The following is a 226,794-nucleotide window of genomic DNA, read 5'->3' as shown; positions in this document are numbered from 1 at the left end:
GATGCCCGCGACCTTGATGTCCATTTGCAGCGAGGTGATGCCTTCGGCCGTGCCCGCAACCTTGAAGTCCATGTCGCCGAGGTGGTCCTCGTCGCCCAGGATGTCGGTCAGGACGGCGAACTGGCCGTCATCTTCCAGGATCAGGCCCATGGCGACGCCGGCCACCGGAGCTTTCAGCGGAACGCCCGCATCCATCATCGACAGCGAGCCGCCGCAGACGGAGGCCATCGAGGACGAGCCGTTCGACTCGGTGATCTCCGACACGACGCGGATCGTGTAGGGGAAGTCGGTCGCGGCCGGCAGGACGGCCTGCAGCGCGCGCCATGCCAGCTTGCCATGGCCGATCTCGCGGCGCCCCGGGGAGCCGACGCGGCCCACTTCGCCGACCGAGTAGGGCGGGAAGTTGTAGTGCAGCAGGAAGTTCGAGCGCGAATTGCCGTGCAGCGCGTCGATGATCTGCTCGTCCTCGCCGGTGCCCAGCGTGGTCACGACCAGGCCCTGGGTCTCGCCGCGGGTGAACAGCGCGGAACCGTGGGTGCGCGGCAGGAAGCCGACTTCCGACACGATCGGACGGACGGTCGAGCGGTCGCGGCCGTCGATCCGGGCGCCGCCGGCGATGATGTCGCCGCGCAGGATCGCGGATTCCAGCTTCTTGAAGGCGGAGCCGAGATTGGCGTCGGCCAGCTGCTCTTCGGTCAGCTGTGCCTTGATCGCGTCGCGGGCAGCGGAGATCGCGGTGGTGCGCTCCTGCTTGTCCTTGATCGCGAAGGCGGCGCGCATCTGGGTCTCGCCCGCGGCCTTCACGGCAGCGTAGAGCTCCGAGTAGTCCGGCGACTGGAAGTCGAAGGGCTCTTTCGCGGCGTCTTCGGCCAGCGAGATGATCGCGTCGATCACCGGCTGCATGGCGTCATGGCCGAATTTCACGGCGCCCAGCATCTCGGCTTCCGACAGCTCGTAGGCTTCGGATTCGACCATCATCACGGCTTTCTTGGTGCCCGCGACGACCAGATCCAGACGCTGGTCCGGCTTGGTGCGCAGCGCATCCATGTCGTCCACCGCCGGGTTCAGCACGTATTCGCCGTCGACGAAGCCGACGCGCGCCGCGCCCACCGGGCCCATGAACGGAACGCCCGAGATGGTCAGCGCCGCGGAGGCCGCGATCATCGCCACGATGTCGGGATCGTTGACCAGGTCATGGCTCAGCACGGTGCACATCACGAGCACTTCGTGCTTGAAGCCCGGGACGAAGAGCGGGCGCATCGGACGGTCGATCAGGCGCGCGGTCAGCGTTTCCTTCTCGGACGGGCGCGCTTCGCGCTTGAAGAACCCGCCGGGGATCTTGCCCGCTGCGTAGTATTTTTCCTGGTAGTGGACGGTCAGAGGGAAGAAGTCCTGCCCCTCTTTGGCGGCCTTGGCGAAGGTCACGTTCGCCATGACGCTGGTTTCGCCCAGCGTGGCGATCACGGTGCCGTCCGCCTGGCGCGCGACCTTGCCCGTTTCCAGCGTGAGCGTCTCATCGCCCCACTGGATGGATTTCTTGACTTCGTTGAACATCGGCTATCCTGTCTGAGATCAATGGGCCCTCCCATCGATCCCGTTTCAAATGGCGGCCCCATTGCCGCCGGCCCCTGTCATCGTTCCACAACGCCGGGGCCCTGCGTCACGTCTCAGATTGCGCCGCAATACAGGAGATTGCCCCGCGCGGAAAGGGCAAAGGTGTTAACGCGCGCGCCACCCTGCCCTAGCGGCAGGCTTCCGCCGAAAAAGCAGCCGGCGCCCGCCGGAAGGACCGGGGGCGCCGGATGGCGGCGGGATCGGAAGCCTCCGGTCCCGCGCTGTCAGTGCCGCAGATCAGATGCAGGCGCTGTTGCGGAAAACGTGCTCGACCAGCTTCTCGCGGCGCAGGCCACGGGCGGCCAGATCGTCGTCGGACATGCGCTGAAGGCGCTCGAGTTCCTTGAAGCGCGGATTGGCTTCCGCCATCCACACCAAGCCGCGGCCGATGGCGGCGAAGAAGTTTGCGATGCCCGCGAAAACGCTGGGGCGGTGAGAAATCGTTGCTGCGTGTGCCATTTGGAACTCCGTGAGTTTGCAACTATCGGGGTTCCTCCCTTGCCGTCCAATCTAGGGGATGGCGCGTTCTGCAACCACCTCCATGTCGGTATTGCTGCGTTGCGGCATTTGCATGGGCGAAAGATTCTACCGCGCCAGCACCCGGTTCACGACTTTTGAATACCGGGCCGCCACCGCCTCCCGCGCAGGATGCCGTCCGCCCTGCACCAGATGCCGCCCCTGCGCCCAGAGTTCGCCCACCTTCAGGTCGCGCCCGAAGATCCAGCGGTCCAGCATCTCCGGGCCGCTGACCGCCAGCCCCAGCGGGTCCTCCAGCGCCGCCAGATCGGCGGCCGCGCCCGGGGCGATCTGCGGCGCCGCGATGCCCATCGCGAATCCCGCCCCGCGGTTCCCGCCGTGCAGCCCCGCCGCAGCGCCGGACGCTCCCATTTGCGCCCTCGCAACGGGCATTCCGCCACGGAAGCAGGCAATCCGCCCGCAGAGCGCTGCGGCCCGGCGCCCGGACCCCGCACTTGCTGCGACGCAGCAAGTCGCGCGCCTCGCAGCCCGTCTTAACCAATTGGATTCCGGCGGCTTGGCGGGACGGCCCGGAACCTGCCCCTGCGGCAATGATGCGGCTGCGATGCAAGGTTCCCCGGGATCAAGCGACTCGGCGGGATCGGCGAGAAATTGCCGATTTTGGCCGCTAGATATCAACCTGCCCGCCTGCGACGCATCTAGATATTGCTGCAAAGCAGTTCACCCGTTATGCGTCCCGTTCGAAGATCAACAACATGTCAAGTCGAGAAAGTCCGACCAGCGAGGGAGTGTGTTGATGAAGACGCGTGGGTTCGAGAGTGCCTCCGGGAAGCGGTCTGGACTGTTTTCTGAAAAACGGATTTTCCTGAAATCCGATGACGGCACGCGCTTCGTACGATTGCGCAGCCGCGACCAGATCCTCGCTTGGGCAGGCGGCGTGATGCTTGTCGGATGGACCGTCACCGCGACTGCGCTCGTCACCGTGCAATTCGTCCAGGGCGGCGACAGCCGCGCCCAGGCGGCCGCCGACCGCGAAGTCTACGAAAGCCGGATCAACGCCCTGGCCTCCGAGCGCGACCGCCGCCACATGGAAGCCCTCGCCGCGCAGGACCAGTTCGCCACGCTCCTCGGCCAGCTCTCGACCCTCCAGACCCGCATCTTCGACGCCGAGCTTGCCGCCAAGGAAAAATCCGACGAGACCGACATGCTGCGCCAGCAGCTGCGCACCGCGCAGGCCGGGCTCGACAACGCGACCGAGCGCCTTGCCGCGCTGGAAACCGGCGAAGCCGCCGATGCCGCGGACGATGCCGCCCTTGCGCTGATGACCGGCGCGCTGGGAGACATGGCGGAAGAGCGCCAGGCTCTGGCCGACCAACTCGAGCAAAGCGAAGCCGAGCTGGCCGACCTGAACCTGACCCTGCGGCTCGAAGGCGAGAAGAACGACCGCATCTTCGCCAAGCTCGAGGACGCCGTGACCGTCTCGATGGAGCCGCTCGACGGGCTCTTCGCCAAGGTCGGCATCAATCCCGACAGCCTGCTGGAGACGATGCGCAACCGCTATGACGGCAAGGGCGGCCCGCTGGAGCCGATCTCGATGTCGACGAGCGGCGAGGCCAGCCCGGAAACGGCGCGGGCCAACAACATCCTGACCCACATGCAGACGCTCAACCTCTACAACATGGCGATCGACGCGCTTCCGATGGCCTCGCCGATCGAGGGCAAGTACCGCATGACCTCGTCCTTCGGCTACCGCCGCGACCCGATCCGCGGCACCCGCCGGATGCACGAGGGCCAGGATTTCGCCGCCGCCTACGGCACGCCGATCCACGCCACCGCCGACGGCGTCGTGATCAAGGCGGGCTGGGCCTCGGGCTACGGGCGGCTGGTCACCATCCAGCACGAATTCGGGATCGAGACGCGCTACGCCCACATGTCGAAGATCAAGGTCAAGGTCGGACAGAAAGTCTCGAAAGGCGAGGTCGTCGGTGCTATGGGTAATTCGGGCCGCTCCACCGGCACGCACCTGCACTACGAGGTCCGTGTCGGCGGCAAGCCGACCAACCCAATGACCTATATCACGGCAGCACGCGATGTTTTCTAAGAACAAACTGACCGATCCGGCGCCGAAGCCGGCGGTAGAGCCCGAGAAGGCACAGGCCGAACCGAAGCCGCAGCAGTCCATGGCCAGCGCGGCACCGGCGGCTCCGGCCCCCAAGCCGCCGGTCTCGGTGCTGTCCTCCGATCTCACCGTGGTGGGCAATGTCCGCACCGCCGGCGACATCACCGTGCAGGGCAAGGTCGAGGGCGACATCCGCGCCCAGCTTCTGACAGTCGGCGAAGGCGCCGTGGTTTCGGGCGAGATCGTTGCCGATGACGTGGTCGTCAATGGCCGGGTGATCGGCCGGGTCCGCGGGCTGAAGGTCCGGCTGACCTCCACCGCGAAGGTCGAGGGCGATATCATCCACAAGACCATCGCCATCGAGGCAGGCGCGCATTTCGAAGGCTCGGTGCAGCGCCACGAGAACCCGCTGGCCGATGCCAGGGAAGCGCTGCCGCCGCCCGCCACCAAGGCACCGGCCACGCCTGCCGCCGAAGACAGCCAGGACTGATCCGGACAGCATCCGGCCTTGCAGGGCGTGCGGCCACCGCGCGCCCTTTCGCGTTGTCACTCTCCCCATGCGGGAATCCGGAAGAAACAAGTCTCCCCATAATTGTCCGGAATTGATCTGGATCAAGGAGGACGCAACGTTCCGGCCGCTATCACGGGGCATCGGAAGGGTCCGGGGGAGGACACGGGCAGCGGGCGACCTGCTGCCGTGGCCGGGAGGCCTTCCGGTCCGCAGGACAGCGCGGCGCAACGCTTGCAGCCGCCATCCGGAATCGGACAGGCAGGTCGGCCCATTGGAGCCGGCCTGCCGCTTTTGCCGGCATCGCAGCCGCCTTCGGCACAGGCCTGTCCCGCCGATGCGGAGAGAGAGGCAGCCGGACGTGACGACCACCGCGCCGCAAGAATGGGTTCCGGCCCTGCCACGCCAGGCACGCTCCATCGGTTGCGGCCACCTTCCCTGAGAGCCCCGGCACCGGACCGCCGCACCGCCTGCCCTCCTGCCGCCGTCTCGACCATTGGCCTCATCGAGCCGATCCTGAACAACGAGTTCAGGCGGCGGCACCGGCCTGCTGCGGGGCTCGGCATCCGGCCATGAACACCCTGATGGCGGCGATGAAACCGGCCCAAATGGCTCGTAGGCGGGCGAGGATCTTGCGGCCCGCGCTGACGCTGTCGATCGGCGTGCTGCACCACACCCATGACTGCCGCGCCGCCTTCGGCCATGTCGCGGGCTTCGTGCCGCCGGGCGGGCTGTTCTTCCTCGGGCTCTACCACCGTCCGGGCCGCCTGCCCTTCCTGCGCCACTGGCGCGGCCTGCTGGAGAGCGAGGGCGAGGACGCCGCCCTGGCAGCCTTCGCCCGCGCCATGCCGCAGAGCCCCGATCCCGAGCATCTGGCCTCGGTGTTCCGCGACCAGGTGCTGCATCCGCAGGAAAGCCAGCACCTTCTGGAGGAGGTCTGGGGCTGGGCCGATGCGGCCGGGCTCAGGCTGCTCTCGACCAGCATCAACCGCTATGGCCCGGTCGCCGACCGGACCGAGGTCGTGGCGGAGGAAGCGGCCTATGCCGCGCTGTCGCAGGAGCGGATCGCCGGGGGGCGCTATTTCCCCGGCTTCTTCACGATGCTGATGGAGCGGCCCTGAGGCCGCGCCTCATTCGCCGCGGGCTTCGGAGCGGCTCTTGCCGGCCACGTCAAGCGCCAGCGTCGCCGCCATGAACTTGTCGAGATCGCCGTCGAGCACGCCTTGCGTGTCCGAGGTCTCCACATTCGNTCCGCAGGTCCTTCACCATCTGGTAGGGCTGCAGCACGTAGGACCGGATCTGGTTGCCCCAGCCCGCGGAGCCCTTGTTTTCGTGCGCCTCGTTGATCGCCGCGTTCCGGCGGTCGAGCTCCATCTGGTAGAGCCGCGATTTCAGCGCCTTCATGGCGATGTCGCGGTTCTGGTGCTGCGACTTCTCCGACGAGGTCACGACGATGCCGGTCGGGTGGTGGGTGATCCGAACTGCCGAGTCGGTGGTGTTGACGTGCTGGCCGCCCGCGCCCGAGGAGCGGTAGGTGTCGATGCGGATATCCGACGGATTGACCTCGATCTCGATATTGTCGTCGACCACCGGGTAGACCCAGACCGACGCAAAAGACGTCTCGCGCGTGCCCTTGCCGAAGGGCGAGATCCGCACCAGCCGGTGGACGCCCGATTCCGATTTCAGCCAGCCATAAGCGTTCAGGCCGGAGATCTTGTAGGCAACCGACTTGATCCCGGCTTCGGACCCGGCTTCCTCGGATTGCAGCTCCACGTCATAGCCGTGGGACTCGGCCCAGCGGACATACATCCGCTGCAGCATCTGCGCCCAGTCGCAGGCTTCGGTGCCGCCCGCGCCCGCGTTGATCTCGAGGAAGGTGTCGTTGCCGTCGGCCTCGCCGTTCAGCAGCGCCTCCAGCTCCTTCTGCGCGGCCTTCTCGCGGATCTTGCGGATCGCGTCCTCGGCCTCGGTGACGACTTCCTCGTCGTCTTCCATCTCGCCCAGCTCGATCAGCTCGACATTGTCGGCAAGGTCCTGCTTCAGCCCCTCGTAATTGCCCATCTGGTCGACGAGGATCTGCCGGTCGCGCATCAGCTTCTGCGCCTTTTCCGGATCGTTCCACAGATCCGGATTCTCGGTCATCGCGTTGAACTCTTCCAGCCGGTGCGGCGCGGTGTCGATGTCCATCCGCTGGGCAAGAAGCTTCAGCGACTTTTCGATTTCGGCAACGAGGTTCTGTATTTCAGCGCGCATGACATGTCCGGCAAGGTTCAGCAATGCCCGGATATAGACCCGGCCCAGCCCGGACGCAACCGATGCCGGAGGACGAAGCGGCGCATCCGGCAAATTGGCGGCATCCGGGCGGGCTTGTTGCCCATATCCGTGAGAGGGCTTCAGTTCGGGCCTCCTGAGGGGTGGATCGTCGGCAGGCCCGGGCCTGCCGCCGCCCGCCATCGCACGGCGGCCTGGTCGGGCCATGACGCTTCGCTGAAACGGCGGGGGTGGCCGGCACTCCGGTTCGGTCCGGAAACGAACCGGCACGCGGAGCGAAGCGGCAAGCGTGGCCATCCCGGGACCTTCTCCGGACGGGGAGGGCCGCGACATGGTCCGGGGGCTCATTTCCCCGGCAAATGCCATCCAGACCTGCCTGGCGGCGCCATGGCCGTTCGGCCTGCCGCTTCGCCGGACCGGGCCATGGAAACGCCGCCGGTCCGAGCGGCCATGGCGAGGCGGTCCGGTCGCGGGCCGGATCGAGATGGCTGTGCCTCAGCATGCAAAAGTCCCCCGGTATCCGGGCGATAGGCGCCGAAAGGGGACCCGTCCGGATCTGAGGCTCCATCATGCTCCCAAGGTTTTTGGGAGCAGACGGCGTTGTTGGACAAATCAGCTGATGACTGCAGTGCGCTGCGGCTTTCCCTGAAGCAGCCGCTCAGCCGTAGCCGCAGCATTCTCCGCCTGCTGGCTGACGGAGAAGCGCACATGGACGAAGCCGCTCCGCGGCAGGGGCGCCTGTGGCTGGCCGTTGGCCTGGTTTCCAAGTGATCCTGTGTGTCCGGCGGGTCCTGTCTGACGATGCGGATCTTTTCCATCGTCAGACAGGAGGCTTCCATGAATGAGGAAAGCCCCCCGCTTCGCCAGCGGATGATCGAGGACATGTGCATTCGCGGGCTCGGCTTGAAATCCCGGAGCGCGCACATCAGGAACGTCAAGCATTTCGCGGCCATCCTCGGGCGCTCGCCCGACACGGCCACGCCGGATGACCTGCGGTCGTACCAGCTGCAGATGACGAAGGACGGGGTCTCGGCCTCGGTCTTCAACACCCGGATCATCGCGCTCAGGTTCTTCTTCGGCACCACCTGCGGGCGAGAAGACATGAAGCGCTACATGCAGTTCCATCGCCAGCCGCGGAAGCTGCCTGCCGTGCTGAGCGTGCAGGAGGTCGCCCGGATCCTCGCATCGGCGCCGGGTCCGGGGCTGAAATACCGCGCCGCGCTCGGCATCAGCTACGGCGCCGGGCTCCGGTCGGCCGAGGTCTGCAAGCTCAAGGTGAGCGACATCGTGCAGGAGGCGCGTCTGCGACACGATGTGCCGGAGGCGCGTCTGCGACACGACGACAGCGACCGCATGCTGATCCATGTCCACGAGGGCAAGGGCGGGAAGGACCGGATGGCCATGCTCTCGCCGCGGCTTCTGGACCTGCTGCGGGACTACTGGCGCGAGATGAGGCCGCGGGCATGGCTGTTCCCCGGTCTTCCCAAGGTCAACCCGATCTTGCCGCGGCAGCTGAACCGGGCCTTCCATTCGGCGCTCGACATGTCCGGGGTCGCCCGGCCCGCGACGCTGCATACGTCGCGCCGGAGGCGCGCTTCCAGCGCGACGCCACAGCTTTGCCACGCATCTGCTCGAGGCGAACACCGATGTCCGCGTCATCCAGGTGCTGCCCGGCCATTCCAAGCTCAGCACCACGGCGCGCTACACCCATGTCGCGACGAAGATGATCCAGGGCACGGCCAGTCCCTGCGAGCAGATCGACCAGCTGAACGACCTGCAGGAGCGTGCGCTGCCCCGGCCGGCCCCGGAGTGACGCGTGCCCCGGCCGGGGCTGGAGCTCGCTGACATCTTCCGGCGGCACGGTCCTGCTTGGCGGCGGGCCAATGCCGGGCATGTCAGCCTGGCCCAGCTGAGGGTGAGGTCGGCCATCGAGGCCTGCCGGAGTCCGGCGTGAAGCGATCGATCCAGTGGATTGATCGTAGCGAGGACGCGCTCGGCGGGCATGTGGCGGCCTGCGACGGCTGCGGCCATAGCCATGTCGCGTACAATTCCTGCAAGATGCCATTGACCGGCAGGCGATTTGGCGTCGTGCCGAAGGCACGCCTGCGGCGTGACGCCAAATCTGCCGGGAGGGGGGCATTGCCCGAAATGCCAGGGACCGGCAGCGCGGGACTGGGTCGCGGCGCGCGCCGAAGACCTTCTGCCCGTCGAGTACTTCCACGTGGTCTTCACGCTGCCCGCGGAGGTCGCCCGCATCGCCTGCTGGAACAAGAAGGCGCTCTGCGGCCTGCTGTTGCGCGCCTCGGCGGAGACCCTGGCCCCCATCGCGGCGGATGCCCGGCCTCTCGGGGCGCGGGTCGGCATGACGAGCGTGCTGCACACCTGGGGAACCGCGCTGACGCATCCCCCCCACATCCCCATGATCGTCCCCCCTCTCGGGCATTGCATGCAAGGCCCGAGAGGGCAGCGGGCGGCGGCCTGTCGCCGGACGGCACCCGGTGGATTCCGTGCCGTACGGGGGTCGCCGGCTTGCGTGGCCCCACCGGGGCCACGGTCCGCTCACTCCTGCCGGCAAGGTCCTGTCGCGGGGTCTTCGCTACGGATGATCCCCCGGACCATCCGCTTCACGCTCGACCTCCGGCGGCTTTTCCCGGAGGGGCTGGCCGCACTGCATCACGCCGGGAAACGCGCCTGCTTCGGCGATCTCGCAGGGCTTGCGGATGCCGGTGCCTTCGCCGCCTGGCTCGCGCCGTTCCGGAAAATGGACTGGGTGGTCATCGTGCCGGAGGCGCGTCTTCGCCACGACGCCAGGCCGCCCTTCGGCGGACCCGAGGCCATGCTCGCCAATCTCGGCCGCTACACCGATCCGTTGCCCGGCAGCGGTTTGCCTGCAAACCGCGAGAGGGGCGTCGCGATCTCGAACAGCCGCCTGGTCAGTGCCGACAGCACGGCGGTGGCGTTCCGCTGGAAGGACTAGCGCATCAAGCGCGGCGACCGGATGAAGGTCATGCACCTCGAAACCGGCGAGTTCATCCGCCGCTTTCTCCTGCACGTGCTGCCCGACGGGTTCCACCGCATCCGCCACTATGGCTTCCTCGCCCGCGGGGTCCGGAAGGCCTGCGTCGCGAAGATCAGGGCCTTGATCGCGGCGGTTCCGGCACTGCCCGCCGACCCGCCGCCAGAGGAAGCGCCGCCCCCCTTCGCGCTACGCGAGCCGTGCCCGTGCTGCGGCGGCCTGATGCGGATCATCGAGATCTTCCGGCGCGGACAGGTGCCGCGATCGCGCGCGCCGCCACGGGAGCAGGCCGCATGACGAAACGCCCGTCCCCTGTCGGCATTTTCCGCCGGTTCCCTCCCGGGCACCGGAAGGTCGGCCCGCGGTCTTCTGTGCCTGAGAGCTACGGCAGGGCGGAACGCCAGGCTGCAGAACGATGCCGCCGCCCGCCGAGCGCCGCTCGCATCCCCGGGCCGGACGCTTCGGCCTTCTCTCCAAGGGCGCCGACGGCCGCCGCGACTGCCAGCCGAAACGCTCTTTCCCCATAGACATCGCCCGGCCGATCGCGGCTTCCTCCATGTGAACTTTTCCAACGCGGATCAACGGACCGCCGGGAACCCCGGCCGGTCACCGACGCATCGAAAAACCTTCAACAAGGAAAACCGCCCGAGGCGCGCCCAGGCCCGGAGCCCGGCAGCGGGATTTGCCGAGGTCGTGGTCGAGGATGACCGGGCGCCCGCGCCGGGCGCAGCGCGCGAGGCCGAGAAAGCCTGCGCACCGGCTTGCACCATCGCCATTTCGATCGGCGACCTCCGCATGGAGGTGCCGACGGATCTGGACGAGGGAACGCTGTCCAAATTCATCCGCGCCCTGAGGGCGGCATGATGCTGCCGCTGAACGGGCTGAAAATCTACCTGGCGACCGAACCGGTGGATTTCCGGAAGGGGATGGACGGGCTGGCGGGCCATGTGATGTCCGGGCTCGAGCTGGACTGGCCGACCTGGTCGCCGCTGGCGGTATGGGCGGCGAGCCAGTCGAGCGAGGCGGCGCGGGTCCGGACCGGTTGCCGCGCGTCGCGGGCCGTGCGCAGGTGGAAGGCATAGCTGGAGCGGGTTGCGCGGGGATCATGGTCCCAGATCGTGCTGATCGCGGCGTCCCTGATCGGCTGCGGATGGTCGCTGCGCAGGATCATGCGCGCGCGGCGCAGGGCAAAGGTCCGCTCCTCTTGCGATAGGGCGGTCGTTGCTTGGGAGAGCATGGTCAGGACTTTCGAGCGCAGATGATGCGCGCACGCCTTGGTGTTAGAGATTTGCCCAAAATAGTTGCGTTCTTGGCATTAATTGCAATAGGAACGTTGCAAGAACATATTTCGGTGGATTGCATGTTTGTCCTCCTGTACTGCGTCATAATTTGCGAAAAACGCAAATACTAGTCAAGGACAAAATAGCGATTATCGCAACTTTGGAGGGTGGGACGTGCAAGATATCGAGGAATCGTTGCGCAAGCTGTCAGCGAGAGAACTGAAATCTCTCAAGGTTGCTATTGGTGTTAGCGCCGATACTCTGGGGCGCCGAGGATCAACCGCAGGTGCTCGCGCAAGACTTGCCTGCCTTCTTCATTCAGCTCACGTGCTTCGCGCAGTATCTCTTGAAGATCCTGGTCAGGCGCGGCCTTATCGTTCTCAAGGCGTACGTTGAACCATTTAAGAAGGAGCGGGAACTCGTTCTCTTGAATGCGTCTCTCGCCCTTGAGCGTTTTGCTAAGTTTGTCCAGCGATATGCCAAGATGGTTGGCAAGCCTTGTCCGCTCGCCCCTTTCGCCAGTTAGGCGATCTTGTATCCACTGTCCGTCAATGCGATCCATGGCGCAGTTTCTTGCGAAAAACGCAGGAAGATCATAGGCGCGAAAATCGCAATTATGCTCGTTGACAATCATTGCGATTATCGCAATTTTGGCGACATGGAACCTGCATCGACCATTATTGACCTCTGCGGTGGCTTGGCTGCAGTTGCCCGAGTTACCGGTCGGTCTGAAAATCGTGTCCGGCGGTGGACATATCCCAGAGTGCGCGGGGGCACCGACGGTCTTGTCCCGTCTGATTGTGCGGCAAGATTGATGGCACATGCCAGAGAACAGTGTTTGCCACTTACTGCTGAGCATTTCTTTCCCAAAAATGGTGAAATTTGATGCCGGGCCTCAGTGACATGCTTGCGAACTCTCACGGCTGGTCCTCGATCTGGACATTGGGAATGTCCGACAACAGCTCAAGCGCCGAACCCGAGAAGGCTATGCCCGCCTCTGAACCGGGCCGAGTCGGGAAATCCGGAAGCTTTCCGAAGCTGCGTTGCGAGCTGGATAAAGGGCCATGGCACAATCCGGCGTATCGGGAAGGGAACTGCCGCCCGTTAGGGGCAGGTTGCCGATGCCAGCTTGATGCACGCAGATGCCTCAGTAGCGGCCGAAACATTCCAAAATCCAGTTGCAGAACGCGACATGTCCGCTACGCTCCGGTTGAGCAGCGCGGTCTCCGCGAGGGGCCGCAGCTCCGCCCCGTGCGGTTGGTTGGGCCGCGCGGGGCGTTTAAGTTTCTCAAGGGATATGGCAGCGGCGAATGCATGCGTGCCGTTTTATGCCGCTCCGTCTTCCAGGTGTTCGGTTGCAGACTCGCCGGGAAATTGCGCTGCGGCCACGTGGTGAGACCGCAGCGCAGCCCGGCATGGGCAGTTTGGGGAGAGCTCTGCCGGGTACCCGGTGTTTTTGGATGCTTCTTTCAGACCACGTTTCATATTCCGGAGTCCATTAGAAATATCCAAAATGCATCTTTTGCTCGACAGCAGAAGCAGGGCCGCCGGCAAGGGGGCACGCAACTCCGCTCCGCGCGGTTGTTTGGGCCGCGCGGAGTGTTTGCATCAGAGCTCGTACTGCGCCCGCTCCGTCTTCGGGGGCATGAGGCATGCAACCTTCATCGTGTAGCGCTTGCCCTCGCGGCTCATGCGCACGAGCTGGGCCGCGATCGGCATCTCGTTGTCGAATTTCCCGCTCACCCAGGCAACGGCATTCGGATCGAGATAGCCGAGCTTGAAGGTCCGGGCATCGCCCTGGGTCCGGACGGCCGCTTTTACGCCGATGGCTCTTTCCCCCCCGTACCTTTCGCGGTGGAGGCAGATTTCTATGAAGTCGCGGCCTGGTCTGAATGTCTCGGACAGAAGCCGGGCAAGATTCCCGATTTCCTTGGCGAATTCCCCGGTTCTCGTGATGCGCACCAGATCGCTTTCCAGATTCCAGCTGCACCAGTTGCCTTCCGGGCAGTTGAGCGGGACAGGAATTTCAATCTGTTCGGCCTGCGGGCCATTTTGTGTCGGCGCGGTCCCGTCGAGAGGCAGCAGCAGTTTTTGACGGTACCCGGTCTCCTGCGTCTCCGCTGCCTTGCGTTGCTGTTCCGCGTGCCGGTTCTTGACGAACTCGGCCAGAGCGGCGGTGGCGGGACGGTCCGGTGGTCGTCGTCCCCTTCCGTATTCCCAAGCATATCCAATCGCGTTCGCTATCAGCACTGCGCCAGCAAACGCCGAGGCGCCGAGCGCAAAAGCCAGGCCGGTATCCATTGCGAAATACCCCGTTTTAATTCCCCACGCGTCCATTTGGACACCTTACGCAACGAAAAGTCGAGGCATTCGCGAAATGCAATTTCATATGTGATCCGTTGGCAACGCAATTTTGCTTGGTTGCATGGCCTTTTTCACGCGCTGCCGCTTTTCGGCTTGGGGCGCGCGAAGTCGACTTCGACGGGAGGCGCCCATGCAGCGGCATGACGACGACACCCTCGGCCATATGGGGCAGACCTCGAGCGGCGGCAGCCCGCTGCTGGGCTTGCTGGTGGCCGCAGCCTTCACCGGCTTCCTGGCGATTCTGGCCTGGCTCGGCATGATCGCCAGCGATCTCGACTGGACCGCCTGGCTCGGCATGGTGCTGCTTTGATGGCGCTTGGAGATGTGAAAGCCTCGGTGATGTCGGTCGGATCCGATGTCCGGCTGGCCTCGACGGCGCTCGGTCTGGTCGAGGTCGCGGTGGCCTCGCTCGAGCATCTCGGCCTTGTGGTGGAGCTCGCCTGCGACGGCCCCAGGATCGGGATTTCCGTCACGCTGCCAGAAGCCGCCCTGCTGGCCGAGGACCGCGCGACGGCGGATCTGCCGGCCGCTGGGCTCTGGACCGGGGAGGAGCGGCGGCTGGCGGCCGAGATGCAAGGCGGCGGCGCGCGCCTCGATGAGATCGCTGCAGCGCTCGGCCGCGCGCCGCAGTCGGTGGCAGAGGCTTTGCAGACAGGGGGGGACAGGCCATGAGCGCACGGACGCTGAGCGCGGTGCCGACGGCAGTCGACGACCTGCCGCTTTACCAGATCGGCCACAGGGAGCGGCTCGACAGCCATTTCTTCGTCATGTGGAACCTCAAGCGGTGGCGCGGCAGCGACTTCCGCAAGAAGGCCTACAAGGACCCCGAGGTCGGGTTCTACGGCCGCGAGCTCTTCGACCTGTGCCAGGATGAAACGCCGGTGGGAACGCTGCCCTGCGACGATGACGGGCTGGCTTTCCTCTTGCGGATTTCGGGCGCGAAATGGCGCGAGCTGAACGGGCGCGAGGTCTCGCCGATCTACAACTGGCACCGGGTGCGCTGCGACAATGGCGAGATACGGCTGGCGCATCCGGTCGTGACGGAGCTGCTCCTCGAGGCGCTGGACTCGAAACGGCGCAACGCGGCGAAAAATGCCGATGACCGGATGCGCAAGCGGCTCGGGACAATTGCCGCGCACTTAGCGCAAAAAGTGCCGGGCGGCGCGCGTGTCGCTGCGAGCGAGGAGCGGATCAACGAGATCAGCGACTGGATCGACGGGGCCTATCCGGGCGGCAGCGCCACGCTGAAGCGCGTCCAGGAGGCGCTCGCTGAGCTGTCGCAGCGGTGGTGAAATCCTCCGCAAATCTTCCGCCGGAAGAAATGGAAAATTCTTTGGAAGGTTTCCGGCAGTTTTCGTTTTTTCCGAAATCCTCGCGGCTGAGAGGAGAAGAGAAGAAACGAGAAGAGAAAGACATTGGCAGGCGCGGCGGAAACCGGACGGGCGCGCCTGTGGATAACCGGGCAGGCTGAGAGAAGGACGGGACAGGCATGGAACGGCAGGAACAGGAAGCGGGCGAGAAGCGGGTCAGGGCGGTGCTGATCGATCCGCTGGTGCGGCGCGGGCTGGAACGGCCCTCGGGGGCCACGGTGGCGGGTTTCGAAGAGGGGCTGAAGGAGCTCTGCCGCAAGCTCGCCTACATGGACGAGCTGAAGATGGCGGCGCTGGCCGAGGAAATCTCCGCCAATCCCGGCGGCCGCAACCAGGACCAGTTCTGGAAGGTCAACAAGATCCTGAACCGGGCCGCCGAGTACGATCCGCCGCGCGACAGCGCCTCGCCGCTGATGCGGGCGGTCTTTGCAAGCGAGCTGGGCCGCGGCGCGGTGCGCGATGGCTGGGCGCCGGAGCTGCGCAAGGTGGTGCGCGACGGTCACCGAGGGGGCGGGGCGGGCCTCGCCGGGCGCCGCGGCTGCGCCTATGATCCCGGCGGCCAGAACGATCAGAGGGAAGGGCAGGCCGAAGGCGTAGATGCCGAGGAAGGACAGCGCTGCCAGCGCCCGCCGCCCGGGGGTGGTCAGCGCTTTCTTCGCCAGCCGCCAGAAAGCCTGCACGACGATCGCGACCACCGCCGCCTGGATGCCCGCGAACATCGCATCGACCAGCGGCAGCTGTCCCCAGGCCAGATAGGCCAGCGCCAATGCGGCCATGACGGCGGCGCCGGGCAGCACGAAGAGCCCGCCGCCGATCAGTCCGCCGCGCCAGCCCTTCAGCCGCCAGCCCGCATAGGTCGCGAGCTGCATCGCCTCCGGGCCGGGCAGCAGCATGCAGAAGCTCAGGGAAGACAGGAACTGCGCCTCGCTCAGCCAGCCGCGCTCCTCGACCAGCTCGCGATGCATCACCGCGATCTGCGCGGCCGGGCCGCCGAAGGAGTGCAGCCCGATCCGCCAGAAGGCGGCGAAAAGGTCCCGGTACTGTGCCATCTGCCTGCCCCCTGCCAGCCGCTGCCCCGCCTTAGTCTGCAGGGGCCGGTCCGGCACAGGGGGCAGAGCGACGCGGGCTCAGCGTTTGTCGAGCGCCCGTGCCAGCGCGCAGAAGCCTTCCAGCGACACGGTCTCGGCGCGCGCGGTCGGGTCGATCCCGGCCTCTTCGAGCTTCGCCTCGATCTCGGGAGCGAAGCTGATGAAATGGCCGCCCGGCGGCACGCGGAACGGACCGCCGCCGTATTTCTTGACGGCTTCCTTCATGAACTCGTTGAAGACCGGGCCGCACATNGCCGCCGCCGGAGCCGTGCGGGATCGAGCGCGGGTTGTCGTAGCCCATGAAGCAGCCCGCCACGATGTTCGAGGAGAAGCCGACGAACCAGACATCCTTGGCATCGTTGGTCGTGCCGGTCTTGCCCGCGATCGGCACGGGCAGGTCGACNATAGCGCGACGCCGTGCCCCGCTCCACCACGCCGCGCATCATCGAGGTCAGCTGGTAGGCGGTGATCGGGTCCATGATCTGCTCGCGGTGGCTGACGATGCGCGGCGCGGTGCCGGGCGGCACATAGGCCAGGCCGCAATCGATGCAGTCGCGGTCGTCATGGCGGTAGGTCGTGCGGCCGAAGCGGTCCTGCACGCGGTCGACGAGGCTCGGCTGGACCCGCTCGCCGCCATTGGCAAACATCGCATAGGCCGAGACCATGCGGAACAGCGTGGTCTCCTCGGAGCCGAGCGCGTTCGCCAGATGGGTCGCCATGTTGTCGTAGACGCCGAAGCGTTCGGCATATTGCGCGATCACCGGCATGCCGACCTCGTTGGCGAGACGCACGGTCATCACGTTGCGCGACCGCTCGATGCCGGTCCTGAGCGGCGTCGGGCCGTAATACTTGTTCGAGGCGTTCTGCGGCCGCCACATGCTGCCGTCGCCATTGGGGAATTCGATCGGCGCGTCGACCACGATGGTCGCCGGCGTGTAGCCCGAATCGAGCGCAGCGGCATAGACGAAGGGCTTGAAGGACGAGCCCGGCTGCCGCGTCGCCTGGGTGGCACGGTTGAAGACCGAATCCTGGTAGGAGAAGCCGCCCTGCATCGCCAGGACGCGGCCGGTGTTGACGTCCATCGCCATGAAGGCGCCCTGCAGCAGCGGCACCTGGCGCAGCGACCAGCCGTCGCCTTCCTTCTGCACCAGCACGACATCGCCGGGAGAGAGCACGTCGCCCGGCACCTTGGCCTTGCGGATCCAGGACACGTCGGCGGCGGTGATCANCCTGGGTTTCCGGATCGCGGGTTTCGCCCTCGATGCCGATCTGCGCCTCGCTGCCCGAGACCGACAGCACGACGGCGGGCTTCCACCCGCNCGATGTCGCGCGGCGCGTCCTCGTTGCGGACCTCGAACAGCGCCTGGCGCCAGGCGGCCTCGTCGCCGAGCTTGTCGGCATCGATGGTCGCCTCGGTGCCGCGCCAGATGCCGAAGCCCCGGTCGTATTTCTCCAGCCCGTGGCGCAGCGCCTCCTCTGCCGCGCCCTGCATCTGCGGATCGAGCGTCGAGCGCACCGACAGGCCGCCGGTGAAGAACTGGCTTTCGCCGAAATCGCGGCTGAGCTGGCGGCGCACCTCGTCGGTGAAATAGCCGCGCGGCGGCAACGACTGGCGGAACCCGGGGATGTCCCCGTTCTGCACGGTCAGGAGCGGCGAGGCCACCGCCGTCTCGTATTCCGCGTCGGTGATGTAGCGGTTCTCCCGCATCTCGCGCAGCACGTAGTTGCGCCGCCCCACCGCGTCGTCATGGTCGCGCACCGGGTGCAGCGTCGAAGGCCGCTGAGGCAGCGCCGCGAGATAGCCGACCTCGGCCGGGGTCAGATCCGAGAGCTTCTTGTTGAAATAGGTCTGCGCCGCGGCGGCGACGCCGTAGCTGTTCTGGCCCAGGTAGATCTCGTTGAGATAGAGTTCGAGGATCTTGTCCTTCGACATCGTCTCCTCGAGCCGGGCGGCAAGGATCAGTTCCTTGATCTTGCGCTCGGCCGAGCGGTCGGAGCTGAGCAGGAAGTTCTTCATCACCTGCTGGGTGATCGTCGAGGCGCCGCGCANGCCGCGCGCCGCGCGCCGCATCCACCGCTGCCTTGACCATGCCCAGCGGATCATAGCCCTTGTGGTGGTAGAAATTCTTGTCCTCGGCCGAGATGAAGGCCTATATCGACCGGGTCACCGGCGCGCGGCTCTCGGCCGATGCCTCCGGTCCGGGCGTGGTGGCGGAATACTTCCGCGACGGCATCGAGCCGATCTTCGGCATGGCCTCGGCGATCGACGGCGGCTTCGCCATGGGCTCGGGCCTGCCGATGTATTCGCGCGACGAGGCGCTGTCGAGGAGCAGCGACGAGGTCCTGACCTCCACCGGCGAGCGCAAGACGATCCCCAAGCCGTCGAGCTTCGGCACGATCTCGGCGGGCGGCATCTACTGATCCGCGCTGGCGGTCCAGCCGCCTGAGCCAGGTCATCGGCTCCGGATCACGCCCGGCGGCCAAGCGGTGCGCCGGGCATCGCGCCCTTGCGGTGAAGGTCAGGCACATTTTCCTGGCCTGCCTCCGGGGTTGCGATGGCCAATCTCAGCGGCTCGTTTTCGGCTTGCGACTCCATTTGCGATGCCTGCGGCAATCCCGGAATGCCGGGTTGCGCGTCCTGTCTTGCAGAGCGTCATCAACGGTTGCCCCTATCTTTATGTCTCGGGGGCAGAGACCGCGGGGCGCAAGTCTCCCGGGTTCGGCAGCCAAATCGCGTTTCCGGCCTGTCCAGCGTCCCGTCGCATCATGAGAACAATGGGTTGGCGACCACGAAAAGCGGCTTCGGCCGAGTTCTTGCTGCAATACGCCATGTGAATCCTGTGCCCTGCTGCAATGGCCGTCACCGGCATGGTGCTCGTCCATGTGCAGGGGCATCCCGGAATCCGGCAGCGGCCGCTGGCTGCAATCCGTCGAGGGACGCCGCGACGTGGCCGGGAAGCTCCGCATCAAGGTCGCCGCCAATCCCGTCAGGCGGGAGAGGATCAGGCCCGGCAAGCCCGACCGGCTGACCAACGGGCTCAACCGCGCCGTCGGCCGCACCGGGGACGCCGCCTCCGAGGTCATCCGGGACGCCGGCCGCAGGTTCGGCGATGTCTTCGCGCTCGGCGGGAGATCGGCGGATCGCGGCCTCGGCTGCGCCCTGAGGAGCGATGGCGGAGGCCGCCGCGCTCCATGCCGGCCCTCCGGCAGGGGACATCCCGCCGCATTGGAGGGCAGGTGATGGCGGCGCCCCGCCGTCGGCTCACACCATGCCGAAGCGCGCGGGAACGCGGCTGTAGAACAGCGCGAGACCCTGGCCGGAGAGCGCCGCGAGCAGCCGGTCGATATCGGCGCGCGCCGCCACGACCGAAATCTGCAGCGGCTGGCCTGCCACGTCCATCAGCGTCACCGCATGGGTTTCGCCGTCATGGCCGCGCCCGATCAGCCCTCCCGACAGCGTCGCGCCGCCGATCCCCTGCCGCGCGATCTCGCCGAAGAGCCACTGTCCGAGCGGTTCGTGCCCATGCATCCGGTCCTGCTGGGTCCAGAAGGTCAGCAGCTCGCCTTCGGTTTCCCTTGCTTCGATGCCGTCCATCATCCTGCTCCTCAGCGCCGCGTGTCGATTTCGGGCACGGCGGACATGCCGACCCGCATCCGGTCCATTCCCGGCTGGCCGGGATCGATCGCAATGCGCACCGGCAGGCGCTGCACGACCTTGGTGAAGTTGCCGGTCGCATTGGCCGGGGCGATGGCGCTGTAGCTGACATTGCTGGCCGCGCCGAGGCTGTCGACATGGCCGGTGAAGATCCGGCGCGGGATCGCGTCGACGGTCAGCGTCACCGGCTGCCCGGGCGCGACCCGTGCCAGCTGGGTCTCGCGGAAATTCGCGGTCACGTAGATCTGCCCGAGCGGCACGATCGCCATCGCCGTCGAACCCACCGTCACGTAATCGCCGACGCGCAGGCTCTGGCGGCCGACCGTGCCGGATACCGGCGCCATGATCGAGGCATGCTCCAGCGCCAGTTCGGCCGTTCCGAGCGCCGCCTCCGCCTGCTGCACGGCGGCCCCGGCCGCGTGCCGCTGTGCGGAATAGATGTCGAGCTGGCCCTGCGCGGCCTCGAGGTAGCCCGGATCGCGGCCGCCGGCCTCGGCCACGCCCGCCCAGAATTCCGGCGCCATGCGCAGGCTCTCGAACTGGAAGGCCTTCTTCGGGTTCCAGCGCTCCGGCACATGCGGGGCCAGTGCGCCGACGATGCCCCCCGAGCTGCCCGCGCCGATCCCGCCGGGGTCGATCACGCGCACCCTTGCGCCACGGCGCGCGCAGGCATAGGCGATGGACAAGCCGAAGATCCCGGCCCCGCGGACCGTGACGTCGATTCCGGACATGGATGGCACCTCCCGCGATTTCTGCCGGGCCGACCCTTAGGACATAAGATGAGCGATCACCAGCAGGCGGAGATCACCTGGCGCGACGGCGCCGTCCCGGTCTCGCGACGTTTCGACGACCCGTATTACTCCCTCGACAGCGGCTGGGACGAGACCGCCCATGTCTTCCTTGCCGGCAACGGCCTGCCCGCGCGGCTCCGCCCCGGATTCCAGGTCGCCGAGCTCGGCTTCGGCACCGGGCTGAACCTGCTGGCCTTCGTGGCGATGGCCGCCGAAGCCAAGCCCGCGGGTCCCGTCCGCTTCACCAGCTTCGAGCTCTTCCCGATGTCCGCAGACGACATGGTGCAGGCGCTGGCGCATTTTCCCGAGGCCGCCGCGCTGGCCGCGCCGATGATCGCCGCGCGCGAGCAGGACATGCGCGTCTGGACCATGGGCGAGGTCGAGGTGGAACTGATCCTCGGCGATGCGCGCCAGACCCTGCCCGCCTGGCAGGGACAGGCCGATGCCTGGTTCCTCGACGGCTTCGCCCCCGCGAAGAACCCCGAGCTCTGGGAACCGGCGCTGCTCTCGGAGGTCGCCCGCCACACCGCCCCGGGCGGCAGCTTCGCCACCTACACGGCGGCAGGCGCGGTCCGCGCCGCGCTCGGCGAGGCCGGTTTCGCGGTCGAGCGCATCCCCGGCTTCGGCCGCAAGCGGCACATGACGGTCGGAACCCTCGCATGAACCAGAACACCGCGCTCGGCATCATGATCATGATCGCCGCCTGCTTCGTCTTCTCGACGCAGGACGGGTTCTCGCGGCTCTTGGCGAGCCAGTACAGCGTGCTGATGATCGTGATGATCCGCTACTGGGCGCATGCCGCCTTCGTGCTGGCCCGTGCCGCGCGGCAGCCGGGCGGCATCCGCGCCGTCGCCCGCACGAAACAGCCGGGGCTGCAGATCCTGCGCAGCGTGGTGCTCAGCTCGGAAATCTGCCTCGCCATCGCCAGCTTTACCCTCGTCGGCCTCGTCACGCATACCGCGCTCTTCTCCGCCGGACCGCTCCTGGTCACCGCGCTGTCGGGACCGATCCTCGGCGAGAAGATCGGCTGGCGGCGCTGGACCGCGGTCGCGGTCGGCATGTGCGGCATCCTCGTCATCATCGGCCCGGGCAGCGAGATGTTCGGCCCGCTGGCGCTGATGCCGCTCGGCTCGGCCTTCCTCTTCGCGCTCTACGGGGTGATGAACCGCTACGTGGCGCGCCAGGACAACACCGATACCAGCTTCTTCTGGACCGGCATCACCGGCGCCGTCGTGATGACGCCGGTCGGGCTCTGGTTCTGGGAGCCGATGGATGCGCAGGGCTGGGCGGTGATGGCGGTGCTCTGCGTCACCGCGATCCTCGGCCACTGGCTCTATATCCGCTGCTACGAGGTGGCCGAAGCCAGCGCGATCCAGCCCTTCGCCTATTTCCACCTGCTCTTCGCCTCGATCGTCGGCATCGTGTTCTTCGCCGACCCGCTGGTGGCGCGGCAGGTGCTGGGGGCGGGCATCGTGGTCGCCGCGGGCATCTTCACCTGGTGGCGCGAACGCCAGCGCGCCGCCCTGCCCCGCCGCCTCTGAGCCCGGCTTCCGGGCAGCGCGCGCGCTCGGCCAGTTCCTGCGCGACCTGCGCCGCGACCGCACGGCCACGCGGGTCCGGTGCTTCGGCCAGGCGCTGGTGCTGGCGGCGGAGGTGCCGGAGAGCGCCGAGTGGATCTATTCCCATTTCGCCCATACCCCGACCTCGGTGGCGCGCTACGCCGCGATGATCCGCGGCCTGCCGCTGTCGATCTCGGCCCATGCCAAGGACATCTGGACCTCGCCGGACTGGGACCTGCGCGAGAAGCTCGGCGATGCCCGCTGGACGGTGACCTGCACGCGCTCGGGGCGGGACCATCTGGCCGCGCTTGCCCCCGGCGCGGCCGTCCATCTGCTCTATCACGGGCTCGACCTCGAGCGCTTCCCGCCCGCCGCCCCGGCCGTGCGCGACGGCGGCGGTCCGGTGCGGATCCTCGCCATCGGCCGCGCCGTGCCGAAGAAGGGCTTCGACACGATCCTGTCGGCGCTGGCACAGCTCCCGCCGGAACTGGACTGGACCTTCGAGCATGCCGGCGGCGGCGCCGGTCTCGACCGGCTGAAGAAGCATGCCGCGCGGCTTGGCCTCGGTGACCGCGTTCGCTGGCTCGGCCCGCTTGACCAGACCGCCATCCTGGCGCTCTACCGCCGCTCCGACATTTTCGTGATGGGCAGCCGCGCGCATTCGGACGGCGACCGCGACGGTCTGCCGAACGTGCTCGTCGAAGCGGCAAGCCAGGGCATGGCCTGCGTCGCGACCCGCTTCACGGCGATCCCCGAATTCATCGACGACGGCGGCAACGGACTGCTGGTGCCGCCGGAGGACTCCGAGGCCATGTCGGCGGCCATCGCGCGGCTGATCCGCGACCCCGGCCTGCGCCGCGAACTCGGCACCCGCGCGGCAGAAACCGTCCGCAGCCAGTATGACTTCCGCCCCGGCATCTCCCGCCTGGCCGGGCTCCTCGGCATCCCGGCCCCCGGCCAAGGCGCTGCGCGACGAGCGCCGCTGGGCCGAGGCGCGTGCCATGCCGGCCCATGAGGCGGTGTCGCAGCGCTACGACGGGCTGACCGGGATCGAGACCATGCTGACCCCCGACCAGATCGCCGATCTGGACGCGCGGATCGGCGGACCGAAGGGAGTGGCCTGATGGGCGGCGAATTCGTCATGCTGAGCCTGGCGCCGATCGTGATCGGCAGCCTCGCCGCGATCGCCTGCGCGCTGCCCGGAAATTTCCTGCTGCTCAGGCGCCAGGCGCTGATCGGCGATGCGATCAGCCATGTCGTGCTGCCGGGCATCGTGCTGGCCTTTCTCGTCACCGGGCAGGTCGCGACCCTGCCGATGATGCTGGGCGCCGGGGTGGCGGCGCTGGCGGCGGTGGCGACGATCGAGGCGATCCGCCGTCTCGGCCGGATCGAGCCCGGCGCGGCGATGGGCGTCACCTTCACCACTATGTTCGCGCTCGGCGTGCTGGTGCTGGAACGGACCGACACCTCGCAGGTCCATCTCGACGTGGAGCATGCGCTGATGGGCAATCTCGAGTCGCTGATCTGGCTCGACGGCATGGGCTGGCACTCGCTGCTCGATCCGGCGGCGCTGGCCGGGCTGCCGCCCGAGCTGGGGCGGCTGGCCGTGGTCACCCTGCTGATCGCGGCGGCGATCCGCATCTTCTGGCGGCCGCTGAAGATCGCGACCTTCGACGAGGGTTTTGCCGCCGAAGTCGGCGTGCCGGTGCGCGCGGTCGGGCTGGGGCTGGTGGTGCTCTCGGCGCTGGCTGCGGTCGCCGCCTTCGACGCGGTCGGCTCGATCATCGTGATCGCCATGTTCATCTGTCCGCCCGGCGCGGCGCGGCTGATGACCGACCGGCTCGAGCTGCAGGTTGCCTGGTCGGTGGTCTTCGCGGTCCTGTCTGCCGTGCTGGGCTATGTGCTGGCGGGCTACGGGCCGCTCTGGCTGGGCGGGACCGATGCGGTCAGCGCGGCGGGCATGATCGCCACGGTCTCAGGCATGCTGCTGGCCGCTGCCGCGCTCTTCGCCCCCGCCCGCAAGCGGACCAGCGAGCGGGCATCGAGCGCGCGGCCGCGGATCGCCGCGCCCGCGGCGTCGTCGAGCTTCGAGACGAGATGCCGGGCATAGTCCTTCGCCTCAGCCTCGGTGTCGCGGACGATGACATGGACGCGCAGCCCGTAATCCAGCGTCCGGCCGTGGCGCGCGGCCTCCTCGTGGACCGCCCGCATCCGCGCGGCGAGCTCCGCCTCGCGCTCGGGCCACATCAGGTAGACATCGCAATGTTCGCCGCAGAGCTCCAGCGCCTCGCGGGAATAGCCGCCGAAATAGAGCAGCGGCCCGCCGGTCTGGTAGGGCTTGGCCGGATCGGCGGAGAGGCCGCGGAACTGGTAGATCTCGCCCTCGTGGTCGATCTCGCCGCGGGTCCAGGCCTGCTTGAGGATCTGCACCACCTCGCGCGAGCGCTGGTAGCGATGGCGGCTGTCGGCGGTCTCGCCCGGGAAATCCGAGGAGATGACGTTGAGCGTCAGCCGCCCCTCCAGCATGTGGTCGAGCGTGGCGACGGTGCGCGCCAGCATGACAGGCTGCATCTCGCCGCAGCGGATCGCCGCCAGAAGGGCGATCTTCGAGGTGATCGGCGCGCAGCCGGCCACGAAGGAGAGCGTGTCCTGGCCGACCTGGTACGAGGACGGGCAGAGGATGTTGCCGAAGCCCTGCGCCTCGGCGGTCTTCACGATCTGCGAGCAATGCGCCCAGGAGGAGCGCAGATCGCCGTCCGGCACGCCGAGGAAGCGGTGGTCGTCCGAGCAGAGCGCTGCGAACCAGGACAGCTCGGCCGCGTCGGGATCGGCGGATGTGACGGGCACGACGGTCATCGTTTCCTCCCCGGTGGCGTCGGGTGCTTGCGTAGCAGCGGCGATGATGTAGATCAATGGTGCATCAATTCGGCAGCGGCGGAGGTCCGGGAGTGGCGGAGGCGCAGGGCGGAACCGGGGCGGCGCTGCCGCTCTACCTGCAGATCGCGGAGACGCTGGCCCGCGAGATCGCCGCGGGACGCCTGCCCGCGGGCGGCCGCCTGCGTCTCGGGTTCGGCGACCCGCATCCGGTCGCCGTCGAGCGTGCCCAGCGTGCTCCAGGCGCGCAGCGCCAGCACGATGGCGAAGGCGAAGAGGCCGAAGCCGATCACGATGGCGGTCAGCACCAGCGCCTGCGGCAGCGCATTGGCCACGCCCTCGGGCGGCGCATAGGCGTCCGGGGCGATCAGCGGCGGTGCGCCCAGCGTCAGCCGCCCCGAGACGAAGATCGCCAGATTGGCCGCGTTCGACAGGATCAGCAGGCCGAGGATGAAGCGCATCAGCTGGCCGCTCATCATCAGATAGGCGGACATCGCCGCGAGAAGCCCGGTGCAGACCGCGAAAAGGGTTTCCATCAGAGGGCCTCCTCGAGTTCGAAGACCATGGTCAGGATGGCGCCGAAGACCACGAGATAGACGCCGATGTCGAAGACCAGCACGCTGGAGAGCGGCAGCCCGTCCTCGGCGCCGCCGACGAAGAGCCAGAGCCCGGTCAGGAAGGCCTCGCCCGCCAGCCCGGCGCCGAGCCCGGCAAGGAGCGCGAGGCCGAGCCCGGCAATGGCGATGGTCTGGGGCTTCAGCCTGAGCGCGGCGCGCGCATCCGCCGTGCCGAAGGCAATGCCGTAGAGAATGAAGCCGGTCGCGCCGCAGAGCCCGCCGATGAAGCCGCCTCCGGGCTCGTTGTGGCCGCGCAGCAGCATGTAGACGGAAAACACCAGAAGCAGCCCCACGAGATAGCGCGACCCGGCCTTGAGGATGATCGAATTCACCTGTCCTCTCCTTTCCCGGTCCGGCCCGCGCGCAGCAGGGCGAAGGCCGACAGCGCCGCGATGGTCACCACGGCGATTTCGCCGAAAGTGTCGATGGCACGGAAATCCACCAGGATGACATTGACGATGTTGCGGCCATGCGCCTCCGGATAGCTCGCGGCGTTGAAATACGCGGTCAGCCGCGGATCGAAGGGCTGCGACAGCACGCCGAGCAGGATCAGCGTCACTGCGCCCCCCAGCGCCAGGGCGATCACGGCGCGCCCGGCATGGAAGCCCAGATGCCCCAGCTCCGGCAGGCGCAGCATGGCAAGCGCCACCATGACCACGACGAGCGTCTCGACCAGAAGCTGGGTGATCGCCACGTCAGGCGCGCTGAACACCAGGAAGATCAGCGACATGGCGATGCCGGTCACGCCGAGCCCGGCAATCGCGGTCATGCGCGAGCCGGTGAAGACGGCGACGGCGGCCCCGGCGACCAGCAGCGCGGCGATGGTCGGCAGCTCCCAGCCCAGCCCCTCGAGATTGGGCGCGGGCAGCGGCAGGCCGCGGGCGCCGAAGGACGGCGGCAGCTGCGAGGAGCACGGATGTCCCGGCTGGCAGGCTCTGCGGCCCGGACAGGAGCTGCCGGGCAGGCTCGGATCCGGAGGCCGGGGCCGGGTGGCCGCCATTCCCGCGCCGAAACCGGGAGCGCGCTGGCGACCTGGACCGGACGCTTTGCCGATCTTCGGCCTGGGACTGGCGAAAATCGGCATGTTCTGCAGGGAAGCCGGCCGCGGGACGGACGGCAGCGCCGTCGGCCATGCACCGCATGCCCGGCCGAACTTGGCCTGCGGCAGACGTGGGCATCATGTCCGGGCAGCCCCGGTCTCGGACGGCTCCCGCCTCTGCCGGCAGGATCCGGCCGGAGGCGTCCATATGGCTGGCCTTTCCGCTGGTTTGGTCTCCTTGGGCCGACATGGGGGCAGGATCAGGAGACCGGGCCGGTCCGAAGCTCATCGTGAGTGCGGATGCCCCCAATGCCGATTTCTCCGATCGCCATCATGCCCGCTTCTGCTTCTCCCGCATTTCCGGAGCACTGCTCCGGCCGTGTTGCCCCGCCCGCGGGGATCGGTCCCGCTCCCTGCGTCCGTCGCCAGCCGGGCCTCCCGATCCTGTCCGGATTGTCCCGGCGCAAGGGCCCTCCGAAGAGGCTGCCCGCCTCATCGCCGGTCCGGCATGGAGGTCACTGCCCCTTCCCGAGGGGGTTGAAATGCGCCTGTCGCTCGGATGCCCCGCCGGGAAGCTCCGCCATCGCGGGGAGATCGGGCCGGTCCGGTGAGCGGGCATGAAAACGGTCAAACCGCTCTTCGTGGCAGCCTTGTTTCGGACCGACCGGTCCCGCGCGCGGATCGGAGCCGAGGGGCTGCCGGACCTGGAGCGGGCGGCTCTGGAGGGGCGGGCAGCATTGAGCGGACTCCCGGCGCCATGCGACCGGGTCCGACACATCGTCCATGGCTCGGTCGGCAGTCATCCGGACTGTCCCCGCACCAGCAGACCATTGGGGCGGTGCCGAAGCGGCGGGGCGCCCGGTTGATCCAGCGATTGAACCGGGCGCCCGTTCAGCGCTTCCGTTCAGCGATCTCGGGCAGGAAGCTGGCGTGCGTCAGCTGTTTCAGGGGATGCCTGCCCGCGCATGGGACAAGGCGCAGGCGCGGCCTCCGCGGCAGCGGCACTGCGCAGGCAAAGAGCGCCGTCCCGCGCCGGGAAGCGGCTGATCCGCGGCACAGGGGCGTGACGGCGGAGGCCTTCGTCGCGGGCTGGCAGGCGCTCGACCGGCTGCGCGCCGCCTATCTGGAGGCGACCGCAGGCTTCGACGCGGTGCTGCTGCCGACGGCGCCGATCCTGCCGCCGGATGCCGCGCGGCTGGAAAGCGATGCCGATTATTTCCGTACCGAGAACCTGCTGGCGCTGCGCAACACCCGGATCGGCAACCTGATGGGGCTCTGCGCGCTGACGCTGCCGACCGGCACCGATTGCTGCGGGCTGATGCTGATGGCAGCTCCCGGACGCGAGGAGCGGCTGCTCAGGCTTGGCCAGGCGGCGGAGGCGGCGCTCGGCTGACGCGGTTTTCCGCAACTGGCTTGACCTTTCGTCAGTCTGGGTTAACCATTCGCCTTCATGCCGAAATCTTGCGCGAAGCCCGGTCCGCGGTCGGTCGCGGGCTGGACGCAAGGGGGGGCTTCCGGTATCGTCCCTGCCAGATACCGGGACGCCAGATCCCGGAAAGCTGAGGCAAAGATGCAGTATCCAGACCGGTTCTCCGATCTGCCCGCTTACGCTTTTCCGCGTCTGCGGGCTCTTCTCGACCATCACCAGCCCGGCGGGGCGCCCTTGTCGATGTCGATCGGCGAGCCGAAACATGCATTCCCGGACTGGGTGAGCGCGATCATCGCGGAAAATGCCGCGGGCTTCGGCAACTATCCGGCCAATGACGGCTCGCCCGCGCTCCTGTCGGCGATCGCGGACTGGGTGGAGCGGCGCTACGGCGTGGCCGTTGACGGCGCGACCCAGATCATGGCGCTGAACGGAAGCCGCGAGGGTCTCTACAACATCGCCATGGCGATCGCGCCGGAGGCGAAGAACGGGCAGAAGCCGGTCTTCCTGATGCCGAACCCGTTCTACCAGGCCTATGCCGTGGCGGCGATTTCGGTCGGGGCCGAGCCGATGATGATCCCGGCGACCCGCGAGACCGGCCATCTGCCCGATTATGCGGCGCTGCCTGCGGACGTGCTCGACCGGGTGACGCTGTGCTACATCTGTTCGCCCTCGAACCCGCAGGGCGCGGTGGCGGGCGAGGATTACTGGCGCGGGCTCCTGGCGCTGGCCGAGAAGCACGATTTCAAGATCGTCGCCGATGAATGCTATTCCGAGATCTACCGCGGCGCGCCGCCGCCCGGCATCCTTGCCGCGGCCGCCGCGACGGGCGCCGATCCGGAACGTGTCCTGGCGGTCCATTCGCTGTCCAAGCGCTCGAACCTGCCGGGGCTGCGCTCGGGCTGCGTGACCTCCGGGCCGGAAAACATCCGCCGCATCCGCCAGCTGCGCGCCTATGGCGGGGCGCCGCTGGCGAAGGTCACGGAAAACACGCTGCCGCGGCCCGGTTCCGAACTGAGCGCCACGGTATGGCCCAGAAGCGCGCAGGCGCGCTCGACGATGGCGAGGCCGAGCCCGACGCCTTCGGACAGCTCCGCGGCCTCGCTGCCGCGGTGGAATTCGCCGAAGACCGATTGCTGGTCCTCGGGCGCGATGCCGACGCCGGTATCCCAGACCTCGACCCGGACCGCGTCGCCCGCGCGGCGGGCGCCGACCAGGATGCGGCCCTTCGGCGTGTAGCGCACCGCGTTGGCGATCAGGTTCTGCAGGATGCGGCGCAGGTAGATCTGGTCCGAGGTCACCGTCGCCGTGCAGGGCACGATGGTCAGATCCAGCCCCTTGGCGCGGGCCATCGGCTCGAACTCGTCGGCCAGCGTGCCGAGCACCAGCCCGAGCGGCACCGGCGCCGGATCGACCGCCGCAAGCCCGGCGTCGAGCCGCGAGATGTCGAGCAGCGAGGCCAGGATGGTCTCGACGCTGACCAGCGCGTTGCGGGTCCGCTGCAGGGTCTCGCGCTGCTGGGCCGGCGTGGCGCCGCCTTCCTCCAGCGAGCTGAGGAACAGCTTGGCCGCCGACAAGGGCTGCAGCAGGTCATGGCTCGCCGCGGCGACGAAGCGGGATTTCGAGGAATTGGCGCGCTCGGCATCGGCGAGCGCGTGTTCCAGGTCGAGCGTCCGCTCGGCCACGCGCTGCTCCAGCGTCTCGTTGGCCTGCACCATGGCGCGGATCGCCTCGCGTTCCGAGGTCACGTCGGTGAAGCTGATCACGAAGCCGCGGTCGGGGGTCTCCTCGGCGAAGACGTCGAGGATGATCCGCTGGCCGCGCTGGATCTCGAAGGAGAGGGCGGGGCGCTCGGTGTCGCGGGCCACCCAGTCGCGCAGCGTGTCGGCATTGGCCGCGCCGGCGAACTGCACCCGCTCGCCGATCATGTCGAGCAGCCGCCCGAAGCGCGCGCCGACCGACAGCCGTCCGGCCGGGATCGCCAGGAGCGAACTCAGCCGCTGGTTCCAGCCGATCAGGTGGTGGTCGGCGTCGAAGATGCAGACGCCCTGGTTGACATGGTCCAGCGTCGCCCGGATCAGCCGCGCCTGATCGTCGAGCATCCGTTCGCGCTCGCGGCGCTCCAGCCGGATGATGTCGGTGATGTCGGTATGGATCATCACCGTGAAGCCGTCGGGCGTGCGCTGCTCGCTGACCTGCAGCCAGCGGTCCCAGATCAGGCGGACGTTGAAGACGACGTAATCCTCGCGGTGCTTGTCCTTGCGCTGGTCGCGCCATTCGCGCACCGTGACGTCCGGCGGCAGCACCAGGTGGCGGCTTTCGCTGACCATGTCGACATAGGCGTTGAACTGCAGCCCCGGCTCCATCCGGCCCTGGATGTCGGGCAGGTGCTGGCAGAAGCGCGAATTCCACATCACCAGCCGTTCCTCGGCATCGAAGAGCGCGAACCCCTCCTGGATCGCCTCGATGGCGTTCGACAGGTTGGCGCGGTCCTTCTGGGCGCGGATCGTGGCGTCGGTCAGCTGGGCATTGGCCTGGTTCAGCAGGTCGAGCGTGCGTTCCAGGTCGCGGGTGCGGTTGCGGACCTGCTCCTCGAGCATCACCGCGCGCTGGAAATGCGCATAGCCCGCATTCTGGTCGGAAAATCCCTGCTCGACGCGGCGCATCAGGACTTCGGCGATCTTCAGGAGCTTGTCGCGCTGGCGCTCGGTGCTGTCAGCGGGGTCGATCAGCCATTGGCTCATTGGTCTTCCGTCTCGGGCGGGTAGATGGCCGCCCCGGTCAGCGTCTGGTTGACATGGGTGGCGTGGAACTGTTCGCCATAGGTGTTGAAGCCGACCACGCCGTGGCGGGCCAGCACGCGGGAAAGCGCGCCGACTTCCTGGGTCTGCTCGGCCTCGATCCGGCGCAGCATGCAGTCGAAGCCGAGGATCGAGGCGGGCGCGCCGCCTTCGGCGAGCCGCCCCAGTTCGCGTTCCAGATGCGCGACGATCGGCTCGGGCCGGGCGAGGGTCAGAACCACGCCCTCGGCGATGGCGGAATGGAACACCAGGTGGCCGTCCTCGTTCACCCGCTGGATCGAGCGGACATGGTGGGTGTCGCCGATCCGGACCAGCAGCGGATGCGCGGCGAAGGTCATGGAATCGAGCTGCGCCGGATCCTTCTGCAGGATGCGGGCATATTCGCGGCCCGCGGGTTCCGCATTTATCTCGGTGACGAGGCGGCGGGCGGGATCGGCACCGGTGACGACCATCTGCGCCTCGGTCGGGCTGAGATGGTCGAGGGTGAAGACCTTGACCCGGCAGCGGGTCCTGACCAGCGTCACCACCGCCGCATCGGTCAGCAGCTCGCCCTCGTGCAGCACGAAGGCGCGGGTGAAGGCGACATCGTCCCCGGCCGAGCCGCCGAAGATCGGCACCGGCCCCATGGTCATCGCCAGCGCGCCCATCAGCATGTCCTCGGCGAGGGACAGCCCGTCGATCAGGGTGAAGGCGAATTCGGTCTGCCAGCCGGGCTCGCGGCGCTCCAGCTCGGCGCGGGCGCGCAGCACGCGGTAGCTCAGGTCGTGGTTGTCGACCTCGCGCAGGTTGCGCACCAAGATCGTGTCGCAGACGAACAGGCTGCGCGGGAAGCCGATCGCGACGATCTCGCGCGAGGCATAGCCCGCCCCGGTGATCTCGCCCGCCGTGGTGCAGCCGATCACGGTGATGCCGGGAAAGACCTCGGCTGCCTCGCGGGCCAGCCGCGGCACGTCGGCCAGCGGCGAGGCGAAGAGCACCAGGAAATCGCCCGCGGACAGGCCCAGCCGGCCGCGCAGGGTGCGCAGCGCGTCCGGGTCGTCGCAGGGGGTGTTGGCCGAGGCAAGGACCGGCGCCGCGCGGGCAAGCTTTCCTGCCAGGGTTGCGGTGTCTGCGGCTATTGCGGCTCTCCCTGGTGCAGCACATGGGCGAAGCGCGCCGATTGCGCAATCAGCACCGCCTGGGTGCGGCTCTGGACGCCGAGCTTGCGCATGATCGCGGTGACATGGGCCTTCACCGTGGTCTCTGCGATCGACAGGTCATAGGCGATCTGCTTGTTCAGCTTGCCCTCGCAGATCAGCTCGAGGATGCGCGCCTGCTGCTTGGTCAGGAGCGACAGCCGCTCCAGCGGAGCTTCGCCCGCATCGCTCTGGTCCGGCTCGATCGGCACGTAGCCCGGCGGCGTGAAGCGCTCGCCGTTCGCCAGCGCCTCGAAGGCGCGCTGGAACACGTCGCGCTGGCTGTGCTTCGGCACGAAGCCCGCGGCGCCGGCGCGCAGCGACGAGGCGATCATCCGGTTGTCGGCCATCGAGGACACGATCAGCACCGGGATGTCCTTCGCCGCCTTGCAGATCCGCACAAGTCCGTCGAGGCCGCGCACGTCCGGCAGGTTCAGGTCCAGCACCACCACATCGGGCAGATCGCCGGTTTCGAGCATCTCCAGCGCCGCCGACAGCCGTTCGGCGGTGCGGATATCGGTGATCGAGGTGCAGAGCCGCAGCGTCATGGTCAGCGCATCGCAGAACAGCGGATGGTCGTCCACGATCAGGGCGGTGCGCAGCTTCGGCGCGGAGGAGGAAGGCTGAGGACTGGTCATGCCCGTTTCTAGCACCGCCGGCTGCCGGGCACCAAGAAGATGCTTTCATGGGCGCTCTAGACATTGGTCGGATGCTGCTGCGCGACTGTGCGGCGCGCCGGAATTTTGCGCCGGAACGGCAACGTCCGCGTGTTTTTTCTTTTCATTGAATCTCTTGAATGCGTTAATCGGCACGAAGTTGCGAGATTTGTTGATGAATGCGTGATTGCTTCGCTGCGCCCTGAGGGGGCCGGGTCCTCTCCGGCCCTTGGCGGCGCCTGCGGAGCGGAGTTTGGCGGGGATGGCGATCCGGACGCGGCAGTCCGGACGGCTGCTGCGGCAGCGGGCGTGGAACGGAGTGGCGGATGAAGGATTTTTCGGCAGCAGAGCAGGTAGCGGCGCTCTCCGGAGCGTCGGAGGTCCATCCGGGGACCTATGGCGAAACCGACCGCTGGTGGGCGAATGCCCGGGCTGCGCTGCCCGTGAAATGCAAGTTCCTCGGCAACGAGGCCCGCTGGGCCGGCAGTTCGGTGCTCCAGCTGCAATGCGAATCCGGGATCATGGCGGACGGCCTGCTGCGCCGCGGCTGCTCCGTGACGGCGGTCGACACGCGCGCGGCGATGATCGATGCCGCGCGGGAGCGTTCGGCGGCGCATGGCTACCGCATCGCCTACCGCAAGGTGGCGAGGCTGTCTTCGCTGCCCTTCGGGGACGGGCATTTCGACATCGTGCTTTGCGACCATGTCTTCGACCGCGATCTCGACCTGCCGCCGCTGCTGGCGGAAATCCGGCGCGTGCTGCGCCCGCATGGCGTGCTGATGTTCTCCTGCACGCGGCCGGGTCCGGTCGCCGCGCTGCGTCTCGCGCTGATGCCCGGCCGTGCCGCGCCGGGCCTGCCGAAGCAGAGGCCATCGCCTCCTCGAGCGCCGCGGCCGCCGCCGGCAGCGGCAGAGCGGCGGCGGCAAGTCCGCCGAGGCCGAGCGCCAGCGTGTTGCGTCTGGTCAGTTCCATTCCATTCCTCCTCCGGCGCACGGGCGCCGTCACTCCTTGAGGGTCACCAGGTAGGCCACGACATCCTCGATCTGCGCCGCGGTCAGGATCGGCGGCAGCGCGCCTTCGGCAGCCTTGCCGGTATAGGCGTCGCCGGGACGCTCATAGGGGCCGGTCTTGTAGAAGGAGGGCATCATCGAGCCCTCGAAGGTGTGCTTGGCATCCGCCACGATGCCGCGCAGCTCTGCCTCGGCCCAGCGGCTGCCCGCGCCGTCGAGCGGCGGGCCGATATTGCCCTGGAAATCGGCGCTGAGCGAGGACACCTGGTGGCAGGCGACGCAATTGCCGAGCCCGCGGTCTGACATCACGGCTGCGCCGTCCTCGGGGTTGCCGGGGGCGCCGGTCAGCGAGGCCGCGACGGCGCCGTATTCGTCATAGCCGACGTCGCCCGGGGGCGTGTCCGCAAGTGCCCAGCTGCCCGCCAGCGCAACCGCCGCGGCCAGGGGAAAGACGGTCTGTCTCATGGATCTCCTCCCTATCCACGGACCGACGCTATACCGAACTGCGACATGTTGGCAATAGAATATTCATATCCGTGCATGTTTCTGCGGCTGCGAAGGCGTCACCGGGTCTGGCGGATCAGGTATTCCTGGAAAAGCTCGCCGCTGTCATAGCCATGCTCGAGCACCCATTGCATCAATGCCCTTGTCGTGCCCTTTGCGAAGGCGCCAGGCATGGCCACCGCTGCGGCTCCGGCCGCCGTCTCGCCCTCGGGCACCTCCTCTGGCAGGAAGATCAGGGTGGGCGTGAAGACGAGCCCCCAGCGCTTGACCATCTCCTTCTCGCCCATTGCGGTGCCGTCGAAATCGGTGACCTCGGTCTGGCCGAACATGTTGATCTGCACGACGAAGAAATGCTCGCGGATCAGCGCGTCGATCTCCGGGTCGGGGAAGACCTCCTCGTGCATCCGGGCGCAGTAGAGGCAGCCGCGCTGTTCGACGATCAGCATCAGCCGCTTGCCTTCGGCATTGGCCTCGCCGAGGTCTTCGCGCAGGTCCTTGAACGTGTCCTGCAGCCAGTCGGGCTTGTGCAGCCCGTCATCGCCGACAGGCACCTCGGCCATGGCGGGGATGGCCAGGACGGCGGCCAGGGTCGCGGCAATCAGGGTCTTCATGTCTGTCTCCCGTGCAATCAGGCGAGCGTGGCGCTCCAGTCGAAATTCTCGAGCAGCCACTGGCCGATCAGGTTGACCTGGCCGGTGGCGATCAGGATGGCAAAGACGATCAGCATCGCGCCCATCGCCTTCTCGACATGGCCGAAGGCGCGGCGGTGGCGCGCGACGAAGCCGAGGAAGGGCCGCGCGAAAAACGCGGCGAGCACGAAGGGCAGGGTCATGGCGAGCCCGTAGACCAGCAGCAGCGTGGCGCCGCGCGTCAGGTCGCCGGTGCCCGAGGCGACGAACAGGATGGCCGCCAGCGCAGGCCCGACGCAGGGCGTCCAGCCGAAGCCGAAGGCCAGCCCCATCACATAGGCGCCGAACATGCTCGAGGGATCGGTTCCGGCCTCGATCCGGGCTTCGCGGTAGAGGAAGGGCAGGCGGAGGATTCCGAGGAAATGCAGCCCGAAGACCGCCAGAACGCCCGCCGCCGCCCAGGACAGCGCGTCCTTCCACCGGATGAAGAGCGAGCCGAGCGCGGTGGCGCCGAGGCCGAGCAGCACGAAGATCGTCGTCACGCCGAGCGCGAAGGCGATGGCCGAGAAGACCAGCCGCCGCTGTGCGCCGGCGGCGATCGTCCCGGTGCCGCGCAGTTCCTGCATCGACAGCCCGGCCATGTAGCTCAGATAGAACGGCACCATCGGCAGGATGCAGGGCGACAGGAAAGACAGCAGGCCCGCCAGCGCGGCGCCGCCCAGGGTGATGTCGAACATGCCGGGGCCCTCCCCGGCCCGGCCCGGACCCCGGCGCTTGCCGCCGGAAGGTCGAGACATTATGATATTCATATATCCATCAGGAGTCGTCAATGGCCGCCCGCATCCCGTCCTTCGCGCTCGCCGCCTGCCTCGCCCTTGCCGCGTCGGCACCGGCACCGGCACCGGCGGCGGAGCTGGCCCTGCTCATGATCCGGCAGGACGGCTGCGGCTATTGCCTGCAATGGGACCGCGAGATCGGAGCGGTCTATCCGAAAACCGGCGAAGGCCGCACAGCGCCCTTGCGGGAAACCGATTTCCGTGGTCCCCTTCCGGAGGGCGTGTCGCTCGAGCGCCCCGCGGCCTTCACGCCGACCTTCATCCTGCTTGCGGACGGGGCGGAAATCGGCAGAATGGAAGGTTATCCCGGCGAAGCTTTCTTCTGGGGGCTTCTCGGCAAGATGATTGCGGAGACCGGTCATGAGTGATGCCATCGCAGCAAGGTTCGGCCGCTTCGCGCAACCGCGCGCGGAGGACGCCGCCATGACCCCGGACACGCCTGCCGCGCCGCCCGAACTGGCCGCGATCGTGGCCAGCGTCGAAGAGGCGGTGACCTTCCTCAAGGCGCTCGGCCATGAGGGGCGCCTGCTGATCCTGTGCCATCTGGCGGGCGGCGAGAAGAGCGTCACCCAGCTGGAAACGCTGCTGTCCAGCCGCCAGGCCGCTGTCAGCCAGCAGCTCGCGCGGCTGAGGATGGAGGGGCTGGTGCAGGCCCGCCGCGACGGCCAGCAGATCTACTATTCGATCCTCGACGAGAAGGTGCTTGCGGTGGCGGGGCTGCTCGATAGTCTGTTCGGCGGGACCGACGGCGCGGCAGGGGACGGCGCCGGGGCGGTCTGACCGCCGCTGGGAGGACGGCATGACGGACGCGATGCTGGCGGCCCTCGCAGGGCTCGCCGCCGGAGGCGTGCTGGGACTGGCCGCCAGATTCGGGAATTTCTGCACGCTCGGCGCGATCGAACACGCGCTCTACGGCTCGGACCGGCGGCGGCTCCGGCAATGGGGCATCGTGCTCGGCACCGCCATCCTCGCCACCCAGGCGGCGGGCTTCGCGGGCTGGGCGGATCTCGACGCCTCGATCTACCGCGCCATGGCCTGGAACCCGCTCGCCAGCATCTGCGGCGGGCTGCTCTTCGGCTATGGCATGGCGATGGCGGGGAATTGCGGCTTCGGCGCGCTGGCCCGCTTCGGCAGCGGCGACATGCGCTCGCTGGTGATCGTCGTGGTGACGGCGATCTCGGGCTTCGCGGCGCTTTCCGGACCGCTGGCGCCGCTGCGGCTGGCGCTCTTCCCGCAGGCGCAGGCCGAGACCCCCTCGGGCATCGCCATCAACCTGTCTTCGGCGACCGGCCTGCCGGAACCGCTGGCGGCGGCGCTGATCGGGCTGGCGCTCTTCGGCCGTAGCCGAGCGCCTCGGCCAGCGCCTCGACCGCGGCACGGGTGGCATTGCCGTTGAGCGCCACCGACAGCGGCCGGCCCGCCTGCCCGTCCTCGCTCGCCGAGACCCTGCCGATCTCGGTCCCGCCGAACAGCACTGCATCGCCCGAGAGCGCGATCTGGCCGCCCGGCACGATGCCCAGCAGGTCCTGGGCCATGTCATCGGGCGCCGCATAATCCGCGACATGGGCATTGCCGGTCAGCCGTTCGAGCCGCAGCTCGCCGCCGCCGAAGGTGCGGTATCGGGATCGCTCAGCGACAGGGCGGGCGCCAGCAGCACGAGCCCGGCATTCACCCCGGATTCCGCGAAGGCCGCATCCGACACGCCGGCCAGCACCGGCGGCGCCGAGAGAGGCGCCGCGCCGCCGGTCCCGAAGTCGCGGGCATAGACGCCGTAGCCGCTGCCGTCCTGGCCGTTCGAGGACCAGACCACGCGGAATCCGCCGCCGGGCAGCGCCGCGATCTCGGGTCCGTTCTGGGTGAGGCCCGAGGCCTCGTTCACCAGGAAGGGCCCGTCGATCCGGCTGCCGTCGCTGCCATAGAGCTGGCCCTGGATGGACTGGCCGTTGCCGCCCGGTTCGGACGCGGAGGCATCGTACCAGACCACCACGAAGCGGCCGTCCTCCAGCACCGCGACCTTCGGATCGGATTGCTGGCCCGCAGTCACGCCGTTGACCCGGAACTCGTCCCCGGCCGGGCTGCCGTCGCGGTTCATGATCCGCGCGAAGACGCCGTAGCCGCTGCCGTCATTGCCCGACTGGTCTTCCCAGACCGTGACGAAGCGGCCATCGGCGAAGGTCGCCACATCCGGGCGGTACTGCGATCCCGAGGTGGTGGCGTTGACCGCGATCTGCACGGTTTCCGGCGCGCCAGCCCCAGCTCCGCCGAGGGGCGCATGGACGCGGGCCCAGATGCTCCAGCCCGAACCGTCGCCCTGCCCGGCGGCGGCTGCGTTCGAGGTCCAGACCGTCACCGTGCCGCCATCGGCAAAACCCGCGATGCGCGGCAGGTACTGGTCGTTCTGGGTGTCCTGGCTGACCTGCTGCTCCGGCGAGATCCGGGTGCCGTCATTGGCAAAGCGCGCCATGTAGGTGCCGTAGCCGCTGCCGTCCTGGCCCGCGCTGGCCCAGGCCACGGCAAATCCGCCCGGGATCTGCACGAGGGCCGGATGCAGCTGGCTGCTGGCGGTCTCGGTATTGACCGTGAAGGCCTCGCCGGCAGGCTGGCCCGCCGCATCGAAGATCTGCGCCTGCACCGAGACGCCGCTGCCGTCCGATGCGGCATTGTCGTCGCGCCAGGCGATGACGAAGCCGCCGGTCTCGAGCCCGGCCGCCATCGGATTGTACTGGCTGCCCTCCGCAAGGGTGTTGACCTGGAACGCGCCGCCTGCCTTGGCGCCCGAGGCGTCGTAGCGCTGCGCGAAGACGCCGAAGCCGCCGTCGGGCGTGTCCTGCGAGACCGACCGCCAGGTCACCACCGTGCCGCCATCGGCCAGCCGGGCGACATGCGCCTCGTGCTGCTCCCCGGCGGTGAAGGCGTTGACCCGCTGTTCCGGCCCGGCGGCCGCGACGCTGCTGTCGGTGCCGGGCGCCCGGCTCGGCGGGCTGCGCATCGCCTGCGGCACGGGCGCAGTCGAGATCACCCTGGCGCAGCGTCCGGGCAAGCGGCCGATGGACGCCGCCGAATTGCTGCGCGGCTGGCAGCTGCCCGACCGCATGATCTGAACGCATGGCAGCCATGTACACAGGTAAGACGGGTTTTCACATTTGAGCGGGAGGTCTAGGCATGGGAGGGTCTGCAGAGAGTTCCCCATGTCCCCGATCACCGGCATCTTGCTGAAAATCGCCTCCGTCTTCCTGATGACGGCGATGTCCGCCCTCGTCAAATACGCCTCCGACACCGTGCCTCCCGGCGAGGCCGTGTTCTTCCGCTCGCTCTTCGCCTTCCCGCCGCTGCTGATCTGGCTGGCGATGCGCCGCGAACTGGCCGTCGGGCTGAAGACCGAGCGCCCGGTCGGCCATCTCTGGCGCGGCCTCGTGGGCGGCACGGCGATGGGGCTGATGTTCCTCGGCCTCAGCTTCCTGCCGCTGCCCGAGGTGACGGCGATCTTCTATGCCACGCCGATCTTCGTGACGATCTTCGCGGCGATGTTCCTCGGCGAGCCGGTGCGGGTGTTCCGCGTGATCACCGTGCTGACCGGGCTTGCCGGCGTGCTGGTCGTGATGCAGCCGCGGCTGACCGCGCTCAACGGCGGCGGCGATCTGGGCATGGCCTTCGGCGCGCTTGCGGTCTTCACCGCCACGGTCTTCGCCGCGCTGGCGCAGATCACCGTGCGCCACCTGACCAAGACCGAGCACATCGCGGCAATCGTGTTCTATTTCACCGCCACCACCACGGCGCTGTCGCTGCTGACCCTGCCCTTCGGCTGGGTGATGCCCGAAGGTCCGGTGCTCTGGGCGCTGATCGGCGCGGGACTTCTCGGCGGCGCCGGGCAGATCCTGCTGACCGCCAGCTACCGCCATGCCGATGCCGCGGTGATCGCGAGCTTCGAATTCATCTCCATCGTGCTGGCGATCATCGTCGGCTATGTCGCTTTCTCGGACATCCCGACGACGCAGATGATCATCGGCGCGGTCCTGGTGGTGATCTCGGGCCTGGCGCTGGCTTGGCGCGAACACCGGCTGAAGATCGCCCAGGCCAAGGTGAAGCTGGTCCGCTAGCCCGGCCGTCCTGCGGCTCCGGGGCGCTCCCGCCCGTCATCGGACGGCCCGCTGCGCGGGCCGCCTCTTCCCGTTGGGCCGGGCCGCGCCCGCTTCGGCCTGTGCCGCCCAGAGCGCCGCATAGCGCCCGCCCGCTGCCAGCAGCTCGCCGTGGCGGCCCTGCTCCACCACGCGCCCTGCCTCCAGCACCAGGATGCGGTCGGCATCGACCACCGTCGAGAGCCGGTGCGCGATGGTCAGCACCGTGCGCCCGCGTCCCATCGCCTTCAGCGCCCCCTGGATGTCGCGTTCCGTCTGCGTGTCGAGCGCGCTGGTCGCCTCGTCGAGAAGCACGATCGGCGGGTTCTTCAGGATGGTCCGGGCGATCCCCACGCGCTGCTTCTCGCCCCCCGACAGCCGGAGCCCACGTTCGCCCACCTGCGTGGCATAGCCCTCGGGCAGACCGGCAACGAAAGCGCCGAGCTGGGCTGCCTCGGCCGCCGCCTCGATCTCGGCCCGCGTCGCATCGGGACGCCCATAGGCGATGTTGTAGAGCAGCGTGTCGTTGAACAGCACAGTGTCCTGCGGCACCACGCCGATCTGCGCATGCAGGCTGTCCTGCGTCACGTCGCGGACATCCTGCCCGTCGATCGCCACCCGCCCGCCGGTCACGTCGTAGAACCGGAACAGCAGCCGCCCGATGGTGCTTTTCCCCGCGCCCGAGGGCCCGACCAGCGCCACGGTCTCGCCCGGCGCGGCGGCGAAGCTCAGCCCGTGCAGGATCGGCCGCGCCGGGTCATAGCCGAAGTCCACCCCCTCGAAGCGGACCTCCCCCGCGGGCACGCGCAGCGCAGGCGCCCCCGGCTTGTCGGCCACTTCCGGCGGCTGGTCGAGCATGTGGAACATCGCCCCCATGTCGACGAAGCTCTGGCGGATGTCGCGATAGACGCTGCCGAGGAAGTTCAGCGGCTGGATCACCTGGATCATGTAGGCATTGACCATGACGAAATCGCCGACGGTCAGCGCCCCGCGCTCCACGCCCAGCGCCGCCATGACCATCACCGCGACGAGCCCGGCAGTGATCAGGAAGGACTGGCCGAAATTCAGCGCCGAAAGCGAATAGGAGGATTTCACCGCGGCGCCGATATAGGCCTCCATCGCGCGGTCATAGCGGTCCGCCTCGCGGGCCTCGGCGCCGAAATACTTCACTGTCTCGAAATTCAGCAGGCTGTCGATCGCCTTCTGGTTCGCATCCTGGTCCTGCGCGTTCATCTCGCGCCGGAGCCCCAGCCGCCATTGCGTGACGCGGAAGGTGAAGGCCATGTAGGCCGCCAGCGTGGCCGCCACCGCCACCAGATACCAGACATCGAACATCGTCACGAGCACGGCGCAGATCAGCGACAGCTCCAGCACCAAGGGCCCGATCGAGAACAGCATGAAGCGCAGCAGGAACTCGATGCCCTTGACGCCGCGCTCCATGACGCGGCTCAGCCCGCCGGTCTTGCGGGTGATGTGGTAGCGCAGGCTCATCCGGTGGATATGCGAAAACGTCTCCACCGCCACCTCGCGCAGCGCCTGCTGGCCGACCCGCACGAAGATCACGTCGCGAAGCTGCTGGAACCCCACCGTCATCAGCCGCGCCATGCCATAGGCGACGGTCAGCCCGACGGCGCCCAGCGCCAGGGTGGAGACGCCCTCGCCCGAAAGCCGGTCGACCGCCGCCTTGTAGAGCAGCGGCGTCCCCACGCCCACGAGCTTTGCGGCGACGAGGCAAAGCACTGCCAGCACCACCCGCAGGCGGAAGCCGGGGCGGTCCCTGGGCCAGAGATAGGGGCCGACCCGAGCGAAGATCGCGCGCGGGGAAGCTTCGGCGGCGGGTTCGGCAGCATCGGCAGGAAGGGCGGCGGCGCCACGGGCGGCGGGGAAGGACGAGGATCTCAAGGCTGGCTCCGGCGGACTGGCCCGGCGACGCTAGACCGCCCGGCCGGTCTTGGGCCCGCGCGATGACGGCCCGCTGGCCGACCGCGTCAGCCCGCGCACCGGGCGGCTGGCCCGCGCGCTGCAGAACCATTTCGAAGGGCTGATCCTGTTCGCCGTCGCCGTCACTGCCGTGACGCTCTCGGATAGCGGCACCGCACTGACCGCCGCCTGCGGCTGGATCTACCTCGCGGCGCGGATTCTCTATGTCCCGGCCTACTATTTCGGCCTTGTACCGTGGCGTTCCTGCATCTGGTCGGCGGGATGGGCGGCCACGGTTGTCATGCTGCTGGCCGTGCTCTTTTGACATCTGTAAACCCGGTGGCGTCTGCTGCTTGTAGACATTAGTATACCGAAACGCCACGCCCCAATGTTTCGCCAGGAGGAAAGAATGGCAGACTATGATGTGATCGTGATCGGCGCCGGCCCCGGCGGCTATGTGTGTGCGATCCGCTGCGCCCAGCTGGGCCTGAAGACCGCCTGCGTCGAAGGCCGCGAGACCCTCGGCGGCACCTGCCTCAACATCGGCTGCATCCCCTCCAAGGCCCTGCTCCATGCGTCGCACGAAGTGCACGAGATGCACGAGAACTTCGCCAAGATGGGCATCAAGACCGGCGAGGCCGAAATCGACTGGCCGCAGATGAAGGCCTACAAGGACGACGTGATCAAGTCGAACACCGGCGGCATCGAGTTCCTGTTCAAGAAGAACAAGATCGACTGGCTGAAAGGCTGGGGCTCGATCCCGAAGGCGGGCGAAGTGCAGGTCGGCGACAAGACCTACACCGCCAAGAACATCATCATCGCCTCCGGCTCCGTGCCCGCCTCGCTGCCGGGCGTCGAGGTCGACGAGAAGACCGTGGTGACCTCGACCGGCGCGCTGGAACTGGCCGAACTGCCGAAGAAGATGGTCGTCATCGGCGCCGGCGTGATCGGTCTCGAGATGGGTTCGGTCTATGCCCGTCTCGGCGCGGAAGTGACCGTGATCGAATATCTCGACGCGATCACCCCCGGCGCGGATGCCGAAGTCGCCCGCCAGTTCCAGAAGCTGCTGTCGAAGCAGGGCTTCAACTTCGTGCTGGGCGCCGCCGTGCAGTCGGCCACCCCGAAGGAGGGCGGCGCGACCGTCACCTACAAGCTGAAGAAGGATGACAGCGAGCACACGGTCGAGGCCGATGTCGTGCTGGTCGCCACCGGCCGCAAGCCCTTCACCGACGGGCTGGGCCTGGCCGAGATCGGCGTCGAGATGACCAAGCGCGGCCAGGTCGCCACCGACGCGCATTGGCAGACCTCGGTGCCGGGCATCTATGCCATCGGCGACGCGATCGAGGGCCCGATGCTGGCGCACAAGGCCGAGGACGAGGGCATGGCCGTCGCCGAGGTGATCGCGGGCAAGCATGGCCACGTGAATTACGACGTCATCCCGGGCGTGATCTACACTTGGCCGGAGGTCGCTTCGGTCGGAAAGACCGAGGAAGCGCTGAAGGAAGAGGGCAAGGCCTACAAGGTCGGCAAGTTCTCCTTCATGGGCAATGGCCGCTCCAAGGCCGTCTTCGCCTCCGACGGCTTCGTCAAGATGCTGGTCGACAAGGAAACCGACCGGATCCTGGGCTGCCACATCATCGGCCCGTCGGCAGGCGAGCTGATCCACGAGATCTGCGTCGGCATGGAATTCGGCGCCGCGGCCCAGGACATCGCCCTGACCTGCCATGCGCACCCGACCTTCTCCGAAGCCGTGCGCGAAGCCGCGCTGGCCTGCGGCGACGGCCCGATCCACTCCTGATCGGGGCCGCATCCCGGAAACGCGAACGCCCGCCGGAAGGCGGGCGTTTTCGTTTCTGCCGGAGGCCCCCTCACCCCGGCCCTCTCCCCGGCGGGGAGACGCCGAGCTCGGCGGCGATGTCACGGCGCAGCGCGGCCTCGTCCTGCGGGCCGGTCCCGCGCTCGACATAGGCAGTCAGCACGTGGCCGCGCAGCGGGTCCGGCCGGGTTGCCACCGCCGACAGGCGCGGAGACAGATGCCCGGCGAGGAACCGTTCCAGTGCTTCGGGATGGACGTTGCGGTCGGCAATGGTCACCATCCGGTCGCGTCGCCCGGCCAGGTGGAGATGGCTCTGTGCATCGAGCCGGCCGAGTTCGCCCACCGTCAGGAAGGCGCCGTCGCGGCGGGTCGCCGGACTGTCGCCCTCGGCGTATCCCTCGAAGAGATAAGGGCTTTTGACCCAGACCTCGCCGACGCCATCCGCGGGGTTCCGGATCTCGAGCGTCACCCCGGGATAGGGGCGGCCGACCGAGCCGGGCGGCGTCCCGGCATCGGCAAGCGTGATGAAGCTGGTTTCGGAGGCGCCGTAGAATTCATGCAGCGCCGCCTCCGGGAACAGGGCTGCCGCCGAGGCCCTGGCCGCGGCATCGAGGCTGCCGCCGCCGCAGAGCACCAGGCGGACCGAGCGGACCGGCGGCCCCGACAGGAGGCGCAGCTGCGTCGGGGTCGCATAGATCACGCTGGCCCTGCCCTCCTGCAGCCGGGCTGTCTGGGCGGCGGGACGGAGGCCGTGCAGGAGATGGACGTCCAGCCCGCAATGCAGCCCTTCCATCAGCCCGTAGAGCGCCAGAGAGTGGCTCAGCGCGCCGAGCACGGCGATGCCGTCGCCGGGGGCGAAGCCGAAGAGCGCCCGGTTGACCTCGAAGCTCGCCTGCCAGGAGGCCAGGCTGCGGCGGATGACCTTCGGGCTGCCGCTGCTGCCCGAGGTGGCGCATTCGATCGCCCCGGTTCCCGCGGCCGGGCTGACCCAGGGCGCCGCGGCCTGCATCCGGAAGGCCGCGGCGCTCGAGGAGGCGATGGCCGCCTTCACCGGGGGCGCCGACGTCGCCGAGGGCGGCGGAATCACGCTGACCGCGCCGGAAATCGCCGAGAACGGCAACACCGTGCCGATCGCGGTCTCCGCGCCCGGCGCCGCCTCGATCTCGCTCTTCGCGGCCGGGAACCCCTCGCCCGAAGTCTGCACCTTCAGCTTCGGCCCTGCCGCCGGATCGCAATCGGCCTCGACCCGCATCCGCCTGGCCAAGACCCAGGACGTGGTGGCGGTGGCGAAGATGGCCGATGGCAGCTTCGTGAAGACCAGCGCGACCGTGAAGGTCACCATCGGCGGCTGCGGCGGCTGAACGGAGGAGAACAGGACCATGGAAGGCGTCAAACCCCGCGTGAAAGTCCCGAAGACGGCCTCGGCCGGCGAAGTGGTGACGATCAAGACCCTGATCTCGCACCCGATGGAATCCGGCCAGCGCAAGGACAAGGACGGAAACCTCATCCCGCGCCAGATCATCAACCGCTTCACCTGCGAATTCGCCGGCGAGCTGGTGATCGACGTGGCCATCGACCCCTCGGTGGCGACCAATCCCTATTTCGAGTTCGACGCCAAGGTCGGGCAGACGGGGGAATTCAAGTTCACCTGGACCGACGATGACGGCTCTGTCTACGAGGACACCCAGAGCATTACCGTCGCGTGACAGGCAGGGCCGTCCGCGGGGAGGCGGACGGCTCCACCCAAGGGAGGAGCACAACATGAAGATGCATCGCCTGAGCCTCGCCGTCCTGGCGATCGGCCTTGCGGGCGCGGCCCTTGCCGATCCGGATCTGGAGGCCGTGCTGGTCATCAACGGAGAGGAAACCCTGGCGACCCGCGCCCCGGCCCCGGACCACCTGGACGGCGCGCTGCCGGAGCTGCTGTCCGGCTGGCTCTACCGCGACCCGGCGACCCGCGCGATGGAGATGGACGATTTCGACAATCCCGGCATGATCGCCGCCGATGCCGGGCTGGAGCTCTGGGACCAGGTCGACGGCAGCGAGGGCAAGGCCTGCGCCTCCTGCCACGAGGACATCTCCTCGATGAAGGGCGTGCGCGCCTCGATGCCCAAGGTGAATGCCGGCGGCACGCTGTGGAGCATGGAGGACTACGTCAATTCCTGCCGCACCGAACGGATGGGCGCCGAGGCCTGGGGCTGGACCTCCGAGCCGATGAAGGCGATGACCGTCGCGCTGTCGGTGCAGTCGCGAGGCATGCCGGTCAATGTCGCGATCGACGGGCCCGCCGCCCCGTATTGGGAGCAGGGCAAGGAGATGTACTACACCCGCTACGGCCAGCTGGAGCTCTCCTGCGCGAATTGCCACGAGGACAACAACGGCAACTACATCCGCGCCGACCATCTCAGCCAGGGCCAGATCAGCGGGTTCCCGACCTACCGGCTGAAACAGGCGGGGATCATCCCGATCCACAACCGCTTCAAGGGCTGCATCCGCGACACCCGCGCCGAGACCTTCAAGGAAGGCTCGGACGAGTTCCGCGCGCTGGAACTTTACGTCGCCTCGCGCGGCCAGGGCCTCGCCGTCGAAGGCGTCGCCGTCCGGCCCTAGGCCCTGTCCGGCACCGGCCTCCGAGCCGGTGCCTCCCCCTCCCCTGCAAACACGGAGTATTGCCATGATCTCGCGCCGCGAGTTCATCCAGGCGGGCTTTGCCGCCTCCGCCCTGCTCGGCGCGTCCGGCCATGGACGCTGGGGCCGCCTCGCCGCCCAGCAGGCGCTGAGCCAGGACCAGCTGCTGCAATTCGACGATTTCGGCAATGTCACGCTGATCCATGTCACTGACATCCATGCCCAGACGAAGCCCGTCTGGTTCCGCGAACCTTCGGTCAATCTCGGCGTCGGCGACGCCAGGGGCCGCCCGCCGCATCTGACCGGCAAGGCGTTCCTCGACCATTTCGGCATCGCGCCGGGCAGCGCCGACGCCTATGCAATGAGCTCGGACGATTTCGCCGCGCTCGCCCGCGGCTACGGCAAGATGGGCGGGCTCGACCGGGTGGCGACCGTCGTCAAGGCGATCCGCGCCGCCCGCCCCGGGGCCATCCTGCTCGATGGCGGCGATACCTGGCACGGCAGCTGGACCTCGCTCAGGACCCGCGGCCAGGACATGGTCGACGCGATGAACCTCCTGGGCGTCGAGGCGATGACCAGCCACTGGGAATGGACCTACGGCTCCGAGCGCGTCAACGAGATCGTCGCCGCCCTGCCCTTCCCCTTCCTCGGCGCCAACATCTTCGACGCGGAATGGGACGAGCCCGCCTTCGACGCCTTCGCGATGTTCGAGCGCGGCGGCGCGCAGGTCGCGGTGATCGGCCAGGCCTTCCCCTACATGCCGATCGCCAATCCGGGCTGGATGTTCCCGGAATACTCCTTCGGCATCCGCCAGGAACGCATGCAGGAGATCGTCGACGAGGCCCGCGCTGCCGGGGCGGACCTGGTCGTCTGCCTCAGCCATAACGGCTTCGATACCGACCACAAGATGGCCGCGCAGGTCTCGGGCATCGACGTGATCCTGTCGGGCCATACCCATGACGCCATCCCCGAGCCGGTGCTGGTCGGCCAGACCATCATCATCGCCAGCGGCTCGAACGGCAAGTTCGTCTCGCGCGTCGATCTCGACATCCGCGACGGGCAGATGATGGGCTACCGCCACAAGCTGATCCCGGTCTTCTCGGACGTGATCACGCCCGACGCGGAGATGGCTGCTCTGATCGACAGCCACCGCGCGCCCTACCAGGCCGAGATGTCCGAAGTGCTGGGCACCGCCGAAAGCCTGCTCTACCGCCGCGGCAATTTCAACGGCACCTGGGACGACGTGATCTGCGACGCGGTCCGCGCCGAGCGCGACGTGCAGATCGCGCTCAGCCCCGGCGTGCGCTGGGGACCGACTCTGCTCCCGGGCGATCCGATCACCTTCGAGGATCTGCTGAACGCCACCGCCATGACCTATGGCGAATGCTACCGCACCGAGATGACCGGCGCGCAGCTCCGGCTCATCATGGAGGACGTGGCCGACAACATCTTCAACACCGACCCCTATTACCAGCAGGGCGGCGACATGGTGAGGGTCGGCGGGCTCTCCTACGCGATCGACGTCTCGGCGCCGATCGGCAGCCGGATCAGCCGGCTGGCGCTGGCCGATACCGGCGAGGCACTGGACGCGGCCAAGACCTACACGGTCGGCGGCTGGGCCAGCGTCAACCAGGATACCGAAGGCCCGCAGATCTGGGACGTGGTCGCGGATCACATCCGCAAGCTCGGCACCGTCAGGCGCGAGCTTTCCGACACCGTCACCGTCACCGGCACCTGAAAGGAGGCAAGCGATGAGCAAGACCGACAAGACCCACGATCCCGCCCGCCGCGCTTTCCTCGGCGCCGCCGCCGCCTCGGGCGCGGCACTGGCCGGCCATCGCCGCCGCCGACGGCACCGGCATCGAGGTGGCGCGCCAGCGCCGTGCGGATTTCGGCGATGCCGCCGCAGGCTCCGCCCTGAGCCAAGCCGAGGCCGCGCTGCTGCGGCCGAAGCTGGTCTGGGCCAATGCGGCGATCTTCCTCTTGGTCCTGGCCACGCTGATCAGCGGCATCCTGCCCGCCGCCTATGTCTTCATGATCGGGCTGTCGGTGCTGATGGTGGTGAACTATCCGCAGGTCGACATCCAGATGGACCGGATCCGCGCCCATGCCAGCTCGGCACTGACCATGGGGGCGATCATCCTCGCGGCAGGCAGCTTCCTCGGCATCATGGACGGCAGCGGCATGCTGCGGTCGATGGCGGGCGCGCTGGTCTCGGCCCTTCCCGAAAGCGCGGTGCCGGTGCTGCATCTGCTGCTGGGGCTCGTCGCGCTGCCGATCGAGCTGGTGCTGTCCACCGACGCCTATTATTTCGGCCTGCTGCCGGTTGTGCTGGAAATCACGACCCCGGCGGGCGTGCCGGCGGCCGCAACGGTGCATGCGCTGGTGATCGGCAATATCGTCGGCACCTTCATCAGCCCGTTTTCGCCTGCCATGTGGCTGGCCATCGGCCTGGCACGTGCCGAGATCGGGCGCCATATCCGCGGATCGATCCTGGTCATGTGGGCCTATTCGCTGGTCCTGCTGGCAGCCGGCGCCCTGTTCGGACTGTTCTGAAAAGGCAGCGCCCCCCGGCGGCGCGCCTTGGTCCGGCATGGCCGGCACCTTGGGCGCGCTGCCTCTCCCCCAAGGGGAGCAATGGCGGCCCTCGCCGCTCCGGGTTTCCGGCAGCCGATCTGAGAAAGGCGCCAGCGCCGGTTCGCAGGGAAGCGGGTGCCGCCGGACAGCGCCGCCTTGGCCTCCCGGCGGATGCACGATCCGGGGCGGCGAAACGCCCCGGTCTTCGCCGGGCAGGCCCCTCCAATTGGTTCGTCCCGCAGTCCGGAGTTTCGGGACTGTCTGCCGGAGCGGCAGGGGCGCCGGAGCCGGCCGGCGCGGAGTCGGCAGGCGCTGCCGCCGGCGGAGTGTCCAGCTGGGCCATCTGCAGGCCGTCGAGGCTGTCGGTCGGGCGGGACGGGGACTGGTCCATGTTTGGCTCCGGGCTTTCCGCAAGGCAACAGGCCCGGCGGGACCGGGGCGCTGCGAAGCGGCTGGAAATAAGGGGAGCGCGGCGGACTGGCGTCGACGGATCGGTGGGCTGGCGGAGGCGCTTTGGCGCGAAGCTATGAAACTTGACCAAATGTGTCAAGTAATCGGGCTGCGATGCAGCATCCTGCCGGATCAGAGATAGCCGGCGCTGCGGAAGCTCAGCTCGGTCGATTTTCCGATGATCAGATGGTCATGCAGCACGATGCCGAGCGCATCGGCGGCATGCATGATCTTCATGGTCATCGAGATGTCCGATTCCGAGGGCGTCGGGTCGCCAGAGGGATGATTATGCACCAGAATCAGGGCGGAGGCGTTCAGTTCCAGCCCGCGCTTGACCACTTCGCGGGGATAGACCGGGACATAGTCCACGGTGCCGCGCGCCTGCTCCTCGTCGGCGATCAGCACGTTCTTGCGGTCGAGATAGAGCACGCGGAATTGCTCTGTCTCCAGATGCGACATGGTCGTGTGGCAATAGTCGAGCAGCGCGTCCCAGGAACTGACGACATGGCGCTTCATCACTTTCGCGCGCGCCAGCCGGTGGCTCACCGCCTCGACGATCTTCAGCTCGACCACCACAGCCTCGCCGACGCCACGCACCTGCATCAGCCGTTCCTTCGGCGCGGTCAGCACCCGGGCGAAATCGCCGAACGTGTCGAGCAGCCGCCGCGCGACCGGTTTCACGTCGCAGCGCGGAATGGCGCGGAACAGGATCAGCTCCAGCATCTCGTAATCCGGCATCGCCTGCGCCCCGCCTTCCATGAAACGCTGCCGCAGCCGCTGGCGGTGGTCCTTGATGTAGGAAGGGAGCGCCTTCGCGCGGGAGCCGGTGACGAACAGCTCCTGCCCCTCGAAGAGGGGAAGCATCGGTTCGCGGAATTCGGGCGGCTCTTTCATGCCTCCGGAATGGCGCGGACTCGCTGAATTTTAAGTTAATCGGACGTAACCGGGGGGCGGGAAGCCGGGAATACCCGGCCTCCCTTGGGCGTCTCAGCCCTTCATGCTGTCCCAGAAGCTCTTGACCGAGTCGAAGAAGCTGTTGGCCTGCGGGTTGTTGTCCTCGCTGAGCCGTTCGAACTCCTTCAGCAGGTCCTTCTGCTTGGAGGTCAGGTTGACCGGGGTCTCGACCACCATCTCGATGAACATGTCGCCGGCATTGCCGCCGCGCAGGGCGGGCATGCCCTTGCCGCGCAGGCGCATCTGGCGGCCCGACTGGCTGCCGGCCGGGACCTTCACCCGCGAGCGGCCGCCGTCGATGGTCGGCACCTCGATGTCGCCGCCGAGCGCGGCCGCGGTCATCGACACCGGCACGCGGCAGAACAGGTTCGTGCCTTCGCGCTGGAACAGCGGATGGTCGGTGACCTCGATGAAGATGTAGAGGTCGCCGGTCGGACCGCCGCGCAGCCCGGCCTCGCCTTCGCCGGCAAGCCGGATGCGGGTCCCGGTTTCCACCCCGGCAGGGATGTTGACCGACAGCGCCTTCTCTTTCTCCACCCGGCCCTGGCCGTGGCAGGTGCCGCAGGGGTTCTTGATGATCTGGCCGACGCCGCCGCAGCTCGGGCAGGAGCGTTCGACGGTGAAGAAACCCTGCTGGGCGCGGACCTTGCCCATGCCGTTGCAGGTCGGGCAGTTGACCGGTTCGGCGCCGCCTTCGGCCCCGGTGCCGTTGCAGACGCCGCAAGGGACGGCCGTCGGAACGCTGATGGTCTTCTGCATGCCCTTGAAGGCATCTTCCAGCGTGACCCGCAGGTTGTAGCGCAGGTCGGCGCCGCGCACCGCGCGCTGGCGGCGTCCGCCGCCCTGGCCGCGCTGGCCGCCCATGAAGTCGCCGAACAGGTCGTCGAAGACGTCGGAGAAGGCCGAGGCGAAATCGCCGTTGCCCGGGCCGGCTCCGCCGCCGGGACGTCCGCCGCCGCCCATGCCGCCTTCGAAGGCCGCGTGGCCGAAGCGGTCATAGGCTGCCTTCTTGTCGGCATCCTTCAGGACCTCGTAGGCCTCGTTCGCTTCCTTGAACTTGGCTTCGGAGTCGGGGTTGTCGGCATTGCGGTCGGGGTGATGTTCCTTGGCCTTCTTGCGGTAGGCCTTCTTGATCTCGTCTGCCGAGGCCCCCCGGGATACCCCCAGCACGTCGTAATAGTCTCGTTTCGCCATGGGCTGCTATCCCTCTCGAAAACGCACGGAACCGGCCCGGCGGGCCGGACCGGTTCCAGGAAAGAAGGACGCGGCTTAGGAGCGCTTGTCCTCGCCGAGATCCTCGAAATCGGCATCGACGATGTCGTCATCCGCACCGTCGCGCTTCGCTTCGGAGGCATCCGGATCGAAGTCCGCGTCGCCGTCCTTGCCGCCATCGGCCTGCTGCGACTTGTAGATCGCTTCGCCGAGCTTCATCGAGGCTTCGGTGACGTTCTGGATGCCCGAGCGGATCTTGGACGCGTCGCCCGAGCCCATCACGTCTTCCAGAGCGGAGATCGCCAGCTCGATCGCTTCGACGGTGGTCGGGTCGACCTTGTCGGAATGCTCTTCGAGCGAGCGCTTGGTGGAGTGGATCAGGCTTTCGGCCTGGTTCGTGGCTTCCACCAGATCCTTGCGCTCCTTGTCGGCCTCGGCATTCGCCTCGGCGTCGCGGACCATCTGTTCGATCTCGTCATCCGAGAGGCCGCCCGAGGCCTGGATGGTGATCTTCTGCTCCTTGCCGGTGCCCTTGTCCTTGGCGGTCACGTGCACGATGCCGTTGGCGTCGATGTCGAAGATGACCTCGATCTGCGGCATGCCGCGCGGCGCCGGCGGGATGTTCTCCAGGTTGAACTGGCCCAGCAGCTTGTTGTCGGCCGCCATTTCCCGCTCGCCCTGGAAGACCCGGATCGTCACCGCGTTCTGGTTGTCTTCGGCGGTGGAGAAGATCTGGGACTTCTTGGTCGGGATCGTGGTGTTGCGGTCGATCAGGCGGGTGAAGACGCCGCCCAGGGTCTCGATGCCCAGCGACAGCGGAGTCACGTCGAGCAGAACCACGTCCTTCACGTCGCCCTGCAGCACGCCTGCCTGGATCGCGGCGCCCATGGCGACGACTTCATCCGGGTTGACGCCCTTGTGCGGCTCCTTGCCGAAGAACTTGGTCACTTCCTCGATGACCTTCGGCATGCGGGTCATGCCGCCGACGAGAACGACCTCGTCGATGTCCGAGGTGGAGAGCCCGGCATCCTTGAGGGCGGCTGCGCAGGGCTTCATCGACGCCTTGATCAGGTCGCTCACCAGCGACTCCAGCTTGGCACGGGTCAGCTTCATGACCATGTGCAGCGGCTGGCCGCCATTCGGCGACATCGAGATGAACGGCTGGTTGATCTCGGTCTGCTGGCTGGAGGAGAGCTCGATCTTGGCCTTTTCGGCGGCTTCCTTCAGGCGCTGCAGCGCCATCTTGTCCTTGGTCAGGTCGACCGAGTGCTCTTTCTTGAACTCGTCGGCCAGGTACTGGACGATCCGCATGTCGAAGTCTTCGCCGCCGAGGAAGGTGTCCCCGTTGGTCGATTTCACTTCGAACAGGCCGTCGTCGATCTCCAGGATGGTGACGTCGAAGGTGCCGCCGCCGAGGTCATAGACCGCGATGGTGCGCGACTCTTTCTTGTCGAGGCCATAGGCCAGCGCGGCCGCGGTCGGCTCGTTGATGATCCGCAGGACCTCGAGGCCGGCGATCTTGCCCGCGTCCTTGGTGGCCTGGCGCTGTGCGTCGTTGAAATAGGCCGGAACGGTGATGACCGCCTGGGTCACCTGCTCGCCGAGATACGACTCGGCGGTTTCCTTCATCTTCTGCAGGATGAAGGCGGAAATCTGGGAGGGCGAATACTTTTCGCCGCGTGCCTCGACCCATGCGTCGCCATTGCCGCTGTCGACGATGGAGTAGGGGACGATGTTCTTGTCCTTGGTCACTTCCGCGTCGGTGACGCGGCGGCCGATCAGGCGCTTGACCGCGAAGATGGTCGCTTCGGGGTTCGTGACCGCCTGGCGCTTGGCCGGCTGGCCGACGAGACGTTCGTTGTCGGTGAATGCGACGATCGAGGGGGTGGTGCGCGCGCCTTCCGCGTTTTCGATCACGCGGGCAGCGGAGCCGTCCATGATGGCCACGCAGGAGTTGGTGGTCCCCAGGTCGATGCCGATGACTTTAGCCATGCTGTCTTACCTCTTCTCTGGCGATGTGCGGGGCTGGCCCGTCAAGGCGCCGATCCCCGATCCCTGATAGCTTTGCCCTTCAGTCACGGAACCGTGCATCGGGGCTGACTGACCGGTATATAGGGAGGTGTCCCTGACGCTGCAAGCGATCTGCCATGCAGGATTCTTCATTGCCGGCCGCGCCGCAGGGACGGGTTCGCGGTCCGGCCGGCCAGAGCGGGAGGAGGGCCATGTCCGACCTGTTTTCCGGTGCGCCGCTCGATCTGGGGGGCGTGGCGGTGTTTCCCGGGGCGGTGCCGCCCGAAGGGCAGGCCGCGATCCTCAAGGAGGTCCGGGCGGTCGTCGCGGCGGCGCCGCTGGTGCGGCCGGTGACGCGTCAGGTCGCTCCGGCGCCGGCCGGGGCGGGCGAGCGGCGCGCGCCCATCTTCTCGAGGGTCTCGGCATCGACCAGCCGGGTGATCAGCGGATGCAGGCGCAGCTCGCCCTCCTTGGCCACCTTGCGGAAATTGCCGATCACCGTGGCCGTCGTCGCCGGATCGGGCGCCACCACGTCCAGAAGCCAGTTGATCTTGCCGCTGGTCCAGTCGGCGGGCTTCAGCCGCACCGGAAAGACGCCGTTGGCGATCTGCTCGCGGATCGCGGCATCGACCTCCCCGGAGACGCTGGCCCAGATCGCGAAGCCCGCCATGTCCTGGCCCGGCGCAGGCTCCGCCCCGGCATAGGCGACGGCGATCCGGTCCTGCAGCATCGGGTCGAGCACCAGGTGCTGCAGGTCGCCGAGCATCTGCGAGCGGTAGCGCGGCAGCATCATCATCGCCATCGTCACCTTGCCGAAATTCTCGCGCAGCGCGGTGCGCAGCCCCGAAATCCGGCGCAGGGTCTCGGGGTCGATGCCGTCCGGCGCTCCGCTGCCGCCCTGGTCCGTCGCGTCGCTCATTCTCCGGCCTCCCGTCCTGCCTGCGGTGCCTGCCGCACCGCGCCTTTCCGGCCGCGGCCGGTTCCGGTCCTCAGGGAACGGGGACAGGCCCGGCCTGTCAAGCGCCGCGCGCCTCCGTCACGCCGCGCGGCATGGAATACCGGGATTGGCAGCGCCGGGGGCCGCTTCCGCGGAAATGGAAAGTTGCCGCAGCGTGAATGTGTAGTTAACAATGACGTGAACACGTTCGGAGAACGCCAGTTCCGGCCTGCGGGGAGGCAGGGCGCGCCATCGCGGCGGGGCCGTCCCGCCGTGCTCGGGACCGTGCCGGATTGCCTGCCCGGGCGGCCGGGAGCATGGCCCGCAGGGAAGGACATTCCGCCATGGCGCTGACGAGGGATCTGTATCTCGCGATCCTGTCGCTGGATGTCTACAACCGCGACTATGACGACGTGGTCCGGCTGGCGGAGAGCGACCGGATCGGCGAGGCGGGCATCCTCGGCCTCGGCGGGATCGACCCGGATGGCAGCCTCTATGCCGCCTGGCAGGACGAGGGCTTCTACGCGATTGCCTATGACACCAGCGGCATCGCGGCGGTCGGCGGGGACCTGATCCTGTCCTTCCGCGGCACCAACCCGAATTTCTGGAACCCCGAGACCGGCGGCGTGCCGATCCTGCGCGATGCCTGGAACGGCTGGACCGCGGCGCTGGGGCTGTCGGGCACGGACAGCGGCCAGATGGTGCTGGCGCTGGATTTCTACGGCGAGATCCTCGCGGCCGAGGGCACCGACCCGGCGCGGGCCGGCACGGCGGGCCATTCGCTGGGCGGCGGGCTCGGCGGCTTCGTGGCCGCCGTCTACGGCATGGATGCGGTGATCTTCGACCACATGCCCTATGAATCCGCCGCCGCGGATCTCTACCAGCTGGCGCTGCAGGACCAGGCGGTGCGCGACCGGTTCTTCCTCGGCACGATGCCGCCCGCGGTCGATGCCTCCGGGGTGGAGGCGCTGGCCACCACGGGCGAGTTCCTGTCGGCGGTGCGCCTGCTCCTCGGCAGCCCCTATGACACGATCGACAGCAATGGCGGGTTCCGCGATCCGCTGGTGCTGCATTCCATGGCGCTGCTGACCGCGCTGATCTGGGCGCGCGACAACGGCCGGACCGACTGGGTGCCGGTCGGCACCGCGCTCTGGGACGCGTTCTTCGATGCCGAGATCGCGGCGACCATTCCCGGGATCGGCGCCACGGTCGGCACGCTCGGCTCCGAGGCGCAGTCGATGCAGTCGGCCATCGCCTATTCGGCGCTCGATGCCGGGGAGCGGCCCTTCGGCGACACGGCGATCTGGGCGATGTTCGGCGATGCGGGCGAGCTGGGAACGGTGATGGCCGGGGAGCCGGCCGATGTCTATTCCGACCTGCTGAGCTTCGAGCTGACGCTCGGGCTGCTCGGGCCGGGCCTGACCTGGAAGACCGTGACCGAAACGCTGGCGGATTTCGCGGTGCAATATGCCGGGGCGCTGGCGATCGGCGATGTCGAAGAGAACGATGTCGCGCGGCAGGGCGTTCTGGCGCTGAACCCCGAGGAGACGATCCTGACCTTCGACGGCTCCGAGATGCTGTGGAAGGACCAGCTCGGCCTCGGCACGCGGCTCGAGCCGGTCAATATCGACAACTTCCGCGATGCCGTCTTCGCCCAGGCCGACGAGACTTGGCTCGATACGCTTTTGCGCTGGACCGGGATCTCCAGCCTCGAGGATCTGGCGCGGATCGGCTGGCAGGCGGGCTCGGCCGATGTCTTCGACCGGTTCCATCTGCGCAGCCGCAACGACGCCACCTATTTCCTGCTGCCCGAACGGCCCTTCGGTCCGGCCGAGGGCGGGGTCGACGTGTTCATCGGCAACGCGGAGAGCGAGACGGTGATCGGCACCACCGGCGACGACCTGCTCATGGGCGGCGGCGGCGAGGACGACCTGGAGGGCGGCGCGGGCGACGATGTCGTGATCGGCGGCATGGGCGACGACACGATCGCGGCCGGGGCGGGGCGCAACGTGGTGATCGGCGGCGACGGCGCGGACGAGGCGCGCTATGACGGGCCCCAGGGCGCGAAGATCGAGCTGACCATTTCCCCCGACATTTCGGCCGAGGGCTTCGGCATCCTCGACCAGCTCACCGTGCAGCTGCGCATGGCCGGCACCGACGGCATGGGCAACGCGGTCGAGGACATCGTCTTCGGCACCGAGACGGTCAGCTTCGGCGACGGGGCGGACGAACTCTCCGTCGGCAAGGAAAGCTGGCTCGACCTCTTCCGCGAGCCGGTGGCCATCGATCTCGGCGCGGCGCCGGAGGAAGGCGACACGATCCGCTTCGACCCGCGCGAGCTGTCGCTCTTCGGCAGCCAGGGCGTGTTCTACCATAACGGCAGCGTGCAGATCGCAGCGCCGGGACTGGAATACGCCTATCTGGCGACGAATTTCCTCGGCATCGGCCAGCCGCTGGCGGTGGCGGCGCTGCTCCTGGCCGAGGATCTGGCGGTGCCCGACGACAAGGTGACCTTCACCGGGGTCGAGAATGTCGAGCTGACCGATTTCTCCGACCGCTTCGTTCTGAACAGCTTCGACGAGGGCACCCATTCCGGCAGCGGAGACATCCGCGCCAAGGGCGGCAGCGACGTCATCTGGATCAGTTCGGTCGCACCGGGCGACCTGCGCGTCGATGCCGGCGAGGGCAACGACATCGTCATCGTCACCGGCGGCGAGGCGGTGAAGACCGCCGGCGGGCCGGGCCGCGACCTGATCATAAACACCAGCTATGGCGGCGAACTCTACGGCGACACCTTCACCGGCTACACCGAGGCCGGCGGCGGCATCACCAGCTTCCCCGACAATGATGGCGGCGCGAATGCCGACCATTTCTGGTTCGCGCCGAACACCACGATCTACGACCCGCAGAAGAACGACATCCTCAGCTTCTATGGCGTGCCGCTGACCGGGGGCGATGCTTCGGGCACTTCGGTGTCCTTCCTGCTCGGCGCCGCGACCGGCAGCAAGGACGTGATGGATGCCGTCGCCAACGGCTTCACCTATTTCGCGCTGGTCACCACCGCCTCGGTCGGCGGGCTGGCGCGGACCTTCTTCGACACCTGGCTGCCGAACATCGTCTATATCGCGGCGAAGGACCCCGAGAGCGGCGCGACCGTGCTGACGCTGGCCAACATGACCGATCTCCTGTTCCGCATCGCCACCGGGCAGTCGGTGGCCAGCTCGGTGGATCTCGGCGACGGCAATGTCGATTTCATCGGCTTCCAGACGGTGCGCGACTACAGCTTCGTCAGCACCGACACCTTCGACGGCCCCTGGTGGGAGGACCTGGGCGGGATCAAGAGCTATGCGGCCAGCCTTGTGGACGATGTCGGCGATTTCGGGATGCTGTTCAATTTCCCGAACGTCTTTTCGACGATCATGGGCGGGATCGGCGCGGTGGCCGAGCAGGTGATCAAGGCCTCGCCGGTCGCGAATTTCCTGTTCACCGCCTATGACGCGCTGATGCTGGCGGATGCCGCGCATTGGCTGGCCGGCGCCGCGGTGCGCTATGCCAAGGCCAGCCTCTGGGCGGCGGGGGCCGATCCGCTGGTGATCGATCTCGACGGCGACGGCATCGAGACCGTCGCGGCCGAGGCCGGCTCGGTGTATTTCGACCTCGACCGCGATCTCTTCGCCGAGTTGACCGGCTGGCTCGACGGCGATGACGGCTTCCTCGTGCAGGATCTGAACGACAACGGCCGGATCGACGACATTTCCGAGATGTTCGGCTCGCAATTCGAGGGCGGCTACGGCGAGCTCGGCGCGCATGATCTGGCCGAAAACGGCGGCAACGGCGACGGAAAGATCACCGCGGCGGATCTGGTCTGGGGCAGCCTGCAGGTCTGGCGCGACCTCGATGCCGATGGCCGGACGGATGCGGGCGAGCTCTTCTCGCTGGACGAACTCGGCATCGTCTCGATCGACCTCGGTGCCGCGCCCCTGGACATCACGACGCCGCAGGGCGCCGACCTTCTGGCGACCGGCATGGTGGCGCTGGAAAGCGGCGAGGAGCGCCGCATGTTCGAGGCGATCTTCGAGAGCTTCGAGACCTATACCCGCTATGCCGGGGAGTCGGGCCTTGCGGCCTGGCAGCAGGACGGGCTGGTCGAAAGCCGCGGCTACGGCTCGATGACCGATCTCCCGGTCGCCGCCGCCAACGATATCGAGCTGGGGCTGATCCTCGCCGAGACGGCCGCGTCGATGACCGAGCCCGACTACCTGAAGCTGCGCGAACAGGTCGGCCCGGTGCTGAGCTACTGGGGCCAGACGATGGAGACCACGCGGGAGCTGATCCCGGTGCTCCTGGCGACGGATGCCGACGGCAAGGTAACGCTGGCCGATCGCGGCATCTATGCCGAGGATGCCGCGGGCGGCTATTGGACGCTCGCGAGCGGCGATCCGATCCGCGATGCCACCGGCACGGTCATCGCCCGCCCGGCGCTGGAAGACCTGCTGGCGCAGGCCACCGCCGAGGGGCAGCACTGGCAGCTGGAACAGGCCTGGTCGCCGGCCTCGCGCGGGCAGGAGGTGCAGTTCCGCGAGAACGCGCCCTATCTTATGCGGCTCGTCGAGGGCCGCGCGGTGATCGACGATTACGGCGTGCAGAACGCGGACGGCAGCTGGCGGCTGGCCTCGGGCCGCGCCGTCACCGATGCCGCCGGCAACCTGATCGCCGCGCCCGCCGTCGCGGACATCCTCGCGCTGGCGAAGGATGCGGGCCAGGAATGGCGCGTCGAGAACATCTCCTGGAACCCCCATGCCGCCATCGAGGTGGAGACCATCGGCGTCCGCGTCACCGACGGCATCCCGGTCGACTACACCGTCGAGGTCACTGACCGCGACGGGTCCTTCTTCGTCTGGGCGCGCAATCTCGACCGCGCGCTGGAGCTGCAGTTCAAGACCGGCGATAGCCGCGAGTTCAACCTGCGCAACTATGCCGTCGATTTCGCGACGCTCGACGAGGTGGGTTCCTCCGACGACAGCACCTACCGCGTCGAGCTGCTGACCCCGGGCCAGTTCCATTTCGCCACCAGCCTCGCCGGGATCGAGTTCCACGAGGAGATGCTCTCCGCGACGCTCGACAGCGATACCGGGCTGATCGACTACCGCACGGTCGAGGGCGGCAGCTACACCGCGTCGGAGGCGCAGTACGTCTCGGTCATCGAGCCGATGATCGAGCTGGTCGGCCTGTCGATGCAGCAATACGTGCTGATCAGCCGCCGCATCGCGGTGCGGCTCGCGCTTCAGGACGGGCTCGCGGATTTCGCGCAGGGCATCGAATACGATGCCGAAACCGACCTCTACCGCCCGACCACCGACCGCGAGCTGGCGCCGATGTTCGAGGCGATCTTCGCGGGCGCTCCGGGCAGCAACGAGAACGACGCGGTCTATGACTACCTGCAGCAGTGGCAGGCGGTGATGGCGGCGATCTATCCGGACTACCGCCCGGCGGACAAGGACTACTTCTTCGACGCGACCGTCGGGCTCGACCAGCCCTTCGTGCTGCAGATGCTGGTCGCCGCCTACGAGAATGTCGGGATCGACCTCGACCTGCCGGCCATCGCCAATGCCTTCGCCATCGACGAGACCCGGCTTGTCCGGCATGCGCCCGGAGACACCGAAGTGCGCGGCCATGACGGGGTGAACTTCTTCTACCTCACCGGCGGCGACCAGTCGGTGATCGGCAGCTTCGAGGCCGGTGCCGAGGTCTTCGAACAGGGCACGCAGGTCGATGTCTATGTCGTCGGGCGCGATGCCGGGGACGACGACATCCTCGACCGCGACCTCGGCGACCATGACCAGCTCCGCTTCGCCCATCTGCGTTCGGACGAGGTCCGCGCGGTGCGCGACGGCGAGGACCTGATCCTCTGGTACAATGACGGCGCCAATTTCCTGCGGCTGACCGACCAGTTCCTCGGCGAGTTGAACCCGATCCTCAATGACGGCACGCGGCTTCAGACCGGGGTGGAGGAGATCGTCTTCGCCGACGGCGTTGTCTGGGACCGCTACCGCATGTCCTTCGCGGTAGTGGATTTCGACCGCGCCGCCGAGGACGAGGCGGACGCCTACTACGGCTCGGGCTCGGGCGACATCCTGTTCGGCGGCAAGGGCAACGATTATCTCTCGGGCGGGGTCGGCGGCGACACCTACATCATCGAGGAAGGCGACGGCAGCGACGTCATCGACGATCTGGGCGGCTTCTCCTTCGGCCCGGTCAAGGCCGGAATGGACTTCCTGATGTTCCGCGGCGACATCACCCAGGACCGGATCCGGCTGACCCGCGACGGGGCGAGCACGAACCTGGTGATCTCGATCCTCGATGCCGACGGCGCGCCCACCGGCCAGAAGGTCGAGCTGGTCGGCCAGTTCGGCGGGCTGCGGCTCAATCTCGGCGCCTTCTCCGAGGCGATCGGCGCCGATGACGGGCTCGATTTCGTCGCCCCGAACCTGATCGAGAAGATCATCTTCGAGAAGGGCACGGTGCTCGATTTCGAAACCATCGTCGACGAGGTGATCGCCAATGCCAGGACCGAGGGCGACGACGCGATCTACGGCGTGCTGAACGACAACACGCTCGACGGCGGCGCGGGGGACGACTACCTGACCGGCGGCTCGGGCTTCGACACCTATCTCTACGGCCGCGGCTACGGCAGCGACGTGGTGCTCGACCTCGATTACGCCTCCTCGCTCTTCGGCCCGAAGGACGACCTTCTGCGCTTCGGCGACGACCTGCGCTGGACCGATATCGAATTCCTGCGCGACGGCGACAGCGACACGCTCAGGCTGCGCGTGGCGGGGACCGAGGACGAGGTCATCCTCGACGATTTCCTCTACGAGATCCTGCTGGTCGGCTACGTCAACCTGATCGAGGAGATCGAATTCGGCGACGGCACGGTCTGGGACTACCTGAAGCTGCTGCAGCACTATGTCGACATCGCCAGGACCGATGGCGACGACGAGATCTACGGCTTCGAGACCATCGCCGACCGGATCGACGGCGGTGCGGGCAATGACCGGCTGGAGGGCCAGAGCGCGGGCGACACCTATGTCTTCGGCCCGGGCTACGGGTCCGACACGGTAATGGACACCGCCGGCAACGACCGGATCGAGTTCATGGGCGTCACCCTGGACCAGATCGGCGTGTCGCGCACGGCGCTCGACCTGATCTTCTCGATCGAGGGCACCGGCGACCGCATCGTACTGGAGAACCAGTATGTCCGTGCGGGCCAGCAGCGCTTTGCCGTCGAGACCTTCCAGTTCGACGACCGCAGCCTGAGCTTCACCGATTTCAACCCCGAGGACGTGGATCTCGTCGGCGACGACAGCGCCGAAACCATCCTGGGTTCGGATTTCGGCGAGACCATCGACGGGCGCGGCGGCGACGACACGCTGATCGGCGCCGATGGCGGCGACACCTACCTGTTCGACGTGGGCTATGGCGAGGACGTGATCATCGACACCCGCGTGCAGGCCGCCTGGGGCGACCGCAAGGGCGTCGTGGTCCCCGTGGATGACGTGGTGAAGTTCGGCACCGGCATCACCCGCGACAATGTCGTCTTCACCAAGGACGGCGACGATCTGGTGATCTCTGTCGCCGAGCGGCCGGACACGCTGCGCATCCGCAACCAGTTCCGCGACCTCGACAACGGGGTGGAGCGGTTCGAGTTCTCCGACGCCTCCTTCCTGCTGATCTCGGATGTCGAGGAACTCCTGCAGATCGAAGGCGGCAACCGCGGCGACAACGTGATCGAGGGCAACCCCGCGGGGCCGAACACGCTTGACGGGCGGCAGGGCGACGACACGCTGAAGGGCGGCACGGCGGCGGATACCTATGCGTTCGGCGCGGATTACGATTTCGACCGGATCGCGGAGGCCGCGGACGCCGACGGCGTGATCGACCGGGTGCAGTTCGGCGCTTCGGTCACCCGCGACATGCTCCGGGTGACCCGGACCGGCACCGATCTGGTGATCGATCTCGGCAACGGCTCGGACGTGCTGACCATCGCCGACGGGCTGGGGACGCACCGGGTGGAGGAATTCCGCTTCGCCGACGGCACCGTTCTGACGCTCGACGGGATCATCGACCGGATGCTCGAAGGCGGCGCCGACGACGAACAGCTCGACGGGCTCGATGCGCGTGCCGACACGATCGCGGGCGGCGGCGGCTCGGATGCGCTCAGGGGCTTCGGCGGCGACGACACCTACCGCTTCGGCTATGGCGGCGGCAGCGACAGCATCGAGGACAGCGCAGGCTTCGACCGGCTGGTCTTCGGCACCGGCGTGACGGCGGACACCGTCAGCTTCGAGGAGATCGGCGGCGACCTGCTGATCCGTCTCGCCGCCACCGGCGAGCGCATCGCGGTGATCGGCGGCTACCGCGCCGACGTGGTCGACCTCTTCGTCTTCGAGGACGGCACCGAACTCGGCATCGCCGAACTGCGGGCGCAGATCCGCGGCACCCGTTCGACCGAGGGGCAGGACATCCTCGACAGCGCGGGCTATGTCGCGGGCATGCCGATGCTGCCGGGCGCGGGCCATGACCTGATCCGCCTGGGCGAGGGCGGCCGCGCCGAGATCCGCGCCGGAAACGGCATCGACCGGGTGGAAACCGCGCGCGGCGCCTCTGCGGTCCTGAGCCTCGCAGACATGTCGAGCCGCGACACCGTGGTGCGCCGCGCGGGCGCCCTCAGCGACGACCTGATCCTCGCCTTCCCCGATGGCGGGCAGGTGGTTCTGGCGGGCGTCCTGGGCAATGCGGGCGTTCCCGCGATCCTCTTCGGCGACGGCATCGCCTGGGATAAATCCGACCTGATCCAGGCGGCCATCGAGGCGCAGCAGAGCGCGCTCGGCGACGTGGTGCGCGGCAGCGACAGCGACGACACGATCGAAGGCGGCGCGGGCGACGACCTGCTGGCCGGGGCACGCGGCAACGACCTCTACCTCTTCGCGCGCGGCGACGGGCAGGACGTGATCGAGGACGAGCAGGGCCGCGACCGGCTGGAGATCACCGGCTACCGCCCGGACGAATTGCGCATCGAGCGTCTCGCGGAGGGGCGCAACGACCTGCTGCTGACCTTCGAGGGCAGCGAGGACGCCCTGATCCTGCGCAATGCCGCCATCGAGGAGCTGGCCTTCAGCGACGGCACCACGTTCAGCCGCGACGCGCTTCTCGATCTGGTCAATGGCTCGGGCTCCGAGGGCGACGACCTGCTGACCGGCACGCCGCTTTCCGAGATCTACCGGCCCGGGCTCGGCAATGACGTGATCCTCGATGCGCGCGGCGGCGACATCTACGAATTCTCGCGCGGCGACGGCCAGGACCGGATCGAGGCCGGCGGCGCCTCGGACGGGCTCGGCACGGTGCTCTTCGGTGCCGGGATCGCGCTCGAGGACGTGGCGGCGAAGCGCGATGCCGGGGGCAACATCATCCTGACGATCGCGGGGGGCGACGACCGGCTGACCCTGATCGACCCGCCGTCGGATGCGGACGGCGTCGTCGGCACGCTGCTCTTCGCCGACGGGCGCAGCCTGGATGCCGTTGGATGGGGCATCCACCGCATCAGGTCAGGCCGCCGGTCCGTCTTCACGCGGTCTCCAGCTTTCACGGGGCGTGAGCGATCGAACGCCATGGTTCGGGAGAGATCGCGAACGCGGGCGCCATCACGATGCCGTCGTGCCCCATCCCGGCCAGCTGCCGGTGGAGCCCGTGGCCGCAGGGCCCGGCGCCATGGCGGAACCGAAGATGCCGGCCTTCGCCGCCCAGCCTCCCGGCCAGTTGGCGGACCGCCTCCGCCCGGTTCGGGACCGTGCCCCGGTGGCGGACCTCGCCGCCCGTCCTCCCGCCGCAGCGGCCACCGCGATCGCCGCCTTGCGGACATCCAGCCCGATGAAGAGGCCGGCCTGCACTTGGTCTCTCCCCCGTTCCCGAGGCTCGGCGCCAGCCCCTCTGGCGCATCCCTCGAAGGAGAATGCCGCGGGAGAGGCCGCCGGCCCAGCCGCCCGCCCCGCGATCATGGGGCCAAACATGCGGTCAGCGACGACATGCGCCTGTCAGAGGGACGGCAAGCCGCGGCCTCGGGAAAGCGTCTGGTTCGATCCGTCGATGCAGCGGGACGCGGTGCCGTCCGGGCGTCGCGGCCGCCAGCAGGCGGACAGCGACGCGGCGATCCAGGTCTGCCTGATCCTCAAGGTCCTCAGGTCCTCCACGAGATGCCGCTCCGCCAAGGCGAGCAAGAGAGGCGCCATCGGTTCGAGCCCGCTGGCGAACGGCTTCGTGGTAAGCCTACCTGTCCGGGCCCGGCTGCTCCGTTCCTGGTGAGCTTGACCTGGGAGTTGCCTTGCTCTCGGGGAAAAGGAACCACGTCCAGCAGGCAGCCCTGCGGCCAGTTCACCGCCGAGGTCAGGGAGAAGGCCGTCGTGTGCCTGCCCGAACCTGGTGCCACGCAGACGAGCGTCGCGCGCGAGTTCGGCGTGACGCCGCAGCAGTTGCAAGATCGGCGGCCCGAACTCCCCCGCCGCGGACTCAGGCGAGGCGATCCGGCGCCGGCAGGCCGGGGCCGCCGGCCCGGCAGATCGCCCGAGACCCAGGCCCTGCCCGGCAACATCAACCGCACGCTCAGCGAGGCCGGCACGCTGCTCGGCTCCGACGGGATGCAGGCGCTGCCGGGCGAGCTGGCGGCCGCCGTGGGCAGCCTGCGCGAGGTGATCGACCAGGTGAACAATTCCGAAGGCGTGGCCTCGCTGGTTTCGGCGCTGGAGCGGCTCGACGCGATCACCGCCTCGATCGAGGGCACCGCCGAGGGCCTGCCCGCGCTGCGCGACCAGATCTCCGATCTGGTGGCCAAGGCCGACACCCTGCCGGTCGAGGAGCTGGTGGCGAATGCCGATGCGCTCATCGCGACGACCGACAGCTTCCTGTCGCAGCCCGAGACCATGGCCCTGCCCGGCTCGCTCAACGGCACGCTGGACGAGCTGACCCGCAGCCTCACCGAACTGCGCGAGGGCGGCACGGTCGAGAACGTCAACGCCACGCTGCAATCGGCGGCGGAGGCGGCCGATGCGCTATCTGCGGCCGCCGCGACGCTGCCCGACCTGACGGCGCGGCTGAACGGGCTGGTGACCACCGGCGAGAGCCTGCTGGCCACCTATGGCGACCGGTCGCGCTTCAACGCGCAGACGCTGGCGGCCATCAACGACATGCGCGAGGCGGCCCGCGCCGTGACCTCGCTCGCGCGCACCATCGAACGCAATCCTTCCGCGCTGATCCGGGGACGCTGACCCATGAACCGACTGTCTTTCCTGCCGCTCCTGCTGGCCCTCGGCGCCGCCGCCTGCACGACGCCGCCGACGCAGTTCCTGCTCGACGCGCCAACCTCGGAGCTGCGGCTCGCGCCGATGGTCAGCTCGGTGGAGATCCGCGACATCTCGCTGCCGCAATACGCCTCGGCCGCCGACGGCATCGCGCTGCTGCAGGCCGACGGCTCGGTGAAGGCCGATCCCAAGGAGATCTGGGCCGACACGCCCGAGCGCGGCGCGACGCTGGCGCTGGCGCGCAACCTCGGCAGCCGCGACGGCTTGCGCGGCGGCACCCGCTCGGTGACCAGCCCGTAGACCGCGCGCAGCTCGCCCGAGACCTCGCGCGCCGTGCCGGTCATGCCGCAGAGGTGGACGTAGCGGCGGTAGAGCCGCTGGTAGGTCATCCGCGCCACGGCGAGGTTCTGGCCGGTGATCTCGACCGCCTCGGCGGCCTGGACCAGCTGGTGCAGCCCGTCGGACCAGGAGCGGTCGGGCTGCAGGTGGCCGGTATATTCGTCGACGATCTGCACCTTGCCGTCGCGCACCAGGTACTGGTCGCCGCGCTTGAAGATGTGCAGCACGCTCAGCGCCTGGGTGACCACTTCCTCGCGGCGGATCGCGCTCTGCCAGAGCCCGTCCTCCTCCGCGACGAGCTCGCCAATGCGCGCGCGGCCCTCCTCCGTCAGCATCACCCGGCGCTCCTCGGCGACGAGCCGGTAGTCGATGTCCCGCTCCAGCGCCTGCGCGAGACCGAGCGCCCGCATCGCCCAGGCAGCCTCTTCCTCGGCATCGCTCATCCGCGAGATGATCAGCGGCGTGCGCGCCTCGTCGACCAGGACGCTGTCAGCCTCGTCGACGATGGCGAAATGCAGCCCGCGCATCACCGGGCCGTCCGCCGCGGCGCCCGGATCGGCGATCCGGCGCAGGCGGCTTTCGACCGCGTTCGGCCCGGAGGCACCGAAGCCGATCCGGTCGCGCAGGTAATCGAAGGCCATTTCGGAATTCGACCCGTAGGTCACCGAGGCGCGGTAGGCTTCGCGCCGGGCGGGGCGGTCCATGCCGTCGAGGATGACCCCGACGCGCAGCCCGAGCCGCCGGTAGACCGGCGCGAGCGTCTCGGCATCGCGTTCGGCCAGGTAGTTGTTGACCGTGATCACATGCACCGGAATGCCCGCGAGCGCCGCGGTGGCGGCGGCGAGCCCGGCGGTGATCGTCTTGCCCTCGCCGGTATCCATCTCGATCAGGCGGCCGTCGAGCATGGCGAGCGCGCCGCGGATCTGGCAGCGGTACTGCCGCAGCCCGATTTCCCGCGCGCTGGCCTCGCGCGCCAGCGCAATGCCCGCCGCGATGCTGTGCCTCGCAGCCCTCCGCCAGCCGCAGCTCGAGCCGCCGCCCCGGCGCGGCGGCGGCGCGCAGGCTCCAGCTCCAGGTTTCGCCGCTGATCGCAACCTCTTGAACTGCAAAGCCGGTCATCGAGGAAAGGGTCATTCATTAACCAATCATTAGGATAGCAAGGGCAATTGTCTCAAATTCATGCCACATTCGGTTCAACCTGATGCGTCGCGCCACGGTCGCGCAAATCTTCTTAGGCGTCGCATCGCTTATGTGTTAAATTGGAATGGACGAGCGGGACATGGCGAACGACGGGACGCAGGATAAAGACATCGTATCTCTGAAATCCTACAAATCTACGATGCAGCACAGCGCAATTTCACAACTGGAAGCCTACTGGCACGGCCTGCGCAATGGCCGGGTGGTTCCGAACCGCTCGGACGTGGATCCGCGCGGCATCGACAAGGCGCTGGAATTCGCGTTCATCCTGGAGCGCATCGCGCCCGGAATGGCCCGCTTCCGCCTCGCCGGGATGCATCTGAACGACCTGATGGGCATGGAAGTCCGCGGCATGCCGCTGACCTCGTTCTTCGTACCTGACGCGCGCCGGCAGGTATCCGACGCGCTGGAACACGTATTCGAGGAGCCGTCCATTGCACGGTTCGACCTTCTTGCCGAACGTGGCATCGGCAAGCCGCAGAACGAAGCCCAGCTTCTCATCCTGCCCCTGAAATCCGATCTCGGCGATGTCAGCCGCGCTCTTGGCTGCCTCGTCTATGACGGCGAGATCGGCCGCACCCCCCGCCGCTTCTCCGTCACCGAAATGAGCGTCGAGCCCCTGATCGCCGGCATCGAGCCCGCCAGCGCTCCGCTCCTGAAAACCGGCCTCACCCTGCAGAACCGCCGCAGCGAAGACGCGCCGGCCCCCGCGCTGCCGCTGCCCGGCTTCGCCGAGGACAAGGCCCCCTTCGCCAGCCCGGCCTCCGGCGGCGACGGCAAGCCCGCCCGGGGGCGGCCGGGGAAGACCGTGCTCCCGGACGGGCCCGGGCACCGCAAGGCGGCGCCGCGGGCGGCGGGCTCACATGCCCGGCAGCTTCATGTCGGCAGGCAGGCCCATGCTCTCGGCGAGCTTGCCCATCTCGGACTGGGCGCGCTTCGAGGCGCGGGCCTGGGTGTCCTTGATCGCGGCGAGGATCAGGTCTTCGGCCATTTCCTTGTCCTCGGGCGAGAAGACCTTGGGGTCGATTTCCAGGCTCTTCAGCTCGCCCTTGGCGGTGGCGGTGGCGCGCACCAGGCCCGCGCCGGATTCGCCCTCGACGATGATGGTGTCGAGCTCGTCCTGGAGTGCGGCCATCTTCGACTGCATCTCCTGCGCGGCCTTCATCATCTTGCCCATGTCGCCCAGGGCGCCCAGACCTTTCAGCATCGCGGTTCTCCCGTATGGTTCGCGTGTTCCCGGCGGATCTAGGGACTCACGGGTCCGTGCACAAGCCGCAGGCGCCGCTCATTCCGACTCGAAGGGATCCCAGTCGTCGTCGATTTCCTCGATTTCCGGCAGCGCCTCGGCGGCGGCGGCTTCCTCGGGTGTGGGCACCGGCAGCACCTCGACCAGCCGCGCCCCAGGCAGCGCGGCGAGCACCGCGGCGATGCCGGGATGGCTGCGGGCATGGTCGAGCGCATCCGCCTTCTCGGCATCGCGGGCCTCGGCCACGGTCGGCGCGCCGCCCGCATTCGAGACCGACACGGCCCAGCGGGCGCCGGTCCATTGCTGCAGCTTCATGCCGAGCTTGGAGGCGAGGTCGCGCGCCGCCCCGGGGGCGGGGGTGAACTCGATCCGGCCGGGGCTGTAGGAGACCAGGCGGATGCCGGTCTCGGCCTCGACCAGAAGGTGCATGTCGCGCTTGTCGCGGATCAGCTCCAGAACCGCCTCGAAGCTGGGGAAGGCCGAAAGCGCGGGGGCTGCCTGTGCCACCGGCTGGGCGGCGGTACCGCCTGCCATCCGCACCGGTGCCGCGGCGCGGGCGACGGGGGCGGGGCTGCGCGCCGCCCGCAGGCGGTAGCGCCCGCCCGCGCCCGCGGTCGCCTCCGTGCTCAGAGCGCGTCTTCGCTCGGCAGGGACGGCGCCAGCGAGGTATTGCTGAACAGGCCGCGCAGGAAGCCCATGTCGGGCACGGCGCTTTCGGTGACGCGGCGCGACAGGGTCACCACCTCGCCGTCCTCCAGCCCGAACCGCTCGATGTTCGAGACCGAGCCGCCGTCGGCGAAGCGGATCGCCACCACCTGGCGGTCGACGGTTTCCGGCGCGCGCCAGGCATAGGTCTCGGTCTTGCTGGCGATGTAGTACCAGACATTGTCGCGGCGGAAATCCTCGAGCGGCGGCATGCCCACCTTGTCGGCGACGCTTTCGCGGGTGTCGCCGCCCACCTGGATCTCCTGCAGCTGCATGTCCGTCGGCACGTAGCCGTAATTGTCGACCATCGTGGTGCAGGCCGAGAGCCCCGCCAGGGCCGTTGCCAGGCCCGTGCCCAGAATCGCGCTCTTGATACGACCCACCGTCATCACCTGCACTTCCGTCCGTTCCGGTTGCGCGGTCCGCCGGTCCTGCCGGCTTGCCCGCATGCTGTTCCCCGAGTTATCCAAGCCGGCGCCCCACTTCAAGGAAGGATGCAGCCATGACCACAAGAGCCACAGACAAAGGCCAGGGGCCCGACCGAATCGAGGGCACCGAGATCGTCTTCTCCAAGCTGCCCCGCGAAGGCGCCGCCTTCCGGCTGGAACCCGATGCCGCCGCGCTCGAGGCGCTGCGCGGCGACCTGGAACTGCTCGGCCTGCGCAAGCTGCGCTTCGAAGGCCGCCTCCTGCCCGAAAGCAGCCGCGACTGGCGGCTCGAAGCGCATCTGGGCGCCACCGTGGTGCAGCCCTGCACAGTCACCCTCGCCCCGGTGACGACGCGGCTCGAGGAAGACACCGAGCGGCGCTATCTCGCGGTCTGGGAAGAGCCCGACGAAGCCGGCGAGGCGGAAATGCCCGAAGACGACAGCGCCGAGCCGCTGCCCAGGGTGCTCGACCTGACGGAGGTGATGCACGAGCGCGGTGTCGACATAGGCCCCGGCATATTGCTCGGCGATGCCGAGGAGCACCCCGCCCAGCACCGCGCCGCCCAGCGACCCGAAGCCGCCCAGCGTCATCGCGGCAAAGCCCTTGATCAGGAAGGCCGCGCCAAGGTCCGGATGCAGCAGCGAGACCGGCGCCACCAGGATGCCGCCGAGCGCGCCGAGCGCCGCGCCCACGCCCCAGGCGAAATCGTCGAACCGCTCGACATTCAGGCCGATCAGCCGCGCGCCGCGCGGGCTCTGGTAGACCGCCTGCACCATCTTGCCGAGATCGGTCAGCGCCAGCAGCCCGAAGAAGACGAGGAGCAGCACCAGCACCGTGCCGATGATGAAGACGGCGTCGCCGGTGATGACCAGATCGCCGAGGAAGATCGGGTCCATGTCGAACACGGGGGGCATCGGCAGCACCTCGCGGCCCCAGACCATCCGCGCGATGCCGCGCAAGAGGTAGCCCGCCGCGATGCACATCAGCGCCAGGCCGATATGCGGCCCGCCCTTCACGGGACGGATCAGGCCGCGGTTGAAGAGAAGCCCGAGGACGAACATGGCGATCATCGCCAGCGCAGCGGCGGGCAGGAAGGCGATCCCGGCTAGCACGACGAGGACGTAGGACAGGAAGGCCCCTGCCATCACGAAATCGCCATGGCCGAAATTCACCACCGTCGTCGAGCGGTAGACCACCGTCAGCGACAGCGCGACGAGCGCATAGATCATGCCCTGGGAAAGCCCTCCCAGGGTGAGCTGCAACAGCATCTTGTCTGCTCCTTGGATGGGATGGGCCGGGCGCGCCGCGCCCGGCGGTCAGGGGATCAGTAGGGCTGGCCCCAGGCCTTGAGCACGGTCGGCTCGCCATCGACGAAGCCCGCCACGGCAGAGCCCTTGACGCCTTGGTGATCCTCCGGCGTCCAGGTGATCGGATCCGAGAGGATTCCAGTGTCGAAATCGCGGACCTCTTCCAGTGCCGCCATCAGCTTCGACCGGGTCAGGTCGGGTCCGGCGGCCTCGAGCGCGGCGACCAGCGCCTCGGCCGAGCCGATCGAGACGAAGGAGAAGGTCGAAAGCTCCTCGTCGGGATAGTATTTGTGGATCATCTCGCCCCAGGGCTCCATCTTCGGCCCGTCGAGATTGTCCACGTAGGAATGGATCACGTAGTAGTTCTTCACCGTGTCGAAATCGCCGGTGCGCTTGAGCGTGTTTTCAAGGTCGGTGCCCGCGGTGCCCATGACCGGAATGTCGCCCAGCCCGTATTTCTTCAGGTCGCGCAGGAAGATGGCGGTCTCGGCCTCGTAGAGCGCGGCGATGATGAAATCGGGCTTCTGCTGGCGCAGCTTCAGCACCTGGGCGGTGGCATCGGTCTGGCCGCGTTCCATGGTCAGGTCGAGCGAGGGCGTGACGCCGTGCTCTTCCAGATAGGCGCGGGCCGGATTGGAATAGCTGTGCGCCCAGTCGTTCGAGTGCTCGATGACCGCGACGTTCTTTGTATCGGGCTTCGAGAGCACGAAGGCGGCCATCGCCCGGCCATTGGCGCCGCCGGTCGGCACGCCGTGGAAGATGTTCCTTGCCAGCGGATCGGAGATCGAGTCGCTGACCGCATGGGCGACGATCCACGGCAGGCCCGCTTCCTCGATCGTCGGCCGCAGCGCCAGCGCCACGCCCGAGCAGGAATTGCCCTGCAGCATGAAGACCTTGTCCTGCGAAATCAGCTTCTTGGCGGCGGCCAGCCCCTTGGCGCTGTCGCAGGCGGTGTCTTCCTGCACCGCGACCAGCTTGCGGCCGTGAACGCCGCCTTCCTCGTTGATCTTGTCGTAATAGGCCATCATCCCGATCAGCGCCTTGCTGTAGGAGGAGGCATTTCCGGAAAACGGGCCCATCACGCCGATGGTGATGGCATCGCCGGTGAGACCCTCGGTCTCCCAGGACGCATCCTGGGCGATTGCCGGCGCTGCCGCTACGGCAACAACGGCAAGGACGGAGGCAAGTGTTCGCATCTTCTGGCTCCTGTTGGTCTGTCTGGAAAGATCACGGTCTGGCGCCGCGTTGATGTCGGTGGTCAACAAGCCATTAACTTGCCGACCGACCGGTTTGTTTTTTGGTCACGCGTCCGGTGTTACCGGCCGGACATGCACGGCGAGGACAGCTTTCACCGCCTCGAGCATTTCCCGGAAATAGCGTTCGTCCCGGCGCAGGACCGCCTGCACGGCCATGCCGCGGAAGACGTTCATGACAAGGTTCATGGCCACCCGTGCCGAGACGACCTCGGGGGCGGTGGCCACGAAGCTGCGCGACCAGGTGGTCTCGAACTTCGCATGCAGGTCGAGGATCAGCGGTGCAAGATGGCCGCGCAGCTCCTCGTCGCCGCGCGCCGCGACGATGATTTCGAGCGACGAATAGAACCAGTCGCCATGAAGGACATTGTCCCAAGCTGCTTCGAAGAAGCCGTCTAGGTCGATCCGTCCCGCGCGCAGATCAGCGGCGAGCCGTTCCATGCCATCGGCGAAATTCGCGAACATCTCGGCCGTTGCGGCCACGATCAGGTCCATCTTGCCCGGATAGTGATGGGTCTGCGCCCCGCGCGACACCCCTGCCCTCCGGGCGATCCCGGCGGTGCTGGTATTGGCGTAGCCCACTTCCATCAGCGAACGGACAGTCGCATCCAGCAGAAGCCTGCGGGTCTCGGCGCTGCGTTCGTCCTGGGTCCTGCGTCTGGTCATCGTCATGACCACATCATTAACAAACCGCTCGGTCGGTTTTTAAGATTCGTTTCGTTCCGGACCGCGAAATCGTCTCTTCTGCCTCGGAAACAGGCCCGGCGCCCCCGCAGTCGCCCGCTTTCTAGGCGGTTTCGCCGCCTGCTTCCCGCAACTGCGCCGTCTCGGACCGCGCAAGCGACAGGAAGGCCTCTCCCGCCGGGCCGGGTTCCGCACCGAGGGCCCGCGCGATTCGATCGAGATCACCGCCTATCTGGTGATCGTCCTCGTCCTCTTCGTCCGCCCGCAGGGACTGTTCGGCCGCAAGGCCGTGGTGAAGGTGTAACGCGATGACCAACATGCCGACCTCCCGCCAGCAGAGCCTGCGCACCGTCCTGTTCTGGGCCGTGCCCGTGCTCCTGCTGTTCCTGCCGCTGGCGACGAATGCCTATACCCAGTTCATCGTCAACGGCATGCTGATCTCGGTGCTGGTGACGCTGGGCTTCAGCCTCGTCATCGGCAATCTCGGCCAGCTTGCCTTCGCCAACACCGCCTTCTTCGGCATCGGCGCCTATGTCTCGGCGATCCTCTCGGCCAAGCTCGGGATCCCGTGGATCCTGACCGTGCCAGTCGCCGGGGCCTTCGGCGCGCTCGGCGGCTTCCTCGCCTCGGTCGCGGCGCTGCGCGGCATCCGCAGCTACTACCTCGCCATCATCACCCTGGCCTTCGGCGAGCTGATGCGGTGGGCCTATCTGCATGCCAAGCCGCTGACCGGCGGCACCGACGGCATGGCGATGCCGCGCGAGACGATGTTCGGCATCTCGCTTTCGGACGACACGCTGAAATTCTACATCTTCCTCGCCGTTACGGTGCTTCTGGTGAAGGGCACGCTGAACCTGTTGCGCTCGCGCTTCGGCCGCGCCGTCATGGCGGTGCGGGAGAACGAGATCGCCACCGCCTCGCTCGCCATTCCGACGGCGCGGGTAATTCTCGCCACCTTCGCCTGGTCGGGGCTTGTCGTCGGCTGCGCCGGCGCGCTCTTTGCCCGCCATGTCGGCCATGTCTTCCCCGAAAGCTTCGGCATGCTGCAGCTGATCGCCTCCTTTGCGATGGTGCTGGTGGGCGGGCTCGGCTCGGTCCTCGGCGCGGTGCTGGGCGCCGTCCTGCTGACCGCGCTGCCCGAATACCTGCGCGCCTTTCCGGGGATGGAGGAACTGTTCTTCGGCCTGATCGTCGCGGCCGTGCTGGTGGCGATGCCCAAGGGGCTGGCCAGCCTGCTGCGCCGCGCCTCGCCGATCTTCATCGAACGCCATTACCGGGAGGGCGCATGACCCTGCTTCTGGAAACCACCGGGCTCTCGGTCCGTTTCTCGGGGCTGACCGCGCTCGACGGCGTGTCCTTCCGCCTCGAGGAAGGCCAGATCCGTGCCGTGATCGGACCGAACGGCGCCGGGAAATCGACGCTCTTCAACGCGATCTCGGGCTATGTCGCGCCGACTTCGGGCAGCGTCCTCTTGAAGGGCGAGGAACTGACGAAGCTCACCCCGCACGAGATCGCCGAGAAGGGCATCCGCCGCACCTTCCAGAACGGCGGGCTCTTCCCCGAACTTACCGTGCTGGAAAACGTGCTGACCGGGCTGCATGCCCAGACCGAGGGTAGCTTTCTCGACATCCTGCTGGGCCGCGCGAAGACCCTAGAGTCCGAGGCGGCGATGATCGCCAAGGCGCGGGACCTGCTGAAGCTGATGTCGATGGACCACATGGCCGACACGCGGGCCGGGGACCTCTCGGGCGGGCAGCAGCGCATCGTCGAGATCGTGCGCACCGTCGCCTCCGATCCGCCGGTGCTGCTGCTCGACGAGCCGGCGGTCGGCCTCTCGCCGGTGGCGCGCGCGCAGATGATGGACATCATCAAGCGTCTGGCCGGCGAAAAGGGGGTCGGAATCCTGCTGATCGAGCATGCGGTGGAGCTGGTCATGGCCGCCGCCGACCGGATCCTGGTGATGGCGGCAGGCGCCCGCATCGCCGAGGGAACGCCCGCCGAAATCCGCGAGGACCGCGCCGTGCTGGAGGCCTATCTCGGACATGCCTGACAAACCGCTTCTCGAAATCCGCGACCTGCATGTCGGCTACGGCAAGAAGCCGATCCTGCGCGGCGCCTCCTATGATGTCCTGCCCGGCGAATGCCTGACGTTGCTCGGCGCCAACGGCTCGGGCAAATCGACCTCGCTCAACGCGGTCTGCGGCTTCGTGCGGCCGAGTTCCGGCTCGGTGCTCTTCGACGGCACCGAGACCGCCGGGCTACCGCCGCACCGCATCTTCGCCCATGGCATCGCCCAGGTCAGCCAGGCGCGCGACCTCTTCCCCGACCTTTCGGTTGAGGACAACCTCAGGCTCGGCGCGATGCGTCGCGGCGGGCGCGAACTGGCCGGAACCCTCGCGGGCATCTACGACCGCTTCCCCCGCCTGAAGGAGCGCCGCCGCCAGCCGACCCGGACGCTCTCGGGCGGCGAGCAGCAGATGGTCGCCATCGGCCGCGCGCTGATGTCGAAGCCGCGGCTCTTGCTGCTCGACGAGCCCCGGGTGGGCTCTCGCCGCAATTCTGCGAAGAGATCGCCCAGATCATCGACGCACTGAAGACCGAGGGCGTCACCATGCTGATGGTCGAGCAGAACCTGAACCTGGCCTTCCGCGCCGCCGACCGCTTCATCGTCCTGCGCGACGGGCAGGTGGTCGATGGCGGCGATGTCCGCGCCATGGCGGGCGATCACGACGCGATCGTGCGCAACATCTATCTCTGACACCAAGGACCAAGACATGACCACGCTGCACGATGATCTGATTGTCTTCGACGGGCTCATCATTTCCGACTGGGGCCGCCCGGTCTTCGAGGCGATGCAGGCGGGCGGGCTGACCGCCGCCAACTGCACCTGCTCGGTCTGGGAGAACTTCCGCGACACGATGCTGGAAATCGGCCGCTGGAACGGCATGTTCCGCAACCATGGCGACCTGATCACCAAGGCGAAAACCGTCGCCGACATCCGCAAGGCCAAGGCGGAGGGCAAGACCGCGGTGGTGCTGGGCTTCCAGAACACCTCGGCCTTCGAGGACCGGCTGGAATTCATCGAGCTCTTCAAGGAACAGGGCGTCGGCATCGTGCAGATGACCTACAACACCCGCAACCTCGTGGGCTCGGGCTGCTACGAGTCCGTCGACAGCGGGTTGTCGGATTTCGGCCACGAGGTCGTCGCCGAGATGAACCGCGTCGGCATGCTCTGCGATCTCAGCCATGTCGGCCCGAAGACCTCCGAGGACGTGATCCGCGCCTCGAAGAAGCCCGTCGCCTACAGCCACTGCCTGCCCGCCGGATTGAAGGCGCATCCGCGGAACAAGTCGGACGAGCAGCTTCGCTTCATCGCGGACCAGGACGGCTTCGTCGGGGTGACCATGTTCCCGCCCTTCCTCGCCGCCGGAAACGGCGCGACCATCGACGACTACGTCGCCGCGATCGACTACATCGTCAATCTCGTGGGGGAGGAGCGCACCGGCTTCGGCACCGACTTCACCATGGGCTACGGTGCGAAGTTCTTCGAGTATCTCAACCGCGACAAGGGCTATGCCCGCCAGCTCACCGAAATCTGGGAGGTCGAGTTCCCTGACGGGCTGGGCTCCATCGCCGATTTCCCGAACCTGACCGCCGCGATGGAGCGCGCCGGCTGGTCCGAGACCAAGATCCGCCGGATCATGGGCGAGAACTGGCTCTCCCTGCTCGACCGCGTCTGGTAGCGCCGGTCCCCTGCCGCGCCGCCCGGTTCCGGGCGGCCCGGATGCAGAATGAGCCCAATTTTCCCGCCGCGGGCGGTTTTCCCCGATGAATATTTCACCGCCGCTCGTGTCTGGCGAAATCACTCAGCATGCGGAGCTTTCCTGGAGCGGCCGCCGCCGTGGCGTGGCTGCAGAGGGCGGGACCCGCAGGTCCGCCGAAGTCCATTGCCGGGAGATTTCAACGTGTTCGGAACGGGTCATTTCATCAGGGCGTCGCTTGCGGCGGGGGCGGTTCTCGCGGCCGGTGCGGTGGCTGCACAGGATTTTTCCGGCCAGACGCTGGTCGTCGGCACCTGGGGCGGCGATATCGAGCGGCTGCTCAAGGAACATGCCGCGGCGCCGCTGGAAGCCGCGACCGGAGCCAAGGTCGAATTCCTGCTCGGCGGCTCGGGCGACCGCATGTCCAAGATCTATGCCGAGCGGCAGAACCCCACGATGGATGCCACCTTCCAGAACATCTACGAGGCGCCGCAGCTGCTGGCCGACGGGCTGGTGGTGCCGCCCGATCCCGGGAGCGACATGTACAAATCGGTCTGGGAGGGCATGAACGAGGGCTGCTATGCCATGTCGCTGGTCGGGCTCGGAATTGCCTATTCGAAGGATCTCGTCTCCGAGCCGCCGGAATGGGCCGACATGTGGAACCCGGACTACAAGGGCATGATCGGCATGGCGCCCTATCCCAGCTCCGAGGGCGGCGGGCTCCTTGGAGTCGCGGCACGGCTCGAGGGCACGGACGAGCATGACGCGGATGCGGCCTTTGCCAAGGTGGCCGAGCTCGGCGCGCCCGCGCTGGTCTATACCAGCCTCGAGGAGGTGTTCGCGCTGATGGAGGCGGGCGAGGTCGCCATGGCGCCGATGATCTCGGGCTACGTCCTCGCGGGGCTCAAGGAATTTCCCGGCATCGGCTTCAGCTTCCCGACCGATCCGGGCCCGGTGCTGATCCGCGACATGGTCTGCCAGGTGGCGGACAGCCCGAACCCGGAGCTGGCGGAGATGTTCATAGGATACGCGCTCTCGGCGGAGACCCAGAAGGCCTATGCCGAGGAGATCTATTTCGGCCCGACCAATTCCACGGTGGAGCTGAGCGATGCCGCGGCGGCCGACACGATCAACTCGCCCGACGAAGTGGCGAGCCTGCTGCAGCTCGACTGGTCTTGGCTGATCGAGCAGCGCTCGGACTGGACCGAGCGTTGGAACAAGGAAATCCTCGCGCAGTAGGGACGCCGCAATGCTCGCCGCGAAAAGCGCCAGGGGCCTCGTTGCCCCGGCCGTCCTCCTGACGGCCGGCGTGTTCCTTGCGCCGTTCCTGCTGCTGCTGGCGATGAGCCTGTGGTCGCAGCCGCCGGGGTCGCTGATGCTCGACGTCACGCCGACGGGCGAACACTACCGCCGCATAACGACCGACAGCTACTACATGACCGGGCTCGCGCGGACGATCTGGCTGAGCCTCGCCACCACGGCCATCTGCGCTGCGCTGGCGCTGCCGCTCGCCTGGTGGATCGTGCGGCGCGCCGGACGGTTCCGCGGGCTGGTCCTGGCCGTCGTGCTGATCCCGATGGTCTGCGGCGCGCTGCTGCCGACGCTGGGGATCGTCAACCTGATTGGTCCCCTGGGCGTGCTCAATGGCACGCTGAAGAGCCTCGGCCTGATCGACCGGTCCTGGAAGCTGCTCGGCACCCAGGCGGGCATCCTGATCGGGCTGGTCCATGCCTTCCTGCCGCTGATGGTGCTGCCGCTGGTCGCGGCGATGGACCGGCTGCCCCGCGATGCCGAAGGCGCCGCCATGTCGCTCGGCGCGCGGCGCCGGGCAGTCTGGACGCGGATCATCCTGCCGCTCTGCGCGCCCGGCCTGCTGGCGGGATCGGCGCTGGTCTTCTGCGCTACGCTGACCGCCTTCGTCACGCCGCTGATCCTCGGCCAGGGCAAGATCCCGACCTTCGCCACCATGGCCTACCAGCAGGCCTCGCTGGTGCTCGACTGGCCCTTCGCCTCCGCGCTCGCGGTCGTCATGCTGGCCATCCTGGCCGCGATCGGCGCGCTCGGCTGGGCGATCCGGCAGGCCCTGCCCGGAGCCGCGCGATGAAGCTCTCCGGTGTCCTCTGGGCGCTGCTGACCGGCGCCGTCCTGCTCTTCCTTCTCGCCCCGGTGGCCGTGCTGATCTTCTCGGCCTTCGATGACGGCAAGTTCTTCCGCTTCCCGCCGCGCGAGCTGTCGCTGCGCTGGTTCGGGGCGGCGCTCGACAGCCCGGAATACCGCGGCGCGCTGATCAACAGCACGATCATCGCCTGCGTCTCGACCGCGATCTCGGTCACCGCCGGGCTGATGGCGGCGACGGGCCTCTCGCGCGGCGGTCTGAAAAGCCGGGCGCTGGTCGAGCTGCTGCTGCTCGCGCCGCTGACCCTGCCGCTGGTGGTCTGGGCGATTGCGCTCCTGCAAATCTACGCAAGGCTCGGGATCAGCGGCACGTTCGGCGGGCTGGTGCTGGCCCATGCCGTCATCACCCTGCCGCTTTCGGTGCGCATCCTGCTGGCGACGCTGGCAGGCATCGACCCGCAGATGGAGGAGGCCGCCCGCAGCCTCGGCGCGCGTCCCCTGCGCGCCTTCCTGCGCACGACCTTCCCGCTGGCGCTGCCCGGCGTGCTGACGGCGGCGGTGTTCTCCTTCCTCGTCTCGTTCAACGATGTCGTGGTGACGACCTTCATCGCGGGAGCGCGCTGGATGACCTTCCCGGTGCGGATGTATTCGCAGCTGCGCGGCCAGGGGGTCGACCCGATCACCCTCGCCATCGGCGCGATGATCGTCGCCCTGATCCTCGCCGCGGTGATCGCGGGCGAGCTGAAATTCAAGTGGTCCCGCAGGCTATGACGTCTCCCCATGTCCAGATCGACGGCGTCGCCAAGTCCTATGGCGGTGCTCCGGCGCTCCGCGATGCCGCCATTGAGATCGGCGAAGGGGAATTCGCCGCCCTGCTCGGCCCCTCGGGCTGCGGGAAATCCACGCTGCTGCGCATCCTCTCGGGGCTGCTGGAGCCGGACCGCGGCCGCATCCTGCTGGGCGGCGAGGACATCACCCGGCTCCCGGCATGGGACCGCGACATCGGCCTCGTCTTCCAGAACTACGCGCTCTTCCCGCACATGACGGTGGCACAGAACGTCGGCTTCGGGCTGGAGATGCGGCGGCTGTCGCGCGGCGAGACCCGCACCCGCGTCGCCGACGCGCTGGCTGCGGTGGGCTTGACCGGGTTCGAGCGGCGGCGACCGGCAGAGCTTTCGGGCGGGCAGCAGCAGCGTGTCGCCATCGCGCGGGCCATCGCCATCCGGCCGCGGCTCCTCCTGCTCGACGAACCGCTCTCCAATCTCGATGCGGTGCTGCGCAGTTCGGTCCGCTCCGAGCTGCGCGAACTGCATGACCGCACCGGGATCACCACGGTGATGGTCACCCATGACCAGTCCGAGGCGCTGTCCATCGCCGACCGGGTGATCCTGATGAAGGAGGGCGGCGTCGTGCAGGCCGGGACGCCACAGGAAATCTACCGCCATCCGGCCAACGCCTTTGCGGCCAGCTTCGTCGGCAGCCCGCCTGCCGCGCTCTTCGCGCTGCCCCCGCCTGCCGCAGCCGAAGCGGCGGGCTGGCAGCCGGGCGCCTCCAGCCGCGCCAGCACCGCGGCGCGTGCCGCGATGATCGCCGCCCCGGCCTCGGCCATCTGCGCCTCGAGCGCGCCATGCCAGTGCGGGTCGCGGATCTCGTCCTTCAGGAGCCGGTTGCGGTCGCGCATCGCCTTTTCATAGGCCAGCACCGCCTCGGCATGGCCGGGCTCGAAGCTCAGCACCATCCGGTCGAGGAAGCGCCGCCGCCCCTCCGCCGCCTCGATCCAGAGCCGGTCCATCGCCGGGATCAGCCACACCAGCCGGACGATCCGTCCCAGCGCCGTCTGCGTCGCCGCCTTGCCGTCGATGCGCACCTGGCGGCTCTGGCCGGATTCGGCCCAGGTCTCGATCTCGTGCAGGCCCGACGGTGCCTCGACCTCGGCACGGATCTTCCAGCCGAGCGCCTCGGGGCGGCGGACCAGCTCGTCTGCGGTGGCGCGGCGCAGCCCGCGGCCCGGAGAGAGCAGCGAGACCGCCTCGGCAAGGTTGGTCTTGCCCGCGCCGTTCGGGCCGTGAAGCGCGACCGGGCGGCCGTCGAGCGCCAGGCGGGCGCGGCGGTGGGAGCGGAAATGCGAGAGGGTCAGCGAGGTGACGCGGAGAGGCATGGCGGGGGCGTAGCGCGTTTCTCCGCCCAAGGGAAACCCTGTCGCGGGCGGATATGGAAAAGGCGGAGCCATGTGCCTATCTTGAAGGAAACATTGGAGACTGACGCATGCCCCTGGCCCTGCCGCTTTCCCCGATCTTCTGGACGGTCTTCCGCTATGCGCTGATCGCCGGACTTGCCGCCGCCGCGGCGCGCCGGGCCGATCCGGTTCCGCGCGACCAGCGGGTCGAGGACATTCTCGACAATCTCGACGAGGGCGTCACCATGCGCCGCGACGAGGAGACCACGCGCATGGCGGCCAAGGTCGGCCGCAGCCTGCGGCTGGGCCCGGGCGGGCCGGGCATCCGCATGGAATTTGCCGGTCTCGGACGGCTGAAGCTGCACCGCCTGTGACCGGCGAGGTCCCGGCGCAGGGCCGGGACGGGACCGGGCCCGGGATCAGCGGGTGCCGAACATCCGGTCGCCGGCATCGCCGAGGCCGGGGCGGATATAGCCGTGATCGTCGAGCCGCTCGTCGATCGAGGCGGTGAAGATCGGCACGTCCGGATGGTCGCGGGTCAGGGTCTCGATCCCTTCGGGCGCGGCCAGGAGGCAGAGGAACTTGATGTTCTTGGCGCCGACTTCCTTCAGCCGGGTCAAGGCCGCCGAGGCCGAGTTTGCGGTGGCCAGCATCGGGTCGACGACGATCACCGGGCGGTCCTCGATGTCGGAGGGCACCTTCAGGTAGTATTCGACGGCGACCAGCGTCTCGGGGTCGCGATAGAGGCCGATATGGCCGACACGGGCCTGCGGCACCAGGTCGAGCACGCCTTCGAGCAGACCGTTGCCGGCGCGCAGGATCGAGACCAGCACCAGCTTCTTGCCTTCGATCTGCGGCGCGCTCATCTCTTCTAGCGGGGTCTCGATTTTGATCGAGCCGAGCGGCAGGTCGCGCATCACCTCATAGGCCAGCAGATGGGCGATTTCGCGCAGCAGGCGGCGGAAGGACGCGGTCGAGGTGTCCTTCTTGCGCATCTCGGTCAGCTTGTGCTGCACCAGCGGATGGTCGACGACGGTGACATGATCGGTCATGCGGATGGCCTTTCGGGGATCTTCGGAGGTCTCAGAATACGGTGCCGGTGGAGAGGATGTTGATCGGCGGCGTGCCGCCCGGGCGCTTGCGGCGGGCGAGCCGCCGGCCGGTCGCCCAGGTGCCGCCCTCGAGCACCGCCGCCAGCGGCAGCTCCTCGGGCGTCAGCTTCAGCCGCTTGCGGACCAGCCCGGCCACCTTGTCGAGCAGCACGACGGTCAGCGCGCGCCATTCCACGATCAGCGGGCTGTCGGGGGATTGCGGCACAGCGGCCTCCTTCGGGTGTCGCAGCGCGATCACCCCGGCATCGAGGAACAGCCCGCCGTTGCGGTATTCGGCGAGGCCGGTCAGCCGGTCGAGTCCGGTGACCTCGATGCCGGCCCGCTGCATCGGTTCGATCAGCGAATAGCTCAGCCACTGGCTGAGCTTGTGGAAGGGCACGAAGCCGGGGGCGGGGGCCTGCGGATGCGCCCAGCAATCGCCCAGCGAGCGGCCGCCGAGCGTCGGGCGGTCCTCGCCCCAGATCGGCGACAGGGTGTCGAGGATGACGCCGAGGATCGCCTCGGCCTCCAGCCCGTCCTCGCCCGCCAGCCCGGCCAGGTGGTCGGCGATCTGGCCGCGAGCGGCGGCACGGTGCGGCTTTGCGGCGAGGCGGTGAACGGCGATCCCGAGCGCGCCCGCGAGCTGGGCATCGCCATCGTCCGCCAGGAACCGGCGCTGCTGCCGGACTTGACCGTGGCCGAGAACCTCTATCTCGGCATGCCGCGCCATCTGGTGCCGCCGGTCTCGCGGCTGGCCTCCTGGTCGCGCGAGCTGCTGGCGCGCTGGAGCGACAGCACCGGGATCTCGCCCTCGGACCGGGTGGAGACGCTGGGCGCCGAACAGCGCTTCATCGTCGAGATCGTCAAGGCGCTGGCCTCCGAGCCGCAGGTGCTGGTGCTCGACGAGCCGACCGAGCATCTGGCCGCCGAGGATGTCGAGCGGCTGTTCCGCCGGGTGCGCGAGGTGACCGCCCGCGGCGCGGCCGTGGTCTACATCTCGCACCGCATCCGCGAGGTGCAGACCATCGCCGACCGGCTGACCGTGCTGCGCGACGGGCAGGGGCAGGGCACCTATCCGGCCCGCGGCCTCAGCGAGGACGAAATCATCCACCTGATCGTCGGCATGGACCTGGAGGAGGAATTCCCGCCGAAATGCACGGAGTTCGGGCCGGAGGTCCTGCGGCTAGAGGGGCTGGGCGGTTCCGGCTTCTCGGATGTCAGCCTCGGCCTGCGCCGCGGCGAGATCCTCGGCGTCGGCGGCATCAGCGACAACGGCCAGCAGGATTTCGTCCGCGCGCTGGCCGGGCTGGGGCGGGTCAGCTCGGGCCGCGCGCTGATCGGGGGCAAGCCCGCCGATCTCGGCTCGCCGATCACGGCGATGCGCGCGGGGCTGAGCTACCTCCCCGGCGACCGCCACCGCGAAGGCATCTTCGCCGAGCTGTCGCTGCGCGAGAATTTCGCGTCGCGCAGCCCGCTGAAGGACCGGATCGCCGGGTTTGCCAGCCGGTCCTCGGAAACCCGCCGCACGGCGGAGGCGATCCGCGCCTATGCCGTCAAGACGCCGGGCACCGAGACGCCGATCGGGTCGCTCTCGGGCGGCAACCAGCAGAAGCTGGTGCTGGCCAGCGTGGTCGCGACCGGCCCGAAGGTGCTGGTGATCGACGAGCCGACCCAGGGCGTCGATGTCGGCGCGCGGGCCGAGATCTACCGCATCCTGCGCGACCTCGCATCGCGTGGCACGGCGATCATCGTGCTGTCGTCGGACGCCGCCGAGATCGCCGGGCTCTGCGACCGGGTCGTGGTCTTCTCGCGCGGCCAGCTGGTGTCGGAACTGGCCGGGGAGGAGGTGACCGAGAACGGCATCACCGGCGCCGCCCTGCGCTCCACCGCCGTGCGGGACGGGGCGGAGAAAGGGACGGCCGGGTTCTGGAAATGGGCGGCCGGCGATCTCGCGCCGATCGTCATGGTCGGGCTCGCGATTTTCGCGCTCGGCGCCTATGTCTCGGCGGCGAACGGCTACTACCTCACCGGGCGCAACATCGGCGGCATGCTGGTGCTGATCTCGACGCTGGCGCTGGTCGCCTACGGGCAGCAGGCGCTGATGCTGGTCGGCGGCATCGACCTGTCGGTCGGGCCGCTGATGGGGCTGGTGCAGGTGGTCGCCTCCTTCTTCATTCTCGACGGCGCCACCGGCGGGCTGATGGCCTTGGGCGGCGCGGCGATGCTGGCGGCGGCGCTCGGCGTCGGCTTCCTCAACTGGTGCCTCGTCGTGCCGCTCCGGCTGCATCCGATGGTGGCGACGCTGGCCACGTATATGGGCGTGCAGGCGGTGTCGCTGATCCTGCGGCCCGCGCCGGGCGGCATGATCAACGGCGATCTGCTCAGCCTCGCCGGCACGCGGATCGGATTCGTGCCGGTGATGTTCCTCGTCGCTGCGGCGATTGCCGTGGCGCTGGAATGGATGCTCTACCGCCACGGGCTGGGGCTGGCGTTCCGCGCGCTCGGCTCGAAGCCCGAGGTCGCCCGCATGGCCGGGCTGCCGCCCGCAAGGCTCCGGCTCTTCGCCTATCTCGGCTGCTCGGTGCTGACCCTGATCGCGGGCGTCGCGATGATGGAGCAGGTCGGCATCGGCGATCCGCGGGCCGGGCTGAACTACACGCTCGCCAGCATCGCCGCGGTGGTGATCGGCGGCGGCAGCCTGTTCGGCGGGCGCGGCTCCTTCGTCGGGGCGCTCTTCGGCGCGGCCTTCATCGTCCAGATCAACACCGCGACCAACTTCCTCGGCCTCAATGCCGCCTGGCAGTCCTACCTGCTCGGCGGGATGATCATCCTGGCCGTCGCGGTCTATTCCAAGAGCCGCCAGAAAGTGGTGGCCGCCTGATGTCCCGGCAAGCGGAGTTTCCCATGAAAGCCCAGACCTTCGCGGCCGCCGCGCCGCAGTCCCCCGTGTTCCGGCTGCGCCTGCCCGGCGAATTCGGCTGGATCTGGATCGCCACCGCCGCGCTCTTCGCGATCTCGGCGATCGTCGCCCCCGGCACGGTGCGGCCCGCCTCGCTGAGCGCGATGCTGCCCTTCGCCGCCATGCTGGCCATCGTCGCGGCCGGCCAGACCATCGTCATCCAGCAGCGCGGGCTCGATCTGAGCTGTGCTGCGATGATGAGCCTCGGCGGCGTGGTCGTGGCCAAGCTCGGCTTCGCCGCCGATTCCATGCTGCTGGCCGTGGCGGGCACCGTGGCGGTGGCCGCGCTCTGCGGCTCGCTCAACGGGCTCCTGGTCGCGCGGCTCAACATCATGCCGATCGTGGCGACGCTGGCGATGAACGCGGTGCTTCTGGGCGCGGTCAACATGCTGTCGCGCGGCACGCCGCTGGCGGTGCCCGACGCGCTGGAGAGCTTCTCGCACCGCGACGTGCTGGGCGTGCCCTGGACGCTGGTCCTGTCGCTCGGCTTCCTGCTGTCGATCGCCGTCATCTCGGCGCGGACGCTGATCGGGCGGCGCTTCGTGGCGGTGGGGGCCAATCCCCGTGCCGCGCGGGCGGCGGGCATGCCGGTGCTGGCCTACCAGGTAGGCACCTATGGCGCGGCGGCGGTCTGCTTCGCTGTGGCGGGCATGCTCTATGCCGGTTTCATCGGCTCGGCCTCGCAGAATGCCGGCACCGATTTCCTGCTGCCCGGCATCGCCGCGGTGGTGGTCGGCGGCACGCCCTTCTCGGGCGGGCGCGGCAGCGTGATCGCCTCGGGCGTGGCGGCGGTCTTCATGACCCAGCTCGGCATCCTGGTGATGGCGCTCGGCGCGGGCTCGGCGGTGCAGTTGCTGATCCAGGCGCTGGTCATCATCGCGGCGACCGCGGTGCGCGAACTGCCCGGGATCCTGCGCCGCAAGGCCTGATCCCTCCAACTTGCTCCCCGGCCGCGGCCCTTCCGGCGTGGCGGTCCCTGGCGGGCGCCGGAGTTTCCCTCCGGCGCCCGCCGCTATTTTCCGGCCAGGCCCGGGCCAATCAAAAGATTAGTTATTGACGACTCAATTTGCAAAAGGCTAACAATAACCCATCGCCCGGCCAAAGGAGACTCGCCTCCCGCGGCGCGGATGCGCCGCCGGAAACGGGGGGCCGGGACAGGGAGGAGGCGGCGCATGCGCGCCGGGCCGGCACGGGCGGATCAGGCAGATCCGCGCGGCGGGAGCCCACTGCCTCGCTCTGGACAGCTTTGCGGAAGGCCGCCCCGGGCGGCTCCGGACCGAAGGAAGGAAGGTCGAGATGAAGCAACATGATTGCGACGTGCTGGTGGTGGGCTCGGGGGCCGGTGGCCTCTCCGCTGCCGTCGTCGCCGCACATCATCACCAGCGCGTGCTGGTGGTGGAGAAGGAACCCGTCTTCGGCGGCACCACCGCGCGCTCGGGCGGCTGGATGTGGATCCCGGGCAATGCGCCGGGCAAGCGCGCCGGGGTCGAGGACGCGGCCGAGAAGGCCAAGATCTACCTCAGGGGCGAGACCGGGGCCTTCTTCGACGAGGCCCGCGTCGACGCCTTCCTGGAGAACGGCCCGAAGGCGGTCGATTTCTTCGAGAAGAACACCACGCTGCAATTCGACCTCGGCCCGACTTTCTCGGACTATCACCCGGACGAGCCGGGCGGCATGCCGGGCGGCCGGTCGATCGTGGCCAAGCCCTTCGACGGGCGCGAGCTCGGCGGCGAGATCAAGCGGCTGCGCCCGCCGCTCGAGGAGATCACCGTGCTCGGCATGATGATCGGCTCGGGCAAGGAGCTCTTGCATTTCTTCAACGTGACGCGCTCGCCGGTCTCGGCGATCTTCGTCAGCGGGCTCTTCGCCAAGTTCCTGCGCGACAAGGCGTTCCACGGCCGCGCCATGCGGCTGATGAACGGCAACGCGCTGGTGGCGCGGCTGGCCAAATCCTGCTTCGACCGGAATGTGCCGATCTGGACCCGCTCGCCGGTGCGCGAGCTGACCCGCGACGCGTCTGGCCGGGTGACCGGCGCGATCGTCGACACCGCGACCGGACCGGTCGAGGTCCGGGCGGCGAAAGGCGTCGTCATGGCGGCGGGCGGCTTCCCGCAGGACCCGGTGCGCCGCAAGAAGCTGTTCCCGCATGCGCCCTCGGGCTATGAACATGCCTCGCCGGCCCCGCCCGGCAATACCGGCGACGGGCTGCGCATGGCCGAGAAGATCGGTGCCTCGGTGCAGGAGGATCTGCCCCATGCCGCGGCCTGGGTGCCGATCTCGCGCCCGGTGCGGCCCGACGGAACCCAGGGCACCTTCCCGCATTTCGTCGACCGCTCGAAGCCCGGCATCATCGCGGTGACCCGCTCGGGGCGGCGCTTCGTCAACGAGTCGAATTCCTATCACGATTTCTGCCAGGCGATGCACCAGCGCTGCACCGAGGAAGGCGGCGAGATCTGCGCCTATTTCATCGCCGACCACCGGACCTTCCGGAAATACGGGCTGGGCTATGCCAAACCGACGCCGGTGCCCTACAAGCAGCACCTGAAGACCGGCTATCTGCTGCGCGGCAAGACGATTGCCGAACTGGCGGAACAGATCGGCGCCGATCCGGTGCAGCTGGAGAAGACCGTGGCCGAGTTCAACCGCCACGCCGTCGACGGCAAGGACCCGGAATTCCACAAGGGCAGCACCGCCTACAACCGCTCGCTCGGCGACCCCGAGCACAAGCCGAACCCCTGCGTCGCGCCGGTCCGCAAGGGCCCGTTCTACGCGGTCAAGCTGGTGATCGGCGATCTGGGCACCTTCGCGGGGCTGCGGGCCGACGAGAATGCCCGCGTGCTCGACACCGAGGGACGGGCGATCACCGGGCTCTATGCGGCCGGGAACGACGCCGCCTCGATCATGGGCGGTAACTATCCCGGCGGCGGCATCACGCTGGGGCCGGCCATTACCTTCGGCTACATCGCCGCGCGCCACATGGCGGGCGCCAACCAGTAACGGCACGGTCCCCCGCCCGCATCCGGGCGGGGGACGGCCCGGCGGCAGGCCCTGCCGCCGCGACGATTTCAGGAGGAGGACCCACAATGACGACCAGAACCACCATGCGCGCCCTTGCCGGCGCTTCGGCACTTGCCCTTGCCGCGGCAGCCGCCGCGCAGGCGCAGGACGTGACCAAGCTCCGGATGCACGCGGCTTTCCCGACCCAGACCCCGGTGATCGGCGAAATCTCGCCCTGGATCGGGGAGCGGATCGAGGCGCTCTCGGGCGGCTCGCTCGAGGTCGACGTGTTCGAGCCGGGCGCGCTGGTCCCGGCGACGGATTACTTCGACGCGGTGTCGCAGGGCGCGGTGGACATGGCCTTCGGCACGCCGGGCTACGGCGCCGGGCTGGAGCCCGCGCTGCAGATCTTCACCGCCGTGCCCTTCGGCCCGGATGTCACCGAATACATGGCCTGGATGCGCGAGGGCGGCGGCCAGGAGCTGCATGACGAGCTGCTCGCCGGGCTGAAGCTGAAGGGCTTCGTCTGCACGCTGACCGCGCCCGAAACGGCCGGCTGGTTCACCCGCAAGATCGACACGGTCGACGACCTCAAGGGCCTGAAGCTGCGCTATTTCGGCCTCGGCGGCCGGGTGCTGGCCAAGCTCGGCGCCTCGATCCAGCTGGTGCCGGGCTCCGAGGTCTATGCCGCGCTGGAACGCGGCGTGATCGACGGCGGCGAGTATTCCAACCCCTCGATCGACGTTGCGGCGGGCTTCGACCAGGTGACGGATTACGCCTATTTCCCCGGCTGGCACCAGCAGGTCGCGATCGACACGCTGATCATCAATCTCGACACCTGGAACGCGATGTCCGAAACCCAGCAGGCGGCGATCGAGACCACCTGCGGCGAGGCCTCGCTGCGCACGCTGACCCAGGGCGCCGCCGCCCAGCCCGGCGCGATCCGGGCGATGCTCGACGACGGCAATGTCGAGATCGCCCGCTGGCCGGACGAGGTGCTGGGCGCGCTGCGTTCGGCCTGGGCCGAGGTGGCCGAGGAGGAAAGCGCGAAGAACGCCAATTTCGCCCGTGTGATGGAGTCCTACGATGCCTTCCGCGCCAGCTATGCGGATTGGCAGGATCTGGGCTACCTGAAGCCCGCGGCCGACTGATCCGGGGGATGCCATGACACTCTCGCCGCAACTGGCGTCCCGGCCGGAAGGGCCGGGCGCAACCCGCACGCACGCGCCGCGCCGGACCGGCGCCGCCGGGTCCCTGCTGGCCGTCAGCGACGGCATCGACAGCGTCCTGAACGCGATCGGCCGCGGGGCCAGCTATGCGCTTCTCGGCCTGATCGCGGTCGTCATGTGGGATGTCACGTCCCGCAGGCTCTTCGGCATGGGCTCGACCCGCCTGCAGGAGGCCGAATGGCACCTGCACACGGTGCTGATCATGTGCTTCCTCGGCGTGGCCTTCATCCACAACCGGCATGTGCGGATCGACCTCGTGTTCTCGCGGCTCGGGCCGCGCGGCAAGGCGGCGGTGGAGCTTCTGGGCATCCTGCTTCTGCTGCTGCCGTTCTGCGCGGTCACCGGCTATTACGCCTGGAATTTCGCGCATACCTCCTTCGTGCGCAACGAGGTGTCGCAATCGATCGACGGGCTGCCCTTCCGCTGGGCGATCAAGTCCTTCCTGCCCCTCGGCCTCGCGCTGCTGGCGCTGGCCGGGATCAGCCGCGGGCTGCGCGCGGCGGCGGCCCTGGCAGATCCGGCGGCGGCCGATCTCGAACGCATGGAAAGGGGCGGATTGTGAGCCATTTCGTCGAATACCTGCCGATCTTCATGTTCGGCACGATGGCGATCCTCTTGTTCTCGGGCTTTCCGGTGGCCTTCGTGCTGGGCGGCGTCGGCGTCGCCTTCGGCATGATCGGCATCGCCCTGGGGGAGCTGATCCCGATCCAGCTCTATACCATCACCCAGCGGATGTGGAGCGGGGCGGCCGAGAACCTGACCCTGACCACCGTGCCGCTCTTCGTCTTCATGGGGCTGGTGCTGGAGCAGAGCGGGGTCGCCCGCGACATGCTGGGCAGCCTCAACCGCGCGCTGCAGCGGGTGCCGGGCGGGCTCGCGCTGTCGGTCACGCTCCTCGGCATCATCCTCGCCGCGGCGACCGGCATCGTCGGCGCCTCGGTGGTGATGCTGAGCGTTCTGGCGCTGCCGGTGATGCTGGGCAAGAGCTATTCGGTGCCGCTGGCCACGGGGACGATCGCCGCCTCCGGAACCTTGGGCATCCTGATCCCGCCCTCGATCATGCTGGTGATCATCGCCGACCTCTTGTCGCGCTCGGTCGGGACGATGTTCATGGCGGCCTTCGGGCCGGGCATCCTGCTGGGCGGGCTCTACCTCGTCTACATCGTCGCGGTGAGCCTCCTGTCGCCGAAATCCGCGCCCCCGGCGGCGCGCGGCGGCGAGGGCACCGGCTGGGGGCAGCTTGCGGTCACGCTGGCAGTCGGGCTGGTGCCGGCCTTCCTGCTGATCTTCATCGTGCTCGGCTCGATCATCTTCGGCTGGGCGACGCCGACGGAATCCGCCGGGATCGGCGCGGCCGGAGCGCTGGCGCTGGCCTTCCTCGTCCGCCCGGCGATATACACAGGCCTCAGCTATACCCGCTTTGCCATCGAGGGCGCGGCTGCCAACACGTCGGGCGGCGGGCCCTTGCGGCGGTTCTCGGCCGAGAACCGCGGCTGGCGCCGGACGACGATGCAGGCGACGCGGGACTCGGCGCTGACCACCGGCATGATCTTCATGATCATCCTGGCGGCCACGGCCTTCGCGCTGACCTTCCGGCTGCTGGGCGGCGAGCATCTGGTCACCGATGCGGTCACCGCGATGGAGCTGACGCCCTGGCACCTGCTGGTCATGGTTCTGGCGCTGGTCTTCCTGCTGGGCTTCTTCTTCGACTGGATCGAGATCACGCTGATCGTCCTGCCGGTCTTCGCGCCGATCATCCTGTCGCTCGATTTCGGCGACCATGTGGCGAAGGCGGATCTGGCCTATTGGTTCGCGATCCTGCTGGCGATCAACCTGCAGACCTCGTTCATGACGCCGCCGATGGGGCCGTCGCTGTTCTATCTCAAGGCGGTGGCGCCGCCCGAGGTGAAGCTCGGCCAGGTCTACAAGGGCATCCTGCCCTTCGTCGGGCTGCAATTGCTGGCGCTGGCGCTGGTGATGGCCTTCCCGCAGATCGCGCTCTGGATCCCGCACACGGTCCAGAACTGACCGGAGGGGCGGCGCGCCATCGCGGGCCGCCCCGCTTTCAGCCGGGACGCAGCGCCTCCAAAGCAACGCCGCCCCGGTCCTTCAGCTCCTTCAGCACGATCTCCGAGCGCACCTGCGCGACCTGCGGATGCGGCAGCAGACGGCCATGGACGAATTCGGCGAAGGCCTCGAGATCGGCAGCATCGATCACCAGCACGTAATCGGCATCGCCCGAAACCGAGAAGGCCGCGCGGATCTCGGGCTGCACTGCGAGGAAGCGGGCGAAGCTCTCTTCCTTGTCCTGGCCGTGATCGCGCAGGTTCACCCGGATGATCGCCCGCAGGCCCAAGCCCAGCTTCTTCGCGTCGAGCCGCGCTGCATAGCCCGCGATGATCCCCGCCGCCTCCAGCGCCGCGCGCCGCCGCGAGCATTGCGAGGCCGATAGGTTCACCACCTCCGACAGCGCCGCATTGGTCATCGCCCCGTCGCGCTGCAATGCGTCGAGAATGGCGCGGTCATAGTCATCGATGCGCATCCCGTGCACCCTTTCGCGGTTTCATGCATCTCAGAGGTCATTTTTCCACCCGCAATGGTTGCAAATGCAACCCCCTTGCAGCGGTTTTCCGGCACTCTGGAGGAGTTCAGAGGAGGAACGCGCATGGGACCTTTCCCGCATGATGCCCCGAAGGCGGAGATTTCCGCCGAGAACCCGGCCGGCACGGACGGGTTCGAATTCGTCGAATTCGCCCATCCCGAGCCCCAAAAGCTCGACCGGACCTTCCGGCAGATGGGCTTCGTCCCGGTGGCGAAGCACCGCAGCAAGAACATCACGCTCTACCGGCAGGGCGACATCAACTACCTGCTGAATGCCGATCCCGACAGCCATGCCGCACGCTTCGCCGCCGAGCACGGTCCCTGCGCTCCGGCGATGGCCTGGCGCGTGGTCGATGCCGGGGTCGCGATGGAGCGCGCGCTGGCGACCGGCGGCACCGCCTATACCCGCCCCGGAAAGTCGATGGACCTGCCCGCGGTCTACGGCATCGGCGGCTCGCTTCTCTATTTCGTCGACACCTATGGCGAGGACGGCTCCTGCTATGCGGCGGAATTCGACTGGATCGGCGAGGAAGACCCGCGCCCCGAGGGCTTCGGCTTCTACTATCTCGACCACCTGACCCATAACGTGATCCGCGGGAACATGGACACCTGGTACCGCTTCTACCACGACACGTTCGGCTTCCGCGAAATCCGCTTCTTCGACATCAAGGGCCAGCAGACCGGGCTGGTCAGCCGGGCGCTGACCTCGCCCGACGGCAAGATCCGCATCCCGATCAACGAGTCGACTGACGACCGCAGCCAGATCGAGGAATACCTGCGGCGCTACAAGGGCGAGGGCATCCAGCATATCGCCATCGGCTCCGAGGACATCTATGCCGGGACCGACGCGATCGCCGCGGCGGGGATGAAATTCATGCCGGGCCCGCCCGACACCTATTACGAGATGTCCCGCGACCGCGTTTCCGGCCATGAGGAACCGGTCGGGCGGATGAAGCAGCACGGCATCCTGATCGACGGCGAGGGCGTGGTCGGCGGCGGCGAGACCCGCATCCTGCTGCAGATCTTCTCGCGCACGGTGATCGGCCCGATCTTCTTCGAGTTCATCCAGCGCAAGGGCGATGACGGGTTCGGCGAGGGCAATTTCCGCGCGCTCTTCGAGTCGATCGAGGCGGACCAGATCCGCCGCGGCGTGCTGGCGGCGGAACCGGCCGAGTGATCCCGGCTCAGCTGCCGGCCGGTTCCGCCAGCGGCGGTCCGGTCTCGCCGGGGGGCACCGGCAGGCACTCCATCGCCGCCATAAGCGCGTCGAGCCCCTGCATCAGCGCGGCCCGGTCCTCGGGTGCCAGGCGATCAAGGAGGCCCGCAGCGGTGTCCTCGACCTCGGGGAAGGCCGCGTCGAACAGCGCGCGTCCCGCCTCGGTCAGCCGGAACTCGCGCAGCCGCCGGTCGGCGGGCAGCACCCGGCGGGTGATCAGCCCGCGATCCTCCAGCCGCTGCCCGGCCCGCGACACCTGCACCTTGTCGAGCGTGGTGCGCCGCCCCAGCTCGGCCGAATTCACCGCCCCGCCGCGCAGCAGGAACAGCATCCGCCATTCCTCGCGGCTCAGCCCGAACTCCCGCCCGTAGACGGTGGCCAGCCGTCGCGAGAAACTCTCCGCCGCAATGGCGAGGCGGTAGGGGAAGAAGCTTTCGATCTGCATGGGCGTGCCTTCCGTGTCCGCCACGTTTGCAGCGGACCGGGCAGGGGCTTGTCAAGCCTCTGCGCTCTGCGGCACCCGGTCGGGATGGGCAGCGGCGAAGGCCGGGATCGCGTCGAGATGCGCGCCGATCCGCGACAGCCGGGGCAGGGCGGCCAGGTCCACGCCCCAGCGCCGCGCGTTGTAGAGCTGCGGCACCAGGCAGAGATCGGCCAGCGTGATCCGTCCGGCGGCGCAGAAATCGCCGTCATCGACCATCGTCTCGAGCGCCGCCAGCCCCGGCGCGATGACGTCGCGCATCCAGCTTTCCATGGTGATGCCGCCGCCCGATTGCGCGACCGCATGGCGGGCGACGCGCAGGTTGCAGACCGGGTGGATCTCCATTGCCACGGCTTGGGCCAGCGCCCGCACCCGGGCGCGCATCGCGGCATCGCCCGGGACCAGTCCCAGCCCGCGGGTCTCGTCGAGATATTCGACGATGGCCAGCGACTGGGTCAGCGCGAGCCCGTCGATCTCCAGCACCGGCACCAAACCTTGCGGGTTCCGCGCCAGATGGTCCGGCGCGCGCTGCGCCCCGGCCACCAGATCGACCGGCAGGCTCTGCCATGCGAGCCCCGCCAGTCCCAGCGCGATGCGCACCCGGTAGCTTGCCGAGCTGCGCCAGTAGTCATGCAGACGGATCATCCTTGTCCTCCGTGCCGTCGAGAAGCTTCTGCAACCCCTGCTCCAGCCCGTCGAAGGCGGCGCCCAGACGCGCCTCCAGCTCGGCCTGGAATCCCAGCGCCACCGGCAGGATCTCGGCCATCAGCGCGCGGCCTTCCTCGGTCAGCGAGAGCTGCACCAGCCGCCGGTCCGCCGGGTCCACCGCCTTGGCGATGTAGCCTGCCGCCTCCAGCCGCGTGGCCGCCCGGCTGACCTTGGATTTCTCCAGTGCCACCCGCGCCTCGATGTCCCGCACCGAGACATTCCCGGAATGCTCCAGATGCGCCAGCACCCGCCATTCCGCCACCGAAATGCCGAATCTGCTGCGGTAGAGCCGGGCAAGCCCCTCCGAGGCGCGCTCGGCCGCGACCGACAGCCGGTAGGGCGTGAACCGGTCCAGATCGAATGGCGGCTGCGCAGGATCGTGCTGATCTTCCATGGAAAACTCCTGTCCGTCTGCGGCAGTTTCGCCCGCGTCCCGGGGGGCTGCAAGGGTCAATTCATTGCATATGCAACGTCTAGCTTGACATCATTGCATTTGCAATGAATAACGGAGGCAGAGACCGGGACGGGAGACCCGGACGACACGGAGGATTTCACATGACGCGCCACAGCCTTCCCGAGGGAATGATCCGCGCCGCCGGGGCGACCGGCACGCATGAGGGCTACATGCCGGGCTTCGGCAACGACTTCGAAACCGAAGCGCTGCCCGAGGCGCTGCCGCAGGGCCGCAACAGCCCGCAGAAATGCGCCTATGGCCTCTATGCCGAGCAGCTTTCCGGCACCGCCTTCACCGCGCCGCGCGGCCAGAACGAGCGGACCTGGTGCTACCGCATCCGGCCCAGCGTCAAACATGCCGGACGGTTCCAGAAGATCGCCGTGCCCTATTGGAAGACCGCGCCCTACGTGACCACCGCGAAGGACAGCGCGGCGGCGAACGACATCGTCTCGCTCGGCCAGTACCGCTGGGATCCGGTGCCGCACAGCGATGCGCCGCTGACCTGGATCACCGGCATGCGCACCATGACCACCGCAGGCGACGTCAACACCCAGGTCGGCATGGCGACCCATGTCTATCTGGTCAACGAGTCGATGGTCGACGAGTATTTCTACTCCGCCGACAGCGAGCTGCTGGTGGTGCCGCAGGAGGGCAGGCTGCGCTTCTGCACGGAACTCGGGGTGATCGACCTGGAACCGAAGGAAATCGCCATCCTGCCGCGCGGCCTCGTCTACCGGGTCGAGGTGCTGGAGGGGCCCTGCCGCGGCTTCGTCTGCGAGAATTACGGCCAGAAGTTCGACCTGCCGAACCGCGGGCCGATCGGCGCCAACTGCATGGCCAATCCGCGCGATTTCAAGTCGCCGGTCGCCGCCTTCGAGGACCGCGAGGCGAAGTCCCGCGTCGTCATCAAATGGTGCGGCGAGTTCCACGAGACCTGGATCGGCCATTCGCCCTTGGACGTGGTCGCCTGGCACGGCAATTACTGCGCCTACAAATACGACCTGCGGACCTATTCCCCGGTCGGCGCGGTGCTGTTCGACCATCCCGACCCGTCGATCTTCACCGTGCTGACCGCGCCTTCGGGGCAGGAGGGCACCGCCAACATCGACTTCGTGCTGTTCCGCGAGCGCTGGATGGTGGCCGAGAACACCTTCCGCCCGCCGTGGTACCACAAGAACATCATGTCGGAGCTGATGGGCAACATCTGCGGCATCTATGACGCCAAGCCGCAGGGCTTCGTGCCGGGGGGCATCAGCCTCCACAACATGATGCTGCCGCACGGGCCGGACCGCAACGCCTTCGAAGGCGCCTCGACCGAGCCGATGGAGCCGGTCTTCCAGGACAACACCATGTCCTTCATGTTCGAGACGCGCTTCCCGCAGCACCTGACCGACTTCGCCGCCCACGAGGCGCCGATGCAGGACGATTACATCGACTGCTGGACCAGCCTCGAGAAGAAGTTCGACGGCACGCCCGGCGAAAAGTGACGCCGCCCCTCCGGGGCGGGACGTGACGCCCGCCGCCCCGGCGGCAGAGAGGTCCTTGCCGCCGGTGGTCCCGTCCGGCGGCAGGCAGCAGCGGCGGGGTGCCTTTCCACGTTGGCGACGCTGGACGGCCGGCGCGTGGCGATGGCCGACATGCTGGCCGATGTCGACACCGCCGCCGACCTCAGGGCGGCGCGCCACCTTGGCAGCGGCGGCCCCGCCCGCTAGAACCGGCCCGAGCATCTCCGCGAGGACCCCCATGACCTTCCGCCACAAGCACCTCCTCGGCATCGAGCCGCTTCATCCCGAAGAAATCCGCACGGTCCTCGACCTGGCCGACAGCTATGCCGAGATGAACCGCCGCGAGCACAAGCATGGCGACGCGCTGGCGGGCATGACCCAGGTCAACATGTTCTTCGAGAACTCCACCCGCACCCAGTCGAGCTTCGAGCTGGCGGGCAAGCGGCTGGGCGCCGACGTGATGTCGATGTCGATGCAGACCTCCTCGGTGAAGAAAGGCGAGACGCTGATCGACACCGCCGTGACGCTGAACGCGATGCATCCCGACCTGCTGGTGGTGCGCCATCCGCATTCCGGCGCGGTCGACCTCCTGTCCGAGAAGGTCAACTGCGCGGTGCTGAACGCCGGCGACGGGCGGCACGAGCATCCGACCCAGGCGCTTCTGGACGCGCTGACCATCCGCCGCTCCAAGGGGCGGCTGCACCGGCTGAACATCGCGATCTGCGGCGACATCGCCCATAGCCGCGTGGCGCGCTCGAACATCCTGCTCTTGCACAAGATGGAGAACCGCGTCCGCCTCGTCGGTCCGCCCACCCTGCTGCCCGCAGGCGTCAAGGACTGGGGCGTCGAGGTCTATCACGACATGCGCGAGGGGCTCGCGGATTGCGACGTGGTGATGATGCTGCGCCTCCAGCGCGAGCGCATGGATGGCGGCTTCATCCCGTCCGAGCGCGAGTATTTCCACCGCTTCGGCCTCGATGCCGAGAAGCTGAGCTATGCCAAGGACGACGCCATCGTCATGCATCCCGGCCCGATGAACCGCGGCGTCGAGATCGACGGGCTGATCGCCGACGACCTGACCCGCTCGGTGATCCGCGAGCAGGTGGAGATGGGCGTCGCCGTCCGCATGGCCGCGATGGACCTTCTGGCGCGCAACCTGCGGGCCGAACGCGCCGCCGCGCCGGTCATGGCATGAACGATCCCAAGGACCCGCGGATGAGCGGGATGATCGCGCTGGCCGCGCTTGTCGTGATGGCGGCGCTGACCGTCCTGGTGGTGGTGATTGCCTGAAGTCACGCCGCATCCGCTGCCGGGACAGCGGCCGCTCGCCGGCATGGGCTGGATGGTCCTCTCGGGCCTCGCCTTCGTCTGCTTCATCGCCGCGATGAAATCGGTGGGCGATGCCGTCCCGGTGGCCGAGGGCGCCTTCCTGCGCTTCGCCTTCGGGCTGGTCTTCCTGCTGCCGCTGGCCGGGCGCATCCGCGCGCACTGGCCGAAGGGCCGCGACCTGCGGCTGTTTGCCGGGCGCGGGCTGGTGCATGCGGTGGCGATCTGCTCCTGGTTCTTCGCCATCGCGCAGATCCCGATCGCCGAGGTCACCGCGATCAACTATCTCTCGCCGGTTTGCGTCACCGTCGGCGCCGCGCTGTTTCTCGGCGAAAAGCTCGCCCTGCGCCGGATCGCCGCCGTGGCGGTCGCGCTGATCGGCGCGCTGATCCTGCTGCGCCCGGGCTTCCGCACGCTGGAACCGGGGCATTTCGCGATGATCCTCGCCGCGGTCAGCCTCGGCAGCTCCTACGTGATCGGCAAGACCCTGGCGGGCCGCTTCCCGCCGACCGTGATCGTCGCCTGGCTGAGCCTGTCGGTGACGCCGATCCTGGCGCCGCTGGCGATCGCGCATTGGGTCACGCCGCCCTGGCCGGTGCTGGCCATACTGGCCCTCGCCGCGGTCTTCGCCAATCTCGGCCATTACCTGATGACCCTGGCCTTCCGCGCCGCGCCGGTCGCCGTCACCCAGCCGGTGACCTTCCTGCAGCTCGTCTGGTCGGTGCTGCTCGGATACCTGGTCTTCGGCGAAGCGGCCGATCCCTTCGTCATCCTCGGCGGCGGCGTGATCGTTTCGGCCGTGTCCTTCATCGCCTGGCGCGAACATGCCGCCAAACGGCCCGCCTGAGCGGGCGGATTTGATCGGCATCAAGGCGCGCCCGGCCTGTCTCTGCGTAAGCTGCGGGGGTCACCTGTAGATGAGGACACCGACGATGACCCACGTTGCCCACGCCCTGGCCGAGGAGTTCCCCGCGCAAGTCGAGACCCTCCGCCATCTGCGCCAGACCGACGCCCGCGTCGCCCGGCTGGCCGATGAGTACACCGAGATCAACGATATCCTGCACCGGGTGGAGACCAATCTCCAGCCGATGTGCGATATCGAAGCCCTGCGGCTGCGCCGCACCCGCGTCGCCCTGAAGGACCAGCTTGCAAAGCTGCTGTCCCGGGCGGAGCCCGCGGCCGTCTGACGGCCCGGGCCGGAGCGCACCGCACGCGGCGGGGAGACACGCGGGCGGTGCGCCAGGGCTGATTGCCGGACAAGGCCGGGAGGGGGCAGATCCCCCCTCCCGCGCCCTCCCCCGCCGCGGGCGGCGGAGCACCGGAGCGGGGGCAAGAGACAAGGGAGGAAAATCCGATGAAGCGCATCATCCTGGGCCTGACCACGGCGCTCCTGCCGGTTTCGGCGATGGCCGTGGACTGCGGAGGGCTGACCGCTGACGCACCGGGGCCCGAGGGCGTGCGCCTGACCGCCGCCGAGCCGATCGCTCCCGGCGAGGAAAGCCCGGTCGCCATCTGCCGGGTCCGCGGCACCATGGCGGAGCGTACCGGCACCGACGGCCATGCCTATGCCCTGAATTTCGAGCTGTCGCTGCCCGAGGACTGGAACGGCAACTATGTCCACCAGTTCAACGGCGGCAATGACGGGGCGGTGAAGCCTGCCACCGGCGCGCTGAAATCCGGCACCGGCGAGACCAGCCCGCTGGCCCGTGGCTACGCGGTGGTCTCCTCGGATGCCGGCCATAATGGCGATGCCTTCCCCGAGGCCGGCCTGGCCGGAGGCGCAGCCTTCGGCGCCGATTTCGGGGCGCGGCGGATGTACGGCTACGGGGCCGTCGCGCTGCTCGATCCGGTGGCGCGGCAGGCGGTCGAGGCCTTCTACGGGCGCGCGATCGACCAGGCCTACGGCATCGGCTGCTCGAATGGCGGGCGGCATGCGATGGTGGCAGCGGCGCGGATGCGAGGCACTCGGCGGCTGAGCGGGGCCGGACTCTGCCGCCGCTCCGCCAAACATCCGGCGCGGCGCTGTCCGGCCCGCGCGGACCGGCAGAGCCTGGGCAGGGCGGCAGGCGCTTTCCCGCCGAGAATCCCTTGCCCTGCTGGTCCGGCTGACACCGATGTCATTTCCCTTTGCCCGGATATGAATTAGAGTCGCCGGCAAATTCCGAGCGGCAGAAGCCGCCTTGTGGACACAGGCAGATCAATGGATCACGACTTTTCGCTACTGGCGCTCTTCTGGCGCGCCTCTCCGACCGTGCAGCTGGTCATGCTGCTCCTGCTGGCGGCTTCGGTCTGGGCCTGGACGGTGTTCTTCCAGAAGATCGCCGCCTTCCGGCTGGCCCGCCGCCGCCTGTCGGCCTTCGAGGACCGGTTCTGGTCGGGCGACCCGCTGGACGAGCTCTATGACCGGATCTCCGACAATCCCGGCTCGGCGCCCGAGCGGATCTTCGTCGCGGGCTTCGCCGAATGGCAGCGCTCGATCCGCAAGGACGGCCGCATCGCGCCGGGGGTTTCCTCGCGCATCGACCGGTCTATGGATGTCGCGATCGGCCGCGAGGCCGACGGTCTGTCGCGCGGGCTGGCCTTCCTCGCCACGGTCGGCTCGACCGCGCCCTTCGTCGGGCTCTTCGGCACGGTCTGGGGCATCAAGGAAAGCTTCCAGAACATCGCCGCCGAGGGCAATACGAGCCTCGCCATCGTCGCGCCCGGCATCGCCGAGGCGCTGCTGGCCACCGGCATGGGGCTGCTGGCGGCCATCCCGGCGGTGATCTTCTACAACAAGCTCTCCACCGACAGCGCGCGGATCATCGCGGGCTGGGAAGCCTTCTCCGACGAGTTCTCGACGCTGCTGAGCCGGGAGGTCGCGGGCGGATGACCCCGATGCGCAATTCCGGCGGCGGCGCGCGGGGCAACCGGCGCCGCCGGTCGCATTCGCGTGACCTGCCGATGTCGGAGATCAACGTCACGCCCTTCGTCGACGTGATGCTGGTCCTGCTGGTCGTCTTCATGGTGGCCGCGCCGCTTCTGACGGTCGGCGTGCCGGTCGAGCTGCCCGAGACGGCGGCGGAATCGCTGCCGATGCCCGAGGAGGAGCCGCTGACCATCACTATCCGGACCGATGGCGGCCTGTCGATCCAGAACACCGAGATCGCGCGCGACCAGCTGATCCCGCGGCTCTCGGCGATTGCCGAGGAGCGCAGCGACCGGCAGCTGTTCCTGCGGGCCGACCAGGGGATTTCCTACGGCCAGGTCATGCAGGTGATGGGCGCGCTCAATGCGGCCGGGTTCAACCGGATCGGCCTCGTCACCGAAGATGGCGGCCCGACCCTCGGGGGAGAGTAGCGCCGGTGCGCCTGATCCCCCGCCTGTCCTTCCTGAAGAAGCCGGTCGGCAAGTCGCTGGCGCTGCATGCCGTGCTGATCCTGCTGGCGATTTTCGGCCTGCCGCATTTCGGCCGCCCGCCGCAGACGCCTGCCGCGGTGCAGGTGACGCTGCTGAGCCCCTCGGAGCTGCCCGAGACGCCCGCGGCGGCGCCGCCGCCCGCAAGGTCCCCCACCTGCGTGAAGCTGACGGCCTTCTCCTCAAGGTCCCCGGCAGATGCAAATGCCTTGTTCATCTCTTGTCCTCTCTCCATGACGCGAAGCCGACGGGCAGTCCTGCCTTTTGTTCGCTAATTCCTAATTTATACGTCAGTATCTAATCTTTGCAACCCGCCGGCAGAGAATTGGCGCAGAACCTTCCGAAACGTTGCGGATTGCGCGCCGGATGACCGGACAGGCGCTTCCAACTTGCGCGCGGCCGCTCTAGTCTCGGACGCAATTGCAGGAAAACAGGCCGCCCATGACCACTTTGCGAGATCTCGCCCGCCACCTGGAGCTGTCGGTGACCCAGGTCAGCCGGGCGCTGAACGGCCATGACGATGTCAGCGAAGCCACGCGGCTGCGAGTCGAGGAGGCCGCCCGCCAGCTGAACTACTTCCCGAACCGCGCCGCCCGGCGCCTGGTCTCGGGCCGCTCGGGCGTGGTCGGCTTCGTCGAGCAGAGCTTCGCCGGGATCGAGCGCGAAGAGATCCTCTTCGCCACGGTCACCGGCCTGTCGGAAGAGTTCTCCAGCCGCGGCATGCAATTCGTCCTGCATCTTGCCCCGAAAGCCAGCGGCCCGGAACGCCCAGATATCGTGAAGACTTACGACCAGCTTGTCCGCGGAGGGTCGCTGGACGGCTTCGTCGTCACCGGGCCGCGCCCCGGAGATGTGCGGATCCGCCACCTGATGGAGAACGCCATCCCCTTCGTGGTCCATGGCCGCACCGAAGAGGCCGCGCCGCATCCGTTCTTCGATATCGACAATCACGGGCTGGTCCTGCACCTGACCCGCCACCTGGGAGCGCTCGGCCATCGCAGGATCGGGATGGTCTCGGGGCCGCAGGATTTCTCCTATGTCGGCGCGCGGCAGCGCGGCTTCGAGGAGGGACTGGCAGAATTCGGCGCCGCGGCGGCCCCCGAGCAGCTGCGCAACGGGCCAATGACCGAAGATTTCGGCATGATCGCAGCGGTCCAGATGTTCTCCGGCCCGCAGCCGCGGCCAACCGCCGTGATCTGCGGCAATCTCCGCATCGCCAAGGGGGTCTACAGGGCGCTGTCCGCGCTGTCGCTGCGCATCCCCGAAGACGTTTCGGTGGCGGCCCATGACGATGTCGTGGCCCATGAGCGGCCGGAACTTTTTTTCCCCGCCCTCACCGTGACCCGTGCATCTCTGTCGGAAAGCTGGGGACCGCTCGCCGATATCCTGAAGGAGGCGATCGAAGGCAAGGACCTGAAAGACCTTCAGAAAATCTCGCCCTTCAGCTTCCTCGAAGGACGCTCCACCGGACCTGCCAGAGCCTGAAGCGGAGGCAACTTCCGGTTGTGCCGGGCGAATTGACAGCCCGCCCGTGATTCGCGTATCAAGTTTTCCGAAACGTTTCGGATGCCGGGAGGAGGGTCCGGACGTGGCCGTGCCGCCCGCTGCGGCGCGGCCCCAAACCACACGGGAGGAAACCGATGGGACGGATTTCGGCAGGACGGCTGGACGGCAGGGCCTTCGGCGCGGCGATGGCGCTGGCGGTCACGGCCTGGCCCGCGGCCGCGGTGGAGATCAGCTATGCCTCGGGCGTGGTCGGCACGGCGATGGAGAGCTTCCGCGAGAAGGTGCGCGTCTGGGAGGAGGCGACCGGCAACGCGGTGAACTTCGTGCCGATGCCCGCCTCCACCTCGGACCAGTTCGGCCAGTACCGGCTGTGGCTGGCGGCAGGCAACGCCGATATCGACCTCTACCAGACCGACATCATCTGGGCGGCGCAGCTCGCCGACCAGTTCGTCGACCTCTCGGAACCGGCCGCAGAGATCGCCGCCGCGAGCTTCCCGGCGATCATCGAGTCGCAGACCGTGGACGGCCGGCTGGTTGCGCTGCCGCTCTATACCGACGCGCCCGCGCTCTACTACCGCGCCGACCTGCTGGAAAAGTACGGCGCCGGCGTGCCGCAGACCTGGGAGGAGCTGACCGGGACCGCCGCGCGCATCCAGGAGGCAGAGCGCGCCGCCGGGAACGGCGATTTCTGGGGCTTCGTCTGGCAGGGCAACGCCTATGAAGGGCTGAGCTGCAACGCGCTGGAATGGATCGCCTCCTCCGGCGGCGGCCATGTGGTGGAGCCGGACGGCACCGTCTCGGTCAACAATCCCGCCGCCGTCGAGGCGCTGGAGCGGGCGGCAGCCTGGGTCGGCACCATTTCGCCGCCGGGCGTGCTGGCCTACCAGGAAGAGGAGGCGCGCGGCGTCTGGCAGACCGGCAACGCGCTATTCATGCGCAACTGGCCCTATGCCTATGCGCTCGGCAACGGCCCGGACAGCCCGATCAAGGACCTTTTCGGCGTCGCGCCGCTGCCCGCGGGCGGCAGCGATGACGGCGGCCCGGCGGCGACCCTCGGCGGCTGGAACGTCGCGGTGTCGAAATATTCCCGCCACCAGGAAGCGGCGATCTCGCTGGCGCTCTATCTGGCGGGCCCCGAGGCGCAGAAGGCCGGGGCGCTCGGCGAGGCGCATCTGCCGACGCTGGCCGCACTCTACGACGATCCCGAAATCGCCGCCGCCCAGCCGATCGTCCCGCGCTGGAAGGAGATCTTCCAGCAGGCCGTGCCGCGCCCTTCCGCCCCGACCAAGGGCGCCTATAACGAGGTCTCCGCCAAGTTCTGGAGCGCCGTGCACGAAACCCTCTCGGGCCAGGGCAGCGCCGCGGAGAACTTGGAGCTGCTGGAGCTCGACCTCGGCGACCTGAAGGGCCGCGGCTGGTAGCCCGGACGCCCCGGACGCCCCCGTTCCCGATCCGAAGTCCTGCGGGCCGTCCGGCCCGTGCCCCCGCATCGCGGCAGGCGCCCCCGCCTTGCCCGCTGCCCGAAGCCGGAAGTCGCGCGCCGCGGAGCCCATGCCGAAGGCTGGGCCGGATCGCGGGCTCGCCGCCTTCGAGCGGGACCGATCCCGGAACGCGAAGGGCCCCGGCCGGACAGCCGGGGCCCTGAGGCAATGCGGCGGAAAGGCCGCGCGGGCCCGTCCGCAGGACAGATCAGGCGGCGTAGCGCTTGGCCATCGCGTCGAGCGGAACGACCTTGATCTTGTCGGCATGGCCCGCGGTGCCGAAGGCTTCGTAGCGGGCGACGCAGATCTTGACCATCTCGGCACGTGCCGGGCCGAGATACTTGCGCGGGTCGAATTCGCCGGGGTTCTCGGCGAAGGCCCGGCGGATCGCCGCGGTGGCCGCCATGCGGTTGTCGGTGTCGATGTTGATCTTGCGCACGCCCGATTTGATGCCGCGCTGGATTTCCTCGACCGGCACGCCCCAGGTCGGCTTGATCTCGCCGCCATAGGCGTTGATGATCTCCTGCAGGTCTTCCGGCACCGAGGAGGAGCCGTGCATCACCAGGTGGGTGTTCGGCAGGCGGCGGTGGATTTCCTCGATCACGTTCATCGCCAGGATGTCGCCGTCGGGCTTGCGGGTGAACTTGTAGGCGCCGTGCGAGGTACCCATGGCGATCGCCAGCGCGTCGACATTGGTCGCCTCGACGAATTTCACCGCCTCGTCGGGATCGGTCAGCAGCTGGTCATGGCTCAGCTTCTCGGTCGCGCCATGGCCGTCTTCCTGGTCGCCCATGCCGGTTTCCAGGCTGCCGAGCACGCCGAGCTCGCCCTCGACCGAGACGCCGCAGGCATGCGCCATCTTCACGACCGACGCGGTGACGCCGACATTGTAGTCGAAATCTGCCGGGGTCTTGCCGTCTTCCTTCAGCGAGCCGTCCATCATGACGGAGGTGAAGCCGTTCTGGACGGCGGTCGCGCAGGTCGCCAGGCCGTTGCCGTGGTCGAGATGCATGCAGACCGGGATATGCGGATACATCGCCACCAGGCCGTCGATCAGATAGCGCAGCACGGTGTCGCCGGCATAGGAGCGCGCGCCGCGGCTGGCCTGGATGATGACCGGCGAGTTGGTCTTGTCCGCGGCCTCCATGACGGCCAGGCCCTGCTCCATGTTGGAGATGTTGAAGGCCGGGATGCCGTAATCATTTTCGGCGGCATGGTCGAGAAGCTGTCTCAGGGTGATACGGGACATCGGAACGATCCTTTCGCTAGTCGGCGAGATACTTGGCAATCGTGGACACCTCGCCGGCGGAGCCGAAGACGAGGGCGGTATGCTGGTGTGGCGCGGACGGCACGAGATCGAGAATGTCCCGCGTCCCGTCCGTGGCCCTGCCGCCCGCCTGCTCTAGCAGGAAGGCGACCGGAATGGCTTCGTAGCAGAGTCGCAGGCGGCCGTTTTCATAGCCCTTGCGGCGGTCTGCCGGATAAAGGAAGGCGCCGCCCTGCAGCAGGATGCGGTGCAGTTCGCCCACCGCCGCCGCCAGCCAGCGCATGTTGAAATCCTTGCCCCGCGGGCCGTCCGTGCCGGCGCGCAGGTCGGCGGCATAGCGCTGGATCTCTTCGGGCCAGTGGCGTTCGTTCGAGGCGTTGTAGGCGATGGTCTTGGTCTCGGCGGGCACCTTGGCGTCGTGGCGCGTCATCAGGAACGCGTGCAGCACCGGGTCCCAGGTCGCGATATGGACGCCCGCGCCGAGCGAGAAGCCGTAATCGAGCGAATGGCCGAAGGAGGCATAGCCTGCCGCCACGGCTTCGCGGCCCTTGCGCAGGAACCCCGCCGCGCCGGCCGGGAAGACCGCGAACAGCAGCCCGAGCGGCGCGCCGATGCCGATCGAACCCGAGCCGTCGATCGGGTCGATCGCGACGTCCCAGATCCCGCCGGGGTTCAGCGTCGAGACCTCCTCGGCCTCCTCGGACAGAACCATCCGCACGCCGGCGGCCTTGAGCGCCAGCATCAGGTGGTCATGGGCGCCGACATCGAGCGCCTTCTGCCGGTCGCCGCTGTCATTGGTGCCGACCAGCGCCGCCGGGTCGCCCGGCAGGTGGCCCGCGGCCAGGCGCAGCGCCAGGGGCGGAAGGGCGGCGGCAATCGCGGCAACGATCTCGGAGGGACCGGGCTGGCCGGCAAGGAATTCCTCGAGCGTCTCGGACGACGAGGGACCATCATGGGACAGGACGAGCATCGTACCTCTGGGTTCGGCGGGCCTCGGGGCCCGGGTCTTCGGTCCCCGTGATTACCGATAAGCCATCCGCTTGAAAAGATCACAAGGCGATACGTCACGCCCCCCATCCGCAATTAACCGCTTGTTTCCTCCGATGCGCGACCTTTCCGCGCAAAGGGAGCCGGGCAGCCGGATCCGGTCCGCCGCGGTCCTTGCGCTGGTTGCGCCCGTGCCGCGGTCCGGCCCGGCCGCGCTTCCCGGCCCGCCAACGGAAAGCGGACCGCCTCGAGATGCTGCACGCGGTGCAAGGCCAGATGGCACACCGGTTGGGAGCCGCCGTCCCGCAGCGGCCACCGCGCGTCCGCGTCCTGCGGCGCCGCGCAGCGGTCCCTGGGGCTGAGGCGGCAGCACGCTCAGGCGGAGCGGTCTTCCCCGGCGATGTCCGAGCGTTCGTAGGGCAACGAGTCCAGATGGTGCAGCCGTGCCGCGATCATGGCGGCCTGCATCAGGGTGCGGGTGCCGTAATAGGCGCTGATCCGGGCCTCGGCCTCGTCCGGGTCCATCCCGCCGTAGCGGGTGCAGGCCTCCGCCATCGTGGCCCCCTGGAACAGCGCCTGCAGCAGCCGCAGCAGTTCCAGCGGCGGCCTGCGGTCGGACCGGATTTCCTCGGAGGCGATTTCGGCATAGCTGCGCAGGATCTGGTCGGCGAGGAACTCGAAATCCGAGATCTGCGGCTGGAGCGCCTCGCGGAACTCGGCATCGGGCTGGTCCGAAGACAGCGTCAGCGCCACCCGCAGGTCTTTCCAGATGCGCTTGGGCAGGGTGTAGCCTGCTGCACCCACGCCCAGCTCGGCAGCAGCCGAGAAGAATCCCGCAACCCGCGGCAGCGACCGGTCGAGGCTGTCCCAGAAGAAGCCCGCGTCGCTGATCCGCGCCCGGGCGATCACCGGGTCGATCGCCGAATAGCCGCGTTCGACATAGCGGCTGATCCAGCTGTCGGGATAGGTGGTCACCACCCGCGGGTCGATCAGCATCGACGGCGTGTCGGTCACCACATGCACCGTGGCATGGCTGGCGCCGAACCGCTCGGCCAGCGCATGCAGCACGTCAAGCAGGCCGGTCGTGTCGCGGATCCGCCCGATTTTCGCCGAGAGCCGTTCCGCCTCCTCGTGGCGGAAGACGCGGATGGTTTCCAGCTGTCCGGACTGCACCAGGCGCAGGATGTCGGCGGCCAAAGTGTCTTCGCCCGCTTCCCGGAGCGAGCCGACGGAGTTCACGAGGGAGGTGTAGACCCAGTTCGCCATCGAAGGCAGCCTAACAGGAATTTCCGTAGGGGAAAATCATTTGGAGCACGGAAACCGATTGTCAATTTCTCTGCGGCTTCCTGTGGGTGTTTCCAATTTGTTCTAAATGGTCCGGACCCAGGAGGTTTCATGGTCACCGCATTCCAATACGCTGATTTCACGGCCCGGGCAGATCTGGCCGCATCGGTCCACCGCGACCGCGCCGCGCAATTCGTGGCCCGCCACGGCTGGCCGCTGGTGCTGACCGGCGAAGGACGGGAGGTCGACAGTTTCGACGCGCCGGGCACGGAATATCTGGTCGCGGCGCGGGCAGGACGGCATCTCGCCTCGCTCCGGCTGCGCCGCGCCTCGGCGGGCAGCATGGCGCAGGCGGCCTTTCCCGATGTCTGGCGCCGCCACGGGGGCGGGCTGTCGCAGATGAGCGAAGTCACGCGGCTCTGCAGCGCGCCCGGTCTCGGCGCCCTGGATTGCCGCGCGGCGATTGCCGAATTGCTGATCGCGCTCTGCCGCCACGGACGGCAGAGCGGGCAGGAGCGGCTCTTCGGGGTCGTCTATCCGGGGGTGGCGCGGGGCATCGCGCGCAGCGGCTGGCACTCGGAGCGGCTCGACAGCTTCGAAACCGACGGGCGCGAGACCTGGCTCTGCCGCTGGGACTGCACCGCCGCAGCGGACTGGGCGCTTCAGGAAAGTGCCGCCCGCCTGGCAGAGCGGGCGGCCATGGCGCGGCCGGATCGCCGCGCGGCATGACGGGTCAGAAGCTCTCGACGCCGTTCTGCGGCGGGCAAATGAAGAGGTTCTGCGCCAGCCGTTCCACGGTGCGGACGTCGCGCTCGGGCACGACCATCCAGCCGACGCGCCAGCCGGTCATCGAGAAATACTTGGAGAAGGAGTTGATCACCCAGGCGTCGGGGTCGATCTCCAGCGCCGAGACCGCGCGCTGCCCGTAATGCAGCCCGTGATAGATCTCGTCTGAAATGAAAGCGGTGCCGCGGGCCTGCGCCTGCTCCAGGAGCGCCGCAAGCTGGCCCTGGTCCAGCATCGTGCCGGTGGGATTGGCCGGCGAGGCCACCATGATGCCGTCGAGCCCCNCCGGGCACGTCGACCGGTTCCAGCACATGGCGGGCGGAATCGCGGGTCGGCATGCCGACCGGCACGCAGTTCAGCGCCTTGAGGATCTGGCGGTAGCTGGGATAGCCGGGCTCGGTCACGCCGACGCGGGCGCCCGCGTCGAAAAGCGCGGTGAAGGCCAGCACGAAGGCCCCGGACGAGCCGTTCGTCACCACCACCCGCGCCGGGTCGAGATCGACGCCGTACCAGCGCTTGCACAGATCGGCGATGCCGCGGCGCAGCGCGGGCAGCCCCAGCGCCACGGTATAGCCCATCGCATCCTCTTCCAGCGCCTGCGCGANCGGCGCGGNCGCGCCTCCGCGGGCGCNGGGGCTCGAGGGCTGGCCGATCTCCATGTGGATGATGTGCCGTCCGGCCGCTTCGGCCTTGCGGGCGGCTTCCATCACGTCCATCACGATGAAGGCATCGATTTCGGCACGGCTTNGCGGTGGGCATGCNAATCCTCCTTNAGGCTCGGGCACAAGTTGCAAGAGGACGCGGCAGGGTCAATGGCGAAACTCGGGACGGCCCCCATGATGCGGCGGATCGCTGCCGCGGCGGTTGCGCTGTGCCTCGCGGCGGGCGCGCAGGCCCAGTCCCTGATCCGCGACGCAGGCCTGGAATACGCGCTCGACACCATCGCGCTGCCGGTGATGACCACCGCCGATCTCTGGGGCGGACGGATCAAGGTTCTGATCGTCAACGACATGTCGCTCAATGCCTTCGTCACCGACGGGCGGGCGGTCTTCCTCCATGCCGGGCTGATCCTGCGGCTGTCCAGCCCCGCGCANGCTGCAGGCGGTGATCGCCCACGAGCTGGCTTATATCGGCATCGATGTCGGCACCGGCTCGGCGCGGGCCGGGCTGTTCGGCCGGACCGGCTGCCTGCTGGGCAGCGCGAAGGCCGCGATCGACAGCCACCGCGACGACCGCGGGCGGACGACGGCGCGCGGCCGCTGCGCCTCGGCGACGTGGCGCGGATCGAGGCCGGGCCGTCGAACACCGACAGCATGTTCCGTTCCGACGGGGTCACCGGGCTCGGGCTCGGCATCCAGCCGCAGGCCCAGGCCAACACCGTCGCCATCGCCGATGCGGTGCGCGCCGAACTCGAGCTGCTGCGGCCGACCCTGCCCGAGGGGATGCAGATCGCCATCACCACCGACGAGTCGCTCTTCATCGAGACGGCGCTGGACGAGGTCGTGCAGGTCTTCGCCGAGGCGGTGCTGCTGGTCACGGCGGTGATTTTCCTCTTCCTGGGCTCGGCGCGGCTGTCGCTGGTGCCGGCGGTGACGATCCCGGTCTCGATCCTCGGCGCGGCGGCGGTGATGGCGATGCTGGGCTTCTCGGTCAACATCCTGACGCTCTTCGCGATGATCCTCGCCATCGGGCTGGTGGTCGACGACGCCATCGTCGTGCTGGAGAACATCCAGCGCCACCGCGCTATGGGCGCAAGCCCCGCCGAGGCGGCGCGGCGCGGCGCCAACCAGGTGAATTTCGCGGTGATCGCCACAACCGCCGTGCTGATCGCGGTGTTCCTGCCGGTCAGCTTCATGGAGGGCGAGATCGGCCAGATCTTCGCCGAATTCGGCATCGTCCTCGCCGTCGCGGTCACGGTGTCCGGCTTCGTCGCGCTGACGCTGTCGCCGGTTCTGGCGGCGCGGCTGATGCCGCGGCAGGACCGGCCCGGGCTGCTGACCAGGGCAGTCGACCGGCTGATGGCGGCGCTCGAACGCGGCTACCGGGCGGGGCTCCTGCGGATGCTGCGGCTGCCCGAGCTGCTGCTGGCCTTCACCGGCTTCGCCGTCGCGGCCTGTTTCGCGCTCTACCAGTCGCTGCCGCAGGAGGTCACGCCGGAGGAGGACCGCGGCCAGTTCCGCATCTATGTCACCGCGCCCCAGGGGTCGAACCTTGCCACCACCGATGCCGCGATCCGCCAGGTCGAGGCGCTGATCGCGCCCCTGCGCGACGAGGGCACGGTGTCGAACATCACCTCGATCACCGGCATGTGGGGCGAGCTGCGCCGCGGCATGATCTTCGTCAACCTCGTGCCCTGGGACGAGCGGAACCAGAGCGTGCGCGAGGTGATGGACAGCCTGCGCGGCCCGCTGGCGCAGATCACCGCGGTGCAGACCTGGATGCGGCCGTCCTCCGGCCTCGGGATCGGCGGCGGCCGCGGCGGTCTCCAGTTCATGCTGGGCGGCCCCGACATCGACCGCGCCGCCGCCTGGGCCGAGGAACTGGTGCCGCTGCTCGAGGCCGACCCGATGCTCTCGGGCGTCGAGATCGGCCATTCCGCCAACCAGCCCGGCGCGACCATCTCGGTGGACCGGCTGCGGGCGCAGGATCTGGGCTTCGACGCCGAGGCGGTGTCTTCGGCGCTGCAGATGCTGGTCGCGTCGCGCACGGTCGGCGAATACACCGCCGACGGCCGGCAATACCCGGTGATCCTGCAGGCCGCGCCCGAAGACCGCGACAATCCCGCCGACCTGATGTCGATCCTGCTGCGCAACAACCGCGGCGACCTGATCCCGCTTTCCGCCTTCGCCACCATCGAGGAGGCGGCCAACGTGCCGGCGATCAACCGCTATGACCGGGTGCATTCGGTGCCGATGGAGGCCGACCTCGCCCCCGAGGCCGACCTCGCGGCGGTGATGGACCGGGTCGAGGCGGCGGTCTCCGGGCTGCCGGCCGGGGCGACCATCGCCTGGGACGGGCAGGCGGCGGATTTCCTGAAATCCTCGGGCGGCATGGCCAAGGTCTTCGGCCTGGCGCTGGCCATCGTCTTCCTGGTGCTGGCCGCGCAGTTCGAAAGCTTCCGCACGCCGCTGGTAATCCTGCTGACCGTGCCGCTGGGCCTGGCGGGGGCGGTGCTGTCGCTCTGGCTCGCCGGGCAGTCGCTCAACATCTTCAGCCAGGTCGGGCTCGTGCTGCTCGTCGGCCTCATGGCCAAGAACGGCATCCTGATGGTCGAATTCGCCAACCAGCTGCGCGAGGAGGGCCGGGCGCTGCGCGAGGCCGCGGTCGAGGGCGCCGTCACCCGGCTGCGTCCGGTGGCGATGACCACGATCGCCACCGTTCTGGGCGCGCTGCCCTTGATGACCGCCGCCGGGGCCGGGGCGGTCAGCGCCACGGCGGGGCGCCCCAGCGCCTCCATCGCGGCCAGCCGTTCGGCCGAGAGGGTTTCCGCCGCCAGCGCCAGCCAGGCCCGGCCCTCATGCGCCAGGACGATCCCGACTCCCATGCGCAGATCGGCGCGGGCGCGGGCGATCTCTTCGTCGAGGGTCAGGATCAGGGACATGGGCGGGCTCCGGAAATCGTGTCACGCACATAGCGGCTCGCACGCGGAATTGAAACATGGAGCTGCCTGGAGACACGCCTCCGTGAGAAGATTGCAGCAAATCTTGTATCATCCGTGAAGGCGCGCATCTGCCGAAACAGCAAGACGGAGAAACATGATGGCCGCACTCAAGAAGATTCTGCTGGTGGATGACGAGGACGACCTGCGCGAGGCGCTGTCCGAGCAGCTGGTGATGACCGAGGAATTCGACGTGTTCGAGGCGGCGACCGGGCAGGAAGCCCTGTCGAAGGTCCGCGAGGGGCTCTACGACCTGGTGATCCTCGATGTCGGCCTGCCCGATACCGACGGGCGCGAGCTCTGCCGCGTGATGCGCAAGCAGGGGATCAAGTGCCCGATCATCATGCTCACCGGCCACGATACCGACAGCGACACGATCCTTGGCCTCGATGCGGGCGCCAATGACTACGTCACCAAGCCGTTCAAGCTGCCGGTCCTGCTGGCGCGGATCCGCGCGCAGCTGCGCCAGCACGAACAGTCCGAAGACGCGGTGTTCCAGCTCGGCCCGTACACGTTCAAGCCGGCGATGAAGGTCCTGGTCGACGAGGCGGAGCGCAAGATCCGGCTGACCGAGAAGGAAACCAACATCCTGAAGTTCCTCTACCGCGCCGCCGACGGCGTCGTGGCACGCGATGTGCTACTGCATGAGGTATGGGGCTACAATGCGGGCGTCACCACCCACACGCTGGAGACGCATATCTACCGCCTGCGCCAGAAGATCGAGCCGGATCCCTCCAACGCCCGGCTGCTCGTGACCGAAAGCGGCGGATACCGGCTGGTTGCCTGACGCCGCGCCGGCAAAAGTTTGGACGCAAGCGGGGAACCATGCCAAGCTTGGCTGGTTCTCCGAGGCAAGTTCCCGCGCACCGGGGTTATGGTGCACCTCCCTGTTGGACTGCCCGGGCATTTGCCCGGGCTTTTTTTCGGTCAGCGGGGTCTGGCCGGATGCCGTGCTGCAGGGGCGGCGGCAGGATCCTGCGTTCCGGGACGGCCCGCCGGATGCCGGACGATCCGGGCCGAGCAAAGCCTTCCGGGAAAAGCGGCATTTGCGCCGGCCCGCCTCGCTGCACGGCCCCTTCTGGCTGGTTGCCAGGCAGGCTTGGCCGGCTGCGGAGCGTGGTGAGCCGCTTGCCCGTTGGACGCGCCGAGTCCCGCCCGTGGCGAACTGCGGGCCCGGGAGCGCGGAGGCAGAGCTTGCCGCCTGCCGGGAGTCCCGGCCCTGCCGTCCCCGGCCGCTCGTGGATGGCGCGGTTTCAGGGAGGAGCCCGCTGGGCGGTGTTCCGGGCGCAGACGCCCCGGCCGCTGTCCGGAGTTGGCGCAAAACTGCCAATGTCGCGACCGGATGGCGGAACTCCGACAGCCGCGGCGGGGGCTGCGGCCTGATTGCGTTAGACCTGCTGCCGGCTTTGCGCTAAGAGCGGGGCATGACCTGTCGATCTGCCTTCCGTTCCGTTTCCATGCCGCTCCTTGCCGCGCTGACGGCGCTGGGGGCCTGTTCCTCGCCGGACGAGGCGCCGGACCTCATGCGGTTCCGCAACGCCAGCTCGCAGCCGGACGAATTCGTCGTCGTGCCGTCGAAGCCGCTGCAGACGCCCGACAGCACAGCCGCGCTGCCGGTACCGACGCCGGGATCGGCCAACCGCGCCGACCAGACGCCGGTCGCCGATGTGGTCGCGGCCCTCGGCGGTTCGCCTGCCGCGCTGGACCGCAGCGGCATCCCGTCTTCGGATGCTGCGCTGGTGGCCTATGCCGGACGCACCGGCACCGATCCGTCGATCCGCGGCACGCTGGAACGCGAGGATGTCGAATGGCGCCAGCGCAACGACCGGACGCCGATCGAGAAGCTGTTCAACCGTAACGGCTATTACAACGCCTATGACGACATGCAGCTCGACCCGCAGGCCGAGCAGGCCCGCATGCGCGCCCGCGGCGCCACCGTGCCCTCGGCGCCGCCGCCCCTTCCGGAAGACGACTGAGGCCGCTCTCCTCCCGTCACTTTTTCGCGGGAGGACGTGCTGCCGCTTGATCCCGCCCGCTTCCACCGTAGGTTGGGCGCATGACACAGCTGTCCCCCTTCCGGGCCTTCTGGCCCATGACCTTCGTCCTCGCGGCTGCATTGCCGGCCGCGGCGCAGGACGTCACGAGCTTCACTCTCGGCAATGGCCTGGACGTGGTGGTGATCGAGGATCACCGCGCCCCGGCCGTCACCCACATGATGTGGTACAAGGTCGGATCGGCGGACGAGCCGGCCGGCAAGAACGGCATCGCCCATTACCTCGAACACCTGATGTTCAAGGGCACCGACATCCTGGAGCCGGGCGAGTTCTCCAGCGTGGTCGCGGCGAACGGGGGCAATGACAACGCCTTCACCTCCTATGACCAGACCGCCTATTTCCAGCATGTCGCCGCCAGCCGGCTCGGCCTGATGATGGAGATGGAAGCCAGCCGGATGACCGGGCTGAAGCTGACCGAGGACGTGGTGAAGCCCGAGCTGGGCGTCATCATCGAGGAGCGCAACCAGCGCACCGACAGCAATCCGGGCGCGCTGTTCGGCGAACAGCGCCGTGCCGCCCAGTTCCTGCGCCATCCCTACGGCAATCCGATCATCGGCTGGCCGGAAGAGCAGAAGAGCCTGACGCTGGACGATGCGGTGTCGTTCTACCATGACCATTACGCCCCCAATAACGCGATCCTGATCGTCGCCGGCGACGTGACCCCGGACGAGGTCCGCACGCTGGCCGAGGAAAACTACGGCGCGATTCCGGCCAACCCCGGGATCGGCGAGCGGTCCCGCGTGCAGGAGCCGCCGCAGCTCGCGGCGCGCCACCTGACCTTCGAGGATCCGCGCGTCGCCCAGCCCTATGTCGTGCGCACCTATCTGGCGCCCGAGCGCGATCCGGGTGCCCAGGAAGAGGCCGCGGCGCTGGTGCTCCTGGCCGATCTGCTGGGCGAGGACCCGAACAGCTCGGTGCTGGGCCGCAGCCTGCAATTCGACCGCAAGGTGGCGATCTACACCTCGGCCTATTACGACGCGACCTCGCTCGACGCGTCCACCTTCGGGCTGACCGTGGTGCCGACCCCGGATGTCACGCTGGAAGAGGCCGAGGCGGCGCTCGAAGACGTGCTGGCCGGATTCCTCGCCGCGCCGATCGACGAGGAGCGGCTGGCGACGCTGAAGCGGCAGTACCGCGCCTCGGAAATCTACAAGCGCGACTCGGCGGATGCCGTCGCGCGCGAATACGGCCAGGCGCTGACCTCGGGCCTGACCATCGAGGATGTCGCCGCCTGGCCGCAGATCGTTCAGGACGTCACCGCCGAGGACATCAAGGCCGCGGCCGGGAAGGTGTTCGACCCGAAAGCCTCGGTGACCGGCTATCTCCGTCCGCCGGCCCAGGCCGAAGAAGCAAGCGAGGTGTCCCAATGATCCGCGCCGCCGTCACCGCCGCCGCCATCGCGCTGGCCTTCCCCGCCTTCGCCGAGGTCGACATCCAGCAGGTCGAAAGCCCCGGCGGCATCAAGGCCTGGCTGGTGGAGGAGCACTCCATCCCCTTCGTCGCGCTGGAAATCGGCTTCAAGGGCGGCACGTCGCTCGATCCGGCCGGGAAGCAGGGCGCGACCAACCTGATGACCGGCCTGCTCGAGGAAGGCTCGGGCGACTGGGACTCGCAGGGGTTCGCGCGGGCGCGCGACGATCTGGCCATGTCGGTCGATTTCGACAGCTGGGATGACGGCGTCAGCATCTCGGCGCGCTTCCTGACCGAGACGCTGGAGCCGGCCGGCGAGCTGCTGCGCACGGTGGTCACAGATCCGGCCTTCGACGCGGAGTCGATCGACCGGGTCCGCGCCCAGGTGCTGGCCTCGATCCGCTCCGACAGGGAGGATCCGCAGGCGCTGGCCGGGGACTACATGGCGCAGGAAGTCTATGGCGACCATCCCTATGCCCGTCCCGGCGACGGCACCGAGGAAACCGTCACCGCGCTGACCCGCGACGACATCGTGGCGGCCTGGCAGGGCGCGATGGCGAAGGACCGGGTCTATGTCTCGGCGGTCGGCGACATCACCCCGGAGCAGCTGGAGACGCTCCTCGACAAGGTGCTGGGCGATCTGCCCGCGGCGGGCGCGCCGCTGCCCGGGCCGGCGGACCCGCAATTCAGCGGCGGCGTCCATGTCATCGACTACCCGACGCCGCAGGCGGTGATCCGCTTCGTGCAGCCGGGGCTCGACCGTGACGATCCGGATTTCTTCGCCGCCTATGTGATGAACCAGGTGCTGGGCGCGGGCAGCTTCGAGTCCCGGCTGATGAGCGAGATCCGCGAGAAGCGCGGCCTGACCTACGGCGTGGCCGCCTACCTGTCGGCCAAGGACCAGTCGGACCTGCTGGCGGGTGGCATGGCGACGGCGAATGCGACCGTGGCCGAAAGCATCGACCTGATCCGCCGGGAGTGGCAGAAGATGAAGGACGAGGGCGTCACCCAGGACGAGCTCGACCGCGCCAAGACCTATCTGACCGGCGCCTATCCGCTGCGCTTCGACGGCAACGGCCGGATCGCCAACATCCTGGTGGGGATGCAGATGGACGGCATGGGGCCGGACTACATCGCCACCCGCAACGACAAGGTCGAGGCAGTGACGCTGGAGGATGTCCGCCGCGTCGCCTCCGAGCTGCTCGATCCCGCGAAGCTGAGCTTCGTCGTGGTCGGCCAGCCGCCGGAGACGCTGAACTGATCTCGCGGCGGGGCCGGTCCGCGTCGGGGTGACGCAGGCCGGCTCCGCCGGAGGCATTGCGAAATCATGGTTTCCGTATGGACACCGGATCCGGATGGCCTGTAGGTCGGGGACGTTGGGGAAATGACGTCATGCCGACCGCGCAGCAAAGGATCTGGGGCTGGTACGCCTTCGACTGGGCCAGCCAGCCGTACCACACCCTGATCCTCACTTTCATCTTCGGGCCCTACTTCGTGAACGTGGTGGGCGACCCGGTCGAGGCCCAGACACTTTGGGCCCATGTGCTGACCGTCACGGGCATCGCAACGGCGGTGCTTGCGCCGGTGATCGGCGCGCTCGGCGACCAGTCGGGCCATCTGGTGCGCTGGGTCGGCTGGCTGTCGGCGGTCTATGTCGCCGCCTCGGCCGCGCTGTGGTTCGCGGTGCCGGGAACCGAGCATGTGCTGCTCCTGCTCTTTGCCTTCGGGGCAGGTCTGGTCGCGACCGAGCTGGCCATCGTGGTCACCAATGCCTTCCTGCCGTCTCTGGCGAGCCGCGAGGAGACCGGCAAGCTGTCGGGCACCGGCTATGCGATCGGCTATGCCGGCGGGCTGATCGCGCTGATCCTGATGCTTCTGTTCTTCGCCGAGGGCGAAGGCGGGCGGACGCTCTTGGGCCAGCCGCCGCTCTTCGGGCTCGATCCGGCGGCCTATGAGGGCACGCGCTTCGTCGGGCCGTTCTGCGCGGCCTGGTTCGTGATCTCGATGATCCCGTTCTTCGCCTGGGTGAAGGACCCGGTGCGCGACGCGCCCGACCTGAGCTTTGCCGAGGCCGCGCGCCGCGCCGCGCGCGACATCCGCCAGATGTGGCGCCGGGCGCTGAAGCGCCGGAGCCTCGTCGCCTTCCTGCTGTCGTCGATGTTCTACCGCGACGCGCTGATCGGGCTCTACGGCTTCGGCGGGCTCTATGCCAAGGGCGTGCTCGGCTGGTCGGTCAAGGAGATCGGCATTTTCGGCATCCTCGGCGTGGCCATGGCGATGCTGGCCTGCTGGATCTGCGGCCTCTGCGAGAACCGGCGCGGCGGGCCGAAGGCGGTGATCTCGACCGCCATCGCGATTCTGGTCCTGGTCAGCACCACGCTGGTCGGGCTGACCCGCGACAGCCTGTTCGGCTTTGCCCTGGCGCCGGGATCGGCGCTGCCGGATGTCCTGTTCTACATCTGCGGGGCGCTGATCGGCGCGGCGGGCGGCGTGCTGCAATCGGCTTCGCGCTCGATGATGGTGCGCCATGCCGATCCGGACCACCCGACCGAGGCCTTTGGGCTCTACGCGCTGACCGGCAAGGCCACGGCGTTTCTCGCGCCCTTCCTGATCGGCCAGGCGACGATGGCGAGCGGCGACCAGAGATTGGGTGTCTCCCCCCTGATATTCCTTTTTCTTCTCGGCCTGTTTCTGCTAATTTGGGTCAAAAGGGACGGCGATATCTGAGCAGGAGGCCCGCCATGAAGAGCCCGAAGACCCGGTTTTGGCCGGTAGCGATTCTCATGTCATTGGCGCTCGGGGCCTGTGGCGGCAGCCCTTCGGGAGGCGGCGGCGGTGCCTCGGAAGACGAGGGCGTCTCGGTCACGATGCTGAGCGCGGCGGAGCTGTCCGGTCCGAAGGCCTGGGCGCTGTTCGGCGCCAAGCCCGAGCCGAGTTCCGGGCCGGCCCAGTCCTGGGGCAGCTATGCCAAGGGCTGCGCGGGCGGCCTCGTCGAGCTGCCCGAGACCGGGCCGACCTGGCAGGCGATGCGCCTGTCGCGCAACCGCAACTGGGGCCATCCCGAGGCGATCTCCTTCATCCGGGACCTCTCGGCCCAGGCGGCACGGCAGCCGGGCTGGTCGGGGCTCTATGTCGGCGACATCGGCCAGCCGCGCGGCGGCCCGATGAAGTCCGGCCATGCCAGCCACCAGATGGGGCTGGACATCGACATCTGGATGCTGCCGCCGCAGCGGCTGAACCTGAGCCGCTCGGAGCGGGAATCGATCAGTTCGATCTCGGTCAAGACCTCGGACCAGCGCCGGGTGAACGGCAACTGGTCGCCGCAGCATGCCGCCATCCTCGAGGCCGCGGCGCGCGATCCCCGGGTCGACCGCATCTTCGTCACCGCCCCGGCCAAGATCGCGATGTGCCAGAACGCCCGTCCCTCGGACACTGCCTGGCTGCAGAAGATCCGGCCCTATTGGAGCCATGACTACCATTTCCACGTGCGGCTGAAATGCCCGGCCGGCTCGCCCGGCTGCATCACCCAGACGCCGACGGTGTCGCAGATTTCCAGCGGCGGCAACGGCTGCGACGACACGCTGACGTGGTGGGTGACGGATGCGCTGGCGCCGCCGAAGCCCTCGCCCGAGCCGGCCAAGCCCGCCCCCCGCAAGCGCGGCAAAGCGCGCAGCAGGGCACAGCCGCCGCCATGGCGCCTCGAACGCCGCCGTCGCGTGCCCGCCCAGACCGATGGCGCGGCCCGCCCCATGGGCAAGTTCCGCCTCGGACGTGACGGGGCAACGCCGGAATTCCGCGCGATCGAGGTGACCTCCGGCGCTGCCGGCGAGGGCTTCCTGCCCAGTTCCCCGCGGAAGAGGAGATCGCCGCGGTTCGCTGGTAAAAAGGTTTCCGGAGCTTGGCGCTGTTGCTCAAATCCGGGGAGGCCCGCAGGTTACCTTTGATGATGTCCCATATGATGGTGTAGCTCGCGACGGGCCTCGCGCTCACCGTTGGGCCGAGCTTGTCGGTCGCTCTGCGCTGCAGGCAGGCTGACATTGAGATCATCGCAGACGGGGGCGAGGGTTTCCAGATGTCGTCATGGGGCAGCCGGGACCGGATAGGCTGGCGTTTCCACATCCCGGAGGAGGACGGCATGAAGACCTTCATCGGCATCGACGTTTCGCTTGCGAGTTCTGCAATCTGCGTGCTCGGCGAACATGGGCAGGTCGTGAAGCGGGCGCAGATCGACAGCGAGCCCGAGGTGTTTGTCGCCTTCCTGCGGGACCTGCCCTGGCCCATCGAGACGATCGGGCTCGAGGCCGGTCCGCAGTCGCAGTGGCTCCGCCGCGGCCTGGACGACGCGGGCTTCGAGCCGGTCCTGATGGAGACGCGGCAGGTCAAGGCGGTCCTGAAGGCCATGCCGGTCAAGACAGGCCGCCGCTTTGCCGAGGGCATAGCCCGGTGGCTCGCGCATGGGCTGTTTCAGGCCGGTCCACGAGCCGCGCCGGTGCCGGTGCCGGTGCCGGAGATGCGTGCCCTTCTGAGCGCGCGCAAGGCTGCCCAGAAGGCGGCCCTCGACATCGAGCAGTCCTTGCGCGGGGTCCTGCGCAATTTCGGGATGAAGCTCGGTCCTGCAGGCCGAGGGCAAGGGGCGCTATGAGGCACGGGTGCGCGAGCTGGCCGCGGGGACGGCCGCCCCGGCCATCCTCGATGCCCGGGCGATGCTGCGCGACAGGCTGTCGGCGCTGGACCGCAGGGTGCTGGCGGGCGGGCATCGGCATGCTGCAGGATGCCTCCGGGGCCCATGGCGGCCATGTCGCGGACGTGAACCTGCGCCGCTGGATGCCGGTCGGGCGCTACGGCGCGCTGGGGCTCGGCCTGGCGGCCAGCTGGGCCTCCGCCGATTACATGGACACCTATTTCTCGGTCGGGGCCGCGCCGGACAGGCCCGGATACGATGCGGGCGCAGGCTGGCGCGACGCGCGGATCACCGCGGTCTATGTCCAGCCGCTCAGCGGAAGATGGGCGGTCGGCGCGGGCGTCATGTACATGCATTTTCTGGAGGAGGCAGCGGACAGCCCGGCGGTGCGCTCCGACGGCCAGGTCTATGCCGGGATCGGCGTCGCCCGCGGCTGGTAGCCCCGGCTTGCTCCCTTATACCCCTTTCGGTCCATACCGGCCCCCTGCGGCTTTCCCTAGTCTGATCCCATGACGCGCCGGACAGCCCGGCGCAGCCTCAACCGACAGGGAAAAGGACGGACGCATGAAGACCTCCGCAACCGGCGCCATCTGCGGCGCCGCCACCATCGCCTTTGCCTTCAGCGCGGCCCATGCCGAGGACACCGTCGCCGTCGGCGTCCTGCAGTCGCTCTCGGGCACCATGGCGATCAGCGAAGTCACCGTGAAGAACGCCGAAGTCATGGCGATCGACGAGATCAACGCCGCGGGCGGCGTGCTTGGCCGCCAGATCGAGGCGGTGATCGAGGACGGCGCCTCGGACCCGGCGATCTTCGCGCAGAAGGCCTCGAAGCTGATCCAGAACGACGATGTCGCCACCGTCTTCGGCGGCTGGACCTCGGCCTCGCGCAAGGCGATGCTGCCGGTCTTCGAGCGCGCGGGCAGCCTGCTGTGGTATCCGGTGCAGTTCGAGGGCAACGAATGCTCGCCCAACATCATGTATTCCGGCGCCCAGCCGAACCAGCAGATCCTGCCGGCCTATGACTGGGCCAAGGCCGAAGGCAAGGAAAGCTTCTTCCTCGTGGGCTCCGACTACGTCTTCCCGCGCACCGCCAACCTGATCGTCAAGAAGCACCTCGCCGAGGACGGCCTGGCCCTCGCAGGCGAGCAGTACGTGCCCCTCGGCGGCACCGATTTCTCGGCGGTGATCGCCAAGATCCGCGCCGCGAAGCCGGACGTGATCTTCAACACGCTCAACGGCGACTCGAACGTCTCCTTCTTCAAGCAGATGGCCGCGGCCGGCATGGGCCCGGACAAGGTCGAGGTGATGAGCTTCTCGATCGCCGAGCAGGAAGCCCAGGCGATGGGCGCCTCGCTGGTCGAAGGCTCCTACGCCACCTGGAACTATTTCGAGACCCTGCCCTCGGAGGCCAATGCCGAGTTCGTCCAGGCCTACCGCACGCTGCACGGCGCGGATGCCGCGGTCACCGATCCGATGCTGCACGGCTATCTGAACGTCTATGCCTGGAAGGCCGCCGTCGAGGCCGCCGGATCGTTCGAGACCGATGCGGTGCGCGCCGCCGCGGTGGGGCTCGAGGTCGACACCCCGATGGGCCCCGTCTCCTTCGCGCCGAACCAATCACTGCGCCAGAGCGCCCATGTCGGCAAGCTCGATGCCGAAGGCCGGTTCGAGATCCTGTGGTCCTCCGCCGCGATGATCGAGCCCGAGCCCTATGACGCGCTGACTTTCCCGGGCAAGACCTGCGGCTTCGTCGGCAACTGATCCTGGCGGCCGTCCCTGCGCGGGGGCGGCCTTTCCCCCTCCCGAAAGGAAATCGACATGCTCGATGCGACCCTCTTCGCGGGCCAGGTGTTCAACGGCTTCTCCGTGGCCTCGCTCTTCGTGCTCGCCGCCCTCGGCCTGGCGCTCAGCTTCGGGCTGATGCGCGTCATCAACATGGCCCATGGCGAGATGCTGATGCTGGGCGGCTACCTCGCCTACCTGACCTACCTGATCGTTCCCGGCCCGATGGCCATCCTGGTGGCCATGCCGGTCGCCTTCCTCGGCGCGGCGCTGGTCGGCGGGCTGATGGAGGTGACGGTGATCCGGCGGCTGTCCTCGCGGCCCCTGGACACGCTGCTGGCCACCTGGGGGGTCAGCCTGATCCTGCAGCAGGCGGCGCGCTCGGCCTTCGGCCCGATCGGCGTCGGCGTGACCGCGCCCGACTGGCTGAACACCGGCTTCGCCATCGGCAGCCTCTATTTCCCCTCGACCCGGATCTTCATCCTCGCCGTCGCGGTCGCCGTGCTGGCCGGGCTCGGCCTGCTGATCGCCCGCACGCGCCTCGGCCTCTTGGTGCGCGCCGTCAACCAGGACCGGATGATGGCCGCGGCCTCGGGCATCAACACCCGCCGCGTCGACCTCGCCGTCTTCTGCCTCGGCACCGGCATCGCGGGCCTCGCGGGCGTGGTGCTGTCGCTGCTTGGCCCGGTCACCCCGACCGTCGGGCAGAGCTACATCGTCCCGGCCTTCCTCGTCGTCGTCATGGGCGGGCTCGGCTCGATGATCGGCACCACCGCCGCCGCCATCATCCTCGGCCTCGTCTCGGCGCTGTCGCAGATCTTCCTCGATGTCTCGATGAGCCAGGTGCTGATGCTCGTCTTCGTCATCGTCTTCCTGCAGTTCCGGCCGCAGGGCGTCGTCGCCACCCGTTCCCGCGCCCTGGAGGGCTGATCCATGACCGACCATCCCCTGCTGCGCCACGCCTGGATCGCGGTCCTCGCGCTGGCGGTCCTCGCCCCCTCGCTGGTGTCGTCCTACGACCTGAACCTGCTCGGCCGCTTCCTCGCCATGGCCATCCTCGCCATCGGCATCGTGCTGATCTGGGGAGAGGGCGGCATCCTCACCCTCGGACAGGGCGTGTTCTTCGGCCTCGGCGGCTACTCGATCGCCATGTACCTGAAGCTCGCCTCGCTCGAGCCCGGCTACCTGCCCGACTTCATGGAATGGTCCGGCGTCATGTCGCTGCCCTGGTGGTGGGTGCCGTTCCAGTATCCGCTCTTCGCCGTGCTCGCCGTGGTGCTGGTCCCGGCGCTTTTCGCAGGCCTCTTCGCCTGGCTCGTGTTCCGCCGCCGCATCGCGGGCGTTTATTTCGCGCTGATCACCCAGGCCGTCGCCCTGACCTTCGCGACGCTGCTCACCAGCCAGCAGAGCACCACCGGCGGCTATAACGGGCTGACGGGCTTCACCACGCTCTTCGGCATGGAGCTCGGCACCGACGCGGCCAACCGCACGCTCTACTGGGTGACGCTCGGGCTGCTCGTCGCGGTCTTCGCCGGGAGCAAATGGCTGATCGGCTCGCGCTTCGGCACGCTCCTGCGCGCCACCCGCGACGGCGAGAACCGCGTCCGCTTCCTCGGCTACGATACCACCCCCTACAAGGTCGTGGCCTTCGCCCTCTCGGCGGTCTTCGCCTCGATCGGCGGCGCGTTCTTCACGCTGCATGCAGGCGTCGTCTCGCCGGCCTTCGTCGGCGTCGTCCCCTCGATCGAGATGATCGTCTGGGTCGCGGTCGGCGGCAGGAAAAGCCTCTGGGGCGCCGTGGCCGGCGCGCTGATCGTCAATTTCGCCAAGGACATCGTCTCCTCGGCCATGCCCGAAGCCTGGCTCTACGTGCTCGGCCTGGTCTTCATCCTGGTCGTCACCTTCCTGCCGAACGGCATCGCCGGCCTGGCCGAGGACCTGATGAAGCGCCGCCGCGAGCGTGCCGCCGCCACCGGAACCGCCCTGCTGGAGGAAGCGCAATGACCTTTCATTCCGAGATCAAGCCCGGCACGCCGCTGCTGCAAGTCACTGACATCACGGTCGATTTCGACGGGTTCAAGGCGATCGACGGCTTCTCGCTGACGCTCCGGCCCGGCGAGCTGCGCATCCTGATCGGCCCGAACGGCGCAGGCAAATCCACCTTCTGCGACACGGTGATCGGCCGGGTGCAGCCGGCTTCGGGCTCGGTGCGCTTCATGGGCCAGGAGATCACCGGCCGCCCCGAGCACGAGATCGTCCGCCGCGGCATCTGCCGCAAGTTCCAGACGCCGGGCGTGCTGCCGAGCCTGTCGGTGCGCGACAACCTCGCCGTCGCCGCCGCCAGGGACCGGCGCTGGTGGACCACCTTCAGCCATCGCCGCGCCGCGGAGGAGACCCGCCGGGTCGGGGAAATCCTCGAGACCGTCGGCCTCTCCGACCGGGCGGAGACCCTCGCCGCCGATCTGGCCCATGGCGAGAAGCAGTGGCTCGAAATCGGCATGGTGGTCGCCACCGACGCGCCGCTGATCCTCCTCGACGAGCCGACCGCCGGCATGGGGCCGAACGAGACCTCGAAGACCGCCAGGCTGATCAAGTCGCTGCTCGGCCGCCACGCGGTGCTGGTGATCGACCATGACATGGCCTTCGTCGAGGAGCTCGGCGGCACGGTCACGGTCCTGCACCAGGGCCGCTTCCTCAAACAGGGCACGGTCGACGAGATCCGCGCCGATCCCGAAGTCGCCGCCGTCTATCTCGGCCGGGCAAAGGAGTAACCCGATGGAATCCCTCCTGAACATGCAGGGCGTCACCGCCCATTACGGCCAGAGCCAAGTGCTTTGGGACATCGATCTCGACGTGGAAAAGGGCGGCGCGCTGGCGCTGATCGGCCGCAACGGGGTCGGCAAGACGACGCTGCTGAAGACCATCATGGGCGTGCAGAAGGCCAGCGCCGGGGCGATCCGGCTCGACGGGCAGGACGTCACGAAACAGGCCTCGCATGACCGTTCGCGCGCCGGGATCGGCTATGTCCCGCAGGGCCGCCATGTCTTCGCGCACCTGACCGCCGAGGAGAACCTGACGACCGGGCTCTCGGCGCTTTCGGGGCGCGGCAAGGGGCTGATCGCCAAGGGCATCCCGGACCACATCTTCGACCTCTTCCCGAAGCTCGCGCAGATCCGCCACCGCAAGGCCGGGGTGCTGTCGGGCGGCGAGCAGCAGCAGCTGGCCATCGGCCGGGCGCTTGCGGGGCAGCCGAAGCTCCTCTTGCTCGACGAGCCGACCGAGGGCATCCAGCCGAATGTCGTGCAGCAGATCGAGGACGCGCTGCGCCGGGTGCGGACCGAACTTGGCGTCACCATCGTGATCGTCGAGCAGTATCTCGACTTCGCCTGGTCCTTCGCCGACGAATACTGCGTGCTGATGCGCGGCCGCACCGTGCGCCGCGGCCGCACCGCCGAGGAAAGCACCGCCGAGGTCGCGCATCTGGTCAATGTCTGACCCCGGCAGGCCGGGCCCGGCCGATGCCGTTGTCGAACTCGCAGCCTGGCGGAGGACGGGCGGCGCATCGATGGCCGCCAAGGCAAATTTCCGGGGAGCGCCGGTCCGTCGGCATCCGCCTCGGGGGCAGGACGGGATCGGTGCCGCGACCGGGCGGCGCGTTGCCAGCTTGCCGAGGTTCCGGACAATCGCTGCGGGGATGGCTTCGTCTGCCGCGCCGGGCGGCCTCCGAGCCGGAACCGCCCGAAGCCGAGGCTCCGCACGAGGTGGACAAGCGAGGCCATGGCGGCCATCGGTCCGCGGGAATATCCGCACCATCTCGACCTTCTTCCGCCGCCCTTGGGCCGGGCCAGTGGCCCCGGAGGCCGTGCAGGGGCCGGCAAAATCCCGGACAATGTCGCATTTCCCGCGGGTGATGCTGCGCATGCCGGTGTCGGGGCAGCATTTCGCCCTGAACGCGCAGTCCCGGCAATCGCCGATGGCGGACCGGCAGTTCCGCGCTCCCATGCCCTTCTCCATCCTGGCCGGGCCGGAGACCTTGCGCCGGTCATGGCCAAGATCCTTTCCCGCCGGACAGAGGTCGCGGTGGCGCGCATCGTGCCAGGTGAAGACGGACCGCCCCCGGATGCCAACGGTCCGCGCGGACCAGTCCCTTCCGGCGAGTGCGGGAAATCGCCTGCCGGGCAGCGGCAGACCGGGAAGAAGGGACGGTTCTGCCGCTTCGGCACCAGCCTGGCGAGGTTGTCCCCGGCGCCATGGGCCGTGCCGGCCGCCAGCCCGCCGGGCCGCATGCCGAAGCGCGCCTCGTTGCGGCCGGTCATCCTGCGCGCCGGTACGCCTCGGCCTGCCGCACAGGCCGCGCCGCCTCCGCGTCCATGATGATCCCGTGGCCGATGCCTGTCAGGCAGCTGCCGGAACATGCAAGGAATGGATTCGCCGTCGCCGGTCGGACCCGGAGCGATGGCGCCGCAATGGGCGGCTCTCCCGGACCATTGGCTCATCCTTGCGGGCCGCCGCCCACTGGCTGGCAGGGCCGGCATGGACGGTGAATTCCGGCACCACCGGCGTCTCGGCGCCAAAGGCGCCCGTGCATTCCCTCGAACCGGCGGCGGTCATGCACGCGCCGTCGGGGGCTCGAGATGTTCCCGGACGGCGCGTGCCGCTTCCGCAGGGCCGGCCGCTGCCGCATCAGCTTTTCCGCTCTGCCGGAATTCAGCTTCAGGACGTCCGCATTGCCTCTCGGGACATCGCTCCGCAACGCCCTGCCCGCCGACGGATCAGTTCGGCATGGACCGCGAAACCGTTGCCGCAGGCCAGCCCCGCGGCCACTGCGCCGACGGAGCGGCGCGGCGCGCCGCTTTCCCGGAACGCCCCGTGGCGCAGCCTCGAGAACGAGGAGCGGTCCGGCACCTTGTCCACGGGAGCGAGGCGGCGGAACCGGGGACAGGCGTGGGTGAGACGGACCTCCCGGCAAAGGCGGCGGCCGGAGCGCAGGCCCATGGCGCCGCCGATGATCCGCATCCGCAGAATGAGATCCGGGACCGCCCGGCATGGCTGCAGACGCCGCGGAGGTCCCCGCGCAGGCCGCCCAGACCGGCGAACCGGACGATGGCGCGCAGCAGGCGGCTCCCGTGGATATGGGCCTCGAGATCGAACTCGAGGAACGGCCGCGCGCGAGCCTTCCGCGTCCCGGGCATCCCGAGCCCTGCAATGTGATGGAACCGGAAGGCCTTGCGGCAAGCAAGCATTGCGTTTTCCGGGAGCATCAGCCCAGCTCGGCCAGGATCTGCACCGCCATCGCCGCCGCGGTGGCGCGGTTCTCCGCCCCGAGCTTGGAATAGATCTGCAGCAGGTGCTTCTTCACCGTGGCGGCGGAATTCCCGAGGATGTCGGCAATGTCCTGGTTCGACTTGCCCGCCGCCAGCCACAGCAGCACCTCGGCCTCGCGCGCGGTCAGCCCGAACCGGTCCTTCAGAACTGCCTCGCGCGCGCCCGGACGGCTTTCCGTCACGCGGTAGAGCGATTCCCCCGCACGGACCGGCGCGAGGTACTGGAAGTCGAGCTGCCGGTCGCCGAGGCTCAGCCGCGACCGACTGTCCGCCGTGCCGCGCATCGACAGCAGGCGCCCGGCCAGCGCGTCGCTGAGGATCAGCCGCCCGTCCTCGAAGAGATCGGCCAGGATCTCCTCGGCACGCGGGGTCGACCAGAGAAGCCGCCCGCCATCGTCGAGCGCCAGCAGGCTCCGCCCGGCGGCGTCGAGCGCGGCACGGGCGCCCTGGGTCGCACGCGCATTGGCCAGGTGGACGCGGATCCGGGCGATCATCTCGTCAAGCACGACCGGCTTCGTCACGTAATCGACCCCGCCCGCGGCGAGTCCCTTCACCACATGCTGGGTCTCGGCCAGCCCGGTCATGAAGATCACCGGGATATGCTCGCGCCCGGGCATCTGCTTGATCGCGCGGGTCGTCTCGAACCCGTCGAGCCCGGGCATCTGCGCATCCATCAGGATGACATGCGGCTCCACCTTCGCCAGCAGGTCGAGCGCCCCCTGCCCGCTGATCGCCACCAGCGCCGTCATGCCCTCGCGCTCCAGAGTGTCGGTCAGCAGCTCCAGCGTCCCGGGCTGGTCGTCCACGATCAGGACCGTGTCGCCGAGATCGGTCATGGCGCCTCCTCCAGCTCGGCGGCGATGCCCGCAAGGTCGAACCGCGCCGCCATCTCCCGCCAGCGCGCCAGATCCGCCGGATCGGCGCCCTCGCCCTCGAGCCGCTCGAGCGCGTCCTGCACGCCGCGCCGGTGGCCGAGGAGACGACCCGGCTGCGTCCTGCCGGAGCCGGACCCGCTTGCGCCAACCGGCACCTGAAGTGCCGGGGCGGAAGGGATTGCCCGGTCCGGCCGGCTCGGGCCTAGGCCAGCGCCGCCAGGCGGGAGAGCGCGTCGCGCAGCTTGCCCGCCTCTTCGGCGATCTGGGCGGCGCGTTCGCGGGTTTCCTCGACCACGTCCTCGGGGGCGGAGGCGACGAAATTCGGGTTCTTCAGGCGGCCCGAAACTCCCTTCTCCTCCTTCTCGAGCTTGGCCAGCGACTTGGCCAGGCGCTCCTGCTCCTCGGCGATGTCGATGTAACCGGCCAGCGGCAGGCCGAAGAGCCCGCCCTCGACCGGCAGCGTCACCGCGCCCTTCGGCAGTTCCGCCACCTCGGAGAGGCTCTCGACCCGGCCGAGGCGCTGGATCAGCACCTCGTTGCGGGCCCAGGCCGCCTTGCCTGCGGCGTCGAGCTCGATCTGCAGCAGCGGCATCTTCAGCCCCACCGGCACGTGCATCTGCGCGCGCACCGAGCGGATCTCCTCGATCAGGCCGATCACCCAGCCCATCTCGCGGTCTGCTTCGGGCGAAGCCAGCCCGGCCGCCGTGTAGGCCGGCCAGTCGGCATGGACCAGCATGCCGTCCCGCTTGGCGGTCTTCTCCCAGAGCTCTTCGGTGATGAAGGGCATGAAGGGATGCAGCAGGATCATGCACTGGTCGAGCACCCAGCCCATGGTCTGGCGGGTCTCGGCGATGACGGCGGCATCCTCGCTGGAGAACAGCGGCTTGGCGAATTCGACGTACCAGTCGCAGACCTTGCCCCAGACGAAGGCATAGAGCGCGTTGGCGGCGTCGTTGAAGCGGAAGCCCTTCAGCGCGGCATCGACCTCTTCGCGGACCCGGGCGGTTTCGCCCAGGATCCAGGCATTGGCCGTCGCCTGCGGCGCGCCATGGCCCTTGGCCGGGTCGTAATGCGCGTAGACTTCGTTCATCTCGGCGAAGCGGGTGGCGTTCCAGAGCTTGGTGCCGAAGTTCCGGTAGCCCGCGATCCGCTGCGTGGACAGCTTCAGGTCGCGGCCCATCGCGGCCATGGCCGAGAGGGTGAAGCGCACCGCGTCGGCGCCGTATTCGTCGATCAGGTCGAGCGGGTCGAGCACGTTGCCGAGGGATTTCGACATCTTCTTGCCCTTCTCGTCGCGGACGAGGGCATGGACATAGACGGTGTCGAAGGGCTGCTGGCCGACCACGGCATATTGCATCATCATCATCCGGGCGACCCAGAAGAAGATGATGTCAAAGCCGGTGACCAGCACGTTCGTCGGGAAGTACTTGGCCAGTTCCGGGGTCTCATCCGGCCAGCCCAGCGTGCCGATCGGCCAGAGGCCGGAGGAGAACCAGGTGTCCAGCACGTCGGGATCGCGCACCAGCGGGATGGTGCCGTTCTCGTCGAACTGGCCGCGCTCCATCGCGGTGACGGCCGAGCGCAGCGGGTCGAGATTGCCGTCGGCGGCGCGCCCGGGGTCGCGGCTGAAGCTCTTCAGCACCTGCACCTTGTCGAGCGCCTCGCCGTAGAACTCGGCTGCCTTGGCGCGGGCTTCGTCATCATCCTTGGCGACAAAGCGGACCAGCCCGCCCGGCTCGAAATTCAGCGTTTCGACGCCGTCGATCGTCTCGATCCGCGGACCGTACCAGACCGGGATCTGGTGGCCCCACCAGAGCTGGCGCGAGATGCACCAGGGTTCGATGTTTTCCAGCCAGTGGAAATAGACCTTCTCGTCGCGCTCGGGCAGGATCCTGGTGGTGCCGTTGCGCACCGCCTCCAGTGCCGGGCCGACGATCTTGGCGGCGTCGACGAACCACTGGTCGGTCAGCATCGGCTCGATCACCACCTTCGAGCGGTCGCCGAAGGGCTGCGTGATCAGCTTCGACTCCACCAGCGGCACCAGCTCCTGCTCTTCGGAGCGGTCCTCGCCGCCTTCTTCCGGCGCGAGCGGCTTCTTCTTCGCTGCCTTGCCGAGGCGCGGGTCGGTCTTGACGGTCATCACCGCCAGGCCTTCGGCGGTGATCTGCTCGACCACGGCCTTGCGGGCGTCCATCCGGTCGAGGCCGCGCAGCGCGTCGGGCACCAGGTTCAGCGCGTCGACCTCGGATTCCGAAGCTTCCTTGCCGGCGGTGATCGCCTGGGCGGCCTTCGCGGCATCCGCATAGGGGGCGCCGTCGGCGCGCATCCGGCCCTTGGTGTCCATCAGGCGGTAGAGCGGGATGCCGCCGCGCTTGGCGACCTGGTAGTCGTTGAAGTCATGCGCGCCGGTGATCTTCACCGCGCCCGAGCCGAAGGCGGGATCGGGGTATTCGTCGGTGATGATCGGGATCAGGCGGCGGTGCTCCTTCGGACCCACGGGGATCTCGCAGAGCTTGCCGACGATCGGCGCATAGCGCTCGTCCGAGGGGTGCACGGCCACGGCGCCGTCGCCCAGCATGGTCTCGGGGCGGGTGGTGGCGATCGAGATGTAGTCGCGCTCCTCGCGGAACACGACATTGCCGTCCTCGTCCTTCTCGACGTATTCGTAGGTGACGCCGTCGGCCAGCGGGTACTTGAAGTGCCACATGTGGCCCTGGACCTCGACATTCTCGACCTCGAGGTCGGAGATCGCGGTCTCGAAATGGGGGTCCCAGTTCACCAGCCGCTTGCCGCGGTAGATGCAGCCCTTCTCGTGCAGGTCGACGAAGACCTTGATCACGGCGTCATGGAAGTTCGGCGCGCCCTTGCCGGCCTCGGGGTCGCCCTCGGCGCCGCCCATGGTGAAGGCCTCGCGCGACCAGTCGCAGGAGGCGCCGAGGCGCTTCAGCTGGCCGATGATCGTGCCGCGGGATTTGACCTTCTGCTGCCAGACGCGCTCCAGGAACTTGTCGCGGCCCATCTCGGTGCGGGTGGGCTCGCCATTGGCGGCCATCTCGCGTTCCGTCACCATCTGGGTGGCGATGCCGGCATGGTCGGTCCCGGGCTGCCACAGCGTGTCATGCCCCTGCATCCGGTGCCAGCGCACCAGCACGTCCTGCAGCGTGTTGTTGAAGGCATGTCCCATATGCAGGCTGCCCGTCACGTTGGGCGGCGGGATCATGATGCAGAAGGTCTCGGCCCCGGGCTTGGCATTGGCCCCGGCCTTGAAGCTTTCGGCGTCTTCCCAGGCCTTGTAGATGCGGGCCTCGGCCTCGGCGGCGTCGAATTTCTTGTCCATCGTCATCGGATCGGTCCTCAACAGTCGAGGGGCGGTGTAGCGGAGGGGAACGCGGAGGGAAAGAGCGCGCGGCCCGCTCCGGGGCGGTGCGGGGCCCGTCCATCACAAAATGATTGCATTTGTCCTGTCCGGGGGGCGGCGGGCCGGGCCCCGTGCGGAGATTGCGGCCGGGGAGGCGGCCAGAGCGACGGGTCCCCGGGCCGGCGGATCGCGCCCGCCGGCGCGGCCTCCTACACCAAGCAATGGCACACGATCAGGCCTGGGCCCCGGGATGGTTGCCCCGGTCCTTGATCAATGGCAGAGGCAACGCAGCCAAGCTGCGGACAGGGACGTGGGTGGCAGCGGCCGTGTTGCCCTCACGGGCCTCGCAGATCGCCAGATTCCTTCCGTCGAGACCGCAGTGGAGGGGATCACGCGGCATCCGGTCCGCAATTGCGCGGATCCGAAGGCGCCGGCCATGATGCGATCCCGGAAGTGGGACAGGATCCCAAGCCTTTTCGCAGCCTGTGGCTGCAGGCAAAGCTTCGGGAACTAGGAAAACCGGGACAGACGCCGGAGGCTTCCCTGCGCAGGGCCTTTTGTCCTCACGCGGGCGCCTCAGGCAGGCAACGCGCACGCGTGGTTCGCGCTTCGCGGTCGGCTGGCCTGGCTCTTCGGAAAGCCTGTCCGGCCATGGCCCGGACCAGGTTATCCATCGACCGCGTCGGGACGCCGTGAACGCATGCCTCCCGGAGCACGCTTGTCCGCCATCGGTCCAAGGGCGATGGCGAGCGGACGGATGCTGTCCTGGCCCGGCCAGCCAGCGCGAGGCCCATCGCGAACGGCACCGCCACATGGGACACGAGCCACCGTCCGGCTTCGGCGATGTCTTCGGGCTCTGCGAGATCGGCGCCGGGGCGGCCGCCATGGCCGGCCGGACCAATGGCGCTCATATGGCAGCGCCGCGCCATGGTCTTCAACCGCTCCTGCGCGCCGGACAGCAAGCTCGGCTGCCTGCGCCGGAGGGGGGAAGCGGCCGCCATGCCCGAGACCGTGACGCACCACCATGGATGCGCCAATGGGCGCGCCACCTGTCCGAGCGGCATTGGCGCATGCTGACACGGGGAGGACGCGCGGCGAAGCAGGTCCGGCCGTCGTGGTCCATGACCTGACGACCGCCCGGATCCATGGCGGGGCGAGGCTGGAGGCCGACCTGCGCGGCTTCGGGATGAACGGGGCATTGCCCGGCTGCTCGTGCCTGGCGTGGTGCAGGCCGCGGAAGGGCGCCCGCTGCTGCACATGGTCCATCCCGGCAACGCGGCCGGGACGAAGGCGCTGCAGGGCATGCTGCTGGCGGGGCTGCAACGCGTGCGCGCGGCCTGCGGCGGGCTTGCGCTTCCCGCGGCACTTGCTGGCGCCCGGCACGCGCTTCGGCCAGAGGGCCGCTCCGCCGCGTTTCTTGCCTGGCCGCGCGGGCCGGTCCTGGTGTTCGCGGGCATGGTCTGCGTCACTTTTCTGGTCGAGGGCGCAATGCTCGACTGGGGCGGCTTGCTGCTCCTGGAGCGCGACCTTGCCTCGATGCAGACTGCGGGACTGGGCTTTGCCGCATTCTCGGTTGGCATGGTTGCGATGCGCCTGCTGGGGGACAGGGTGGTCGAGCGCCACGGGTCCGGGCCCGTGCTGATGCTCAGCGGCTGCCTGGCCGTGCTGGGCATTTTTGGGACACTGCTCCTGCCATGGACCGCGCCTGTGCTCGCCTGCTTCTGCCTGGTTGGTATCGGTGCCGCCAGCATCGCGCCGATCCTGTTCAGCGCCTGCGGGCGGCAGGAGGCAATGGCGATCGGACCCGCAGTCTCGATCGTTGCCTTTGCCGGCTATGGCGGGCATCTGGCCGGACCGGCTGTCGTGGGCTTCATCGCCGGGGCAAGCAGCGTGGCCTTTGCCCTGGCTGTCCTGGCCATCCTATTCCTGGCCATACCTGCGGCGGCAGGTCTGCTGGGCGGGGTCTGGCGCTGAGGTTGCGGAGCAGGGGGGCTGGCGCTCGTCCTTCCGCAGGGCAGTTCCTGCTTCAGGAACTGCCCTGCGGGCCGCGCGGCTCTCCGGCCGAGGCAGCTTCGGTCCTGTTCTGGCCGCGGCGGAACTCGTCGGGGGTCATGCCCCAGCGTGCCTTGAAAGCGCGGCAGAAATGGGCGCTGGCGCAGAAGCCGAGGTCGAAGGCCACTTCCGAGATCGAGCGCCGCGCCGCGCCGCCCACCGGCTGGAACAGGCGCTGCTCCAGATCGGCATCGCAGGTGCCCTCGGGCAGCGGCCAGGTCAGCCCCGCCCGGTCCGCCCGCTTGAGGTAGTCGGACACGGTCGACTGGCCGAGCCCGAGGCTCGACGCGATCTTCCGCGTCGACAGTCCCGCGGCCTTCAGCCGGAGGGCTTCTGAAATTTTGCGCATCGGCAATCGTCTCATCCTGGGGGTCCTCGCACGTCCTGTTGGACGGCAAGGCTACCCCGCCACACGATCGCCCAGCGGCGTCTCGGAGCTGGCCTACGTGCTCTGGGCGCAGGGCCTGCCGCTCTCAGGATGTGCGGGCCATACAGGTCATCAATTCAGGCGGCTAATGTTTGCTGTAATCATAATACAGCTTACAGTATGAGCGTCGGTGTTGGGGGGGTGGCGTTCTATCCCGCCTTGCGACACCGTCGGTATCAAGCGCTGATCAGAGGGCCTGCAGCCAGGCCTCGATGTTCATCCGCTCATGGAAGACTTCGACCAGCTCGATGGCCGTCTCCGTCTCGCGGAGAATGAGATAGTGGCGCCCCTCGCGGACATAGCCCAGCCCGGGCGCCCTCCTCCCTTCGGACAGCAAGGCCGAACACGGTCTCGGATGCGGCGGCTGCCCGGCAGCCAGGGCGTCGAGCCGGGCGATGAGCTGGTTCGTGTAGCGTTCCGCCTGGGCGTCACCGTGTCGCCCGATCGTCCATTCGAGAATGTCCTGCAAGCTCGCGAGAGCCGCAGGCGCGTAGACGATGTCCTTCAATGGGCGGCCTTCTTGCCCCGTGCGGCGTCGAGGACGCCCGACAGCACCGTCTGCGGATCACCGCTGATGCCCTCGCCGCGGTCCAGCTGGTCCAGCGCCGTCCCGATCCTTGCAGCGATCTGGCCGATTTCCCGGCGCTCCTTTAACGATCGCAAGCCTGCCCGCATGACTTCGCTGGCATTGGCGAAGTCTCCGGACGCGACAAGTTCCTCGATGAATGCATCAAGTTCAGGCGTGAGAGCGACGTTGCGGGCATGGCTGGCTGGCATGGCCCCATCTCCTTCAAGGCTGACTTCCGGGACAATAGCAAAAGGTGGCCAACTTTGCCACCAGAAAGGATGCATCCCGCTTTGCTGCCGTTCGCCGGGCCTCTCCTGTCCGGCGGATGAGCGCAGTTTTCAGCCGGTGGCAAAACGGTCCAGCCAACCCCAAGGTCGAACGGCCGCTCCCCAGACCGGTCATTCAGAATCCGGCGTCGCCGCGCAGCGGCTTCCCCTGGAGCGGCCGCTCGGCCCGGCCCGCAGCATTCTCGGCGCGCTGGCCGACGGAGGTGCGCACCAAAGCGCGCGTTGGACTGCAATTTCTTAGCGGCAGAAACCGGGGGCAAAGCCGACCTCCGAGACGCTTGCAATAGATCGGAATTGGTTACACATTGGGAACCGCGCTCGCCGTGCATCTGCTGCCCGGCCAGACGCTCGATCCCGAACCCGCCTGGCAGGACTGGGCGCGCGAGGCAGGCAAGAGCGGGCGCAAGGACGCGGTCTGCGATCTCGACGGCGCGCGGCTGGTGCGCAAGGTCCGCAGCGGCGTGACCTTCCTGCAGGCGCCGGATGCTGCCATCGCCTTCGGGCCGCTCGCCGCGAACGTGAGCACCGCGATCAACTTCATCAATACCCAGGTGCTCAGCGCCTGTCTGCGCGAGGGCTGGCAGCTCTGCCATGCCGCCGCCGTTACCGACGGCACGCGCGGGCTGGCGATCTCCGGTCTCTCGGGCGGCGGCAAGTCGACCTCGGTGCTCAGGATGATGGACCTGCCCGGCACCCGCTTCGTCTCGAACGACCGTCTGCTGGTCCGGGGCGGCACCCCGGCGGCGGCGCTCGGCATCCCCAAGCATCCACGGATCAATCCCGGCACCATCCTCGGCAATCCGCGCCTCGCGCCGATGCTCTCAGACGCCCGCCGCGCCGAGCTTCTCGCCCTGCCCGAGGATGATCTCTGGGCGCTCGAGGACAAGCACGACCTGATCATCGGCGAGGTCTACGGCCCCGGCCGCGTGCAATACGCCGCGCCGCTGACCGAATTCTGGGTACTGAACTGGACCCGCGGCAGCGAGGCGCCCACGGCCCTGGCCGAGGTCGACCTGGCCACCCGCCCCGACCTGCTCGGCGCGATCATGAAGAGCCCCGGCCCGTTCCACCAGCATGCCGACGGCCGGTTCGAGCCGAACGGCGCCGCCCCGGTCCCCGGCCCGTTCCTCGCGATCAGCGCCGCCGCCGCGGCCTTGCCCGCGTCGAGCACCAGCGTCAGGAAGGCGGCGAGCTTGTTGCCGGTGCGCAGCACGTTGGTCGCGCCGATATTGCCCGAGCCGATCTTGCGCAGGTCGCCGAGCCCGAAGAGCCGCGCCATGACGATGCCGAATGGCACCGCGCCCAGCAGGTAGCCGCCGATTGCGGCGGCCAGCAGCCCGGGCAGGGGCGTCGCGAGTTCGGGGATCATCGTGCGAAGACCCGGCTGCCGCCGACCCAGGTGCCGAGCACCCGGCCCTGCATCCGCTGTCCGTCGAAGGGCGTGTTCTTCGACTTCGACTGCAGCGTCTCGCGGTCGAGCACATAGGGCGTGTCCGGATCGAACAGCACCAGATCGGCAGGCGCGCCGGTCTCCAGCCGCCCGCCGGAGAGCCCCAGCCGCCGCGCCGGGTTCAGCGACAGCGCCGCGAAGAGCTTCGGCAGGGTGATGTGGCCCGCATGCCAGAGCCGGAGCGCCGCGGGCAGCAGCGTCTCGAGGCCGACCGCGCCCGAGGCGGCAGCCTCGAAGGGCAGGCGCTTGCTTTCCTCGTCCTGCGGCGTGTGCATCGAGCAGATCACGTCGATCTGCCCGGCGACGACCGCCTCGACCATCGCCAGCCGGTCTTCCTCGGCCCTGAGCGGCGGCTTGACCTTGAAGAAGGTGCGGTAGCCCGAGATGTCGAACTCGTTCAGCGTCAGGTGGTGGATCGAGACGCCCGCAGTGATGTCGAGCCCGGCCTCGCGGCCGCGCGCCAGCACCGGCAGCGCCGCGCGGGTGGTGATCTGGTCGATGTGATAGGCGGCGCGAGTCATCTCGATGAGCGCCAGGTCGCGCTCCAGTCCCATCCGCTCGGCCATCGGCGAGACCGCCGGGATGCCGTAGAGCGAGGAGAACTTGCCCGAGGTCGCCGCCGCGCCGCGGCTCAGCACCGGTTCCTGGACATGGCCCATGACCAGCGCGCCGAGGCTTTTCGCATAGGTCAGCGCCCGCGAGAACACCTTGGTGTCGGTGACCACGTGATCGCCGTCGGAGAAGGCGACGGCGCCGGCATCCGACAGGAAGCCGATCTCGGTCATCTCGCGGCCTTCGCGGCCCTTGGTCAGCGCGGCCATCGGCGCGATCCGGACCGGCGAGACCTCCTCGGCGCGGCGGAGCGCGAAGCTCAGCACTTCGGGCGTGTCGATCGCCGGGTCGGTATCGGCGCGGGTGACCATGGTGGTGACGCCGCCCGCAGCCGCGGCGAGGCCTGCGGAGCGGAAGCTCTCCTTGTGGCGCTCGCCCGGTTCGCCGACCTTCACGCCGATATCGACGATGCCAGCTTCAGCCCCTCGAGCCCGTAGGCGATGTTGCCGCGCAGCGTCCGCCAGGGCATCAAGCGCCCGTCCTGGAACACGATCGAGCGGCGGCGGCGGTCCCCCGCTTCGGGCGTCGTCACCGTCACCCGGCCGCGCTCCGGCGTCACCAGCCCGCCGACCACGCGCAGGAGCGTCGACTTGCCGACGCCCGAACCGCCGACGATGGCGACGAATTCGCCCGGCTCCACGGTCAGATGGAAATCCTGCAGCACCGGATGCGGCGCGTCCGGATAGGCGAGCGTGATGCCCTCGGCCTCGATCACCGGCCGACCGGTCAGTTCGGACGCCATGACAGCAGCCTCCTTTCGATCCGGCCGAAGAGGCCGTCGCTCAGCGTGTAGACGGCGGAGATCGCCAGCATGTAGACCACCACGGCTTCGTAGGCCCCGACGCCGGCGGCCGCGTTCATCTCCTGCCCCATGCCGGGCACGCCGAGCAGTTCCGCGGCGATCAGCGTCATCCAGGCCTGGCCAACCCCGGTGCGCAGCCCCGCCAGCAACCCGGGCGCGGCAGCGGGCAGCGTAACCGAGCGGTGCAGCCGCAGATAGCCGTCCTGTCCGAAGGCGCGGGCCAGTTCGCGGAAGCGCGGATCGACGTTCTTCACCGCGGCATATGTGGCGAAGTAATTCACCCAGAACACGCCGATGGCGATGACGAAGGCGGCGCCTGCATGGCTGACCTTGAACCAGGCGATGGCGAAGACCACCCAAGCGAGCGGCGGGATCGGCCGCAGGATGCGCGCCAGCCAGGATTGCAGCCCCTCGAAAACCGCGTTGGTCGCGGCGGCGAACCCCACCGCCACGCCGAACAGGCTGCCGAGGCCGAGCCCCCAGACGTAATGCACGAGGCTCGATCCGACCGCCGGCAGCAGCCGGCCCGAGACCAGCTCGTCCTCGAAGGCGCCGGGGATCGCCATCGGGTCCGGCAGCGTGCCGCGAGGTGCCCAGCCGAACGTTCCCGCCGCCTTCCAGACGGCGAGAAACAGCAACAGCCCGGCAAGGCCCAGCAGCGCAGGGCGCGCACGCGTCAAACTCATGGTCAGTTCCCGGACGCGTCGCCGTAGAGGCCGAGATCGAAGAGCGCGTCGAGATCGACCGGCTGCTTCAGCGTGCCCTGGGCCTCCTGGAAGTCATGCATCGCCTTGGTGCCCGCGGTGATCCGGTTCGGGTCGGCGACGAAGCCGTCACGCGACCGTTCGATCGCCGCCTTGACGATCTCGGGGTCGAGCCGCCCGCCGCCGACATATTTGGCGACAGCCGCCGTCGCGGCCGCTGGATCGTCGCGCAGCATCTGCGTCGCGCGCTCATGCGCGGCGACGAGCGCCACGATGGCGTCGCGGTGATCGGCAATCGTGCCCTCGCGCACGGCCAGGACGGCTCCCGGCTGGTCGGGGAACAGCTCGCCGCCCTCAGGCCCCATCACCCATTTTCAGCCATAGCTCTCGCCGTCGGCACTCCCAGCACACCAAGCCAGCCCTTTTCTTGGTCATGGTCCGCTGGAATGGCTCAAAGCTTACCGCTGACGGCCGCGAGCCAAGCCGAATCGAGCGCTTTGTCGGACAGGCTAGTGACGATCTCGCGGTTGTCGTCGTGCAGTCGCTCGGACAGTTTGGCCAGTAGCGCCTGCTCCATCGCGTAGGCTTGCCGCGCAGTGTCCCACAAGTGATAGCGGAACGGCTTATATTCCAAGCCGCCGAGACCCGGCATCGCCGCGCGATTGAACTGCCGCGCCCGTTGCTTGAAGTCGAACGCCCACCCAATCTTGAAGGCGTTGGGCTGCCCGCCGACGATCCGCATAGCGTAGGTATAGGCCGGTGCTCGCCGCATGTGCATAACGCCCCTGCGCGTCGTCGTAGGCATCGGGGCAGTACGCTTGGCGGTGCCATGCCGCTTGGCAATGCGAGCCTGAGCCTGCGCGGTCGGCTGCAGAAGGGCCTCTTCTAGCCAGTCCAGCGACCGCACGCGAACGGTTTCATCGTCGTTCAGCAGCACTATACCTTGTGCCGAATCCATGGCGAACCGGCGGTTGCTTACTTGGTTCAGCTTTGGCCGCTGAGGCAATGACCAAGCGCGTAGGTTCATCAGCCCAACGGGCCATTTGTATTCGCCGTCTACGAAGTCGCCGGGCCTTGCCCGAACGTCGAAGTCCAAAGACATGACTGGCTCGCGCGACGGTTCCATCACCCCGAGCAGACGGCCCTTCATGTCATCGGGCGTCTGATCGCCTGTGGTTCCTACCAGCACCACCCGGTCTCCGTCCGCAAGTTGGCGCAGCGCATTGTCACGCCAGCCACTCGTGCTGAACTGCAGCGGCCCCACGGGCACGTCCCAGCCCCAAACCTTCGTCATGAAAAGCCGCATAGCCTACCCAATTTCACCATCGCCGCATGCCGTTTGTCCGCCTTCATATACCAGATGTCGTCTGGACACCCCATAACAACAGGCTCTTCCAACTTCAGGGTCGCTCTGCGCCTCTCGAAGTCCGGTGTTGCTGCGGCAGGTCGTGAGCGAACGGTCTGGAGTGAGCAGCATCGTTGCCCGGCTCGACGGCCTGTGGTTTTGGACTGCCGCTTCCTGCGCTCTTCGCCAGGAGGTGCGGCAACGATGAGCGGCCAGACTTGGTCGACGCGTCCAGGTCGGTGCCCACCAACCTCTGCCCGCCGTGACCGACCGCTTTCGCAGATCCACAGCTTGGGTTCCGCCGCGTCGTCGCAAGTCCGCTAATCGTGGTCGACCTCACTAGGTACTCCGACCTCGGTACCGCCGCGAGCGGCCGGAAAGGGCTGATTGTGTTGAAAAACTCGCGCACCCGTTCGTCGGCCCCAAGATCGAGGGAAAACATTCTAAAATTGGGAGAATCCGCTTCGCTGAGCGACTCCTTCAGCCATTCTGGAGAACAAGTTTCCGACTTCGTATGTTCTTTCAATCGGAGCCGGAGTTTTTCAACGGTATCGGCTGAGCGCGGGCGCTCAAGGCGCCAGGCGGGACCGGCTGATTCCGCCCTTCGGCCCGGCATGGTGACAGCCGATGAACCATCGGCGCCATCGCCAGGCTTCCGCGCTGCCGCAAGGCAGTTGAGAGCCCCATTGCCGCCGGTCAATTCGCCAGCTCTGTACTCCGTACCCTGTTGAAACCGGTCGTTCGCCGCTCACACCATCCATAGTTTCCCGCTCGGCGGACAAAGCGGGCTTTTTGCTGCGGCCAACTCAAATGGCTCATAGCAGCGCCAAACCGGCGGACATTTATCAAGCGGCACCTGACGATCGGTCAACGGGACGAAGTGAGCATTCGCTTCATATGTCCAATGTCAGCCTCTCGGAGCGGACGAAGACGGTCATTACCGCCGGTGACGGAAACGGGCGTTGTTGGACAAATCAGCTGATGACTGCACGCCGGGGATCATGGCGCGGGCGACGGCGGCGCCGCCCTTCACGCCGGCCTTCGCGACCGCATAGGTGCCCTTCGCGGCATAGCCGGTGACCGCCACGGCGCCATCGACGGTGTTGTCTGCCACCCGCTCGGCGGAGCAGCCCGAGACCAGCGCGGCCGCGCCGATCAGGGCGGCTGCGGCGAAGCTGCGGAATGCAAATTTTGCCATTGGTCTTTTCCTTTTCCGTCAAGGCGTTCCGGTGTCTTTCGCCGAAGGACCTTGCTGCGCGCCGCGGTCCCGCGGCGGCGCTGCCTTCGTCTCGGGTGGACATTTACGGTTTGTTAGTGAACAAGAAAAACGAATAAGAAACATGGATAATCCGAGAAACACTCATGGATATTGCCCTGATCCGCACCTTCCTGGAGGTCGCGGCGACCGGCTCCTTCGTGGCGGCGGCGGACCGGCTCTTCGTCACCCAGTCCGCGGTGTCGCTGCGCGTCCAGCGACTCGAGGACAGCCTCGGCCGTCCGCTGTTCCACCGCTCGAGAAACGGCGCCGAGCTGACCGTGGCAGGGCGTGAATTCGAGCGCTACGCCCTGTCGCTGATCCGCACCTGGGAGGAGGCGCGCCAGCAGGTGGCGCTGCCCGAGGGCTTCACCGAGAGCCTGCATGTCGGCGCGCAGTATTCGCTCTGGCCGCGCCTCGGCTTCCGCTGGATCGAGCGGCTGCACGCCGCGCGGCCGCAGCTGAACCTGCGCGCCGAGCTCGGCATGCCCGACCGTCTGACGCGCTTCCTGCAGGAGGGCACGGTGCAGGCGGCGCTGGTCTACACGCCGCAGCTGCGCCCGGGGCTCGAGGCCGAGCGGCTGATGGAGGAAGAGCTGGTGCTGGTCGCCGACTGGCCCGATCCGCAGGAGGTGGCGGGGCGCTACGTGTTCATCGATTGGGGGCCGGAATTCGTCCAGGCCCATGCGCTGCACCTGCCGGAGCTGACCAATCCCGGGCTGACGCTGGCGCTTGGCGCGATGGGGGCGGAGTTCATCCGGGGGCGGGGGCTGGCGGCCTATCTGCCCGCGCGCCACGTGGCGCGGTTCCTCGAGGCGGGCGAGCTGCATCTGGTGCCGGACGCGCCGACCTTTCCCTATCCGGTCTGGGCGGTCTGGCGCGAGGATCTCGACCCGGAGCTGCGCCGCGCCGCCGGAGAGGCCCTGCACGGCGTCGCGGCCGAAATGGAGGCCGCGCAGGAGGCGGTGATCGAGGAGCTCGACGACATCAGCCGCGCGGAACACGGCACGCTGGGCGCGGGCAGCGCGGCGGACGAGGTCTTCGAGGGCGGCTACGGCGCGGACCTGCTGGACGGGCGCGCGGGCTCGGACGGCTACCGCTTCGGCATCGAGGGCGGCGCCGACCGGATCGCGGAGACAGGCGAGGCGGGCGACACCGACCGGCTGATCCTGGGCGCGGGGCTGGCGGAGAAGGACGTCTCGCTGATCCGGCAGGGCGATGACCTGCTGGTCGAGCTGGGTCGAGTTCATGGATTACCGCTGCGGCTACTGCAAGAAGGCCTATGACGAGGTCAGCGAGCTGGTCGAGAGCGACGGCAACATCAAGTTCATCGTCAAGGAATTCCCGATCCTCGGCGAGCACGAGATCGCCGTCGGGATTGCCGCCGACCCAGCTGACGCCGTCCTCGAACAGCGCCGCCGCATTGTCGGAGACGAGGTCGTTGTCGGCCACGGCCTGGGCCTGGGCCTGGCGGCTTTCCAGCACGCCGATGGCTTCCATCAGCACTTCGGGGTTTTCCAGCAGGTAGTCGCGGATCTCGGCGCGGAACTGGCTGCGCTCGGCATCGGACATCCCGCCGATGTCGAAGGCCATTGCCGGGGCGGCGATGGCCGCGGCAAGGCCCAGGCCTGCCAGCATGCTGCGGATTGGGGTCATCGGGGGTCTCACCTCTTTTTCCGGGTCTCGCGTTCTGCGGAGTCGATGATGTCCTGCGCGCGCGCCCAGCCCGGCGAGCCGACGGGGAGGGCCCCGGCCGCCCGGCGCGCATGCAGGAGCGCATTGTCGTCCTGGCCTATTAGCGCGTATCGCTCGGCCGTGTGAAGGGAGGCCATCGCGGGTTCTCCGGCGCGGGCATAGGCCACGGCCAGGTCGCGCAGCAGCCGCTGGTCGCGGGAATCCGGAACAGCGCCTCGCCCTCCTGCATGGCGGCTTCGGCGCGTTCGAGCCGCGCCATCAGCGCCTGGCCCTCGCCGGTCAGCGCGCAGCCCTGCGGCCCCCTGAGCATCAGCGTCGCCTGCAGATCGCGCTCCAGATGGGTCAGCCGCCTGGACAGCGTCGCCTGGTTCACCCCCAGCCGCTTCGCCGCTCCCAGAAGCTGCCCCTCGCGCGCCACGGCAAGGAACATCCGCGCGTCATCCCAGTCCATCCCAGCCTCCATTATGCAAATATGCATAACCGTTTTCCGATCTTTGCCGTTCCTTTTGCGGAATTGCAAACGTAAGCCTTGCCCCAACCTCGATACCAAAGGGAGCGAGCCATGACCGAGATCGCGCATTACATCGACGGCGCCAAGACCGCCTCCACCTCCGGCAAGAGCCAGCCGGTCTTCAACCCGGCCACCGGCGAAGCGGCGAAGACCGTCGCGCTGGCCTCGGTCGAGGAAGTGAACGCCGCCGTCGCCTCCGCCAAGGCCGCCTGGCCGGCATGGTCGAAGACTCCGGCGCTGCGCCGCGCGCGCATCCTCGACAAGTTCAAGAACATCCTGTGGGACCGCGCCGACGAGCTGGCCCGCGCGATCTCCGACGAGCACGGCAAGACCCATGACGACGCGCTCGGCGAAGTCACCCGCGGCCTCGAAGTCGTCGAATTCGCCATCGGCGCGCCGAGCCACCTGAAGGGCGACTTCTCGGAGAATGTCGGCTCCGGCGTCGACAGCTACAACATCCGCCAGTCGCTGGGTGTCGTCGCGGGCATCACGCCGTTCAACTTCCCGGCCATGGTGCCGATGTGGATGTTCCCGGTGGCGCTGGCCTGCGGCAACACCTTCATCCTGAAGCCCTCCGAGCGCGACCCCTCCGCCTCGCTGCTGATCGCCTCCTGGCTGTCCGAAGCGGGCCTGCCGGACGGCGTGTTCAACGTGGTGCAGGGCGACAAGCTGGCAGTCGACACGCTGCTCGAGCATCCGGATGTCAAGGCGATCTCCTTCGTCGGCTCGACCCCGATCGCGCAGTACATCCATGCCAAGGGCTGTGCCGCGGGCAAGCGCGTCCAGGCTCTGGGCGGCGCCAAGAACCACGCGATCATCATGCCCGACGCGGATCTGGACATGGCGGTCAACGCGCTGATGGGCGCGGCCTTCGGTTCGGCCGGGGAACGCTGCATGGCGATCTCGGTCGCGGTGCCGGTGACCGACGCCGTTGCCGACGCGATGATCGAGAAGCTGATCCCGAAAATCGAGGCGCTGAAGATCGGTCCGGCGGCCGACAAGGACTCGGAAATGGGTCCGATCGTCACCGGGGCCGCGATGGAGCGGATCAAGGGCTATGTCGACAGCGCGGAAGCCGAAGGCGGCAAGATCGTCGTCGACGGGCGCGACTTCAAGCAGTCGAAGCAGGGCTACGAGAACGGCTTCTACGTGGGCGGCACGCTGATCGACAACGTGACCACCGACATGAAGGTCTGGAAGGAAGAGATCTTCGGCCCGGTCCTGTCGGTCGTGCGCCGCAACTCCTACCAGGAAGCCGTCGACCTGATCGGCCAGTGCGAATTCGCAAACGGCACCGCGATCTTCACCCGTGACGGCGACACCGCGCGCAGCTTCGCCCAGGACATCGAGGTCGGCATGATCGGCGTCAACGTCCCGATCCCGGTGCCGATGGCCTTCCACAGCTTCGGCGGCTGGAAAGCCTCGATCTTCGGCGACCACGCGATGCACGGCATGGAAGGCATCCGCTTCTACACCCGCATCAAGACCACGACGATGCGCTGGCCGACCGGCATCCGCACCGACGCGGAATTCACCATGCCGACGCTGGGCTGACCGCTCTCTCCCCGCCGGCGCGCGCCTCCTCCCCCCCAGCGCGCCGCGGACACTCCGGCGCCGTCCCTTGCGGGCGGCGCCTTTTTCATTCCGCCGCCGCCGCGACGCGGTGCCAGCCATCGGTGCCCTGCCGCCAGTCCGAGCGCGCCACCGGAGCGAAGCCGCCCTTCTGCGCCGCCCAGGTGGTGACCGACAGCAGATCGCCGTCATGGTCGAGCTGGTTGAAGGTGTTCGGCTCGTCATGGCGCAGCCGGGTCGACAGCACGGTGCCCGCCTGCACGAACAGCAGGTCCGGCACCGCGCGGAACGGCTCGGCCGAGGCCATGTGCAGATGCCCCGACAGCACCAGGTCGGCGCCGCAGGCCGAAAGCTCGGCCAGCGTCTCTTCGGCGCCGCGCATCAGCCGCTTTCCAGTTTCGGGACCGTGCTCCAGCGGGTGGTGCAGTACCGCGATGCGCAGCTTGTCCGCGTTATCCGCCAGCCGCGCCGAGAGCCGGCGCAGCCGCGTCTTGCCGATCCGCCCGCGCTGCCAGGAATAGCGGTTCACCGTGTTGACGCCGACCACCGCCAGCTCGTCATCGCGGAAGACCGGCTCCAGATCATTGCAGATATGGCGGCGGTAGCGGCCGAAGGGGCTGGCGAAGCGGACCCAGAGATTGTCGAGCGGCGTGTCGTGATTGCCCGGCACGACCAGCTGCGGCTTCGGCAGATGGTCGAGAAAGGCGGCGGCGGCCTTGAACTGGCCGACCCGCGCCCGCTGGGTCAGGTCGCCGGAAACCACCAGAAGGTCGGGGGCGAGAGCGTGGATCGCGTCGGAGAGCGGCTGCTCCAGCGTGGGGTCGACGCGGCCGTAATGCAGGTCGGAGATATGGACGATGCGCCTCACGCCGGGGCCTCCTGCGGCAGGCGGATGGTGAGCGGTTCCTCGGACATGCGGAACTCGAAGGGCGAGGGGGCGAGCCCCTTCTCGCCGTCATAGGCCAGCAGCGTCCGTTTCTTGGCGGCCCGCACGGTCAGGCTGCGTGCCGCGAGGAAGTCGTAGTCGCGGCCCTCCTCGGCGGTGTTGGTGCAGAGCCGGAAGGCGGTGCGGAACAGGTCGGCGCGGGTCTTGCCCCGGCCGATCAGCACGGCAAAGCGGTCCTCGCCGATTGCCTCGGCGCCCTTCAGCCCGAAGGTCTCCAGCTGGTAGGCCGAGCGCGACACGAAGAGGAGCGGCGTGCGCGCCTCGAACGTGTCGCCGTCGGCCTCGATCTGCAGCTGCATCGGCCGCTGGAACTTGAGGAAGGTCCGCGCCAGCGACCAATGCGCCATGATCCGGCGGCGGCCGTAGCGGGCATAGACGCTCTCGCGCTGTTTCAGCACCGCCGGGTAGATGCCGAGCGAGGCGTTGTTGAGGAAGACCGTGCCGTTGACCTGGCCCACCCGGATCGGATGGCTGCGGGCGTCGAGAATGCCCTGCGCCGCGACCGCCGGTTCCTCGTCCAGCCCGAGCCCGCGGGCGAAATAGTTGAAGGTTCCGAGGGGCAGCACCGCGAAGGCGGCGGGCTGGCCCAGCATCGCGCCCGCCACCGCCATGGCCGTGCCGTCGCCGCCCGCGGCCACCACCATGTCGGCGCCCTCGTCCAGCGCCCGGCCGACCACCTCGCCGACCGGCTTCTTCTTCTTCGGCGCCCATTGGTAGAGCCGGCAGCGGTCGCGGCCGAACACCTCGAGCGCGCGGTCGATCGCCTCGCGGTCGCGGGCATTGGTGCCGGATTTCCGGTTCATCACCACCGCGATCCGCTGCGGCTCCGCCGGGGCCAGCGGCATCGGGTCTTCCAGGGCCAGGGTCTGGTCGGTCATGGCACGCCTCGCAGGTTGCTCTCCGCCTTCCAACGTCCCAGCCCCGGCTTTCGTTTCCGCGCGCCCGCGATTTCGTGCCGGTCAGCCCTGCACCAGCGGCCGGTGGCGGTCGTAGATCCGCTGGATGAAGAGGCCGGTCGGGCGCTGGCGCAGCCGGACATAGACCTGCTGCATGTCCGCGGGACAGAGCGCCTGATCGGGCAGCATGCCGTGATAGCCCTGAGCCAGCACCATCGGCGCCAGCGAGGCCGCCACCGCCAGATCGGCGAAGGTCAGCCGCCCGCCCGCCAGATACTCGCGCCCGTCGGCCAGAAGCGCATCGAGCGCGTCGAACCCGGCCTCGATCTCCGCCAGAGAGGCGTCCGCGACCGACTGGTCGAGCTTCAGCCCCTTGTACATCAGCGTGCGGATCAAGCTGAAGCCCACGAGCAGGAAGGCATGTTCCCACCACGGCACCCCGGTGGTGATCGAGGGCCAGACCACGGACTTGTATTTCAGGAAGTTCCAGTAGGACCATTTCACCACCGCCCCGCCGGTCACCCAGCGGGCGTCGTGCTGCAGCTTGTCGACCTGTGCCCACAGCTCCGGCTCGGAGCCCTTGTCGGGAAGGAGCCTGAGCTCGGGCGGCGCTTCGGCATCGAACTTGGCGATCAGCTTCTCGATGGTCGGGGTCTTCTCCTTGCGATCCGGCGAGACCAGAAGCGGATAGTCGTCCTTGCCCATCCCCCACCATTTCAGCGCGAGCACGTGGAAGACCGGGGCATGCGGGCGCTCGACATAGGGGCGCTGGTAATGCGCCATCAGCCAGCGGCCGAGATCGACATCGGTGGAGGGCAGGAGCGTGACGAGAAGCGGGCTGGCCATCGCGGACCCTCAGACGTCGAAATCGAGATGGAAATGCTGCGGATGCGGCGTGCCGCCGCCATCCACCTGGCCCGCATCCCCCGGCGCGCGGCGCAGGTTCTTCTGCGCCAGCAGAGGCGTGAGGATCTCGGGGATCACCGCCGCATTGATCGCCGCGCCGAAACATTCATGCATGCCGTAGCCCCAGATGATGTAATCCTCCCACGGCCGGTCGGTGCGGAACTCGTTCGGCGCCGCGATCTCGTGCCGGTCGAACATCGCCGAGAGCGTCGCCGCAAAGACGATCTGGCCGCGCTTGATCCGGCATTGCCGCGCTGTGCCCCTGGCGACCCAGGCATCGCGGGTGGCGCGCCGGTAGACCACCGGGTTGTGCGGGTTGAAGCGCAGCGCCTCCCAGATGTGCTGCGCCACGGCGGCATGGTCGCCGCGCACCGCCGCCCGATGGGCGGAGGCCAGCGCCTCGGGCCGGTTCATCAGCTCGTCCATGGCCAGGCAGCAGGCCTTGGAGATCGTCGGGATCGCGCCGATCAGCAGCCCCAGCAGGTTGTTGCGGATGCCGAGGTCGCTCATCCCCGGCGTGCCAGCGGATTGCAGCGCCAGGCAGCGGTCGAGGATCACGTGGCCCCAGGGCTCGCCCGAGGCCTTGCGCGCCGCGATCGCCCCGTCGAGATAGTCCCGCAGCATCCCGGCATCCTTCATCGCCCGCGCATCCAGCGCCGGGTCGGCGGGCAGATCCTCGAACAGGTACCAGAACAGCGTGGTCGTCCAGCTTTCCATCAGCTCGCGCTGGCCGCCGACGCCGAAATAGTGCTCGGTCATGTCCCAGGGGATCATCAGCCCCAGATCGACGGGCAGGTCGATCCGCCCGCCCGACTCCGCGACGATCTCGGTCGCGAGCTTGCGCGCGCGCGGCGCGACGATGCCGAGCACGTCGGTGCGCTGCGCCGCCAGCCGCATCGCCGAGGTGTCGCGGGTGTAGTCCCAGCCGGGCTGCATCCCGAGGAAGAAGTTCTCGCCGCCGGTCAGCTTGCGCATCCGCGGGCCGTAGACCACCTCGAACTCCTCGTTGCGGTTCAGCACGTCGAGCACATCGCAGCGCCGCGTGACCACCGCCGTGCCGGTATTGCCGTAGCATTTCATCACCACCTTCGAGATGGCGATGTTCGGCAGGACGGCCCGCAGGACGCGGAACACCCGGATCTGGGTCGCTGGCGCGGTCAGGAAGCCGCCGAGCCCGGCCTTGCCCTCGCTGCCCAGCACCTTGGCGCCCCTGGCCGCCAGCCAGCCGATCGCGGCCAGCGCCTCGCCGAGGATCATCAGCCACAGGATCAGCGCGCAGAGGATGGCTTTCGCTCTCTGGTACATGGCGCGGCCTCCTCAGGTCGGATCCACGATGCCCATGGCGATCATGCGAAGGCCGGTCATCGAGGGAACGAAAAAATAGTCGCCGCCGCGGCATTCCACGAAGGTCTTCAGCGTCGACATGACATAAGGCGGCTTACCTGAAGCCGGGTCGGAGGCGATCGGGTGGCGCTTGTGGACCTCGTGGTTGCCGAGGAGCGGACAGGTGTTGTTGCCCTCGTTGAAGTCGAGCCCGTACTGGATCCATTGCTGCTGGACGAATTCGAACTGCCGGAACAGGTTGGCGGTGATGATCATCATGATCACCCCCTGTTCGGTCTCGTCATTGCCCGATCCCAGCTCCGGTCCGCCATAGGGCAGCCCGCGGCGCAGGATGCGGCGCCGGTTGTTCAGCGCCGAGGTGGCGTTCGGGTTTTCCGGCTGCGCGCCTGTGTCGGGGTCGACCCCGGCGGCGTTCATCGGGTCGAGCATGTCGCGGGTGTTGACCCGCCGCAGATGGGCGCCGACCGGACATTTCAGCCCCGCCATGTCGTCGGCATAGCGGAAATCGGCCGCTTCCTGCGAGCCGATGTAGTTCAGGTTCGCGCGGAAGCCCTCCAGCGTCCCGGCCTTGTCGCCGCCCCAGCCGCGGGCCTCCTGGAAGGCGCGCCACTCCTTGTAGGTCGGCACTTTCGACAGCGGCACGCCGTCCGACCATCGGCCGCACATCTTGGCCAGGATGGTCTCGCGCGCCTCGTCCATCGGGATGTCCATGATCCCGGCGAAGCGCGCCGCCTCGCCCTCGACCACCTCGGCGAAGCTGGTGACGTTCTCATGCAGCTTGCGGTAGGCCATGAAGGTGCCGTTATGCATGAATTCCGGCGGCGTGGAGGTCGGCGGCAGTTCCTGGCTCTCGTCCGGATGGCCGAGCAGGAATTCGCCGGTGGCCAGCGGCTGCCACCCGATCTTGCCGTCCGCGCCCTTCACCAGCTTGCCGTTGCCGGTGACCGGCATCGCGTCCGGGTCCGAACCGTACTGGCCCTCGAAGACCGGGTTGCCGATCCCGTCGGTGAAGCCGAAATGCTCCTTCGGCGTGGGCAGCATCATGCCGCCGACATTCTGGAACACCGCCGAAGCCGACTGGTAGGGCTGGTCGCCGTCCTTGCCGTTCTTCGCGATCAGCGTGACGCCGCCGCCGATCGCCTCGGGCAGGCCGATCAGCCAGTCGGTGCGCCGCTCCAGCTCGGGATGCGGGGTCAGCAGGTCCGCCGGACCGGCCGCCTGGGCGTTGAGCGAGATCCAGATATGGACATCGCCCTTGCCTGCCGCGCCGGGGCGGCGGTTCTCCTGCCAGATCGGGTCCCAATGGCGGCACCAATGGGCGTCCTGCGCCTCCTCCTCGGTCAGGGTCTGGTCGCGGTCGCCGAGGATGAAGGCCCGCGCCTTCATGCCTTCGGCGAAATCCTCGGGCATGCCCTGCAGCGTGCGCACCGGCAGCTCGAGCATCCACAGCCCCATGAAGGTGAAGGCGATGTTGGTGGTGCATTTCGGCTTCGAGCCCGCCGTCCAGGGCGTGGCCGTGGTCACCCGGCGGCGCACCTCCTCGACGAATTTGCGGCCCTGCGCGGGCGACTGGATCTGGAAGAAGAAATAGCGCGCGAAGGGAAAGGAATAGCGGCCATAGGCGCGGGGCACGTTGCCCTGGATATCGGCGAGGTTCAGGTCGAGGGTCATGGCGTGTCTGGTCCCTTCATGCCGTCGTTTTCCGCGAATGCGCCCAGGAGATCACGCCGGGCGGCTGGGTCGGGGCCGCATTGTCGCCGGGCGCATGCGTGTCGAGGAACTTGCCGAAGGCGGCATGGAGTTCCTCCGGCGAGGCGCCCTGGGTCTCCACCGCGAAATCGGCGAAGGCCTGCTGCAGGTAGAGCGATTTCAGCACCGAGGGCAGGTCGTCGTATTTCCCGGGCGCCAGCGGCTTGTTGCCGTTCGCCACCGTGTAGCGCAGCGCCAGCCAGACGGCGGCCGCCGTCAGCACCGCCGCGATGACGGCAATCCACAGCAGGCTCATGCCGAAGAGCGTCATCATGCCGAGGAGCCGCAGCAGGATGGCCGCCACCGCCACCGCCGCCGGGACCGCCACCGCCGCGATCAGCCCCTTGATCGGCAGCAGGTGGAATTCGGGCAGCTTCAGGTAGTAGTCGTGGAACGGCATGGTCGTCTCGACATGGCAGCGCTCCAGATAGCCGGCGAATTGCGGCCCGGACTGCACCTTGCCCTCGAAGTCCAGGCAGTTGCCGAAGATGTCGCGGATCTCGTCGCCCATCGTGTCCCACAGGAGCTGGGCATAGGCGGCGCGGACCTTGGCCTGCCCGGCCTCCGACAGCTCGGCGGGCAGCGGCTTGCCGTCCGCGTAGATGGCGTCGATATCGGCCGTGAAGACCAGGTAGCGGCAGTTCAGCCGGTCCACGGGCAGCGGGTTGATCGTGTCGACCCCCTTGATCGTGGAGACCAGCGCATCCTGCCCGTCGCGGCCGTTGTAGACCACGTCCTCCAGCACGAACATGCGGACGAAATGGTTGCGGAAATTGCGGGCGAAGGGGCTCATCTCCTTCGCTTCCTCGGTGGCCGGCGACTGGTGCGCCGTGGGCAGCATCGACAGCGCGATCCTCAGGCGCTGCTCGTAGCTGACGACATGGTTGCCCGCCTCCACCTCGGCGGGCGACAGCTCGGGCCCGCCCGGCAGGACCGGCACGAGATAGGTCAGGAACAGGTGTCCCGTATCGAGATCCGGCATGGTGTCCTCCCTTGCCTGCGCTTCAGCGGCCGGCCGCGCGGCGGATCGCCTCGCGGTTGACGTCGGCCCGCTCGGTCGCGAGGCTCGCCACCGGCCCGAATCCCGGATCGCCGAGGTCGCCCTGGTGCTTCAGGAAGGCCGCCTTCCAGGTCTTGGCGAAAGTCTCGGCATCCTGGGCGGCATGGGCCTCGGCCAGTTCGGCCAGCGTGTCGCGCACCCGCAGCGCCGCCTTCACGTCGCGCTGCGCCGCGCCGGGCGTGGCGTTGTAGTAGTAGTCGGTGCCGATCTGGTTGTAGGTGATGTAGTCCTTGAACGGCGTCACCGGGATCGACAGCGGGTATTTCGAGGCGCTGTACCAGAACAGGTTGAGCCCGTTCGGGATGCCGTCGGAAAAGGCGTCGATATACTGGTCCCAGGTGCCGTTGAAATTCGAGCAGAACAGCACGTAGTCGTTCTGCAGCGTCTGCGGCCCCTGCCCCAGATCGGGCCACTGGTCGCGTTTCACGATGACCCATCTGGCGAAATGGATGAGCGACAGGCCGAGAAGTCCCATGAGGTTTTCCGGCAACCCGCGCGACGCCATGAAGATGGCCCGGTTGATCCAGGTGACCCGCGGCTTGCTGGGGGTCACCACGTTCATCGCATAGGCCTTGCCCGCGACGTTCGACATCAGCCTCCTCCCTGTGCTTGTTTTCGCCGCGCTCTTGAAATGTCTCTGGCGGACGCTACGGCAACCTCACGAAGCCACGAAAATGACGCAGCGTCAAAACCTTTCTGAGATTTTCTAATGTGTTAACGCGCCCGCCTCCGGACGAAGGCCCGAAATTCCGGAATTGACGCGCTCCGCGGCCATGGCGCGACGCTTTCGCCACGCGCGGCCCTCGATATGCTGTGCTAGCCTTTTTCTGCACAGCGGCATTGCGGAGCGGCGCATCCGGCCGAAGCGTGCATCTAGTATTTTTCGGAAGGCCCTGCCTTCCAGCAAGGCCAAGAAAGAGCAAGAATGCCCAAGAAAGTGCTTGTCATCGGAGGCTGCGGGTTCATCGGATCGCATATTGTCGACGGATTGCTGGCAACGGGCACCGCCGTGCGCGTTCTCGACCGGCGGCCCGAAGCGTTCCGCGAGCAGCTTCCCGGCGTCGAATACATTTTCGGGGACTTCTCAGATCCGTTCCAGCTGCTCGAGTCCCTCGAGGGCGTCGATGCCGTGATGCATTGCGCCAGCACCACCGTGCCCTCGACCTCGAATGTCGACCCGGTTTCGGACATCAGCGGCAACCTGATTTCCAGCGTCCGCCTGCTGAAGCTGCTGCGGCAGATGAACATCACCAAGCTGGTCTACCTGTCCTCCGGCGGCACCGTCTACGGCGTGCCGCAGACCGCGACATTGGTCGAGGTGACGGCGACGAATTCCTCGGGCGTCAGGCGGCCGGTCTCCACGCCTTCGGTCCAAAGCACGGCCAGCCGTTCCTCCACCCCGTTCGAGCCGTTCGGGATGATGCGGAAATCGTCGCGGCCGCGGCGCTTCTGCTCGGTGGTGAAGGCGCAGTGATCGGTCGCCACCACCTGCAGNCGACCCGGCCTGCAGCCCGGCCCAGAGCGAGGCCTGGTGGTCCTTCGAGCGGAAGGGCGGCGACATCACCCGCCGCGCGGCATGGTCCCAGTCCTTGTCGAAATACTCGGATTCGTCGAGCGTCAGGAACTGCACCAGCGGCTCGCCATAGACCCGCATCCCCTTCTGCCGCGCCCGCCGGATCGCCTCGTGGGCCTGTTCGCAGGAGACATGCACGACGTAGAGCGGCGTGCCGACGGCGTCCGCAATGGTGATCGCGCGGTTGGCCGCCTCGCCCTCCAGCTCGGGCGGGCGGGAATAGGCGTGGCCTTCGGGTCCGGTGATGCCGTCGTTGAAATACTTCTCCTGCAGCGCCGCGATCACGTCGCCATTTTCGGCATGGACCATCGGCAGCGCGCCGAGTTCGCGGCAGCGGGAGAAGGAAGCGAACATCTCGTCATCCTCCACCATCAGCGCGCCCTTGTAGGCCATGAAATGCTTGAACGAGTTGACGCCCATCTCNGACGGCGTCCTTCATCTCGTCGAAGATGGTCTCGTTCCAGCCGGTGATCGCCATGTGATAGCCGATATCGGTGCAGATCTGCGGCGCCGATTTGCGGTGCCAGTCGTTGATCGCATTCTTGATGCTGCCGTCGGCACCGGGCAGGCAGAAATCCACCAGCATCGTCGTGCCGCCCGCCGCGGCCGCCCAGGTGCCGGATTCGAAGCTCTCGGCGGCGGTGGTGCCCATGAAGGGCATCTCCAGATGGGTATGCGGATCGATGCCGCCGGGAATGACATAGGCGCCCTCGGCATCGACATAGCTGTCGCCCGTGAGGTTCTCGCCGACCGCCTTGATCGTCTCGCCTTCGATCAGCACATCCGCCTTCCACTGGCGGTCGGCGGTCACGACGGTGCCGCCCTTGATGACTTTGGTCANTGATTTCTNTAGTCTTCCTGTCAATCCGAGCGCCTGCTGCCGCTCGAAACCATTTGAAGAGTTTCCTAGTGTACGCCTTAAGTGAGTTGGCCGCTGAACTGCTGAAGGTGCGACCGCGTTGGGTACGGGCCTTGATTTTCAAAGTCTGAAGCATGAGAAGCAGTCGCCATGCCGGATATTCCGATTTGAGCTGCCGAATGGAAGCAACCCACAGGGTTAAATCCAACTCAAACGTTCTTGCTTCGCCAGGCTCAATTTTGGCGGGCAAAGAGTTCGATCCCCGTTGAGTGAGAGGTTGCAGAAGTGTTCCTCGACGTTTTCCCCAAAAGGACCAGGAAAGCTGCCCAATTACCACGGAACTGCCTCCATGATTAATGGCTTGGAATACTATTAAGTTTTCCAGTCCCGTGAGCGATCGTCCCGTTTGATATGTATGGAGATGGCCGCCGACAAGACGTTTGCCGATCACGGCGCGGATCTCAATGTGTTCATTCGTCTGAAAACGGGCAACCCGGACGGCAGTCCAAGCTGCATACGAGGTTGCGACAGCGGCGAGCCATACGCCCGAAACTTCGAGAAACTGGGCAGTATTCTCGAAGATCCCGAAAATCACTCCACGACCTCCGCCGTCTCCAGCACGGCGTGCAGCAGCACGTCGGTCCCGGCGGCGGCCCAGTCCATGGTGATCTCCTCGGCCTCGTTATGGCTCAGCCCGTCCTTGCAGGGGCAGAAGATCATCGCGGTCGGCGCGATGTCGTTGATCCAGCAGGCGTCGTGGCCCGCGCCCGAGACGATGTCCCGGTGCGAATAGCCCAGATGCTCCGCCGCGCCGCGGACCCGGCCGACCAGCGTTTCGTCGAAGGCCGGCGGTTCGAACTGGCCGACCACCTTGGTCTCCAGGCTGGTGCCGATCTCTTCGCAGAGCCCCGGCGCGCGCGCGTAGAACTCCGCCTCCATCGCCGCCAGAATCTCGGGCAGGTNGCGAACGGAAGTCGATGGTGAAGACCGCCTTGCCGGGAATGATGTTGCGCGAGTTGGGATAGACCTCGACATGGCCGACCGCGCCGACGGCATCCGGCTGGTGCTTCATCGCGATCTCGTGCGCCAGCTCGATCAGCCGCGCCATGCCGCGCCCGGCATCGCGGCGCATCGGCATCGGCGTGGTGCCGGTATGGCTCTCCTTGCCGGTGACCGTGCATTCGATCCAGCGCAGCCCCTGGCCGTGGGTGACGACGCCGATATCGAGGCCTTCCGCCTCGAGGATCGGGCCCTGCTCGATATGCAGCTCGAACATCGCATGCATCTTGCGGGCGCCGACCTCTTCCTCGCCGACCCAGCCGATCCGCTCCAGTTCGTCGCCGAAGCGTTTTCCCTCGGCATCCGTCCGGTCATAGGCCCAGCCCAGATCGTGCCGTCCGGCGAAGACGCCCGAGGCCAGCATCGCGGGCGCGAACCGTGCGCCTTCCTCGTTGGTCCAGTTGACCAGCACGATCGGGCGGCGGGTCTTGACCTCCATCGCGGCGAGCGTGCGCAGCACCTCGAGACCGCCGAGCACGCCGAGCACGCCGTCGTATTTGCCGCCCGTCGGCTGGGTGTCGAGATGCGAGCCCATGTAGACCGGGAGCGCCTCCGGGTCGGTGCCGGGCCGGGTCGCGAACATGTTGCCCAGCTTGTCGACGCCCATCGCGCAGCCTGCCGCCTCGCACCAGGACTTGAACAGCGCCCGGCCTTCGGCATCGGCATCGGTCAGGGTCTGGCGGTTGTTGCCGCCGGCAAGATCCTCAACATCTATCCCAGGAAGGGCGCCATCGTCGAAGGCGCGGATGCCGACATCGTGGTCTGGGACCCGAAGATCTCGAAGACGATCACCCCAGCGACGCATCATTCCGTTCTGGATTACAATGTCTTCGAGGGGGTCGAGGTCACCGCGCAGGCGCGCTACACGCTCTCGCGCGGCGAGGTCATCTGGGCCTGGGGACAGAACAGCCAGCCGCAGCCCGGCCGCGGCCGCTTCGTGCCCCGCCCGGCCTTCTCCTCGGCCGCCAAGGCGCTGTCGCAATGGAAGGCGCTGACCGCGCCGAAGATGATCCAGCGCGATCCGCTGAACATCCCCGCCGGGATCTGAGCGGCAGATCCGGCCACAACCTGCCGGTGCAGGCGAAATTTTGCGTCGCACCGGCCGCCCGCGCCGCGCGCCCGGCCCTGCACCCGGCCCGGCAGGCGACCGAAAATTGTTTGCCTGCCCTCAATTTATGCAGCCCCCCATGTGTGAATATGCACATAAAATCCGTCTTTGCGGGGGCGCGGCCCGGTACAGCTCGGCGGAGGATGGGAGTAAGGACCCCGGATAATCAGACTCCATCCGGGACTCAAGCCCATGACCGATACCAGTTATGCACCGTCCGCGGCCCCGCGGGCGGCGCCAGTGAACTCTCCTGCCCGTGTGCTGGGCGCCAGCCTCGTCGGCACGACGATCGAATTCTTCGATTTCTACGTCTATGCGACTGCCGCGGTGCTGGTCTTCCCGGCGCTGTTCTTCCCGGGCTCCGATCCGATGACCGCGCTGCTCGCCTCTTTCGCGACGTTCTCGATCGCCTTCTTCGCCCGGCCGCTGGGCGCCGTGGTCTTCGGCCATTTCGGCGACCGGATCGGCCGCAAGGCGACGCTGGTCGCGGCGCTGCTGACCATGGGCATCTCGACCGTGATCATCGGCTTCCTGCCGACCTATGAGAGCATCGGCGTCATCGCCCCGCTGCTGCTGGCGCTCTGCCGCTTCGGCCAGGGCTTCGGTCTGGGCGGCGAATGGGGCGGCGCGGTGCTGATCGCCACCGAGAACGCGCCCGAGGGCAAGAAGAACTGGTACGGCATGTTCCCGCAGCTCGGCGCGCCGGTCGGCCTGTTCCTGAGCTCGGGCATGTTCTGGCTTCTCCTGCAGTTCATGCCGCAGGAAGCGCTGCTGAGCTGGGGCTGGCGGATCCCGTTCCTGGCCTCGTCCGTGCTGATCGTCATCGGCCTCTGGGTGCGGCTGTCGCTGACCGAGACGCCGGATTTCCAGAAGGCGATCGACAAGCACGAGCGCGTCGCCGTCCCGGTGGTGGAGCTGTTCCGCAACCACAAGATCAGCCTGTTCCTCGGCACCTTCGTGGCGCTGGCGACCTTCGTGCTGTTCTATATCGGCACCGCCTACCTGCTGAGCTACAACGTCAAGGTCATCCAGATCCCGTTCACCGACGCGCTGGCCATCCAGATCTGGGGCGCGGTCGTCTTCGGCATCTTCATCCCCGTGGCGGGCCTGGTCGCCGAACGCCTCGGCCGCCGCAACGTGCTGATCGCCACGACGCTGGGCATCGCCGCCTTCTCCTTCCTGGTGCCGGTGCTGATGGTCGCGGACGAGCTGCGCATCCTCGGCTTCGTCACGCTGGGCATGGCGCTGATGGGCATGACCTACGGGCTGATCGGCAACGCGCTGGCCGCGCCCTTCCCGACCCAGGTGCGCTACAGCGGCTCGTCGCTGACCTTCAACTTCGCGGGCATCGTCGGCGCGTCGCTGGCGCCCTATATCGCGACCTGGCTGCAATCGACCTATGGCCTGGCCTATGTCGGCTACTATCTCTGCGCCGCCGCGATCATCACGCTGGCCTGCATCTTCGCCTCGGCGCGCGGCAAGGTGTGATCCCAGGGGACGGGCGGTGCGCCGCCCTCCCCCATGTCCCGGAGTCCTCCCGGCGCGCTGCCCCGCGGCGCGTCAGGCGAGGCCCAGGCTCTCCAGGCAGGCTTCCATTTCGTCATAGTGGTGGATCAGCGCCTCGGGCTCGAGCGCGGCCACGTCATGGCCGTCCGGACCGAAGGTCACCAGCGCGCAGGGAATGGACGCATTGCGCGCGCAGCTGCGGTCGGTGACCGTGTCGCCGAACAGCACCGCCGCCCCCGCCGACCCGCCGACCCGCGCCACCGCCTCGAAGAGCGGCTTCGGATCGGGCTTGCGGACGGGCAGCGTATCGGCGCCGATCAGCGCCCCGAACAGCCCCCGCACCCCCAGCTCGGACATCAGCGTCTCCGCCAGCCCCTCGGGCTTGTTGGTGCAGATCGCGGTCAGGTGCCCGGCGGAAAGCAGCCGCTCCAGCGCCGCCTCCGTGCCCGGAAACAGGCGGGTTTCCACCGACAGCGCCTGGGCATAGGCATCGAGCAGCGGCGCATAGCCGGCATCGACCCGGCCCTCGTCGACATGGCCGTAGAGCCGGCCGAGCCCGAGGCGCAGCATCTCCCTGCCGCCCTTCATCGCCGCGCCGCGATCCCCGGAAAGCTTGGGATCCAGCACGTTGCCGTAGCCCCAGGCCCGGAACACCGCATTCGCCGCCGCCAGGGTCGACGAGAAGGCCGCGGTGATCGCCGGTTGGGCGGAGGCGGGGCGCATCGCGCCGATCGACCCGCATCACCTGATCTTCTCGATCTGGTCGATGACCCAGCATTATGCCGATTTCGACCTGCAGGTTTGCGCCGTTCTGGGCGGAGCCCGCAGCCCCAGGCGCTTCGAGGAAGCCGAGGCCTTCCTGAGCACGGCACTGACCCGGATGCTCGGCCGCTGAGCCCTCCATTCGGAACAAATCACGGACAGTCATTCCACACCTTCGCCATATCATGGATTCACAGGCAGGGATAGTTTCTCCCCATGACACACAACGGGGCGCCGCGGCGCTCCTCCGCAGGAGAAAGACAATGTCCGCACTGAACGCAATCACCGCTTTCCTCGGCCTCGGCACGCCCGGCGCCATCGCCATCGGCGCCCTGGTCCTGAGGCTCGCGCTCGGCGGCCTGTTCCTGGCCCACGCCTATCTGAAATTCTTCGTCTTCACCCCGGCCGGCGCGGCGGGCTATTTCGCCTCGCTCGGCGTCCCCGGCTGGTTTGCCTATGTCACCATCGCCGCCGAGACGCTGGGCGGCCTCGCCCTGATCGCCGGCTTCCAGACCAGCCTGGTCGCCCTCGCCCTGATCCCGGTGCTGCTCGGCGCCGCCATCCTGGCCCACGGCCCGAACGGCTTCTGGTTCACCAATGCCAATGGCGGCTGGGAATACCCCGCTTTCTGGGCGCTGACCCTGCTGGTCCAGGCGATGATCGGCGGCGGCGCGCTGGCCCTGACGAAATAACCCGGAGCTTTCGCGACGGGGCGGCAGCCGGAAGGCTCGCCGCCCCTTGCCATGCCCGGCCTGCGGACCGGGCCACCGGCATGTCCCGATGCGCCATGCAGGGGCCCCGCCAGAAAGGCGATCGCGCCGCCGTTCCTTTGCCCTGATGCGCAGCGGGCTTGCCTCCGTCGCCGGTCCGCCTCCGGAGCATCGCAGCCCGCCAGGCCCGGGATGCACCCGGCCGCGGTGATGCCCTGGCCGCGGCGGCTGAACAGGGCGTCCGAGGCTCCCGCCTTGGACCGCACCGCCCCGGGACATTCTGCAACCGGACGGATCCTGCAGCAGCGCATCCAGATCGGCCCGTCCTGCACCCGCCCGGACCCGTGATGGGTCGGACGCCTCGCATCCGGACCTGCAATACCGCGCCAAGAACCGGCAAAACCCGGAGAAAGCCGCCATGGGCCACCGGTGGCGCGGCGCCAATGGCGATTGCACGCTCAGCGCGGCCGCAGCCCCTCGAGCAGCAGGTCCTTCACTGCCGCCCGTGCCGCGTCCCATTGCGCCCCGTCAAGCGCCTGCCCGCCATTGAGCGTCTCGATCTGCCGGGCGAAATCGGCATAGTGCTGGGTCGCCGCCCAGATCGCATAGAGCAGGTGGCGCGGGCTGACCGGCCGCAGGCGCCCTTCGGCGATCCACAGCTCGATCACCGCGATCCGGTCCTCGGTCCAGGCCTTCAGCTCGGTTTCCAGATAGTCCTGCACCATCGGCGCGCCCTGGATGATCTCGTTCGCCCAGACCCGCGAGCCATGCGGCCGGGCCCGCGCCAGCTCCAGCTTGACGTCGATGTAATCCGCCAGCGCCTCCAAGGGCTCGCTGCCCGGCCGGATCCGGTCGGCGGCGGCGCGCCAGGTCTCGAAGATGCCGCTGACCACCTGCCGGTAGAGCTGCGCCTTGGTCTCGAAATAATAGACGACATTCGACTTCGGCACCCCGGCCTCGGCGGCAATGCGGCTGATCGAACCGCCGCCATAGCCGCAATCGGCAAAGACCCGTTCCGCCGCCGCGAGGATGCGCGCGACGGTTTCCTCGCGCTGCCTCGACTGGATGCCCTTCTCCCTGCCTGCCACGCTTCCTCCCCCGTTTCCCGCGTCCCGTCCAGCTGGCCGGAGCCGCCCCCGGCAATGCAACCGCCGCCGCCAGCCCGCGCCGCGCCATCATCGTGCCGCCCGGTTTCCGGTCATCCTGCGGCGGCGCTGCGGAAAATTCAGCAAGTTTCTGCACGATCGGTCAGGAAAACATTGACCGATCGTGCAGCCCTGCCGCAGCCTCCCGGGGACTCGCGGACCGGAGGGTCCGGACAGGCAGGAGAAGACCATGAAGCACGGACAGAATCTGCGCATCGATCCCGAGCGTCTCTGGGACAGCCTCGAGGAGATGGCGAAGATCGGGCCGGGCATTGGGCCGATCGCCTTGAACACCTGATCGGCGGCCAGCCGGAAATTCGGGCCCGCCGCGCGGCGGAACTCCACCTCGGTNCACCGCGCCGTCGCCATGCAGCTTCACCGGNCTCCGCCCCGGTCACGACGCGCACGCCCTTCGACGCGGCATGCTGGCGTTCGCTGGCAAGCAGGCTCATTTCGGCCTCGGAGNCGGCGGTAGACCATGGTGACGCTCTGCGCGCCCAGGAGCTTGGCCTGCACGGCGGTTTCCAGCGCGGTCATGCCGCCGCCGATCACCACCACCTCGCGGCCGACCGGGATTTCCGCCCAGCNCCTGCTGGCGCAGCCCGGCGATGAAATCGACCGCGTCATGGACATTCTCCTGCCCCGCCCCCTCGGCGCGCAGCGCGTTCACGCCGNGCCAGCCCCAGCGCCAGGAACACCGCGTCGAATTCGGCCTGCAGGCCCTCCAGCGTCATGTCGCGCCCCAGATGCAGCCCCATGCGCAGCTCGATCCCGCCGATCTGCATCAGCCAGGCGATCTCGGCCTGGGCAAAGCCCGCGGGCAGCTTGTAGGCGGCAATGCCGTATTCGTTCAGCCCGCCGGGCTTCGGCCGGGTCTCGAACAGCACGACGTCATGGCCGTGCCGCGCCAGGCGATGGGCACAGACCAGCCCCGCGGGACCGGCGCCCACCACCGCGACGCGGCGGCCGCTGGGGCCGCGCTGGCCGGCGCGGGTCTCCTGCCGCTGCCCCCCGCGGCGCGGTCCAGTGGGGCGGCGAGCGGGCAGGCCGGACCGGGAACTCAGGCAGGACCTGACGCGGGATGCCCTGCCCGGACCGGAAGAACGGGCATGGACCATCTGAAAGTGGCGGCGGCCCTGCTGGCGGCAATCGGCCTTGCCGGTTGCATCGGGACCGGAGGCAATCCGGCAGCAATGATGTCCTGGCCGGGACATTTGGGCGTTCTGCCCCTTTCCGGGGGCCGGCAGCCCGGGTGTTCCGGTGCCGCATGGCTGGCTGTCGTGGCCTGCACCGCATTCTGGTCGACGCGTCGGTGTCCTTCCCCGGACCTCTCAGTTGCCCGGCCTGCCATGGCAGCACCGGGTGTCGCGCAGGCCCCGCGGCAGACCGGGGCGCGATCCGGGTGCGCGACCGAATCCTGACCGTCGATGCTGCAGGCGCGAAACATATGTGCCGCCTCGAAGCCGACGGAGGCGGGACCGTCTTCAGCGGGTTCGCGACCTGACATCCCTGCCGCCGGAACTGCCCTCTCCCGGCGGCAGCCATCGAAGCGGCAGGGAGCACCGGCTGGTTCGGCCGAAGATCGGCCAGGGCGCGCGGCGCACGGCAAGCGGTCGCCGCATGGCTGCAGGGCCGCCTTGCCCGCCTGCTGCCTGGCAGGGGCAGCACGAAGCCGTGGGCTACGACGGGTGCCGGGCGAATGGCCGGAAGGAACTGGCACTTGGCGCTGAGACCGACGGCGCCTGTTTCGGCGGCGCCGATCGTGCTGCTCGCCCGCCATGGCCGTGCGCTGCCCGAGCCGGTCGCGCCGGGCCAGCCGCTTCTTGGCTTCATGCTGCCCGCGACGCCGCTGCACCACCTGCTTCTGGCTGCGGTGGGCCGTCCGCTGGTGATGACCTCGGGCAATCTCTCGGGCGAGCCGCAGGCGATCGGCAATGACGAGGCGCGCGGGAAGCTTTCCGGTTTCGCCGATGCCTTCCTGATGCACGACCGCGAGATCGCACGCCGGCTCGATGACGGGGTCGAACGGATCACGCCGCAGGGGCCGATGGTGCTGCGCCGCGCGCGCGGCCGGGTGCCGGGGACGCTGCCGCTGCCTCCGGGCTTCGATGCCGCGCCGCAGGTCGCGGCCTTCGGCGGGCAGATGAAGGGCGCGGTCTGCCTCGTGAAGAGCGGACAGGCGCTCCTCGGCCATCACCTCGGCGATCTCGACGGCGCGCTCTGCGCCGAAGCCTTCGAGGCGGCCTGCCGCGACTATGCCGCGCTGTTCGGTCACCGTCCCGAGCTTGTCGCCTGCGACCTGCATCCCGAGTACCGCGCCAGCCGCCATGCCGCGGCGACCGGCCTGCCGGTGATCCGGGTCCAGCATCACCACGCCCACATGGCGGCCTGCCTGGGCGAGAATCTCTGGCCGCTCGACGGCCCGCCGGTGGCCGGGATCATCCTCGACGGCCTGGGGCTGGGCGAAGACGGCACGGTCTGGGGCGGCGAACTGCTGCTCGGCGGCTACCGCGGCGTCGAGGGTCACGTCGATGCCGAGCGCGCCCGCCGCGGACTGGGCGAACTGCCCGGAAAACGCGGTGGACGACACCGTGCCCCAGCGTCCCGGCGTGACGAAACCGCCATTCTGCAGCGACCCGCCGCTGCCCAGCCGCATATGCGCGCCCATCAGCACATCCGCCCCGGCGGCGTTGACGATGGTCACCGCCCGGCCCGCCGTGCCGTCATGCCGGGTGCTGTCGACCGCCCCCGCGATCACCCCGGAATTCTCCACCTGCAGCGCCGCCTTGCCGTCGGTGCGGATCACGTCGCCCGCCATCGAGCCGTGGCGCAGATGGCCGGCATTGGAGATCAGGTTGTCGCGGCCGTCCATGATCGCGACGGTCTCGCGCCCGTCCTCGCCCACGGCCACCGTGGCGCCGCCGGCGATATTGACCGTGACGGTGCCCGCCGCCTCCTGGTGCGTGCTGGCGCTCTGCGCCAGGATCGCGCGGCCGCCGGTCCCGGCCGCCATAACGTTGGCATGGGCGTTGACCGTGACATCCCCTGCGGTATCGGCCGTCGCCGGATCGGCATGGTCCGGGCGGCCGCCCGCGCCCGATTGCGCGAAGATGCCGTGCGCATCCTCGCCGCTGACATGGATCATGCCGTAATTCGACACCGTGACCGTGCCGGCAGCGCCCGCAGCGCCCGCGCTGCCCGCAAAGTAGAAGGGAACGATGGTCCCGTCGGAGGCCGCCCCGCTGGCGCCGCCGCCGCCGCCCACCGACTGGGCGAAAATGCCGTGGGCCGCGGCCGCTGGTGCAGCTCTTCTCGGGCTACGAGGAAGACCGCGGCTGCATGCATGTCAAGGCCGGCGAGGGCGTCGAGACCGAGCGCGCGGGCACCCGCGCCGGGCACCAGTACAGCCTGCTCGGCGATATCGGCTCGAACAGCTCCGGCGTCGTGGTCGAACCCTATCTCATCGTGCTCACCGACCGCAGCGACACCTTCCCCACCTTCCAGCACGAGGGCATCGAGATGCTCTACATGCTCGAGGGCGAGATGGGCTACCGGCATGGCGACCGGCTCTACCGGATGCAGCCCGGCGACACGCTGCTCTTTGATTCGGACGCGCCGCACGGGCCCGAGGAACTCGTCGCCTTCCCGATCCGCTACCTGTCGGTGATCACCTATCCGCAGAAGGGCTGATCCCGTCGCTGCCCGTTTTCCGGGCAGACTTCCCGCCAGGAAAATAATTTTCCCCGAACCGGCAGGAATTCACTGGCAGGAAGGTTAGTTTCTTCGTAGGCAGATCAGGACAGGCGGCCCGGCCGCCCCCCGGAACAGCTATGGAGGACCCATGTGCGGCATCGTTGGCCTTTTCCTGAAGAATGACGCGCTCCAGCCGCGGCTCGGCGCGCTGCTCGCGGACATGCTCGTCACCATGACCGACCGCGGCCCCGACAGCGCCGGGATCGCGATCTACGGCGCGCCCGCCGAGGGCGTGAAGATCACCGTCCAGTCCGACGCGCCCGCGGCCGATTTCGCCGGGCTCGACGCGGCGCTGGCCGCGGAGACCAGGTCCTGCCTGCCGGATGCTCGGCGCCGGGGCGCGTGCCCTTCCGGACAAGCGCGGGCAAAGCCTGCCGGACCCCGAGCGGATCCGCGTCCCGGCGCGACCGGAAGTCCGGGGCCTGCATGGATCGCTCCGGACTGCGCTCCGCCGCCATCCGTGCTATCCCGGTGTCCTGCAAACCGCTGCCACCGGAGGAGACACGACCGATGCCCGACCGCCGCCGCTTCCTTGCTGCCACGCTTGCCCTTTTCGCTGCGCGCCCCGCTCTGGCGGCGGCGCCGGCCGTCCATGTCGTAAAGGATCCTGGCTGCGGCTGCTGTTCGGCCTGGATCGCGATCCTGGAGGCAGAGGGCTTTGCGGTGACATCCGAGGACATGGCAACCGCCGCGCTGCAGCGGCACAAGGCGCAGAGCGGGGTTCCGCAGGCTCTGGCCGCCTGCCACACCGCGCATGCCGGCGGCTACTTCCTCGAAGGCCATGTGCCGCCGCGCGAGATACGGCGGCTTCTCGCGGAGCGGCCGGCCGGGCGCGGTCTGGCAGTGCCGGGGATGCCATGGGGCTCGCCTGGCATGGGCCCAGAGACGGAGCGGGAGGCCTACGAGGTCCATTTCGTCGGCTCCGATGGCCGCGCATCCGTCTTCGCCGCCTATGATGCGGCCTGACCGCAGCGTCCTGGCGCCGCGGGCTGCCATCGCGCAGGGCGCGGGTCTGTCCCGGTACGTGTCCGGCCCGGGCAATCGCGCCTGGAAACCCGGCGCGGCTTGGTGCCGCCACGGCGAGCCAGAGGCCGCAGATGACGGCGAGCCCGGCGCGCATGTGATGCAGCCCGAAGAAGACCGGCGACCAGACCGCGTTCAGCACGAGCTGCAGGCACCAGAGCGCCATGGCAACGGCGCTGCCCTCGTGCGCCGCGGCCAGCGCCGCCGCCACCGCCATCAGCACATAGAGCAGCGTCCAGACCGCCGGGAACATCCAGTTCGGCGGCGTCCAGCCGGGTTTTTCCAGATGGGCGTACCAGTTGCCCGGCTTGAACATCACCCCGGTCGCCGCAGCGACCGCGGCGGCAGCGAGATAGGCGGCGAACAGCATCCAGTCCATGCGGCAGCTCCGTTGGTTGAGGCTCTGCCGGGGAAATAGCGGCCCCGCGCCCGGTTGCGAGTCCCGGACCGGAAATCTGCCGGAGGGTCAGGCTCTCCATTCCCCGGCCACGGCCCGGCTCGCCGGCCCCGCCCTTGGGCGTCGGGAAAGGAGAGACCGCGATGATCCGGTCCGCCTGTTGTGCCGCGCCCGCGCTTTCCTGGTCGCATGCGCCCGAGGGCACCGGAAACTTCGTGCTCATGGTCCATGACCCGACTCCCCGGCCGGCCGGGCCGGGTTCCGGCACGGGATCGCGCTCGACATCCCGGCCCCGGTCACGGAGCGTCCCGCCGGGGCAGGGCGGCTCTGCCGGAAGACGCGCGGAGCATCGCCAATGATCACGGCGCGGCGGGCTGTGGCGGCTCCTGCCCGTCCCCGTGCCGCTGCAGCTCGGGGGCCGCCGGGCCGATCCGCGCGACCACGGTTTCGCCCGCCGTCACCGCATCCCCGGCATGGAGCGCGATGCGCTGCAGCTTGCCGCCGATCGGGGCGGAGACGGTATAGACCTCGCGGATGCGGGCGCGGCCTTCTTCGGTGATGATGACGGCAAGGTCGCGGGGGGCGATGCGGGCGGTCTCCACCGCGACCGGGCGCGGCTGGAACGCCCAGGCCAGGAGCAGGGCGGCGAGCGCGAGGACGGAAAGCGGGATCAGCAGGCGGCGCATGGCTCACTCCCTTGTCTTCAGGACGGCGACGATGTCGAGGCGGCGGATCCGGCCGCGGATCGCCAGGGCGGAGAGGAAGGCGGCGGCGCAGACCACCAAGCTGGCAATTGCATGGACCTCGCGCCCGACGACGAAGGGCACGCGGTAGAGGTCGGAGGAGAAGGCCGCGGCCATCGCCGCGGCCATGCCATGCCCGATCAGCCAGCCCGGCGGCTGCGCGGCGAGGGTGACGATGGCCAGCTCGGCGAAGAGCATGGCCGAGACCTCGCCTTCGGTGAAGCCCAGCACCCGCAGGCTGGCCAGCTCGCGGCCCTGTTCCGACAGCGCGATGCGGGCGAAATTGTAGACCACGCCGAGCGCGATGATCGCGGCGAGTCCGACATAGACGGTGATCATCACGGTGATGTTCTCGGCAAGCGTCGCGCGGAAGGCGGCGAGCGCGGCGGCGGTCACCGCCAGCGTGCCGGTGCCGGGCGCGGCGCCGCGATGCGCGGTATAGGTCAGCCGCCGCGCGGGCAGGTGGATCACCGCCGCGACCGGCACGCCCGCCTCGACCACCGCCAGCGACAGCGCCCAGGTGCGGTCGCCGCTGGCGAAGCTGCGGGTTCCGTCGATCGGGTCGATCACGAAGACATGCTCGGTCGAGAGCCGCCGCGGATTGTCCTGGGTCTCCTCCGACAGCCAGCCGTAATGCGGCCGCGCATCGAGCAGCAGCTGCAGAAGATGCGCGTCGACCGCCAGATCCGCCTCGGTCACCAGCCCCTGGTTGCCGGGCTTCTCCCATTGCTCGGCGCCGCCGTCGAAATAGCGCAGGGCGATCTCGCCTGCGCTGCGGGCCGCGTCGAGCAGCAGCTTCAGGTCGTCACTGGCCCGCAATGGACATCCCTTCGATCAGGAGCGAGGGGATCACCCGGCTCAGATGCGCGCGCGCATCGTTGGCGGGGATGATCCGGAGCAGCATGTCCTTGAGATTGCCCGCGATGGTGCATTCGTTGACCGCATAGGCGGGCTGGCCGTTCTCGATCCAGATGCCCGCCGCGCCGCGCGAATAGTCGCCGGTGGTCGGGTTGATCGTCGCGCCGATCATCGAGGTGACCAGGAGGCCGGTGCCCATTTGCGCCATCAGCTCCGCCGGGCTGGCCGTGCCCTGGCTTAGCGCCATGTTGCCGTTGGCGGGCGAGGGCGGCGCGGAGGTGCCGCGCACCGCGTTGCCGGTCGGCGCCATGCCGAGCTTGGGCGCGGGCAAGACCACCCGCGTGCCCTTGGACCTCCTGGCCTCGGGGCTGGTCGAGGGCCGCATCCTGATGCTGGAACCCCGCCGCCTCGCCGCCCGCGCCGCAGCCGAGCGGATGGCCTCGACGCTGGGCGAGGAGGTCGGCCAGACCGTCGGCTACCGCATCCGCGGCGACAGCAAGGTGAGCCGCGCGACCCGGATCGAGGTCGTCACCGAGGGCATCCTGACCCGCCAGCTGCAGGCCGATCCCGACCTGCCGGGCATCGGGCTGGTGATCTTCGACGAATTCCACGAGCGCTCGCTGCAGGCCGATCTGGGGCTGGCGCTGGCCTGGGAGGTGCGCGGCGCGCTGCGCGACGACCTGCAGATCGTCGTCATGTCGGCGACGCTGGACGCCGCCCCGGTGGCGGCGCTTCTGGACGATGCGCCGATGGTCACCTCGGAAGGCCGCGCCTTCCCGGTGGAGACCCGCCATCTCGACCGCCCGAAAGGGCCGCGCGACCGGATCGAGACCGTGACCGCCGAGCTCGTCGCCCGCGCCTATGGCGAAACCGGGGGCGGCATGCTGGTCTTCCTGCCCGGCGAGGGCGAGATCCGCCGCACCGAGGCCCAGCTGAAAGGCCGCCTGCCCGGCGATGCCGACATCCTGCCGCTTTTCGGCGCGATGGAGCTGAAGGCACAGCGCGCCGCCATCGCCCCCTCGCCCGCCGGCCGCCGCAAGGTCGTGCTCGCCACCTCGATCGCCGAGACCTCGAACGCCTTGGCCTGGGCGCTGTCGGGCTGGCTCGCGACGATCGGCGCGCCGCCGTCGGAGGCCAGGCGGATCTGCAGGTCGAGCGGCACCTCCGCGAGGAGCGGCACGCCGAGCTTCGCCGCTTCCGCCGCGACGCCGCCATGGCCGAAGAGATGCTCCTCGTGACCGCATTGCGAACAGACATGGGCACCCGGCCCTGCTCGTAGAGCGCCGCGACCGGTTCCGCCCGCGCCACCTTGCCCTTGGTCGCGCGCACCGCGCGGAATGCCACAAGCGGATCGATCTGCCGGATCACGCTTTCCACGAGATCGCCGCCCTGGTTGACCTCCGCCACCATGCGGTCGGCGCCGTGCCGCGCCATCGCCTCCAGCGCCGCCTGCGCCCAGACCTGCGGGGACACGCCCCTGACCGAAGCATCCTCCAGCACGCNAGGCCTGCCAGTCCTGCGGCTGTCCCTGCGTCCGCGCGCCGACCACCACGATGCCGCACTCGTCCGACCCGTCATGGCCGGTCACCGGCGGATCGACCGCCACGACCACCCGGTCCATCTGCGGCGGCCGGTCGAGGCCCAGCGCCTCCAGCATGCCCATGGTCCACATCGCGCCCTCGGCATCCTCCAGCAGAAGCCCGTCCAGCTCCTGTCGTCCCAGCCGCGAGCCGTCATAGCGCGCCCGCACCTCTTCGAGGAACGATGCCGCCAGATAGGCCTTGTTCGCCTCGGTCGACGCATGGGTCACCACCGTCGAGGGCGTGTCGAGGATGCGCTTCAGCACGCCGACATTCCTAGGCGTCGTCGTCACNCACCTGCCGCGGCGTCTGCCCCAGGCGCAGGCTGAACTGCAGCATGTCCCAGGCATCCTCCGCCCGCTTCCACTTCGCCAGCTCGTCCACCCAGGCGGCATCGAACTGCGGCCCACGCAGGGCCTCCGGCTCATGCGCCGAAAAAGCCTCGGCGATCGCTCCGTTCGGCCATTCCAGCCGCTTCTTCGACGCCACCCATTGCGGACGGCGGTCGGGCGGCGAACAGGCCAGGATGCCGCTGTCGCCCTCGATCATCACCGCGCGCACCTGGTCGAAAGTCTCGCCGACCAGCGCCACGCGGCGCGAGCGCCCGGCATCGAGCGGCAAGGCGCCCTCCACCTCCGAGCGCACCCATTCCGAGCCCGCGCGCGTCTTGCCCGCGCCGCGCCCGCCCATGATCACCCAGGTCTTCCAATCCCCCCCCGGCGGCAGCTGGTGCGGCAGCGCCCAGAAGTCGAAACAGTAAGGGAGCGCCAGAAGCGCTCCCTTCGACAATCCGTTCAGGAACTCGTCACGCACCGCCTGCCCGCTNGGAGGCAAGCCAGGCGGCGCCCGATCTCAGATCGGGCGGCATCGAAGTCGATGGCGAAGTCATGCGCGATCCCGGCACGTTGCTTATTTCGTTCATCGAGCTTCATCCTCGCTTTCAAAGCCGTGTCCGAGGCGGCATCGAGCGCGGCGACGATCTTCTTCGCCTCCGCGGCATCGCTGCAATCCCCGTCCTCGAGTTTCCGGATCATCTCGTTCAGAGCCCGCGAGGCGCGCTCGAACTTGTCAAAGGCATCCGCGACGATCGCCGCGGCGCCGCCGTTTTCCTGCTCAGCACAGATCAACGTCATTGGGTACCAACCTACTCTCTCATGCGTGAAACACCGCACGAGCAGAGACGAAAAAGGCACCTGCCGGGTCGCCCCGGGGTGCCTTGCCCATCTCTTCTAGCTTGCCTGAAGTTGTATCCGGGACCGGACGATCTGTCAAGCGCGCAGCGCCGGCAGACCCAACTCAAGCCGTTCTGATCATTAGGAAATCCGTGAAGCAAGAGTTAACGCGGACCGGGTTTCCCAAGCCTTTCCGGGACATGCCGCGGCTGCGATATCTTAACCGCACGCTCCTGCCGGACGGGGCGCACCGGACCCGCAGGTCAGGCATTCCGGAGCCCCGGGAGCCCGCCGACTCGCCATCCGTCAACAAACGCTTTCCAGAAATCTTCCGCCTTGGCCGCGCAAATGCACGCCGCAGCGCTGTTCCCCGTACGGACAGACCTTCCGGGCCCCGTTCCGATCAGGGAACACGGCCCCGGGACGGGCCGGCACGTGAAAAAGGGGGCCGCAGCCCCCCTTCCCGTTCCGGATTGCCCCGCGCCTCAGCGCCCGAACCAGCCCTTGTTCTTCACCGGCGCCCGGTCCGCGGCGCGGTCATCGTCGTCATCCCCGTCGAAGACATCCGCCACCCGGTCGATCGCCGGGTCGATCCGGCGGTCCCAGAAGCGGCTCATCGCCCGCCAGGCCAGCGCCGCCAGCGCGATCAGCGCCAGGATCACCACGATGTTGAAGACCGGCCAAGGCTTGTCCTGCGGGGTCGGGATGTTCCGGACCTTCAGCACGTTGGGATAGATCGAGAACAGCTCGCTGCGCCAGCCATAGCTCTTCACCAGCGCCCAGTTGGGATTGTCGGAGGACGAGATCAGGTCCGAGGCCTGCGCCTGCACATTGGCGCTGTCGAACTTGAAATAGGGCGGCCAGCCCCAGCCGGTATCCTCGTTGCGGAACACCTTCGGCTGCCCGCCTTCACGGATCGTCTGGATGATCTTCACGTCGCGGGTGCCGTCGGAGCTCGAGCTCTCGGAATTGGCGTAGAACCAGCTCCCGGAGGTGTCGATCCGCTGGATCTCGGTGTTGACCACCCGCACGACATATTGCCGGGGCAGCGTGTAGCTGAGGAAGCCTGCCACGATCACCACGAGCCCTGCGAACAGGATCAGGCTCAGTTTCCGCATCATATGTTCAATTCTCCGTCTCCGCCGCGCTGCCGGGCCGGCCGTCCCGGTTCCCCGGCCGGACCGGGCGGGGCGGTCCGGGCAGGCGTGTCTCTGGTGTCAGGGGCGGAACGCACCGGCCCGCGGCAGGGTTCCCGCCGGACACCGGCCGCAGCGGGCCCGGGTCGGGGTCGGTCATGTCAAAGGGCCTTTCGGCTGCGGGCATTCCGGGGTCTTATATAGGCAAAGCGCCGGGCGGCGGAAAGGGCGAAGACCATGATGACACCGGGAGACCGCAACCTGATCACCGATGTCGCGGGGCTGCATGTCGGCAACGCCTCGGACATGACTGCCAAATCCGGCGTGACGGTGGTGACCGCCGACCGTCCCTTCACCGCCGCGGTGCATGTGATGGGCGGCGCGCCCGGCACCCGCGAGACCGATGCGCTGGCGGCGGACAAGCTGGTGCAGGGCGTCGACGCGCTGGTGCTGTCGGGCGGGTCGGCCTTCGGGCTCGATGCGGCCTCGGGGGTGATGCAGGGGCTGCGCGCCATGGCGGTCCTGCCGCCGCGCAGCATCTGCCGCACGGCGCCGATCCCGGCCGCGATCTGGCCGCGCAGCTCCGGTTCGATCCGGGTCACCGCCTCGAGTCCGGCGCGTGCCTTGCGGTTGCCGGGATAGCGCGCCAGCAGATCGAGATAGAGCGCCGCCGCCTCGCCCGGGGCGCCGTCCCTGGCCAAGCCTTTCGCCCGGCGCAGCTGGCTTTCGACCGTTGCGCTTGTTGCCGCCATGCGCAGATCCTCCTCTCGGACACCGTGCTAGGGACAAAGCTCTAAGGCATGGTGAACCGATGCGCTCTTTCCCTGTCCGGCGCCGCGCGCTAGGAGAGAGCCATGAAATGGACGCTGCCCAATATCCTGACCGTGCTCCGGCTGCTCGCAGCCCCTGGCGCGGCGCTGGCCTTCGCCTTCCTGCCGCGCCCGCTGGCGGACTGGATCGCCTTCGGACTGTTTGTCGGCGCGTCGCTGACGGACTTCCTCGACGGCTGGATCGCGCGCGCCTGGGGCCAGCAGAGCCGCTTCGGCGCGATGCTGGATCCCATTGCCGACAAGGCGATGGTGGTGATCGCGCTGGCGGTGATCTTCGGCACCTCGGGGATGAACCCCTGGCTGATCGTGCCTGCCACGGCGATCTTCCTGCGCGAGGTCTTCGTTTCGGGCCTGCGCGAATTCCTCGGCAAGGACGCGTCCAAGCTGGCGGTCACCAAGCTCGCCAAGTGGAAGACCACGGTGCAGATGGTGGCGATCGCGATTCTGCTCGCGTCCGGCGCGATGCATGCCGGGCTGGTCGACCTGCTCGGCACCGGGCTCCTGTGGGTCGCGGGGCTGCTGACGCTGGTGACCGGCTGGGACTACCTGTGGAAGGCACTGCCCTATCTGAAGGAAGAGCCGCTGCCATGATCGACTGCCTCTATTTTGCCTGGGTGCGCGAACGCATCGGCGTGCCGCGCGAGCGGGTCGAGACCTCGGCCGCCACCGTCGCCGAGCTGGTCGAAGAGCTGCGCGCGCGCGAGCCGCGCTACGCCGCCGCTTTCGAGGACCTCTCGGCCCTGCGCGTCGCCATCGACCAGGAGCTTGCCGATTTCGCGGCGCCCTTGGAGGGTGCGCGGGAAGTCGCCTTCTTTCCGCCGATGACCGGCGGATGAGCGTCCGGGTCCAGACCGGTTGCTTCGATGCCGGGGCGGAGCTGAACGCCTTCTCCGAAGGCCTCGCCAATGCCGGCGCGGTGGTCAGCTTCACCGGCGTGGTGCGCGACCGCGATGCCGGCGGCATGGTCGCCATGGAGATCGAGCATTATCCCGGCATGACCGAACGCGCCATCGCAGCGATCGCCGAGGAGGCGCGGCGCCGCTGGGACCTGGCCGATGCGCTGGTGATCCACCGCCACGGGCGGCTGGAGATCGGGGCTCCGATCATGATGGTGGCGACCGCGTCGCGGCACCGCGCCGCCGCCTTCGAGGCGGCCGAGTTCCTGATGGATTACCTCAAATCCCGCGCGCCCTTCTGGAAGAAGGAGATCGGCCCGGAGGATGCCGCCTGGGTCGAGGCAAAGGACGAGGACGAGGCTGCGCTCGGCCGCTGGTCGTCCGGCGCAGAATAGCGCGCAGCCCGGAAGGGGCGGATGCCGCGCCCGGAGGGGCGCGGCCATGATCGCGTCAGGCGCGCAGCGCCTGTCCGCTGGATCAGGTCTCAGTAGGAATAATCCTTGTAGATCCGGGTCAGGTCGCCGTTCCAGTCGCCGTTGAAGCGGCGCAGCAGCTCGTCGGCCGGGGTCTCGCCGGTCTCGAGGCTTTCCTTCAGCGCGTTGAGGAAATGGGTCTCGTCCGGGACCATGCCGCCCGCGCCCTTGATGCCGCGCGCCTTCAGGCCCGACTCCGCGATTGCCACGACCTCGCGCGCGAGATCGTGCATCTTGCGCCCGCCGACCTCGGCCTGCAGCCCGTCGATCGAGGCAGCCACGCGCCAGGCGTCGCGCTCCTCGGCCGTGAAGCCCTTGGCCAGATCCCAGGCCGCGTCCAGCGCCGACTGGTCGTAGAGCAGCCCGACCCAGAGCGCCGGCAGCGCGCAGAGCCTGCGCCACGGGCCGCCATCGGCGCCGCGCATCTCGATGAATTTCTTGATCCGCGCCTCGGGGAAGATCGTGGTCAGGTGGTCCGCCCAGTCCGAAAGCGTCGGCACTTCGCCGGGCAGGGCAGGCAGTTCGCCCTTGAGGAAGTCGCGGAAGGACTGCCCCAGCGCGTTGATGTACTTCCCGTCGCGGTAAACGAAATACATCGGCACATCGAGCGCGTAGTCGACCCAGGATTCGAAGCCGAAGCCCTCGTCGAAGACGAAGGGCAGCATGCCGGTGCGGTCGGGATCGAGATCGCGCCAGATCCGCGCGCGCCACGACTTGTGGCCGTTCGGCTTGCCTTCGAGGAAGGGCGAGTTGGCGAACATCGCCGTCGCTACCGGCTGCAGCGCCAGCGCGACGCGCAGCTTCTGCACCATGTCGGCCTCGGAGCCGAAATCCAGGTTCACCTGCACCGTGCAGGTCCGGTACATCATCTGCAGCCCGAGATTGCCGACCGTCTGCATGTAGTCGGTCATCAGGCGATACCGGCCCTTCGGCATCATCGGCATCTGCTCATGCGTCCAGAGCGGCGCCGCGCCGAGCCCGATGAAGCCCGCGCCGATCTCGTCCGAGACGGTCTGGACCTCGCGCAGGTGCTCGTTGACCTCGTCGCAGGTCTCGTGGATCGACATAAGCGGCGCGCCGGACAGCTCCAGCTGGCCGCCGGGTTCCAGGCTGACATTGGCGCCGTCCTTGGTCAGGCCGATGATGTTGCCTGCCTCTTCGACCGGGCTCCAGCCGTAGCGGTCGCGCAGGCCTTCCAGAATCGCCTTGATCGAGCGCGGCCCGTCATAGGGGAGCGGCTTGAGCGTGTCGCGGCAATAGCCGAACTTCTCGTGCTCGGTGCCGATCCGCCAGTCTTCCTTGGGCTTGCAGCCGGACTCGAGATAACCGGCCAGCTGATCCATGCTCTCGATCGGACCGCCACCGCTTTGGGGAATGGACATCGGCTACTTTCCTGGAGTTCGTACAAATGTTCCCTGACACCTGCTGCGAAGCGAAGGCGCTGTCAACCGATCCGGTTGGCGGACCATAGCGGATGGCGCCCGCCGCCCTCGCGCCGCCTGGCCGCGATCAGCCGCGCGGCGGTGAGGCCCGGCAGGCTGTCGAGCGTGTCGAGCAGCGCGTCCTGCCCGGCGGCGGTCACGGGAATGTGCAGGTCCGGACCGCCCTGCTGCGACAGGATCCAGACCGGCGGATGGGAGCCCAGGTCGATCGCCAGCCCGGTCATCAGGTCGCGTTCGATGCTGCCGCCGTCGAGCGGGCCCCAATAGGTGATGCGGCCCTCGTCGGTCTCGACCAGCCCCAGCCCCGGCTCCTTCGGGCGCAGCCGCATCCGCTGCCAGCCGCTGACGCAGACGCCGAGCCCGGCAAGCAGCACGGCCCAGCCGAGCCAGCGGGTCACGCCGAAGGTCGAGAGCGCGATCCAGAGCCCGGCCAGCCCGATCCCGGCCCCGGCCAGCATTTCGCGCCCGCGCCACATCCCGGCACGGATCTCGGGTCGGATCAGCGACATGCGGGGGCGTCTCCGGTCGGGCAGGACAGGGCAGGGCAAGGGATCATTCGGCGGCGTCCCCGTTCAGCGGCTCGACCTCGATCACCGCATCCGGGGCCGCGAGCGCACCGCGCAGCGCGGCGGCGATCCGCTCGGGCGCGGTGTCTCCGGCGAGGGTGATGACATAGCCCGCGACCGCGTCGCTGGCGGCGATGCCGGGCTCTTCGGAGGAATGCACCAGCTCGTGCGAGTCCGGTTCCAGCGCGGCCAGGGCGGCGCCCGCCTGGACCTCGAGATCTCCGGCCGACAGGCCGGGCGCGGTGATAACCACGGAATAGCGCATCATGTTTCCTCCTCTTTGCAGGTTCCAGTCTGGCGCCAAGCGGCGGCGGGGTCCAGCGCCGGAACCGTGCGGGTGCCGTCGAAGAGGAAGAGCCCGAAGCGGCCGATCTGCCGGAAGCCGAGCGCGCGATAGGCCCGCACCGCCTGGTCGGAGGCGGCAAACAGCACCGCGCGCGCCACGCCCGCGCTGCCGATGCATGGCGGCCCGGATCAAAGCCGGAGCGCACCGGGCCATGCCGGCAAGCGTCATCGCATGCGGGGGCGGCAGCTCAGATGCCTTCCCGAAACGCGACGCACGGCCGGGCCGCCGCCCTTGGCGGCACGGCGCCCCAACCGGACTGTCCCCGCGGCAGAAGCGCCGCCCCCCGCTTGCAGGTCCGCAGCATCGAACGCACCATCGGACTCTGCTTTTCGTCACCCTGCCCGCATCGCAACACCTGCCGACCTGTGGCTCCCCGGCCATTTGCGGGCCGGGACTTTCTCCGTCCGGCGTCCCGGCACCCGGGAACTTCAGGCCCATCGGCAGGACGAGGCGGTTCACCCGGAGGCCCATCCCCGCCGGACCGGCCCGAAGCAAGCCGCGGACCTCCCGGCAGACGGCCGCGGCTCTGCAGCAGAACGGTCATTGACCGGTTTGCCCCCACGGAACGCGACCGCGGCAAGGCACTGCTCCAAGCCGCAACGGCGCGCCGGAGTCCTTGATCCGCAGACCGGCCGCATCGCGATCACCGTTACGCCGGGATATCTCCCGGAGCGGGGGCTGGCCCCGCAATCCCCAGCCTGGGATCACGCCCGCAAATGCAATGTCGATCACTCCGTTGCCCGCCAATGATCAAGCCGGGGGCGAGGTCGCACATGGATCAGGTCTCAGGAAAAATTTCCCGGTTGCCCGGGCCAGGTCTCAGCGGAAATCGACATCCATATCTGCCTAGGAGGCGCGCAGCCGCTCCGGCTCGAAATGCGGGATCGCCGAAACGAGGCTCTGCGTATAGGCATCCTTCGGCGCGTGCAGCACCTCCTCGGCCGTCCCGGTCTCGACGATCCGGCCGCGGTTCATCACGATCACCCGCTCGCAGAGCAGCCGCACCACGTTCAGGTCGTGGCTGACGAAGATGTAGCTCATGCCAAGCTCGCGCCGCAGCCGGTCGAGCAATTGCAGCACCACCGCCTGCACAGACACGTCGAGCGCCGAGGTCGGTTCGTCGAGGATCAGCAGGAGCGGATCGGTGGCGATGGCGCGTGCGATGCCGACCCGCGCCTTCTGACCGCCCGAGAGCTGGTGGGGATAGCGGCTGAGCAGGTTGGAGGGCAGTCCGACCATTTCGGCCAGCTCCCCGACCCGCCGCGCAATCGCGGCACCGTCGCGCATGCCCGAGATGCGGCGCAGCGGCTGGGCGATGGCCGCGGCGGCGGACCAGCGCGGATCGAGGCTGTCATGCGCGTCCTGGAACACCATCTGGATGCGGCCGCGCTCGGGCATGCGGGCGAAGCGGGCGGCGGGATGCTGGGCGATGTCCTGGCCGTCGAAGACCACCGAGCCCGAGGTCGCGTCCTGCAGACGGGCAATGATCGAGGAGGTGGTGGACTTGCCGCAGCCGGATTCGCCCACCAGCCCGAGACTTTCGCCGCGCATCATCTGGAAGCCGATACCGTCCACGGCCCGGAAGGGCGCGGGCTTCTTGCCGAAGAGGCCGCCGCCGCGCTTGGGGAATTCCTTGACCAGATCGACGACCTCCAGAAGCCGCTCAGGCCCCGGCGCGCGCTGCCGCGGCGGCGCGATCGAGGGCGGCGCCTCGGGCAGTCCGCCGGTCAGGTCGGCGAGTTCGGAACGCGGCCCCGGCGAGGCGGCGATCAGCTTCTGCGTATAGGGATGCTTCGGGGCGGTGAAGAGCTGCGCGACCGGGGCGGACTCGACCACATGCCCCTTCTCCATCACCACGATCCGGTCGCAATACTCGGCAGCCATGCCGAGATCATGGGTGATCAGCACGACCGACATGCCGCGCGCGCGGGTCAGGTCGCGCACCAGATCCATCGTCGCCTTCTGGGTGGTGACATCGAGACCCGTCGTCGGCTCGTCGGCGATCAGCAGCTTCGGGGAACAGGCCAGCGCGAGCGCGATCATCACCCGCTGGCACATGCCGCCCGAGAGTTCGTAGGGATAGCTGTCGACGCGCTCCTCGGGGTCGTTGATCTTCACCTGCCGCAGCAGCTCGATCGCCTTGGCGCGGGCATCGGTCCGTCCTGCCAGCGCATGGCGCTTCAGCACGTCGGCGATCTGCTGGCCGACCGGCATGATCGGGTTCAGCGCCGCGCGCGGGTTCTGGAAGATCATCGAGATCTCGCGGCCCCTCAGCTCCCGCTGCCGCCCGGTGACCGGCTTGCCGTCATATTCGACGCCGCCATGGGTGATCCGCCCGGCCTGATCGAGCAGACCGATCACGGTATAGGCGCTGACCGACTTGCCCGAGCCGCTTTCGCCGACGACGCCGACCACCTCGCCGGGGGCGACCTCGAAACTGACCTCGTGCAGCGCCTGGACCTCGCCCTTGCGGGTCTTGAAGGCGATCGACAGGGTCTCGACTTTCAGCAGCGGTGCCATGACGGGCCTCATGTCCGGCGGGTGGGGTCGACCATGTCGCGCAGGCCGTCCCCCATCAGGTTGAAGCAGAAGACGGCGAGCATCAGCGCAGCGCCGGGGAAGAGCGCGAGCCACCATTCGCCGGAGACGATGTAGCTGGCGCCCTCGGCGACCATGATGCCCCATTCGGCGGCGGGCGGGCGGACACCGAGCCCGATGAAGCTGAGGCCGGCGGCGTTCAGGATCGCCCAGCCGAGATTCAGCGAGATCTGCACCATCATCGGCGGCAGCACGTTGGGGAACAGCTGGGTGGCGAGGATGCGCAGGTCGGAACTGCCCGACAGCCGCGCGGCCTGGACATAGCCCGCATTGCGGCGCACGGCGACCTCGGCGCGGGCGACGCGGATGTAGAAGGGCAGGTTGATGACGGCGGTGGCGTAGATGACGTTCTCGACCGTGTTGCCCATGGTCGCGACCACGCCCATGGCGAGCACGAAGAGCGGGAAGGCCATGATCGTGTCGGAAAGCCGCCCGACGATCCGGTCGGTCCAGCCGCCGCGGAAGCCCGCGAGGCAGCCGAGCGCCGAGCCGATCACGAAGGACAGCGCCACCGCCGAGAAGGCGATCCCGAGATCGAGCCGCGCGGCGACGATCACGCGGGACAGCACGTCGCGGCCGAGATGGTCGGTGCCGAAGGGATGCGCCAAGGAGGGCGGCTGCAGCGCGTTGACGGCGCGGGTCGCCAGCGGGTCATAGGGCGCGATCAGCGGGCCGAAGACGGCCATGACCGCGAGCAGGCCGAAAAGCGCGAAGCCGATGACCGTCAGCGGGTTTTCCGACATCGTGTAGCGCAGGCGGGCAATCGCGGCCATCTCAGCTCTCCAGCCCGACGCGCGGGTCGATCAGGGTGAGGATCACGTCGATGAAGAGGTTCACGACGACGAAGAGGAGCGCCATGCAAAGGACGAAGCCCTGCACCGCCGCGTAATCCGACGCGACCAGCGCACCGATCGCATAGCTGCCGATGCCGGGCCAGGAGAAGACCTTCTCCACCAGCACGTTGGCGCCCAAGAGGAAGGAGAAGACCATGCCGAGCGTGGTCAGCACCGGCAGGGCGGCATTGCGGAAGGCATAGACCCAGAGGATGCGGCTGCCGCCCAGCCCGTTGGCGCGCGCCGTGCGGACATAATCGCCCGAGAGCGCCGAAAGCATCGCCGCCCGCGTCATCCGCGCGATCGGGGCCAGCGCGAAGAGGCCGAGCGTCACCGCGGGCAGCACCATCTGGCGCAGCGCCGCCCAGAACACCTCCCAGTCGCCGACGATCAGGGCGTCGATGGCGTAGAACCCGGTCACCTGCGGCGGCGAGAGATAGAGGAAGTCGAGCCGCCCAAGCGGCGACGGCGCCCAGCCGAGGATGTAGTAGAAGACGTAGATCAGGAACAGCCCGGTGAAGAAGGTCGGCAGCGACACGCCGGCGGTCACCAGCACCCGGCAGAGATGGTCGACCCAGGACCCCGGCCGGGTCGCCGCCAGCACGCCCAGCGGGATCGCCACGGCCATGGCAAAGATCAGCCCGGCAAAGGTCAGCTCCAGCGAGGCCGGCAGGCGTTCGGCCAGCTCGGCCAGCACCGGACGCCCCGTGGAGAGCGAATTGCCGAGATCCCCCTGAAGGAGATCCCGGAGATAGTAGAGGAACTGGACCGGAAGCGGGCGGTCCAGCCCCAGCTCTGCCCGCACCTGGGCGATGGTGGAATCGTCCGCCATCAGCCCTGCGAAGAACACGGCCGGATCGCCGGGCAGCGCCCGGGTCAGCAGGAAGGTGATCACGATCACGCCGAAGACCGGGGGGATCGCCTGCAGGATCCGTCCGCCGATGCGGGAGAGCTTCTCCATGGGTCAGCCCTTGGCCATGTTCGACAGCGCCAGCTGCCGGTGGAACCACGACACGTAGCCGGTGACCTCGGGCTTCATCGCCGCGTCCAGATAGGGCTGGTAGAGCGGGATGCGCGGCACGTCCTCGAAGGCGATCTCCATCATCCGGGTGATGTTCGGCGCGTAATCCGGCGCGTCGGTTTCCATGGTCAGGGTCTCGTCGACCAGCGTGTCCATCTCGGGATTCGAATAGTTCGACGAGTTGAACAGGTGCCCCTCGATATAGGCCCAGTAGAAGTAGTAGTCGGGATAGTTCAGCCAGCCGCCGAAATTCTCCAGATGCATCGGCAGGCGCTTCTCGACCAGCGCCGCGGTGCGCCACTGGGCGCCCGGGATCTTGTCGAGCTCGGCGGTGATGCCGATCTTGGCCAGCGCCTCCTGGATCAGGAGCGCGGTCGGCTCCATCCAGTCGGCGAGGCCGAGATTGTAGGAGAGCGTGGTCTCGAACCCGTCCTCGAAGCCCGCCTCGGCCAGCAGCGCCTTGGCCTTCTCCAGATCCGTCGCATAGGGGAAGGGCTGCGGCCACTCGATGGTCGAGGGGCTGGCCTCGGTGCCGCCCCACATCGGCTTGCCGCGGCCATAGGCGCCGGCCGCGAGGATATCCTCGTAGGGCAGCGCATAGGCAATCGCCTGGCGCACCAGCTTGTTGTCGAAGGGCGCGAAATTCACGTTCAGACCGAGGCAGTGCAGGCAGTTGTCGACCGGCGCGCCCTCGACCTTGGCCTTGCCGCTCTCGCCCAGCTCCTTGGCGTCCTTGGCGGGCACATCCATGTAGAAATCGACATCGCCGCGCTCCAGCAGCGCCCGGCGGGTCGCCGCCGAGGGCACTTCGCGGACGATCACCCGCTTCAGCGCCGGAAGCTCGCCCAGCTGCCAGTCATCGTTGCGTTCGTAGACGAATTGCTGCCCGGCATCCCAGCGCGCGATCTTGAACGGGCCGGAGCCGGCCGGGTTCTCGTGCAGGTACTCGGTCGCCCAGGGATCGTCCTCGGTGGCGTGTTCCTTGGCGACCTTCGAGTTGATCACCAGCGGCACCGGCACGGCGAGGTCGGGCAGCGCCAGCTTCGAGGGCGCAGGCAGGTCGACGCGGAAGGTCATCTCGTCCACCACGACGAACTGGTCGGGCTCGGACATCGACCCGGCCTTCATCTGCACCAGCGGGAAGCCGCCCAGCGTCACCGCGCGGTCGAAGGACCATTTCACGTCCTCCGCCGTCACCTGGCTGCCGTCCCAGAATTTCGCCTTGGGGCTGATCTTGAAGGTGATCGACTTGCCGTCCTCCGAGACCTCCCAGCTTTCGGCGATCTCGGGCTCGATGACCGTCGAGTCATAGGCCAGCGTGCCGTCTTCCAGCGTCTTGGTGCCGAAGCGCACCAGCCGGTCATAGATGTTCACCGCCACCTGGTAGGACGGCCGGTTGGTGCCCGAGCGGTGCAGGTCGAGGCTGTTGATCGTGTCGCCGATCACCACCACCAGCGTGTCGCTTCCGGCCGCCGCCGAGGCGGGCAGCGCGCGCAGGAAGGGCAGCAGCGCGGCGCCGCCGAGCGCGGCGGAGCCGGTCTTGAGGAACTCGCGTCGTTTCATGTTGATCTCCATGTCGGTCTTCAGCTCGCCGCTTTCGCGGTCTCGTCGTTCAGATAGGCCCGCCAGCCCCCGCAAGCGGAGATTTCCGTGGCGGTGGCCGTTGCGGCGCTTTCGCACAGGAAGCCCAGAACGCTGCGCCCATCCGAGATCGTCAGCGTACCGATGGTCAAGGGTGCGGGGACGCCTTTCATGAAACTTCCCATCTGGGAGTCAGGAATTGCCCAAAGCTCGACCGCGATGGCATGGCCCTGCCCGTTCCCGTCGCAGCGCACGAGCCCGGGCCGCTTCGGCGGCCCGCCCGCAAGCGCGTAGAACCTGTAGTCCGGCGAGGTCTGCGTCGCTTCGAGGAAGCGCGCGCCGCGCGAAGTCAGTTCGTGGTTCAAGGGCAGGCCCGACATGTGCGCACCCACCGCGGCAAGGACGATTTCGCCCTCCATGGCTTCCGCGGGAATCGCGGAAAGCGGCGGCATCTCCCAGCCCATGGCGCCCGGCGGTCCGGCCAGTTCCGCCTGCATCACCCGGCCGAGCGAGGCCAGCAGCGCATCCTTCCCGGTCGGCGCGATCAAGGTCACGTTGCCCGGATGGCCGTCGGCGCGCGGCATCACCGGCACGGCCAGCGCCGCCATGTCGAGCAGGTTGACGAAATTCGTGTAGGTCCCCAGCCGCGAATTCGCCGCGATCGGCTCGGCCTCGATATCGGCCAGCGTGCAGAGCCCCGGGATGGTCGGAACGCAGAGCATGTCCAGTCCCGCGGTCATCTTCTCGGCCACCCGCTTCAGGTCGCGGAAGCGGTACTCGGCGCGGAAGGCATCGGTGGCGGAGAATTGCAGCGCCTTGCCGACGATCTCATGGATCACCGGCAGCACCGCTTCGGGCTGGTCGCGCATGATCTCCTCGATCACCGCATGGCGCTCGGCCACCCAGGGCCCCTCGTAGAGCATGACGGCGATGTCATAGAGCGGCGTGAAATCGAGCTCGGCAATGCGGTGGCCCTGCGCCTTCAGCCAAGCAACCGCCGCGTCGAAGTTCTCTTCCTGCGCCGCGTCGCCGAAGAATTTCCGCGTCACCTTGTCCGGCACGCCGATTGCCAGCTGCGGCACCGGGCCGGGACCGGGCGTTGCCACATCGCGCGAATAGGCATCGCCCGCGTCATAGCCCGCCGCCGCGCGGAACACGGCATGGGCATCGTCCACCGTCAGCGCGAAGACCGAGACCGTTTCGCAGCTGCGGCAGGCCGGAACCACGCCGGTCGCGGAGAAGCTGCCCAGCGTCGGCTTCAGCCCGACGATGCCGTTCATCGCGGCAGGCACCCGGCCCGACCCGGCGGTATCCGTGCCCAGCGAGAAGGTCACCAGCCCCTTGCCGACCGCGACGCCCGAGCCGCCCGAGGACCCGCCCGGCACCAGATCCGGGTTGATCGCGTTCTTCGGCGCAGGTCCGGTCGTGCGGGTGCCGTTCAGCCCGGTCGCGAACTGGTCGAGGCTGGCCTTGCCGACCGGGATCGCCCCGGCCGCGCGCAGCTTGGCCACCAGAAAGGCATCTGCCTCAGGGGTATAGGCGAAAGCCGGACAACCCGCGGTGGTCGGCCAGCCCGCGACATCTATGTTGTCCTTGACCGCGAAAGGCAGCCCGTAGAGCGGCATCGCCACCGGATCGAACGGCCCCAGCGCCTCGGCCATGGCCACCAGTTCGGACTCTTCGGCCAGATGCAGGAAGATCCCCGGATCCTCTGCCGCGACGATGCGGCGGCGGCATTCGCGCAGCGCCTCCGCCGGGGTGAGACCGTCCGCATAGGCGCGGTGCAGCGAGGCGAGGAAGAAGGGGAGGTCCTGGATCATGCGCTCGGTTCCGTTCTGAAGTCCCTTTCAGCGAACCACTCGCACGCGCTGCGGGATACTGCTATTTTTGCGCCATTGCGATGCAGGTTTTGCACCACGGAAGGAGGCCCGATGCGGTTCCAGACGACGCTGAGATATATCGACATGGTGGCGCGGACCGGCTCCATCCGAAAGGCGGCGGAGTCGCTGTCGATCACCTCCACCGCGCTCAACCGCCGGATCCTCGCCTTCGAAGAGGAACTGGGGGCCGACCTCTTCGAGCGGATGTCGACCGGCGTGCGGCTCTCGGCGGCGGGCGAGCTGCTGCTGCTGTCGGCGCGCAACCAGATCGGCGAAATGGAGCGGCTGAAGGCGCAGATCGCCGACCTGAAGGGCGAGCGCCGCGGCCATGTCTCGATCGCCTGTTCGCAGGCGCTGCTCCCCTACTTCTTCCCTGCCGAGATCGCCGCCTACCGCGCCGCGCATCCGCTGGTGACCTTCAACGTCATGCAGCGCGACCGCGCTGCCGCCGAAGAGGCGCTCGCCGACCGCAGCGCGGATCTGGCCGCGGTGTTCGAGCCCGCGCAGCTCACCGATTTCCACGTGCTTCTGGCCGTCGACCAGCCGGTCCATGCGGTGATGGCGGCGGATCATCCGCTGGCGGCGGAACCCGAGCTGCGCCTGCGCGACTGCCTGCGCTATCCGCTGGTGCTTCCGACCGGCGCGATCTCGGTGCGCAGCCTGCTCGACACCGCCGCGCGGCGCATCTCGGCGCCGATGAAGGTCACCGTGACTTCGGACAATTTCGAGTTCATGCGCGCGCTGACGCTGGCCGAACCGGTCATCGCCTTCCAGATCCCGATCGGCCTGCCCGACCCGTCGCGCGCGGACGGCACGGTCAGCCGCCCGGTCGACCGCCGCGACCTGGCTGCGGGACGGATCTATCTGGGCCATCTGCGCGGCCGGGTCCTGCCGGTCGCGGTGGCCGGTTTCGCACGGCAGATCCAGCAGGTTCTGGCCGACCGCTACGGCTGACGCGGCGACGAAAAATCGCCGCGGCGGGTTGCGCGGGAAAATATGCACTGTAGACTGATAATCAGTGTACTTGCATTTTCGGGCGGCGCGACCGCCCGCGTGAAGGAGCAGCAGCGTGGAAAGCTCGCGAAGCGGTGTCGGCGCCCCGGTCAGGCGTCTCGAGGATGACCGGTATCTGGAGGGGCGCGGCCGCTATGTCGGCGACATCAGGATGCCCGGCATGCTGGAGGTCGCCTTCCTGCGGAGCCCGGTTGCCCATGCCGAGCTGCGCGGCGTGACGAAGCCCGCAGGCTTCGAGCACCAGGTCTTCGCCGCCGCCGATCTGGCCGGCGTCTCCGGCATCCGCGCCGATAGCGGGCTGCCGGGATTCCGCAGCTCGGTGCAGCCGGTGCTGGCCTCGGACCGCATCCGCCATGTCAACGAGCCCGTCGCCGCCTGCGTGGCCGACACCCGCGCCCGCGCCGAGGATCTGGCCGACGCGACGCTGATCGACTACGACACGCTGCCTGCCGTCCATGACATGCTGAAGGCGCGCGATCCGAAGGCGCCGCTGCTGCATCCCGGCTGGGAAGAGAATGTCTTCCTCGAAAGCGGCTTCGAGACCGGCTTCGATGCCGCCACCGAAGGCGCCGCGGTGAAGATCCGCCGCCAGTACCGCACCGCGCGGCAATGCATGTCGCCGATGGAGGGCCGCGGCACCGTCGCCTACATGGACGAACAGGCCGACCAGCTGGTGGTCATCACCTCGACCCAGATGCCGCATATCGTCAGGAACGGCCTGGCCGAATGCCTCGGGCTCGACCAGGCCCGGATCCGCGTGATCGCCCCCGATGTCGGCGGCGGCTTCGGCTACAAGGGGATCCTGCTGGCCGAAGAGGTCGTCCTCGGCTGGCTCGCCCTCACCCTGCGCCGCCCCGTCCGCTGGATCGAGGACCGCCGCGAACAGCTGGCCGGGAACGCCAATTGCCGCGAACACTGGTACGACATCACCGGATATGCCTCCCCGGACGGCCGCCTGCTGGCGGTCGATTGCGAGGCGGTGGTCGATAGCGGCGCCTATTCCGCCTATCCCTTTTCGGCCTGCCTCGAGGCCGCGCAGGTCGCCTCGATCCTGCCCGGCCCCTACAAGATGGACGGCTTCCGCTGCCGCACCTGGTCGGTGGCGACCAACAAGCCCGCGATCCTGCCCTATCGCGGCGTGGCGCGCACCGGGGTCTGTTTCGCGATGGAGCTTGTGATGGACGATCTCGCGCGCGAGATCGGCATGGAGCCCGCCGAGTTCCGCCGCCGCAACCTCGTGACCGGGCCCGAGATGCCCTTCGTCAACATCACCAACAAGATCTTCGACTCGGGCGATTATGTCGAGGCGCTGGACCGCACCGTCACCGCGCTCGACCTGCCCGCGCTCCGCGCGCGCCAGGCGGCGGGCGAGCCGGACGGGCGGCTGATGGGCGTCGGCCTGTCGATCTTCTGCGAACAGGGCGCGCATGGCACCTCGGTCTATTCCGGCTGGGGCATCCCGATGGTGCCGGGCTTCGAGCAGGCCACCGCGCGGATGACCCCCGATGGCGGGCTGGAGCTGCGCGTCGGCGTCCAGAGCCACGGCCAGAGCCTGGAAACCACGCTGGCGCAGATCGCGAACGAAGTGCTGGGGGTCGAGCCGCGCAAGGTCAAGCTGGTGCATGGCGACACGGCGCTGACCCCCTATTCGACCGGCACCTGGGGCTCGCGCTGCATCGTCATGGCAGGGGGCGCGGTCGCGACCGCCTGCGAGGAACTGGCAGACCGGGTGAAGAAGATCGCCGGGACGCTTCTGCAGGCCGACCCATCGGAGATCCTGCTCGACGACGGCGAAGCGCGCGGCCCCGGCGGGTCGGTGCCGCTCTCCGAGATCGGCAAGGTCTGGTACCACCGGCCGCAGGATCTGCCCGAGGGCGTCGATCCCGCCGGGCTGGAGGCGACGAAAGGCTACAAGACCGTGCGCGACACCGGCACCTTTTCCTATGCCTGCCATGCCGCCGTTGTTCTGGTCGATCCCGGCACCGGCGCGGTCGAGATCGAGCAGTACCGGATCACCGAGGATGGCGGCGTGCTGGTCAACCCGATGGTCGTCGACGGCCAGGTCTGGGGCGGCGCGGTGCAGGGCATCGGCACGGCATTGTACGAGGAAATGCCCTATGACGGCGAGGGGCAGCCATTGGCCACCACGCTGGCCGAATACCTGCTGCCCGGCGCGGCCGAGGCACCCTCGATCCCGATCGACCACATGGAAACCCCCTCGCCGATCAGCCGCTTCGGCCAGAAGGGCATCGGCGAGAGCGGCGCCATCGGCCCGCCCGCCGCCATCGGCAATGCGGTGAACGACGCGCTCCGGCCCTTCGGCGCCGCCATCGGCCAAGTGCCGATCACGCCCGAGCGCGTGCTCGCGGCCCTCGCCATGGGAGACCGCGCATGAAACCGGCGCCTTTCGACCTGATCCCCGCGATGAGCAACGCGGCCACGACCGAGGCCCTGCGCCTTGAGCGCGAGCGCGAAGCCGTGCGCAAGCGGGCGACGGAAGCCGGGGCGACCCTGACCGAAGCCCAGGTTGACCAGCTCGCGCGCGATGCCGTTGCCGGTGACGCTGCCCGGGCTGCCACTGATCGTCCTGGCGGTGGCGGTGCTGGTGGTGCAGGCGGGACCGCGCAACAGAGCGAATTCGGGCAGGCCCTGGCCGACCTTCGGCAGGAACAGGCAATGTTGGAAGCCGAAGCCGCCGCCCTGCTTGCCTCTGCCGCCGCCGGGCGCAGCTATGCCGATGCCATCGAGTTTGCCCGCACCCGCGCCGAGCTTCTGACCGCCGCCCAGCGGGACGGCCAGCAGGTGACGCCCGAGCTGATTGCCCAGGTGGACCGGCTCGCCCAAGCGCATCTCGACGCCGGGAACGCTGCCCGCCAGGCTGCCGACGACATGGAGCAGCTAGAAGAGCGCGGGAAGCGGGGCGCGGAGGCGCTGACCGGAACCTTCGTGGCGATCCTCGACGGCAGCAAGAGCGCGAAGCAGGCCGTGGCCGACCTCCTGATGCAGATGGCCGAGGCGCGGGTGCAGCAGACCATCGTGGGGGCCATGGGCGGGCCGGGCGATGGCGTGTCTAGCTGGATCGGCGGCATGCTGGGCTTCGCGAACGGCGGCTACACCGGCCACGGCGGCAAGTACGAACCTGCGGGCGTCGTGCACCGGGGCGAGTACGTGCTGTCGAAGGCCGCGACGTCCCGGCTGGGCGTGGGCAACCTCGACGCGCTGCACAACTCCGCGCTGCGCGGCTATGCGACCGGCGGGCTTGTCGGTGAAGCGGCGGGCAGTCTCGCGCTCAGGACGACCGCAGAGAAGGCCGAGACCCCGGCCCAGTCCTTCAGCATCAGTGCGCCGATCACCGTAAACGCGAATGGCGGCACGCCCGAGCAGAACGAGGATCTGGCCCGGCAGGTAGCTCGCGAGTCTGAGGCGATGTTCCGCGGTCTCGTTCAACAGGAGCTGACCCGGCAGATGCGGCCGGGCGGAATGCTGCGGTGATTCCGAATATGTAGAACTTCATATGTAGAACTTCTGAAACACTACCTGCACACCCCGACGACAACACGTATGTAGAGTTTCCGCGAAGAAAAAAGACCGGCCCTTTGTGCTAAATTTATATATATATCAATAGCTTATATTGCAATTTAGCCGAAGACCCATCAAACCAGCCGGAGATGTATCCCGTTCCGCGGATCAGATATAGTATATACTGCTTAGGATAGATTAGGTTATTTAAACCTCTGGGTCGAGGAATGGGATGCATCTCCGGCGATATACCGCGGCCATATCGCGGGCTGCGCCCGCTCATGGCCATTGTCTCCGGCGATACGTTAGCCGTCTGCGGCGAGACCTAGCTGTCTCACACCTCCGGCGGCATCGCTGGCTTCGCCAGCTCCCCGCCTTCGGTCGATAAAGGCGCAGGGCGCCCTCAGAGGCGCTGTGAGGCACCTTGCAGTTCGTTTGCGTTTTTTTGTGACCTTGGGTAGCCGAAAGACAAAGCGGCCCTGTGCGGCCAATTTTCGAAGCTTTCGCTGAGACGTCCGGCTGGCTCGACCCCGACCCGCGCGACTAGCTGCCTCCCGGACGTGTATAGATTAACCATCTATACACAAAGGATTTTCTAGTTTTCGAGGTCGGTTTTTGGTTGTTTTCTCAAGCGACATAATGCAATCACATTCAAGACCCAAAACGCGAGAAACAGGAGCCCCCATGTCGCGTGCACCTCAAGACCGGATCGCGCTGCCCGTACCCTACGTAAAGCAGATTCGAGCGATTGCAGCAGCCGAGAACCAGACGATCACCGGCGTCATCGGCGACCTGATCCGCTCCAAGATCGCCGATGGCGTCATCCCGGCGGAGCTGCCCGGCTTCGACGTCGAGGCGTCCGAGAGCGAAATCAAGATTGTTACCGCCGACGGCTTCGAGGTCGCCCTTGATTCCAAGGAGGGCCGCGACCTCGCAAACGCCCTACGCCAGCGGAATACCGTGAAGCTGCGGGTGCCGAGCATCCATTTGGAGCGCGCAAACTCAGGCTTGCGGCTGGTATCGCCAGTCACCGGCCAGAAACATCCGGTGTCACCGTCTGTCGCGTCCGATTTGGGGGATTTCATTGCCCGGAAGATCGACGACGCCGAGAAGAAAACCGACGAGACGAAATGAGAAAAGGGCCGACGCTGGAACATCGGCCCTTAAGATTCTCGGAGTAAAGAATGCTCAATAAAATTACTGAAACCGACCTCCGTGGTCAAGGAGAAAAGGGCGTAGATACAGCGTTTCCGCCTCGAAACTACAGCAGTTACGAGGAAAGTCTTGCCCAGTTCGACGCCCACTTAGCGGCTGAGAAAGCTAAAGCTGAAGCAGAAGCTGAAGCTGAAGAGGCTAAAAAGAATGCGCTCATTGCAAAAACTCTGGCTGAGCTTGATCTAATTGGAATTAAGCCCTCTTCAGAGCCTCCGGAAGAAGTAGACGCGCACCAAGAGACAGCCAAGCCGGTGAACAAGTCGAAGCCACCCGTTGCGCTTCTTAAACAAAAGGCTAAAGAGTCTAAAGAAAGGCGAGAGAATAAGTTCGCCGAGATCGAAGCAAGAAGGCGCGAGGCGAAGGAGCGCGAAAAGTTCAAGAAAACCTACGAAACGACCGATGATGTTTACGACGAGTACAGTGCAATCCGCAGCCCGGATGAACGCCGAAGATTTAGCGATAGATTAAGGAAGGCTCGCGACAAAAGACGCAACCCTCCTATACGTAAGAATGCTGACGTTAAGGCTATGTCGCCGGAAGATGCAGCCGAGCACAAAAAAGCGCAGAGACGCGAAGCTAATAGAAGGTGGCGGGCGAAGAAGGCGGAAAGCGACATTGAAAGATTATGTAGCAGCATGGACCACTGGCAAAAAACAGACAGGAGAGAGCAATACAACGCAAGTCGCCGGAAAGTGCGCAACAAACCGAACAAAGATTTGTCCGACATGTCCCCGGCAGAGAGGGAGAGGCGCAAGAAAGACCAGAAAGCCGATTCAATCTGGAAAAAGCGGCAGATGGAGAAAGGCATCTCCGGCGACGAGCTGGAAGCCCTCTTCGAGAAGCGCGTCAGAGAGCGTGAAGATAAGCGCCTTATCGCGGCCAATGCGTAGGTCGAGAGCAAAGCGGACATTGCCGCCGACAATCCACCTGCCAGCTAATAAGTTAATACAGCAAGTAGGCAAGAACTTACTAAGCTTTTGTTTTTTTTGATACTCCACTTGCACCGGACTTGCCGAATTTCTAGATTTCAGTCATCGATCAGAAGCGCATGCGCAGGTGTTGCGTTCTCGCAACACCTGCTGCAGGAACTGAAAATCTAGAAAATTGCCATGCGACAGGATCAATTTTCCTGTTCATTAGGCGATTTGCGCGCAGCAGGCATGATTCTCTGCGTCGTACTAACAGCCGACGTTGACGCACTGGTTAGGCATAAAAGCAAAAGGACGAAATCATCAATGACCAATGACACGAATGGCACCAAGCATGCCACTCAGGAGTCCACCCACAACGAACCCTCTGCCGAGGCCTGGCGGGTAGCTGATAAGCTTTGGGACATCCTGGAGAAAATGGACCGGAAGAAGGCGCGCACTATCGTCACCAGTCTGACTTCCGCATGTCCGAACAACGTTGAATATGCCAAAAATCTCATCAAAGAATACGAGGGGGCATAATGGCTATGAATCTCCAATTGAACAAAATAGCAGAAGACGTGAAGCGCCTCTCTTCTCTTTCGAACAAGGAGGTATTCTCGGAAGATTACGCAGCTTCGTGTTTGAGCCAGAAAGCGATGCGTTAAAAAGAAACTGACCTGCTAAAATCCGAGCTTCGCCTTGCACAGTCCGAGGTTAAAGAAACACGCCCCGAGCTTGACCTTCTTATTCAGCTACAGGATTGCGAAGATGCTGAAAAGCATCTTCGCACAGCGCTCTAATCGTCGATCATTGCAGGCTAGTAGATTTGACCGTGAAAAAGCCCCGCCCTTCTTCACCAAACTCATGCAGGACTACCCCTTGAAAGGAGAATCCACGTGACTAAAACCATCTACATTTCCAATCACGACTGGAACACCGCACCGCACCGCCTGATCCTCGCTGCCCATGACAAGGCTGACCCGGTGACGGCGGTTCAGGAAGCACTCGCCTCGCTGGGCGTGGCGCCTGAATCCTGCCGCGAGGACATCGAGGCGAACGCGGTCTAACTCCGTGCATTGAGATTGACCTGGGCGTGAAGCGTCACGCCCGGTCACGGCAACGACCTCGCCGCCAAGTTACCCATAGGGCAGCTTTGACCAACTCGCGAGCTGGGCCTTCCTCTTCTCCCTGCGTGACCCACCTCCCCTTCCGGCCAGTCGAGCCGCTGCGCGGCCCTTTCTTGCTGGCCGAGGCCGACACCCGGAGCCAGTCCTTGGCCTGGCCTTCAGTCAAATCAGAGGCGCGCGGAACCGCCTGCTCCTCGCATATTTTCCAGCTTGACCGTGTCCTGCTCGCTACAGAGCAAACAGCAGAAACTGTTACAAACACGCGCCAGACGACAACATAACCAGTTGTTTTTAAGTCGCTTTATATTAATCCGCAGAAGTCATGTCACTGTCCTGTCGTCTGGATGGGCTGATTGCTGTGGGGGCGGTATGGCCCGGCGACCGCGACAGTTCCGCGACGGGAACGCCCAAGTTCGACGTCAAAATCGATAAGCAATTGCGGGGCTGCCGCCGGGGCGGCAGCCGGAGGACCTCAGGCGGCCTGCATGTCCGCGGGCGGCTCGGCCGCGCCGGTCATGAAGCCCACCGCGTCCGACATGCTGAAATCGCCGGGCCGGATCACGCAGAGGCGGTTGCCGAGGCGGTGGACATGGATGCGGTCGGCCACCTCGAAGACATGCGGCATGTTGTGGGAAATCAGGATGATCGGGATCCCGCGCGAGCGCACGTCCTGGATCAGGTCGAGCACCCGGCGGCTTTCCTTGACGCCGAGCGCCGCGGTGGGCTCGTCGAGGATGATCACCTTCGATCCGAAGGCGGCGGCACGCGCCACCGCGACCCCCTGGCGCTGGCCGCCCGACAACGTCTCCACCGCCTGGTTGATGTTCTGGATGGTCATCAGCCCCAGTTCGGAGAGCTTGTCGCGGGCGAATTTCTCCATCGCCGGACGGTCCAGCATCTTCAGGTACTTGCCGCGCCAGTCCTTGCGGCGGAGTTCCCGCCCCATGAACATGTTGTCGGCGATGGAAAGCGCGGGCGACATCGCCAGCGTCTGGTAGACCGTCTCGATCCCGGCGGCGCGGGCGGCGATGGGCGACGGAAAGGAGACTTTCTTCCCCTCCAGCCAGATCTCCCCGGCATCGGGCTGGACCGCGCCGGAGACGGCCTTGATCAGCGTCGACTTGCCCGCCCCGTTGTCGCCGATCACCGCAAGGATTTCCCCGGGCATCAGGTCGAAGTCGCAATTGTCGAGGGCGGTCACCTTGCCGTAGCGCTTGACGAGGTTGCGGGCCTTGAGAATGGGTTCCATCACGAAGACACCTTTCTGATCCACTGGTCGACGGTCACGGCGACGATGATCAGCGCGCCGATGAGCAGGTAGGTCCATTGCGGGTTGGCCCCGGCCATGCGCAGGCCCAGCTCGAACACGCCGACGATCAGCGCGCCGAAGAAAGCGCCGAGGATCGAGCCGCGCCCGCCGAAGAGCGAGATGCCGCCGATCACCACCGCGGTGATGGCCTGGATGTTGCCGATCACGCCGGTCGTCGCCGAGGGCGAGACCGAGCCGAAGCGGCCGATCATCACCCAGCCCGCCAGGCCGCAGATCAGCCCGACCAGCATGTAGACCGACATCAGCGTCTTGTGCACGTTGACGCCGGCGAGCCCCGCCGCCTCGGGATCGTCGCCGACCGCATAGACATGGCGGCCCCAGGCGGTGGAGCGCAGCGCATAGGCCAGCCCCAGCACGATCACCAGCATCAGCACGACGCCCAGCGTGAAGGTCGCGCCGCCGATCTGGAACTTGGTGCCGAGGAACTGCAGGAAGGCGGCATCGGCCTCGATGTCCTGGGCGCGGATGGTTTCATTGGCGGAATAGAGGTAGTTCGCCGCCAGAACGATCTGCCACATGCCGAGGGTGACGATGAAGGGCGGCAGCTTGACCTTCGAGACCAGCCAGCCGTTCACTGCGCCGATCGCCGTGCCGCAGGCCAAGCCTGCGATCACCGCGAAGAAGGGCGGAATCCCGTAGCGGAAGGTGAACTGGCCCATGATCACCGAGCTCAGCACCGCGATCGCGCCGACCGACAGGTCGATCCCCGCGGTCAGGATGATCAGCGACTGCGCCGCGGCAAGCACGCCGACGATCTGCACCTGCTGCAGGATCAGCGTCAGCGCGAAGGGCGAGAAGAACTTGGAGCCGAGGATCGTGCCGAACAGCGCCAGCGCGACGATCAGGACGATGAGCGGCACCAGCGCAGGCGTCGAATGCAGGAGATCGTGGAAGTGACCGACGATCCCCTTCCGGTGCGGCTGGAATGAGGCCACGTCCCGCGAGGCGCCCTTGGCGGCGGCCTCGAAATTCTCCGGAGCGGCAGATTGAGAGGACATTTTGTTCCCTTCCATGGCGTGGAGAGGTCCCGAAGCCGCCGGGACCGGAACGGAGGACGGCAGGGCGCCGGATCAGGCGCCCCGCCCGGGGATCAGCCCCAGCAGAGGTCCTTGCCTTCGGCTACGGAGATCGACTCGACGCCCTCGACCGGCTGGTCGGTGACCAGCGAGACGCCGGTATCGAAGAAGTCCTTGCCTTCGGTCGCGGCCGGCTTGGTGCCGTCCTTGGCGAACTGGGCGATCGCCTCGATGCCCTTCGACGCCATCAGCAGCGGATATTGCTGCGAGGTCGCGCCGATCACGCCGTCGGCGACATTGGCCACGCCCGGGCAGCCGCCGTCGACCGAGACGATCAGAACGTCATTCTCGCGGCCCACCGCCTTCAGCGCCTCGTAGGCGCCCGCGGCGGCCGGTTCGTTGATCGTGTAGACGACATTGACGAAGGGATCGGTGGCCAGAAGGTTCTCCATCGCCTTGCGGCCGCCCTCTTCGTTGCCCTGGGTCACGTCATGGCCGACGATGCGCGGGTCGGTCTCGTCGCCCCATTTTCCCGGATCGCCCAGCTCGATGCCGAAGCCCTGCATGAAGCCCTGGTCGCGCAGCACGCCCACCGTCGGCTGCGACACGTCGAGATCGAGCATGGCGATCTTGGCGTCCTTCGCCCCGTCGCCCAGCTTCGCCGCGGCCCATTGGCCGATCAGCTCGCCCGCACGGAAATTGTCGGTGGCAAAGGTCATGTCGGCCGCGTCGATCGGATCGAGCGGCGTGTCGAGCGCGATCACCAGGATGCCCGCCTCGCGCGCCTGCTGCAGCGAGGGCACGATGGCCGAGGTGCTCGAGGCGGTGATCAGGATGCCCTTGGCGCCGTTGGCGATGCAGGTCTCGACCGCGTTGACCTGGGCCTCGTTGTCGCCGTCGACCTTGCCGGCATAGGCATTCAGCTCGATGCCCAGCTCCTCGGCCTTGGCCGCGGCGCCTTCGCGCATCTTCACGAAGAACGGATTGGTATCGGTCTTGGTGATGATGCAGGCGCTGACATCGTCGCCGCCATGCGCCCCGGCAAGGGCGCCGGTCGACAGGCAGGCGAGCGCAATGGCGCTGGTGGCCAGAATCGTCTTCATGGATGTCCTCCCGTTTGCGTGCCGCAGCGGTCCTCCCCGCCACGAGTCGCGTGTTCTCCTCCTCGGAGATGTGATCAGTTAGGGATGTTGGCGGTGCCCTGTCAATAAATAAATCCAGTTGATTTATTAATCGGCAGGGGCAAGAGTGATGATCGGAGGAACGACATGGACGGAAACGAGATCAGGGATCTGGGGGCCGGCGTGAACCAGACCGGGCTGCGCGCCCATAACGAACGCCTGATCCTCAGCCTGATCCAGCGCCATGGCGCGATGGCCGGCTCCGACATCGCCAAGCGCACCGAGCTGTCGGCGCAGACCGTGTCGAACATCCTGCGCAAGCTCGAGACCGAGGGGTTCCTGCTGCGCGGCGAACCGCAGCGCGGACGCGTCGGCAAGCCGTCGGTGCCGATGGCGCTCGATCCCGACGGGGCGCTGTCCTTCGGACTGAAGATCGGCCGCCGCTCCTCCGACCTCGCGGTGATGAACATGGCCGGCGAGGTGCTGGAACAGAGCCAGCTGACCTATCGCTATCCGATGCCCGACCGCATCTTCGGCTATCTCGAAACCGGCATGGCGGCGCTCTCCGAGGCGCTGACCCCGCATCAGCGCGACCGGCTCTGCGGCATCGGCATCGCCGCGCCGCTGGAGATCTGGAGCTGGCTCGAACCGCTCGGCGCGCCTGCGGAGATGGCCGTCTGGCAGGGACTCGATTTCACCGAGGAGGTCGCGCGGTTCTCTGACCTGCCGCTCTTCACCGTCAACGACGCCACCGCCGCGGCCCGCGCCGAGCATGTCCATGGCCGCGGCCGCCAGTTCCGCGACTACGCCTATTTCTACATCGGCTCCTTCATCGGCGGCGGAATCGTGATGAATTCCGCCGTGATCGAGGGGGCGCAGCGCAATGCCGGGGCGCTCGGCTCGCTGAGGATCGCGGGGCCCGACGGCAGGCTGCAGAGCCTGCTGGAGACCGCCTCGCTCTACCTTCTGGAGGCAAAGATCGAGGAGGCGGGCGGCAACACCGCCGCGCTCTGGCGGCAGCCGCAGGACTGGACGGGCTTCGGCGCGGAGCTCGAGGCCTGGATCAGCCTCGCGGCCCCGGCGATCGCCCAGGCCGCCCGTACCGCCTGCGCGGTGATCGATTTCGAAGCCGTGCTGATCGCAGGAGCGGCGCCGCCCAGGCCACCGGGAAGGCGACGAGCAGCGCCAGGTTCAGCCAGCGCGCGGCCCGGGCCATGGCGCGTCCCAGGACGCCCTGGCCCTCGGTGATGCCGTAGATCACCGTCGGGTCGGTCTGCAGCCGCATGCCCCGCTCCAGCCGGTTGACGAAGACCGAGGCCACCGTCGCCCGCTCGCNCGTCGATGCCGGTTTCCTTCTCGACGATCGAGGCCATGGTGAGCGCCTCGTCGACCGAGGCATAGGGCAGCCCCTCGGCACGGCCTTCCCAGGCTTCGGCCAGGAACTCGTCCTGGCGCGCCTGCATCTCGGCCAGCAGATCGCCGCGCAGGTCGCCCGGCGCGATGTCGTAGCTGCCCGGTGCCAGATGGCCCTCTTCGGGCACGAAATCGACCGATCCCTCGAGGATGTCGAGCTTTTCCAGCGCGGACCAGACCTGCCAGGAGGTCACGCCCTCGGCCACGGTGACGCGGAAGCCGCCGAAGCCCTGGTCGAGGAAACGCTGGTAGGCTTCCGGTTTCGGCGCNATCGGGCTCGAACTCGGCGACAACCTCGTAGCGGCCGGTCTCGGGCGCGATCTCGCGCAGCTGCAGCTCGGCCAGGNGTGACGCCGATGCGGTAGTTCACCTCCGCGCCGCAGGTGCTCTGGCCGGTGGCGGTCAGCAGATCGGAGATCTGCTCCATCGACGCGCCGGCCGGGACGAGGAAATTCCCCGCCTTCAGCTTTGCGCTGCGCTCGGTGTAGTCCGAGCCCAGACGGAAGATGCGGGCATTGCCGACCGCGCCCAGCTCTTCGAGCTGGGCGGAAACGCCGGTCATGGTGCCGCCCCGCGGCACGCTGATGCAGACTGCGTCAGCCAGCGGGCCGGGCGTGACCCAGCTGCGCTGCGCCCAGTAGATGGCGCCGGACAGCGCCATGAGGGCGATGATCAGCAGCGTCAGGAAGTTGGACGCAACGGATTTCCACATCAGGCGGCTGCCCGGCCTATGACCAGCGANCGCGTTGGTGCCGCCGAAGCCGAAGCTGTTGGACAGCGCGATGTTGATCTCGCGCTCTTCCTTGGCATTGGGCGCCAGGCTGAGCTTCGGCGTNCACCGCCGGGTTGTCGAGGTTGATGGTCGGCGGCGCGACCTGGTCACGGATCGCGAGGATCGAGAAGATCGCCTCGACCGCGCCGGCGGCGCCCAGCAGGTGGCCGATCGACGACTTGGTCGAGGACATGGTGGCCTTCGCCGCCGCATCGCCGAGGATCGCCTCGACCGCGCCGAGCTCGATCGTGTCGGCCATGGTCGAGGTGCCATGCGCGTTGATGTAGTCGATCTGGGACGGCAGGATGCCCGCGCGCTTGATCGCGGCGGTCATGGCGCGCTTGGCGCCGTCGCCGTCCTCGGAAGGCGCGGTGATGTGGTAGGCGTCGCCCGACAGGCCGTAGCCGAGGATTTCCGCATAGATCTTCGCGCCGCGCGCGACCGCGTGCTCGTATTCCTCCAGAACGACGACGCCCGCGCCCTCGCCCATGACGAAGCCGTCGCGGTCGGCATCATAGGGGCGGCTGGCGCGCTCGGGCTCGTTGCCGCGCTTGGTCGACAGCGCCTTGCAGGCATTGAAGCCCGCGATGCCCAGTTCGCAGATCGCGGATTCGGCGCCGCCGGCGACCATCACCTCGGCATCGCCGAGCTGGATCAGCCGCGCCGCGTCGCCGATCGCATGCGCGCCGGTCGAGCAGGCGGTGACCACCGCGTGGTTCGGGCCCTTGAAGCCGTAGCGGATCGAAACCTGGCCCGAGATCAGGTTGATCAGCGAGCCCGGGATGAAGAACGGCGACACCCGGCGCGGTCCGCGTTCCTTCAGCAGGATCGCGGTGTCGGCGATGGTCGACAGGCCGCCGATGCCCGAGCCGATCAGGACGCCGGTGCGTTCCTTGCCTTCGTCATCCTGCGGCATCCAGCCGGAATCCTTCACCGCCTGCTCGGCCGCGGCGACCCCGAAGAGGATGAACTCGTCGACCTTGCGGGCCTCTTTCTTCTCCATCCAGTGGTCGGGGTTGAAGGTGCCGTCCGTGCCGTCGCCATAGGGGACTTCGCAGGCATAGGTCGTNTGCCAGATGGCCTGCATCGAACTTGCCGATCGTGCCGGCCCCGGACTGTCCGGCCAGCAGCCGCGTCCAGGTCTCCTCGACCCCGCAGGCCAGCGGCGACACCATTCCCGTCTGCGCGCCAGCGAGCTGCGCCGCTTCACTCCCTACAACACCTATGCCATCGACGGGCTGCCGCCGGGGCCGATCGCCAATCCCGGCCGCCTGGCCATCGAGGCGGCGCTGCATCCCGCAGATACCGACTACTACTATTTCGTGGCCGACGGCACCGGCGGGCATGTCTTCTCGCGCACGCTGGAAGAGCACAATGCCAATGTCCGCAAATGGCGCGAGATCGAGCGGGAACGGCTTCAGCAGACCGGGCAGTGATGCCCGGCCTGCACAAGGCGCAGCTGTCTGGGAAGGAGCTGCCTGGGAGGCCCGGCGCGGGGACGCCGGGCGAAGCGCGGACTGTTTCCAGGGGGTGACCAATTTGCCAGGGAGGTTGCCCTCCCTGGCTGGAAGGTTCTGGAAAACAGAGTTTTTTCAGAGGTTTGTGGGGCCTGCGCCCCTCTATCTCCTAAACTGGAATAGATATTAACGTCGGGTTATCCTGCTGGTAAGCTATCGTTTTCGATAGGTAGGGAAACCCGGAATGTCCGCAGCGAACGACCTTATCGACATCGCCGACATGCTGGGGGCGGCCGGCAGCGCCGAGGCGGGATGGCTCGCGAGCCGGCGTGCCGCCGAGCGGCTCGGTTTCGCGGCGGTCAATGCGGCCGGGATATTCTCCGGCACCGGCGAAATCGCGTGGGTCCGCCACGGCATGCGCGCCGGCTGGGTCGAGGCCTATTGCGGACAGAGGATGCACGAAGTCGATCCCGCCGTGGCCTGGGCCGTTTCGGACAGGATGGAGGGCCGGTTCTCCGCCGCGGACGTGCGCAGCGCTCCGGCGGGACGGCGGGCGGACGAGATGGCCGATCTTCTGGAGGACCATGCCTACCGCCATCTCCTGTGCCGCAAATGGGCCGAAGGTTCGGTGACCAAGGCGGTGCTGCTGTGCACCGAGGCGCCGCCCGAGCTGTCGCTGCGTCCCGAAACGCTTGCCATCCTGCCGGCCGTCTCCGCGATGATGGCGGTCCGGATCGGCGCGCCGCAGGATTGCGCGGGGGCGCTGGGGGTCGAGTACCGGCATCTGAGCGGGCGCGAGAGGGATGTGCTGGGCTTCCTGGCCGCAGGGCTCGACAACCAGCAGATCGCGGAGCGGCTCGGGCTGGCCGAAGTGACGGTGCGGATGCACATGGCCAAGGCGCGCCGCAAGATGGGCGCGGCAACGCGCGAGCAGGCCCTGGCGCTGGCGATGGCGCGGGGCATGCTCGCCTTGTGAGGGACCGGGCCGCCGCAGCGGCCCGGAGCGGGATCAGAACTCCGCGGTCAGGCCGACCCAGAAGCTGCGCCCGGCGGCAACGGTGTTGTAGTCGCCGCTGTCGATGTCGATGTCGGCGAGGTTGTAGATCGCGCCGTTCAGCGTCACCGTGTCGTTCAGAGCATAGGACGCGCCGATGTCGAAGGTGGTGTAGGCATCGTACTTGTAGGCCAGAACGGTGTCGCCGTCGGTCTTGTAGGGCGTGCCGTTGTCGCCGATCCGCGCGCCGGCATTGATCTCCTCGCCGTGATAGGTGGCGCGGCCCCAGGCATCGAGCCCGGCGATCGGGGTCATCCAGTCGGCGCGCAGCGAGGCCATGTGCTCGGGCGTGCGGGTCAGGGGCAGCCCGTCATACTCGCCGCTCTTCTGCTCGCTGTCGGTATAGGTGTAGGTCGCGCGCCAGGACAGCGACGAGGTCATGTCCCAGCTTGCCGCCAGCTCGACGCCGCGGATTTCCGCGTCCTGGACGTTGCGGTATTCCCAGCGGTTGCGCTCGACGCCGTCGACCTCGATCGTTTCGCCGGTGTTGAAGCTCTCGATCTTGTCCTTGAAGTCGGTCTGGTAGGCGGTCGCGCTGACCTGCCAGGTCTGCTCGGTCCAGACCGCGCCGATTTCGTAGCTGGTCGAGGTTTCCGGATCGAGATCGGGATCGCCGACGATCACGCCGCGCCCGCCCTGGGTCGCGTAGTAGTAGCCGTCGGTGGTCTGCCGGATCTCCGGGGCCTTGTAGCCGGTGGAGACGCCGCCCTTGACGGTCAGCTGGTCGGTCGCGTTCCAGACGCCGTAGATCCGCGGCGTGATGTTGGTGCCGAAATTCTCGTGCTCGTTGTAGCGCACGCCCAGCGTCAGGGCGAAATCGGGAACGATGCGCCATTCGTCCTCGGCGAAGAGCGCCCATTGCCAGGCCGAGAACTTCTCGACGGCATCGCTCTGGGTGCCCGAGTTCTGGTCCTTCAGGATGGCGTCGAAATACTGGCCGCCGAAGGTGAAGGTGTGTTCGCCGAGCAGCGACATCTGGGCGTTGAACTTGGCGTCCAGCACGTTGTTGGTGATCTCGGGTTCGCGGTCCGACTTGGTCACCGGGGTGTCGGCATCGCCGCTCCAGGTCTTGCGCTTGCCGGTTTCCTGCTGGAAGTAGATGTCGGCATCGACCCCGCCCCAGGTGCCGGAATAGCCCAGCATCCAGTGCTCGCGCTCATGGACGTTCTTGCCGTTCGAGGGGCGGAAGCCGTCCGGATCGACCGAGGTGCCGATCTCGTAGCTGTTGCGCACGATCGTGCGGCCGATCTCTGCCTGGAACTCGTGATCCGGCGTCGCCGCGAAGGTCAGGCGCGCAGTCAGATCCTCGTCGTCGGATTCCGACGGGCCGTCGAAGACTTCGCTTTCCTGCTGGAAGTAGCGGCGGCCCCAGAGCTGCAGGCCGAGCCGGTCCTGCACCAGCGGGCCGTTGAGGTAGAAGGAGTTCTGCCACGAGGCGCCGTCGCGGCTGTGCTGCGGCTGGGTGGTCTCGAAGGTGACCGAGCCGCCCCACTCGTCGGCGACCGGCTTGGTGATGATGTTGATCACGCCGCCCATCGCGTCGGAGCCGTAGAGCGAGGACATCGGGCCGCGCACGACTTCGATCCGGTCGATGGCCGAGACCGGCGGCACCCAGCTCTGCTCGAAGCCCGAGGAGCCGTTCGGGCGGCTTTCGCGGGTGCCCTGGCGGCGGCCGTCGACCAGGATCAGCGTGTAGCTGCCCGGCAGGCCGCGGATGGTGATGTCGGACTCGTTGGCGGTGCCGGTGGTCACCACGCCCTGCACGCCGGTCAGCATGTCGGTCAGGTCGGTGACGTTCTGCTTCTCCAGCTCTTCGCCGGAGATGATGCTGACGGAGGCAGGCGCATCCTCGACGCTCTGCTCGAACCCGCCGGCGGTGACGGTGATTTCGTTCAGGATGGTCAGCCCGTCGTCTTCCTGGGCCGCGGCAGGCAGCGCCGCGCAGATCAGGCCGAAGGCGGTCGTGGTGAGGAGGGTCGGCCGCGCGGTGGCAGGGCGGCCGGCCGCGCGGAAGCGGGTCGGGGTCATGTCCGGGGTCTCCGTGGGAGCTGGGAAGGGGGATCTGCCTGGGCACGCCGGGGCGCTGCCTTGGTGGGATGCCCCCTAGTCGAGCAAAACAGTCAGGATTGTCAAGGCGGCCGGAACCGGCTTTTTCCCATGGTGTTGCGGCAGGGAAACGGATATCGGGAGGCGCCTGCAATCGGAGGGAGCCCATGGCCTATTCGGACTTCTCGCGCACCATCAAGATCGCGCCGTCGATCCTCTCGGCGGATTTCGCCAATTTCGGCGCGGAGATCCGCGCCATCGAGGCGCAGGGCGCCGACTGGGTCCATGTCGACGTGATGGACGGCCATTTCGTGCCGAACCTGACCTTCGGCCCGCCCGCCGTGAAGGCGTTCCGCCCGCATGTGGACACCGTCATGGACGTCCATCTGATGATCCAGCCGGTCGACCCCTATATCGACGCCTTCGCCGAGGCGGGCGCCGACATCCTGACCGCCCATGTCGAGGCCGGTCCGCATATCCACCGCACGCTCCAGGCGATCCGTGCCGCGGGCATGAAGGCGGGCGTGGCGCTGAACCCGGGCACCCCGGCCGAGGCGGTCGCGCATCTGCTGGACCTGGCCGACCTTGTCTGCGTGATGACCGTGAACCCGGGCTTCGGCGGGCAGAAATTCATCGACATGACCGGCAAGGTCCGCGCGCTCCGCGAAATGATCGGCGACCGCCCGGTGCATATCGAGATCGACGGCGGCGTGACGCCCGAGACCGCGCCGCTGGTCGCCGCGGCCGGGGCCGACGTGCTGGTTGCCGGCTCGGCGGTGTTCAAGGGCGGCTCGGTGGCCGAATCGACGGCAGGCCGCCTCAAGCTCCGCGCGCTGCCCTTCGCCGCCGATCCGCGCGGCCCCGCCCCTGCCGGAAAGCTGCGGCTAGAAACGGACGCGCGGATCATTGCCCGACCCGCAGGCCATTGGGGTTCCACGGCAATCTGCCTGCAGCACACCGCCGCCCAGCTGGAGGAGCACCGCTTCCGCGCCTGCAACCAGTGGCGGCTGCAGGAGCTCGCCGCGGCCGAAATCCCGGCGATGCGCTGAACCGGCGGCCCCGCGCCGGAAGCATCCCCGCCCCTTGGCACCGCCCCCCCTGCGGCATACATGGCCCTCCAACAGAGGAAAGAGGCCCCATGACCACGCTCACGCCCCGCGAAATCGTTTCGGAACTCGACCGGTTCATCATCGGCCAGAAAGAGGCCAAGCGGGCCGTGGCCGTCGCCCTGCGCAACCGCTGGCGCCGCAAGCAGCTCGATCCGGCGATGCGCGAAGAGGTCTATCCGAAGAACATCCTGATGATCGGCCCGACCGGCGTCGGCAAGACCGAGATCTCGCGCCGCCTGGCGAAGCTCGCCAAGGCGCCCTTCCTGAAGGTCGAGGCAACCAAATTCACCGAGGTCGGCTATGTCGGCCGCGATGTCGAGCAGATCGTCCGCGATCTGGTGGAAAGCTCCATCGCCATGACCCGCGAGCAGATGCGCGAGGACGTCAAGGCCCGCGCCCAGCAGGCAGCGGAAGACCGGGTGATCGAGGCGATCGCCGGCAAGGATGCCCGCGAAGGCACCCGCGAGCGGTTCCGCGAGAAGCTGCGCGCGGGCGAGCTCGACGGCCACGAGATCGAGCTGGAGATCTCCGACACCTCCTCGCCCTTCCCGATGATGGACATCCCCGGCCAGCCCGGCGGCGGCATGGGACCGATGGGCGGCATGAATCTGGGCGACATCTTCGGCAAGGCCTTCGGCGGCCGCAAGGTGACGCGCAAGATGACCGTGGCCGACAGCCATGAGGTGCTCTTGCGCGAGGAAGCGGACAAGCTGCTGGACGACGAGACCGTGAACCGCGCCGCCGTCCACGCGGTGGAGCAGAACGGCATCGTCTTCCTCGACGAGATCGACAAGGTCTGCGCCCGCCAGGAGGCGCGCGGCGCCGATGTCAGCCGCGAGGGCGTGCAGCGCGACCTGCTGCCGCTGATCGAAGGCACGGTGGTCAACACCAAATACGGCGCAGTGAAGACCGACCACATCCTGTTCATCGCCTCGGGCGCCTTCCACATCGCCAAGCCGTCGGATCTGCTGCCCGAGCTTCAGGGCCGCCTGCCGATCCGGGTCGAGCTGCGCGCGCTGACCGAGGGCGACTTCACCCGCATCCTGACCGAGACCGACAACGCGCTGACCCGGCAATATGCGGCGCTGATGGCGACCGAGGAAGTCGATGTCAGCTTCACCGAGGACGGCATCGCCGCGCTTGCGCGGATCGCGGCCGAGGTGAACCGCTCGGTCGAGAATATCGGCGCAAGGCGGCTGCACACCGTGCTGGAGCGGGTCTTCGAGGAACTGAGCTTCACCGCGCCCGACCAGCCCGGCACGACGGTCACCGTCGACGGCGCCTTCGTCGAGGAGCGCCTGGGCGAGCTGGCGGGCTCCGCCGATCTCAGCCGCTACGTGCTCTGACGCCGTCTCCGGGTGCCGTCTGCGCGGCGCCCGGTTCCCTTGCCGCATTTCCGCCGCGAAATGGTCCCCCGGGCGCCGCGGAGGCTCCATTGTCCCGCCATGCCCCGCCGCTAGACCCGCCTCATCGCAAGGACGCGATGCACTGGTCCCGGGGCCGAGCACCCATAGCCCCCACACCGCGGAGCCCCGGGACCCGAAACCTCTCGCCTTACATCGCCGCTGCCTTCCGAAGCGGCCGCCGCCGTGGCAGATCGCGCTCCTGGCAGGCGCACCCGGGTTTCTCCGGAGGCATCGCCTCGCGGAGCTGCATGGCCGTCCCTGCCGGCCCCGCAGACCGCCTTCCGTGCGGACCGGCGCGTTTTTCCGGATGAACATGCGCCGCCAGTCCGTCCGCCGGGCTGGCCGGGACCGCAGCCGCGGTGTCTTCTCCTTGGCTGGCCAGCTGCGGACCAGCATTGGCCGGCCATGCTCCCGCCCGGATTTCGCGCCCGGCATTGCCCGCCTAGATCAGCCCCTCGCGCAGAGACGCCCCGTCATTGGCCGCAGCGCAGTCGGAGATCCGGCGCCGGGTGCCCCCGTGCCATTTGCCTGGGCGGACGGAATGCCGGGGCGCGCAGTTCCGGTCAGGTTGGCGACCGGCCGTCTCCCTCCCGATGGCCACCGCCCCGGACCCTCCGCGGGCGGCTCCGCTGGCGGCTGCTTGCGGCGGCGGCGCGGCCGCGGCCTTGTCCGGAACGGGGGCATCGCCGGAGCGGTCCGGCGCCGGAGCGGCCTTGCCGAATTGCGGCAGGCCCGCACGGAAGGACTGCAACGCATGCGTAAGGTCCATGGCTTTCTCCCGGTGGCATGGCTCCGGTCTACCAGCATCGTGGTTACCGTAACCTTTCCGGCCGCGGCCGGGCTGCGGCAGAGCGCAGCCTTTTCCCCGGCCCCCGGGCGGCCTATCAGCACAGGGACTCCCCGAGAGCTCCTGTTTGCGTTAACAGGGCCATGACCCCAAGGGAGGCCAAAGGAGAGAGCGCATGAAATTCTTTGTCGATTCCGCCGATATCGACGCGATTGCCGAGCTGAACGAGCTTGGCATGGTCGACGGCGTGACCACCAACCCGTCGCTGATCATGAAATCGGGCCGCGACATTCTCGAAGTCACCAAGGAGATCTGCGCGCTGGTCGAAGGCCCGGTCTCTGCCGAAGTCGTGTCGACCGATGCCGATCAGATGATCGCCGAGGGCCGCAAGCTGGCCGAGATCGCGCCGAACATCACCGTCAAGGTGCCGCTGACCTGGGACGGGCTGAAGGCCTGCAAGGTGCTCTCGGGCGAAGGCAAGATGGTCAATGTCACGCTGTGCTTCTCGGTGAACCAGGCGCTGCTGGCCGCCAAGGCGGGCGCGACCTTCATCTCGCCCTTCATCGGCCGCCTCGACGACATCAACCTGGACGGCATGGAGCTGATCGCGGATATCCGCGAGGTCTACGACAATTACGGCTTCGAGACCCAGATCCTCGCCGCGTCGATCCGCTCGGCCAACCATGTCGCGGAAAGCGCGCGCATCGGCGCCGACGTGATCACCGCACCGCCCGCCGTGATCAAGGCGCTGGCCAGCCACCCGCTGACGGACAAGGGCCTGGCCGCCTTCCTCGCCGATATCGAGAAGACCGGGCAGAAGATCCTCTGACCGTCTTTCCGGCGGAATGACGGGAGGGCCGGGCCGCGGGGCACCGGCCCTTTTCTTTTGCGGCGGGCACGCGGCAGGCAGGCATCGCCGGACCGTCGGCGGCCTTGCCGTCAGAGGCGCCGTTCCGCCTCCGGCAGGCTTTGTGCGGCGGCGTGCTCCGGGAGCGGGGCGCACAGGCTGCAGCGCCGCCATCAGCGCGGCGAAGTCGAAATCGCCGTCGCCGGGCATCAGCCGGGCGCCGCGCGCGGTGGCGATCAGCGCCTCGGGGGCGGGATCGAACACGCCCGGCCCGTCGCAGAGCTGCGCATAGTTGATCCAGGCCGGATCGAGCGCGGCAATCGCGGCAAAGGGACTGTCCGAGCGCTGGACATGCAGCGCGTCGACCAGAACTCCCGCCGCCGGATGGTTCACCGCGCGGACCTGCGCCGCCGCGGCGCCGACATCGGGGATGTCCGTCCAGGGCATGAATTCCAGATCCGCGGTCATGCCATGGGCATGGGCGAGCTCGCAGAAGGCGCCGTAGCTCTGCGTCATCCGCGCCGGTTCGGGATCGTAGCCGGCCGTGAGGATGTTCTTCGCCCCCAGCGCCTGGCCGCGCTCCAGGAAGGCACGGGTCGCGGCCGGATCGAATTCCGGCGTGATCTTGACGATCTCGACATCGGCGATGGTGACGCCGGTCTCCTCCACCGCGCGGCGGGTCTCGGCCAGGAGCCGGTCATCGCCGAGCAGCGGATAGGGCCCGTCCGTGCCCGCGGGCAGGAGGCGGAGCCCGACATGGTCGAACCCGGCCTCCGCCGCGATCCGCACCGCCTCGGGCGGTGCGGCCTCCTGCACGGTCAGGAAGGCAAGCGAATAGCGGTAGCCCATCGCCGTCACTTCAGCGGCGAGAAGGGCAGCGGCACCGCCAGCGTCGAGGTCATGTCGCCGGTCAGCCAGTCCGGCCCGCCCTTCGGCGGCCAGATGCCGTCGGCGACGGTCTTGCCGCGGATCTCGGCGCGCTGGTTGGCGCTGTCATAGGGCCAGATCTGGGTGAAGCGGGTCGGGCCGTCGAGCGAGTACATCGCGATCGACAGGGGCGAATAGCCGGTGCGCACCGGCACTGCCTCGCGCCATTTCTCGATGGTCGGTCCCATGCCGTTCAGCTTCGGCTTGTAGGTGCGGATCTCGTAGACCTTGCCGTATTCGCCCGGCGTCACCGGCAGGGTGAACTCGAGCGGCAGGTAGGTGTCCGAGCGCCAGCTGCGCAGATGCTCCATGCAGCCGAACGGATTGTCCGACAGATGGGTGCGGCTGCGCTCGGCGATCAGGTCCTCGGCGCTTTCGAACTGGCGCAGCAGGACGACGTCGTTGAGCGTGCCGATATCCGGGGCCCAGGCGCCCAGCAGCGAGCCCTTCGCCTCCGGAGCAGCCAGCCACTCCTGCAGCGCGGGGGCGGCCTTGGCGGCGGCGAAAAGCTCGGTGCTGAGCGTGGTGATGTCAAACAGCGGCATGGATGTCTCCGTTCGTGGTGCCTGTATCTTGGGTGTCGGTCCCCATGCGCCCGGCGGCGGCATGGGCGGCGATGTAGCCGAAGGTCATCGCCGGGCCGAGCGTGATGCCGCCCGATGGGTAGTGCCCGGCGAAGATCGAGCTGAGGTCGTTGCCGACGGCGAAGAGCCCCGGAATGGGGGCGCCGTCGCGGCCGAGCACGCGGGCGTGGCGGTCGGCATCGAGCCCCGAGAAGGTGCCGAGGCTGCCCGGCACGATGCGCACGGCATGGAACGGGCCTTTGGCCAGCTTGCCGAGCGAGGGGTTCGGGCCGTGCTCGGGATCGCCCTGCACGCGGTTGTAGCGGGTCGCAGGCGGCAGGGCCGGGGTCCCCGCCCCTGCCCGCTCTGGTCAGCTCCGCCCGGCACCTGTCCGGGCGGCGTTCCTCTCGGGTCGCGCGCGCCTCAGCGGACGCCCTTGGCAACGCCGTCCAGCGTCGCATCGACATTCGAGCTGTCGACGATGCCCGGACCGGTCAGGATCTCGCGGGTCGGGATCGACAGGCCGAAATTGACATGCGCGTTCAGGATCGAAACAGCCATGTAGCCCTGCAGGTAGCCCTGCTGGTCGATCGCGAACATCTGCTTGCCGGACTTGATGTTGTTCAGGATGGTCTCGTCCATGTTCAGGCCGCCGACCATGACCTTGCCGGTCTTGCCCGACTGCATCACCCCGTTGATCGAGGCATTCGCGTCGACATTTCCGATGGTGTAGATGCCGCCGACATCGGGATTCTTCAGCAGGTAGGCCTTGACCGCCTGCGCCACCGCGGTGGCGTTGCCGAAGGAGGTCGCGGGCAGCGGCAGGGTCTCGCCCTCGCCCCCGGCTTCGGCGATGCCGTCATTCATGCCCGCGCAGTTGTCCTCGATGTTCGAGGCGCCGGGCAGCGTGTTGATGCAGACGAGCTTCATGATGCCGTGTTCGGCGAAGTACTTGCCGGCTGCCTTGCCGTTCTCGTAATCGTCCGAACCGATATAGTTCAGCGCGCCCAGCCGGTCCGCCGCCTCGAGCCCGCCGGCATTGTAGACGATCAGCGGAATGCCCGCCTCGACGACGGCCTCGAAGGCCGGGTCCATCGCCTCGGGCACCCAGTCCGGCCCGACGATCGCATCCGCGCCCTGGCTGATCGCCTGGCGGATCAGCTCGGCGGCATCGACGCCCAAGTTGTCGTAGTTCTGCGGTCCGAGCCAGGTGACGGAGCCGCCCTGCTCTGCCGCCAGCTTGCCGGCATCTTCGGCGCCGCGCTTGACGATCGACCAGAACGGATCGTCCGGCTTGCCGCCGACGACGAAGATATCGGCCGCCATGACGGAGCCCGCCGCGCAGGCCAGCACCGCGGCACAGGACATGGTTGCCGCAAAACGGCTGAATTTGGTCATTGGTCTTCCTCCCTGGTCCCGCCTCCCGTGCGGAACATCTTGGCTTGGACATTTACCTCAGGGTTGAAAGTTCCGGAACATCGAATAGGATCTTTTGGCATGATAGTATCAAAACATGTCACTCAAGATGATATGAGACGGGAAGCGGAGCTGCCATGACCCGACCGACCATTGCCGACCTCGCGGCAGCCTCCGGCGTATCGGTCTCGACCGTGAACCGGATCCTCTCGGGCAAGGGCTCGGTGAAGGCGGCGACGATCCAGCGCGTGCAGGGCGCCGCCGAGGAGATCGGCTTCTACGGGCTCGGCACGATCGAGGACCGGATGCGCAAGGAGACGCCGCATTTCCGGCTGGGCTTCCTGCTGCAGCAGTCGAACCGCGACCTCTACCAGCTGTTCGGCCGCAGGATCGTCGCCGCCTGCCGCGAGCGCCGCGACGAGATCGTCGATCCGCTGGTCGATTTCGTCGACCTGCTCAGCCCCGAGAACATCGCCGGCCGGCTCACCGCGCTCGGAGAGGAATGCGACGCCGTGGCGGTAATCGCCGCCGACCATCCGGTGATCGGCCAGGCGATCCGCAGCCTGCGCGAGAAGGGCAAGCCGGTGATCACCTACATCACCGACCAGTCCGCCCCCGAGAAGGCCGCCTTCGTCGGCACCGACAACTGGAAGCTCGGCCGCACCGCCGCCTTCCTGATTTCCGGCATGACCCATGGCCGCGGCCGGGTCGCGGTCTTCCTCGGCAACCACCGCTACCAGTGCCAGGACATCTCGGATGCGGCCTTCCGCTCCTACATGCGCGAGAACGCGCCCGACCTGATCATCGAGGACAGCCGCCCGACCAACGAGGAAGCCGCCCGGGCCTACGAGATGGTGACCGAGCTTCTCGCCCGGACAGACGACCTCGCAGGCATCCTGATCCTCGGCGGCGGCATTTCGGGCGTGCTGCGGGCGTTGCGCAAGGCCCCGGAGGATACGCGCCGCCGCATCCGCCTGATCTGCCGCGACATCGGCCCCGAGACCCGCAAGGGGCTGACCGAGGGCCTGATCACGGCGGCGCTGTGCCATCCGATCGACGCCACCTCGGAAACGCTGGTGGGCACCATGGTCGACGTCCTGCGCCAGGATGCGCCCGCCGCTCCGGTGATGCGCATCATGCCCTTCGAGATCGTCACCCCGGAAAATGTCTGACCAATGATCCCGGAGCAGGCCGTCCCGCGGCCGCCGGCTTGCAGGCGATACCGGCCGCCGGGCGGCGGAGGCCCGGCCCGGCGGCGCAGCAGGTCCCGCGCGCGCGGTTCCAGCGCCGCGACCCGGTCCGCAAGCCCGGGCGCGAAAGCCTCTGCCGGGCTGTCCCTCCTCGCCGCTTCCAGATAGCTCTGATCGGCCATGCTCAGCGCCCCGCCATCGCCGCGACCGGCGCGGGCGCAATGTCGCCCCCGGCCTCCTCCGCATCGCCGATCCCGGCCCATTTCATCGCCATCCGCAGCGCCTCGCCGCGGTCATAGCTGGCATAGAGCGCCGCTTCCTGCGCGAAGACCGGCGTCTCGGCGAAAAGCTGGTAGGCCTGGGTGCGTCCGGCATAGGCAGAGCCGGTCAGCTCGCGGGCCAGATGCATCGCCTGGATCCGCTCGCGCGCCGCATACCCCCCGCCCGCGAAGAACTTCTCGATATCGGCGCGGGTCTCGGCCCCCTCCAGCATCGCCTCGTCGGGCAGCATCACCGGCTGGCCGCCGACGATCTCGCGCAGCAGCTGGACCATGTGGTGATAGCTCTGCGAGCAGAAGATGCGTCCGGCATTCTGGATCGCCTGGTCGGGCATGGTGAAGCCGCCGGGCGACGGCTTGCAGGAGGCTTCCGAGCCGATGACGAAAGCCTCGATCGCCTGCTTGTGCATCATCAGCTGGGCGATCTTCGCGCGCACCGGCGGGATCTTGTCGGTGCCCGAATGCTGCGCCACGAGGAGTGCCGCGCCGACCAGCAGCTCGGCTTTCGAGAGGCAGCGCACCAGATAGCCCTGCGCCGCCCAGCGGGAGAATTCCGAACGCATCATCGCCGCCATTTTCGGCTGGCGGCAGAACAGCACGTCCTCCCAGGGCACGAAGACATGGTCGAATACCATCAGCGTGTCGAGTTCGTCGAACCGGGCAGAAAGCGGGTGGTCATAGCTGCCCGCCGCCGCCGCGCCGCCCGCCGTCAGTGGCATCCGGCAATGCATCCGCACGCCTTCGGCGTTCAGCGGCACGATGGCAGCGACCGCGTAATCGGCATTGGCGTCGATCCAGTTGCCGACCGTCGGCTTGACCAGCGCGACATGGGCATAGGGCGCGCCGGTCTCGAATTTCGCGCCCGAGATGACGATGCCGTCGGGCCGCTCCTCGACCACGCGCAGGTACATGTCGGGATCGGGCTGCTCGAAGGGCTGCAGCGAGCGGTCGCCCTTGGGATCGGTATTGCCCGAGGTCATGAACAGGTTCTCGCGCTGCAGCCGGTCGAGCCAGCGCGCCGCATTGGCAGCATAGCGCGGATCGAAGCTGTCGCAGATGTCCTTGCGGTCGACCATCACGAAGAGCGGCGTCACCGTTTCGTCGCCGAAGCGGTCCATGGTCGGCGAAACATGGCCGAGGATCGCCGAGGTCATCTTGCGGCGCAGGACCAGTTCCTCCGGCGTCTCCGGGATCTTGTAGAAGCGCGAGCCGCGGATGCCGTCAAGCCGCTCGAAGGTCAGCAGCTCCGCGAAGTCCGGGTCCGCCTGCATGTCGTAGATCTGCGCCACGGCTTCGGTCATCGGCGCCAGGGCGGGGTGGTAGGCCACCTTGTCCACCTTGCGGCCGCTGACCCAGACCTGCCGCCCGTCATCCAGGCTTTCGATATATTGCGCGCGCGTCATCAGCCCCATGACATTCCCTCGGACAGTTAGCGGAAAGCGGCCAGCATTGACCTCTCCCCAAGATTGCTGCATGCTGTATACAGAAGGCAAGCCCTTTTGCCGGGGCAGCCGGTTTTCCCGCCACCGAGGAGCTGTCCCATGTGCGATGCCGCGCAAATTCGCCCAGATGTTGACCAGACGCTGTTCCGCGAGGCGATGTCCCGCATCGCGGCGGCTGTCCATGTCATCACTTCCGACGGACCGGCGGGACCGGTCGGCTTCACCGCCTCGGCGGTCTGCTCGGTCTCCGACGCGCCGCCGACTCTCCTGGTGTGCATGAACCGCTCCAGCCGCCAGAACGCCGCCCTGCACGCCAACGGCGTGCTTTGCGTCAACACGCTCTGCCCCGGGTCGCAGCATCTGGGCGAGCTGTTCTCGGGACAGGCCGGCATCGCTCATGGCGCGCGTTTCGGCCATGCCGCCCACCGCCCCGGCATCACCGGGGCGCCCCTGCTGGACGAGGCCGCGATGAACCTCGAAGGCCGGATCACGGCAGTGCAGGCATCCGGCAGCCATGACGTCTTCTTCGTCGGGGTCGACGCGATCCACGGGCCGCGCGACCGCGGCGCGCTGCTCTATTTCTCGCGCCGCTATCACGGCCTGCCCGCCGCCTGAACGGAAACGGGGCGCCCCTGAGGACGCCCCGCCGATATCACTGGTCGTAGCCCGGATTGTGCCGGCCGAGGAGCCGCAGCATCGCGGGCCAGCCGCGCAGGCCGGTCTTGTCGGGATCGAAGGCCGAGGCATACTGCCCGGCGGTGTGCTTCTGCACCTCGACCGGCGGCGTCACGATCTTGCCGCCCGAGGCCATCACGTCCATCTGCACCTTGGCCGCCTGCTCCAGATAGTAGAACAGGTAGAACGCCCCCGGCACCGTCCGCCCGGCGGTCAGCATGCCGTGGTTGCGCAGCACCAGCGTGTGCGAGCTGCCCAGATCGGCCACCAGCCGCTCCTGCTCCGCGAGGTCGAGCGCGATGCCCTCGTAGTCGTGGTAGCGGACCAGTTCCGAGAACTCGAGCGCGAACTGGTTGATCGGCAGCAGTCCCTCCGCAAGGCAGCTCAGCGCCACTCCCGCGCGGGTATGGGTGTGGATCACGCAGTCGACATCGGGCCGCGCGGCATGGATCGCCGAATGGATCACGAAACCCGCGGCATTGACCGCCGTCACCCCGTCGACCGGCAGCCCGGTGTGATCGACCTTGACCAGGGACGAGGCGGTGACCTCCTCGAACATCATGCCGAACGGGTTGATCAGGTACTCGTCCGGACTGCCCGGCACCCGCACCGTCGCATGGCCATAGACCGTGTCGGCCATGCCGAAATGCGCCAGCAGCCGGTAGCAGGCGGCCAGATCGACCCGCGCCTTCCATTCGGTGTCGCAGCTGTATTCGGGCGGCGGCGGGTCCTTCAGCAGCGTGTCCGCGCCCGGGTTCATGTCTTCCATCCGTGGTCTCCTTGCCGGAATGCGGCCGGGTCTCAGCCCGGATCGCGCAGGTTTTCTCGAAGCGTGCGTCCGGCATACTCGCGCCGGAACAATCCGCGTTTCTGAAGTTCGGGCACGAGGAGCCGCGCAACATCCTCGAAGGTGCCGGGATAGACCGTCGGCGGCAGAACGAAGCCGTCGCAGGCCCCTGAGACGAGCCAGTCCTCCATCGCGTCGGCGATCCCGGCCGCGGTGCCGGTGAACAGGTCGCGCGGGCGGCGCACCGTCTCGGCAAAGCTGCGGCCGCTGGCGGCGGCGGTCTGGGACATGCGGTCGAGCGTGCCCTGCACCCCTTGGCTGCCTACCAGCTCGGGCGCGGCGGCCTCCTCGCGCAGCTTTCGGTCCAGATCGATCCCCATCAGCGAGGAATTCGAGGCCAGCACCAGCTCCGGATCGACGAGGCTGTCGAGATACTCCGCCCGGTCGCGCGCGATCGCCTCGGTCTCGCCCAGCACCAGCGACTCCCCATGCACCTCCAGAGGAGGCCCGGAATCACGATATCCCAAGGGAAATCAATGGGTCCTGACCCTAGACCAGCCGGCCGCCGAGCGAGTTCGGACCGGCCTCGGTGATCTCCACCTCGGCGATCTGGCCGATCAGGCTGTCGGGGGCGACGACATGGACGGCCTGCAGGTATTCGGATTTGCCGACCAGCTGGCCCTCGAGGCGGCCCGCCTTCTCGAACAGCACCGAGGCGCGGCGGCCGACCATCGCCTGCTGGTGCTCGAACTGCTGGCGGTTCAGCAGCTCCTGCAGCCGGGTCAGGCGTTCGCTCGCCACCTCGGGCGCGACCATCTTGGCATCCTTCTCGGCGGCCGGCGTCCCGGGACGCGGGCTGTACTTGAAGGAATAGGCCTGGCCGTAGCGGACGGTCTCCACAAGCCGCATCGTGTCCTCGAAATCCTCGTCGGTCTCGCCGGGGAAGCCGACGATGAAATCGCCCGAGAGCTGCAGGTCGGGACGTGCCGCGCGGATCCGGGCGATCAGGTCGACATATTGCTGCGCGGTGTGCTTGCGGTTCATCGCCTTGAGGATGCGGTCGGAGCCCGACTGCACCGGCAGGTGCAGATAGGGCATCAGCTTGGCGCAGTCGCCATGGGCGGCGATCAGGTCGTCCTCCATGTCGTTCGGATGCGAGGTGGTGAAGCGGATGCGGTCGAGCCCGTCGATTTCCGCGAGCTTGCGGATCAGCCGCGCCAGCCCCCAGGCACCGCCCTCGGCCTCGCCGTGATAGGCGTTGACGTTCTGGCCGAGCAGCGTGATCTCGCGCACGCCGCGCTCCACCAGGTCCTGCGCCTCTTCCAGCACCCGCGCGACCGGACGGCTGACTTCGGCGCCGCGCGTATACGGCACCACGCAGAAGGCGCAGAACTTGTCGCAACCCTCCTGCACGGTGAGGAAGGCGGTCGGCGCGCGCCGCGCCTTCGGGCGCTTGGCGAGATGCTCGAATTTCAGCTCTTCGGGGAAATCGGTGTCGAGCGCCTTCCTGCCCTTCTGCGCCTCGGCTTCGAGTTCCGGCAGGCGGTGGTAGCTCTGCGGGCCGACCACGAGATCGACCATCGGCTGGCGCGCCATGATCTCGGCGCCCTCGGCCTGCGCCACGCAGCCCGCCACGCCGATCTTCAGGTCCGGCTTCGCCTTCTTCAGCGGTTTGAACCGGCCGAGCTCGGAATAGACCTTCTCGGCAGCCTTCTCGCGGATATGGCAGGTGTTGAGCAGGATCATGTCCGCATCGTCGGGCGTGTCCGTGGTCACATAGCCCTTGCCGCCCATGGCTTCGGCCATGCGCTCGCTGTCATAGACGTTCATCTGACAGCCATAGGTCTTGATGTAGAGCTTCTTCGGCTCGGCCATGACGGCACCTCGGACAACGGACAGGATGGATTGCCGGTCCCTACACGGAAAGCCGGAGCACCGCAACGCCGGAGGATGCCAAGGCTTTGTTAACCACGGTTCCGCAAGTCTGGGCCGGACTGCCGGAGCCGCCATGCATTGTCCGAGCCTGCCCCGCCTGATCCGCGCCTGCCGCCCGGCGATCCGCCGCGGGCCGGTGGCGGTCGTGCTGGTGCAGGACGGCATCGCGGTCGCCGAAACCGCGGCCTGGAGGAGCTGACGCGCGCCCAGATCGTCGATGAACGACGCCTGTTCGTTGACCTTCTCTTCTTCAACACCCAGCTGCTCTACGACGATCGCTTTGACGCGCTCGATGATGTCGCTCATCTTCGGTTCCTCATTTTTCTCTCAGGGCGGNGTGCCCGAATACCGACTTNCTGCGGGCCCACTGACCCTTTNTTCGGGACCGGACGCAAGAGCAGCGCCGCAGGCCCNGGACTCTCCGGAGGCCCCCTTCTGGAGGAGGCTCCCCGAAAAAATCTTGGGCGCCTATAGCACAGCAGCCGGNGCANAGGCAAACGCTTTCGCCCGCCCCTGCAACTGCCCCGGCGCAAAGGCTCAGAGCATCGCCATGCCGCCATTCACATGCAGCGTCGCGCCAGTGACATAGCCCGCTTCGGGGCTCGCCAGATAGAGCACCGCGGCGGCGATTTCCTCGGGGCTTCCCATGCGGCCGGCCGGGATCTGGCCCATGATCGAGGCCTTCTGGTCGTCATTGAGCTTGTCGGTCATCGCGGTCTGGATGAAGCCCGGCGCAACCGCGTTCACGGTGATTCCGCGGCTCGCGACCTCGTAGGCCAGCGATTTGCCCATGCCGATCACGCCGGCCTTGGCGGCGGCGTAGTTGCCCTGCCCCGGATTGCCGGTGGCGCCGACGATCGACGAGATGTTGATGATCCGGCCCCAGCGCGCCTTCATCATGCCGCGCAGCACGCCCTTGCAGAGCCGCATGGTCGAGGTCAGGTTGACCTCGAGCACNGCTCGCCCATTCATCCTCCGACATACGCATGAAGAGGTTGTCGCGGGTGATGCCGGCATTGTTGACCAGGATGTCGACGGAGCCCATCGCCTCGGCAGCCTGCTTCGGCAGCTGGGTGACGGCCTCGGCNATCCGACAGGTTGCACGGCAGCACATGCGCGCGCTCGCCCAGTTCGGCGGCCAGCGCCTCCAGCGGCTCCACCCGCGTGCCCGAAAGCGCGACCGTTGCGCCCGCGCCATGCAGCGCGCGCGCGATTTCGGCACCGATGCCTCCCGATGCGCCGGTGACCAGCGCCGTCTTTCCGCTCAGATCGAACATGCCCGTTCCTCTTCTGCCCCGTTGTCACGTTGCCGAGTGCCCTACCCCAGCCGTGGAAGCCGGCGCAATCCCCGCACCCGCCGGACCCGCAAAATACCGCAGCTGTGCGGGGTCCCGCCCTGCAGCCGGGGCGGCGGCCGGACCGATCGCGGGCTTTTGTTTCCATTTTGGAATCACTTATTGTCGAAATTTTCGACGCGCAGGAGATTTTGCATCGCAACCACCCTGAGTTGACGCGGCACGCCGGACAGCTGCGATGTGAACTTCCTGAGGTTGAAACATCACATTTTAAATACCCCTTAAGTAGCTAAGTGACTCTTTTTACGTTGTTTTATCCGATCTGACCCTCGAAATGGGTTCACATGAATCAGATTTTTCGTAAGTGTATTTCTTGAATGAGATCGGCAAGCTGACCTTTTTACCCGAGAACTGTTTCGAGAAATGCGGAACAGTATTGGTTCCTTTTGGCTCGATTTCGGAAACAATTTGCAGGTGACCCATGAACATCAGATCAGTTTCCATGGCATTTGGCTTCGGCGCGGCAGCGCTTGCAGCGCCGGCAACCTCCCAGGCAGCCGTCCTCGAAGGAGGGCAGTTCGAGACGGGCGTCGAAGTCAGCCTGCTCAACAACGGCGCGCTGAACACTCTGCTGCTCGGCCTCGGCTACGCGATCAATGATCTTGCCGTGTCCCCGGTCACCACAAATACCGGCGTGGTGACCTTCGGAGAGGACAGCTTTCCGGATTCCGGCCTGATCAGCCTATCACTGGACCTTGCCAGTGGCTGCATCACGGCTTTGATCTGCCTCGGCGGCGGCGAAACCGTCAACCTCGGCACCGTCGGGGTGGACTGGATCGACGGCAACACCTTCGACCTGGTATTCGACGCCCAGCTGGATCCGCTCCAATCGCTGCTCGGAATCGATCTCGGCCCCCTGCTCAGCCTCAACCTGTCCGGCACTTTCGACTGGACGATCTCGAGCATCGACCTGGAACCGGGCGAAGGCATCACCGGCATCAGCTATGCGGACGGCCAGCTGCTGCCCGATCCCTATGCGGGCAACATCGAGTTCCGCAGGATGCCGGACCTTTCCTCCAGGATCATCATGGAGTCCAACCAGCTGGTCGGCGTGTCGCTTGGCCTCCTGTCGGATGTCACGCGGCTGCGCTACGAAATCGAGACCGGACCGGTGACCTCGGTACCACTGCCGGCCAGCGCCTGGATGCTGCTCTCGGGGGCTGGCCTGCTGGGCGCCGCACGCCTGCGCGGCCGCCGCAAGGCAGCCTGATCCCCGTCCCGCAAAGCGCGAATTGATGAAAATTTACACACAATTCAGGCTAGTCACATTCGATTAGCCTGATTCCACTTGCCTGGACTCTCGGATTCATTCATCACACTTAGTGAATGGATGATGAACCTGTCGCGCATGCGCGGCAGGCCCAAAGAGATTTCGGCAGGTGGACACATGAAAACTGTTTCAACATTGACCGCAACCGCCCTGGGAATGGCGATGCTGGCCATTCCGGCGACCCTGAACGCCGCGGTGACCAACGGATCGAACTTCACCACCGGCGCATATTTCGAGGGCATTGACGACCTGATCGTGCAGAATCTCCCGAGTCCTTTCCTGGGCAGCCTGCCCGCTCTGGCCGTCGGCGAGGATACCGGAGGCGTCGTGCACTTCCCGGATTCCGGCGCCGGGGAAGTCGATGGCACCGCAGGGTCCATCACGACCTCGCTGATGCTGACGAATACCGGCGGCGCAAATTTCGGCACCCATGAATTCGATATCGGCACTGTCTCGGTGAACTGGAAGAACGGCAACGAGTTCGAGGTCACCTTCAACCTGATCAGCGAGATCAATCTCAGCGCCGCAGATGCTTTCCCCAATCTCGGCAGCAATGTCATGGTCGACCTGACCCAAGGCATTCCCTATGCTGACAGCTCCGTGAATGTCGAAGGTTTCGCCTTCGATCATGCCGACGAGGAGATCCTCAGCGTGATCCAGGTCGGCGGCCCGATGGTGACCTCCACGATCTTTTACAACAGCACCACTCCTTTCATCTCCCCGGTCTTCACGTCGCTGGCCGGCATCGACATGACGAACACCACGCTGACCTACCGGATCGAAACCAACTATTCGGCCGTGCCGCTGCCCGCCAGCGCCTGGATGCTGCTCTCGGGCGCAAGCCTGCTGGGCGCCATGCGCCTGCGCGCCCGCCGCAAGGCCGCCTGACGCCGGTCCGGAGCCGTCGCCGAACGGCTCCGCCCCCCCGGCGCGCAGACCGCCCGGTTTTCAGGCAGATTCAACGGAATCTGGGTCATCCAGAATACATCAAAAAGATTCTTTAATGTATTTGTTGCACCAAATTCCGCTTTGCCACATTAGGATATCGAGGTGTCTGCAGGCGTGAGTTGCGGCACCCGCCAGCCTGGCACTTCGGCGGACCTTCCAGAGGGTGTAACATGATCAACAGCTCCAAGTTCATCGCAGTCGGCTCCGGCCTCGCATTTTGCGCATTGGCAGCTTCGGCAAGCGCAGCCGTGGTCGATGGCGACCCCTTCTCGGCAAGCGGCCAGATCTCGGGCTTCAGCAGCTTCGTGACCTCCCTTCCCTCGAACCGGACCGCCCGTTTCGCAAGCAATACGGTTCCGGCCTCCGGCAGCGGGACGGTCGCCTATCCGGATGCTCCCGGCGATCCGCGCGACCTCGTCATGTCGCTGTCCGCCACCATCAACATCTACAATAACGGCGGCCATTTCGAAGGCTCGCATCCGGTGAGCCTCGGCAGCGTCGCCGTCAACTGGATCTCCTCGCTGGAATTCCAGCTGGTCTTCGATCTGGAGAACGTGACCGCGGCGGCGCTCGGCGGCGGGACCATCGACCTCGGCAACGGACTGACCGGCGGCAGCGCCCTGTTCACGGTGGCGGGCATTCCGCTGGAACAGCCGGACGAGGTGATCGAGAGCATCGTCCGGATCGGCGGCCCGATCCTGCCCGGCTCGGTTGCCAGCGTCACCGGCGGCCAAAGCGTGCAGCTGTCCTACGGCAACATCAGCACGCTGGACCTGACCGACACCACCCTGACCTACCGGATCAGCACCAACTATTCCGCCGTGCCGCTGCCCGCCAGCGCCTGGATGCTGCTCTCGGGCGCGGGCCTGCTCGGGGCCGCCCGGATCCGCGCCAAGCGCAAGGCCGCCTGATCCGCCTGCAAACCCAGTTTCCGCGGCCTGCTGCCCAAACTGCGTACAATTTGCGAATAATCCGCCAACTTTGCATGTGTTTGGTGCGAATTTTCTTGCCCGATCGATGGGACTAATTCAAATAGGACAATAAGAGTTATCGCATCACGCCCGGCACTTTGCGGAGTTTCAACGGGTGCCAGAAATTTTCGAAGGTATGAACATGATGACAGGTTCGAAATTCGTCGCTGTCGGCTTCGGCCTTGCCGTGGCTGCGATCCCCGCTCTCGGGAATGCCGCCGTGGTCGATGGCTCCGAACTCAAGGGACGTTTCCTCTTGGGCGGGCTCTCGGACGTGCTGGCGGATGCAGCGCCTTCCGGCTTCACCGCGACTTCATCCAGCTCATACTTCAACTTTTCCGGCGAAACCGTCGACATCGATCCCGGAGTGGTTGATTTCACCAACAGCTTCGCACCGCTCTTGACCGCGTCGAATCCCGGCAACAGCTGGGGTCCGTTTGCCTATGACATCGGCACGATCGCGGTGAACTGGATTTCGGACCTGGAGTTCCAGCTGATCTTCGACCTGGACGAAACGGTCAATCTGGGCGACGTTCCCGGCTTCCCGGCGGCATTCGGCGGATCGGAAGTCGACCTGACCTCGGCACCGGCCGGACTGAACAGCGAAATCTCCATCAACAACATCGAGTTCGAGCATGCCGACGAGGAGATCACCAGCGTGATCCAGATCGGCGGCCCGCGGCTTCCCTCGACAATCTACTTCTTCAATGAGAGCAATTGCCCTTTGGCGATTGCAACGACCTGCCCGACCGTGTTCGTCGATTACTCCTCGCTGACGGGGATCGACCTGTCGAACACCACGCTGACCTACCGTCTGACCACGAACTATTCCGCGGTGCCGCTGCCCGCCAGCGCTTGGATGCTGCTTTCCGGCGCGGGCATGCTGGGTGCCGCGCGCTTCCGCGCACGCCGCAAGGCCGCCTGATCAGCCCCAACAGCCGGCTCCAGAATTCCGCGGGCCCCCTTTCGGGGCCCGCTTGCATTTCCGGCTCAGGCCAGGGCCAGAACCGCCTTGACGTCCTCGGGGGTGCCGACAGCTTTGCAGGCGATCGAGCGCTCGATCCGGCGGATCATGCCCGACAGCGCCTTGCCCGCGCCGATTTCCCAGATCTCGTCGACGCCCTGCCCGGCCATCCACGCGACGCTTTCACGCCAGCGCACCGAGCCGGTCACCTGGCGGACCAGCTCCGCGCGGATCGTCCCGGGGTCGGTGACGGCTGCGGCGAGAGTGTTCTGCACCACCGGGACTGCCGGCGCCTTGATCTCCACCTCGGCAAGCCGCGCCGCCATTTCCTCGGCCGCGGGCTGCATCAGCGCGCAATGGAACGGCGCCGAAACCGGCAGCATCACCGCGCGCTTGGCACCCTTGGTCTTGGCGATCTCGACGGCGCGCTCGACCGCCGCCTTGTGGCCGGAGACCACGACCTGGCCCGGATCGTTGTCATTCGCCGCCTGGCGACTCGCTGGACACGGTGGAACTGGTGATGCGGTTCGAAGAAGAGTTCGGGATCGAGATTCCGGACGACGCCGCAGAGAAAATCCAGACCTTCGGCGATGCGGTCTCCTTCATCGAGAAGGCCCAGGCCTGATCCGATCGATCAGACGCTGACGTCGCGAATGGCACCCTCGGGGTGCCATTTTGCGTTTCAGGGGCAGCGCGCCCGGGCAAGGTGCGCCCCCTGATCCGCCCGCACGACATGGCGCCGCGTCCGTTTCAGCCGCCTCGCATCGCTGGGCGGGGGATGGCGTCCGGCTTTCCTGCGTGCGGAACCGGAGTTGCGGCCCGCCCGCGACGGCAATCGCGGGCGGCGGGCCGGTCTTGGGGCCGCTCGGGCACCGAAGACTACTACCGCGGCGACATCGCGGCGACCCATGGCGCCTTCCTCGAAGCGGCGGGCAGCCCGCTCAGGACCGCCGACCTCGCCGCCTGCCGCCCCGAGCGCGTCGTGCCCCTGACCGTGCAGACCTCGCAGGGGCGGCTGTGGAACATGACGCCGCCGACCCAGGGCGTCGCCTCGCTGATGATCCTTTCGCTGTTCGACCGGCTCGGCGTGACCGAGGCCGAGGGCTTCGCGCATCTCCACGGGCTGATCGAGGCCACCAAGCAGGCCTTCATCAAGCGCAATGCCGATCTCGGCGACGGGGCGCCGGCGCAGGACTGGCTGGCCCCCTCGAAGCTCGACGCGATGGCCGCGAAGATCGACCCGGCCCGCGCGCTGGCCTGGCCCTACGAGCCGAAACAGGGCGACACGATCTGGATGGGCGCGGCGGATGCCGAAGGCACCGTCGTCAGCTTCATCCAGAGCGTCTTCTGGGAATTCGGCTCGGGCCTGACCTGCCCGGAAACCGGCGTGGTGTTCCAGAACCGCGGCGCGGCCTTCTCCCTCTCGGGCGGGCCGAACGGGCTGGCGCCGGGCAAGCGGCCGTTCCACACGCTGAACCCGGCGATGGCCGAGCTGAAGGACGGGCGCATCCTGTCCTACGGCACGATGGGCGGCGAGGGCCAGCCGCAGACCCAGGCGGCCGTGTTCTCGCGCTACGCGATGTTCGGCCAGGGGCTGCAGGCCGCCGTCACGGCGCCGCGCTGGCTGTTGGGCAAGACCTGGGGCGACGACACCACGACGCTGAAGCTCGAGGACCGGTTCGATCCCGCGCTGGTCGACGCGCTGAAGGCGGCGGGCCACCAGGTCGAGATGATCCCGGGCTTCTCCGATCTCGCGGGCCATGCCGGCGCGGTGGTGCTGCACCCGGACGGGCTGCGCGAGTCCGCCTCGGACCCGCGTGCCGACGGCCAAGGACGGTCGCATCCTCGCGGTCGGCAGTGCTGCCGACATCGCGGCGCATCGCGGCGCGGAAACGCGGATGGTCGATCTGGGCGGCCGCGCGCTGCTGCCCGGCTTCGTCGACAGCCACGGCCATGTCATGCTCGGCGGCCTGCAGGCGCTGTCGGCCAACCTGCTGGCGCCGCCCGACGGCGATGTCACAGATATCGCCGGGCTGGTCGCCGAGCTGTCGGACTGGGCGGCGGAGAATGCCGAGGCGGTCGCCAGGATCGACCTGATCGTCGGCTTCGGCTATGACCAGTCGCAGCTGGCCGAGCAGCGCCATCCGACCCGCGAAGACCTCGACCGGGTCTCGGCCGAGGTCCCGGTGCTGATCATCCACCAGTCGGGCCATCTGGCCGCGATGAACAGCCTGGCGCTGGAACGCGCGGGCCTCACGGCTGACACGCCCGACCCGGCCGGGGGCGTGATCCGCCGCGGTCCCGATGGCAACCCGACCGGCGTCCTGGAGGAGAACGCCTTCTTCCACGGCGCAGGCGGGCTCTTCGCCAATCTCGGCCCCGAGGCGATGCTGGCCTTCGCCGAGGCCGGATCGAAGCTCTGGGCCAGCTTCGGCTACACCACCGCCCAGGAGGGCCGCGCCACGCCGGACCTGCTGGCCGCCGCGCAGGCGGCAGGGGCGCAGGGGCTTTTCCCGATCGATGTCGCAGTCTATCCCGACGTGCTGATCGACCGGCAGGCGATCCTCGACACCGTGTCGGACAGCTATGAGGGCCATGTCCGCGTGGCCGGAGCCAAGCTGACCATCGACGGCTCGCCGCAGGGCTTCACCGCCTTGCGCGACCGGCCCTATTACGACCCGGTCGGCGACTACCCGCCGGGCTACAAGGGCTATGCCGCAGCGGAAATGGAGCAGGTTGCCGATGCGGTGGACTGGGCCTTCGCCAACGGCATCCAGATCCTGACCCATGCCAATGGCGAGGGCGCCTCGGACATGCTGCTCGCCGCCGTGAAAGCCGCGGAAGAGACGCATGGCATGGCCGACCGCCGGCCCGTGCTGATCCACGGCCAGTTCCTGCGCGAGGACCAGGTGGACGCGCTGCACGACCTCCGGATCTTCCCCTCGCTCTTCCCGATGCACACCTTCTACTGGGGCGACTGGCACCGCGACCACACCGTCGGCCCGGCCAATGGCGACAACATCTCGCCGACCGGCTGGGTGCGGCAGCGCGGCATGATCTTCGGCACCCATCACGACGCGCCGGTGGCGCTGCCTGACAGCATGCGGGTGCTGAGCGCCACGGTGACGCGCCGCACCCGCTCCGGCGACATCCTCGGGCCGGACCAGCGGGTCGACGTGCCGACCGCGCTCAAGGCGATGACGATCTGGCCCGCCTGGCAGCATTTCGAGGACGGCGCCAAGGGCTCGATCGCGCCGGGCAAGCTGGCCGACATGGTGGTGCTTTCGGCCGATCCCGCAGCCGTCGCGCCGGAACAGCTCGCCTCGCTGCGGGTTCTGGCCACGATCAAGGAAGGCGCGGTGATCTACGAGGCCGAGGATATCGACGGCGATGCCGCGACGGCGGGGACGGGCTTCGGCGGCGCCTTCCCGCCGGGCGCGCCGCTCGCGCCGGGCTACGAGCTCCCCGAAGCCGATGGCGATGCGGGTGGCGGGAAGCTCTTCGGCCATGCGGAAGCGGGCGCGCAGGTAGAGCCCGGCGCGCAGCGCCAGATGGCCGGGCAGGATCGCCGCCTGCCAGCCGTCGCCGCGGAAGCGGGTCAGCCGGGGCGGTGCCCCGGTCCAGCCGGAAATCTCAGCGAACGCCTCGCCGAGCAGCGCGAAAGCGGCATCCACGGCTTCGGGACCGGCCTTGACCGAGCCGACCAGATCGCCGGAAATGACTGCGCCGCCCGTCATGGCGGTGTCACATGAAGCCCAGTTCCAGGCGTGCTTCGTCGGACATCATCTCCATCCCCCAGGGCGGGTTCCAGGTCAGGTCGACATTGACGCTCTTCACGCCGGGCAGCGGCTCGACGGCATCGGCGACCCAGCCGGGCATGTCGCCCGCGACCGGACAGCCCGGCGCGGTCAGCGTCATGATGATGTTGACGTCGTTCTCGTCATTGATCTCGACCGTGTAGACCAGGCCCAGATCGTAGATGTTCACCGGGATCTCGGGATCGTAGACGCTGCGGCAGGCTTCGACCACCGCCTCGTGCAGCGGGTGGTCGGTGGAAGACGGCTTGATCAGCGGCGCCCCTTCGAGCTGCGGATCGGAGGTGTCGGTGGCGGACATGCATATTCCTCGTGTTTCAGTCGGGAATATAAGCGTCCCGGGCCGCGAGGTCCAGACATGCGCGTCCCGTGCGGCGCGGGAAGCACGCAGGAGTTGCAGCGGAAGAGCCCGGCGGGGAATATTCCGGCAGGGCCGGAACGGTTCCGAGCGTGCGGGCGGGGACTGGCCGGGGGCCGTTTGCCTGCGCCATGCTGCGCTTCCCGGGCGTCCCGCGCTGGCGGCGCCGCCGGTTCCGTTGCCGGCCGTCTCGGACACCGCCCCCCTCCGCGGCATGAACTCGCCGGCTCAAGCCGGGTTCCCTCCGCCGCCGCCTCCGCGGCGGAGCGGCCTCGGCAGGATCCGCGGCAGGACCCGGATGCGGAAGCACGAGGCAGCCGCACCGTGCTGTCCACGACCGGAGCGCACTGCTCCGACGGAAAAGGCCCGGCCGCATCGCGCGGCCGGGCCTCCATCCTCTCCGCAAGTGCCGGAGATCAGCTGGCCTTGGCCATGCTGCGCAGCCCGGTCTTGCCGTGGTGGCGGTCGGCAACCTTGTAGCCGAGCGCATCCTCGGCGATCAGGATCTTCTGCACGTTCGCGGTGCCCTCGCCGGTGAACATCAGGTCGGCATAGGCCTTGTACTTGGAGATCCGGTATTCCCGCGACAGGCCGTAGCCGCCGAAGATCTGCTGCGCCGTGTCGGTGCAGAACTTGGCGGTCTGCGAGGCGTGGAACTTGGCGATCGAGGCGATGCGGTTGGTCGGCAGGTCGCGGTCCATCAGCTGCGCCGCCTGGTAGACCAGCGCGCGGCTGGCTTCGATGGCCACCGCCATTTCGGCGATCTGGCCCTGGATCAGCTGGTACTTGCCGATCGGGCTGCCCTTGATGATCCGCTCGTTCGCATATTGCACCGCATCCTCGAAGGCGCCGATGGCGATGCCGAGCGCCTTGGCGCCGATGATCGCGCGGCCGCCCTGCAGCGCGCGCATGATGATCTTGAAGCCGTCGCCTTCCTTGCCCAGCAGGTTTTCCGCCGGAACCGTGAAATCGTCGAGATAGACAGCCGAAACGCGGAACGCCTTCGACAGGCCGACATCGATCGGCTGGGCGGTGAAGCCCGGATATTTCTTCGGCTCGACGATGAAGGCCGAGACGCCGCGCGCGCCGGCCTCGGGGTCGGTCTTGGCGAGCAGGATGCCGACATCGCATTCATCGCCCAGCGTCGCCCACATCTTCGAGCCGTTGAGCTTGTAGACGTCGCCCTCGCGCCGCGCGACGGTCTTCATCGCGCCCGCCGCGTCCGAGCCGCCGCCCGCTTCGGTCAGGGCCATCATGCCGACGGTATTGCCGGCCAGGAGGTCAGGCACGTATTTGCGGATCTGCTCTTCGTTGCCGCCCAGATAGATGCAGGCCGGGCAGTTGCCGCCATTCTGGTTGAACCCGCCATAGCGGATGTCCATCCGGGCCATTTCCTCGATGATCACCGCCGCCGCGAGATAGCCCATCTCGGAGCCGCCGACATGTTCGGGGAAGGTCGCGCCGTAATAGCCGGCGGCGCCCGCCTTCTTGATCAGCTCGCGCGGCAGCTCGGCGCGCTCCTCGAAGCCGTCCATCACCGGCACGACCTCGGTCTGCATGAAGCGGCGCACCGAGTCCCGGATTGCGGGAATTTCTACGGGAAGCATGTCGTCCATGATGCTCTCGTCCTTTCTGCAATTGGCGGGCTCCTGCCCCGGCCGGAACTGCCGGCGCGGCCCGATTGAGCCCCTCACTGCAAACCGCGTGCCAGCCGGCCGGGCGCTCCTCCGCGGGCGCCGCCGAGGCCCATTCTGGACCGGACCGCCGCCGCTGGCACGCGAATTGCGCTGCCTTGACAGGAATTTCGGACGCAGTCTGCAAGGCGGAGAGAGCATATGAGCCTGAGAAACCGAGCCGTCATCATCGGGGTCGGCGAAAGCGACATCGGCAAGCTGCCGCATATGAGCGGGCTCGGCCTGAACGCGCAGGCGGCGCGGCGCGCCATCGCCGATGCCGGGATCAGCCACAAGGAGATCGACGGCCTGTTGACCGCTTACTCCTTCACGGAACCCTATTTCATGCTGGGATCGGTGCTGGCCGAATATCTCGGCATCGCTCCCCGCTTCGGCGCCTCGCTGGTGGTGGGCGGCGCCTCGCCGGCGGCGATGCTGCACCATGCGGCGATGGCGGTGGAGACCGGACAGGCCAATGTCGTGCTGGTCTGCGCGGGCGAGAACCGCGCCAGCGGGCTGAGCCGCGACGCTGCCGTCTCGGCGCTCTCGGCGGTGGGACATCCCTATTTCGAGGCGCCCTACGGCGTCGGCATCCCCTCGCTCTACGCGATGGTCGCCAATGCCTACATGCACAAATACGGGACCACCCGCGAACAGATGGCCTCGGTCGCGGTGAACACCCGCAACCACGCGCTGAACCACCCCAATGCCCACATGAAGAAGGCGATCACCGTCGATGACGTGCTGTCCTCGAAGCCGATCTCCGATCCGCTGAA

Annotated in this window: 183 protein-coding genes and 45 pseudogenes (2 of these 228 cut by a window edge); 118 read left to right on the top strand and 110 right to left on the bottom strand. The window is 68.0% G+C overall.

The window, feature by feature from the left end:
- The 3 genes from pnp to C7T91_RS19295 form a co-directional block, all read right to left on the bottom strand.
- Positions 1-1,554: the 5' portion of a polyribonucleotide nucleotidyltransferase gene (gene pnp, locus C7T91_RS19305; RefSeq protein ID WP_108260638.1), read on the bottom strand. It extends 588 nt beyond the left edge of the window; 1,554 of the gene's 2,142 nt are visible here — the first part of the coding sequence; it begins with the start codon at positions 1,552-1,554; the stop codon falls past the left edge of the window.
- A 297-nt stretch (positions 1,555-1,851) separates the two neighbouring features.
- Positions 1,852-2,073 carry a DUF1127 domain-containing protein gene (locus tag C7T91_RS19300; RefSeq protein WP_108260637.1) on the bottom strand — a complete coding sequence of 74 codons (222 nt, stop codon included), beginning with the start codon at positions 2,071-2,073 and terminating at the stop codon, positions 1,852-1,854.
- Positions 2,074-2,199: 126 nt separating this feature from the next.
- Positions 2,200-2,502 carry a hypothetical protein gene (locus C7T91_RS19295; RefSeq protein ID WP_108260636.1) on the bottom strand — a complete coding sequence of 101 codons (303 nt, stop codon included), beginning with the start codon at positions 2,500-2,502 and terminating at the stop codon, positions 2,200-2,202.
- A gap of 385 nt (positions 2,503-2,887) precedes the next feature.
- Here C7T91_RS19295 and C7T91_RS19290 point away from each other — a divergent pair, with 385 nt between their 5' ends.
- From C7T91_RS19290 to C7T91_RS19280, 3 genes are all read left to right on the top strand, one after another.
- The gene (locus tag C7T91_RS19290) at positions 2,888-4,192 is read left to right on the top strand and encodes a DUF5930 domain-containing protein (RefSeq protein ID WP_108260635.1); all 1,305 of its coding nucleotides are present in this window, start codon (positions 2,888-2,890) and stop codon (positions 4,190-4,192) included.
- The gene (locus C7T91_RS19285; protein WP_108260634.1) at positions 4,182-4,700 is read left to right on the top strand and encodes a bactofilin family protein; all 519 of its coding nucleotides are present in this window, start codon (positions 4,182-4,184) and stop codon (positions 4,698-4,700) included. Before C7T91_RS19290 ends, C7T91_RS19285 begins: the two co-directional genes overlap by 11 nt.
- Positions 4,701-5,350: 650 nt before the next feature.
- Positions 5,351-5,839 (top strand): hypothetical protein, encoded by a 489-nt coding sequence (locus tag C7T91_RS19280; protein WP_108260633.1) that lies wholly within the window; start codon positions 5,351-5,353, stop codon positions 5,837-5,839.
- Between the two features lie 9 nt (positions 5,840-5,848).
- Here C7T91_RS19280 and prfB read toward each other — a convergent pair.
- A protein-coding gene (gene prfB, locus C7T91_RS19275; protein ID WP_108260632.1) for a peptide chain release factor 2 occupies positions 5,849-6,971 on the bottom strand; the annotation gives its coding sequence in 2 pieces (ribosomal slippage) (positions 5,849-5,968 and positions 5,970-6,971; 1,122 coding nt in all).
- Between the two features lie 855 nt (positions 6,972-7,826).
- Between prfB and C7T91_RS36240 the strand changes: the two are divergent.
- The 3 genes and pseudogenes from C7T91_RS36240 to C7T91_RS32750 all read left to right on the top strand — a co-directional run bounded on the left by C7T91_RS36240 (position 7,827) and on the right by C7T91_RS32750 (position 10,869).
- Positions 7,827-8,802 (top strand): annotated as a pseudogene (locus tag C7T91_RS36240) (tyrosine-type recombinase/integrase).
- 3 nt (positions 8,803-8,805) lie between these two features.
- A pseudogene (locus tag C7T91_RS40420) lies at positions 8,806-10,302 on the top strand (transposase).
- Positions 10,303-10,698: 396 nt separating this feature from the next.
- Complete coding sequence (locus tag C7T91_RS32750; RefSeq protein ID WP_161556003.1) at positions 10,699-10,869, top strand: hypothetical protein; 171 nt, start codon at positions 10,699-10,701, stop codon at positions 10,867-10,869.
- A 25-nt stretch (positions 10,870-10,894) separates the two neighbouring features.
- Here C7T91_RS32750 and C7T91_RS19255 read toward each other — a convergent pair whose 3' ends face one another.
- The 3 genes from C7T91_RS19255 to C7T91_RS19245 all read right to left on the bottom strand — a co-directional run bounded on the left by C7T91_RS19255 (position 10,895) and on the right by C7T91_RS19245 (position 13,586).
- Positions 10,895-11,242, bottom strand: coding sequence for a hypothetical protein (locus C7T91_RS19255; RefSeq protein ID WP_145962945.1), 348 nt, complete (start codon positions 11,240-11,242; stop codon positions 10,895-10,897).
- A gap of 290 nt (positions 11,243-11,532) precedes the next feature.
- The gene (locus C7T91_RS31735) at positions 11,533-11,919 is read right to left on the bottom strand and encodes a hypothetical protein (protein WP_145962944.1); all 387 of its coding nucleotides are present in this window, start codon (positions 11,917-11,919) and stop codon (positions 11,533-11,535) included.
- 974 nt (positions 11,920-12,893) lie between these two features.
- Positions 12,894-13,586 carry a hypothetical protein gene (locus C7T91_RS19245; protein WP_108260628.1) on the bottom strand — a complete coding sequence of 231 codons (693 nt, stop codon included), beginning with the start codon at positions 13,584-13,586 and terminating at the stop codon, positions 12,894-12,896.
- A 193-nt stretch (positions 13,587-13,779) separates the two neighbouring features.
- On the opposite strand from C7T91_RS19245, the gene C7T91_RS19240 reads away from it, so the two are divergent.
- The 3 genes from C7T91_RS19240 to C7T91_RS19230 are packed head-to-tail and all read left to right on the top strand — an operon-like array spanning position 13,780 to position 14,941.
- Positions 13,780-13,959: a hypothetical protein gene (locus C7T91_RS19240; protein WP_108260627.1), complete on the top strand. Its 180-nt coding sequence runs from the start codon at positions 13,780-13,782 to the stop codon at positions 13,957-13,959.
- Positions 13,960-13,973: 14 nt separating this feature from the next.
- Positions 13,974-14,321, top strand: coding sequence for a hypothetical protein (locus C7T91_RS19235; RefSeq protein ID WP_145962943.1), 348 nt, complete (start codon positions 13,974-13,976; stop codon positions 14,319-14,321).
- Positions 14,318-14,941: a hypothetical protein gene (locus tag C7T91_RS19230; protein ID WP_108260625.1), complete on the top strand. Its 624-nt coding sequence runs from the start codon at positions 14,318-14,320 to the stop codon at positions 14,939-14,941. The genes C7T91_RS19235 and C7T91_RS19230 overlap by 4 nt, the downstream gene beginning before the upstream one ends.
- Here the strand turns inward: C7T91_RS19230 and C7T91_RS36225 are convergent.
- Positions 14,872-16,068 carry a chromate transporter gene (locus tag C7T91_RS36225; protein WP_108260624.1) on the bottom strand — a complete coding sequence of 399 codons (1,197 nt, stop codon included), beginning with the start codon at positions 16,066-16,068 and terminating at the stop codon, positions 14,872-14,874. The two genes, C7T91_RS19230 and C7T91_RS36225, sit on opposite strands and share 70 nt — an antisense overlap.
- A gap of 132 nt (positions 16,069-16,200) precedes the next feature.
- Positions 16,201-18,257: pseudogene (locus tag C7T91_RS38575) on the bottom strand (penicillin-binding protein 1A); the annotation flags it as partial.
- Here C7T91_RS38575 and C7T91_RS19205 point away from each other — a divergent pair.
- Entirely contained in the window at positions 18,235-18,528 is a 294-nt protein-coding gene (locus C7T91_RS19205) for a hypothetical protein (protein WP_108260623.1), read from the top strand. The pseudogene C7T91_RS38575 and the gene C7T91_RS19205 overlap by 23 nt on opposite strands.
- A gap of 841 nt (positions 18,529-19,369) precedes the next feature.
- Here C7T91_RS19205 and C7T91_RS19195 read toward each other — a convergent pair.
- From C7T91_RS19195 to C7T91_RS38565, 3 genes and pseudogenes are all read right to left on the bottom strand, one after another.
- Complete coding sequence (locus C7T91_RS19195) at positions 19,370-19,702, bottom strand: DUF190 domain-containing protein (RefSeq protein WP_161556001.1); 333 nt, start codon at positions 19,700-19,702, stop codon at positions 19,370-19,372.
- An 11-nt stretch (positions 19,703-19,713) separates the two neighbouring features.
- The gene (locus tag C7T91_RS38570; protein WP_456237853.1) at positions 19,714-20,202 is read right to left on the bottom strand and encodes an efflux RND transporter periplasmic adaptor subunit; all 489 of its coding nucleotides are present in this window, start codon (positions 20,200-20,202) and stop codon (positions 19,714-19,716) included.
- Between the two features lie 27 nt (positions 20,203-20,229).
- Positions 20,230-20,493 (bottom strand): annotated as a pseudogene (locus C7T91_RS38565) (FAD-dependent oxidoreductase); the annotation flags it as partial.
- Positions 20,494-20,541: 48 nt separating this feature from the next.
- On the opposite strand from C7T91_RS38565, the gene mnmD reads away from it, so the two are divergent.
- The 5 genes from mnmD to C7T91_RS19170 all read left to right on the top strand — a co-directional run bounded on the left by mnmD (position 20,542) and on the right by C7T91_RS19170 (position 24,222).
- Positions 20,542-21,216 carry a tRNA (5-methylaminomethyl-2-thiouridine)(34)-methyltransferase MnmD gene (gene mnmD / locus C7T91_RS19185; RefSeq protein ID WP_108260619.1) on the top strand — a complete coding sequence of 225 codons (675 nt, stop codon included), beginning with the start codon at positions 20,542-20,544 and terminating at the stop codon, positions 21,214-21,216.
- On the top strand, positions 21,213-22,094 hold the full coding sequence (locus C7T91_RS19180; protein ID WP_108260618.1) for a DMT family transporter: 882 nt from the start codon (positions 21,213-21,215) through the stop codon (positions 22,092-22,094). Before mnmD ends, C7T91_RS19180 begins: the two co-directional genes overlap by 4 nt.
- Positions 22,095-22,191: 97 nt before the next feature.
- Positions 22,192-23,127 carry a glycosyltransferase family 4 protein gene (locus C7T91_RS19175; protein ID WP_201742148.1) on the top strand — a complete coding sequence of 312 codons (936 nt, stop codon included), beginning with the start codon at positions 22,192-22,194 and terminating at the stop codon, positions 23,125-23,127.
- Complete coding sequence (locus C7T91_RS36210) at positions 23,114-23,236, top strand: hypothetical protein (RefSeq protein ID WP_330848857.1); 123 nt, start codon at positions 23,114-23,116, stop codon at positions 23,234-23,236. Before C7T91_RS19175 ends, C7T91_RS36210 begins: the two co-directional genes overlap by 14 nt.
- Complete coding sequence (locus tag C7T91_RS19170; RefSeq protein ID WP_201742147.1) at positions 23,236-24,222, top strand: metal ABC transporter permease; 987 nt, start codon at positions 23,236-23,238, stop codon at positions 24,220-24,222. The genes C7T91_RS36210 and C7T91_RS19170 overlap by 1 nt, the downstream gene beginning before the upstream one ends.
- Here C7T91_RS19170 and C7T91_RS19165 read toward each other — a convergent pair.
- The 4 genes and pseudogenes from C7T91_RS19165 to mbhE all read right to left on the bottom strand — a co-directional run.
- Positions 24,141-24,968: pseudogene (locus C7T91_RS19165) on the bottom strand (LLM class flavin-dependent oxidoreductase); the annotation flags it as partial. The gene C7T91_RS19170 and the pseudogene C7T91_RS19165 sit on opposite strands and share 82 nt — an antisense overlap.
- Positions 24,969-25,021: 53 nt before the next feature.
- Positions 25,022-25,522: a Na+/H+ antiporter subunit C gene (locus C7T91_RS19160; RefSeq protein ID WP_108260615.1), complete on the bottom strand. Its 501-nt coding sequence runs from the start codon at positions 25,520-25,522 to the stop codon at positions 25,022-25,024.
- Positions 25,522-25,935, bottom strand: coding sequence for a Na+/H+ antiporter subunit B (locus C7T91_RS19155; protein WP_108260614.1), 414 nt, complete (start codon positions 25,933-25,935; stop codon positions 25,522-25,524). Before C7T91_RS19155 ends, C7T91_RS19160 begins: the two co-directional genes overlap by 1 nt.
- Positions 25,932-26,603: a hydrogen gas-evolving membrane-bound hydrogenase subunit E gene (mbhE, locus tag C7T91_RS19150; RefSeq protein ID WP_236638336.1), complete on the bottom strand. Its 672-nt coding sequence runs from the start codon at positions 26,601-26,603 to the stop codon at positions 25,932-25,934. Before mbhE ends, C7T91_RS19155 begins: the two co-directional genes overlap by 4 nt.
- A 1,117-nt stretch (positions 26,604-27,720) precedes the next feature.
- Here mbhE and C7T91_RS36205 point away from each other — a divergent pair.
- Positions 27,721-28,035, top strand: a pseudogene (locus C7T91_RS36205) (amidase family protein); the annotation flags it as partial.
- A 177-nt stretch (positions 28,036-28,212) separates the two neighbouring features.
- Positions 28,213-29,112: pseudogene (locus tag C7T91_RS36200) on the top strand (aminotransferase class I/II-fold pyridoxal phosphate-dependent enzyme); the annotation flags it as partial.
- On the opposite strand, the gene C7T91_RS19135 reads toward C7T91_RS36200, so the two are convergent.
- From C7T91_RS19135 to C7T91_RS19125, 3 genes are read right to left on the bottom strand one after another with little or no spacing between them, the layout of a single operon-like run.
- Positions 29,022-30,812: a PAS-domain containing protein gene (locus C7T91_RS19135; protein WP_108260611.1), complete on the bottom strand. Its 1,791-nt coding sequence runs from the start codon at positions 30,810-30,812 to the stop codon at positions 29,022-29,024. The pseudogene C7T91_RS36200 and the gene C7T91_RS19135 overlap by 91 nt on opposite strands.
- A complete protein-coding gene (locus C7T91_RS19130; protein ID WP_108260610.1) occupies positions 30,809-31,987 on the bottom strand; it encodes an FIST N-terminal domain-containing protein in 1,179 nt (392 codons plus the stop codon). The genes C7T91_RS19135 and C7T91_RS19130 overlap by 4 nt, the downstream gene beginning before the upstream one ends.
- Positions 31,984-32,682 carry a response regulator gene (locus C7T91_RS19125; RefSeq protein WP_108260609.1) on the bottom strand — a complete coding sequence of 233 codons (699 nt, stop codon included), beginning with the start codon at positions 32,680-32,682 and terminating at the stop codon, positions 31,984-31,986. The genes C7T91_RS19130 and C7T91_RS19125 overlap by 4 nt, the downstream gene beginning before the upstream one ends.
- A gap of 344 nt (positions 32,683-33,026) precedes the next feature.
- On the opposite strand from C7T91_RS19125, the pseudogene C7T91_RS39680 reads away from it, so the two are divergent.
- Positions 33,027-33,479 (top strand): annotated as a pseudogene (locus C7T91_RS39680) (class I SAM-dependent methyltransferase); the annotation flags it as partial.
- Positions 33,480-33,701: 222 nt separating this feature from the next.
- Here the strand turns inward: C7T91_RS39680 and soxX are convergent.
- From soxX to C7T91_RS19105, 3 genes are all read right to left on the bottom strand, one after another.
- Positions 33,702-34,175: a sulfur oxidation c-type cytochrome SoxX gene (gene soxX, locus C7T91_RS19115; RefSeq protein WP_108260607.1), complete on the bottom strand. Its 474-nt coding sequence runs from the start codon at positions 34,173-34,175 to the stop codon at positions 33,702-33,704.
- A gap of 98 nt (positions 34,176-34,273) precedes the next feature.
- A complete protein-coding gene (locus C7T91_RS19110; RefSeq protein ID WP_108260606.1) occupies positions 34,274-34,825 on the bottom strand; it encodes a thioredoxin family protein in 552 nt (183 codons plus the stop codon).
- A 17-nt stretch (positions 34,826-34,842) separates the two neighbouring features.
- Positions 34,843-35,580, bottom strand: a complete 738-nt coding sequence (locus tag C7T91_RS19105) for a cytochrome c biogenesis CcdA family protein (protein WP_108260605.1) — start codon at positions 35,578-35,580, stop codon at positions 34,843-34,845.
- Between the two features lie 92 nt (positions 35,581-35,672).
- Here C7T91_RS19105 and C7T91_RS19100 point away from each other — a divergent pair, with 92 nt between their 5' ends.
- From C7T91_RS19100 to C7T91_RS19090, 3 genes are read left to right on the top strand one after another with little or no spacing between them, the layout of a single operon-like run.
- Positions 35,673-36,047 carry a hypothetical protein gene (locus C7T91_RS19100; RefSeq protein WP_236638334.1) on the top strand — a complete coding sequence of 125 codons (375 nt, stop codon included), beginning with the start codon at positions 35,673-35,675 and terminating at the stop codon, positions 36,045-36,047.
- A gap of 55 nt (positions 36,048-36,102) precedes the next feature.
- Positions 36,103-36,459, top strand: a complete 357-nt coding sequence (locus tag C7T91_RS19095) for an ArsR/SmtB family transcription factor (protein ID WP_108260821.1) — start codon at positions 36,103-36,105, stop codon at positions 36,457-36,459.
- 19 nt (positions 36,460-36,478) lie between these two features.
- Positions 36,479-37,075, top strand: a complete 597-nt coding sequence (locus tag C7T91_RS19090; RefSeq protein WP_108260604.1) for a YeeE/YedE thiosulfate transporter family protein — start codon at positions 36,479-36,481, stop codon at positions 37,073-37,075.
- Between the two features lie 180 nt (positions 37,076-37,255).
- Here C7T91_RS19090 and C7T91_RS19085 read toward each other — a convergent pair whose 3' ends face one another.
- Entirely contained in the window at positions 37,256-38,698 is a 1,443-nt protein-coding gene (locus tag C7T91_RS19085) for a hypothetical protein (protein ID WP_236638373.1), read from the bottom strand.
- On the opposite strand from C7T91_RS19085, the gene C7T91_RS36195 reads away from it, so the two are divergent.
- Both C7T91_RS36195 and C7T91_RS19075 read left to right on the top strand, forming a co-directional pair.
- On the top strand, positions 38,637-38,780 hold the full coding sequence (locus C7T91_RS36195) for a hypothetical protein (protein WP_407943309.1): 144 nt from the start codon (positions 38,637-38,639) through the stop codon (positions 38,778-38,780). The genes C7T91_RS19085 and C7T91_RS36195 overlap by 62 nt on opposite strands.
- A gap of 87 nt (positions 38,781-38,867) precedes the next feature.
- The gene (locus tag C7T91_RS19075; RefSeq protein ID WP_108260601.1) at positions 38,868-39,776 is read left to right on the top strand and encodes a DMT family transporter; all 909 of its coding nucleotides are present in this window, start codon (positions 38,868-38,870) and stop codon (positions 39,774-39,776) included.
- A 36-nt stretch (positions 39,777-39,812) separates the two neighbouring features.
- On the opposite strand, the gene C7T91_RS19070 is transcribed toward C7T91_RS19075, so the two are convergent.
- Positions 39,813-41,606, bottom strand: a complete 1,794-nt coding sequence (locus C7T91_RS19070) for an ABCB family ABC transporter ATP-binding protein/permease (protein WP_108260820.1) — start codon at positions 41,604-41,606, stop codon at positions 39,813-39,815.
- Between the two features lie 142 nt (positions 41,607-41,748).
- On the opposite strand from C7T91_RS19070, the pseudogene C7T91_RS19065 reads away from it, so the two are divergent.
- Positions 41,749-42,039, top strand: a pseudogene (locus C7T91_RS19065) (MAPEG family protein); the annotation flags it as partial.
- 84 nt (positions 42,040-42,123) lie between these two features.
- Entirely contained in the window at positions 42,124-43,512 is a 1,389-nt protein-coding gene (gene lpdA / locus C7T91_RS19060) for a dihydrolipoyl dehydrogenase (RefSeq protein WP_108260599.1), read from the top strand.
- A gap of 70 nt (positions 43,513-43,582) precedes the next feature.
- On the opposite strand, the gene C7T91_RS19055 is transcribed toward lpdA, so the two are convergent.
- Entirely contained in the window at positions 43,583-44,581 is a 999-nt protein-coding gene (locus tag C7T91_RS19055; RefSeq protein ID WP_236638332.1) for an AMP-binding protein, read from the bottom strand.
- Between C7T91_RS19055 and soxY the strand changes: the two genes are divergently transcribed.
- The 5 genes from soxY to C7T91_RS19030 all read left to right on the top strand — a co-directional run bounded on the left by soxY (position 44,478) and on the right by C7T91_RS19030 (position 48,714).
- Positions 44,478-44,891, top strand: coding sequence for a thiosulfate oxidation carrier protein SoxY (gene soxY / locus C7T91_RS19050; protein ID WP_236638331.1), 414 nt, complete (start codon positions 44,478-44,480; stop codon positions 44,889-44,891). The genes C7T91_RS19055 and soxY overlap by 104 nt on opposite strands.
- An 18-nt stretch (positions 44,892-44,909) precedes the next feature.
- Positions 44,910-45,236: a thiosulfate oxidation carrier complex protein SoxZ gene (soxZ, locus tag C7T91_RS19045; protein ID WP_108260596.1), complete on the top strand. Its 327-nt coding sequence runs from the start codon at positions 44,910-44,912 to the stop codon at positions 45,234-45,236.
- 55 nt (positions 45,237-45,291) lie between these two features.
- Positions 45,292-46,140: a sulfur oxidation c-type cytochrome SoxA gene (soxA, locus tag C7T91_RS19040; protein WP_108260595.1), complete on the top strand. Its 849-nt coding sequence runs from the start codon at positions 45,292-45,294 to the stop codon at positions 46,138-46,140.
- A 64-nt stretch (positions 46,141-46,204) separates the two neighbouring features.
- Positions 46,205-47,896, top strand: coding sequence for a thiosulfohydrolase SoxB (gene soxB, locus C7T91_RS19035; RefSeq protein ID WP_108260594.1), 1,692 nt, complete (start codon positions 46,205-46,207; stop codon positions 47,894-47,896).
- A gap of 128 nt (positions 47,897-48,024) precedes the next feature.
- Positions 48,025-48,714 (top strand): SLC13 family permease, encoded by a 690-nt coding sequence (locus C7T91_RS19030; RefSeq protein WP_201742146.1) that lies wholly within the window; start codon positions 48,025-48,027, stop codon positions 48,712-48,714.
- 603 nt (positions 48,715-49,317) lie between these two features.
- On the opposite strand, the gene radC is transcribed toward C7T91_RS19030, so the two are convergent.
- The 4 genes from radC to C7T91_RS19010 all read right to left on the bottom strand — a co-directional run bounded on the left by radC (position 49,318) and on the right by C7T91_RS19010 (position 54,280).
- Entirely contained in the window at positions 49,318-50,079 is a 762-nt protein-coding gene (radC, locus tag C7T91_RS19025; protein ID WP_108260592.1) for a RadC family protein, read from the bottom strand.
- Between the two features lie 93 nt (positions 50,080-50,172).
- On the bottom strand, positions 50,173-51,333 hold the full coding sequence (gene dnaJ / locus C7T91_RS19020) for a molecular chaperone DnaJ (protein WP_108260591.1): 1,161 nt from the start codon (positions 51,331-51,333) through the stop codon (positions 50,173-50,175).
- 75 nt (positions 51,334-51,408) lie between these two features.
- Complete coding sequence (dnaK, locus tag C7T91_RS19015; RefSeq protein ID WP_108260590.1) at positions 51,409-53,343, bottom strand: molecular chaperone DnaK; 1,935 nt, start codon at positions 53,341-53,343, stop codon at positions 51,409-51,411.
- Positions 53,344-53,719: 376 nt separating this feature from the next.
- Positions 53,720-54,280, bottom strand: coding sequence for a toxin-activating lysine-acyltransferase (locus tag C7T91_RS19010; RefSeq protein WP_108260589.1), 561 nt, complete (start codon positions 54,278-54,280; stop codon positions 53,720-53,722).
- Positions 54,281-54,615: 335 nt separating this feature from the next.
- On the opposite strand from C7T91_RS19010, the pseudogene C7T91_RS32740 reads away from it, so the two are divergent.
- Both C7T91_RS32740 and C7T91_RS36190 read left to right on the top strand, forming a co-directional pair.
- Positions 54,616-63,264, top strand: a pseudogene (locus tag C7T91_RS32740) (calcium-binding protein); the annotation flags it as partial.
- Between the two features lie 1,156 nt (positions 63,265-64,420).
- Positions 64,421-64,534: pseudogene (locus C7T91_RS36190) on the top strand (IS5/IS1182 family transposase); the annotation flags it as partial.
- 949 nt (positions 64,535-65,483) lie between these two features.
- On the opposite strand, the gene C7T91_RS36185 reads toward C7T91_RS36190, so the two are convergent.
- Positions 65,484-67,097 (bottom strand): preprotein translocase subunit SecA, encoded by a 1,614-nt coding sequence (locus C7T91_RS36185; RefSeq protein WP_108260588.1) that lies wholly within the window; start codon positions 67,095-67,097, stop codon positions 65,484-65,486.
- Between the two features lie 155 nt (positions 67,098-67,252).
- On the opposite strand from C7T91_RS36185, the pseudogene C7T91_RS36180 reads away from it, so the two are divergent.
- Positions 67,253-67,726: pseudogene (locus tag C7T91_RS36180) on the top strand (PAS domain-containing protein); the annotation flags it as partial.
- 318 nt (positions 67,727-68,044) lie between these two features.
- Here the strand turns inward: C7T91_RS36180 and C7T91_RS18965 are convergent.
- The 7 genes from C7T91_RS18965 to C7T91_RS33645 all read right to left on the bottom strand — a co-directional run bounded on the left by C7T91_RS18965 (position 68,045) and on the right by C7T91_RS33645 (position 73,127).
- Positions 68,045-68,392 carry a YbaB/EbfC family nucleoid-associated protein gene (locus tag C7T91_RS18965; protein ID WP_108260587.1) on the bottom strand — a complete coding sequence of 116 codons (348 nt, stop codon included), beginning with the start codon at positions 68,390-68,392 and terminating at the stop codon, positions 68,045-68,047.
- Positions 68,393-68,470: 78 nt separating this feature from the next.
- On the bottom strand, positions 68,471-68,965 hold the full coding sequence (locus C7T91_RS18960) for a hypothetical protein (protein ID WP_108260586.1): 495 nt from the start codon (positions 68,963-68,965) through the stop codon (positions 68,471-68,473).
- A gap of 92 nt (positions 68,966-69,057) precedes the next feature.
- The gene (locus C7T91_RS18955) at positions 69,058-69,525 is read right to left on the bottom strand and encodes an outer membrane protein assembly factor BamE (RefSeq protein ID WP_108260819.1); all 468 of its coding nucleotides are present in this window, start codon (positions 69,523-69,525) and stop codon (positions 69,058-69,060) included.
- 95 nt (positions 69,526-69,620) lie between these two features.
- Positions 69,621-70,832, bottom strand: coding sequence for a branched-chain amino acid ABC transporter permease (locus tag C7T91_RS36175; RefSeq protein ID WP_236638330.1), 1,212 nt, complete (start codon positions 70,830-70,832; stop codon positions 69,621-69,623).
- A 56-nt stretch (positions 70,833-70,888) separates the two neighbouring features.
- Positions 70,889-72,067, bottom strand: a complete 1,179-nt coding sequence (locus C7T91_RS18940; protein ID WP_108260585.1) for an ABC transporter substrate-binding protein — start codon at positions 72,065-72,067, stop codon at positions 70,889-70,891.
- A gap of 105 nt (positions 72,068-72,172) precedes the next feature.
- Positions 72,173-72,790 carry a TetR/AcrR family transcriptional regulator gene (locus C7T91_RS18935; RefSeq protein WP_236638329.1) on the bottom strand — a complete coding sequence of 206 codons (618 nt, stop codon included), beginning with the start codon at positions 72,788-72,790 and terminating at the stop codon, positions 72,173-72,175.
- 121 nt (positions 72,791-72,911) lie between these two features.
- Positions 72,912-73,127, bottom strand: coding sequence for a hypothetical protein (locus tag C7T91_RS33645; RefSeq protein WP_201742145.1), 216 nt, complete (start codon positions 73,125-73,127; stop codon positions 72,912-72,914).
- Between C7T91_RS33645 and C7T91_RS18925 the strand changes: the two genes are divergently transcribed.
- The 9 genes and pseudogenes from C7T91_RS18925 to C7T91_RS36165 form a co-directional block, all read left to right on the top strand.
- On the top strand, positions 73,117-74,097 hold the full coding sequence (locus C7T91_RS18925; RefSeq protein ID WP_108260583.1) for a branched-chain amino acid ABC transporter permease: 981 nt from the start codon (positions 73,117-73,119) through the stop codon (positions 74,095-74,097). The genes C7T91_RS33645 and C7T91_RS18925 overlap by 11 nt on opposite strands.
- On the top strand, positions 74,094-74,858 hold the full coding sequence (locus C7T91_RS18920) for an ABC transporter ATP-binding protein (RefSeq protein ID WP_108260582.1): 765 nt from the start codon (positions 74,094-74,096) through the stop codon (positions 74,856-74,858). The genes C7T91_RS18925 and C7T91_RS18920 overlap by 4 nt, the downstream gene beginning before the upstream one ends.
- On the top strand, positions 74,851-75,402 hold the full coding sequence (locus C7T91_RS18915; protein WP_236638328.1) for an ABC transporter ATP-binding protein: 552 nt from the start codon (positions 74,851-74,853) through the stop codon (positions 75,400-75,402). The genes C7T91_RS18920 and C7T91_RS18915 overlap by 8 nt, the downstream gene beginning before the upstream one ends.
- 17 nt (positions 75,403-75,419) lie before the next feature.
- Positions 75,420-75,566: a hypothetical protein gene (locus C7T91_RS36170; RefSeq protein ID WP_236638327.1), complete on the top strand. Its 147-nt coding sequence runs from the start codon at positions 75,420-75,422 to the stop codon at positions 75,564-75,566.
- Between the two features lie 16 nt (positions 75,567-75,582).
- The gene (locus tag C7T91_RS18910) at positions 75,583-76,551 is read left to right on the top strand and encodes a dipeptidase (protein WP_108260581.1); all 969 of its coding nucleotides are present in this window, start codon (positions 75,583-75,585) and stop codon (positions 76,549-76,551) included.
- A gap of 222 nt (positions 76,552-76,773) precedes the next feature.
- The gene (locus C7T91_RS18905) at positions 76,774-77,808 is read left to right on the top strand and encodes an extracellular solute-binding protein (protein ID WP_161555998.1); all 1,035 of its coding nucleotides are present in this window, start codon (positions 76,774-76,776) and stop codon (positions 77,806-77,808) included.
- 10 nt (positions 77,809-77,818) lie between these two features.
- Entirely contained in the window at positions 77,819-78,673 is an 855-nt protein-coding gene (locus C7T91_RS18900) for an ABC transporter permease (RefSeq protein ID WP_108260579.1), read from the top strand.
- Complete coding sequence (locus tag C7T91_RS18895) at positions 78,670-79,455, top strand: ABC transporter permease (protein WP_108260578.1); 786 nt, start codon at positions 78,670-78,672, stop codon at positions 79,453-79,455. The genes C7T91_RS18900 and C7T91_RS18895 overlap by 4 nt, the downstream gene beginning before the upstream one ends.
- Positions 79,452-79,928 (top strand): annotated as a pseudogene (locus C7T91_RS36165) (ABC transporter ATP-binding protein); the annotation flags it as partial. The gene C7T91_RS18895 and the pseudogene C7T91_RS36165, both read left to right, overlap by 4 nt.
- Positions 79,929-80,230: 302 nt before the next feature.
- Here C7T91_RS36165 and C7T91_RS18885 read toward each other — a convergent pair.
- A pseudogene (locus tag C7T91_RS18885) lies at positions 80,231-80,842 on the bottom strand (AAA family ATPase); the annotation flags it as partial.
- 107 nt (positions 80,843-80,949) lie between these two features.
- On the opposite strand from C7T91_RS18885, the gene C7T91_RS18880 reads away from it, so the two are divergent.
- Positions 80,950-81,234 carry a hypothetical protein gene (locus C7T91_RS18880; protein ID WP_108260576.1) on the top strand — a complete coding sequence of 95 codons (285 nt, stop codon included), beginning with the start codon at positions 80,950-80,952 and terminating at the stop codon, positions 81,232-81,234.
- Between the two features lie 45 nt (positions 81,235-81,279).
- Here the strand turns inward: C7T91_RS18880 and upp are convergent, their stop codons facing one another.
- Together upp and C7T91_RS36160 are read right to left on the bottom strand one after the other, a co-directional pair.
- Entirely contained in the window at positions 81,280-81,912 is a 633-nt protein-coding gene (gene upp / locus C7T91_RS18875) for a uracil phosphoribosyltransferase (protein ID WP_108260575.1), read from the bottom strand.
- A 31-nt stretch (positions 81,913-81,943) separates the two neighbouring features.
- Positions 81,944-82,681 carry a DUF1688 family protein gene (locus C7T91_RS36160; protein ID WP_236638326.1) on the bottom strand — a complete coding sequence of 246 codons (738 nt, stop codon included), beginning with the start codon at positions 82,679-82,681 and terminating at the stop codon, positions 81,944-81,946.
- Between C7T91_RS36160 and C7T91_RS18865 the strand changes: the two genes are divergently transcribed.
- The 6 genes from C7T91_RS18865 to C7T91_RS18840 all read left to right on the top strand — a co-directional run bounded on the left by C7T91_RS18865 (position 82,565) and on the right by C7T91_RS18840 (position 91,164).
- Positions 82,565-84,832, top strand: a complete 2,268-nt coding sequence (locus C7T91_RS18865; protein ID WP_236638325.1) for an ABC transporter permease subunit — start codon at positions 82,565-82,567, stop codon at positions 84,830-84,832. The genes C7T91_RS36160 and C7T91_RS18865 overlap by 117 nt on opposite strands.
- A 23-nt stretch (positions 84,833-84,855) precedes the next feature.
- The gene (locus C7T91_RS18860; RefSeq protein ID WP_108260572.1) at positions 84,856-85,839 is read left to right on the top strand and encodes an ABC transporter permease; all 984 of its coding nucleotides are present in this window, start codon (positions 84,856-84,858) and stop codon (positions 85,837-85,839) included.
- A gap of 367 nt (positions 85,840-86,206) precedes the next feature.
- Positions 86,207-87,907, top strand: coding sequence for an FAD-dependent oxidoreductase (locus C7T91_RS18855; protein ID WP_108260571.1), 1,701 nt, complete (start codon positions 86,207-86,209; stop codon positions 87,905-87,907).
- 86 nt (positions 87,908-87,993) lie between these two features.
- Complete coding sequence (locus tag C7T91_RS18850; protein WP_108260570.1) at positions 87,994-89,058, top strand: TRAP transporter substrate-binding protein; 1,065 nt, start codon at positions 87,994-87,996, stop codon at positions 89,056-89,058.
- Between the two features lie 13 nt (positions 89,059-89,071).
- Positions 89,072-89,698 carry a TRAP transporter small permease subunit gene (locus C7T91_RS18845; protein WP_108260569.1) on the top strand — a complete coding sequence of 209 codons (627 nt, stop codon included), beginning with the start codon at positions 89,072-89,074 and terminating at the stop codon, positions 89,696-89,698.
- Positions 89,695-91,164: a TRAP transporter large permease gene (locus C7T91_RS18840; RefSeq protein WP_108260568.1), complete on the top strand. Its 1,470-nt coding sequence runs from the start codon at positions 89,695-89,697 to the stop codon at positions 91,162-91,164. Before C7T91_RS18845 ends, C7T91_RS18840 begins: the two co-directional genes overlap by 4 nt.
- Before the next feature lie 37 nt (positions 91,165-91,201).
- Here the strand turns inward: C7T91_RS18840 and C7T91_RS18835 are convergent, their stop codons facing one another.
- Positions 91,202-91,678, bottom strand: a complete 477-nt coding sequence (locus C7T91_RS18835) for an Lrp/AsnC family transcriptional regulator (RefSeq protein ID WP_108260567.1) — start codon at positions 91,676-91,678, stop codon at positions 91,202-91,204.
- Between the two features lie 123 nt (positions 91,679-91,801).
- Here C7T91_RS18835 and hppD point away from each other — a divergent pair, with 123 nt between their 5' ends.
- Positions 91,802-92,914, top strand: a complete 1,113-nt coding sequence (gene hppD / locus C7T91_RS18830; protein ID WP_108260566.1) for a 4-hydroxyphenylpyruvate dioxygenase — start codon at positions 91,802-91,804, stop codon at positions 92,912-92,914.
- A 7-nt stretch (positions 92,915-92,921) separates the two neighbouring features.
- On the opposite strand, the gene C7T91_RS18825 is transcribed toward hppD, so the two are convergent.
- From C7T91_RS18825 to C7T91_RS18815, 3 genes are read right to left on the bottom strand one after another with little or no spacing between them, the layout of a single operon-like run.
- Positions 92,922-93,398, bottom strand: a complete 477-nt coding sequence (locus C7T91_RS18825) for a MarR family winged helix-turn-helix transcriptional regulator (RefSeq protein ID WP_108260565.1) — start codon at positions 93,396-93,398, stop codon at positions 92,922-92,924.
- Positions 93,399-93,449: 51 nt separating this feature from the next.
- Positions 93,450-94,079, bottom strand: coding sequence for a maleylacetoacetate isomerase (gene maiA, locus C7T91_RS18820; RefSeq protein WP_108260564.1), 630 nt, complete (start codon positions 94,077-94,079; stop codon positions 93,450-93,452).
- Complete coding sequence (locus tag C7T91_RS18815) at positions 94,063-94,536, bottom strand: MarR family winged helix-turn-helix transcriptional regulator (RefSeq protein WP_108260563.1); 474 nt, start codon at positions 94,534-94,536, stop codon at positions 94,063-94,065. The genes maiA and C7T91_RS18815 overlap by 17 nt, the downstream gene beginning before the upstream one ends.
- A 161-nt stretch (positions 94,537-94,697) precedes the next feature.
- Here C7T91_RS18815 and hmgA point away from each other — a divergent pair, with 161 nt between their 5' ends.
- From hmgA to C7T91_RS18765, 10 genes are all read left to right on the top strand, one after another.
- Entirely contained in the window at positions 94,698-96,083 is a 1,386-nt protein-coding gene (hmgA, locus tag C7T91_RS18810) for a homogentisate 1,2-dioxygenase (protein ID WP_108260562.1), read from the top strand.
- 256 nt (positions 96,084-96,339) lie between these two features.
- Positions 96,340-97,296 carry an aspartate carbamoyltransferase catalytic subunit gene (locus C7T91_RS18805; RefSeq protein WP_108260561.1) on the top strand — a complete coding sequence of 319 codons (957 nt, stop codon included), beginning with the start codon at positions 96,340-96,342 and terminating at the stop codon, positions 97,294-97,296.
- Between the two features lie 138 nt (positions 97,297-97,434).
- Positions 97,435-98,274, top strand: a complete 840-nt coding sequence (locus tag C7T91_RS18800) for a DMT family transporter (protein ID WP_407943317.1) — start codon at positions 97,435-97,437, stop codon at positions 98,272-98,274.
- An 85-nt stretch (positions 98,275-98,359) separates the two neighbouring features.
- Positions 98,360-98,614, top strand: coding sequence for a YdcH family protein (locus tag C7T91_RS18795; protein ID WP_108260560.1), 255 nt, complete (start codon positions 98,360-98,362; stop codon positions 98,612-98,614).
- Between the two features lie 167 nt (positions 98,615-98,781).
- On the top strand, positions 98,782-99,573 hold the full coding sequence (locus C7T91_RS18790; RefSeq protein ID WP_108260559.1) for a tannase/feruloyl esterase family alpha/beta hydrolase: 792 nt from the start codon (positions 98,782-98,784) through the stop codon (positions 99,571-99,573).
- 54 nt (positions 99,574-99,627) lie between these two features.
- Positions 99,628-100,299 carry a protein TolQ gene (gene tolQ, locus C7T91_RS18785; protein ID WP_108260558.1) on the top strand — a complete coding sequence of 224 codons (672 nt, stop codon included), beginning with the start codon at positions 99,628-99,630 and terminating at the stop codon, positions 100,297-100,299.
- The gene (tolR, locus tag C7T91_RS18780; protein ID WP_236638324.1) at positions 100,296-100,766 is read left to right on the top strand and encodes a protein TolR; all 471 of its coding nucleotides are present in this window, start codon (positions 100,296-100,298) and stop codon (positions 100,764-100,766) included. The genes tolQ and tolR overlap by 4 nt, the downstream gene beginning before the upstream one ends.
- A gap of 5 nt (positions 100,767-100,771) precedes the next feature.
- Positions 100,772-101,098 carry a hypothetical protein gene (locus C7T91_RS18775; protein ID WP_108260557.1) on the top strand — a complete coding sequence of 109 codons (327 nt, stop codon included), beginning with the start codon at positions 100,772-100,774 and terminating at the stop codon, positions 101,096-101,098.
- A 166-nt stretch (positions 101,099-101,264) separates the two neighbouring features.
- Positions 101,265-102,308, top strand: coding sequence for a substrate-binding domain-containing protein (locus C7T91_RS18770; protein ID WP_108260556.1), 1,044 nt, complete (start codon positions 101,265-101,267; stop codon positions 102,306-102,308).
- A 155-nt stretch (positions 102,309-102,463) separates the two neighbouring features.
- Positions 102,464-103,750 (top strand): ABC transporter substrate-binding protein, encoded by a 1,287-nt coding sequence (locus C7T91_RS18765; protein WP_201742142.1) that lies wholly within the window; start codon positions 102,464-102,466, stop codon positions 103,748-103,750.
- Positions 103,751-104,018: 268 nt separating this feature from the next.
- Here C7T91_RS18765 and fba read toward each other — a convergent pair whose 3' ends face one another.
- The 3 genes from fba to C7T91_RS18750 all read right to left on the bottom strand — a co-directional run bounded on the left by fba (position 104,019) and on the right by C7T91_RS18750 (position 107,330).
- Complete coding sequence (gene fba, locus C7T91_RS18760; RefSeq protein ID WP_108260555.1) at positions 104,019-105,059, bottom strand: class II fructose-bisphosphate aldolase; 1,041 nt, start codon at positions 105,057-105,059, stop codon at positions 104,019-104,021.
- A gap of 16 nt (positions 105,060-105,075) precedes the next feature.
- Positions 105,076-106,047: a class 1 fructose-bisphosphatase gene (locus C7T91_RS18755; protein WP_108260554.1), complete on the bottom strand. Its 972-nt coding sequence runs from the start codon at positions 106,045-106,047 to the stop codon at positions 105,076-105,078.
- A 392-nt stretch (positions 106,048-106,439) separates the two neighbouring features.
- Positions 106,440-107,330: an autoinducer binding domain-containing protein gene (locus tag C7T91_RS18750; RefSeq protein WP_108260553.1), complete on the bottom strand. Its 891-nt coding sequence runs from the start codon at positions 107,328-107,330 to the stop codon at positions 106,440-106,442.
- A gap of 129 nt (positions 107,331-107,459) precedes the next feature.
- Here C7T91_RS18750 and C7T91_RS32735 point away from each other — a divergent pair, with 129 nt between their 5' ends.
- A complete protein-coding gene (locus C7T91_RS32735; protein ID WP_161555997.1) occupies positions 107,460-108,077 on the top strand; it encodes an acyl-homoserine-lactone synthase in 618 nt (205 codons plus the stop codon).
- Positions 108,078-108,105: 28 nt separating this feature from the next.
- Here the strand turns inward: C7T91_RS32735 and C7T91_RS18740 are convergent.
- A pseudogene (locus C7T91_RS18740) lies at positions 108,106-108,850 on the bottom strand (aminotransferase class I/II-fold pyridoxal phosphate-dependent enzyme); the annotation flags it as partial.
- A gap of 96 nt (positions 108,851-108,946) precedes the next feature.
- On the opposite strand from C7T91_RS18740, the gene C7T91_RS18735 reads away from it, so the two are divergent.
- From C7T91_RS18735 to urtE, 14 genes and pseudogenes are all read left to right on the top strand, one after another.
- A complete protein-coding gene (locus C7T91_RS18735; RefSeq protein WP_456237849.1) occupies positions 108,947-111,853 on the top strand; it encodes an efflux RND transporter permease subunit in 2,907 nt (968 codons plus the stop codon).
- A 39-nt stretch (positions 111,854-111,892) separates the two neighbouring features.
- On the top strand, positions 111,893-112,579 hold the full coding sequence (locus C7T91_RS18730) for a response regulator transcription factor (RefSeq protein ID WP_108260552.1): 687 nt from the start codon (positions 111,893-111,895) through the stop codon (positions 112,577-112,579).
- A 637-nt stretch (positions 112,580-113,216) separates the two neighbouring features.
- Positions 113,217-113,768, top strand: a complete 552-nt coding sequence (locus tag C7T91_RS18725) for a DUF3035 domain-containing protein (protein ID WP_236638322.1) — start codon at positions 113,217-113,219, stop codon at positions 113,766-113,768.
- Between the two features lie 80 nt (positions 113,769-113,848).
- Positions 113,849-115,216: a M16 family metallopeptidase gene (locus C7T91_RS18720; RefSeq protein WP_108260550.1), complete on the top strand. Its 1,368-nt coding sequence runs from the start codon at positions 113,849-113,851 to the stop codon at positions 115,214-115,216.
- Positions 115,213-116,517, top strand: a complete 1,305-nt coding sequence (locus tag C7T91_RS18715) for a M16 family metallopeptidase (protein ID WP_108260549.1) — start codon at positions 115,213-115,215, stop codon at positions 116,515-116,517. The genes C7T91_RS18720 and C7T91_RS18715 overlap by 4 nt, the downstream gene beginning before the upstream one ends.
- Positions 116,518-116,648: 131 nt before the next feature.
- Positions 116,649-117,983: an MFS transporter gene (locus C7T91_RS18710; RefSeq protein ID WP_108260548.1), complete on the top strand. Its 1,335-nt coding sequence runs from the start codon at positions 116,649-116,651 to the stop codon at positions 117,981-117,983.
- 140 nt (positions 117,984-118,123) lie between these two features.
- Positions 118,124-118,912, top strand: a pseudogene (gene mepA / locus C7T91_RS18705) (penicillin-insensitive murein endopeptidase); the annotation flags it as partial.
- Positions 118,913-119,391: 479 nt separating this feature from the next.
- Positions 119,392-119,898 carry a transposase gene (locus C7T91_RS32730; RefSeq protein WP_161555996.1) on the top strand — a complete coding sequence of 169 codons (507 nt, stop codon included), beginning with the start codon at positions 119,392-119,394 and terminating at the stop codon, positions 119,896-119,898.
- Complete coding sequence (locus C7T91_RS32725) at positions 119,895-120,377, top strand: MipA/OmpV family protein (protein WP_330848855.1); 483 nt, start codon at positions 119,895-119,897, stop codon at positions 120,375-120,377. The genes C7T91_RS32730 and C7T91_RS32725 overlap by 4 nt, the downstream gene beginning before the upstream one ends.
- A gap of 124 nt (positions 120,378-120,501) precedes the next feature.
- On the top strand, positions 120,502-121,698 hold the full coding sequence (gene urtA / locus C7T91_RS18695; RefSeq protein ID WP_108260547.1) for an urea ABC transporter substrate-binding protein: 1,197 nt from the start codon (positions 120,502-120,504) through the stop codon (positions 121,696-121,698).
- A 57-nt stretch (positions 121,699-121,755) separates the two neighbouring features.
- Entirely contained in the window at positions 121,756-122,649 is an 894-nt protein-coding gene (urtB, locus tag C7T91_RS18690; RefSeq protein WP_108260546.1) for an urea ABC transporter permease subunit UrtB, read from the top strand.
- Positions 122,650-122,652: 3 nt separating this feature from the next.
- Complete coding sequence (gene urtC, locus C7T91_RS18685; protein WP_108260545.1) at positions 122,653-123,723, top strand: urea ABC transporter permease subunit UrtC; 1,071 nt, start codon at positions 122,653-122,655, stop codon at positions 123,721-123,723.
- A complete protein-coding gene (urtD, locus tag C7T91_RS18680; RefSeq protein ID WP_108260544.1) occupies positions 123,720-124,490 on the top strand; it encodes an urea ABC transporter ATP-binding protein UrtD in 771 nt (256 codons plus the stop codon). Before urtC ends, urtD begins: the two co-directional genes overlap by 4 nt.
- A 4-nt stretch (positions 124,491-124,494) precedes the next feature.
- Complete coding sequence (gene urtE, locus C7T91_RS18675) at positions 124,495-125,214, top strand: urea ABC transporter ATP-binding subunit UrtE (protein ID WP_108260543.1); 720 nt, start codon at positions 124,495-124,497, stop codon at positions 125,212-125,214.
- Positions 125,215-126,432: 1,218 nt separating this feature from the next.
- Here urtE and C7T91_RS39670 read toward each other — a convergent pair.
- The 4 genes from C7T91_RS39670 to C7T91_RS18660 all read right to left on the bottom strand — a co-directional run bounded on the left by C7T91_RS39670 (position 126,433) and on the right by C7T91_RS18660 (position 131,261).
- Positions 126,433-126,954 (bottom strand): transposase, encoded by a 522-nt coding sequence (locus C7T91_RS39670; protein WP_407943308.1) that lies wholly within the window; start codon positions 126,952-126,954, stop codon positions 126,433-126,435.
- 25 nt (positions 126,955-126,979) lie between these two features.
- Positions 126,980-127,879 (bottom strand): response regulator transcription factor, encoded by a 900-nt coding sequence (locus tag C7T91_RS18665; protein WP_108260541.1) that lies wholly within the window; start codon positions 127,877-127,879, stop codon positions 126,980-126,982.
- A complete protein-coding gene (locus C7T91_RS37975; protein WP_269102168.1) occupies positions 127,876-128,001 on the bottom strand; it encodes a hypothetical protein in 126 nt (41 codons plus the stop codon). The genes C7T91_RS18665 and C7T91_RS37975 overlap by 4 nt, the downstream gene beginning before the upstream one ends.
- 119 nt (positions 128,002-128,120) lie before the next feature.
- A complete protein-coding gene (locus tag C7T91_RS18660; protein ID WP_108260540.1) occupies positions 128,121-131,261 on the bottom strand; it encodes a valine--tRNA ligase in 3,141 nt (1,046 codons plus the stop codon).
- Positions 131,262-132,197: 936 nt separating this feature from the next.
- Between C7T91_RS18660 and C7T91_RS40415 the strand changes: the two are divergent.
- Positions 132,198-132,602: pseudogene (locus C7T91_RS40415) on the top strand (IS1634 family transposase); the annotation flags it as partial.
- 700 nt (positions 132,603-133,302) lie between these two features.
- Here C7T91_RS40415 and C7T91_RS38560 read toward each other — a convergent pair.
- The 3 genes from C7T91_RS38560 to C7T91_RS18640 form a co-directional block, all read right to left on the bottom strand.
- On the bottom strand, positions 133,303-133,677 hold the full coding sequence (locus C7T91_RS38560) for a helix-turn-helix domain-containing protein (protein ID WP_201742141.1): 375 nt from the start codon (positions 133,675-133,677) through the stop codon (positions 133,303-133,305).
- A gap of 265 nt (positions 133,678-133,942) precedes the next feature.
- Positions 133,943-134,263 carry a type II toxin-antitoxin system RelE/ParE family toxin gene (locus tag C7T91_RS18645; protein WP_108260538.1) on the bottom strand — a complete coding sequence of 107 codons (321 nt, stop codon included), beginning with the start codon at positions 134,261-134,263 and terminating at the stop codon, positions 133,943-133,945.
- Entirely contained in the window at positions 134,260-134,532 is a 273-nt protein-coding gene (locus C7T91_RS18640) for a type II toxin-antitoxin system ParD family antitoxin (protein ID WP_108260537.1), read from the bottom strand. The genes C7T91_RS18645 and C7T91_RS18640 overlap by 4 nt, the downstream gene beginning before the upstream one ends.
- A gap of 401 nt (positions 134,533-134,933) precedes the next feature.
- On the opposite strand from C7T91_RS18640, the pseudogene C7T91_RS18635 reads away from it, so the two are divergent.
- A pseudogene (locus C7T91_RS18635) lies at positions 134,934-135,683 on the top strand (HprK-related kinase B); the annotation flags it as partial.
- 29 nt (positions 135,684-135,712) lie between these two features.
- On the opposite strand, the pseudogene C7T91_RS18630 reads toward C7T91_RS18635, so the two are convergent.
- From C7T91_RS18630 to C7T91_RS18600, 7 genes and pseudogenes are all read right to left on the bottom strand, one after another.
- Positions 135,713-135,976 (bottom strand): annotated as a pseudogene (locus C7T91_RS18630) (glycerol-3-phosphate acyltransferase); the annotation flags it as partial.
- The gene (pyrC, locus tag C7T91_RS18625; protein WP_108260536.1) at positions 135,976-137,136 is read right to left on the bottom strand and encodes a dihydroorotase; all 1,161 of its coding nucleotides are present in this window, start codon (positions 137,134-137,136) and stop codon (positions 135,976-135,978) included. The gene pyrC and the pseudogene C7T91_RS18630, both read right to left, overlap by 1 nt.
- Entirely contained in the window at positions 137,064-137,414 is a 351-nt protein-coding gene (locus C7T91_RS18620; RefSeq protein ID WP_108260535.1) for an ATP-binding cassette domain-containing protein, read from the bottom strand. Before C7T91_RS18620 ends, pyrC begins: the two co-directional genes overlap by 73 nt.
- Positions 137,399-138,160, bottom strand: coding sequence for an ABC transporter permease (locus C7T91_RS18615; RefSeq protein ID WP_108260534.1), 762 nt, complete (start codon positions 138,158-138,160; stop codon positions 137,399-137,401). Before C7T91_RS18615 ends, C7T91_RS18620 begins: the two co-directional genes overlap by 16 nt.
- A 2-nt stretch (positions 138,161-138,162) precedes the next feature.
- Positions 138,163-138,543, bottom strand: a complete 381-nt coding sequence (locus C7T91_RS18610; RefSeq protein WP_108260533.1) for an ABC transporter substrate-binding protein — start codon at positions 138,541-138,543, stop codon at positions 138,163-138,165.
- Between the two features lie 86 nt (positions 138,544-138,629).
- A complete protein-coding gene (locus C7T91_RS18605) occupies positions 138,630-139,472 on the bottom strand; it encodes a GIY-YIG nuclease family protein (RefSeq protein WP_145962938.1) in 843 nt (280 codons plus the stop codon).
- 988 nt (positions 139,473-140,460) lie between these two features.
- Entirely contained in the window at positions 140,461-140,721 is a 261-nt protein-coding gene (locus C7T91_RS18600) for a hypothetical protein (protein WP_108260531.1), read from the bottom strand.
- Positions 140,722-140,885: 164 nt separating this feature from the next.
- Here C7T91_RS18600 and C7T91_RS18595 point away from each other — a divergent pair, with 164 nt between their 5' ends.
- Both C7T91_RS18595 and C7T91_RS18590 read left to right on the top strand, forming a co-directional pair.
- A complete protein-coding gene (locus tag C7T91_RS18595) occupies positions 140,886-142,064 on the top strand; it encodes a LysR family transcriptional regulator (RefSeq protein WP_108260530.1) in 1,179 nt (392 codons plus the stop codon).
- Positions 142,018-142,146 (top strand): annotated as a pseudogene (locus C7T91_RS18590) (DsbA family protein); the annotation flags it as partial. The gene C7T91_RS18595 and the pseudogene C7T91_RS18590, both read left to right, overlap by 47 nt.
- Before the next feature lie 138 nt (positions 142,147-142,284).
- On the opposite strand, the pseudogene C7T91_RS36145 reads toward C7T91_RS18590, so the two are convergent.
- Both C7T91_RS36145 and C7T91_RS18585 read right to left on the bottom strand, forming a co-directional pair.
- A pseudogene (locus tag C7T91_RS36145) lies at positions 142,285-142,350 on the bottom strand (hypothetical protein); the annotation flags it as partial.
- Between the two features lie 223 nt (positions 142,351-142,573).
- Positions 142,574-142,924, bottom strand: coding sequence for a LysR family transcriptional regulator (locus C7T91_RS18585; protein WP_108260529.1), 351 nt, complete (start codon positions 142,922-142,924; stop codon positions 142,574-142,576).
- Positions 142,925-143,035: 111 nt separating this feature from the next.
- Here C7T91_RS18585 and C7T91_RS18580 point away from each other — a divergent pair, with 111 nt between their 5' ends.
- A complete protein-coding gene (locus C7T91_RS18580; RefSeq protein ID WP_108260528.1) occupies positions 143,036-144,538 on the top strand; it encodes a CoA-acylating methylmalonate-semialdehyde dehydrogenase in 1,503 nt (500 codons plus the stop codon).
- Between the two features lie 85 nt (positions 144,539-144,623).
- Here the strand turns inward: C7T91_RS18580 and C7T91_RS18575 are convergent, their stop codons facing one another.
- The 7 genes from C7T91_RS18575 to C7T91_RS18545 all read right to left on the bottom strand — a co-directional run bounded on the left by C7T91_RS18575 (position 144,624) and on the right by C7T91_RS18545 (position 152,049).
- On the bottom strand, positions 144,624-145,424 hold the full coding sequence (locus C7T91_RS18575; RefSeq protein WP_108260527.1) for a metallophosphoesterase family protein: 801 nt from the start codon (positions 145,422-145,424) through the stop codon (positions 144,624-144,626).
- Positions 145,421-146,380, bottom strand: a complete 960-nt coding sequence (locus tag C7T91_RS18570; protein ID WP_236638321.1) for a diacylglycerol/lipid kinase family protein — start codon at positions 146,378-146,380, stop codon at positions 145,421-145,423. Before C7T91_RS18570 ends, C7T91_RS18575 begins: the two co-directional genes overlap by 4 nt.
- A gap of 81 nt (positions 146,381-146,461) precedes the next feature.
- Complete coding sequence (locus C7T91_RS18565) at positions 146,462-147,244, bottom strand: glutathione S-transferase family protein (protein ID WP_108260526.1); 783 nt, start codon at positions 147,242-147,244, stop codon at positions 146,462-146,464.
- 9 nt (positions 147,245-147,253) lie between these two features.
- The gene (locus C7T91_RS18560; RefSeq protein ID WP_236638320.1) at positions 147,254-148,609 is read right to left on the bottom strand and encodes a cytochrome P450; all 1,356 of its coding nucleotides are present in this window, start codon (positions 148,607-148,609) and stop codon (positions 147,254-147,256) included.
- Between the two features lie 12 nt (positions 148,610-148,621).
- Positions 148,622-150,319, bottom strand: coding sequence for a peroxidase (locus tag C7T91_RS18555; protein WP_108260525.1), 1,698 nt, complete (start codon positions 150,317-150,319; stop codon positions 148,622-148,624).
- Between the two features lie 16 nt (positions 150,320-150,335).
- Positions 150,336-151,379 (bottom strand): hypothetical protein, encoded by a 1,044-nt coding sequence (locus C7T91_RS18550; protein ID WP_108260524.1) that lies wholly within the window; start codon positions 151,377-151,379, stop codon positions 150,336-150,338.
- A 22-nt stretch (positions 151,380-151,401) separates the two neighbouring features.
- On the bottom strand, positions 151,402-152,049 hold the full coding sequence (locus tag C7T91_RS18545) for a hypothetical protein (RefSeq protein ID WP_108260523.1): 648 nt from the start codon (positions 152,047-152,049) through the stop codon (positions 151,402-151,404).
- A gap of 333 nt (positions 152,050-152,382) precedes the next feature.
- Between C7T91_RS18545 and C7T91_RS36140 the strand changes: the two are divergent.
- Positions 152,383-152,727 (top strand): annotated as a pseudogene (locus C7T91_RS36140) (NAD-dependent epimerase/dehydratase family protein); the annotation flags it as partial.
- Between the two features lie 32 nt (positions 152,728-152,759).
- Here the strand turns inward: C7T91_RS36140 and hydA are convergent.
- Both hydA and C7T91_RS18530 read right to left on the bottom strand, forming a co-directional pair.
- Positions 152,760-153,871 (bottom strand): annotated as a pseudogene (gene hydA / locus C7T91_RS36135) (dihydropyrimidinase); the annotation flags it as partial.
- 609 nt (positions 153,872-154,480) lie between these two features.
- Positions 154,481-155,756, bottom strand: a pseudogene (locus tag C7T91_RS18530) (Zn-dependent hydrolase).
- On the opposite strand from C7T91_RS18530, the pseudogene C7T91_RS18525 reads away from it, so the two are divergent.
- Both C7T91_RS18525 and C7T91_RS18520 read left to right on the top strand, forming a co-directional pair.
- Positions 155,646-155,996: pseudogene (locus C7T91_RS18525) on the top strand (dihydropyrimidinase); the annotation flags it as partial. The pseudogenes C7T91_RS18530 and C7T91_RS18525 overlap by 111 nt on opposite strands.
- Before the next feature lie 300 nt (positions 155,997-156,296).
- Entirely contained in the window at positions 156,297-157,544 is a 1,248-nt protein-coding gene (locus tag C7T91_RS18520) for an MFS transporter (RefSeq protein ID WP_236638319.1), read from the top strand.
- A gap of 72 nt (positions 157,545-157,616) precedes the next feature.
- Here the strand turns inward: C7T91_RS18520 and C7T91_RS18515 are convergent, their stop codons facing one another.
- Entirely contained in the window at positions 157,617-158,216 is a 600-nt protein-coding gene (locus C7T91_RS18515) for an HAD hydrolase-like protein (protein WP_236638318.1), read from the bottom strand.
- Between the two features lie 19 nt (positions 158,217-158,235).
- Between C7T91_RS18515 and C7T91_RS18510 the strand changes: the two are divergent.
- Together C7T91_RS18510 and C7T91_RS18505 are read left to right on the top strand one after the other, a co-directional pair.
- Positions 158,236-158,457, top strand: a pseudogene (locus tag C7T91_RS18510) (TetR family transcriptional regulator C-terminal domain-containing protein); the annotation flags it as partial.
- Between the two features lie 130 nt (positions 158,458-158,587).
- On the top strand, positions 158,588-159,016 hold the full coding sequence (locus tag C7T91_RS18505; protein WP_108260518.1) for a DoxX family protein: 429 nt from the start codon (positions 158,588-158,590) through the stop codon (positions 159,014-159,016).
- Between the two features lie 476 nt (positions 159,017-159,492).
- On the opposite strand, the gene C7T91_RS18500 is transcribed toward C7T91_RS18505, so the two are convergent.
- Together C7T91_RS18500 and C7T91_RS36130 are read right to left on the bottom strand one after the other, a co-directional pair.
- Complete coding sequence (locus C7T91_RS18500) at positions 159,493-160,122, bottom strand: TetR/AcrR family transcriptional regulator (RefSeq protein ID WP_108260517.1); 630 nt, start codon at positions 160,120-160,122, stop codon at positions 159,493-159,495.
- 315 nt (positions 160,123-160,437) lie between these two features.
- Positions 160,438-161,153: pseudogene (locus C7T91_RS36130) on the bottom strand (FAD-dependent oxidoreductase); the annotation flags it as partial.
- Between the two features lie 776 nt (positions 161,154-161,929).
- Here C7T91_RS36130 and C7T91_RS18490 point away from each other — a divergent pair.
- From C7T91_RS18490 to C7T91_RS18475, 4 genes and pseudogenes are all read left to right on the top strand, one after another.
- Positions 161,930-162,697 (top strand): annotated as a pseudogene (locus C7T91_RS18490) (Sua5/YciO/YrdC/YwlC family protein); the annotation flags it as partial.
- A 776-nt stretch (positions 162,698-163,473) separates the two neighbouring features.
- A pseudogene (locus C7T91_RS18485) lies at positions 163,474-163,869 on the top strand (cupin domain-containing protein); the annotation flags it as partial.
- Between the two features lie 151 nt (positions 163,870-164,020).
- Positions 164,021-164,230 (top strand): annotated as a pseudogene (locus C7T91_RS36125) (glutamine amidotransferase); the annotation flags it as partial.
- Positions 164,231-164,442: 212 nt separating this feature from the next.
- Positions 164,443-164,898, top strand: coding sequence for a DUF411 domain-containing protein (locus C7T91_RS18475; RefSeq protein ID WP_108260516.1), 456 nt, complete (start codon positions 164,443-164,445; stop codon positions 164,896-164,898).
- A gap of 115 nt (positions 164,899-165,013) precedes the next feature.
- Here the strand turns inward: C7T91_RS18475 and C7T91_RS36120 are convergent.
- The 4 genes and pseudogenes from C7T91_RS36120 to C7T91_RS18455 all read right to left on the bottom strand — a co-directional run.
- A pseudogene (locus C7T91_RS36120) lies at positions 165,014-165,325 on the bottom strand (TspO/MBR family protein); the annotation flags it as partial.
- 386 nt (positions 165,326-165,711) lie between these two features.
- Complete coding sequence (locus tag C7T91_RS18465; RefSeq protein WP_108260515.1) at positions 165,712-166,038, bottom strand: hypothetical protein; 327 nt, start codon at positions 166,036-166,038, stop codon at positions 165,712-165,714.
- 3 nt (positions 166,039-166,041) lie between these two features.
- Positions 166,042-166,914 (bottom strand): inositol monophosphatase family protein, encoded by an 873-nt coding sequence (locus tag C7T91_RS18460; RefSeq protein WP_108260514.1) that lies wholly within the window; start codon positions 166,912-166,914, stop codon positions 166,042-166,044.
- Positions 166,901-167,278: pseudogene (locus C7T91_RS18455) on the bottom strand (metallopeptidase TldD-related protein); the annotation flags it as partial. The gene C7T91_RS18460 and the pseudogene C7T91_RS18455, both read right to left, overlap by 14 nt.
- Between C7T91_RS18455 and C7T91_RS36115 the strand changes: the two are divergent.
- A pseudogene (locus C7T91_RS36115) lies at positions 167,199-168,026 on the top strand (DEAD/DEAH box helicase); the annotation flags it as partial. The pseudogenes C7T91_RS18455 and C7T91_RS36115 overlap by 80 nt on opposite strands.
- Here C7T91_RS36115 and C7T91_RS40410 read toward each other — a convergent pair.
- From C7T91_RS40410 to C7T91_RS18440, 3 genes and pseudogenes are all read right to left on the bottom strand, one after another.
- Positions 168,002-168,211 (bottom strand): annotated as a pseudogene (locus C7T91_RS40410) (P-loop NTPase); the annotation flags it as partial. The pseudogenes C7T91_RS36115 and C7T91_RS40410 overlap by 25 nt on opposite strands.
- Before the next feature lie 2 nt (positions 168,212-168,213).
- Positions 168,214-169,422: pseudogene (locus tag C7T91_RS18450) on the bottom strand (DNA-packaging protein); the annotation flags it as partial.
- Positions 169,423-170,190: 768 nt separating this feature from the next.
- On the bottom strand, positions 170,191-170,826 hold the full coding sequence (locus C7T91_RS18440) for a DUF1523 family protein (RefSeq protein ID WP_108260513.1): 636 nt from the start codon (positions 170,824-170,826) through the stop codon (positions 170,191-170,193).
- 255 nt (positions 170,827-171,081) lie between these two features.
- Between C7T91_RS18440 and C7T91_RS18435 the strand changes: the two are divergent.
- The 4 genes and pseudogenes from C7T91_RS18435 to C7T91_RS18420 all read left to right on the top strand — a co-directional run.
- Positions 171,082-171,468 (top strand): annotated as a pseudogene (locus C7T91_RS18435) (P1 family peptidase); the annotation flags it as partial.
- Positions 171,469-171,695: 227 nt separating this feature from the next.
- Positions 171,696-172,262 (top strand): CDP-diacylglycerol--glycerol-3-phosphate 3-phosphatidyltransferase, encoded by a 567-nt coding sequence (gene pgsA / locus C7T91_RS18430; RefSeq protein WP_108260512.1) that lies wholly within the window; start codon positions 171,696-171,698, stop codon positions 172,260-172,262.
- Positions 172,259-172,507, top strand: a complete 249-nt coding sequence (moaD, locus tag C7T91_RS18425) for a molybdopterin converting factor subunit 1 (protein ID WP_108260511.1) — start codon at positions 172,259-172,261, stop codon at positions 172,505-172,507. The genes pgsA and moaD overlap by 4 nt, the downstream gene beginning before the upstream one ends.
- On the top strand, positions 172,504-172,962 hold the full coding sequence (locus C7T91_RS18420) for a molybdenum cofactor biosynthesis protein MoaE (RefSeq protein ID WP_108260510.1): 459 nt from the start codon (positions 172,504-172,506) through the stop codon (positions 172,960-172,962). Before moaD ends, C7T91_RS18420 begins: the two co-directional genes overlap by 4 nt.
- 89 nt (positions 172,963-173,051) lie before the next feature.
- Here C7T91_RS18420 and C7T91_RS18415 read toward each other — a convergent pair whose 3' ends face one another.
- The 9 genes from C7T91_RS18415 to atzF all read right to left on the bottom strand — a co-directional run bounded on the left by C7T91_RS18415 (position 173,052) and on the right by atzF (position 183,247).
- Positions 173,052-174,422, bottom strand: a complete 1,371-nt coding sequence (locus C7T91_RS18415; protein ID WP_108260509.1) for a glutamate--cysteine ligase — start codon at positions 174,420-174,422, stop codon at positions 173,052-173,054.
- Positions 174,423-174,484: 62 nt separating this feature from the next.
- Complete coding sequence (locus tag C7T91_RS18410) at positions 174,485-174,991, bottom strand: hypothetical protein (RefSeq protein ID WP_108260508.1); 507 nt, start codon at positions 174,989-174,991, stop codon at positions 174,485-174,487.
- A 43-nt stretch (positions 174,992-175,034) separates the two neighbouring features.
- Positions 175,035-175,316 (bottom strand): hypothetical protein, encoded by a 282-nt coding sequence (locus tag C7T91_RS18405; protein WP_108260507.1) that lies wholly within the window; start codon positions 175,314-175,316, stop codon positions 175,035-175,037.
- Entirely contained in the window at positions 175,313-175,492 is a 180-nt protein-coding gene (locus tag C7T91_RS18400; RefSeq protein WP_108260506.1) for a GNAT family protein, read from the bottom strand. Before C7T91_RS18400 ends, C7T91_RS18405 begins: the two co-directional genes overlap by 4 nt.
- 748 nt (positions 175,493-176,240) lie before the next feature.
- On the bottom strand, positions 176,241-177,914 hold the full coding sequence (locus C7T91_RS18395; RefSeq protein ID WP_108260505.1) for a dipeptide ABC transporter ATP-binding protein: 1,674 nt from the start codon (positions 177,912-177,914) through the stop codon (positions 176,241-176,243).
- 8 nt (positions 177,915-177,922) lie between these two features.
- Entirely contained in the window at positions 177,923-178,765 is an 843-nt protein-coding gene (locus C7T91_RS18390) for an ABC transporter permease (RefSeq protein ID WP_108260504.1), read from the bottom strand.
- Between the two features lies 1 nt (position 178,766).
- Positions 178,767-179,786, bottom strand: coding sequence for an ABC transporter permease (locus C7T91_RS18385; RefSeq protein ID WP_108260503.1), 1,020 nt, complete (start codon positions 179,784-179,786; stop codon positions 178,767-178,769).
- Positions 179,787-179,789: 3 nt separating this feature from the next.
- Positions 179,790-181,409, bottom strand: a complete 1,620-nt coding sequence (locus C7T91_RS18380) for an ABC transporter substrate-binding protein (protein WP_108260808.1) — start codon at positions 181,407-181,409, stop codon at positions 179,790-179,792.
- Positions 181,410-181,429: 20 nt separating this feature from the next.
- A complete protein-coding gene (gene atzF, locus C7T91_RS18375; protein WP_108260502.1) occupies positions 181,430-183,247 on the bottom strand; it encodes an allophanate hydrolase in 1,818 nt (605 codons plus the stop codon).
- Positions 183,248-183,358: 111 nt separating this feature from the next.
- Here atzF and C7T91_RS18370 point away from each other — a divergent pair, with 111 nt between their 5' ends.
- The 7 genes from C7T91_RS18370 to C7T91_RS32705 all read left to right on the top strand — a co-directional run bounded on the left by C7T91_RS18370 (position 183,359) and on the right by C7T91_RS32705 (position 191,033).
- On the top strand, positions 183,359-184,261 hold the full coding sequence (locus tag C7T91_RS18370; RefSeq protein ID WP_108260501.1) for a LysR family transcriptional regulator: 903 nt from the start codon (positions 183,359-183,361) through the stop codon (positions 184,259-184,261).
- A gap of 115 nt (positions 184,262-184,376) precedes the next feature.
- Positions 184,377-186,716, top strand: a complete 2,340-nt coding sequence (locus tag C7T91_RS18365) for a xanthine dehydrogenase family protein molybdopterin-binding subunit (RefSeq protein WP_236638317.1) — start codon at positions 184,377-184,379, stop codon at positions 186,714-186,716.
- On the top strand, positions 186,713-187,813 hold the full coding sequence (locus C7T91_RS39665) for a phage tail tape measure protein (RefSeq protein WP_108260500.1): 1,101 nt from the start codon (positions 186,713-186,715) through the stop codon (positions 187,811-187,813). The genes C7T91_RS18365 and C7T91_RS39665 overlap by 4 nt, the downstream gene beginning before the upstream one ends.
- A 711-nt stretch (positions 187,814-188,524) precedes the next feature.
- Positions 188,525-188,974, top strand: coding sequence for a hypothetical protein (locus C7T91_RS18355; RefSeq protein WP_108260499.1), 450 nt, complete (start codon positions 188,525-188,527; stop codon positions 188,972-188,974).
- Between the two features lie 50 nt (positions 188,975-189,024).
- Positions 189,025-189,945: a hypothetical protein gene (locus C7T91_RS31720; RefSeq protein WP_145962937.1), complete on the top strand. Its 921-nt coding sequence runs from the start codon at positions 189,025-189,027 to the stop codon at positions 189,943-189,945.
- A gap of 345 nt (positions 189,946-190,290) precedes the next feature.
- Entirely contained in the window at positions 190,291-190,506 is a 216-nt protein-coding gene (locus C7T91_RS18350; RefSeq protein WP_108260498.1) for a hypothetical protein, read from the top strand.
- A gap of 356 nt (positions 190,507-190,862) precedes the next feature.
- The gene (locus C7T91_RS32705; protein WP_161555991.1) at positions 190,863-191,033 is read left to right on the top strand and encodes a hypothetical protein; all 171 of its coding nucleotides are present in this window, start codon (positions 190,863-190,865) and stop codon (positions 191,031-191,033) included.
- A gap of 532 nt (positions 191,034-191,565) precedes the next feature.
- Here the strand turns inward: C7T91_RS32705 and C7T91_RS18345 are convergent.
- From C7T91_RS18345 to C7T91_RS18335, 3 genes are all read right to left on the bottom strand, one after another.
- A complete protein-coding gene (locus C7T91_RS18345) occupies positions 191,566-192,342 on the bottom strand; it encodes an ATP-binding cassette domain-containing protein (protein WP_108260497.1) in 777 nt (258 codons plus the stop codon).
- On the bottom strand, positions 192,342-193,421 hold the full coding sequence (locus C7T91_RS18340) for an ABC transporter permease (protein WP_108260806.1): 1,080 nt from the start codon (positions 193,419-193,421) through the stop codon (positions 192,342-192,344). The genes C7T91_RS18345 and C7T91_RS18340 overlap by 1 nt, the downstream gene beginning before the upstream one ends.
- A gap of 92 nt (positions 193,422-193,513) precedes the next feature.
- The gene (locus C7T91_RS18335) at positions 193,514-194,542 is read right to left on the bottom strand and encodes a sugar ABC transporter substrate-binding protein (RefSeq protein ID WP_108260496.1); all 1,029 of its coding nucleotides are present in this window, start codon (positions 194,540-194,542) and stop codon (positions 193,514-193,516) included.
- 165 nt (positions 194,543-194,707) lie between these two features.
- Here C7T91_RS18335 and C7T91_RS18330 point away from each other — a divergent pair, with 165 nt between their 5' ends.
- A complete protein-coding gene (locus C7T91_RS18330) occupies positions 194,708-195,808 on the top strand; it encodes an ROK family transcriptional regulator (protein ID WP_108260495.1) in 1,101 nt (366 codons plus the stop codon).
- A gap of 155 nt (positions 195,809-195,963) precedes the next feature.
- Here the strand turns inward: C7T91_RS18330 and C7T91_RS37965 are convergent.
- Both C7T91_RS37965 and fabF read right to left on the bottom strand, forming a co-directional pair.
- A pseudogene (locus C7T91_RS37965) lies at positions 195,964-196,167 on the bottom strand (endolytic transglycosylase MltG); the annotation flags it as partial.
- A gap of 517 nt (positions 196,168-196,684) precedes the next feature.
- Positions 196,685-197,920, bottom strand: a pseudogene (gene fabF, locus C7T91_RS18315) (beta-ketoacyl-ACP synthase II).
- Between the two features lie 6 nt (positions 197,921-197,926).
- Between fabF and C7T91_RS18310 the strand changes: the two are divergent.
- A pseudogene (locus C7T91_RS18310) lies at positions 197,927-198,181 on the top strand (endolytic transglycosylase MltG); the annotation flags it as partial.
- A gap of 265 nt (positions 198,182-198,446) precedes the next feature.
- Positions 198,447-199,178, top strand: coding sequence for a helix-turn-helix transcriptional regulator (locus tag C7T91_RS18305; protein ID WP_201742140.1), 732 nt, complete (start codon positions 198,447-198,449; stop codon positions 199,176-199,178).
- Between the two features lie 33 nt (positions 199,179-199,211).
- Here the strand turns inward: C7T91_RS18305 and C7T91_RS18300 are convergent, their stop codons facing one another.
- Positions 199,212-201,284, bottom strand: coding sequence for a TonB-dependent receptor domain-containing protein (locus C7T91_RS18300; protein ID WP_108260493.1), 2,073 nt, complete (start codon positions 201,282-201,284; stop codon positions 199,212-199,214).
- Positions 201,285-201,469: 185 nt separating this feature from the next.
- Between C7T91_RS18300 and rpe the strand changes: the two are divergent.
- The 3 genes and pseudogenes from rpe to fsa form a co-directional block, all read left to right on the top strand.
- Positions 201,470-202,153 (top strand): annotated as a pseudogene (gene rpe, locus C7T91_RS18295) (ribulose-phosphate 3-epimerase); the annotation flags it as partial.
- Between the two features lie 287 nt (positions 202,154-202,440).
- A complete protein-coding gene (gene hslU, locus C7T91_RS18290; protein WP_108260492.1) occupies positions 202,441-203,757 on the top strand; it encodes an ATP-dependent protease ATPase subunit HslU in 1,317 nt (438 codons plus the stop codon).
- 1,022 nt (positions 203,758-204,779) lie between these two features.
- Positions 204,780-205,433, top strand: coding sequence for a fructose-6-phosphate aldolase (fsa, locus tag C7T91_RS18285; protein WP_108260491.1), 654 nt, complete (start codon positions 204,780-204,782; stop codon positions 205,431-205,433).
- A 237-nt stretch (positions 205,434-205,670) separates the two neighbouring features.
- On the opposite strand, the pseudogene C7T91_RS39660 reads toward fsa, so the two are convergent.
- The 4 genes and pseudogenes from C7T91_RS39660 to C7T91_RS18265 form a co-directional block, all read right to left on the bottom strand.
- Positions 205,671-206,300: pseudogene (locus C7T91_RS39660) on the bottom strand (sugar phosphate isomerase/epimerase family protein); the annotation flags it as partial.
- A 5-nt stretch (positions 206,301-206,305) separates the two neighbouring features.
- Complete coding sequence (locus C7T91_RS18275) at positions 206,306-206,923, bottom strand: NIPSNAP family protein (protein WP_108260490.1); 618 nt, start codon at positions 206,921-206,923, stop codon at positions 206,306-206,308.
- A complete protein-coding gene (locus tag C7T91_RS18270) occupies positions 206,910-207,254 on the bottom strand; it encodes an FAD-binding protein (RefSeq protein ID WP_236638316.1) in 345 nt (114 codons plus the stop codon). Before C7T91_RS18270 ends, C7T91_RS18275 begins: the two co-directional genes overlap by 14 nt.
- A gap of 110 nt (positions 207,255-207,364) precedes the next feature.
- A complete protein-coding gene (locus C7T91_RS18265) occupies positions 207,365-208,339 on the bottom strand; it encodes a sugar ABC transporter substrate-binding protein (RefSeq protein WP_108260488.1) in 975 nt (324 codons plus the stop codon).
- Between the two features lie 155 nt (positions 208,340-208,494).
- Between C7T91_RS18265 and C7T91_RS18260 the strand changes: the two genes are divergently transcribed.
- Positions 208,495-209,529, top strand: coding sequence for a substrate-binding domain-containing protein (locus tag C7T91_RS18260; protein ID WP_108260487.1), 1,035 nt, complete (start codon positions 208,495-208,497; stop codon positions 209,527-209,529).
- Between the two features lie 202 nt (positions 209,530-209,731).
- Here C7T91_RS18260 and C7T91_RS18255 read toward each other — a convergent pair whose 3' ends face one another.
- A complete protein-coding gene (locus C7T91_RS18255) occupies positions 209,732-211,237 on the bottom strand; it encodes a 4-hydroxyphenylacetate 3-hydroxylase family protein (RefSeq protein WP_161555989.1) in 1,506 nt (501 codons plus the stop codon).
- A gap of 129 nt (positions 211,238-211,366) precedes the next feature.
- Between C7T91_RS18255 and C7T91_RS18250 the strand changes: the two genes are divergently transcribed.
- Positions 211,367-211,882 (top strand): flavin reductase, encoded by a 516-nt coding sequence (locus C7T91_RS18250; RefSeq protein ID WP_108260803.1) that lies wholly within the window; start codon positions 211,367-211,369, stop codon positions 211,880-211,882.
- A 37-nt stretch (positions 211,883-211,919) separates the two neighbouring features.
- On the opposite strand, the gene C7T91_RS18245 is transcribed toward C7T91_RS18250, so the two are convergent.
- From C7T91_RS18245 to miaB, 3 genes are all read right to left on the bottom strand, one after another.
- Complete coding sequence (locus C7T91_RS18245) at positions 211,920-212,711, bottom strand: class II aldolase/adducin family protein (protein WP_236638315.1); 792 nt, start codon at positions 212,709-212,711, stop codon at positions 211,920-211,922.
- A 32-nt stretch (positions 212,712-212,743) separates the two neighbouring features.
- A complete protein-coding gene (locus C7T91_RS18240; protein ID WP_145962936.1) occupies positions 212,744-213,205 on the bottom strand; it encodes an LLM class oxidoreductase in 462 nt (153 codons plus the stop codon).
- 73 nt (positions 213,206-213,278) lie between these two features.
- Complete coding sequence (gene miaB / locus C7T91_RS18235) at positions 213,279-214,604, bottom strand: tRNA (N6-isopentenyl adenosine(37)-C2)-methylthiotransferase MiaB (RefSeq protein WP_108260484.1); 1,326 nt, start codon at positions 214,602-214,604, stop codon at positions 213,279-213,281.
- Between the two features lie 133 nt (positions 214,605-214,737).
- Between miaB and C7T91_RS37960 the strand changes: the two genes are divergently transcribed.
- Positions 214,738-214,863, top strand: coding sequence for a hypothetical protein (locus C7T91_RS37960; protein ID WP_269102126.1), 126 nt, complete (start codon positions 214,738-214,740; stop codon positions 214,861-214,863).
- 338 nt (positions 214,864-215,201) lie between these two features.
- Here the strand turns inward: C7T91_RS37960 and fabG are convergent.
- A pseudogene (gene fabG / locus C7T91_RS18230) lies at positions 215,202-215,941 on the bottom strand (3-oxoacyl-ACP reductase FabG).
- Positions 215,942-216,461: 520 nt separating this feature from the next.
- On the opposite strand from fabG, the gene C7T91_RS18225 reads away from it, so the two are divergent.
- From C7T91_RS18225 to C7T91_RS18210, 4 genes are all read left to right on the top strand, one after another.
- Positions 216,462-217,229: a VPLPA-CTERM sorting domain-containing protein gene (locus C7T91_RS18225; RefSeq protein ID WP_108260483.1), complete on the top strand. Its 768-nt coding sequence runs from the start codon at positions 216,462-216,464 to the stop codon at positions 217,227-217,229.
- Between the two features lie 177 nt (positions 217,230-217,406).
- Positions 217,407-218,177 carry a VPLPA-CTERM sorting domain-containing protein gene (locus C7T91_RS18220; protein ID WP_145962935.1) on the top strand — a complete coding sequence of 257 codons (771 nt, stop codon included), beginning with the start codon at positions 217,407-217,409 and terminating at the stop codon, positions 218,175-218,177.
- A gap of 230 nt (positions 218,178-218,407) precedes the next feature.
- Positions 218,408-219,148, top strand: a complete 741-nt coding sequence (locus C7T91_RS18215; protein WP_108260481.1) for a VPLPA-CTERM sorting domain-containing protein — start codon at positions 218,408-218,410, stop codon at positions 219,146-219,148.
- 205 nt (positions 219,149-219,353) lie between these two features.
- The gene (locus tag C7T91_RS18210) at positions 219,354-220,133 is read left to right on the top strand and encodes a VPLPA-CTERM sorting domain-containing protein (protein ID WP_161555987.1); all 780 of its coding nucleotides are present in this window, start codon (positions 219,354-219,356) and stop codon (positions 220,131-220,133) included.
- 65 nt (positions 220,134-220,198) lie between these two features.
- On the opposite strand, the pseudogene C7T91_RS18205 reads toward C7T91_RS18210, so the two are convergent.
- Positions 220,199-220,663, bottom strand: a pseudogene (locus C7T91_RS18205) (ACP S-malonyltransferase); the annotation flags it as partial.
- Positions 220,664-220,665: 2 nt separating this feature from the next.
- Here C7T91_RS18205 and C7T91_RS18200 point away from each other — a divergent pair.
- The 3 genes and pseudogenes from C7T91_RS18200 to C7T91_RS18190 all read left to right on the top strand — a co-directional run.
- Positions 220,666-220,797 (top strand): annotated as a pseudogene (locus tag C7T91_RS18200) (acyl carrier protein); the annotation flags it as partial.
- Positions 220,798-220,905: 108 nt separating this feature from the next.
- Positions 220,906-221,940 (top strand): annotated as a pseudogene (locus C7T91_RS18195) (gamma-glutamyltransferase); the annotation flags it as partial.
- Between the two features lie 130 nt (positions 221,941-222,070).
- Positions 222,071-223,924, top strand: a complete 1,854-nt coding sequence (locus C7T91_RS18190; RefSeq protein WP_236638314.1) for an amidohydrolase — start codon at positions 222,071-222,073, stop codon at positions 223,922-223,924.
- Here the strand turns inward: C7T91_RS18190 and C7T91_RS18185 are convergent.
- Complete coding sequence (locus tag C7T91_RS18185) at positions 223,917-224,288, bottom strand: SUF system Fe-S cluster assembly protein (protein ID WP_108260478.1); 372 nt, start codon at positions 224,286-224,288, stop codon at positions 223,917-223,919. The genes C7T91_RS18190 and C7T91_RS18185 overlap by 8 nt on opposite strands.
- A 473-nt stretch (positions 224,289-224,761) precedes the next feature.
- Positions 224,762-225,961, bottom strand: coding sequence for an acyl-CoA dehydrogenase family protein (locus C7T91_RS18180; RefSeq protein ID WP_161555985.1), 1,200 nt, complete (start codon positions 225,959-225,961; stop codon positions 224,762-224,764).
- 219 nt (positions 225,962-226,180) lie between these two features.
- Here C7T91_RS18180 and C7T91_RS18175 point away from each other — a divergent pair, with 219 nt between their 5' ends.
- Positions 226,181-226,794 carry the 5' portion of a thiolase family protein gene (locus tag C7T91_RS18175; RefSeq protein ID WP_108260476.1) on the top strand. 553 nt of this gene lie beyond the right edge of the window, so only the first 614 of its 1,167 coding nucleotides appear in the window; its start codon is at positions 226,181-226,183; the stop codon falls past the right edge of the window.

Source organism: Mangrovicoccus ximenensis, from assembly GCF_003056725.1.
GTDB lineage: Bacteria > Pseudomonadota > Alphaproteobacteria > Rhodobacterales > Rhodobacteraceae > Mangrovicoccus > Mangrovicoccus ximenensis.
Note: the sequence above shows the minus strand (reverse complement) of the source record. Positions and strands in the feature narration are given on the sequence as shown.

Excerpts from the sequence above, each read along its gene's own strand:
- C7T91_RS19300 (WP_108260637.1), bottom strand. The coding sequence starts at position 2,073 with ATGGCACACGCAGCAACGATTTCTCACCGCCCCAGCGTTTTCGCGGGC.
- C7T91_RS19295 (WP_108260636.1), bottom strand. The coding sequence starts at position 2,502 with ATGGGAGCGTCCGGCGCTGCGGCGGGGCTGCACGGCGGGAACCGCGGG.
- C7T91_RS19290 (WP_108260635.1), top strand. The coding sequence starts at position 2,888 with ATGAAGACGCGTGGGTTCGAGAGTGCCTCCGGGAAGCGGTCTGGACTG.
- C7T91_RS19285 (WP_108260634.1), top strand. The coding sequence starts at position 4,182 with ATGTTTTCTAAGAACAAACTGACCGATCCGGCGCCGAAGCCGGCGGTA.
- C7T91_RS19255 (WP_145962945.1), bottom strand. The coding sequence starts at position 11,242 with ATGCTCTCCCAAGCAACGACCGCCCTATCGCAAGAGGAGCGGACCTTT.
- C7T91_RS31735 (WP_145962944.1), bottom strand. The coding sequence starts at position 11,919 with ATGATTGTCAACGAGCATAATTGCGATTTTCGCGCCTATGATCTTCCT.
- C7T91_RS19245 (WP_108260628.1), bottom strand. The coding sequence starts at position 13,586 with ATGGATACCGGCCTGGCTTTTGCGCTCGGCGCCTCGGCGTTTGCTGGC.
- C7T91_RS19240 (WP_108260627.1), top strand. The coding sequence starts at position 13,780 with ATGCAGCGGCATGACGACGACACCCTCGGCCATATGGGGCAGACCTCG.
- C7T91_RS19230 (WP_108260625.1), top strand. The coding sequence starts at position 14,318 with ATGAGCGCACGGACGCTGAGCGCGGTGCCGACGGCAGTCGACGACCTG.
- C7T91_RS36225 (WP_108260624.1), bottom strand. The coding sequence starts at position 16,068 with ATGGCACAGTACCGGGACCTTTTCGCCGCCTTCTGGCGGATCGGGCTG.
- C7T91_RS19195 (WP_161556001.1), bottom strand. The coding sequence starts at position 19,702 with ATGGACGGCATCGAAGCAAGGGAAACCGAAGGCGAGCTGCTGACCTTC.
- mnmD (WP_108260619.1), top strand. The coding sequence starts at position 20,542 with ATGAGCGATCACCAGCAGGCGGAGATCACCTGGCGCGACGGCGCCGTC.
- C7T91_RS19180 (WP_108260618.1), top strand. The coding sequence starts at position 21,213 with ATGAACCAGAACACCGCGCTCGGCATCATGATCATGATCGCCGCCTGC.
- C7T91_RS36210 (WP_330848857.1), top strand. The coding sequence starts at position 23,114 with ATGCCGGCCCATGAGGCGGTGTCGCAGCGCTACGACGGGCTGACCGGG.
- C7T91_RS19170 (WP_201742147.1), top strand. The coding sequence starts at position 23,236 with ATGGGCGGCGAATTCGTCATGCTGAGCCTGGCGCCGATCGTGATCGGC.
- C7T91_RS19160 (WP_108260615.1), bottom strand. The coding sequence starts at position 25,522 with ATGGAAACCCTTTTCGCGGTCTGCACCGGGCTTCTCGCGGCGATGTCC.
- mbhE (WP_236638336.1), bottom strand. The coding sequence starts at position 26,603 with ATGGCGGCCACCCGGCCCCGGCCTCCGGATCCGAGCCTGCCCGGCAGC.
- C7T91_RS19135 (WP_108260611.1), bottom strand. The coding sequence starts at position 30,812 with ATGAGCCAATGGCTGATCGACCCCGCTGACAGCACCGAGCGCCAGCGC.
- C7T91_RS19125 (WP_108260609.1), bottom strand. The coding sequence starts at position 32,682 with ATGACCAGTCCTCAGCCTTCCTCCTCCGCGCCGAAGCTGCGCACCGCC.
- soxX (WP_108260607.1), bottom strand. The coding sequence starts at position 34,175 with ATGAGACAGACCGTCTTTCCCCTGGCCGCGGCGGTTGCGCTGGCGGGC.
- C7T91_RS19110 (WP_108260606.1), bottom strand. The coding sequence starts at position 34,825 with ATGAAGACCCTGATTGCCGCGACCCTGGCCGCCGTCCTGGCCATCCCC.
- C7T91_RS19105 (WP_108260605.1), bottom strand. The coding sequence starts at position 35,580 with ATGTTCGACATCACCCTGGGCGGCGCCGCGCTGGCGGGCCTGCTGTCT.
- C7T91_RS19100 (WP_236638334.1), top strand. The coding sequence starts at position 35,673 with ATGGCCGCCCGCATCCCGTCCTTCGCGCTCGCCGCCTGCCTCGCCCTT.
- C7T91_RS19095 (WP_108260821.1), top strand. The coding sequence starts at position 36,103 with ATGACCCCGGACACGCCTGCCGCGCCGCCCGAACTGGCCGCGATCGTG.
- C7T91_RS19090 (WP_108260604.1), top strand. The coding sequence starts at position 36,479 with ATGACGGACGCGATGCTGGCGGCCCTCGCAGGGCTCGCCGCCGGAGGC.
- C7T91_RS19075 (WP_108260601.1), top strand. The coding sequence starts at position 38,868 with ATGTCCCCGATCACCGGCATCTTGCTGAAAATCGCCTCCGTCTTCCTG.
- lpdA (WP_108260599.1), top strand. The coding sequence starts at position 42,124 with ATGGCAGACTATGATGTGATCGTGATCGGCGCCGGCCCCGGCGGCTAT.
- soxZ (WP_108260596.1), top strand. The coding sequence starts at position 44,910 with ATGGAAGGCGTCAAACCCCGCGTGAAAGTCCCGAAGACGGCCTCGGCC.
- soxA (WP_108260595.1), top strand. The coding sequence starts at position 45,292 with ATGAAGATGCATCGCCTGAGCCTCGCCGTCCTGGCGATCGGCCTTGCG.
- soxB (WP_108260594.1), top strand. The coding sequence starts at position 46,205 with ATGATCTCGCGCCGCGAGTTCATCCAGGCGGGCTTTGCCGCCTCCGCC.
- radC (WP_108260592.1), bottom strand. The coding sequence starts at position 50,079 with ATGAAAGAGCCGCCCGAATTCCGCGAACCGATGCTTCCCCTCTTCGAG.
- dnaJ (WP_108260591.1), bottom strand. The coding sequence starts at position 51,333 with ATGGCGAAACGAGACTATTACGACGTGCTGGGGGTATCCCGGGGGGCC.
- dnaK (WP_108260590.1), bottom strand. The coding sequence starts at position 53,343 with ATGGCTAAAGTCATCGGCATCGACCTGGGGACCACCAACTCCTGCGTG.
- C7T91_RS19010 (WP_108260589.1), bottom strand. The coding sequence starts at position 54,280 with ATGAGCGACGCGACGGACCAGGGCGGCAGCGGAGCGCCGGACGGCATC.
- C7T91_RS18965 (WP_108260587.1), bottom strand. The coding sequence starts at position 68,392 with ATGCTGAAAGGTCTGGGCGCCCTGGGCGACATGGGCAAGATGATGAAG.
- C7T91_RS18960 (WP_108260586.1), bottom strand. The coding sequence starts at position 68,965 with ATGGCAGGCGGTACCGCCGCCCAGCCGGTGGCACAGGCAGCCCCCGCG.
- C7T91_RS18955 (WP_108260819.1), bottom strand. The coding sequence starts at position 69,525 with ATGACGGTGGGTCGTATCAAGAGCGCGATTCTGGGCACGGGCCTGGCA.
- C7T91_RS36175 (WP_236638330.1), bottom strand. The coding sequence starts at position 70,832 with ATGCTGTTGCAGCTCACCCTGGGAGGGCTTTCCCAGGGCATGATCTAT.
- C7T91_RS18940 (WP_108260585.1), bottom strand. The coding sequence starts at position 72,067 with ATGCGAACACTTGCCTCCGTCCTTGCCGTTGTTGCCGTAGCGGCAGCG.
- C7T91_RS18935 (WP_236638329.1), bottom strand. The coding sequence starts at position 72,790 with ATGACCAGACGCAGGACCCAGGACGAACGCAGCGCCGAGACCCGCAGG.
- C7T91_RS18925 (WP_108260583.1), top strand. The coding sequence starts at position 73,117 with ATGACCAACATGCCGACCTCCCGCCAGCAGAGCCTGCGCACCGTCCTG.
- C7T91_RS33645 (WP_201742145.1), bottom strand. The coding sequence starts at position 73,127 with ATGTTGGTCATCGCGTTACACCTTCACCACGGCCTTGCGGCCGAACAG.
- C7T91_RS18920 (WP_108260582.1), top strand. The coding sequence starts at position 74,094 with ATGACCCTGCTTCTGGAAACCACCGGGCTCTCGGTCCGTTTCTCGGGG.
- C7T91_RS18915 (WP_236638328.1), top strand. The coding sequence starts at position 74,851 with ATGCCTGACAAACCGCTTCTCGAAATCCGCGACCTGCATGTCGGCTAC.
- C7T91_RS36170 (WP_236638327.1), top strand. The coding sequence starts at position 75,420 with ATGCTGATGGTCGAGCAGAACCTGAACCTGGCCTTCCGCGCCGCCGAC.
- C7T91_RS18910 (WP_108260581.1), top strand. The coding sequence starts at position 75,583 with ATGACCACGCTGCACGATGATCTGATTGTCTTCGACGGGCTCATCATT.
- C7T91_RS18900 (WP_108260579.1), top strand. The coding sequence starts at position 77,819 with ATGCTCGCCGCGAAAAGCGCCAGGGGCCTCGTTGCCCCGGCCGTCCTC.
- C7T91_RS18895 (WP_108260578.1), top strand. The coding sequence starts at position 78,670 with ATGAAGCTCTCCGGTGTCCTCTGGGCGCTGCTGACCGGCGCCGTCCTG.
- C7T91_RS18880 (WP_108260576.1), top strand. The coding sequence starts at position 80,950 with ATGCCCCTGGCCCTGCCGCTTTCCCCGATCTTCTGGACGGTCTTCCGC.
- upp (WP_108260575.1), bottom strand. The coding sequence starts at position 81,912 with ATGACCGATCATGTCACCGTCGTCGACCATCCGCTGGTGCAGCACAAG.
- C7T91_RS36160 (WP_236638326.1), bottom strand. The coding sequence starts at position 82,681 with ATGGCGCGGCATGCCGAGATAGAGGTTCTCGGCCACGGTCAAGTCCGG.
- C7T91_RS18860 (WP_108260572.1), top strand. The coding sequence starts at position 84,856 with ATGAAAGCCCAGACCTTCGCGGCCGCCGCGCCGCAGTCCCCCGTGTTC.
- C7T91_RS18855 (WP_108260571.1), top strand. The coding sequence starts at position 86,207 with ATGAAGCAACATGATTGCGACGTGCTGGTGGTGGGCTCGGGGGCCGGT.
- C7T91_RS18850 (WP_108260570.1), top strand. The coding sequence starts at position 87,994 with ATGACGACCAGAACCACCATGCGCGCCCTTGCCGGCGCTTCGGCACTT.
- C7T91_RS18845 (WP_108260569.1), top strand. The coding sequence starts at position 89,072 with ATGACACTCTCGCCGCAACTGGCGTCCCGGCCGGAAGGGCCGGGCGCA.
- C7T91_RS18835 (WP_108260567.1), bottom strand. The coding sequence starts at position 91,678 with ATGCGCATCGATGACTATGACCGCGCCATTCTCGACGCATTGCAGCGC.
- hppD (WP_108260566.1), top strand. The coding sequence starts at position 91,802 with ATGGGACCTTTCCCGCATGATGCCCCGAAGGCGGAGATTTCCGCCGAG.
- C7T91_RS18825 (WP_108260565.1), bottom strand. The coding sequence starts at position 93,398 with ATGCAGATCGAAAGCTTCTTCCCCTACCGCCTCGCCATTGCGGCGGAG.
- maiA (WP_108260564.1), bottom strand. The coding sequence starts at position 94,079 with ATGATCCGTCTGCATGACTACTGGCGCAGCTCGGCAAGCTACCGGGTG.
- C7T91_RS18815 (WP_108260563.1), bottom strand. The coding sequence starts at position 94,536 with ATGGAAGATCAGCACGATCCTGCGCAGCCGCCATTCGATCTGGACCGG.
- hmgA (WP_108260562.1), top strand. The coding sequence starts at position 94,698 with ATGACGCGCCACAGCCTTCCCGAGGGAATGATCCGCGCCGCCGGGGCG.
- C7T91_RS18805 (WP_108260561.1), top strand. The coding sequence starts at position 96,340 with ATGACCTTCCGCCACAAGCACCTCCTCGGCATCGAGCCGCTTCATCCC.
- C7T91_RS18800 (WP_407943317.1), top strand. The coding sequence starts at position 97,435 with ATGGGCTGGATGGTCCTCTCGGGCCTCGCCTTCGTCTGCTTCATCGCC.
- C7T91_RS18795 (WP_108260560.1), top strand. The coding sequence starts at position 98,360 with ATGACCCACGTTGCCCACGCCCTGGCCGAGGAGTTCCCCGCGCAAGTC.
- C7T91_RS18790 (WP_108260559.1), top strand. The coding sequence starts at position 98,782 with ATGAAGCGCATCATCCTGGGCCTGACCACGGCGCTCCTGCCGGTTTCG.
- tolQ (WP_108260558.1), top strand. The coding sequence starts at position 99,628 with ATGGATCACGACTTTTCGCTACTGGCGCTCTTCTGGCGCGCCTCTCCG.
- tolR (WP_236638324.1), top strand. The coding sequence starts at position 100,296 with ATGACCCCGATGCGCAATTCCGGCGGCGGCGCGCGGGGCAACCGGCGC.
- C7T91_RS18770 (WP_108260556.1), top strand. The coding sequence starts at position 101,265 with ATGACCACTTTGCGAGATCTCGCCCGCCACCTGGAGCTGTCGGTGACC.
- C7T91_RS18765 (WP_201742142.1), top strand. The coding sequence starts at position 102,464 with ATGGGACGGATTTCGGCAGGACGGCTGGACGGCAGGGCCTTCGGCGCG.
- fba (WP_108260555.1), bottom strand. The coding sequence starts at position 105,059 with ATGTCCCGTATCACCCTGAGACAGCTTCTCGACCATGCCGCCGAAAAT.
- C7T91_RS18755 (WP_108260554.1), bottom strand. The coding sequence starts at position 106,047 with ATGCTCGTCCTGTCCCATGATGGTCCCTCGTCGTCCGAGACGCTCGAG.
- C7T91_RS18750 (WP_108260553.1), bottom strand. The coding sequence starts at position 107,330 with ATGGCGAACTGGGTCTACACCTCCCTCGTGAACTCCGTCGGCTCGCTC.
- C7T91_RS32735 (WP_161555997.1), top strand. The coding sequence starts at position 107,460 with ATGGTCACCGCATTCCAATACGCTGATTTCACGGCCCGGGCAGATCTG.
- C7T91_RS18730 (WP_108260552.1), top strand. The coding sequence starts at position 111,893 with ATGGCCGCACTCAAGAAGATTCTGCTGGTGGATGACGAGGACGACCTG.
- C7T91_RS18725 (WP_236638322.1), top strand. The coding sequence starts at position 113,217 with ATGACCTGTCGATCTGCCTTCCGTTCCGTTTCCATGCCGCTCCTTGCC.
- C7T91_RS18720 (WP_108260550.1), top strand. The coding sequence starts at position 113,849 with ATGACACAGCTGTCCCCCTTCCGGGCCTTCTGGCCCATGACCTTCGTC.
- C7T91_RS18715 (WP_108260549.1), top strand. The coding sequence starts at position 115,213 with ATGATCCGCGCCGCCGTCACCGCCGCCGCCATCGCGCTGGCCTTCCCC.
- C7T91_RS18710 (WP_108260548.1), top strand. The coding sequence starts at position 116,649 with ATGCCGACCGCGCAGCAAAGGATCTGGGGCTGGTACGCCTTCGACTGG.
- C7T91_RS32730 (WP_161555996.1), top strand. The coding sequence starts at position 119,392 with ATGAAGACCTTCATCGGCATCGACGTTTCGCTTGCGAGTTCTGCAATC.
- C7T91_RS32725 (WP_330848855.1), top strand. The coding sequence starts at position 119,895 with ATGAGGCACGGGTGCGCGAGCTGGCCGCGGGGACGGCCGCCCCGGCCA.
- urtA (WP_108260547.1), top strand. The coding sequence starts at position 120,502 with ATGAAGACCTCCGCAACCGGCGCCATCTGCGGCGCCGCCACCATCGCC.
- urtB (WP_108260546.1), top strand. The coding sequence starts at position 121,756 with ATGCTCGATGCGACCCTCTTCGCGGGCCAGGTGTTCAACGGCTTCTCC.
- urtC (WP_108260545.1), top strand. The coding sequence starts at position 122,653 with ATGACCGACCATCCCCTGCTGCGCCACGCCTGGATCGCGGTCCTCGCG.
- urtD (WP_108260544.1), top strand. The coding sequence starts at position 123,720 with ATGACCTTTCATTCCGAGATCAAGCCCGGCACGCCGCTGCTGCAAGTC.
- urtE (WP_108260543.1), top strand. The coding sequence starts at position 124,495 with ATGGAATCCCTCCTGAACATGCAGGGCGTCACCGCCCATTACGGCCAG.
- C7T91_RS18665 (WP_108260541.1), bottom strand. The coding sequence starts at position 127,879 with ATGACCGATCTCGGCGACACGGTCCTGATCGTGGACGACCAGCCCGGG.
- C7T91_RS18660 (WP_108260540.1), bottom strand. The coding sequence starts at position 131,261 with ATGACGATGGACAAGAAATTCGACGCCGCCGAGGCCGAGGCCCGCATC.
- C7T91_RS38560 (WP_201742141.1), bottom strand. The coding sequence starts at position 133,677 with ATGCGCAAAATTTCAGAAGCCCTCCGGCTGAAGGCCGCGGGACTGTCG.
- C7T91_RS18640 (WP_108260537.1), bottom strand. The coding sequence starts at position 134,532 with ATGCCAGCCAGCCATGCCCGCAACGTCGCTCTCACGCCTGAACTTGAT.
- C7T91_RS18620 (WP_108260535.1), bottom strand. The coding sequence starts at position 137,414 with ATGGCGTCCGAACTGACCGGTCGGCCGGTGATCGAGGCCGAGGGCATC.
- C7T91_RS18615 (WP_108260534.1), bottom strand. The coding sequence starts at position 138,160 with ATGAGTTTGACGCGTGCGCGCCCTGCGCTGCTGGGCCTTGCCGGGCTG.
- C7T91_RS18610 (WP_108260533.1), bottom strand. The coding sequence starts at position 138,543 with ATGGGGCCTGAGGGCGGCGAGCTGTTCCCCGACCAGCCGGGAGCCGTC.
- C7T91_RS18605 (WP_145962938.1), bottom strand. The coding sequence starts at position 139,472 with ATGACGAAGGTTTGGGGCTGGGACGTGCCCGTGGGGCCGCTGCAGTTC.
- C7T91_RS18600 (WP_108260531.1), bottom strand. The coding sequence starts at position 140,721 with ATGGCAAAATTTGCATTCCGCAGCTTCGCCGCAGCCGCCCTGATCGGC.
- C7T91_RS18595 (WP_108260530.1), top strand. The coding sequence starts at position 140,886 with ATGGATATTGCCCTGATCCGCACCTTCCTGGAGGTCGCGGCGACCGGC.
- C7T91_RS18585 (WP_108260529.1), bottom strand. The coding sequence starts at position 142,924 with ATGGACTGGGATGACGCGCGGATGTTCCTTGCCGTGGCGCGCGAGGGG.
- C7T91_RS18580 (WP_108260528.1), top strand. The coding sequence starts at position 143,036 with ATGACCGAGATCGCGCATTACATCGACGGCGCCAAGACCGCCTCCACC.
- C7T91_RS18570 (WP_236638321.1), bottom strand. The coding sequence starts at position 146,380 with ATGACCGACCAGACCCTGGCCCTGGAAGACCCGATGCCGCTGGCCCCG.
- C7T91_RS18565 (WP_108260526.1), bottom strand. The coding sequence starts at position 147,244 with ATGGCCAGCCCGCTTCTCGTCACGCTCCTGCCCTCCACCGATGTCGAT.
- C7T91_RS18560 (WP_236638320.1), bottom strand. The coding sequence starts at position 148,609 with ATGTACCAGAGAGCGAAAGCCATCCTCTGCGCGCTGATCCTGTGGCTG.
- C7T91_RS18555 (WP_108260525.1), bottom strand. The coding sequence starts at position 150,319 with ATGACCCTCGACCTGAACCTCGCCGATATCCAGGGCAACGTGCCCCGC.
- C7T91_RS18550 (WP_108260524.1), bottom strand. The coding sequence starts at position 151,379 with ATGCCGGATCTCGATACGGGACACCTGTTCCTGACCTATCTCGTGCCG.
- C7T91_RS18545 (WP_108260523.1), bottom strand. The coding sequence starts at position 152,049 with ATGTCGAACGTCGCGGGCAAGGCCTATGCGATGAACGTGGTGACCCCC.
- C7T91_RS18505 (WP_108260518.1), top strand. The coding sequence starts at position 158,588 with ATGTCCGCACTGAACGCAATCACCGCTTTCCTCGGCCTCGGCACGCCC.
- C7T91_RS18475 (WP_108260516.1), top strand. The coding sequence starts at position 164,443 with ATGCCCGACCGCCGCCGCTTCCTTGCTGCCACGCTTGCCCTTTTCGCT.
- C7T91_RS18465 (WP_108260515.1), bottom strand. The coding sequence starts at position 166,038 with ATGCGCCGCCTGCTGATCCCGCTTTCCGTCCTCGCGCTCGCCGCCCTG.
- C7T91_RS18440 (WP_108260513.1), bottom strand. The coding sequence starts at position 170,826 with ATGATGCGGAAACTGAGCCTGATCCTGTTCGCAGGGCTCGTGGTGATC.
- pgsA (WP_108260512.1), top strand. The coding sequence starts at position 171,696 with ATGAAATGGACGCTGCCCAATATCCTGACCGTGCTCCGGCTGCTCGCA.
- moaD (WP_108260511.1), top strand. The coding sequence starts at position 172,259 with ATGATCGACTGCCTCTATTTTGCCTGGGTGCGCGAACGCATCGGCGTG.
- C7T91_RS18420 (WP_108260510.1), top strand. The coding sequence starts at position 172,504 with ATGAGCGTCCGGGTCCAGACCGGTTGCTTCGATGCCGGGGCGGAGCTG.
- C7T91_RS18415 (WP_108260509.1), bottom strand. The coding sequence starts at position 174,422 with ATGTCCATTCCCCAAAGCGGTGGCGGTCCGATCGAGAGCATGGATCAG.
- C7T91_RS18410 (WP_108260508.1), bottom strand. The coding sequence starts at position 174,991 with ATGTCGCTGATCCGACCCGAGATCCGTGCCGGGATGTGGCGCGGGCGC.
- C7T91_RS18405 (WP_108260507.1), bottom strand. The coding sequence starts at position 175,316 with ATGATGCGCTATTCCGTGGTTATCACCGCGCCCGGCCTGTCGGCCGGA.
- C7T91_RS18395 (WP_108260505.1), bottom strand. The coding sequence starts at position 177,914 with ATGGCACCGCTGCTGAAAGTCGAGACCCTGTCGATCGCCTTCAAGACC.
- C7T91_RS18390 (WP_108260504.1), bottom strand. The coding sequence starts at position 178,765 with ATGGCCGCGATTGCCCGCCTGCGCTACACGATGTCGGAAAACCCGCTG.
- C7T91_RS18385 (WP_108260503.1), bottom strand. The coding sequence starts at position 179,786 with ATGGAGAAGCTCTCCCGCATCGGCGGACGGATCCTGCAGGCGATCCCC.
- C7T91_RS18380 (WP_108260808.1), bottom strand. The coding sequence starts at position 181,409 with ATGAAACGACGCGAGTTCCTCAAGACCGGCTCCGCCGCGCTCGGCGGC.
- atzF (WP_108260502.1), bottom strand. The coding sequence starts at position 183,247 with ATGATCCAGGACCTCCCCTTCTTCCTCGCCTCGCTGCACCGCGCCTAT.
- C7T91_RS18370 (WP_108260501.1), top strand. The coding sequence starts at position 183,359 with ATGCGGTTCCAGACGACGCTGAGATATATCGACATGGTGGCGCGGACC.
- C7T91_RS39665 (WP_108260500.1), top strand. The coding sequence starts at position 186,713 with ATGAAACCGGCGCCTTTCGACCTGATCCCCGCGATGAGCAACGCGGCC.
- C7T91_RS18355 (WP_108260499.1), top strand. The coding sequence starts at position 188,525 with ATGTCGCGTGCACCTCAAGACCGGATCGCGCTGCCCGTACCCTACGTA.
- C7T91_RS31720 (WP_145962937.1), top strand. The coding sequence starts at position 189,025 with ATGCTCAATAAAATTACTGAAACCGACCTCCGTGGTCAAGGAGAAAAG.
- C7T91_RS18350 (WP_108260498.1), top strand. The coding sequence starts at position 190,291 with ATGACCAATGACACGAATGGCACCAAGCATGCCACTCAGGAGTCCACC.
- C7T91_RS18345 (WP_108260497.1), bottom strand. The coding sequence starts at position 192,342 with ATGGAACCCATTCTCAAGGCCCGCAACCTCGTCAAGCGCTACGGCAAG.
- C7T91_RS18340 (WP_108260806.1), bottom strand. The coding sequence starts at position 193,421 with ATGTCCTCTCAATCTGCCGCTCCGGAGAATTTCGAGGCCGCCGCCAAG.
- C7T91_RS18335 (WP_108260496.1), bottom strand. The coding sequence starts at position 194,542 with ATGAAGACGATTCTGGCCACCAGCGCCATTGCGCTCGCCTGCCTGTCG.
- C7T91_RS18330 (WP_108260495.1), top strand. The coding sequence starts at position 194,708 with ATGGACGGAAACGAGATCAGGGATCTGGGGGCCGGCGTGAACCAGACC.
- C7T91_RS18305 (WP_201742140.1), top strand. The coding sequence starts at position 198,447 with ATGTCCGCAGCGAACGACCTTATCGACATCGCCGACATGCTGGGGGCG.
- C7T91_RS18300 (WP_108260493.1), bottom strand. The coding sequence starts at position 201,284 with ATGACCCCGACCCGCTTCCGCGCGGCCGGCCGCCCTGCCACCGCGCGG.
- hslU (WP_108260492.1), top strand. The coding sequence starts at position 202,441 with ATGACCACGCTCACGCCCCGCGAAATCGTTTCGGAACTCGACCGGTTC.
- fsa (WP_108260491.1), top strand. The coding sequence starts at position 204,780 with ATGAAATTCTTTGTCGATTCCGCCGATATCGACGCGATTGCCGAGCTG.
- C7T91_RS18275 (WP_108260490.1), bottom strand. The coding sequence starts at position 206,923 with ATGCCGCTGTTTGACATCACCACGCTCAGCACCGAGCTTTTCGCCGCC.
- C7T91_RS18265 (WP_108260488.1), bottom strand. The coding sequence starts at position 208,339 with ATGACCAAATTCAGCCGTTTTGCGGCAACCATGTCCTGTGCCGCGGTG.
- C7T91_RS18260 (WP_108260487.1), top strand. The coding sequence starts at position 208,495 with ATGACCCGACCGACCATTGCCGACCTCGCGGCAGCCTCCGGCGTATCG.
- C7T91_RS18255 (WP_161555989.1), bottom strand. The coding sequence starts at position 211,237 with ATGGGGCTGATGACGCGCGCGCAATATATCGAAAGCCTGGATGACGGG.
- C7T91_RS18250 (WP_108260803.1), top strand. The coding sequence starts at position 211,367 with ATGTGCGATGCCGCGCAAATTCGCCCAGATGTTGACCAGACGCTGTTC.
- C7T91_RS18245 (WP_236638315.1), bottom strand. The coding sequence starts at position 212,711 with ATGGAAGACATGAACCCGGGCGCGGACACGCTGCTGAAGGACCCGCCG.
- miaB (WP_108260484.1), bottom strand. The coding sequence starts at position 214,604 with ATGGCCGAGCCGAAGAAGCTCTACATCAAGACCTATGGCTGTCAGATG.
- C7T91_RS37960 (WP_269102126.1), top strand. The coding sequence starts at position 214,738 with ATGCATTGTCCGAGCCTGCCCCGCCTGATCCGCGCCTGCCGCCCGGCG.
- C7T91_RS18225 (WP_108260483.1), top strand. The coding sequence starts at position 216,462 with ATGGCATTTGGCTTCGGCGCGGCAGCGCTTGCAGCGCCGGCAACCTCC.
- C7T91_RS18220 (WP_145962935.1), top strand. The coding sequence starts at position 217,407 with ATGAAAACTGTTTCAACATTGACCGCAACCGCCCTGGGAATGGCGATG.
- C7T91_RS18215 (WP_108260481.1), top strand. The coding sequence starts at position 218,408 with ATGATCAACAGCTCCAAGTTCATCGCAGTCGGCTCCGGCCTCGCATTT.
- C7T91_RS18210 (WP_161555987.1), top strand. The coding sequence starts at position 219,354 with ATGACAGGTTCGAAATTCGTCGCTGTCGGCTTCGGCCTTGCCGTGGCT.
- C7T91_RS18190 (WP_236638314.1), top strand. The coding sequence starts at position 222,071 with ATGGTCGATCTGGGCGGCCGCGCGCTGCTGCCCGGCTTCGTCGACAGC.
- C7T91_RS18185 (WP_108260478.1), bottom strand. The coding sequence starts at position 224,288 with ATGTCCGCCACCGACACCTCCGATCCGCAGCTCGAAGGGGCGCCGCTG.
- C7T91_RS18180 (WP_161555985.1), bottom strand. The coding sequence starts at position 225,961 with ATGGACGACATGCTTCCCGTAGAAATTCCCGCAATCCGGGACTCGGTG.